Annotated in this window: 192 protein-coding genes and 1 riboswitch (2 of these 193 running past the window's edge); of the genes, 82 read left to right on the top strand and 110 right to left on the bottom strand. The window is 40.5% G+C overall.

Annotation, left to right across the window (positions count from 1 at the left end):
• The 3 genes from QWZ08_RS04300 to QWZ08_RS04290 form a co-directional block, all read right to left on the bottom strand.
• Window positions 1-102, bottom strand: partial view of a hypothetical protein gene (locus QWZ08_RS04300; protein ID WP_290335992.1) — the start only. The gene continues 177 nt to the left of window position 1, outside the view; only the first 102 of its 279 coding nucleotides appear in the window; it begins with the start codon at window positions 100-102; the stop codon falls past the left edge of the window.
• Between the two features lie 9 nt (window positions 103-111).
• Window positions 112-696 carry a sigma-70 family RNA polymerase sigma factor gene (locus QWZ08_RS04295; RefSeq protein WP_290335990.1) on the bottom strand — a complete coding sequence of 195 codons (585 nt, stop codon included), beginning with the start codon at window positions 694-696 and terminating at the stop codon, window positions 112-114.
• Between the two features lie 418 nt (window positions 697-1,114).
• Window positions 1,115-2,431, bottom strand: coding sequence for a spondin domain-containing protein (locus QWZ08_RS04290; RefSeq protein WP_290335989.1), 1,317 nt, complete (start codon window positions 2,429-2,431; stop codon window positions 1,115-1,117).
• Between the two features lie 117 nt (window positions 2,432-2,548).
• Here QWZ08_RS04290 and QWZ08_RS04285 point away from each other — a divergent pair, with 117 nt between their 5' ends.
• The 3 genes from QWZ08_RS04285 (at window position 2,549) to QWZ08_RS04275 (ending at window position 5,278) form a co-directional block, all read left to right on the top strand.
• The gene (locus QWZ08_RS04285; RefSeq protein ID WP_290335988.1) at window positions 2,549-3,259 is read left to right on the top strand and encodes a response regulator transcription factor; all 711 of its coding nucleotides are present in this window, start codon (window positions 2,549-2,551) and stop codon (window positions 3,257-3,259) included.
• Complete coding sequence (locus QWZ08_RS04280; RefSeq protein WP_290335987.1) at window positions 3,259-4,752, top strand: sensor histidine kinase; 1,494 nt, start codon at window positions 3,259-3,261, stop codon at window positions 4,750-4,752. Before QWZ08_RS04285 ends, QWZ08_RS04280 begins: the two co-directional genes overlap by 1 nt.
• 370 nt (window positions 4,753-5,122) lie before the next feature.
• Complete coding sequence (locus tag QWZ08_RS04275) at window positions 5,123-5,278, top strand: hypothetical protein (protein ID WP_290335986.1); 156 nt, start codon at window positions 5,123-5,125, stop codon at window positions 5,276-5,278.
• Window positions 5,279-6,253: 975 nt separating this feature from the next.
• On the opposite strand, the gene QWZ08_RS04270 is transcribed toward QWZ08_RS04275, so the two are convergent.
• The 3 genes from QWZ08_RS04270 to QWZ08_RS04260 form a co-directional block, all read right to left on the bottom strand.
• Window positions 6,254-8,371: a glycoside hydrolase family 97 protein gene (locus QWZ08_RS04270; protein WP_290335984.1), complete on the bottom strand. Its 2,118-nt coding sequence runs from the start codon at window positions 8,369-8,371 to the stop codon at window positions 6,254-6,256.
• Between the two features lie 492 nt (window positions 8,372-8,863).
• On the bottom strand, window positions 8,864-9,067 hold the full coding sequence (locus QWZ08_RS04265) for a hypothetical protein (protein WP_290335982.1): 204 nt from the start codon (window positions 9,065-9,067) through the stop codon (window positions 8,864-8,866).
• Between the two features lie 87 nt (window positions 9,068-9,154).
• Complete coding sequence (locus tag QWZ08_RS04260; protein WP_290335981.1) at window positions 9,155-9,310, bottom strand: hypothetical protein; 156 nt, start codon at window positions 9,308-9,310, stop codon at window positions 9,155-9,157.
• Window positions 9,311-9,576: 266 nt separating this feature from the next.
• Between QWZ08_RS04260 and QWZ08_RS04255 the strand changes: the two genes are divergently transcribed.
• The 6 genes from QWZ08_RS04255 (at window position 9,577) to QWZ08_RS04230 (ending at window position 17,056) form a co-directional block, all read left to right on the top strand.
• Window positions 9,577-10,038, top strand: coding sequence for an NUDIX hydrolase (locus tag QWZ08_RS04255; RefSeq protein WP_290335980.1), 462 nt, complete (start codon window positions 9,577-9,579; stop codon window positions 10,036-10,038).
• A gap of 605 nt (window positions 10,039-10,643) precedes the next feature.
• Window positions 10,644-11,597 carry an FAD:protein FMN transferase gene (locus QWZ08_RS04250; protein WP_290335979.1) on the top strand — a complete coding sequence of 318 codons (954 nt, stop codon included), beginning with the start codon at window positions 10,644-10,646 and terminating at the stop codon, window positions 11,595-11,597.
• Window positions 11,598-11,709: 112 nt separating this feature from the next.
• Window positions 11,710-12,630, top strand: a complete 921-nt coding sequence (locus tag QWZ08_RS04245) for a PepSY-like domain-containing protein (protein WP_290335978.1) — start codon at window positions 11,710-11,712, stop codon at window positions 12,628-12,630.
• 445 nt (window positions 12,631-13,075) lie between these two features.
• Window positions 13,076-14,986, top strand: a complete 1,911-nt coding sequence (locus QWZ08_RS04240; protein WP_290335977.1) for a beta-N-acetylhexosaminidase — start codon at window positions 13,076-13,078, stop codon at window positions 14,984-14,986.
• 137 nt (window positions 14,987-15,123) lie between these two features.
• Window positions 15,124-16,044 (top strand): alpha/beta fold hydrolase, encoded by a 921-nt coding sequence (locus QWZ08_RS04235; RefSeq protein ID WP_290335976.1) that lies wholly within the window; start codon window positions 15,124-15,126, stop codon window positions 16,042-16,044.
• Window positions 16,045-16,246: 202 nt separating this feature from the next.
• Window positions 16,247-17,056: an OmpA/MotB family protein gene (locus QWZ08_RS04230; protein ID WP_290335975.1), complete on the top strand. Its 810-nt coding sequence runs from the start codon at window positions 16,247-16,249 to the stop codon at window positions 17,054-17,056.
• Window positions 17,057-17,123: 67 nt separating this feature from the next.
• On the opposite strand, the gene QWZ08_RS04225 is transcribed toward QWZ08_RS04230, so the two are convergent.
• The 5 genes from QWZ08_RS04225 to QWZ08_RS04205 all read right to left on the bottom strand — a co-directional run bounded on the left by QWZ08_RS04225 (window position 17,124) and on the right by QWZ08_RS04205 (window position 20,979).
• Entirely contained in the window at window positions 17,124-18,539 is a 1,416-nt protein-coding gene (locus QWZ08_RS04225; RefSeq protein ID WP_290335974.1) for a Gfo/Idh/MocA family protein, read from the bottom strand.
• 69 nt (window positions 18,540-18,608) lie between these two features.
• Window positions 18,609-18,926, bottom strand: a complete 318-nt coding sequence (locus QWZ08_RS04220) for a Dabb family protein (protein ID WP_290335973.1) — start codon at window positions 18,924-18,926, stop codon at window positions 18,609-18,611.
• Window positions 18,927-19,021: 95 nt separating this feature from the next.
• On the bottom strand, window positions 19,022-19,402 hold the full coding sequence (locus tag QWZ08_RS04215) for a Dabb family protein (protein WP_290335972.1): 381 nt from the start codon (window positions 19,400-19,402) through the stop codon (window positions 19,022-19,024).
• A 238-nt stretch (window positions 19,403-19,640) separates the two neighbouring features.
• The gene (locus tag QWZ08_RS04210; RefSeq protein WP_290335971.1) at window positions 19,641-19,955 is read right to left on the bottom strand and encodes a rhodanese-like domain-containing protein; all 315 of its coding nucleotides are present in this window, start codon (window positions 19,953-19,955) and stop codon (window positions 19,641-19,643) included.
• Window positions 19,956-20,118: 163 nt separating this feature from the next.
• Window positions 20,119-20,979: a cyanophycinase gene (locus tag QWZ08_RS04205; RefSeq protein ID WP_290335970.1), complete on the bottom strand. Its 861-nt coding sequence runs from the start codon at window positions 20,977-20,979 to the stop codon at window positions 20,119-20,121.
• A gap of 133 nt (window positions 20,980-21,112) precedes the next feature.
• Here QWZ08_RS04205 and QWZ08_RS04200 point away from each other — a divergent pair, with 133 nt between their 5' ends.
• A complete protein-coding gene (locus tag QWZ08_RS04200) occupies window positions 21,113-21,574 on the top strand; it encodes a VOC family protein (RefSeq protein ID WP_290335969.1) in 462 nt (153 codons plus the stop codon).
• Window positions 21,575-21,694: 120 nt separating this feature from the next.
• Window positions 21,695-22,180 carry a universal stress protein gene (locus tag QWZ08_RS04195; RefSeq protein ID WP_290335968.1) on the top strand — a complete coding sequence of 162 codons (486 nt, stop codon included), beginning with the start codon at window positions 21,695-21,697 and terminating at the stop codon, window positions 22,178-22,180.
• A gap of 295 nt (window positions 22,181-22,475) precedes the next feature.
• On the opposite strand, the gene QWZ08_RS04190 is transcribed toward QWZ08_RS04195, so the two are convergent.
• A complete protein-coding gene (locus QWZ08_RS04190) occupies window positions 22,476-22,691 on the bottom strand; it encodes a hypothetical protein (RefSeq protein ID WP_290335967.1) in 216 nt (71 codons plus the stop codon).
• A 434-nt stretch (window positions 22,692-23,125) separates the two neighbouring features.
• Here QWZ08_RS04190 and QWZ08_RS04185 point away from each other — a divergent pair, with 434 nt between their 5' ends.
• A complete protein-coding gene (locus QWZ08_RS04185) occupies window positions 23,126-24,175 on the top strand; it encodes a sensor histidine kinase (protein WP_290335966.1) in 1,050 nt (349 codons plus the stop codon).
• The gene (locus QWZ08_RS04180) at window positions 24,172-24,873 is read left to right on the top strand and encodes a LytR/AlgR family response regulator transcription factor (protein ID WP_290335965.1); all 702 of its coding nucleotides are present in this window, start codon (window positions 24,172-24,174) and stop codon (window positions 24,871-24,873) included. The genes QWZ08_RS04185 and QWZ08_RS04180 overlap by 4 nt, the downstream gene beginning before the upstream one ends.
• A 75-nt stretch (window positions 24,874-24,948) precedes the next feature.
• Here QWZ08_RS04180 and QWZ08_RS04175 read toward each other — a convergent pair whose 3' ends face one another.
• Window positions 24,949-28,698: a PKD domain-containing protein gene (locus QWZ08_RS04175; RefSeq protein ID WP_290335963.1), complete on the bottom strand. Its 3,750-nt coding sequence runs from the start codon at window positions 28,696-28,698 to the stop codon at window positions 24,949-24,951.
• Between the two features lie 860 nt (window positions 28,699-29,558).
• Here QWZ08_RS04175 and QWZ08_RS04170 point away from each other — a divergent pair.
• Window positions 29,559-30,017: a NanQ anomerase/TabA/YiaL family protein gene (locus QWZ08_RS04170; protein WP_290335962.1), complete on the top strand. Its 459-nt coding sequence runs from the start codon at window positions 29,559-29,561 to the stop codon at window positions 30,015-30,017.
• Between the two features lie 35 nt (window positions 30,018-30,052).
• On the opposite strand, the gene uxaC is transcribed toward QWZ08_RS04170, so the two are convergent.
• The 6 genes from uxaC to QWZ08_RS04140 all read right to left on the bottom strand — a co-directional run bounded on the left by uxaC (window position 30,053) and on the right by QWZ08_RS04140 (window position 36,647).
• Entirely contained in the window at window positions 30,053-31,453 is a 1,401-nt protein-coding gene (gene uxaC / locus QWZ08_RS04165; protein ID WP_290335961.1) for a glucuronate isomerase, read from the bottom strand.
• 47 nt (window positions 31,454-31,500) lie between these two features.
• Window positions 31,501-32,991, bottom strand: coding sequence for a tagaturonate reductase (locus tag QWZ08_RS04160; RefSeq protein WP_290335960.1), 1,491 nt, complete (start codon window positions 32,989-32,991; stop codon window positions 31,501-31,503).
• 26 nt (window positions 32,992-33,017) lie between these two features.
• A complete protein-coding gene (locus tag QWZ08_RS04155; RefSeq protein WP_290335959.1) occupies window positions 33,018-33,698 on the bottom strand; it encodes an SGNH/GDSL hydrolase family protein in 681 nt (226 codons plus the stop codon).
• 4 nt (window positions 33,699-33,702) lie between these two features.
• Complete coding sequence (locus QWZ08_RS04150) at window positions 33,703-34,596, bottom strand: PfkB family carbohydrate kinase (RefSeq protein WP_290335958.1); 894 nt, start codon at window positions 34,594-34,596, stop codon at window positions 33,703-33,705.
• A 413-nt stretch (window positions 34,597-35,009) separates the two neighbouring features.
• Complete coding sequence (locus QWZ08_RS04145; protein ID WP_290335957.1) at window positions 35,010-35,795, bottom strand: polyprenol monophosphomannose synthase; 786 nt, start codon at window positions 35,793-35,795, stop codon at window positions 35,010-35,012.
• Window positions 35,796-35,873: 78 nt separating this feature from the next.
• Window positions 35,874-36,647: a 3'-5' exonuclease gene (locus QWZ08_RS04140; RefSeq protein WP_290335956.1), complete on the bottom strand. Its 774-nt coding sequence runs from the start codon at window positions 36,645-36,647 to the stop codon at window positions 35,874-35,876.
• Window positions 36,648-36,965: 318 nt separating this feature from the next.
• Between QWZ08_RS04140 and ytxJ the strand changes: the two genes are divergently transcribed.
• Complete coding sequence (gene ytxJ / locus QWZ08_RS04135; protein ID WP_290335955.1) at window positions 36,966-37,298, top strand: bacillithiol system redox-active protein YtxJ; 333 nt, start codon at window positions 36,966-36,968, stop codon at window positions 37,296-37,298.
• An 8-nt stretch (window positions 37,299-37,306) separates the two neighbouring features.
• Here ytxJ and QWZ08_RS04130 read toward each other — a convergent pair whose 3' ends face one another.
• From QWZ08_RS04130 to QWZ08_RS04110, 5 genes are all read right to left on the bottom strand, one after another.
• Entirely contained in the window at window positions 37,307-38,776 is a 1,470-nt protein-coding gene (locus QWZ08_RS04130; protein WP_290335954.1) for a YiiX/YebB-like N1pC/P60 family cysteine hydrolase, read from the bottom strand.
• A gap of 29 nt (window positions 38,777-38,805) precedes the next feature.
• Window positions 38,806-40,104, bottom strand: coding sequence for a threonine synthase (thrC, locus tag QWZ08_RS04125; protein ID WP_290335953.1), 1,299 nt, complete (start codon window positions 40,102-40,104; stop codon window positions 38,806-38,808).
• Window positions 40,105-40,226: 122 nt separating this feature from the next.
• On the bottom strand, window positions 40,227-41,219 hold the full coding sequence (locus QWZ08_RS04120; RefSeq protein WP_290335952.1) for a homoserine kinase: 993 nt from the start codon (window positions 41,217-41,219) through the stop codon (window positions 40,227-40,229).
• 38 nt (window positions 41,220-41,257) lie between these two features.
• Entirely contained in the window at window positions 41,258-43,699 is a 2,442-nt protein-coding gene (gene thrA / locus QWZ08_RS04115; RefSeq protein ID WP_290335951.1) for a bifunctional aspartate kinase/homoserine dehydrogenase I, read from the bottom strand.
• A gap of 97 nt (window positions 43,700-43,796) precedes the next feature.
• The gene (locus QWZ08_RS04110) at window positions 43,797-43,964 is read right to left on the bottom strand and encodes a hypothetical protein (RefSeq protein ID WP_290335950.1); all 168 of its coding nucleotides are present in this window, start codon (window positions 43,962-43,964) and stop codon (window positions 43,797-43,799) included.
• A 53-nt stretch (window positions 43,965-44,017) separates the two neighbouring features.
• Between QWZ08_RS04110 and QWZ08_RS04105 the strand changes: the two genes are divergently transcribed.
• Window positions 44,018-46,597 (top strand): phosphoenolpyruvate carboxylase, encoded by a 2,580-nt coding sequence (locus QWZ08_RS04105; RefSeq protein WP_290335949.1) that lies wholly within the window; start codon window positions 44,018-44,020, stop codon window positions 46,595-46,597.
• Between the two features lie 25 nt (window positions 46,598-46,622).
• Window positions 46,623-46,955, top strand: coding sequence for a hypothetical protein (locus QWZ08_RS04100; RefSeq protein ID WP_290335948.1), 333 nt, complete (start codon window positions 46,623-46,625; stop codon window positions 46,953-46,955).
• A gap of 642 nt (window positions 46,956-47,597) precedes the next feature.
• Here the strand turns inward: QWZ08_RS04100 and nhaA are convergent.
• From nhaA to QWZ08_RS04025, 15 genes are all read right to left on the bottom strand, one after another.
• On the bottom strand, window positions 47,598-48,824 hold the full coding sequence (gene nhaA, locus QWZ08_RS04095; RefSeq protein WP_290335947.1) for a Na+/H+ antiporter NhaA: 1,227 nt from the start codon (window positions 48,822-48,824) through the stop codon (window positions 47,598-47,600).
• 71 nt (window positions 48,825-48,895) lie between these two features.
• Window positions 48,896-50,458, bottom strand: a complete 1,563-nt coding sequence (locus QWZ08_RS04090) for an ammonium transporter (protein ID WP_290335946.1) — start codon at window positions 50,456-50,458, stop codon at window positions 48,896-48,898.
• A gap of 45 nt (window positions 50,459-50,503) precedes the next feature.
• Window positions 50,504-51,580, bottom strand: coding sequence for an outer membrane beta-barrel protein (locus tag QWZ08_RS04085; protein ID WP_290335944.1), 1,077 nt, complete (start codon window positions 51,578-51,580; stop codon window positions 50,504-50,506).
• Window positions 51,581-52,000: 420 nt separating this feature from the next.
• Complete coding sequence (locus tag QWZ08_RS04080; protein WP_290335943.1) at window positions 52,001-53,401, bottom strand: ammonium transporter; 1,401 nt, start codon at window positions 53,399-53,401, stop codon at window positions 52,001-52,003.
• 255 nt (window positions 53,402-53,656) lie between these two features.
• Window positions 53,657-55,132 carry a glutamate synthase subunit beta gene (locus QWZ08_RS04075; protein WP_290335942.1) on the bottom strand — a complete coding sequence of 492 codons (1,476 nt, stop codon included), beginning with the start codon at window positions 55,130-55,132 and terminating at the stop codon, window positions 53,657-53,659.
• A gap of 157 nt (window positions 55,133-55,289) precedes the next feature.
• Window positions 55,290-59,873: a glutamate synthase large subunit gene (gene gltB, locus QWZ08_RS04070; RefSeq protein ID WP_290335941.1), complete on the bottom strand. Its 4,584-nt coding sequence runs from the start codon at window positions 59,871-59,873 to the stop codon at window positions 55,290-55,292.
• A gap of 79 nt (window positions 59,874-59,952) precedes the next feature.
• Window positions 59,953-61,299, bottom strand: coding sequence for a threonine ammonia-lyase (gene ilvA, locus QWZ08_RS04065; RefSeq protein ID WP_290335940.1), 1,347 nt, complete (start codon window positions 61,297-61,299; stop codon window positions 59,953-59,955).
• A gap of 74 nt (window positions 61,300-61,373) precedes the next feature.
• Window positions 61,374-62,858: a ketol-acid reductoisomerase gene (ilvC, locus tag QWZ08_RS04060; protein ID WP_290335939.1), complete on the bottom strand. Its 1,485-nt coding sequence runs from the start codon at window positions 62,856-62,858 to the stop codon at window positions 61,374-61,376.
• A gap of 225 nt (window positions 62,859-63,083) precedes the next feature.
• Window positions 63,084-63,671, bottom strand: coding sequence for an acetolactate synthase small subunit (gene ilvN / locus QWZ08_RS04055; RefSeq protein WP_290335938.1), 588 nt, complete (start codon window positions 63,669-63,671; stop codon window positions 63,084-63,086).
• A gap of 38 nt (window positions 63,672-63,709) precedes the next feature.
• A complete protein-coding gene (locus QWZ08_RS04050) occupies window positions 63,710-64,483 on the bottom strand; it encodes a class I SAM-dependent methyltransferase (protein ID WP_290335937.1) in 774 nt (257 codons plus the stop codon).
• The gene (locus QWZ08_RS04045; protein ID WP_290335936.1) at window positions 64,483-64,956 is read right to left on the bottom strand and encodes a DinB family protein; all 474 of its coding nucleotides are present in this window, start codon (window positions 64,954-64,956) and stop codon (window positions 64,483-64,485) included. Before QWZ08_RS04045 ends, QWZ08_RS04050 begins: the two co-directional genes overlap by 1 nt.
• Before the next feature lie 21 nt (window positions 64,957-64,977).
• Window positions 64,978-66,750, bottom strand: a complete 1,773-nt coding sequence (ilvB, locus tag QWZ08_RS04040) for a biosynthetic-type acetolactate synthase large subunit (protein ID WP_290335933.1) — start codon at window positions 66,748-66,750, stop codon at window positions 64,978-64,980.
• A 59-nt stretch (window positions 66,751-66,809) separates the two neighbouring features.
• Entirely contained in the window at window positions 66,810-68,489 is a 1,680-nt protein-coding gene (gene ilvD / locus QWZ08_RS04035; RefSeq protein ID WP_290335932.1) for a dihydroxy-acid dehydratase, read from the bottom strand.
• A 290-nt stretch (window positions 68,490-68,779) separates the two neighbouring features.
• Window positions 68,780-69,895 carry a 3-isopropylmalate dehydrogenase gene (gene leuB, locus QWZ08_RS04030; protein WP_290335931.1) on the bottom strand — a complete coding sequence of 372 codons (1,116 nt, stop codon included), beginning with the start codon at window positions 69,893-69,895 and terminating at the stop codon, window positions 68,780-68,782.
• Window positions 69,896-70,084: 189 nt separating this feature from the next.
• On the bottom strand, window positions 70,085-71,251 hold the full coding sequence (locus tag QWZ08_RS04025; RefSeq protein ID WP_290335930.1) for a 2-isopropylmalate synthase: 1,167 nt from the start codon (window positions 71,249-71,251) through the stop codon (window positions 70,085-70,087).
• Window positions 71,252-71,454: 203 nt separating this feature from the next.
• Here QWZ08_RS04025 and QWZ08_RS04020 point away from each other — a divergent pair, with 203 nt between their 5' ends.
• Window positions 71,455-73,002, top strand: a complete 1,548-nt coding sequence (locus QWZ08_RS04020; RefSeq protein WP_290335929.1) for a hypothetical protein — start codon at window positions 71,455-71,457, stop codon at window positions 73,000-73,002.
• Between the two features lie 3 nt (window positions 73,003-73,005).
• Here the strand turns inward: QWZ08_RS04020 and aroQ are convergent, their stop codons facing one another.
• The 9 genes from aroQ to infA form a co-directional block, all read right to left on the bottom strand.
• Window positions 73,006-73,419, bottom strand: coding sequence for a type II 3-dehydroquinate dehydratase (aroQ, locus tag QWZ08_RS04015; RefSeq protein WP_290335928.1), 414 nt, complete (start codon window positions 73,417-73,419; stop codon window positions 73,006-73,008).
• 67 nt (window positions 73,420-73,486) lie between these two features.
• Complete coding sequence (carA, locus tag QWZ08_RS04010; RefSeq protein ID WP_290335927.1) at window positions 73,487-74,593, bottom strand: glutamine-hydrolyzing carbamoyl-phosphate synthase small subunit; 1,107 nt, start codon at window positions 74,591-74,593, stop codon at window positions 73,487-73,489.
• A 170-nt stretch (window positions 74,594-74,763) separates the two neighbouring features.
• Window positions 74,764-75,303, bottom strand: coding sequence for a 50S ribosomal protein L17 (rplQ, locus tag QWZ08_RS04005; RefSeq protein WP_353960472.1), 540 nt, complete (start codon window positions 75,301-75,303; stop codon window positions 74,764-74,766).
• Window positions 75,304-75,409: 106 nt separating this feature from the next.
• A complete protein-coding gene (locus QWZ08_RS04000; RefSeq protein ID WP_290335926.1) occupies window positions 75,410-76,405 on the bottom strand; it encodes a DNA-directed RNA polymerase subunit alpha in 996 nt (331 codons plus the stop codon).
• A 130-nt stretch (window positions 76,406-76,535) separates the two neighbouring features.
• Complete coding sequence (gene rpsD, locus QWZ08_RS03995) at window positions 76,536-77,141, bottom strand: 30S ribosomal protein S4 (RefSeq protein ID WP_290335925.1); 606 nt, start codon at window positions 77,139-77,141, stop codon at window positions 76,536-76,538.
• Between the two features lie 121 nt (window positions 77,142-77,262).
• The gene (gene rpsK, locus QWZ08_RS03990; protein WP_290335924.1) at window positions 77,263-77,670 is read right to left on the bottom strand and encodes a 30S ribosomal protein S11; all 408 of its coding nucleotides are present in this window, start codon (window positions 77,668-77,670) and stop codon (window positions 77,263-77,265) included.
• A 157-nt stretch (window positions 77,671-77,827) separates the two neighbouring features.
• On the bottom strand, window positions 77,828-78,208 hold the full coding sequence (gene rpsM / locus QWZ08_RS03985; protein ID WP_290335923.1) for a 30S ribosomal protein S13: 381 nt from the start codon (window positions 78,206-78,208) through the stop codon (window positions 77,828-77,830).
• A gap of 58 nt (window positions 78,209-78,266) precedes the next feature.
• Window positions 78,267-78,383: a 50S ribosomal protein L36 gene (gene rpmJ / locus QWZ08_RS03980; protein ID WP_290335922.1), complete on the bottom strand. Its 117-nt coding sequence runs from the start codon at window positions 78,381-78,383 to the stop codon at window positions 78,267-78,269.
• A 28-nt stretch (window positions 78,384-78,411) separates the two neighbouring features.
• Complete coding sequence (infA, locus tag QWZ08_RS03975; RefSeq protein ID WP_229760653.1) at window positions 78,412-78,630, bottom strand: translation initiation factor IF-1; 219 nt, start codon at window positions 78,628-78,630, stop codon at window positions 78,412-78,414.
• Window positions 78,631-78,716: 86 nt separating this feature from the next.
• Between infA and QWZ08_RS03970 the strand changes: the two genes are divergently transcribed.
• Window positions 78,717-79,394, top strand: a complete 678-nt coding sequence (locus QWZ08_RS03970) for a hypothetical protein (RefSeq protein ID WP_290335921.1) — start codon at window positions 78,717-78,719, stop codon at window positions 79,392-79,394.
• Between the two features lie 121 nt (window positions 79,395-79,515).
• On the opposite strand, the gene QWZ08_RS03965 is transcribed toward QWZ08_RS03970, so the two are convergent.
• From QWZ08_RS03965 to QWZ08_RS03955, 3 genes are all read right to left on the bottom strand, one after another.
• Complete coding sequence (locus QWZ08_RS03965; protein ID WP_290335920.1) at window positions 79,516-79,923, bottom strand: hypothetical protein; 408 nt, start codon at window positions 79,921-79,923, stop codon at window positions 79,516-79,518.
• A gap of 100 nt (window positions 79,924-80,023) precedes the next feature.
• A complete protein-coding gene (locus tag QWZ08_RS03960) occupies window positions 80,024-80,938 on the bottom strand; it encodes a plastocyanin/azurin family copper-binding protein (RefSeq protein WP_290335919.1) in 915 nt (304 codons plus the stop codon).
• Between the two features lie 333 nt (window positions 80,939-81,271).
• Window positions 81,272-82,429 carry a homogentisate 1,2-dioxygenase gene (locus tag QWZ08_RS03955; protein ID WP_290335918.1) on the bottom strand — a complete coding sequence of 386 codons (1,158 nt, stop codon included), beginning with the start codon at window positions 82,427-82,429 and terminating at the stop codon, window positions 81,272-81,274.
• Between the two features lie 171 nt (window positions 82,430-82,600).
• On the opposite strand from QWZ08_RS03955, the gene QWZ08_RS03950 reads away from it, so the two are divergent.
• Entirely contained in the window at window positions 82,601-83,104 is a 504-nt protein-coding gene (locus tag QWZ08_RS03950; RefSeq protein ID WP_290335917.1) for a metallophosphoesterase family protein, read from the top strand.
• A gap of 63 nt (window positions 83,105-83,167) precedes the next feature.
• Here the strand turns inward: QWZ08_RS03950 and QWZ08_RS03945 are convergent, their stop codons facing one another.
• A complete protein-coding gene (locus QWZ08_RS03945) occupies window positions 83,168-84,277 on the bottom strand; it encodes a TolB family protein (protein WP_290335916.1) in 1,110 nt (369 codons plus the stop codon).
• A 106-nt stretch (window positions 84,278-84,383) separates the two neighbouring features.
• Between QWZ08_RS03945 and QWZ08_RS03940 the strand changes: the two genes are divergently transcribed.
• Complete coding sequence (locus tag QWZ08_RS03940) at window positions 84,384-85,178, top strand: tetratricopeptide repeat protein (RefSeq protein WP_290335915.1); 795 nt, start codon at window positions 84,384-84,386, stop codon at window positions 85,176-85,178.
• Between the two features lie 163 nt (window positions 85,179-85,341).
• Entirely contained in the window at window positions 85,342-85,989 is a 648-nt protein-coding gene (gene rpe, locus QWZ08_RS03935) for a ribulose-phosphate 3-epimerase (protein WP_290335914.1), read from the top strand.
• On the opposite strand, the gene QWZ08_RS03930 is transcribed toward rpe, so the two are convergent.
• Complete coding sequence (locus QWZ08_RS03930; protein WP_290335913.1) at window positions 85,982-86,836, bottom strand: hypothetical protein; 855 nt, start codon at window positions 86,834-86,836, stop codon at window positions 85,982-85,984. The two genes, rpe and QWZ08_RS03930, sit on opposite strands and share 8 nt — an antisense overlap.
• An 83-nt stretch (window positions 86,837-86,919) precedes the next feature.
• Between QWZ08_RS03930 and QWZ08_RS03925 the strand changes: the two genes are divergently transcribed.
• Window positions 86,920-89,412, top strand: coding sequence for a TonB-dependent receptor (locus QWZ08_RS03925; protein ID WP_290335912.1), 2,493 nt, complete (start codon window positions 86,920-86,922; stop codon window positions 89,410-89,412).
• Window positions 89,409-90,575, top strand: a complete 1,167-nt coding sequence (locus QWZ08_RS03920) for a MauE/DoxX family redox-associated membrane protein (protein ID WP_290335911.1) — start codon at window positions 89,409-89,411, stop codon at window positions 90,573-90,575. The genes QWZ08_RS03925 and QWZ08_RS03920 overlap by 4 nt, the downstream gene beginning before the upstream one ends.
• Before the next feature lie 109 nt (window positions 90,576-90,684).
• Here QWZ08_RS03920 and QWZ08_RS03915 read toward each other — a convergent pair whose 3' ends face one another.
• Window positions 90,685-91,797, bottom strand: coding sequence for a M42 family metallopeptidase (locus QWZ08_RS03915; RefSeq protein ID WP_290335910.1), 1,113 nt, complete (start codon window positions 91,795-91,797; stop codon window positions 90,685-90,687).
• Window positions 91,798-91,938: 141 nt separating this feature from the next.
• Entirely contained in the window at window positions 91,939-92,379 is a 441-nt protein-coding gene (locus QWZ08_RS03910) for a hypothetical protein (protein WP_290335909.1), read from the bottom strand.
• Between the two features lie 29 nt (window positions 92,380-92,408).
• Between QWZ08_RS03910 and QWZ08_RS03905 the strand changes: the two genes are divergently transcribed.
• Together QWZ08_RS03905 and zwf are read left to right on the top strand one after the other, a co-directional pair.
• Window positions 92,409-93,425, top strand: a complete 1,017-nt coding sequence (locus QWZ08_RS03905) for a LuxE/PaaK family acyltransferase (RefSeq protein ID WP_290335908.1) — start codon at window positions 92,409-92,411, stop codon at window positions 93,423-93,425.
• Window positions 93,426-93,573: 148 nt separating this feature from the next.
• Entirely contained in the window at window positions 93,574-95,037 is a 1,464-nt protein-coding gene (zwf, locus tag QWZ08_RS03900) for a glucose-6-phosphate dehydrogenase (RefSeq protein ID WP_290335907.1), read from the top strand.
• An 82-nt stretch (window positions 95,038-95,119) separates the two neighbouring features.
• On the opposite strand, the gene QWZ08_RS03895 is transcribed toward zwf, so the two are convergent.
• Window positions 95,120-96,277, bottom strand: a complete 1,158-nt coding sequence (locus QWZ08_RS03895; RefSeq protein ID WP_290335906.1) for a trans-sulfuration enzyme family protein — start codon at window positions 96,275-96,277, stop codon at window positions 95,120-95,122.
• Between the two features lie 463 nt (window positions 96,278-96,740).
• Window positions 96,741-97,163, bottom strand: coding sequence for an OsmC family protein (locus QWZ08_RS03890; RefSeq protein WP_290335905.1), 423 nt, complete (start codon window positions 97,161-97,163; stop codon window positions 96,741-96,743).
• A 75-nt stretch (window positions 97,164-97,238) separates the two neighbouring features.
• On the opposite strand from QWZ08_RS03890, the gene metX reads away from it, so the two are divergent.
• Both metX and QWZ08_RS03880 read left to right on the top strand, forming a co-directional pair.
• Window positions 97,239-98,249 (top strand): homoserine O-acetyltransferase MetX, encoded by a 1,011-nt coding sequence (gene metX, locus QWZ08_RS03885; protein WP_290335904.1) that lies wholly within the window; start codon window positions 97,239-97,241, stop codon window positions 98,247-98,249.
• A gap of 258 nt (window positions 98,250-98,507) precedes the next feature.
• A complete protein-coding gene (locus tag QWZ08_RS03880; protein WP_290335903.1) occupies window positions 98,508-98,921 on the top strand; it encodes a DUF1801 domain-containing protein in 414 nt (137 codons plus the stop codon).
• Between the two features lie 567 nt (window positions 98,922-99,488).
• Here the strand turns inward: QWZ08_RS03880 and QWZ08_RS03875 are convergent.
• Window positions 99,489-100,778: an amidohydrolase family protein gene (locus QWZ08_RS03875; protein WP_290335902.1), complete on the bottom strand. Its 1,290-nt coding sequence runs from the start codon at window positions 100,776-100,778 to the stop codon at window positions 99,489-99,491.
• A gap of 74 nt (window positions 100,779-100,852) precedes the next feature.
• Window positions 100,853-103,879, bottom strand: coding sequence for an amidohydrolase family protein (locus tag QWZ08_RS03870; RefSeq protein WP_290335901.1), 3,027 nt, complete (start codon window positions 103,877-103,879; stop codon window positions 100,853-100,855).
• Window positions 103,880-104,267: 388 nt separating this feature from the next.
• Here QWZ08_RS03870 and deoC point away from each other — a divergent pair, with 388 nt between their 5' ends.
• The 14 genes from deoC (at window position 104,268) to QWZ08_RS03800 (ending at window position 122,970) form a co-directional block, all read left to right on the top strand.
• Complete coding sequence (gene deoC, locus QWZ08_RS03865) at window positions 104,268-104,930, top strand: deoxyribose-phosphate aldolase (RefSeq protein ID WP_290335900.1); 663 nt, start codon at window positions 104,268-104,270, stop codon at window positions 104,928-104,930.
• A gap of 28 nt (window positions 104,931-104,958) precedes the next feature.
• Window positions 104,959-105,420, top strand: coding sequence for an SPOR domain-containing protein (locus QWZ08_RS03860; RefSeq protein ID WP_290335899.1), 462 nt, complete (start codon window positions 104,959-104,961; stop codon window positions 105,418-105,420).
• A gap of 98 nt (window positions 105,421-105,518) precedes the next feature.
• On the top strand, window positions 105,519-106,709 hold the full coding sequence (locus QWZ08_RS03855; protein ID WP_353960471.1) for a M20 metallopeptidase family protein: 1,191 nt from the start codon (window positions 105,519-105,521) through the stop codon (window positions 106,707-106,709).
• A gap of 173 nt (window positions 106,710-106,882) precedes the next feature.
• Window positions 106,883-109,231: an NADP-dependent malic enzyme gene (locus QWZ08_RS03850; protein ID WP_290335898.1), complete on the top strand. Its 2,349-nt coding sequence runs from the start codon at window positions 106,883-106,885 to the stop codon at window positions 109,229-109,231.
• A 141-nt stretch (window positions 109,232-109,372) separates the two neighbouring features.
• Window positions 109,373-110,116 (top strand): MlaE family ABC transporter permease, encoded by a 744-nt coding sequence (locus QWZ08_RS03845; RefSeq protein WP_290335896.1) that lies wholly within the window; start codon window positions 109,373-109,375, stop codon window positions 110,114-110,116.
• Window positions 110,117-110,185: 69 nt separating this feature from the next.
• Entirely contained in the window at window positions 110,186-111,013 is an 828-nt protein-coding gene (locus QWZ08_RS03840) for an ABC transporter ATP-binding protein (RefSeq protein ID WP_290335895.1), read from the top strand.
• 136 nt (window positions 111,014-111,149) lie between these two features.
• Complete coding sequence (sucD, locus tag QWZ08_RS03835) at window positions 111,150-112,025, top strand: succinate--CoA ligase subunit alpha (protein WP_290335894.1); 876 nt, start codon at window positions 111,150-111,152, stop codon at window positions 112,023-112,025.
• A gap of 311 nt (window positions 112,026-112,336) precedes the next feature.
• Window positions 112,337-118,480, top strand: a complete 6,144-nt coding sequence (locus QWZ08_RS03830) for an alpha-2-macroglobulin family protein (protein WP_290335893.1) — start codon at window positions 112,337-112,339, stop codon at window positions 118,478-118,480.
• A 260-nt stretch (window positions 118,481-118,740) separates the two neighbouring features.
• Window positions 118,741-119,097 carry a 30S ribosomal protein S6 gene (rpsF, locus tag QWZ08_RS03825; RefSeq protein ID WP_290335892.1) on the top strand — a complete coding sequence of 119 codons (357 nt, stop codon included), beginning with the start codon at window positions 118,741-118,743 and terminating at the stop codon, window positions 119,095-119,097.
• 2 nt (window positions 119,098-119,099) lie between these two features.
• The gene (gene rpsR, locus QWZ08_RS03820; protein WP_290335891.1) at window positions 119,100-119,366 is read left to right on the top strand and encodes a 30S ribosomal protein S18; all 267 of its coding nucleotides are present in this window, start codon (window positions 119,100-119,102) and stop codon (window positions 119,364-119,366) included.
• Window positions 119,367-119,451: 85 nt separating this feature from the next.
• Window positions 119,452-119,898: a 50S ribosomal protein L9 gene (gene rplI, locus QWZ08_RS03815; protein ID WP_290335890.1), complete on the top strand. Its 447-nt coding sequence runs from the start codon at window positions 119,452-119,454 to the stop codon at window positions 119,896-119,898.
• A 237-nt stretch (window positions 119,899-120,135) separates the two neighbouring features.
• Entirely contained in the window at window positions 120,136-121,752 is a 1,617-nt protein-coding gene (locus QWZ08_RS03810; protein WP_290335889.1) for a L,D-transpeptidase family protein, read from the top strand.
• 168 nt (window positions 121,753-121,920) lie between these two features.
• Window positions 121,921-122,346 carry an RNA-binding regulator gene (gene rbp / locus QWZ08_RS03805; protein WP_290335888.1) on the top strand — a complete coding sequence of 142 codons (426 nt, stop codon included), beginning with the start codon at window positions 121,921-121,923 and terminating at the stop codon, window positions 122,344-122,346.
• 81 nt (window positions 122,347-122,427) lie between these two features.
• Window positions 122,428-122,970 carry a DUF1415 domain-containing protein gene (locus QWZ08_RS03800; protein ID WP_290335887.1) on the top strand — a complete coding sequence of 181 codons (543 nt, stop codon included), beginning with the start codon at window positions 122,428-122,430 and terminating at the stop codon, window positions 122,968-122,970.
• Between the two features lie 2 nt (window positions 122,971-122,972).
• Here the strand turns inward: QWZ08_RS03800 and QWZ08_RS03795 are convergent, their stop codons facing one another.
• Entirely contained in the window at window positions 122,973-123,566 is a 594-nt protein-coding gene (locus tag QWZ08_RS03795) for a 2OG-Fe(II) oxygenase (RefSeq protein WP_290335886.1), read from the bottom strand.
• Between the two features lie 97 nt (window positions 123,567-123,663).
• On the bottom strand, window positions 123,664-125,349 hold the full coding sequence (gene pafA / locus QWZ08_RS03790) for an alkaline phosphatase PafA (protein WP_290335884.1): 1,686 nt from the start codon (window positions 125,347-125,349) through the stop codon (window positions 123,664-123,666).
• 240 nt (window positions 125,350-125,589) lie between these two features.
• Between pafA and QWZ08_RS03785 the strand changes: the two genes are divergently transcribed.
• Both QWZ08_RS03785 and QWZ08_RS03780 read left to right on the top strand, forming a co-directional pair.
• The gene (locus QWZ08_RS03785; RefSeq protein WP_290335883.1) at window positions 125,590-126,852 is read left to right on the top strand and encodes an aminotransferase class I/II-fold pyridoxal phosphate-dependent enzyme; all 1,263 of its coding nucleotides are present in this window, start codon (window positions 125,590-125,592) and stop codon (window positions 126,850-126,852) included.
• A 135-nt stretch (window positions 126,853-126,987) separates the two neighbouring features.
• Window positions 126,988-127,116: a hypothetical protein gene (locus QWZ08_RS03780; protein ID WP_290335882.1), complete on the top strand. Its 129-nt coding sequence runs from the start codon at window positions 126,988-126,990 to the stop codon at window positions 127,114-127,116.
• A gap of 108 nt (window positions 127,117-127,224) precedes the next feature.
• Here QWZ08_RS03780 and QWZ08_RS03775 read toward each other — a convergent pair whose 3' ends face one another.
• The gene (locus tag QWZ08_RS03775) at window positions 127,225-128,568 is read right to left on the bottom strand and encodes a voltage-gated chloride channel family protein (RefSeq protein WP_290335881.1); all 1,344 of its coding nucleotides are present in this window, start codon (window positions 128,566-128,568) and stop codon (window positions 127,225-127,227) included.
• A 33-nt stretch (window positions 128,569-128,601) separates the two neighbouring features.
• Window positions 128,602-128,673, bottom strand: a riboswitch (Fluoride riboswitch).
• Between the two features lie 129 nt (window positions 128,674-128,802).
• Between QWZ08_RS03775 and QWZ08_RS03770 the strand changes: the two genes are divergently transcribed.
• The 3 genes from QWZ08_RS03770 to QWZ08_RS03760 all read left to right on the top strand — a co-directional run bounded on the left by QWZ08_RS03770 (window position 128,803) and on the right by QWZ08_RS03760 (window position 132,649).
• The gene (locus QWZ08_RS03770) at window positions 128,803-129,294 is read left to right on the top strand and encodes a TlpA family protein disulfide reductase (protein ID WP_290335880.1); all 492 of its coding nucleotides are present in this window, start codon (window positions 128,803-128,805) and stop codon (window positions 129,292-129,294) included.
• Window positions 129,295-129,431: 137 nt separating this feature from the next.
• On the top strand, window positions 129,432-130,529 hold the full coding sequence (locus QWZ08_RS03765) for an MBL fold metallo-hydrolase (RefSeq protein WP_290335879.1): 1,098 nt from the start codon (window positions 129,432-129,434) through the stop codon (window positions 130,527-130,529).
• Between the two features lie 149 nt (window positions 130,530-130,678).
• Window positions 130,679-132,649, top strand: coding sequence for a sialate O-acetylesterase (locus QWZ08_RS03760; protein WP_290335878.1), 1,971 nt, complete (start codon window positions 130,679-130,681; stop codon window positions 132,647-132,649).
• A gap of 140 nt (window positions 132,650-132,789) precedes the next feature.
• Here the strand turns inward: QWZ08_RS03760 and QWZ08_RS03755 are convergent, their stop codons facing one another.
• Window positions 132,790-133,320 (bottom strand): UpxY family transcription antiterminator, encoded by a 531-nt coding sequence (locus tag QWZ08_RS03755; RefSeq protein ID WP_290335877.1) that lies wholly within the window; start codon window positions 133,318-133,320, stop codon window positions 132,790-132,792.
• Between the two features lie 599 nt (window positions 133,321-133,919).
• Between QWZ08_RS03755 and rlmN the strand changes: the two genes are divergently transcribed.
• The 4 genes from rlmN (at window position 133,920) to QWZ08_RS03735 (ending at window position 137,951) form a co-directional block, all read left to right on the top strand.
• A complete protein-coding gene (rlmN, locus tag QWZ08_RS03750) occupies window positions 133,920-134,963 on the top strand; it encodes a dual-specificity RNA methyltransferase RlmN (RefSeq protein ID WP_290335876.1) in 1,044 nt (347 codons plus the stop codon).
• Window positions 134,964-135,131: 168 nt separating this feature from the next.
• Entirely contained in the window at window positions 135,132-135,752 is a 621-nt protein-coding gene (locus QWZ08_RS03745; RefSeq protein ID WP_290335875.1) for a hypothetical protein, read from the top strand.
• Window positions 135,753-136,024: 272 nt separating this feature from the next.
• On the top strand, window positions 136,025-137,164 hold the full coding sequence (locus QWZ08_RS03740) for a pseudouridine synthase (RefSeq protein WP_290335874.1): 1,140 nt from the start codon (window positions 136,025-136,027) through the stop codon (window positions 137,162-137,164).
• Entirely contained in the window at window positions 137,157-137,951 is a 795-nt protein-coding gene (locus QWZ08_RS03735) for an RluA family pseudouridine synthase (RefSeq protein ID WP_290335873.1), read from the top strand. Before QWZ08_RS03740 ends, QWZ08_RS03735 begins: the two co-directional genes overlap by 8 nt.
• Before the next feature lie 48 nt (window positions 137,952-137,999).
• Here QWZ08_RS03735 and QWZ08_RS03730 read toward each other — a convergent pair whose 3' ends face one another.
• Window positions 138,000-138,638 carry a peroxiredoxin gene (locus tag QWZ08_RS03730; protein ID WP_290335872.1) on the bottom strand — a complete coding sequence of 213 codons (639 nt, stop codon included), beginning with the start codon at window positions 138,636-138,638 and terminating at the stop codon, window positions 138,000-138,002.
• Between the two features lie 99 nt (window positions 138,639-138,737).
• On the opposite strand from QWZ08_RS03730, the gene QWZ08_RS03725 reads away from it, so the two are divergent.
• Window positions 138,738-139,175, top strand: a complete 438-nt coding sequence (locus QWZ08_RS03725) for an RrF2 family transcriptional regulator (RefSeq protein WP_290335871.1) — start codon at window positions 138,738-138,740, stop codon at window positions 139,173-139,175.
• Between the two features lie 70 nt (window positions 139,176-139,245).
• Here the strand turns inward: QWZ08_RS03725 and dinB are convergent, their stop codons facing one another.
• The 4 genes from dinB to rpsP form a co-directional block, all read right to left on the bottom strand.
• Complete coding sequence (gene dinB / locus QWZ08_RS03720; protein WP_290335870.1) at window positions 139,246-140,394, bottom strand: DNA polymerase IV; 1,149 nt, start codon at window positions 140,392-140,394, stop codon at window positions 139,246-139,248.
• Between the two features lie 56 nt (window positions 140,395-140,450).
• On the bottom strand, window positions 140,451-144,182 hold the full coding sequence (locus QWZ08_RS03715) for a transglutaminase family protein (protein WP_290335869.1): 3,732 nt from the start codon (window positions 144,180-144,182) through the stop codon (window positions 140,451-140,453).
• A gap of 203 nt (window positions 144,183-144,385) precedes the next feature.
• Window positions 144,386-144,904 (bottom strand): ribosome maturation factor RimM, encoded by a 519-nt coding sequence (locus QWZ08_RS03710; protein ID WP_290335868.1) that lies wholly within the window; start codon window positions 144,902-144,904, stop codon window positions 144,386-144,388.
• Between the two features lie 134 nt (window positions 144,905-145,038).
• A complete protein-coding gene (rpsP, locus tag QWZ08_RS03705; RefSeq protein ID WP_290335867.1) occupies window positions 145,039-145,527 on the bottom strand; it encodes a 30S ribosomal protein S16 in 489 nt (162 codons plus the stop codon).
• A 220-nt stretch (window positions 145,528-145,747) separates the two neighbouring features.
• Between rpsP and QWZ08_RS03700 the strand changes: the two genes are divergently transcribed.
• Window positions 145,748-146,890: a hypothetical protein gene (locus QWZ08_RS03700; RefSeq protein ID WP_290335866.1), complete on the top strand. Its 1,143-nt coding sequence runs from the start codon at window positions 145,748-145,750 to the stop codon at window positions 146,888-146,890.
• 9 nt (window positions 146,891-146,899) lie between these two features.
• Here the strand turns inward: QWZ08_RS03700 and QWZ08_RS03695 are convergent, their stop codons facing one another.
• The 8 genes from QWZ08_RS03695 to QWZ08_RS03660 all read right to left on the bottom strand — a co-directional run bounded on the left by QWZ08_RS03695 (window position 146,900) and on the right by QWZ08_RS03660 (window position 153,955).
• Window positions 146,900-147,778 carry a DUF5777 family beta-barrel protein gene (locus QWZ08_RS03695; RefSeq protein WP_290335865.1) on the bottom strand — a complete coding sequence of 293 codons (879 nt, stop codon included), beginning with the start codon at window positions 147,776-147,778 and terminating at the stop codon, window positions 146,900-146,902.
• A 23-nt stretch (window positions 147,779-147,801) separates the two neighbouring features.
• A complete protein-coding gene (locus QWZ08_RS03690) occupies window positions 147,802-148,362 on the bottom strand; it encodes a YceI family protein (RefSeq protein WP_290335864.1) in 561 nt (186 codons plus the stop codon).
• 12 nt (window positions 148,363-148,374) lie between these two features.
• Window positions 148,375-148,797 carry an OB-fold protein gene (locus QWZ08_RS03685; protein ID WP_290335863.1) on the bottom strand — a complete coding sequence of 141 codons (423 nt, stop codon included), beginning with the start codon at window positions 148,795-148,797 and terminating at the stop codon, window positions 148,375-148,377.
• A gap of 27 nt (window positions 148,798-148,824) precedes the next feature.
• Window positions 148,825-149,421, bottom strand: coding sequence for a hypothetical protein (locus QWZ08_RS03680; RefSeq protein ID WP_290335862.1), 597 nt, complete (start codon window positions 149,419-149,421; stop codon window positions 148,825-148,827).
• A gap of 126 nt (window positions 149,422-149,547) precedes the next feature.
• Window positions 149,548-150,930 carry a hypothetical protein gene (locus tag QWZ08_RS03675; protein WP_290335861.1) on the bottom strand — a complete coding sequence of 461 codons (1,383 nt, stop codon included), beginning with the start codon at window positions 150,928-150,930 and terminating at the stop codon, window positions 149,548-149,550.
• Window positions 150,911-151,465 carry an RNA polymerase sigma factor gene (locus QWZ08_RS03670; RefSeq protein ID WP_290336012.1) on the bottom strand — a complete coding sequence of 185 codons (555 nt, stop codon included), beginning with the start codon at window positions 151,463-151,465 and terminating at the stop codon, window positions 150,911-150,913. The genes QWZ08_RS03675 and QWZ08_RS03670 overlap by 20 nt, the downstream gene beginning before the upstream one ends.
• 212 nt (window positions 151,466-151,677) lie before the next feature.
• Window positions 151,678-153,000, bottom strand: a complete 1,323-nt coding sequence (gene ffh / locus QWZ08_RS03665) for a signal recognition particle protein (RefSeq protein WP_290335860.1) — start codon at window positions 152,998-153,000, stop codon at window positions 151,678-151,680.
• A gap of 85 nt (window positions 153,001-153,085) precedes the next feature.
• On the bottom strand, window positions 153,086-153,955 hold the full coding sequence (locus QWZ08_RS03660; RefSeq protein WP_290335859.1) for a sigma-70 family RNA polymerase sigma factor: 870 nt from the start codon (window positions 153,953-153,955) through the stop codon (window positions 153,086-153,088).
• 262 nt (window positions 153,956-154,217) lie between these two features.
• Between QWZ08_RS03660 and QWZ08_RS03655 the strand changes: the two genes are divergently transcribed.
• Window positions 154,218-154,601, top strand: a complete 384-nt coding sequence (locus QWZ08_RS03655) for an START-like domain-containing protein (protein ID WP_290335858.1) — start codon at window positions 154,218-154,220, stop codon at window positions 154,599-154,601.
• Here QWZ08_RS03655 and QWZ08_RS03650 read toward each other — a convergent pair.
• Window positions 154,598-155,215, bottom strand: coding sequence for a hypothetical protein (locus QWZ08_RS03650; protein ID WP_290335857.1), 618 nt, complete (start codon window positions 155,213-155,215; stop codon window positions 154,598-154,600). The genes QWZ08_RS03655 and QWZ08_RS03650 overlap by 4 nt on opposite strands.
• A 52-nt stretch (window positions 155,216-155,267) precedes the next feature.
• On the opposite strand from QWZ08_RS03650, the gene QWZ08_RS03645 reads away from it, so the two are divergent.
• From QWZ08_RS03645 to QWZ08_RS03635, 3 genes are all read left to right on the top strand, one after another.
• Complete coding sequence (locus QWZ08_RS03645; protein WP_290335855.1) at window positions 155,268-156,713, top strand: LptF/LptG family permease; 1,446 nt, start codon at window positions 155,268-155,270, stop codon at window positions 156,711-156,713.
• 30 nt (window positions 156,714-156,743) lie between these two features.
• Window positions 156,744-157,490, top strand: coding sequence for a superoxide dismutase (locus tag QWZ08_RS03640; protein WP_290335853.1), 747 nt, complete (start codon window positions 156,744-156,746; stop codon window positions 157,488-157,490).
• A 331-nt stretch (window positions 157,491-157,821) separates the two neighbouring features.
• Entirely contained in the window at window positions 157,822-159,195 is a 1,374-nt protein-coding gene (locus QWZ08_RS03635; protein ID WP_290335852.1) for a dipeptidase, read from the top strand.
• A 166-nt stretch (window positions 159,196-159,361) separates the two neighbouring features.
• On the opposite strand, the gene QWZ08_RS03630 is transcribed toward QWZ08_RS03635, so the two are convergent.
• Complete coding sequence (locus QWZ08_RS03630) at window positions 159,362-160,171, bottom strand: alpha/beta hydrolase (RefSeq protein ID WP_290335851.1); 810 nt, start codon at window positions 160,169-160,171, stop codon at window positions 159,362-159,364.
• A 189-nt stretch (window positions 160,172-160,360) separates the two neighbouring features.
• Here QWZ08_RS03630 and QWZ08_RS03625 point away from each other — a divergent pair, with 189 nt between their 5' ends.
• The 5 genes from QWZ08_RS03625 to QWZ08_RS03605 all read left to right on the top strand — a co-directional run bounded on the left by QWZ08_RS03625 (window position 160,361) and on the right by QWZ08_RS03605 (window position 165,899).
• Complete coding sequence (locus QWZ08_RS03625; RefSeq protein ID WP_290335850.1) at window positions 160,361-161,314, top strand: ATP-grasp domain-containing protein; 954 nt, start codon at window positions 160,361-160,363, stop codon at window positions 161,312-161,314.
• A gap of 186 nt (window positions 161,315-161,500) precedes the next feature.
• A complete protein-coding gene (locus QWZ08_RS03620) occupies window positions 161,501-162,613 on the top strand; it encodes a carboxylate-amine ligase (RefSeq protein WP_290335849.1) in 1,113 nt (370 codons plus the stop codon).
• A 119-nt stretch (window positions 162,614-162,732) separates the two neighbouring features.
• A complete protein-coding gene (locus tag QWZ08_RS03615; protein ID WP_290335848.1) occupies window positions 162,733-163,578 on the top strand; it encodes a type 1 glutamine amidotransferase in 846 nt (281 codons plus the stop codon).
• 75 nt (window positions 163,579-163,653) lie between these two features.
• Window positions 163,654-164,844 (top strand): hypothetical protein, encoded by a 1,191-nt coding sequence (locus tag QWZ08_RS03610; protein WP_290335847.1) that lies wholly within the window; start codon window positions 163,654-163,656, stop codon window positions 164,842-164,844.
• Window positions 164,845-164,906: 62 nt separating this feature from the next.
• The gene (locus QWZ08_RS03605; RefSeq protein WP_290335846.1) at window positions 164,907-165,899 is read left to right on the top strand and encodes a hypothetical protein; all 993 of its coding nucleotides are present in this window, start codon (window positions 164,907-164,909) and stop codon (window positions 165,897-165,899) included.
• Window positions 165,900-165,953: 54 nt separating this feature from the next.
• Here QWZ08_RS03605 and QWZ08_RS03600 read toward each other — a convergent pair whose 3' ends face one another.
• The gene (locus QWZ08_RS03600) at window positions 165,954-166,523 is read right to left on the bottom strand and encodes a DsbA family protein (RefSeq protein WP_290335845.1); all 570 of its coding nucleotides are present in this window, start codon (window positions 166,521-166,523) and stop codon (window positions 165,954-165,956) included.
• A gap of 253 nt (window positions 166,524-166,776) precedes the next feature.
• On the bottom strand, window positions 166,777-169,413 hold the full coding sequence (gene clpB, locus QWZ08_RS03595; RefSeq protein ID WP_290335844.1) for an ATP-dependent chaperone ClpB: 2,637 nt from the start codon (window positions 169,411-169,413) through the stop codon (window positions 166,777-166,779).
• 195 nt (window positions 169,414-169,608) lie between these two features.
• On the opposite strand from clpB, the gene QWZ08_RS03590 reads away from it, so the two are divergent.
• On the top strand, window positions 169,609-170,658 hold the full coding sequence (locus QWZ08_RS03590) for a serine hydrolase domain-containing protein (protein ID WP_290335843.1): 1,050 nt from the start codon (window positions 169,609-169,611) through the stop codon (window positions 170,656-170,658).
• Window positions 170,659-170,676: 18 nt separating this feature from the next.
• Complete coding sequence (queG, locus tag QWZ08_RS03585) at window positions 170,677-171,615, top strand: tRNA epoxyqueuosine(34) reductase QueG (protein ID WP_290335842.1); 939 nt, start codon at window positions 170,677-170,679, stop codon at window positions 171,613-171,615.
• Here the strand turns inward: queG and QWZ08_RS03580 are convergent.
• The 5 genes from QWZ08_RS03580 to QWZ08_RS03560 all read right to left on the bottom strand — a co-directional run bounded on the left by QWZ08_RS03580 (window position 171,596) and on the right by QWZ08_RS03560 (window position 176,235).
• Window positions 171,596-172,183 carry a hypothetical protein gene (locus QWZ08_RS03580; protein WP_290335841.1) on the bottom strand — a complete coding sequence of 196 codons (588 nt, stop codon included), beginning with the start codon at window positions 172,181-172,183 and terminating at the stop codon, window positions 171,596-171,598. The two genes, queG and QWZ08_RS03580, sit on opposite strands and share 20 nt — an antisense overlap.
• Window positions 172,184-172,344: 161 nt before the next feature.
• Window positions 172,345-173,889 carry a hypothetical protein gene (locus tag QWZ08_RS03575; protein WP_290335839.1) on the bottom strand — a complete coding sequence of 515 codons (1,545 nt, stop codon included), beginning with the start codon at window positions 173,887-173,889 and terminating at the stop codon, window positions 172,345-172,347.
• Window positions 173,876-174,484 carry an RNA polymerase sigma factor gene (locus tag QWZ08_RS03570; RefSeq protein ID WP_290335838.1) on the bottom strand — a complete coding sequence of 203 codons (609 nt, stop codon included), beginning with the start codon at window positions 174,482-174,484 and terminating at the stop codon, window positions 173,876-173,878. The genes QWZ08_RS03575 and QWZ08_RS03570 overlap by 14 nt, the downstream gene beginning before the upstream one ends.
• A gap of 99 nt (window positions 174,485-174,583) precedes the next feature.
• Complete coding sequence (locus QWZ08_RS03565) at window positions 174,584-175,132, bottom strand: SRPBCC family protein (RefSeq protein ID WP_290335837.1); 549 nt, start codon at window positions 175,130-175,132, stop codon at window positions 174,584-174,586.
• Window positions 175,123-176,235, bottom strand: a complete 1,113-nt coding sequence (locus QWZ08_RS03560; protein ID WP_290335836.1) for an ABC transporter permease — start codon at window positions 176,233-176,235, stop codon at window positions 175,123-175,125. Before QWZ08_RS03560 ends, QWZ08_RS03565 begins: the two co-directional genes overlap by 10 nt.
• Window positions 176,236-176,339: 104 nt before the next feature.
• Between QWZ08_RS03560 and QWZ08_RS03555 the strand changes: the two genes are divergently transcribed.
• The 7 genes from QWZ08_RS03555 to QWZ08_RS03525 all read left to right on the top strand — a co-directional run bounded on the left by QWZ08_RS03555 (window position 176,340) and on the right by QWZ08_RS03525 (window position 181,641).
• Window positions 176,340-176,798, top strand: coding sequence for an Xre family toxin-antitoxin system antitoxin (locus tag QWZ08_RS03555; protein WP_290335835.1), 459 nt, complete (start codon window positions 176,340-176,342; stop codon window positions 176,796-176,798).
• Complete coding sequence (locus tag QWZ08_RS03550; RefSeq protein ID WP_290335834.1) at window positions 176,795-177,256, top strand: RES family NAD+ phosphorylase; 462 nt, start codon at window positions 176,795-176,797, stop codon at window positions 177,254-177,256. The genes QWZ08_RS03555 and QWZ08_RS03550 overlap by 4 nt, the downstream gene beginning before the upstream one ends.
• Complete coding sequence (folK, locus tag QWZ08_RS03545) at window positions 177,249-177,728, top strand: 2-amino-4-hydroxy-6-hydroxymethyldihydropteridine diphosphokinase (RefSeq protein WP_290335833.1); 480 nt, start codon at window positions 177,249-177,251, stop codon at window positions 177,726-177,728. The genes QWZ08_RS03550 and folK overlap by 8 nt, the downstream gene beginning before the upstream one ends.
• Before the next feature lie 41 nt (window positions 177,729-177,769).
• Window positions 177,770-178,402 carry a deoxynucleoside kinase gene (locus tag QWZ08_RS03540; RefSeq protein WP_290335832.1) on the top strand — a complete coding sequence of 211 codons (633 nt, stop codon included), beginning with the start codon at window positions 177,770-177,772 and terminating at the stop codon, window positions 178,400-178,402.
• A gap of 59 nt (window positions 178,403-178,461) precedes the next feature.
• On the top strand, window positions 178,462-179,697 hold the full coding sequence (locus QWZ08_RS03535; RefSeq protein WP_290335831.1) for an MFS transporter: 1,236 nt from the start codon (window positions 178,462-178,464) through the stop codon (window positions 179,695-179,697).
• A gap of 144 nt (window positions 179,698-179,841) precedes the next feature.
• Complete coding sequence (locus QWZ08_RS03530) at window positions 179,842-180,705, top strand: NAD(P)-dependent oxidoreductase (protein ID WP_290335830.1); 864 nt, start codon at window positions 179,842-179,844, stop codon at window positions 180,703-180,705.
• Between the two features lie 36 nt (window positions 180,706-180,741).
• Entirely contained in the window at window positions 180,742-181,641 is a 900-nt protein-coding gene (locus QWZ08_RS03525) for an MBL fold metallo-hydrolase (protein WP_290335829.1), read from the top strand.
• A gap of 25 nt (window positions 181,642-181,666) precedes the next feature.
• On the opposite strand, the gene QWZ08_RS03520 is transcribed toward QWZ08_RS03525, so the two are convergent.
• A complete protein-coding gene (locus tag QWZ08_RS03520; protein ID WP_290335828.1) occupies window positions 181,667-182,152 on the bottom strand; it encodes a YkgJ family cysteine cluster protein in 486 nt (161 codons plus the stop codon).
• A gap of 453 nt (window positions 182,153-182,605) precedes the next feature.
• On the opposite strand from QWZ08_RS03520, the gene gcvP reads away from it, so the two are divergent.
• Entirely contained in the window at window positions 182,606-185,482 is a 2,877-nt protein-coding gene (gcvP, locus tag QWZ08_RS03515; RefSeq protein WP_435387580.1) for an aminomethyl-transferring glycine dehydrogenase, read from the top strand.
• Window positions 185,483-185,608: 126 nt separating this feature from the next.
• On the opposite strand, the gene QWZ08_RS03510 is transcribed toward gcvP, so the two are convergent.
• Together QWZ08_RS03510 and QWZ08_RS03505 are read right to left on the bottom strand one after the other, a co-directional pair.
• Window positions 185,609-185,878, bottom strand: a complete 270-nt coding sequence (locus tag QWZ08_RS03510) for a short-chain dehydrogenase (RefSeq protein WP_290335826.1) — start codon at window positions 185,876-185,878, stop codon at window positions 185,609-185,611.
• A gap of 103 nt (window positions 185,879-185,981) precedes the next feature.
• Window positions 185,982-186,461 (bottom strand): 1-acyl-sn-glycerol-3-phosphate acyltransferase, encoded by a 480-nt coding sequence (locus QWZ08_RS03505; RefSeq protein ID WP_290335825.1) that lies wholly within the window; start codon window positions 186,459-186,461, stop codon window positions 185,982-185,984.
• Window positions 186,462-186,851: 390 nt separating this feature from the next.
• Between QWZ08_RS03505 and QWZ08_RS03500 the strand changes: the two genes are divergently transcribed.
• Complete coding sequence (locus tag QWZ08_RS03500) at window positions 186,852-187,049, top strand: cold-shock protein (RefSeq protein ID WP_290335824.1); 198 nt, start codon at window positions 186,852-186,854, stop codon at window positions 187,047-187,049.
• A gap of 167 nt (window positions 187,050-187,216) precedes the next feature.
• On the opposite strand, the gene QWZ08_RS03495 is transcribed toward QWZ08_RS03500, so the two are convergent.
• Window positions 187,217-188,581, bottom strand: coding sequence for an APC family permease (locus QWZ08_RS03495; protein WP_290335823.1), 1,365 nt, complete (start codon window positions 188,579-188,581; stop codon window positions 187,217-187,219).
• Window positions 188,582-188,784: 203 nt separating this feature from the next.
• Window positions 188,785-189,312 carry a thioredoxin family protein gene (locus QWZ08_RS03490; RefSeq protein ID WP_290335822.1) on the bottom strand — a complete coding sequence of 176 codons (528 nt, stop codon included), beginning with the start codon at window positions 189,310-189,312 and terminating at the stop codon, window positions 188,785-188,787.
• A 44-nt stretch (window positions 189,313-189,356) separates the two neighbouring features.
• Here QWZ08_RS03490 and QWZ08_RS03485 point away from each other — a divergent pair, with 44 nt between their 5' ends.
• Window positions 189,357-189,929, top strand: coding sequence for a UbiX family flavin prenyltransferase (locus QWZ08_RS03485; protein WP_290335821.1), 573 nt, complete (start codon window positions 189,357-189,359; stop codon window positions 189,927-189,929).
• A 69-nt stretch (window positions 189,930-189,998) separates the two neighbouring features.
• On the opposite strand, the gene lolA1 is transcribed toward QWZ08_RS03485, so the two are convergent.
• Window positions 189,999-190,664, bottom strand: a complete 666-nt coding sequence (gene lolA1, locus QWZ08_RS03480; protein WP_290335820.1) for an outer membrane lipoprotein periplasmic chaperone LolA1 — start codon at window positions 190,662-190,664, stop codon at window positions 189,999-190,001.
• A 245-nt stretch (window positions 190,665-190,909) separates the two neighbouring features.
• Between lolA1 and QWZ08_RS03475 the strand changes: the two genes are divergently transcribed.
• Complete coding sequence (locus tag QWZ08_RS03475; protein ID WP_290335819.1) at window positions 190,910-192,109, top strand: DUF4407 domain-containing protein; 1,200 nt, start codon at window positions 190,910-190,912, stop codon at window positions 192,107-192,109.
• A 150-nt stretch (window positions 192,110-192,259) separates the two neighbouring features.
• Here the strand turns inward: QWZ08_RS03475 and pyrG are convergent, their stop codons facing one another.
• Window positions 192,260-193,915, bottom strand: coding sequence for a CTP synthase (gene pyrG, locus QWZ08_RS03470; protein WP_290335818.1), 1,656 nt, complete (start codon window positions 193,913-193,915; stop codon window positions 192,260-192,262).
• A 551-nt stretch (window positions 193,916-194,466) separates the two neighbouring features.
• On the opposite strand from pyrG, the gene QWZ08_RS03465 reads away from it, so the two are divergent.
• The 4 genes from QWZ08_RS03465 (at window position 194,467) to QWZ08_RS03450 (ending at window position 198,305) form a co-directional block, all read left to right on the top strand.
• A complete protein-coding gene (locus tag QWZ08_RS03465; protein ID WP_290335817.1) occupies window positions 194,467-195,792 on the top strand; it encodes a citrate (Si)-synthase, eukaryotic in 1,326 nt (441 codons plus the stop codon).
• Between the two features lie 104 nt (window positions 195,793-195,896).
• Window positions 195,897-197,177 (top strand): glutamate-1-semialdehyde 2,1-aminomutase, encoded by a 1,281-nt coding sequence (gene hemL, locus QWZ08_RS03460; protein WP_290335816.1) that lies wholly within the window; start codon window positions 195,897-195,899, stop codon window positions 197,175-197,177.
• A 41-nt stretch (window positions 197,178-197,218) separates the two neighbouring features.
• Window positions 197,219-197,722, top strand: coding sequence for a cupin domain-containing protein (locus QWZ08_RS03455; RefSeq protein WP_290335815.1), 504 nt, complete (start codon window positions 197,219-197,221; stop codon window positions 197,720-197,722).
• A 109-nt stretch (window positions 197,723-197,831) separates the two neighbouring features.
• Window positions 197,832-198,305: a nucleoside deaminase gene (locus tag QWZ08_RS03450; RefSeq protein WP_290335814.1), complete on the top strand. Its 474-nt coding sequence runs from the start codon at window positions 197,832-197,834 to the stop codon at window positions 198,303-198,305.
• A 38-nt stretch (window positions 198,306-198,343) separates the two neighbouring features.
• Here QWZ08_RS03450 and QWZ08_RS03445 read toward each other — a convergent pair whose 3' ends face one another.
• Window positions 198,344-198,970 (bottom strand): response regulator, encoded by a 627-nt coding sequence (locus QWZ08_RS03445; protein WP_290335813.1) that lies wholly within the window; start codon window positions 198,968-198,970, stop codon window positions 198,344-198,346.
• Between the two features lie 572 nt (window positions 198,971-199,542).
• On the opposite strand from QWZ08_RS03445, the gene QWZ08_RS03440 reads away from it, so the two are divergent.
• From QWZ08_RS03440 to QWZ08_RS03430, 3 genes are all read left to right on the top strand, one after another.
• The gene (locus QWZ08_RS03440; RefSeq protein WP_290335812.1) at window positions 199,543-199,947 is read left to right on the top strand and encodes a response regulator; all 405 of its coding nucleotides are present in this window, start codon (window positions 199,543-199,545) and stop codon (window positions 199,945-199,947) included.
• Window positions 199,948-200,065: 118 nt separating this feature from the next.
• Window positions 200,066-206,629 carry a PAS domain S-box protein gene (locus QWZ08_RS03435; RefSeq protein ID WP_290335811.1) on the top strand — a complete coding sequence of 2,188 codons (6,564 nt, stop codon included), beginning with the start codon at window positions 200,066-200,068 and terminating at the stop codon, window positions 206,627-206,629.
• A gap of 148 nt (window positions 206,630-206,777) precedes the next feature.
• A complete protein-coding gene (locus QWZ08_RS03430; protein ID WP_290335810.1) occupies window positions 206,778-209,435 on the top strand; it encodes a PAS domain S-box protein in 2,658 nt (885 codons plus the stop codon).
• Window positions 209,436-209,487: 52 nt separating this feature from the next.
• On the opposite strand, the gene QWZ08_RS03425 is transcribed toward QWZ08_RS03430, so the two are convergent.
• From QWZ08_RS03425 to QWZ08_RS03345, 17 genes are all read right to left on the bottom strand, one after another.
• The gene (locus tag QWZ08_RS03425) at window positions 209,488-210,906 is read right to left on the bottom strand and encodes an alpha-L-fucosidase (RefSeq protein WP_290335809.1); all 1,419 of its coding nucleotides are present in this window, start codon (window positions 210,904-210,906) and stop codon (window positions 209,488-209,490) included.
• A gap of 125 nt (window positions 210,907-211,031) precedes the next feature.
• Entirely contained in the window at window positions 211,032-211,811 is a 780-nt protein-coding gene (locus tag QWZ08_RS03420) for an L-fucose dehydrogenase (protein WP_290335808.1), read from the bottom strand.
• Between the two features lie 10 nt (window positions 211,812-211,821).
• Entirely contained in the window at window positions 211,822-212,649 is an 828-nt protein-coding gene (locus tag QWZ08_RS03415) for an amidohydrolase family protein (protein WP_290335807.1), read from the bottom strand.
• The gene (locus QWZ08_RS03410) at window positions 212,646-212,978 is read right to left on the bottom strand and encodes an L-rhamnose mutarotase (RefSeq protein WP_290335806.1); all 333 of its coding nucleotides are present in this window, start codon (window positions 212,976-212,978) and stop codon (window positions 212,646-212,648) included. The genes QWZ08_RS03415 and QWZ08_RS03410 overlap by 4 nt, the downstream gene beginning before the upstream one ends.
• A gap of 86 nt (window positions 212,979-213,064) precedes the next feature.
• Window positions 213,065-213,922 carry a fumarylacetoacetate hydrolase family protein gene (locus tag QWZ08_RS03405; protein ID WP_290335805.1) on the bottom strand — a complete coding sequence of 286 codons (858 nt, stop codon included), beginning with the start codon at window positions 213,920-213,922 and terminating at the stop codon, window positions 213,065-213,067.
• Between the two features lie 9 nt (window positions 213,923-213,931).
• The gene (locus QWZ08_RS03400; protein WP_290335804.1) at window positions 213,932-215,266 is read right to left on the bottom strand and encodes an alpha-L-fucosidase; all 1,335 of its coding nucleotides are present in this window, start codon (window positions 215,264-215,266) and stop codon (window positions 213,932-213,934) included.
• A gap of 166 nt (window positions 215,267-215,432) precedes the next feature.
• On the bottom strand, window positions 215,433-216,197 hold the full coding sequence (locus QWZ08_RS03395; protein WP_290335803.1) for an SDR family NAD(P)-dependent oxidoreductase: 765 nt from the start codon (window positions 216,195-216,197) through the stop codon (window positions 215,433-215,435).
• A gap of 160 nt (window positions 216,198-216,357) precedes the next feature.
• The gene (locus QWZ08_RS03390; protein ID WP_290335802.1) at window positions 216,358-218,013 is read right to left on the bottom strand and encodes a UxaA family hydrolase; all 1,656 of its coding nucleotides are present in this window, start codon (window positions 218,011-218,013) and stop codon (window positions 216,358-216,360) included.
• Between the two features lie 429 nt (window positions 218,014-218,442).
• The gene (locus tag QWZ08_RS03385) at window positions 218,443-218,817 is read right to left on the bottom strand and encodes a response regulator (protein WP_290335801.1); all 375 of its coding nucleotides are present in this window, start codon (window positions 218,815-218,817) and stop codon (window positions 218,443-218,445) included.
• 61 nt (window positions 218,818-218,878) lie between these two features.
• Complete coding sequence (locus tag QWZ08_RS03380; protein ID WP_290336010.1) at window positions 218,879-219,406, bottom strand: sensor histidine kinase; 528 nt, start codon at window positions 219,404-219,406, stop codon at window positions 218,879-218,881.
• Window positions 219,403-219,534, bottom strand: coding sequence for a histidine kinase dimerization/phospho-acceptor domain-containing protein (locus QWZ08_RS03375; protein ID WP_290335800.1), 132 nt, complete (start codon window positions 219,532-219,534; stop codon window positions 219,403-219,405). Before QWZ08_RS03375 ends, QWZ08_RS03380 begins: the two co-directional genes overlap by 4 nt.
• 15 nt (window positions 219,535-219,549) lie before the next feature.
• Window positions 219,550-222,354: a PAS domain S-box protein gene (locus QWZ08_RS03370; RefSeq protein WP_290335799.1), complete on the bottom strand. Its 2,805-nt coding sequence runs from the start codon at window positions 222,352-222,354 to the stop codon at window positions 219,550-219,552.
• 70 nt (window positions 222,355-222,424) lie between these two features.
• The gene (locus QWZ08_RS03365) at window positions 222,425-224,872 is read right to left on the bottom strand and encodes an ATP-binding protein (RefSeq protein ID WP_290335798.1); all 2,448 of its coding nucleotides are present in this window, start codon (window positions 224,870-224,872) and stop codon (window positions 222,425-222,427) included.
• A gap of 57 nt (window positions 224,873-224,929) precedes the next feature.
• Window positions 224,930-226,279, bottom strand: coding sequence for a sigma-54-dependent transcriptional regulator (locus QWZ08_RS03360; RefSeq protein ID WP_290335797.1), 1,350 nt, complete (start codon window positions 226,277-226,279; stop codon window positions 224,930-224,932).
• Window positions 226,280-226,686: 407 nt separating this feature from the next.
• Complete coding sequence (locus QWZ08_RS03355) at window positions 226,687-227,043, bottom strand: hypothetical protein (protein ID WP_290335796.1); 357 nt, start codon at window positions 227,041-227,043, stop codon at window positions 226,687-226,689.
• A gap of 35 nt (window positions 227,044-227,078) precedes the next feature.
• The gene (locus QWZ08_RS03350; RefSeq protein WP_290335795.1) at window positions 227,079-230,465 is read right to left on the bottom strand and encodes a PAS domain-containing hybrid sensor histidine kinase/response regulator; all 3,387 of its coding nucleotides are present in this window, start codon (window positions 230,463-230,465) and stop codon (window positions 227,079-227,081) included.
• Window positions 230,466-230,541: 76 nt separating this feature from the next.
• Window positions 230,542-230,686: the 3' end of a glycosyltransferase family 2 protein gene (locus QWZ08_RS03345; protein WP_290335794.1), read on the bottom strand. Its footprint extends 1,040 nt past the window's final position; only the last 145 of its 1,185 coding nucleotides appear in the window; its start codon lies off the right edge, out of view; its stop codon occupies window positions 230,542-230,544.

The following is a 230,686-nucleotide window of genomic DNA, read 5'->3' as shown; positions in this document are numbered from 1 at the left end:
TACTCTCTCCATTATAGTAATTTTTCCTCCTTCCTTTTTAAGAGAAAGTAAAGTGGCTTGTTTACAGTCAAACACTGTTTTTCTAAAAAGATATATTTTCATTTTTTCTCTTTAACTCAAAAACCAGTTTTTTTCCAGGCAACTGCGAATTAAAACTTTAGCTCTGTGGATGATTACCCAGTAATTAGACGGGGTGATGTTGAATTCCTTACAAATTAAGTCTGACTCTGCTTCATCCAAAAACTTAGCCACAAAAACAGGTACCAGTTTAGTTGGCATTTTTTGAATGCAGTATTGTATTATCTTATTAAATTCATTCAGGTTAACTTTTGCATCAGCTAATTCCTTCCAGGCCAGTGGAGCAGACTCCATCAACCAGTGTCCGTTATGCGTATCAAAAAAATGCTCGTCGAAGCCTTTGTTTGTTTCGGAAATATAACTGCTAACATCCTTTAAAATATCCTTTTTACGATAGTGGTCAATGATTTTATTTTTAAGAATCGCTGTAAGCCATGTTTTTTCTGAACTCCCATTTTTAAAGGAGTCTTTTGCTTTAAATGCCGATAGGAATGTTTCCTGAACAAGGTCCTCCGCAGTTTCTTTATTACTCACTTTTATTAATGCAAGCGAATACAAATAATCGGCATAGGTCTTAACCCAGTCTCCTGGCTTTAATATTTCTACTTCCATATTCATTGGCAAAAAATAAATTCAATTTTTAAATTGTAAAGAACATATAGTTTTCTAACAACAGGTTCTCTTTCAAATTAAATCTCTCAACAGAACGATACGATTTATTTAAGTAAGTTACAATACTACAATTAATTACTTACCGAAATCCTTTTGAAGTATATCTGAAAACAGAAATGACATAAGCATTCTTTAACTTTACAGGCTACTAAAAAACTGATATAGAGCTTCCTTTGAAGAATATAAACCGCAATAAGGCGCTCGCTTTCACAGCTTAATTCTCTTTTGTAATAAAAGGAGGTTCCCAACCGCTTAACTGGTTGAAAACCTCCTTTAATTTTTGCAATCACCATAAGAGCAATTACTGTGTCGGCAATTCGAACATGCATCAAAATGGCTACTCCCCAGTTTCTTTTATTTTAACTTATTGAAGTGTCACCTTTATAATATTGCTAATGGCCGGCAATGTTGTAAAACCATTTGGATTAGGCACTGCCTGTATGGGCTTGCTTTCGCTTAGCGGTGTTCCGGCAAGATTAAATTGTGTAATACCTGCACCGGGAAATTGATTGATGGCTGTACCATTATCGAATAACCCGATATTGGCAGATACATCGCCACTACCATTCTTGGAATAAGCTGAGTTTAAATTAATGTCATCGCCTGTTGTTGCAAAAAACCAGTCGTTGGAAAAGCCATACATTGTTGCAATCGCTATTTTATCTCCCGGGTTTATTTGTAATTGCTGTGATACCTTTCCTCCCGCAGCACCATTTATCCTCGGAAGTAAAACTGTTGTGGAGGGCGCTTTTAAAACATACACCGCTTTTACTGTAGGTTTATTTCTTAAAGCCGCGGCTAAAATATCTGCATTGCCTTTTTGCGCAAGATCTTTCAATCCCTCACCCCGGTCATTTTCGCCGGTTTTATAAAACGGATTTTCATTTCCTTTGTACACCACTACCAGCACGGGAGAGAGCGGCGTAAATATGCCCGTATTGCTGGTTAAATAATCACCCAACGCAGTATTGTTCCCCATTTCAGCAATGTTTGTAAGTCCGTTAGCTGAAAGCTTTGCATCACTATAAATAGGTTCAGGCATTAGTAAATTCCCGCCGGCCACATAAGAAATGGCCCATACACCAGGGCTAAAAGGTGTTTCATTGGCCGTACCTCCGGAATTGTTCATGATAGTGATGGTGAACATTGAATTGCCATTATAGGCAAGCGACAGTTTCATCAATTGCGATGCAGGCAGGTAGGTGTTTCCAAAATCATCGGAGCCACTCACCTCCTTTACATTTTTTATTGTTGTTTCCGCAGTTCCCGGATGGATAACATTCATACCAGGCGCCTGGTTAATGCGGGTGCCATTATCCCATAATTTAATTTGCGATGATACATCACCTGTAATGGGTGAACCATCGTCATTGTATAATTTGATGCCGGGATTAGCCGGTGCAAAAAATAAATCGTTGCTCCACCCATACATCGTAGCGAATGTAAGGCGTTGATTCTTTGCAGCAGAAAAACTGAAAGACACTGATTGACCCGGCAAAATCACCGGTGGCGTTCCCGTACCTTTAAACGATCCCGATTGCACCAGCAACTTACTCTCCAGCACATTTTCTACAGTAATGGAGGGCGATTTTGGTATTGGGCTCTCTCCTTTTTTACAGGAACCCGCAAGTAAAGCAACACTTAAGAGCATTGCGCATGATTTTAAAATGTTTGTTGTCATGATTATATTTTTTAGGATACAAAGAAATAAATCCGATATCCCAAAGCGGTTACAGAAACATAACAAAAGTATCACAGCCTGTTTTTCATCAAAAATATACATCAAATTTGTAGTGCCATGAACGTAAAAAATGTTTTAATAATAGAAGATGATGACAGCATTGTTGAGTTACTCAGCATTCATTTGAAAGATTTGGGCTGTGCTGTTGTTGCAGCCTCCAATGGGATGGATGGATTACAGAAAACCGGGGCCGGCAGTTTTGATCTGATCATCCTTGATATTATGTTGCCCGGATTAAACGGTATGGAAATATGCAGAAAAATAAGGCAAACAGACCGCCATACACCCATATTGATGTTGACTGCCAGGTCAGAAGAAATTGATAAAGTACTAGGACTTGAAACCGGTGCAGACGACTACATGACAAAACCATTTAGCGTACGGGAATTTCTTGCAAGGGTAAAAGTAATTTTCAGACGAAAAGAGGAAAACCCGGAAACACCTGCTGTTATATCGCCTTCATCCATCATTTGCAGGGGAACATTGGAAATTGACCTGGACAAAAGACGGGTCATGCTTCAGCAAAGCCGCATTGATCTTTCGCCCAAAGAGTTTGATCTCGTTGCCCTGCTGGCAGCCAACCCAGGCAAGAGTTACAGCCGCAAACAATTGTTGAATTTAGTTTGGGGTTATGATTTTGAAGGCTATGAACACACCGTAAACAGCCATATCAACAGGCTTCGTGGAAAAATTGAAGCAGATATTACCAATCCCAATTTTATTTTAACCACCTGGGGCATAGGCTACAGGTTTAACGAAGACTTGTAATGACAGCATCAAATATCAAAAAGGGAAACAGGCTTTTTTGGAAGATAGCAAGCGTCTTTACGGTGCTGCTGATTGTGCTGGGGATGCTGTTCGCTTGGTTGGCCAACCGCTTTTCTCAATCGTATTATACCGCTGCGCACCAGGAGCTGTATAAAGATATTGCACAGCACCTGGCCACTTTTACCCAGCCTATAAAAAACGGCAGGCCCGATACAAGTGTAACACACGATATTATTCACTCTACCATGGTGGCTAACCCCAGCGTGGAAGTGTACCTGCTGGATACGGCAGGCAATATAACCGACTATGTTGTGCCGGATACAACCGTACGATTGCATAAAATAAATTTAAGTCTGGTGAAGCAATGGTTATCTGCCAGCGCTATGCATCACCCGCTGGGCGATAATCCTAAACAACCGGATGAACCAAGTATTTTTTCCGCCGCACCTGTGTATGAAAATCAGCGATTGAGTGGCTATGTTTATGCCGTTTTATCAAGCGAAAAACAACAGGAAATTCTGCAACCGCTCAACCGTTTTTTTTACTGGCGAATGGGGCTCTATATTTTGGGCTTTGCATTTCTCACTGCGTTTATTGTGGGTGTGATTACTTTTTTACTCATCACAAAAAGTGTCCGTGAAATTATGAAGGTGGTAAAACGGTTCAAAGAAGGAGATTATGAAGCCCGTATTACTGCGGGTGCCGGAAGCGATTTAGGAACACTCGGTTCAACGTTCAATGAAATGGCGGATGTTATTGTAGCTGATTTTGAAAAGATAACTGCTACGGATAGGTTCAGGCAGGAATTGATTGCAAACGTGTCACACGATTTGCGTACACCCTTATCCATCATGCAGGGCTACACAGAAACGTTGCTCATGAAAAAAGATCAGTTATCTGCAAGTGATGAAGAGCGGTATTTAACCGTGGTGCATGATAGTGTAAGAAAGCTGTCGCTGCTGGTGGATCAGTTATTTCACTATGCTAAACTGGAGGCCAACCTCGTTACTCCCGAAAAAGAATCGTTTGATATTGGAGACCTGGCCTCTGATATTTTAATGGCCTATAAACTGAAAGCCGGTGAAAGGGGGATTGATTTAAAGATGGAAGCAACGCCGAATTTACCAGCTGTATTTGCAGACATAGCACTTACCGAAAGAGTGCTGCAAAACCTTTTAGATAACGCTTTAAAATTTACCGAAGCCGGTGGAAGCATTACAATTCAGCTCTCCAGTTTAAGTTCGGGTGTGAGGGTACAGGTAATTGATACGGGCGTTGGCATTGCGCCGGAAGACCATGCGTATATTTTTGAGCGCCATAAACAACTGGACAATGCTGACCACTCCAAACACGGCATGGGGATTGGTTTAGCCATTGTAAAAAAAATACTGGAACTGCATCAAAGCACCATAGACGTGACAAGCGAATTAGGTAAGGGCGCTGCCTTTAGATTTATGTTACCTGCCGCGGTCAAATTGGCTTTTAAAAGTTGAAAGAGTGGCCAAATGCGAAATCAGAATAGAATATACGAGCCTTGTCAGTTCCCGGATAAAGGTAAATTACTTAACCATTTATCCATTTTTAAGTCGGGGCAGGTGAAGTGCAATGGGTTCTCATTCATTTATATGAAGTGAACAATCTATTTCAGCTTGATATTACCCGGATCCCATTGCATGATTTGTTTTTCGAAATAACTTTCCATGCACTAAAAGCAGTTTATAATTCCTCTGAAGCCATAGCAACATCACTTTATCTTTTCTTTCTCCTCCTCAATAATCTTCTGTATTCCTTTTCACTCGGCAAGTTGATTAAATACTTTGAAACAAATATCTGTTGTGGCAAAACCCGATGCATATTTAACCAATGGTTCATTTAGGTAACAGTCCATTCTCCAATAAAACGGCAACCGATATCATCTATGAAAAGGAACTCTCTGCCATGCTCGGCAACCAGGCGTTTTATCTTTCGACCAGAGGAAATAATACAAGCAACGGGAAAAATAAATCAGGTATTTATTAAACAACATGTAACAGATTTTAGCAAACAGCTTTATTTATGCGGCCCTAAAGGCATGGTGAAGTACATAGTAGCAACGCTGGAAAAATTAGGTATCAGGGTAATACTTTAATATTTATAAGAAATGAAATAATTTGGATAAAGACGAGGTTTTAACCACCTGCACCAAAGCTGGTATTGTGACAGTTCCCAATTCCTGCGAAAATAGCTTATAAGTAGTAGTCAGACCATTTGGCTGCGACTAAATTCGTCACATGGTGTTTGACGAGTTTTAAGCCAGTTTAGCAAAAAAAGTGCGTAAAACTAAAATTAAAACACTTACAATTGGACCGTTGCCAACGGCCCAATGAAGGATTATTTCATTTTACTAATTCGAAACACAAATTGCCATCTGACCGGCACCAAGTCACCCAAAAATCAGGCATAACCTTTTTTTAATTTTTTTGAATCATTGAAAGTCAATAGATCGAAAATAACACTGCCAATTCTTTACACCCTTAAAAGATTGGCGAGCCCGGTTAAATCAGCCATAAAATGGTTCGAGAATTGTACAGTTGGGGTAACGCAAAGTGGACAAACCGACATTTAACCCGGTTTGTCCATTTTTATTTGCGCCAAAATCATTATCCGGAGTCAATATCAGGTCAACGGCCTAATTAAATCCGGACAGTTCAATATTACAATTTACCATTACTGAATTTCTGCTTTAAACAAACCAATACGTCCCCGTTTATTCGAGTGTATGTTATATGCATCGGAAGCTAAGACATTCGTTTTCATTCAATTTTAGCAAATTCTTTCAGCATTCTTGAACTGCACTGCAATAATCTGGCGTCTGAACTTCCAATTCATTCAGCAAAGCCTAGCTTTATGTTTCTGTAAAAAATGACCTTCAATTTTTTTAACCAAAAGATGATACCAATAAAAATCACACAAAGGACGGCATTCGCCGCTGAAACAGCTGCTTAAAAAAGATTGTCACTTACTAACACCTGGTATAATGCTGATGGCATAACCGCCACCAGGCGCACTAACAGTTGACAGTTTTGATTTACTGGTTACTGTTATTTTACGAATGGTATATGCCTGTGGATTGGTTTTGTAATGTGCCTCTTTAGCATCGGCATAAATGGTGGCCGTATATTTTTTACCGGCATCTAAAAAATCCAGTGCAATGGTGGATGTTCTGGTTTGTTCGCCATTAACGTTCCCGATAAACCAATTGTTTTTTCCTTTGGCCTTGCGTGCGACGGTAATGTATTCCCCGGGTTCTGCTTCCAGGTATTTGCTGTCATCCCAATCAAGTGCCACATCTTTAATAAACTGAAATGCATCGATAAACCGGCTATAATTTTCCGGCAGATCCGCCGCCATTTGGAGCGGGCTGTACATCGTTACATACAACGCCAGCTGGTTTGCCAAAGTACTGTTGCAATGCGAATGGTTGCCTGGACTGATCTTGCTGATGTCCATTTCGAAAATACCGGGTGTATAATCCATTGGTCCTCCGATGAGTCGTGTAAAAGGCAGCACGGTTACATGATTGGCTTTTGAGCCACCAAATGCCTGGTACTCCGTTCCTCTTGCGGCTTCATTGCCTATCAGGTTAGGATAGGTTCGCGCAATGCCAGTTGGGCGCACCGCCTCATGTGCGTTCACCATGATCTTATAGCTGGCCGCTTTTTCAATGGCATACTGGTAATGGTTTACAATCCATTGACTGTAGTGATTTTCACCTCTTGGTAATATAGGTCCCACATAGCCACTCTTCACTGCATCATAACCATTTGCCTTCATGAATTTATAGGCAGTGTCCATATGCCGTTCGTAGTTTCTTACAGAACCCGAAGTTTCATGATGCATAATCATCTTAATGCCTTTGGACGCTGCATAATTATGCAATTCCTGCACATCAAAATCAGGGTAAGGGGTCACAAAATCAAATACGTAATCTTTCGAATGCCCAAACCAGTCCTCCCATCCGACATTCCAGCCTTCTACCAACACCGCATCAAAACCATTCTGCGCAGCAAAGTCGATGTACCTTTTTACGTTGGCAGTATTGGCGCCATGTGTACCGTTGGGCTTTACTTTTGTAAAATCTGTTACGCCCAATTGCACTGCAGGTAAATCATTGGTATACGACCATGCACTTTTTCCTGTTATCATCTCCCACCAAACGCCCATGTATTTTACTGGTTTTATCCAGGATGTTTCAGGTATTTTACACGGCTCATTCAGGTTGTAGGTTATTTTTGAAGCAAGTATATCCCGGGCATCATCGCTTACTATAACGGTGCGCCATGGAGAGACTGCAGGAGCTTGTATATACCCTTTGTCTCCTTTTGCATCAGGCGTTAACCAGGATTCAAAAATCATATTTTTATCATCCAGGTTCAGATGCATGCAGGCATAATTGATTAAAGCTGCTTCATGCAAATTGATATACAAGCCATCATCTGTTTTCAACATCAGTGATGTTTGGACGCCTGTGGGTGAGAAGGAAGTCTGCGCCAAATTAGCAGTCCTGGCTTTTTCCTGCAAGCCTCTAATTTCAGAAAGTCTTGACCGCGTATAATCATATTCCTGCGTATCATAATCTCCCGGTATCCAAAATGCAGTAATATCGCCGGGCATTGCAAACTGTGTTCGTTCTTCTTTTATAGTAAAATACACCAGGTTATTTTGCTGCGGAAATTCATAGCGAAAACCAAGCCCGTCATTAAACAACCGAAAACGAATCAGCAGTTGGCGGTTGGTTTCTTTTTGAGTGAGTGTTACCGCCATTTCGTTATAATGATTGCGGATGGAATTCACTTCTCCCCAAACTGGTTTCCATGTTTCATCAAACGTTGTGTTTTTTGTATTTATGACAGTAAAATCATTCAGTAAAGATTTTTTATCATCCTTCAGTTCCAGGCCAAGTTTGCTGGGTTTTATTATCGTTTTACTTTTGTATGTGAGGTTATATACAGGCGTTCCATCCGCCTGCAGTGTGAAGGTTAAAAAAAATTTTCCGTCCGGCGATTGAAGGTTTTGTGCAGTGGTAACAAAAAAAGCCAAAAGCAAGGTTATGCTTATAAACAGCTGTCTCATGGTTAAAAAATTAAGGTGAAAATAATACGATGCCTGCAAACATTTTGGCGATCGTGTTATTCGTTTATCACATTATTTATTACCTGCCTTATAATAACACTCTAATATAATAACCGAATGACGATGTAAAATTAGGGTGGAATTTACTTTGTGAGCAATTTTTATTTTGCTCCAAAGTTTGCCACTTTGGTAGCAAAAACCTGGGCAAAACAACTATTCAAATAATATAGAAGAAGCTGATGTTGTAAATACATTCAGTCAAAAGACCAACTAATAATCAGCGCTTTTAAAAAAGAAGAATAAATTAAAATGACTTTAAAATTGCTTAGGATTAAAGAATAAATTACTTCCTTCTCTTGAAATAGCTGTAAGGTAAAAGAGGTAACTTAATTTGAAACATCAACCCTGTAAAGACTTACTGGAAAGATCATTTTTTTCAATCGCAAATAAACACAGGAAATACATTTAAAACGGGTTGTAAAGAAAAGTACATCAGAAAGCCTTTTTCTTTTGTTTAAAAAGTCCATCCGGAATTTCAACAACTGTACCCATATGCGCCTTATTATCCCAGCATAATTTATTGATGTGTTTTTTCGGCGTCATGGGTGTTGCATCCTGCCTTGCGTCAAAAGAACGTTCGCTATCCGGATTTTGCTTACCCACCGGTGTTCCTTTTTGTCCGCCCTGGATGGTCATAGATTTGCCTGTTTCGGGATTGGTACCAGTAACTTTCCATGTTTTCCGTTAGCTGTTCCTGCAGAAATTGTAAACTTTGCCATAAGGTCATTTTTTCCAGTTATTTTCCATTTTAGTGTATGATTTTTTACTTACCGTTGTATCTTTTTTGCTCCTCGAAACGCCTTTTTCTTTTCGTGCATTAATATTATTAACAAGAGAGTTTTCTACGCCAAGCTTATTTTCTTTAGCACCTTTTTTCATTGTTTTATTTTTTAATTATTTTTCAAATAGTATGCCTTTATGCATGTTTAATAATCTCATCAATGATTTAATACCTTGACTAAACAGTATGATTAAATAAAGCTTGTGTTGGGAATAAATTGGAAACAGCCGTGAAAAAAATACCACGATAAAACGACACTGAATTACGTTCCATATACCGACCGCCGTGAAAAACTGTCGTACATTCGGTTAAGTTTTTCTTCAATTATTCAGGAATGCAATCATCCGCTTTAAATAGTTTATAAATGAAGCAAAGCGCCGGCATATTATTATTTAAAAGAGTAACTAAAAAAATAGTAGTGTTGCTCGTACACCCGGGCGGACCTTTCTGGAAAAATAAAGATCTGGGTAGCTGGTCTATACCCAAGGGCGAGTTTACTGATGAAGAATCTGCACCAGAAGCAGCCAGGCGGGAGTTCAAAGAAGAGACTGGCTTTGCGATTACTGAAAAAGAAAAAATGCTACCCCTCACAATGGTAATACAAAAAAGTGGTAAATTAATTTATGCATGGGCAGTTGAAAAAGATATTGATACAACAGCTATAAAAAGCAACCATTTTGAAATAGAGTGGCCGCCAAAATCCGGCCAGTTAAAAAGCTTTCCCGAAATAGATAAAGCAGAATGGTTTTCCCTTGAAGAAGCAATGCAAAAAATCAATTCCTCACAAGCAGCTTTTATAACTGAATTGCAACAGTTATTGTCTTGAGCATAAGGTAGCGGTTATCCTGCCTTGTAAAACTATCCATACTTTTTTATAGTAAAAAAAAGATAGTGCTATCAGAAATAGCTGTGTAACAAATTCACTGATTTTATTTCAACTAGCAGATTACATTTTAATTAAGGCAATAAATTTTACTTGCCTCGTTTTACAAAATTTCCCTTTCTCCTAAAGCGGTAAACACTAAATTTTGTCAACCCGACACCTGGTAGATAACTCAAAATCCTCGCGTTGAATTTGCATTGAATAAGGTTTATCTGTTCTTTAGTACGATTTGCCGTAACCCATTATTTATTTCATATCCGGCCGATGTTTTTTTTAATAAATCAATATTTAAATAAACATATTCATCCGGAACGATCAGCAAAAAAAACATTGAAAAAAGTCAATTTTTCGGCGCCTTCAACCCAACCTTTTTTTTTGAGTATTGTATCTTAATTAACAACAGCAACGTCAGACTAACGAAACAAATGACAGGGAATTTTTTGTTACAACGCAATACAAATTGCCGGGTCAAACATAAGCCGTTGCTGTTTTAAATGAATGCAACCTATAACTACGCTGCTTACTTATTAACGGAAGAAATATTATTTATGAGATTATATCATAGAAAACAGGAAGTCTTCAGCAGGCAAATTTTATTAATGGGAGAAAAGGTTGAAATCAATATGCTGTGCGACGAGGAGCAATGGCCGCAAAATCTACTTGAAAGTGCAACCAATGAAATGAAAAGGATTGAAGACCTTTTTACAATGAGGGATGTATCTAATCCAATAAAACAAATTAACGCACAGGCAGGAATAAAAGCTGTTAAAGTCGATAAAGAGGTGTATGGCTTTATCAGCAGGTGTATGCATGTGCTGGAGTTAACGCAGGATGCTTTTAAAATGATTTATTTCTTTAAATCCAAACATCATGCTTCATCCGGCGATTCAGAACACAGCTTCTTTCCAAAAAAAAGAAATCCACCAGATTTATTTAGTCATGTTGAATTTGACAAACAAAATTGTTCTGTTTTTTTAAATGAAAAAGGCCTGCACTTAAACCTCCGTAATATAGCAAAAGGCTATGCAAAAGACCGGGCGAAAACCCTGTTAAAACAAAATGGCGTGGATAGCGGATACATCAAATCAGCCAGCGAATTTGTTACCTGGGGCAGCGGTATAAATTACCGGGCAGGAGCCATTAAAGGAGGTATTTCTGCTTTGGGTGACCACGAGTTTTCAGGAATTACCAACAGTGATCCGGCTTTTGTTACTTCCGGTGTGTATCACACACAGCCTGTTGTTGAAAGACATAGAAATATGCATTTACAAGCAAGAAAAACAGCATCCGGCTGCGGCATTCAAAGCGCTACTGTTATTTGCAACAGTGCAGAAATGGCTTGTTCTCTTCACCCCTACCTGTTAGAAATCGGGTTAAAAAACGGCCTTGAACTGATTAACCAAATGCAGGACGTGGCGGTTATTTTTACTGACCAGTATAATATCATTCACACATCTGAAAATATCCGGTTGCACCAAGCCAGGGCGTTGTGTGCCGTATAAATAAAGTATTACTAACAAAAAAAATCATGCTGATTTAGCCTATGACAAAAATTCTAGAACAATCACTTCTGAAAAATTACAATTAAACCTCACCTTTAAACTCGTTAAAAAAATGAAAATAAGCAATGTAAAAAATTCACTATTAGCCGGACTTATATTACTTTTTTTAGGTTCCTGCAAAAAAGAAAATTCTTTAACCGGCACAACAGATACTACTACAACTGTATCGCAGTCTGTGGTAGCAAGCGTGCAAGGCATCGCGGTAGGTACTACCAGTTCCAGGATAGCGGGCACTGATTCGCTTTACGTTATCGGCACCTGCCCCGCCCATCATCATACAGACTCTGTTGCTTTCAGCAGTTTGCCATCCAGCATTACAAATTATCTTACAGCCAACTATCCCGGCTACACCGCACAAAAAGCTTTTACAGATAAGGATTCAACCGGAACACTGTCGGGCTATGTGGTAATTATAGAATACAATGGAAAGCCGGTAGGTTTAAAATTTGATGCAAACGGAACATTTGTGAAAGTACTGGAACAACGTGAAGGCCACGACCTAGTGGGTCATGGCTGGCACGAGGGCGGCCACTTTGATGACCGCGGTGGAATGAAACATGACAGCATCGCGATACCATCTTTGCCGTCTGCAATTATATCCTATTTTGCCGCCAACTATGCGCAGGATACGCTGATGCACGCCTTTAAAAACAACGACAGCAGTATTGTAGTGCTTAGCATTAACAATGGTGTTTATGCTACCCTTTTTGATGCCAGCGGCGTATTTATTCAAAGAACACAATTGCCTTCACATTATGGCGATTTTAATACAATAGCCCAGTCGGCATTGCCTTCAGCAATTACAGATTACCTGGCAACTACCTATCCTAATTACGTGTTTAAACAGGCATTCCTTGTAAATGACAGTAGTGGCTTAAAGGGTTATGTTGTTTTTATAGATGCCAATGCAACAAAATATGCAGTAGAATTTGATGCCTCGGGCACATTCGTTAAAGCCGTGACTGTGCGGTAAAAAAAAGAGGTTTTGGTAACCCTCAAGCCTTGTCTGGTCAATTTGATCAGGCAAGGCTTTTTAAATATTAAACCGCTTCGGAATATATCCACTTAAAAGACAATACGCCTGCCACATTATACACCAACATGCACAAAAAAATTTACCATGGGTATACCGCAAGAGAAGCGCAGATTCAATTTAATAAGGCCCTTGCTTTTTTTATTATATGGCATTATTTCAGGAATGCTGCTTTTTACTTTTCTGTAAAAAAAACTTTAAAAGATAAATAAGGCAGGCGTGTTTCAATTGAAAAATTAATTACTTCTTTCAACCTCTCGTAACTTTTATTTCTAAGCTGCCGCCATTCTTCCGGTCTTACAAAACACTGTAATCATTCAACATTAATAATACTTACATTTGATACTTCAAGATATCATTTTAATTATTAAACCTCTCTCGTTTTATGAAAAGAATTGTGTTTTTCCTTGCCTGCTGCCTCCCAGGCCTACATACATTTTGCCAGCAGGCTGCGCCGGTTTCAATTATCCCCGAGCCTGTGCAGATGGTACAAAATGCCGGTGTATTTATGCTGCCTTCAACCATAACAATTGAAGCGCCCATACTGCCCGCAGTAAAACCAATACTTGATATGTTGCAGCAACGCTTATCGGCGGCTACCGGTTATAAAGTATTGTTCGGAAACGAAATGCCTTCAGCCATTTTGAAACTTTCTTTAAATAAAACGGCCGATGCCACAATTGGTAGTGAAGGATACCGCCTGAATGTAAGCACAACGAATATCACCATTTCGGCCAACCAGCCTGCAGGTTTATTTTATGGCGTGCAAACGCTGATGCAATTACTACCTGCGGAAATAGAAAGCAAATCAGTTGTACAAAATGTAAAATGGCAGGCGCCATGTGTAACCATAACCGATTATCCAAAAGTGGGATGGCGGGGTTTAATGTTTGATGTATCAAGGCATTTTTTTACCAAGAAAGAAGTGAAGGATTTTATCGATCAGATGTCAAAGTATAAATACAATTTATTTCACTGGCATTTAACAGACGATGAAGGCTGGAGGATTGAGATTAAAAGTTATCCCAACCTGACAAAAAAAGGTGCCTGGAGTGTTGCAAAAACCGGTTATTTTGGAACCTTCTCTCAGCCCTTACCGGATGAACCTAAAACCAACGGCGGCTTTTATACACAGGATGATATTAAAGAAGTCATTCAGTATGCAAAAGACCGTTTTATAAATATTTTACCAGAGGTGGATGTACCGGGTCATAGCATGGCTGCTGTAGCCTCCTACCCTGAATTATCCTGTACGCCCGGTGCCGATAAGTATGATGTGATTGCAGGAGAAAGTTTTATGGACTGGTCGCACGGTGCGCCGCCAATAGCTTTAAAGGATAATACCCTTTGCCCTGCCAATGAAAAAGTATATGTTTTTTTAGACAAGGTGATGACGGAAATCGCTGGCCTTTTCCCATTTGAATACATCCATGTTGGTGGTGATGAATGCCCTAAAAACTTCTGGGAGCAAAGCGATGCCATTAAGGCGCTGATGCAAAAAGAAGGTTTGAAAACGATGGAACAGGTGCAAAGTTATTTTGAAAAAAGACTGGAGAAAATTGTTGAAAGCAAAGGCAAAAAATTCATGGGTTGGGATGAAATACTGGAAGGTGGTTTGGCCCCCAACGCAGCTGTGATGAGCTGGCGCGGAGAGAAGGGCGGTATTGAAGCAGCCAAATTAAAACATGATGTGGTAATGAGCCCAACTACTTACGCTTACCTGGATTACATGCAGGGAGATGAAATAATAGAACCCCGCATCTATGCCACATTGCGTTTAAAAAAATCGTACGAATTTGAACCACTGCTTGCTGGTGTAGATCCCAAATACATCAAAGGCGGACAGGCCAATTTATGGTCGGAGCAATTATACAATGTTCGCCATATGCAATACATGCTTTGGCCAAGAGCGTTCGCCATTGCGGAATGTGTATGGAGCCCGAAAGAAAAAAAAGACTGGAACCATTTTGTTACCAAGGTAGAAGACCAGTTTAAACGGTACGATATTGAACAGGTAAAATATGCACCCAGCATGTACGATCCGATTTTTACTGCACAAAATACGAACGGACAATTGCAAATTGAACTTACAACAGAGATTGAAGGACTGGATATTTATTACAGCTTTGATAATTCCTTCCCTGACCAGTATTATCCAAAATACACAGCACCATTAACGCCGCCAAAAGATGCCGTAATGATGAAGGTGATTACTTACAGGGGCTATAAACCAATCGGCAGAATGATAGCGATGCCGCTGGCGGAAATGCAAAAAAGAGCAGGATTGAAAAAATAAAAATCACCTGTCTTATTAAGCACTTTTTTTGAAACCTTATTACCTGGTGCCGTTTTATCTGCATTGTGGTAATAAGGTTTTATTTTTAGGTTAGCGACCTTGCCAAACTCGGGAATTAGCTTTCAACAAACAATAAAATGCAAAAGCAATCTTTTACTATAACCTGCGCTGATGGTCATCAGATGCCGGTGTATGCCTGGCTGCCTGATACCCTTCCCGTAAGCATTTTGCATATTGCGCATGGCATGGCCGAATACGCGGAACGATACAATGATATTGCCGATATACTGGTGCAACAAGGTATTGCCGTGTATGCGCATGATCAGCGGGCACATAGCAAAGCAGTTGCTGATTTGAAAGCCATCGGCCTGGGAGAAAAAGAGTGGTTTAATAAACAGGTTGACGACCTGCATTTGCTGATGCTGCACCTGAAAAAAATATGGCCGGAACATAAATTATTTTTACTGGGGCATAGCATGGGATCATTTTTATGCCAGCGTTTTTTTCAGCTGCATAGCAACAGCATTGATGGTTTAATTTTATCGGCTACCAACGGAAAGAAAGATCCGTTAATGGGCGCAGGTATTTTTATTGCCGGTTTGCAAATGAAACTTCTTGGTGCAAACTATCGGAGCAAGCTCATCAACAAGCTTAGCTTTGGTAAATTTAATAATGCGTTTAAACCGAACCGGACGGCATTTGACTGGCTAAGCCGTGATACAAAAACAGTGGATGATTACATAGCAAATCCCTTATGCGGCTTTATTTGCAGCGCCCAATTTTTCTACTATTTTTTTAAGGGAATACAGGCGGCCTTTGATAATAATATTCAGTCAATTCCAACAAACATTCCGGTGTATTCCTTTGCTGGTGATAAGGATCCGGTGGGATTGGAAGGGAAAGGTTTTCTTCAATTGGTCAGCAACTGGAAGGCGGCCGGAGTAAAAGACATATCTTATAAATTATATCCGGGCGGGCGGCACGAAATGATGAATGAAATCAACCGTGCTGAAGTTTTGCAGGATTTGGTACGATGGATAAATAATCATACCCGATGATAAATTTGATTCGTTGCCGCCTTATACCTTATCAAGAATTCTTAATTTTTGGTGTAACTCTTTAACTAATATCCTCATTTGTTCGGGCATTATATTCGGCACTCAAAGTAAAATTGTCCCCAAATAATTCTTAGCTTATCACTTTATTTAGCGAAATCAATTCCGGCATAATTTTCTATTATGAGAGTTAAAATTTAATTCCATGAGAAAATATTTTACCGTAGCAATCGGGCTATTGCTGCTTTCGGGCTGTGTTTCTAAAAAAGTGTTACTGCAATCGCAGATGCAAACCTCCGCCCTTCGTGCAGACAGCACAGCATTGGCTGATAAAATCACCCGTTTACAAGGTCAGATGAGTGATCTGAACGGTAAGATTGTAGAACTAAATCAACAAAACAGTCAGCTCGGAAAACAAACCGCCGACCAACAAAACAAATTAGGCCAGAGCCAGCAGACTTTGCAGCAGCAAGAGCAGACGTTGCAACAACAGCAACAAAAATTACAACAGTTACAAACATTGCTTGCGCAGCAAAAGAATCAATCTCTATTATTAAAAAACAAAATGGCCGAAGCTTTAAAAGGCTTTAATTCCAACGACCTTTCTGTTGTACAAAAAAACGGCAAGGTGTACGTAAGCCTTTCTGAAAACCTATTATTCCCTTCCGGAAGTGCAGTAGTGAATAAAAATGGCGTAGATGCTTTGTCAAAACTGGCAGCCGTTTTAAACCTCGAATCTGATGTAGCCGTAAATATTGAAGGACATACGGACAGCATTCCTATCAGGGGTAAATACCAGGACAACTGGGATTTGAGTACAGCAAGGGCCAATGCGATAGTACGGGTATTGGTGAATAATTACAAAGTAGATCCCACAAGGGTAATAGCCTCCGGACATAGTTTTTATGATCAGCTGGAAAGCAATTCCACACCAGAAGGAAGAGCCAAAAACAGGAGGACTGAAATTATTTTATCTCCCAAACTGGAAGAAATGTATAAGTTACTTGAAATGTAATATCGCCGACAGGCTAATAAAAAACCTCCATTTAAAGTGGAGGTTTTTTATTGCTATTTTTTTACTGCTACAATTCAAACTTATAACCATCTCTGTAAGTTCTTCTTACAAACTGGTTGGCAGGGTCATAGTTGGTGATCTTCATATTTTCTGCATCCCACAACAACTTCTTTCTTCCCGGGAAATTTTTTCCTTCTTTAATATTCCAGGAACGCAATGCAAGGTTACCCATTAAGATGGATTCTGTTAACGGTCCGGCGTAGTCGAAGGAAGAGCTGAGTTCATTTTTACCATAACCTGCAATGCATGCATTTACCCATTGAATATAATGACCTTCGGGAACCCTTTTGGTTACCTGGGGAACATTTACTTCTTTAGAACGTTCAGTTGGCAATAATATGGCGTTGTTACCATACGTGCCACACATCATTTTACCTTTTGTACCGGTAATGATAGCTCCCCCACCATCATCGCCCATTAATTCGTTTGGCAATAATTCTTCCGGCCGGTCCGGCAACAGTCCGCCATCTACCCAATGCAGTATACAATCCGGCTTTCCATTCTTACCAGGAAATTTTAATTTTAGTGAAGATGCTGCAGGGAAACTATCAGGATGATAAGCTGGGTTCCACATTTGTTCATATAAATCTACGGCGCTGCATTCAACTTCCGAAGGATAACCAAGACCCGTAGTTTTAAAAGCAGGATCAATTATATGACATCCCATATCTCCCAAAGACCCCGTGCCAAAGCTCGGGTAGCCACGCCAGTTAAAAGGCACAAACCCTTTGTGGTATTCTTCCCAGGCGGTTGGCCCCAGCCATAAATTCCAGTCTAATTCCGGCGGCACTTCTTCTTTGCCGGTCGGCTTGCCAAAGCCCTGCGGCCATACAGGCCTGTTCGTCCAGCAACGGATATCAATAGCATCGCCAATCAAGCCAGCTTTATACCAGTCCTGCATTTTTTTAACGCCATCAAATGAAGCGCCCTGGTTGCCCATTTGAGTTACTACCTTATATTTTTTTGCAGCCTGGGTTAAAATTCTTGCTTCATAAATATCATGTGTCATAGGTTTCTGCACGTACACATGTTTACCCATTTGCATGGCGGCAAGCGCTGCTACAGCATGGGTATGATCAGGCGTTGAAACAGACACAGCGTCAATATTTTTTCCTTCCTTTGCCAGCATCTCCCGAAAGTCTTTATAGTACTTGGCATTGGGAAAGCGTTTTCTCGAATTGGCAGCCGAGCGGTCGTCTACATCGCACAAAACGATTACATTGGCTGCCGGACTTTTTGAAAATTCTGATAAGTCGCTTGCTCCCTTACCACCAGCCCCAATACCTGCAATATTTAATTTATCGCTGGGCGCTATAAAGCCCTTGCCCAGTACGTGGCGGGGAACAATAAAGAATCCCGTAGCTGCAACAGAAACATTTTTAATAAACTTTCTGCGTGAATTTTGATCTTGTTTCTTTTTCATACTTTTTTATTAATGTGGCAATTTTATCGTTTTAAATTATATGATGCATTGATCATTTTACAACCTTTTTCATACTCCCACAGTATCGTATACCACTACTTTACTCCACAGATGCTTGCAGGTTGCAACAAAGTTTAAATGGACCGGATCTGTCTGGTAAACATCCTGGTCTTCTTTGTTTTTAAAAAGCAACAACCACGATACACTGTAGCTGGTATCAATCACATCACGGCTGGTGGCAGCCGGCACACCGATATGGAAAGCCTGTATGGTGGAGGCTGCTGATAATTTTTTCAATCCTTCAATCAACCCGTTGCGGTCTTGTTGATTTTCGGGGTTATTCAGCCAAAAATAAACATGGTGAATAAAAACATTTTTTTCAAACATGGAGTAGCATTTTTTGAGAGAATTATTACATGTAAAATAATGAAAAATACATTGGCAAACTGTTATTGACCGGGTTACTTTAGCAATGGAGTAACTTATTTTTTTGCCCAGTAATCCAGCACAATCGCTTTATCAAGGTACGGTTTTAGAATGGTTACAAAGGCAAGATGTGCAGGGTGCACGAGGTAATCATCCCTATCCTTTTCGCTGGCAAAGGTTACAAAAAAACAGTGGGTTAAGCCTTCGTTTAATTTTTCAGGACTATTGTTGGTTCCCCACTCTACATCCTTGATCAGGCTGATCTTTCCTTTTAAAGCCATAAAAGCATCTTCAACAGATTTAATGCCTTCAGCAGATGCATCGTCTTTAAATTTAAACATTACCACATGGCGCAGTAGTTTGGCAGGTGTTTTTTGTGCAGAAACGGCGGCAATGGTAAGGCAGCCAAATATGGCTAGTGCAATCATTTTTTTCATACTTAAATTTTTTCTTTAAAATTAGGTGAAATAAAAATGCAGGCAGCATTTTAAGTAACGGATGTATCATACAAAAAATAGGATTCGAAACTATTGCAAATGGCGTGGATTAAATATAGCCTGCCAGGTAAATTTCGATCTTATTGTTGCCACACAAAAAAGCCAGGTAAAATACCGGGCTGCAATAAAGCTATCTCCAATAAAAATGTCTTGTTAATAAAAGCTATCAACATTGCGGCTACAATTTATTTTGTAAGCTACTCCATCCACCTCCATTGAATACTGCTGTGTAACCCTTTGACGCCAGCAGGGCTTTTGCTGAAGAACTGCGCATCCCTGAAGCGCAACAGGTGATGATGGTCGCGTTTTTATCTTTTAGTTTGTTAAGATTATTATTAAGCTGATCAAGAGGTATATTCAGCGATCCCCTGATATGGCCGCCTGCATATTCGCCTTTGCTGCGCACATCAATTATAATGGCTCCCTGCTTTACCAACTGGCTATAATCTGTTGCAGGCCCGATTCCGAATAGTTTTTTAATTGCACTGATCATTTGTATATTTTTTAGCTGTGTAATTTCAATCACCTTAATTAAACTGGTTTTGAAAAACGAAATTACCTCCTGTTAAAAATCCGGATGGTTACAAATGTTACAAAGCAAAAAATATATAGATTGAATGTTTATTTGAAAAAATGCTGGTGCAACGGCACATTTTTTAATGGAGATTTATAAAAAATACATCCCCGGTTGTGTATATACTCAATTGCAACGATTTCATTTTTATCAGCCCTGAGGGTGTAATTTGAAGTCCCCGGGGCTTTTGCATCAACACTACCTGGCTTTCGCCCGTAACCGTTATTCTATTGCCCTCTACTATGATGGCCGTGGCTTCATCAATGCCAATGCAGGCATATGAGGGAAGGCTTGCCATGGCCGACAGCAGGCGGTTATAGCGGCTCCTGACAATAAAATGCTGATCTATCACGGCGTTATTTAATAGTCCCAAACCTTTTGCTATATGGATATTATTGGCATGAATTTTTTTAAACGTTGCATTGTAGATGGTATCTGTCAATTCTTTTCCGGTGATCATCTTTTCGCACATTACAGCAGCTCCGGCACTGGTGCCCGCAATAGTGCTTCCATTGTTGAATGCCGCATGAATGGCATGGTATACCGGAGTGTTTAAAACGACAGCCATAAACCGCTCCTGGTCGCCGCCGGTTATAAAAATCAGGCGGGCATGCTTCACTGAATCCAGCCAGTTTTTATCATTCACTTTATCGCTGGTAAAATTTAAATTAGCAACTGGTGCGTTACATACTGGCTGAAAGTCTTCTTTAAAATAATAAAAGGAAGTATCCGGTTCGCTGGCTGACATAGGCAACACCACCACATAATCTTTAGGCCCGAGAGCAGCCGTGGCTAGCATTTTTTTCATTAACTGCGGAGACCTGTTTCCGCCACCTATTATAAATAATTTACCTGCAGGTAAATTTTGGGGGGCTTGTGCTGGCGCAGAAAGCAGGATACTCTCAAAGCATATCAACAGGAATAAAAAAAAAGTGTATTTCATAAAGTGAAAATAGGAAATTTTAAAAGAGCAGGTTTTCTCCGTCGCAAGCAACTCAATTATTGTTCGGTTTAAAATTTGCTCATTATTTTTTCCCTGCTTCACAAAAGCCGCTTTCTTTTATTAACTTGTAGCCATGAAAAAAATACTGTTAACGGGCTTGCCACTGGCCATTTTAATTTGCGGGTTTAGTTTAAAAAAACTGCTTCCCAAAAAAGATACCATACTAAATCACATCGCACTTCATGTATCTGACTTGCAAAAAAGTACTTTGTTTTATGAAAATATTTTAGCGCTGGATTCCGTGCCGGAACCTTTTCACGATGGTAAACATACCTGGCTAAAAGTGAGCGATAAAGCCAATCTTCACCTGATAAGCGGTGCGGAAAAAGGAGTTCCCCGTGATAAGTTTAGTCATTTATGCCTTAGTGTCCCATCCTTAAGTGAATTCATAACAAAGCTTAACCAGGAGCATATTCCATATGAAGACTGGCTGGGTGCAAAAATTGCTGTTACCACCAGGGTGGATGGAATTAAGCAGGTATATTTTCAGGATCCGGATGGCTATTGGATAGAAGTAAACGATGATCATAAGTGATAGTCCGGAAGACTACAAATGTGTTTTAAAAGCAGCCTTTAATTGATTGGCACTTTTATTGAAATTGTTTTCATCTGTTACCAGAAAAAAATTAATTTACCTAACCTAAAAAATATACGCATGAAAAAGATACTCATTGCATTGGATTACGAACCTTCTGCAGAAATGATTGCAGAGACAGGATATAAAATTGCAACAGCATTGAATGCCGAAATAACATTACTGCATGTTATCGCTGAGCCTGCCTACTACTCTTCTTTGGATTATTCTCCTATTATGGGATATAGTGGATTCATGGATACAATTGATCCTGCTTTAACAGATACCGTTAAAGATGATATAAAAAAAATGGCACAGGAGTTCCTGGAAAATTCAAAAAAACACCTGGGTAATGACAGTATTAAAACGATAGTAACTGAAGGAAGTTTTGCGCATAGTATTGTAGATGCGTCTGAAGGTGGTATGGCCGATTTAATTGTAATGGGATCTCACAACCGACGCGGACTGGATAAGTTGCTGATGGAAAACGTAGCAGAAAAAGTAATTCATCTGAGCAAAATTCCCGTGCTTGTTATACCTATAAAAGATGGCGAGAAAAACGGATAATGAGAATAAATAAGGTTGAATAAAAAGTGGTCGCATGCACTTTAGACCAAATAAATACTTCCCGGATGAACAATCTTTTTAAAGCTCTTATTGCAGGCTATGGTGCAAAAAATTAGGCGGGGGATGCGTAAGTACAGTTATCATTTTTATGGTTATCTGGCGGGCACTTGGACACTGTAGTTAGAAATCACAGCTACTCATTACAACGGTTATACTCAAATGCTTTTGGAGCATATGCTGCCAGAGAAATAATAAGAAGTGCCCATATGCTGGAAAGCACTACCTGTTTCTGTAATTAATTGTTGTTGGCTTTCTTCATTTCAAGCTGGTGGGCATCAAGCGTGGATGCATTACCAAAATTTGTCTTCACATTTTTTATATCGTCTTCCGTAATAGTATCGTTGATATCAGAAATATGCTTGCTAATCTTCCGTTTCGTCACTACATCAGAAAATATTTCCTGCCTGTAATATTCAGCTGTAAAAAGTTCGTATTTGTCTTTTGGTAGCATGGCAATTTTTTTACAAAGCTAAACACAACAACCCGTCCAACAATCTACCTGTTACCAACATTCAAAATTGGTAACATTAAATTAATATTGCGTTTTAATTTTAAAAATGTACATTAAGATTTCAGCGTATGATTATTGAGTTTAAATGCTGGAATACAATACTGGCCTGCATTTCTCTGATTTTACAAAAAATGACCCGGTTGTATTTAAAAGATGGTATAAAAAGGAGGGAAATAAAAAAATAATGGTGGTGCTGCGATTACCCGGTTAAGTTTTTTAAATGCTTCCAAAAAACGCAACGGTAATTCCTGATTTGGGGTGATAATCGCCCAAAATGGTGTTTTTTTTAGCATTTTGGTATCTGAAAATGCCTGCTTCGTCGCAATATTTGCCGGATGGCATTTTATGTTGTAATGTATTGCTAATTTGCCTGTATGAAAAAGCCATGGTACGCAAAAAAATGGATTACCTTTCTGTTGCATGCAACAGCCTGGATTCTATTATTTTCTTTACCTTATTTGTTAAGGCCTCAAAATCCCAATGAACCAGTACGTCCAAAATCGCCCAGCGAGACCATCAGCAACATCATTTGGTTTACGGGTGATGTATTGCTGATAGGCTTTTTTTACCTGAACGCCCTTTTAATAATACCCCGCTTATTCTACAAAAAAAAATACACGCTGTATACCCTCGCAATTTTTGGAAGCTTTACAATGTATGTGATGCTGCTGTGGTTATTAAAGGTTTTTTTCACACCTGCAGATAAAACTTTCGAATTTAGAAAACACGTCTTCTTTTCTACATTCATTTTCTTGTTTATACTGGCCTGCAGTATTGCCTACAAAACTATCAGGGACAGAATAATTGCGGATAACCTGGCGAAGGAAAAAGAAAATGAATATTTAAAAACAGAACTATCGCTTTTACGCTCGCAGGTAAGCCCCCATTTTATGTTTAACGTATTGAACAACATGGTGGCACTGGCACGCAAACAATCTGATCTGCTGGAACCGTCCCTTATTAAATTGTCTTCATTAATGCGGTACATGTTGTATGAAACAGATGAAGAAAAAGTGTCGCTCGAAAAAGAAACAGAATACCTGCAAAGTTATATCGACCTTCAAAGGCAACGTTTTAGCAAGAAGGTTGTGATTAATGTAAATATGCAGACTACGGATAAATTGTATGATATTGAACCGATGCTGCTGATCCCCTTTGTTGAGAACGCATTTAAACACGGTACCGGTATGATTGAACAGGCACAGATAGACATTGACCTTAAGGCAGAAAATAACACACTACAGTTTACAGTAGCCAATAAATACGATCCTTCATCGGTGGAAGTAAAAGATAAGGCCAGTGGTATTGGTTTAACAAATGTTCAAAGAAGACTGGACTTATTATATCCCAATCATCATACCTTGCAAATTGTGAAAGAGAATGGGAAATTTATTGTTTCATTACAAATAAATCTTGCTGTATGATTCGTTGCATTGCCATAGATGATGAGCCATTAGCACTGGAATTACTTACTGATAATATCAGCAAAGTGCCTTACCTGCAACTGGTAGCGGCCTGCGATAATGCGATGGAAGCAATGTCCATCATGGAGCAGCAAACAGTTGACCTTATTTTTTTAGATATTCAAATGCCGGGGCTTACCGGACTACAGTTTATACAAAGCATGACGGTAAAGCCCATGATTATTTTAATTACAGCTTACGAAAAATTTGCGCTGCAGGGCTTTGAGCTGAATGTAACAGATTACCTGGTAAAGCCTGTTTCTCTGGACCGTTTTGTAAACGCCTGCAATAAAGCGAGGGAATTATTTTATTTAAGAGTGCAACCCAAAGTTGCTTCCGGGGCAGGGTATTTCTTTGTAAATGTCGACTACAGTTTGGTGAAAGTAGTTACTGCTGATATTATATATATCGAAGGCTTAAAAGACTATATAAAAATTCACCTGAAAAGTACGCAAAGGCCCCTCGTTACAAGAATGCCGATGAAAACTATCGAAGAGCAGTTATCTCCTGAATCTTTTATCCGCATCCACAAATCATACATCGTTTCAATTGCATTTATTACTTCTGTTCGAAAATCAAGCGTTTTTATTGACTCCCTGGAATTGCCTGTAAGCGATAATTACCGTGATGGAATTGCAACCCTGACTGGGAAATTATAAAATTTTCTATTTAAAAAAGGCGACATTCTTCAATTGAATGCCGCCTTTTTAATTTCTAAGTTACCTGATACTACATCACCTGGCCTTTATAACTTTTACGTTTAAGGGTTGGTCATTTTCAATAATGAGATTAACAATGTAAAACCCATCCAGCAAATCAGTCATATCCAGTTTTAAAATTGAATTATTACCAGCGCTCACAAACTGCTTTCTTGACATTACCTTACCACTGCCGTTGATAACCGAAACCATTATTTTGGTTCCATCTTTTGCAGCCGTTTTGAGATCAAGGTTGGCGATATCTTTTACCGGGTTTGGATAAACACTGAGCGAAGAACCACGGTGTAAAAATGGATCTTCCGCTACTGTTATGCTGATGGTATCTTTTGCAACGCCGCCGGCATTATCCGTAACAGTCAGTTCGAAAGTATAATTGCCTTTCGTTAAATTCTTAACCAGGCAGGCAGCCGCATTACCGTTTTCTATTATTGCAACAGAACCTGTTATTTGTGTCCATGAATAGCTGGTAACAATCGCATTTACTACGGATACATTGGCAAATAACGACACAGTATCTCCTGGCAGTGTTACAGATTTGCTGGTGCCGGCGCTGGCGCTGGCAGCCAATGAATGCAATGCCGCATTCACTGTAATTTGTACCGTATCTCTTCCAGTAAGTCCTTTGTTGTCTTTTACAATTAATGCATACTTGTATATTCCTTTTACAAGGCTGGTTATTGCGGTTGAAGGTGCATTGGTTGTACCAATCAGCCCGCCTGTTGGTCCCGTTACTTTTACCCATTCGTAACTGCTGATGGTTCCATCGGTATCCGTTCCGCTGCCACCAAGTGCGACTGTGTTTGCAGGCAAGGTAATGGTTTTATCCGCACCGGCATTTGCAACAGGCGCCTTATTAGCAACCGGCGATGTAACAGCCGCTGCATTAACAATTACTTTAACTGAATCTTTTGAAACAGCACCTTTGTTGTCTGTTACTGTTAATACAAAATTATATGCACCTTGTACCAGGCTATTGATTGTTGTTGAAGCTGCGTTGCTTGTGGCAATCGTTCCGACCGCAGGGCCGGATATTTTTGCCCATGTATAACCCGCAATAGTTCCGTCGGCATCTGTTCCTATGCCTTTAAGTGTTACTGTATTTAAAGGCAGGACGATTGTTTTGTCTGCACCTGCATTGGCAACAGGCGCTTTGTTCACAACAAAAGTACTAACCACTACTTTAAGTGAATCTTTTGACTTTGCACCTTTATTATCAGTAACAGTCAGTTCAAAATTATATGTCCCTTGCACCAGATTACTTATTGAGGTGGCAGCCGCATTTGCAGTAGCTATTGTGCCGCCTGCCGGGCCGGATTTTTTTGTCCAAAGATAACTGCTGACAGCACCATCAGGGTCGGTTGCAGTGCCTGCGAGCGCTACAGTATTTGCCGGAAGCGTAATTGCTTTATCGGTACCGGCATTTACAACGGGTGCCTTGTTAGCAACAACTGCAACCGCAGTTGCCGTATTGACAACTACTTTAACGGTATCCCTTGCCGCGGCACCCTTGTTATCCGTTACCTTTAACTCAAAATTATACGTACCCCGCACCAGGTTGTTTAATACCGTCGATGCTGTATTGGCACTTACAATTGTTGTACCGGCTGGACCCGAAATTTTAGTCCACGTATAGTTGCTGATAGTACCATCAGCATCAGTGCCATTGCCGGAAAGTGTCAAAGTTGTAACTGGCAAAACGATAGATTTGTCTGCACCGGCATTGGCGACCGGTAAAATATTCCCTCCGGTCGCAGCGCCATTATCAAATAACAACATCGAGCCCCAGGCAGGAATAGTTGCTGAATTATTATAAACATTTCCCTGAGGATCTTTTTTACTCCGGTCAGCAAAATCATAAACAACAGGGTTGCTTGTAGCATTGTATTGAAACACATGTGGTGCTGTGCTTAACACAACGCTATGCGCATCTCCATTCACATAATTCTGCCATTGCGCCAAATTTTCAGCAGCCGGATCAACAAATGTACCACCGAAAGTTAAATGATAGTACCAGTCAAATGGAGCGCTTAAATCGCTTCTGTAATAGCTGCTGTCCCATGTACCAATTGCCTTTAAATCTGATTGAATATCTGTAACAACAGGGAGATTTAACTGGCCATTCCAATAAAAAAAGTTGCTTACCTCGGGATAATTAATATTGGCCATAAAGTTATTTCGCCTGCAGAGTGGCTGACTACCAATTCCGGGAAACCTGTTTATGTTTATGGCAACCGGAACATCGTAAAAAGTATTCCCTCTTAATAATATATCCTGCCCGGTATTCATCATATAACCACCACCATCAGCTTTTGAAACCGTATTATTTATAATGCTCACGTAGCTGCTTGCCCCATCCGTATATATACCCCAGGTCATGGCACTATTTTCCGGCCTTCCCTGTCTGGCCCCAATTCCATTTATGACAATATTGCCTTCAATAATCCTGTTTGCTTTTGTGTGATCTCCCCAGGTGTATATACCTCCCCCGTCATCGAGAATTGCACAGTAGTTGGTCACGTAGTTGTTTTTTACCATCACATTACTGCCATTAAAATAAATACCCGTATAGCCTGTTGAATCTACCCGGTTATTTTGAATTAAGGTATTATCGCCACTTGTCCAAATGCCCTTGTATGCATCTGCGCCATTTCCGCCCATCCCCTGCATCAGGCCTGTATTTTTTATATTATTGTTGGTAACCTTTGTTGGCGATGAAAATTCGCCCAGTTGCGCAATTGCCAGATCCAGAGTATTACTCACCGTGTTGTTGTCACATAAAGAATTTGCCACACTCCACATAACCACCCCACTACCGTTATTATTCAAATTGCAATGTTGAATGGTGATATTCTGCCCGTTGAAAGAAAAAAAAGCAATTTTGTTGGCGCCTTCAAGTGCTAGATTTTTTACTGTTATATTTGAATAATGCGGTGTCCCGGAAGTACCAAATCCTGCTTCCCCGCAGTTAAACAAAGTATCGATGGTGGCAGCTTTTATTTGCAAAGAAGATGGATCCACATTACCAAAATAAACCGACAAGTCTTTTGAAGATTGGTTAAAGTACCACTCACCAAAGCTATCCAGGGTTCTTATATCATTTTGGATAAAATATCCATAACCGGCTGATGTAAACCCATCTGTTAATGGACTATTTTGAAAATCTTTAGGCAATGTGAATGACAAAGTTCCTTCGGTATGATCTGTGATGGGGCAAACTTCAAAAACATAACTATACTTTCTTATGACAATATCTGCTCCCTTCCAATTATAGGGAGAGGTACTTAACTGGTTATCGGTAACCGAAGGTGTTCCACTATTCGTTCCTTCGTAAGATAAATACCCCCCATCCGTCACATTGTAATTTGGATAGCGCCCCATTCGCTGCATTTTATCGTTAATCGTGACGATTTTTAAACCATTGCTTCCCCGGGAAACATTTGTTTTCCAGATTCCGTTTCCCATATTTGTCCAGGAAGTTAAAGTTTCGAAGCCTGTTAGTACCGGCTTATTTCCGGTTCCATAAGCGTCAAAAGACATATTATTTGCTGGGACTTTTAGCGTGCCATAAAACACATCGCCTCGTTTAAATAAAATAACATCGCCTGCAGCGAAAGACGATTGGTTAACTTTAGCCAGCGATTGCCATGGTGTGTTTATTGTTAAACCATCGTTTGAGTCATCGCCTGACGCAGAAACGTAATAATTTTTAGCATTTGAAAACAGCGTACTAAATAACCAAAAAAGGAGTAATGAAATCTGTTTCATGTAAATTGGATTTGTATGGATATTGACTTAACTACGTGGCGCTTCTTTAGCGGAAGAGCAAGCGCTTTTCGCAATGGGACATTCAAAAATTCATAGAGAAATTGCCAGTCTACCAGCAATTTTGGGCAGCTTTTATCAGGTGCAACCAGAAGTACCGGATAATAATTGTTGCAATGAATGACTCATACTGCTTGGAGAAACGCAATCACCCTCCCTGGCCATATTAAACAGCAACCTGTAAGCTTTTTATAAAAGGAAGTAGTATCAATGCATCACTGCACAAATTTGACTAACAAACGTTCAGCATGGTCCATCGCAGAAATGCGTAAGCATACATCGCAACCAGTACTGTTAAACTACCTGCCGTCTGGCAAATCTTCTGGCTGACTCCGCTGGTAGGATCTGCAAATTTTTAAATAAATAAAATAACGTGAGATGATTGTTGGAAGAATGGTCATAGTTATTGGAATAAAAAATGAAAACTAAAAATACAACAATCGCTTTTGCAACAACCATACCATTCTATATTTTTAGCCGGTAAAAGTTTTTAAATCCCGCATACTTTTTTTCAAGAAAATTCGTGTTCCAGTTGAACAGCTACAAAAATCTCATATTCAATACAACATAGGCTGGCAGATAGTTTCAGGGCATAAAGGTAACAACGTAGGTAATCTGTACTGTAATTAAATGCATTGCCAAAACTTACTGTATATGCTCTTTTATTAATTTTTTTACACTAACTGACTAAGGTTAACAACATTCTTTACCTGTTTAAAATCATTGTACACGGATGATTTTTAAACCTTTTATACACTTTATTCACAAGAACATTGTTTCTTTGAAATCAAAAATAAACGCTCATGATAATTGACTCATTGACAGACGCAACTAAATATTTTTCTCTACACCCCTTTTTTGAAAAGGCATTTGCCTATATCAATAGTTCGGCACTTTCTATAATACCCGCCGGGAAATATATTGTTGATGGCGAGAATATTAAAGCAATTTTTTTCACTCAACCTGGCGTAAGCGAAGAAAAATCGATTGACGAATTTGAGTGCCATAATCAACACATCGACATCCAGGTTTGTATACGTGGAAAAGAAAAGTTCGGATGGAAACCCAGAGCCAGTTGTGTTAAACCAAAAGGAGCATACGATACCGAGAAAGATGTATTAATTTTTGAAGATAAGCCCGACATGTTTTTTGAATTGCATGCAGGCCAATTTGTTATTTTATTTCCTGAAGATGTTCATGCGCCAATGATTGCCGTGGACGATTTACCCATACAAAAAATGGTACTCAAAGTGAGGGTCTAAATATAATCTATTGAAAGCTTATTGCCTGATTTGTGTTACCATCCAAAATATGCCTTCGCATTATTGAAGCAGATGTCTTGTATTATTTTACCAGCCCAATTGGTATCATCAGGTAACTCTCCATTGTCAATTTCCTCACCAATGATATTACACAGCGTTCTTCTGAAATATTCATGGCGCGGATAACTCATAAAGCTGCGACTGTCTGTAAGCATGCCAATAAACTTACTCAGCAGGCCCATATTGCTCAGGGTTTCAAGCTGCTTTGTAATACCATCTTTCTGATCTAAAAACCACCAGGATGCGCCATATTGCATTTTTCCCGCCACACTTCCATCATTGAAATTGCCGGCCATGGTAGCCATTAATTCATTGTCGGCTGGATTTAAATTATACAGTATAGTTTTTGCCAGTTGATTAGTACTGTCAAGCTTATCCAGAAATTTGGATAACTGCTTTGCCTGCGAAAAATCACCAATGGAATCCCATCCGGTATCAGCACCAAGTTCTTTCAGCCTCCTTGAATTGTTATTACGCAAAGCCCCTACGTGGTATTGCTGCACCCAGTTTTTTTCATGATCCCATAATGCAAATTTTATCAGCATAGCTGATTTAAATTTTATGTTCTCCTGTTGCGAAATGGTTTCGTTTGAAGTGATTTTACGGAATATATTTTTTATTTCCGCTTCGTTGTAATCAACAGCATATAATTGTTCCAATCCATGATCGCTGATGGTACATCCCATTGTTGCAAAAAAGTCATGACGTGTTTTAAGGGCATGCAAATAATCATCCCAACTGGCAATTAATATTCCGGATACTTCCTGTAATTTGTTTACATAGTTGTTAAAGGACTCCACATCATCTACATTCATTGCTTTATCCGGCCTGAAGGCTGGAAGTACCTTTATTTCAAATTCATCGGCCCGTAATTTTTGATGATGTTCCAGGGTATCGGTGGGGTCGTCAGTTGTGCAAAGTACTTTCACATTCATTTTCAGCAACAAATTCCTTACAGAAAATGCAGGCGTTTTTAATTTGGCTGTGCATTCATCGTATATCGCCTTTGCGGTTGCCGGAGATAATATGGTATCGATGTTAAAATAGCGCTGCAGTTCCAGGTGGGTCCAGTGATACAGTGGGTTGCGCAATGTATAGGGAACAGTGGCTGCCCACTGCTCAAACTTTTCGTAGTCAGTAGCGTTGCCGGTAATGAATTTTTCATTTATCCCATTGGTACGCATTGCCCTCCACTTATAATGATCGCCGTACAACCAAAGCTGGGTAAGGTTTTCGAAGTTAATGTCATTGGCAATTTGTTCCGGTGAAAGATGATTGTGGTAATCAATAATGGGCATTTTTTTTGCAAAGTCGTGATACAGCCTTTGTGCAGTTGCATTTTTTAGCAAAAAATTGTCATCCATAAATTTTTTCATCCCACATTACTTTTCTGATTGTTATACAATGATTATCGTGCTTTGTGCTAAGCAATTACAGCCATGATTCCCTGCTGCATAATGGCTTTTAATTTAAAAGTAACATTTTCGGTAAAACCATCCAGTTGTGTAAGATCTGCACCCCATAAATTGATGTCAGATAAAGCAGCTTTTACTAAATTATCAGGGGTTAAATTATGCCACTGATCAAAGAACAAAGATGCCATCTCATCTTTAACAGGATAAGCCTTTCCTTTCAATTCTCCCCTATAATTATTGCCTTCTTTTTTTACCTCGTGCATAAATAGAAGCCAGGCAGCAAATCCAGTGGCTATATTTTCAGGCACTTTTTTGTATAGCTTGTAGTAGTACTGTAAAACAGGTACAACCCGCATTTTTAATTTGGCTGTATAATTTAAGGTAATGCTTATCCACTGATGTTCTATACTTGGGTTGCTGAACCGGTCCAACACTTTTACTGCAAATTCCTTTGCCTGCTTTTCTTCTACGTTGAATGGAATGGCAACTGCAATTTCCTCCAGCATAAGCTGTTTTATATATTGGCTCAGGATGGCATCATTCATTGCTTCCTTTACAGTGGTAAAACCGGCCAGGAATGCGACCCCGCAACTGAGTGTGTGTGTTCCGTTGAGTAAGCGCAGTTTCAATTCCTTAAAAACGGTGATGTCATCTGCAATTACAACGCCCGGATCTGCTGCTGCGAAAGACAATACCGACTTTACCTGCTCATTGCCTTCAATTGCCCACAGGCTATATACTTCGCTCATGATCAGCAGATCATCCTGGTATCCTAGTTCCTGCTCAAGCGCCGCTTTTTTGCCTGCATCCGGTAAGCCCGGTACAATTCTGTCAACCAGCGAATTGCAAAACTGGTTGCATGCCAGCAGCCAGTTAATAAATTTTTTATCCAATTCATTCCACTCTGCCAGTTCCTGAACAATGGCTTTTAATTTATTGCCATTATCTGAAATTAATTCTGTTGGTATAATCACAAAGCCGCTTTGCACACTTCCCCCGAATACTTTAAACCGTTCATATAAAAAGGCTAGTAATTTAGCAGGGTAAGATACAGGCGGATTTGAGCTGACAGGTTCTTTTACCAATTCAATACCTATTTCTGTTGTGTTTGAAATAATTACAGCAAGCTCCGGATTGGCGGCACACTCCAGCACCAACTGCCAGTCTGTTGCAGCGGACAATACCCTGTTTACAGAAGAACAAACCACGCTTTCCTGTATTGACTTTCCATCAGTAATGCCTCGCATGCACAATGTATACAACCCATCCTGCCTGTCAAACGCACCTGCATCACCGCCATCAGTCGATTTTACCACCACAATCCGGCCGTTGAATTTACCACAACGGTTAGCCTTGTCGATAAAATAATCAGGCAGTGCCCGCAATAATACGCCTGTACCAAATTGCAACACTTTTTCCGGTAAATTCAGCAGGGCTTCATCCGGCAATAATACTGCGTCCCCATTTATTTTTTTAAGATTTTCTTTTGATAGTAACATGCTGCATCCAATTAATGGCTGATAAATTATTTAATGATATTCTGCAACGCCTTCCACATTTCCATAGCCACAAATAAATTACCTTTTTCATTCAGGTGCACACGGTCTGATGTTAATATTCCTTTTTCCTGGTTGGAAGCGTTATTAACTTTGAGGTAATCAGCGAAAGCTTTATGCAAATCGCAAACCGGTAAAGAAAGGTCTTTTGCCATTGTACGGATAATGGTGCTGTATTGGTTCAAATCGCCGTCCTGCTGGTTGGAATTATCATTGCGCTCACCAATGACTGACGGCGTGCATAGAATAACTTTAATATTTTTCTCCTGCAATTTTTTGATGATGGCCCGATAGAACCGTTCAAATTTATCAGGGTCAGTGCCTGTGCCTGAGCTGGCTTTATGCCATACATCATTTATGCCCACATATATAACAACTACGTCAGGATTTTTTTTCAGCACATCCTCATCCATTCTCAAATACAGATCGTATACTTTATTACCACCTATGCCGGCACCGGCGAGTTCAATAGAATCAGGCAAATGCAATTGCTTTATTACGCTATCAAGCTTCGTAATATAACCTGTTGGCTGAACACCAGCCTGTGTAATTGAATCGCCAAAAAAAACTACCTTAATCTTTTTAGGAGGATTCGTAAAAGAGAGCCATGTCAAAGGCAATAACAATAACAACCTGGATAAGTATTTCATGTGTTTAATTTATAGTTGTGTTGTACGTTTTACTTTTTTCCATTTGAAGGAGCACTGCTTCTTTAGTACCTGTAAAAGGTCCCGAAGATTCAATTTTCAAACTGGCCATTGCTGCTCCAAATTCTCCTGCATCCTGTACAGAAGCTCCTTTTACACGCTGATATAAATAGCCGGCCATATAGGTATCTCCGCATCCTGTTGCATCAGTTTCTACTGCAGGTACAAAGGCCGGGATATCATAAAAAATATTGTTGGCATATACCAACGAACCTTTGCTGTTAAAGGTAATTACCACCTCCTTTACTCCCCATTCTGCAAGCATTTCAGCGCCTCTGCGCACACTGTTGGTTGCGGTGAGAACCTGTAGTTCTGATTCGTCAGCCTTAACGATTTCAACGTATTGCAAAGCTTCTTTTTTTTCTTCCCAGTCAACCGCCTGTACCTGTTTGTCTTCTACCTTGCGCAGGTATCCCTGCACATCCAGCGATATCCTGGCCCTGCCACCCAGTTCTTTTATTAATGCCAATGGTATATCATCCGCAAGCAACGGCCCAAGATGAAAAATGTCAGCATTAACATTTCTTAGCTCGTCAACCGAAAATGGATCTGCTGTTTGTAATACCCGCTGGGTGCGGTGGTCAAGACTGTCGGCATAATTATTTTCAAAATAAACAGTATGTTTACTGGGCAGCGCAATTACTTCTGTTCCCATGGCACGCAGCTCCTCAACAAAACGGATCTCGCTTGCTGCCAGGGCTGTAACCAGGCAATAATTCACATCCATGTTCCGCAGCGCATTGGAGAAATAAAATGATGTTCCCCCGGCCATATGCTTTTCGCCTCTATTCGTTATTACCTTATCCAGTGTAATGTGTCCTATGCAACAGATATCATACATGTATAGTGGTTTTAATTACTGCAATATTGATTGAAGGGCGTAAAAATAATTAAAACCAGCTATTAAAAGAGAAACAGTTTTTCCAAAGAATAGTTGACAGCAATGCAGGTGACACTGGCGTATAACTTAAGTATCCAACTCGTACCCAAAATTGTATAAGGACACATCTGAGCACTGAAAGAATGATCAGGCCTCACTCCGGAACTAGGGCCCAACCTGGTGACTTGAGCAGTACAAGAATATGATACAAAACGGCAACAATAACTTCTGTTAATTTGCAATGTAAATTTTAGGGGTGATTTTAAGACGGTAAGTGCGAAGTTTAAATATTTCAGACAAAGGATTTTGCCTTCAGAAAATGTATTTTTTTTGATGGACGCAAGTAAAAAAGAAGTGAGGGATTGATACTGAAACTATTCTCCTTCCAGTATTATTTCCTGGCGTTGAAAATTTACAGTATCACCGCTTTTTACATTGTTGCGATAGTTTTTAAAAAGGCTTAACCAGCGTAATTTAATTACACCAAAAACGCCTTCTTTAATGATGCCTTTGTTCATTTTACTATCGCCCAGCTTACGGTCTTTAAAAGTGATGGGCACTTCTTTAATGACAAATCCCAATTTCCAGGCGGCAAATTTCATTTCTATCTGGAAGGCATATCCTACAAAATGAATAGCTGATAAATTAATGGCTTCCAATACTTCCCGGCGGTAACAAACAAATCCGGCAGTTGGATCCATCACCGGCATCCAGGTGATTAGCCTTGTATATAAAGAAGCTCCCTTCGACAAGGCGATACGATTGGCCGGCCAGTTTTCAACAGCACCATTTTTTACGTATCTTGACCCTACTGCCACGCCAGCCCCACTTTTACAAGCTTCATATAAGCGCTGCAAATCTGCCGGGTTGTGAGAAAAGTCGGCGTCCATTTCAAAAATAAACTGGTAACCTTTTGCAAGCGCCCACCTGAACCCATGGATGTAGGCAGTACCCAAACCAGACTTCCCTTTGCGTTCTTCTAAAAATAATTGAGCCGGGTATTTTGAAAACAGTGTTTTTACAATTTCAGCGGTTCCATCAGGTGACCCATCGTCAATAATAAGCACATGAAACTGTTGCTGCAAAGCAAATACTGCCTCAATAATGGAGGCAATATTCTCTTTTTCGTTATAGGTTGGTATGATAACAAGTTTCTCCAAAGACTAAAATGGCATACTTTAAACGAAAGTACAATTTGTAAATAATATTTCCCATACCATTTTACGCGAACTTTCTAATTAGGTATTCTTTAACAGGGTTCTGTTCAAAATCTCGGTCAATTTCTGCTTGGTATGCAACGGAAAATCGCCCCGCATCATCCAATCGTAATATTGCGGTTCCGCTTTTAATACATCCATCACCGGGCGGCCCTTATGCTTTCCGAAATTAAAAACCTCCACGCCCTTATCATTAAATAAAAAGCGGCGGGCATAATCTACTATCTTTTCTTCCCCGATTGAACCTAAAATACTCTCCACTGAATTACCCAATTGCGGATAACGCTGTATCTGCGACAACAACACATCAATGGTTGCATTAACATCCGACTCGGCACTGTGCGCATCAACCAGTTCTTTCTCACAATAATATTTATAGGCTGCGGTTAAAGTACGGGGCTCCATGGTGTAAAAAATATGCTGAACATCCACCATCTTCCGGGTGCTGAGATCTACATCCATTCCTGCACGCAAAAACTCTTCCATCAGCATAGGGATATCAAAACGATTGCTGTTGTAACCTCCCAGGTCGCAGTTTTCTATAAACATTTTTAACTCATTTCCTGCCTGTTTAAAAGTCGGCGCATCTTTTACCATTTCATCTGTAATGCCATGTATGGCGGTAGTTACAGCCGGGATAGGCATTTGTGGATTGATTAATTTTCTTTTTACCACGCGGCTGCCATCAGGCAAAATTTTTATCATCGCAATTTCTACTATCCTGTCTGTTGACAGGTTTACACCGGTGGTTTCTAAATCTATAAAGGCTATTGGTCGGACTAATTGTAAAGACATTGGGGGAATTTTGTTGTTGTTTTAATTGGTTGTTGTTGAAAATAGTACTCCGAAAAGCATCCTTAAAAATGAAGTTTGAAATACTAAAGGCAAGTTAAGATTTAAATAGCAAAACCCTGCGCCTATGTTAATAATAGCCATTTTGTATCTTTGCGTTTTATTGATCTTATTCAATTTAAAAAACACATGAAGAAAATCATTTTAACTACGCTGGTAATTTTTACCATGTTAGCTGTTTTGACATCCTGTTATTCAAGCAGGAAAACCGGCTGCCCAATGACAGAAAAAATCATTCACTAAAAAGTACTCCTTAATTATATGAACTGGATTGAACTAAACGACGAAGCGCAATTAAGCGATATCAAAAACCTTTCAAATACCAAACCGCAACTTATTTTTAAACACAGCACACGTTGCTCTATCAGCAGCATGGCTAAAAGCCGTTTGGAAAGAGGATCAGCGCCTGCTGGGATTGATTTCTATTATCTTGATCTTATTAAACACAGAAATATTTCGCAAAAAATAGTGGATGTATTTGATGTGAGCCATGAATCGCCTCAGGTATTGCTGATAAAAAACAGTGAATGCGTGTACGATGAAAGTCACAGTGGTATCAGCATGGACGAAATTGCAGAACAAGCAGCAGCCTGAGAACTGCCTTATTGCTCTGCTGCAGCTTCCCTTGCCAGGTTTATCATTTGCCAGTAAGGTGGCAGGTAATGGTTGTCTTTTTTAAACTGGTCAATTTTAGCGACCGCTTTTGTTTTAAGTGCCTGGTACATGGCGACAAAATACTGATTTTTTAAAGCCCTTGTTGCGCTCATGCCTTCGGGTATAATACCCGGCTTTCTGAAATAATTTTTTGCCATACACCAGCCTTTTACTATCCGTACAAAAGGCAGTTGCCAGTGATTGTACTTAATTTGTTTTCCTTTATCCGCCTGCTCCAGCAACACATCCATTACTGCATTATCAATGTGATCTTTCAGCAAGGTTTCGGGATCCCGGTATTCTGCTACCACACCTAATTGCGGATCATATTCCAGGTCGCCCGGCATCTGCGTCACAAAATTTTCTACGCCAAATGCATTCAGCCAGTCAACAACTCCAGGTGATGAAATAGTGGACACACCCTGCCATAAATAAATGCCATTTTTACGATAGGCATACGAGGCCACCTCCGAACAAAACATAGCGGTACTATCGTAAAAATTCATTTTGAAATCGTAAGGAATATGCCGGCTGAGCGCCTCATCATACGCCAGCTTCGCTGCTTTCTGTGGTACCATTTTATCTTCCTGCAATTGGCGTAAATCAGCCCGGGGGCGCAATACCATGCAGCGCAGCTTTTTATCTTTTATATATTGTGCAAGTGAAGAAACAGCTACACCTTTTTCAATATGTGCCTCGATTAAAAAAGCATCTTCTTTTTCATTCACATAGATTAAAGCCACATGAGAAAAATTCGCCGGGTAATCATTGCCTCTTGAAATCAATGCCGATACTTCTGCACCTCCCCGTGACACCAGTAAATCGCCACTGTGAACAGTGATGCCAAATAATTTTGCAGCAGGTGTTGCCGAGACAACATCGGTTACATTAATGGCTGCGTCAAAAGGCACGGACGCAGTTTGCAATAACACTTCTTCTTCCGCTGCCCGCATACCATATAATAACTGGTATAAACTATTGCGTACAACAACATCATTTATATCCCAGTGCTGTGATTGCAACTTGACTTCCCGGCGAATTTTGCTGTACAATCGAATAAAGGAATCTCTTTGCTGTGGCTGTGCTGCAATCAATGGTGCAAGCGAAAAAAAATTATTTAAAAGAAGGGTGAAATTTGTATCTGCTGCAGCAATACCGGGCAACTTAATTTTATCAACTAATTCTTCACCTGATAAAAACAAAGCCTGGATATTAGAATCAACTTTTGATTTATTTTCCAGTTTGGCGGCTCTGAAATTATCTTCCAACTGGCTCCATAGTAAATCTTTATTCCATGTAAAAGCCTTGCTGGCTGCTGCATTGCCTCCTGCTTTGTCTGAATCAGGAATGAGCATTAAAAAATAGGCGAGCGCAACAACTCCCAAAAAATATAACAACCTCTTTTTTATTTTACTCATAGGGGCAGTTTTAGGCGGCAGTTTATTGATTACATAGCAAGTAAAAATGTTTTTAATAGCCCTGCATCGGCAGCCATTTTAGTGCTGTTTTTCTGCAGCAGTAATTGTTGCTGCACGGTTGGCGGTATGGGTACGGCTTCGCCGATTACAGGTTCCACCACATCATAAAATTTCACCGGGTGAGCTGTTTCTAAAACGATGCCTTTTTCGTCTGGGTTTTCTTTCAAATATTCCTGCAACGCCAGGTAACCTACTGCCCCATGCGGATCCAATAAATAGCCTTCTTCCTTATACACTTTCTGAAGCGTAGCTTTTGTTTCAGCATCTGAAATACTGCAGCTGCTGAAGTCTTTCTTCAGACTGGCAAACTGGTGATGAAAAATTTCGAGGATGCGGATGAAATTACTTGGGTTACCAACATCCATTGCATTGGAAATGGTTGCTATCGCTTTTTTAGGCGTATACTTTTCAGTTTCCATAAAATCGGGTACCACATCATTGGCATTGCAGGCTGCAATAAAATGCTTTACCGGCAATCCGGAAAAGTGGGCGAGGATACCTGCACAAATATTACCAAAATTACCACTCGGCACTGAAATTACCGGAGGGTTGTTTTTTTGAGCCCACTGTTTATAAGCAAAGAAATAATAGAATTGCTGCGGCAGCCATCTTGCAACATTGATGGAGTTGGCAGATGTCAGAAATAGCTGATTATTTAATGCTTCGTCTGTAAAAACCTGCTTTACCATCTGCTGGCAATCATCAAATGTACCATCCACCTCCAGTGCATGAATATTTTTACCCAGTGTAGTCAGTTGCTTTTCCTGAACAGAACTTACTTTACCCGATGGATATAATATCACCACTTCAACCCCATTTACGTCATAAAAACCATTGGCCACAGCCCCACCGGTATCCCCGGACGTTGCCACCAGCACGGTCACTTTTTTCCCAAGGTCTTTTACAAAATACCCCAGGCAACGGCTCATAAATCTGGCGCCGATATCTTTAAAAGCCAGTGTGGGACCGTGGTACAGTTCCAATGAAAAAATGGCCTCTGTAATCTTAACCAGTGGAATTTCAAAGTTCACAGTTTCGTTTACAATGCGCCGCAATTCAGTTTCTGGAATGGTATCGCCAACATATGGTTTTATGACCTGGTATGCAATCTCTTCGTTAGAGTAGTCGCCGATGTTGTCGATAAAGCCGGTGGGGAGTGGCGGTATTTGTTCCGGAAAATATAACCCCTTATCTGGCGCCTGCCCATTAATGGTCGCCTGTTTAAAATCTACTTTGGGAGATTGATGATTGGTACTATAGTATTGCATCTGGTGAGTGATGAATTATAAGTTATGAATTAGGAAATTTAAAGCCCCAAAACAAAAATTGATTAGCGCAAACAATTATTGATATGTGTATAAAATGGGTAACACCCAAACGGAATAAACTATTAATTGTCAATTACTGTAACGCCTGTTTGGTTAATTGTGGTAACATAAGTATGATAGGCCAATCCGATACGGTTGTAAATTTCCTTCATTACTCCTTCAACCGCAATCGCAGTTGGTTCATCTTTGCTTAGCATAAAAATGGAAGGACCTGAACCGGAAATGCCGCCACCTAAAGCTCCTGCTTCCTTGCATTTCAATTTAACTTCATCAAAACCAGGAATTAGAATGCTTCGCACAGGTTCTATGATTACATCTTCCAGTGAACGGCCGATCAACGCCAGGTCTTTTTGAATAAACCCTGCCACCAGGCCGGCTATATTTCCCCATTGCTTAATGGCATCTTTCAGCAATACTTCTTTACGTAAAATCTGGCGTGCGTCTGATGTACGCACTTCTATCTGCGGATGCACAATGGTCACATATAATTCAGGTGCAGGGATTGGCACAATGTCCAGCGGATGAATACTTCTGATAAGGGTTATTCCACCATAAATACAGGGCGCAATATTATCAGCATGTTTTACGCCGGAAGCTACTTTTTCACCAAACATGGCAAAACGCACCAGGTCTTGTTTAGAAAAAAAATCGCCTAATAAATAATTGGCACCTACCACTGCGCCTGCAGCGCTGGCAGCGCTTGAACCTATCCCGCTTCCGGGCTTTATTTTTTTATGAATAGTGACTTTAAAACCAATATTGCCAGGCAGTTCGCTGATCATTTCAACCAATGGTGCTCCTGCTGTATTCTGCGCCGGATCCAACGGCAGCGGATAGCCATCTGCGCTGACTATGACGATCTTTTTTTCTTCCAGTAATTCTATCTCCATCAAATCGTTTGGTTCATGCAGACACAATCCCAGCACATCAAAACCACAAACCAAATTTGCCACGGTGGCTGGCGCTAAAATCTTTACCAGCTTCCCTTTTGCACCAACAACAGGCGTATTATTTTTTTCGCCTTGCGCTAATATAGTGTGCTGATTTTCATTCATAAGTTCTTGCTATTTTACTTTCTTTCCAACAATTTTTATTACACCCTCGACGCTTTGATAATATCACCAAATACGCCGGAAGCTGTTACATCTGCACCAGCGCCTGCACCTTTTATTACCAGTGGTTGTTCCACATAACGATCGGTATAAAATAATACAATATTGTCTTTTCCATATAGATGGTACAGGTCGTGCTGTGAATTGATGTGCTGCAATCCAACAGATGCTTTACCTTCTTTAAAGGATGCAACAAACTTCAATTTGTTTTCTCCTGCCTCTTTAAATAATTGTTTAAAATGCGCTTCGTGCTCTTCCATGGATTTGTAAAAATCTTCTACAGAACCAACCATACATGCAGGCGGCATAAAGCTGTTGTTGGCGATGTCTTCCATTTCTATTACGTTGCCGGCTTCCCGGGCCAGTATCATTATTTTACGCATTACGTCTTTACCACTTAAGTCCAACCGTGGATCAGGTTCTGTGTAGCCTTCAGCTTGCGCCTGTCTTACAATTGTGGCGAAGCTCTTGTTACCATCGTAATTATTAAAAACAAAATTAAGTGTACCACTTAATACAGCCTGTATAGTATTGATTTTATCACCCCCACGCAATAGATCGTTCAATGTTCCGATAATCGGCAAACTGGCTCCTACGTTGGTTTCAAATAAAAATTGTGCATTGAATTCTCTCGACAGGTTTTTTAATTTTTTATAGTACTCATATTTAGAGGAACAGGCAATTTTATTGCAGGCTACCACCGAAATACTTTTTTGTAATAGCTGCTCATAACAGCTAGCTACCATTTCATTGGCAGTAACATCTGCAAAAACACTGTTACGTAAATTTTTGGACTGTATCCGCTCGATAAATACCTGCATGTCCATTGTTTCACCTTCCTCAAGCAGCAAGGATTTCCAATTTTTCAGATCAATCGCTTCATCTTTAAAAAGCATTTTTTTACTGTTGCATAAACCGACGACATTTATTTTCAGATGAAGATTTTGCAATAGAAATTGCTGTTGCTGTAGTATTTGTGCCACTAGTTTTCCTCCTACATTTCCAACGCCGGCTATAAAAAGGTTTATCTCTTTATACACGGTTTCAAAAAATTCTTCGTGCAGTACATTGATGGCTTTCTTTACATCCTGTGTAGATACAACCGCTGAAATATTTCTTTCAGAGGAGCCCTGCGCAATTGCCCGAACGTTAACACCATTGCGACCAAGATTACCGAACATTTTTCCGCTTATGCCCGGATGACTTTTCATATTGTCCCCCACGAGTGCCACGATGGCCAAATCTTTTTCAACAACGATGGGATCTACTTTTTTGGTCTCAATTTCGTAGGCGAATGCTTCATTAATAGCCTGCCTGGCGGTTTCTGCTGTGGCGGCATCAATACCTACACATATTGAATGTTCCGAGGAGCTTTGTGTAATTAAAATAACATTGATCTTTTTTTCTGCCAGTGCTTCAAACAGTCGTTTTGAAAAGCCGGGAATACCTACCATTCCACTACCTTCAAGGCTTAACAATGCAATGCTGTTAATGCTTGATATACCCCGTATGCTATTGGTATTATTGCTCGACTCCTGTTGAATTACAGTACCATTATCCTGCGGTGCGAATGTATTTTTTATCCAAGTTGGGATGCCCTTGCCCCTTACCGGCTGTATGGTAGGCGGGTAAATTACTTTAGCTCCAAAATGCGACAGTTCCATCGCTTCCTGGTAAGATATCTGCGGGATGATTCTTACGTTAGTCACCAGCCTGGGGTCGGCTGTCATCATACCCGATACATCTGTCCAAATTTCCAGCACTTGTGCGGATAATGCCGCAGCAACAATCGCTGCGGTATAATCAGAACCACCACGGCCAAGCGTGGTATTAGCGCCCGTACTGTCTGAAGCAATAAAGCCCGGCATCATAAATAATCCTGCGCCGGAGGCTGCAAAATAGTCAGCAATTTTTTTATCGGTAATGGTAAAATCAACAGCAGCTGAACCATAATTTGAATTGGTGATAATCAGCTCAGGGGAGTTTACCCATTCGCATGCGATGGCTTCTGTATTTAATTTTGCGGCTATAATTTTAGAGGATAGTATTTCACCGTAGCTTACAATTCTGTCTTTGGTGCGTTCGGATAGTTCTTTCAGTAAATAAATGCCTGTGCAAATATCTTCAATCTCGTTGCACAAAGTTTTTACCAAACTCAACACCGCACTTTGCTGGGTTATCGTAATCAGTTCTTTTACGGTAGTAAGATGTCTGAGTTCGGCTTCGTGTAACTTTTCTTTATACGTTTCATTTCCTTCCGCAGCCAGCTGGCTGCATTGCAATAAAATATCCGTTATTCCTCCAAAGGCAGATACAACCACAATTGTTTTATCTGTTATAATTTTCTCTTTAACAATGTCAATTACTTTATTAATATTGTACGCGTTGGCAACAGAACTTCCACCAAACTTTAGAACCTGCATTTCTTTTATTTATAGATGTGATGTAAAATAATGACTGTAATAATTTTTATTTATGAAAACGGCGATTTGCCCAAAGGTAATATGAAAGTTGTAACCCTTAACGGGTTGTGCCTGTTGTAAAAATAGTGGTACCTGCAGCAGAAGTTGCTAAAGGCATTTGCGATGAGATAATATGTAATTTCACTTGTACCACTTTTGTGGCCGCTAAATTAAGTAAATAATTGGAAACAAGGCCACCGATTTGAAATTTTTTAAGTATTTTCATGCTTTGTGGTAATTGCTGCCAGCTTTATTACTTTTTATTAATTTTTATTGAATATGGATCATCAGTCGTCGACAGGTTTGCAGCATTTTAAGAACTTGGTTGGAATAAAATTTCAATTGTATAACAGTCTCTTTACTTCTCTTCCATTTCACCGGATTGAAAAAACAGGAATACTTTTATCGCTGTTACAAAATAACTGTGAAGAGGGGTATCGTAAAAAGCAAAGTCCGGTGGAAATCATTGAAGACTTTTTTAACAAACAAACTACCTACCGCCAGCCACAGGAGCGGCTGGACCTTTTATTCAGATTCATTCAGTATATAGAAAGACAGGTAGTGTTATTTGATGCCCTGGAAGATGCGTCTTTTAAAGAAGTAAACGACATGGGTGGCGTTGGTACTTTAAAACACCTGGAAAGCGAAGTATTGCAAACCAATAAAGAAGAGGAACTGTCTGCCAAATTAAAAAACTTTGCGGTTCGGCTTGTGCTCACGGCCCATCCGACACAGTTTTATCCGGGTTCTGTTTTAGGTATCATCAATGATTTATCTAAAGCATTGATGGCAAATAATGCGGCACAAATTAATATGTACCTGCAGCAGTTAGGCAAAACACCTTTCTTTAAAAAGCAAAAGCCAACGCCATACGATGAGGCTTTGAACCTGGTATGGTATCTTGAAAATGTTTTTTATGCTGCCACCGGCAGGATCATGTCTTTTTTAACTTCCCAGTTTCCGAATGCAATAGATGCCAATCACCCGATTATAACGATGGGCTTTTGGCCCGGCGGCGACAGGGATGGTAATCCTTTCGTAACTGCCTCTACTACTTTAAAAGTGGCCGATGCATTAAGGGGAAGCATTATCAAATCTTACTACCTGGAAATAAGAAGGATCAAACGCCGCTTAACTTTTGAGGGTGTAGACACCATTCTGGCAGATCTTGAAACGGAGATGTACAACAACATTTTTATCCCCGGTCAGCGGACTGCGATCAATAAAAATAAAATACTGGACGAACTGCATAAAATCCGGGAAATATTGATTTACAAACACAATGGATTGTTTCTTTACCTGATAGATAATTTTATCAATAAAGTAAATGTGTTCGGTTTGCATTTTGCTTCGCTGGATGTGCGCCAGGAAAGTTCGGTTCATAATAAAGTATTGGAAGCAATTTCAAAAAAATCAGGTTATTTGCCGGAAAATTACGCCAGCTTATCTGATGAAGAAAAAATTGATTTCCTTACTTACATTGAGGTACCACTAAAAGAAGAGCACTTTGACGACCAGTTAGTTGCGGATACCATTGCCACCATTAAAGCCATTAAAAACATACAGGATTTTAATGGCGAAGCTGGTTGTAACAGGTATATCATCAGCCAGTGTTCAAGCGCATTGAATGTGCTGGAAGTATATGCTTTATTCTTATTATGCGGCTGGAAAAAAGAATCCCTTAGCATCGACATTATACCTTTGTTTGAAACGGTCGAAGACTTGCAGAATGCGCCGGATGTAATGCAACAATTGTATTCGAACAAAGTTTATTCAACGCATCTCGAAAATAGAAGTAAAAGGCAAACCATTATGCTCGGCTTTTCTGACGGAACCAAGGATGGTGGTTACCTGATGGCAAACTGGGGGATTTATAAAGCAAAGGAAAACCTGACCACGGTTTCAAAACAACACGAGGTGGAAGTACTCTTCTTTGACGGCCGCGGTGGACCACCGTCAAGAGGTGGTGGTAAGACGCATAAATTTTATGCATCCATGGGCCAAAATATTTCCAACAAGGAAATTCAATTGACAGTGCAGGGGCAAACGGTTAGTTCCAGCTTTGGAACTGTGGAAAGCGCCCAATTTAATATTGAACAATTACTGCATGCCGGTATAACAAATGAATTGTTTAATAACCGTCATGTGCTGATGAATAAGGAGGAAGAAAATTTGCTGCAACACCTGGCTGAAGTTAGTTTTACAAAATACAGCGCATTAAAAAGTCATCCCCGATTTACCGATTATTTATCGCAGGTAAGTCCGCTTAAATTTTACAGCGAAACCAATATCGGCAGCCGGCCAGCCAAGCGTACCGGAGGCAGCAAACTTTCTTTAAAAGACCTGCGGGCTATCCCGTACGTGGGTGCCTGGGCACAGCTAAAACAAAACGTTACCGGGTATTTCGGCGTTGGCAGCGCTTTGAAAGAACTGGATCAGCAGGGAAAATTTGATGAGTTAAAAGTACTTTATGATAAGTCGCTCTTTTTTAAAACTTTGCTTGATAACTGTGAGATGGCCATGAAGAAATGCTTTTTCCCACTCACCGAATTTTTATCAGCAGATCCAAAATACAGTGAAATCTGGACAGTGATTTATGATGAATTTAATTTAACCAGGCAATACATTTTAAAGATTTCCGGCAAAAAAGAACTGATGAGCGATTACCCGGTTGATCAGTTGTCTATTGCAATGCGGGAAAGAATTGTACTGCCTTTATTAACGATACAACAGTTTGCTATCATGAACATACGGGAGATTGAGGACAACCTCATTAATTCTCCACTGAAAGAAACCTACGAGAAATTGATTATGCGCTCCTCTTTTGGCATCATCAACGCAGGCAGAAATTCGGCTTAATATTTTTCAATTTTAAACGGCGTACATGATAGTAGGATTAATCATAGTTTTTCTTTTCAGCATTTTTATTGCCAGCTATTTGCTCGCCCGACGCGATGATAAAATCCTGGACCTTCAGCAAAGAGTAGAATTCCTTGAGCAAAAAAGTAATAAAAAGATTATCAGCCGGCTGTTGTTTGTAGAATTAAAATCTGTGAACAGCGTATTGGACACTTTAAATAATTGCTTTTATGAGATAGATAAAGAAGGCAATTATGACATTGATACGGAATACCGCCTGGCAGATGTTACCGATGAATGGTGGGAAAGTTTGTCAAGCCAGGATCTGGAAGTGGTAAATAAATTGAAAAACGCGTAGGTTTCAGTAACGTAACTTTAAAAATTATCCCCTTTTTTATAGTAAATGAAAAATATTTTAAAATATTTTTCATTTTTTTTGTTTCTGAGGCACGCAAAAAATGTTACTTATTATTTTGATCTGCTACTATTGCCGGCTCAGGGTACTCAAATAAATCAAAAATTTTCCTCCTCATCATTGGATTGAAAAGCCGCGGCTTCTATTAATGAATATGCAATTTTTCTTAATACATTTATCAACGTCGAATATGGCTGTAATGCAGCACCAGCGCTTGTTTTATTGAAATATAGGTGTGACCTTTACGTTATAAATGCAAATTTCGTATGTCAGTAATCAATCTTTTATCAGCAGATTTTCAGCTATTCAGTTACAGTCCCGTAATTATAGAAGTATCAAAAGTGTTACTTGTGTCCCTGGGATGGATAGGCGGTTTAACTGCTTTCGTTTACTGGAAAGATAAACACCCAGCATGCCTTACAGCATAAGTTTTAATTTTTGGTATAAACATATTCAACGCAGTTTTACAACTGCGTTTTTTTGTGCCCTATCTTCTGCTAAAGATTACATTTCATGTAAATAAAAACACCCTCTATAAAAATAGACGGTGTTAACGATTGCTTGCCATATGAAAAATGTATACTTCTAATTAAGTTCCAGCTGTAAATCCAGCGAAGGTGGTGTTACCACAGGTTTGTGCAGATGAGCCACTGATTGATCAGTCTCTGTACTGATGGCCCAAAAGTACAATACGCTAGCTACTACTGATAAAGCAACGCTTGTAAGGATAGCGATCTTTGCTATATCCCTCACAGCATCGTCACCAAAAGCAAGCATGGTGGTAAATATAGACATCGTAAAACCAATGCCAGCCAGCGTACCCATACCCAGTATTTGTTTCCACTGAATGTTATGTGGCAGCTTGGCTATGTTTAAAGACACCAGTAAGCGGCTTATCAAAAATATACCCAGGGGTTTTCCCACCACCAGGCCTACAATAATTCCGATCCCTACTGTACTTCCCAATGCTTCTGCAAAATGAGCCGGAATAAAAAGTGCTGTATTTGCCAATGCAAAAAGCGGCAGTATAAAAAAGTTTACAAAGTTGTGAATGAATTTTTCGACTGCCACCAGCTTTTTTGTGGGTATGGTAAAGGCAAATATTACCCCGGCAATACTTGCTTCAATACCCGACTGAAGAATGGCATACCACAGGCATACAGCCAATATAATTTGAAGAAATCCGAATTTTATTTTAAAATAATTGCAGGCCATCAATGCAAGGAATATCGCACCTGCGATTGCAAGGAACGTCCAGTGCAACTGGCCTCCGTAAAATAATGCAATAACAATGATTGCCCCCAGGTCATCAATGATAGCAAGCGCCATCAGTAAAATTTTTAAACTTAACGGCACCCGTTTGCCCAGTAAAGAAGCAATGCCTAATGAAAATGCAATATCAGTAGCTGTAGGTATTCCCCAGCCGGTGATATAACTTGAATGTACATTAAACGCAATGAAAATTAAAGCCGGTACCATCATGCCGCCCAAGGCTGCGCCAAATGGGAGAATTGCTTTTTTAAAAGAAGATAATTCACCTTCCATTAATTCTCTTTTTATTTCCGTTCCGGCCATTAAAAAGAAAATACCCATCAGGAAGTTATTGATCCATTCCAGGTAAGTGGCAGGGAGGTGCAATGCTTTAAAACTGTGCATCTCACTGTTCCAAAAATTTCTATAGGAGAGACCAATTCCTTTATTAGCCAGGAATATAGACAATAAAGTACAGATGATTAAAATAATACCTACCGTGCGGCTATCGTTGATAAAATACCGTAAGGGGGTCATTATTCTATGAACTATTCTTTTCATTTGTAAACTTTTATTCCTGCTGAAATTAAAAATGGTCCCATCAAAAAATTCCGATGGGACCATAAAACTATTTAATCAACATAACCATGAACACCCATTTCAGGCATATCCAGGCCAGCAATTTCATCTTCTGCTTTTACCCTGATTGGTGTTATTTTGTTGGATAGTTTGAAGAAAGCATACATCACAACAAATACGAAAACAAAACAAACTGCTACGCCAATAAGCTCAGCAACCAATTGTTTTCCGTCGCCATAGAACAATCCTTTTACTGTTCCTGGTACACCATTCCATCCGTCACCATATGAACCGTCAGCAAATAATCCTAAAGCGATACAACCCCAAGCGCCATTGGCACCATGTACTGCAAATGCGCCAACCGGATCGTCGATCTTTAGCTTTCTGTCTACAAAATTGTAAACTACAATTACCAGTATACCGGCAACTGCTCCGATTATTACTGACCCCATAGAATCTACAAATGCACATGGTGCAGTAATAGCTACAAGGCCTGCCAGTAATCCGTTACATAACATACCCGGATCAGGTTTTTGTCCTTTAATGTACATAAATATAAGTGCAGATAATGTCGCAGCTGTTCCCGCCATCATGGTATTAACCGCAACTACGGCAATACGTAAATCGCCACCTGCAAGGGTTGAACCCGGATTAAAACCAAACCAACCCAAGGCAAGGATGAATGTTCCTAAAAGTGCCATTGGAATATTGTGACCAGGGATCGTATTCACTTCTCCGTTTTTACCATATTTACCAATACGTGGTCCGATGATGATTGCACCAGCTAATGCAGCAACACCGCCCACCAAATGCACAACAGAAGAACCGGCGAAATCTACATGACCATGACCCAGACCAAAATTAACCCCCAGCTGAGACAACCATCCGCCGCCCCATACCCAGTTGCCGTACAAAGGGTATACAAACATGGAAATAAACAAACCAAAAATCAGGAAAGATTTAAATGACCATCTTTCTGCCATTGATCCGGTAGGGATGGTAGCAGTTGTATCCATGAATACCATCTGGAAAAGGAACAATGTAAATACACCAACGTCATACACCTTGCTGTTAAGGAAAAATCCTACTGTACCAGCTATTCCAAAATCTTTACCAAACATGTGAATTACATATTCATGCGGAATAACGCCCGGTGCTCCTCCAAGTGTAACGGCGTTTAGCGCTCCGCCGAACATTAACGCAAAACCGCAAACCCAAAAACCGAACATACCCAAGGCGTAAACCAGGAAGTTCATACCCATTGTATGGGCTACGTTTTTCTTTTGAGTAAAACCCGTTTCAACCAATGCGAAACCAGCCTGCATAAACATTACCAAAAATCCGCAGATCAATGTCCACATAATATTGATGGAAATTTTACTGTGGCCATCTGCAGCAGCTATTACATTAACTGCACTTACTACCTTGTTTAAAGCTGTGTCCGATGTAGCAGCCAGGGTATCTATCCCCAGGTCCTTAACGGTACCGGTACCGGCTCCCGTAGGATCCTGCGCCATGGTAAGAACGGGTGATAGCATGAGGACCAAAACAACGACTGCCATTGCATAAGATGCAATACGGTGGCGTGTCCATTTACCGATTTTTTTTACATTCATAATAGATAATTTATTGGTTAAGGTTGGTATAAAAGAAAACGTTGATTAAAATTTGTATACTGCTGCAAGCAATGCGGTGGCGGTTGATTTAGAACCGATGCCATCATTTTTTGAATAAATTTCGCTTTGAGCAGCTTCAAATCTTAATTCAGGAATAAGGGTAAAAGGACCAACTTTATAATCTAAGGACAGCGTGCTTGCATAAATGCTTTTCGTGCCATAATAAACTACTTTACTATCACTGATCAATTCATTTCTCCAGGTAAGGCCAACTGTTGGCGAAGGATCAACATTCAGATACAAAGCAAGGCCTTTCCAGCTGCCGCTTGGATTGGCAGAACCTTCAATTTGTTTGCGATCCTGCATGGTTGCGTTAAACCCAATGCCGAATTTATCGGTTACTGTTGCGTTAACAACCAGGTCAAGCTGACTTAAACTTTTTAAAGCCAGTGGATTTGAGCCTTCATTGGCTCCAAAAAATCCGGCATAATTCAGATACGCTTTTAATTTGCCATCTTTAGACCCTCCGCTAACCTGTGCGAGTAGCGTTTTTGTGCTTGTAGTAGAAGTTGTCTGATCAATGAAGTTAGCAACACCCAGCATAAATCCAACTGGGCCTGCCGTAACATCCATCTTTACACCTGTATGAGAAAATGGACCGTTAGTGAACATATAGGACATGCTGTAGTTCCTGTTTAAAGGAGCATCCATCACTTCATAACCAACGTGGGTTGCAAATTTTCCTGCAGTTAATTTTACATTACTCGATAATGCATAAGTAAGGTATAATTGCTTTACCATTGCAAGGCTGGATTTTGCGGCAGACTCATAATAAGAGAACTCTTCGGCTCTTGTGCCAAATCCCAGATCAGCAGTCGCGGTAACTTTACCGGATAAAGCCGTGGCGTCGGCCTTGATTGTAGCCATGCCTAAAGCAAATGAACTTTGCGAATTTGTAAAGCTTGTTTTGTTGTTACTATTACCGGCAGCATTCGAAAAGTTATAACGGTAATAACCATCAACAGATCCGGAAATGGTAAGAGATTTGGTAGAATCCTGCGCATGAAGAGTTTGCATGGCACACAAAGCGATGATTGCAGTTCCAAAAATTTTTTTAATCATTGTTTTTAGTTTAGTAGTTGGTTAAAGAAAAGTGTTGAATCTCTTTTGGCAAAAGCAATCCAGTATATCATAAGGACAAAATCGAATAAATTATGATTTAGTATAATCTAAATCTCTTTCACAATAATACGCACAAAAAGCAAAAGTAACCCTAATAAAAAAACATATTTATAGTTAACATGTGTATAAATAGGTCTATTTATTAGAAAATTTTAAAAGTAACGCTCAAAATTTATATAAAATGCAGTATTTACTGGCTTTTATTAAGATTATTAAATATAATATATATCATACAATAACTTCTGGTTAACGAAATGATTGGGCTGCATTTTCAGGTTGAAAAGACGAATGGCGGCGCTTGACAAAAAAAATCCGCGACATTACTGCCGCGGATTTAATAATATTTATGTCTTTAGAAATTTAATGAACAGGTCTCTCTTCAATAATACCTTCAGACCTCACCAGTAAAGTACCCTGTACATAATTTTCACCATGCTGAGATTCATCGAGACCCGCAGATTCTTCATCTTCAGAAACACGCAATGGGTTTACGAAATTGATAAATTTAAATATCAGCCACCCTACAATAAAGCTATAGCTGGCAACAATTACCATTCCCTTTAATTGGGTAAAAAACAAATCACCACCAAAAAATAATCCCTGGTGATTGGCAGTAGCATCTAAACCCACCGCACTGTTTACTGCATGAGAGGCAAAAACACCAGTGAGCAACATGCCAACAATCCCACCTATGCCATGGCAGGGAAATACATCCAATGTATCATCTACTTTGGTCTTGGAACGTAATGAAACAGCAAGGTTGGAAATGATGGCAGCAACAAAACCAATAAAGGCGCTATGTGCAATACCTACAAAACCTGCTCCCGGAGTAATAGCTACCAAGCCTACTACAGCCCCAATACAAAACCCCTGCACAGATGGCTTTTTACCGCGTAATACATCAAAAAACATCCAGGACAAACCGGCTGTGGCAGCAGCTGTGTTGGTAGTTGCAAAAGCAGATACCGCCAATGTATTGGCAGCCAGCGCTGAACCGGCATTAAAACCAAACCAGCCAAACCACAGCAAACCGGTTCCGATCAATACATAGGGAACATTTGCTGGATGATTTTCAATATTGTCGATATGCGATTTTCTTCTTTTTAATACCAGTGCACCCGCCAGCGCTGCACAACCTGCCGTAATATGCACAACTGTACCACCAGCGAAATCAAGCACGCCCATTTTAAATAAAAATCCGTCAGGATGCCATGCCCAGTGACATACAGGAAAATAGATGAATACACAAAACAACACAATAAATAAGGCATATGAAGTAAAGCGAACCCTTTCAGCCACTGCACCCACAACCAGTGCTGGGGTTATGATAGCAAACATTAACTGAAATAAAGAGAACAAGGTTAGCGGAATGGTTGGACCACCTACCCACGGAGCACCGGACACAACGCCTTTATAAAATAAATGCGACATTGGATTTCCTATAACACCTCCAATGGTAGTTCCGAAAGACATTCCGTAGCCAACTGTAATCCACAAAACAGTTACAATACCGGCTGCGACAAAACTCTTGATCATAGTACTCAATACATTTTTTCGGTTCACCATACCTCCATAAAAAAAGGCCAGACCTGGCGTCATCAAAAACACCAGAGCAGTCGATATCAAAACCCATGTTATATCTCCCGTTACATATTTGGAAGTATCTGCAAAGGCCTCAGCAGTAGGAAAGAAAAGACTACCTACGGCTACTGCCGTAAGTGCAAAAAAAGGTAGCACTTCCCTTATTCCGATTTTTTTCATAACGTTTAGCGGTTTTAGTATTAATAAATAATATAATGTTTTAGCATTTAAACAAAAATACCAAAATTTTGCAGATAAATATTCATCCACCTGAATAATTGTTAACATTATACTCATATTGTACATTTAATTTAAATTAACATCACATTAACCGACTTTTCGATATAAAATACTTGGATATTTAAAAATCATATATGCTCCAAATAAAAAACTCCCTGTTTGCACAGAGAGTTTTCATTAAAAAGTTGAAATTTATTAAACCAGGTACCGGGCAATCATATTCCCGTCGGCTGTCTCAAGCAGCGAGTTTCCAACAAGGAATTCATCTACTTTTTCAGCACAATCACGTCCTTCCTTTATCGCCCAAACTACCAGCGACTGCCCCCTGCGCATATCCCCTGCCGTAAAGATTTTACTAATATTAGACTGGTAATTTTTCTCCGAAGCCCTTACGTTGCCTCTTTCATCCAACTCAAGTTCCAGTTCTTTAATCAAACCTTCATGTTGCGGATGCACGAATCCCATTGCCAGCAAAGCCAGTTCACAGGGAACTTCCCTTTCACTTCCTTTAACTTCCACGAATTGCGCCGGCCTGTGGTCAACGACTTTCCACTCTAAATCTACCAATACCAGCGACTTTAAATTACCTTTTTCATCACCAATAAATTCTTTGGTAGCAACCGCCCAATGTCGTTCACAACCCTCTTCATGTGAAGATGTGGTTTTTAACAACATAGGATAAGTAGGCCAGGGCATTACCAAGCTGCGAGCCTCGGGTGGTTTGGGCAATAATTCAAACTGAGTCACAGAGGCAGCTCCATGCCGGTTACTGGTTCCAACGCAGTCGCTGCCGGTATCTCCACCGCCGATAACAATCACATTTTTACCTGTAGCAAAAATATCCTTCTCATCGAAAGTTCTTTCCGCCACCCTTTTATTTTGTTGCTTTAAAAACTCCATGGCAAAGTGCACGCCTTTATAGTGTCTGCCGGGAATAGGCAAATCTCTTGGTATGGTTGACCCTCCAGCCAACACTATTGCCTGGTATTCCCGTAATAAATCACTGATGCTGATATTTACACCCACATTGGCATTACACTTAAAAATAATTCCTTCCTCTTCCATCAATTTTATCCTTCTGTCAATTACCCATTTCTCCAGTTTAAAATCGGGTATACCGTATCGCAATAAACCGCCCGGCGCATCGTCGCGTTCAAAAACGGTTACGGTATGACCTGCAACATTTAACTGGGCAGCCGCCGCCAAACCTGCAGGGCCGCTGCCTATAACGGCTACTTTTTTACCTGTGCGGGAAACCTGTTTGTGTGCTTTTACAAACCCCTTATCAAAAGCTATTTCAATAATATGCTTTTCAATTTCTTCAATTGTAATAGCGGGCTGATTAATACCTAACACACAAGCCGCTTCGCAGGGTGCAGGACAAATACGTCCGGTAAACTCCGGAAAATTATTGGTGGAGGAAAGAATATCATATGCTTCTTTCCAGCTTTTGCGATACACCGCATCATTAAACTCTGGTATTACATTACCGAGCGGACATCCATTGTGACAAAAAGGTACACCACAATTCATGCATCTGCCTGACTGCTGATTTAATTTTTCTTCAGGAAATCTTTCTATAAATTCTTTATAGTCATGCACACGTTCCTGAGCGGGGCGCTTGGCAGGAAGCTCTCTTGTAAACTCTAAAAAACCGGTTGGTTTGCCCATTGTATTATTTGTTTTTCAGTTAATTATTTTTTTCGTGTCGTAATTATTATTCCGGCATTTTTGCTCTTTGCATCGGCGGTGGCGTCGCAGCCGATAGCTATCTGCTCTTGTGCATTTTATCCTTATCGGCTTTTACAAAAGCGGAGAAGGTTGCCTCCTATTTGAGTTTCTCTTCAACAGCTGCAGCGGAAATTTTAGCCAGTGCTTTTTTATAGTCTTTCGGAAATACCTTGATGAAATTCTTCAGCTGGTTTTCAAAATCATCCAGCACAAATTTGGCAACAGTACTTTTTGTAAATTGGTAATGATTGCTGATTAATTGGTTTAATTCCGCTTTATCTGCTTCTCCAACCGGGTCAAGATCCACCATTTCCTTATTACAGTTAACATCAAAGTTTCCTTTTACGTCATACACATAAGCAATACCACCACTCATACCAGCAGCAAAATTTCTTCCGGTATTTCCCAGCACTACTACTCTTCCACCTGTCATGTATTCACATCCGTGATCACCCACGCCTTCCACAACGGCTGTGGCACCTGAGTTACGCACCGCGAAACGCTCACCTGCTTTTCCACGGATATATGCTTCACCCGACGTAGCTCCATAAAATGCCACGTTGCCAATTATAATATTGTCTTCCGGAACAAACCTCGCTTTAGCCGAAGGATAAATAATCAACTTGGCTCCGCTCAAACCTTTACCAAAATAATCATTGGCATCGCCTTCCAGTTCCATTGTTACACCTTTTGTATTAAAAGCTGCAAAACTTTGTCCTGCTGTGCCTTTAAATTTAAAGTGAATGGTGTCGTCGGGTAAACCGGCACCTTTGTATTTTTTTGAAATTTCATTGCTTAAAATTGTTCCCGTTGTCCTGTCGATATTTTTGATATCAAAACTGGCGGTTACTTTTTCAAGCTTGTCCAATGCAGGTTGGGCAGCTGCCAGTAATTTCCAGTCAAGCACATTATCCATTTCATGATCCTGGCTTTCTTTATTATACAAGCCCGTGTAAATGGAGGCGGGTTCTTTGTATAAAATTGGTGACAAGTCCAGTTTGCTGTATTTCCAGTGTGTAATGTCTGGCCTTGTTTCCAAACAATCAACCTGGCCCACCATTTCGTTGATGGTTCTGAAGCCAAGCTGCGCCATGATCTCTCTTAATTCTTCTGTTAAAAATTTAAACAGGTTCACTACATATTCAGCATCACCGGTAAAACGCTCACGCAATTTTGGATCTTGTGTAGCCACACCTACGGGACAAGTATTCAGATGACACTTGCGCATCATGATACAGCCTTCGGTAACCAGCGCCGCCGTTGCAACACCCCACTCTTCTGCTCCCAATAAAGTTGCGATTGCTATATCACGACCGGTTTTTAATTGCCCGTCGGTTTGTAAAACAACCCTACTGCGTAATTTATTTTTTACCAAAGTCTGGTGCGCTTCTGCAAGTCCCAGCTCCCATGGCAAGCCTGCATGTTTGATAGAACTGATAGGCGAAGCGCCTGTTCCGCCGTCGTTGCCGGCTATCAAGACCACATCTGCTTTAGCTTTGGCAACACCCGCTGCAATAGTACCTACACCCGCTTTTGACACCAGTTTTACATTAATGCGTGCAGCCCTGTTGGCATTTTTTAAATCGAATATCAGCTGGGCCAAATCTTCAATAGAATAAATATCGTGATGCGGTGGAGGAGAAATCAATCCAACACCAGGTGTGGCATGACGCACTCTACCTATCCAGTCATCTACTTTATGACCAGGCAACTGGCCACCTTCGCCAGGCTTAGCCCCCTGTGCCATTTTTATCTGCAATTCATCCGCCTCTGTTAAATAATAACTTGTAACGCCGAACCTTGCCGAAGCAACCTGCTTGATGGCGCTGCGCATCAGGTCACCGTTGGCAGCTGGTTTATAACGCATTTCGTCTTCACCACCTTCGCCCGTATTACTCTTTCCTCCTAAACGGTTCATGGCAATAGCCAGCGTGCTATGTGCTTCATGAGAAATAGATCCAAAACTCATAGCGCCAGTTGCAAAACGTTTCCATATTCCTTCTGCTGGTTCTACTTCATCTATTGAAATGGGTGCACGGTGAAAATTAAATTGAAACAAACTCCGCAGCGTACAAGCTTTATCACCCTGGTCATTTACCAGTTTTGAATACTTTTTAAACGTGGCATAATCATTCATCCTTGTTGAATATTGCAACAAGTGAATCGTCTGGGGATTGAATAAATGAAACTCTCCCTTACGCTTCCACTGGTACAATCCGCCTACTGGTAAACGGTCAACCGGTATTTCTTTTTTGCTAAATGCAAATGCATGCTTGGCTAAATTTTCTTTGGCTATTTCATCCAGTCCCATCCCTTCAATGCGGGAAATAGCACCAGTAAAATATTTATCTACAACAGACCTGTTTAGACCAATGATCTCAAATATTTGTGCACCCTGGTAAGACTGCAAAGTAGAAATGCCCATTTTGGAGAACACTTTCAACAAGCCATCATTAACCGCCTTGGTATAATTCTTTTTAAGATAATCTGAATCCAGGTCAGTAACCAGCTTGCCGCTGATCTTCATGTCCCGGATGCTGGATAAAGCCAGGTAAGGGTTAATAGCAGTTGCTCCAAACCCCAGCAGGCAGGCAAAATGATGCACTTCCCAAACATCGCCCGCTTCTACAACAATACCAACCTGTCCTCTTAAACCTTTACGGATCAGATGGTGGTGAACGGCAGCTGTAGCAAGTAAAGAAGGGATGGGTGCATGATCTGAATCGATAGAACGATCAGTTAATATCAATACCTCAAAACCATCCTCGGCTGCATCTACGGCATAACGACAAATTCTTGCCAGCGCCTTTTTCATCGAATCCGGTTTGCCATCTGCCCGATAATACATCTGCAAAGTCTTTGCCTGGAACACTCCGGTATCAATACTCCTGATTTTTTCCAGCTCAAAATTGGATAGCACCGGGTGTTGCAATGCTACCGTGTGACAAGCCAAAGGATCTTCATTCAATAAATTGCCATTGTTGCCAACAAAGGTCGCAAGAGACATCACTAACCTTTCACGAATAGGATCAATCGGCGGATTGGTAACCTGCGCAAACAATTGCTTGAAGTAAGAACTCAAATGCTGAGGCTGATCGCTTAATACCGCCAGCGGCACATCCGTGCCCATGGAACCGATCGGCTCTTTTCCTTCCAGCGCCATTGGAGCAATGATAGTATCCAGGTCTTCTGTTGTATATCCAAAAGCTTTCTGGTATTTAAACACCTGGTCGCTGCCTAAGTGGGTAAACATTACCCTTGGTTCGGGCAGCTCTTCCAGCCTGATTTTATATTTATTCAACCACTCGCCATAAGGCTTTTGTGAGCAGATACCTTTCTTCAATTCTTCATCGCTGATGATACGGCCCTGCTCCATATCTACTACGAACATTTTGCCCGGTTGTAATCTACCGTTTTCGATAATGATAGAAGGGTCAACAGGCAATGCACCTGTTTCAGATGCCATGATAACACGGTCATCATTGGTAACACAATACCTTGATGGTCGCAAGCCATTTCTGTCTAAAGTAGCGCCGATGATTTTTCCGTCTGTAAAAGAAATAGAAGCAGGTCCATCCCATGGCTCCATCATAGATGCATGATATTCATAAAAAGCTTTTCTCACAGGATCCATTTTATCATCGCCATCCCAGGCTTCTGGTATCAGCATCATCATCACATGTGGCAATGACCTTCCCGTCAGTGTCAGCAATTCTATCATGTTATCCAAACAGGCAGAGTCTGATTGCATACTGGTAACCACCGGCAGCAACATTTCCATTTCTTCTTTACTAAAATAAGGAGATACAAAACCTGTTTCACTTGCCTTTAACCAGTTCAAATTTCCCTGCAATGTGTTGATCTCGCCATTGTGTGCAATGTAGCGGAACGGCTGCGCCAGTTTCCAGGAAGGAAAGGTATTGGTTGCAAAACGGGAGTGTACCAGCCCAAAGGCAGATACAACCCTTTTGTTATTAAGATCAGGGAAATAATTGCGTACCTGGCGGCTGGTGAGCTGGCCTTTGTACACGATGGTTTTATATGAAAGCGATGCGATGTAAAAACCAATGGCATCCTGCCTTACGGTATTGAATATTGTGTGACTTGTATAATTACGCAGTACAAATAATTTCCTTTCGAAGTCCAATGGATTGGTAATATGATCGGGGCAAGCGATAAAAACCTGTTCCATTACCGGCTCAACCGATAACGCTGTCGGACCGATGCCCGATGTATTTACCGGAACACTTCTGTAAGTCAATATTTCCAACCCCAGTTTTTCTGCAGCCCTGTTAAATATATCGCGGCATTCTTCCCTGAGTTTTATTTCTTTTGGAAAAAATATAACGCCTACACCGTACTTGCCAAAGGATGGCAAATGAACGCCCAGCTTTACACATTCATCAAAGAAAAACTCATGCGGTATCTGGATGAAAATACCTGCCCCGTCGCCGGTATTGGTTTCGCAACCGCAGGCACCCCGATGCTCCATATTTTCCAAAATGGTTAATGCATCTGAAATGTGCTGGTGACTTTTGTTGCCTTTGATATTGGCAACAAACCCGATACCGCAGGCATCATGCTCAAACTGAGGATCGTACAATCCCCTGTTTGCTGCAGTGGAGATATTCAACGATTCGTTGTTTGTTTGAGGCGTTTTAGTAGTTGCAGTTTTGTTCATCTAATCGAAATTTTTTTAGTAAAAAATAGCAATTCATTTTTTGTAATGAATTCATTTGGCAGCAGCAATCGTATGTTTTTTATACCAGGTATCCGTACAGGTTATCATCCTTCTTCAATTCCGTAAAGTTGACCTGGTATTTATTTAAATTTTGTAACAGCACATGGTAATCAGCTTTGTCTTTTAACTCAATACCTACCAGTGCCGGTCCGGTTTCCTTATTGTGTTTTTGCATGTATTCAAAACGGGTGATATCATCATTTTCACCCAGCACAAAATTTACAAATTCTTTCAGCGCACCCGGCCTTTGTGCAAACCTGATTAAAAAATAATGCTTCAATCCTTCATATTGCAGGGAACGTTCTTTTATTTCCTGCATGCGGTCAATATCATTGTTTCCACCACTTAATATACAAACTACATTCTTCCCTTTTATCTCATCTGCATAAGCATCCAAAGCAGCGATAGACAATGTGCCAGCGGGCTCAGCAACAATTGCATCCTCGCCATACAATTTCAGAATGGTGGTACAAACCTTTCCTTCCGGCACCAAATGTATCTCCCGCAACACCTCTTTACAAATAGCAAAGGTAAGATCTCCGACGGTTTTTACCGCAGCCCCGTCTACAAAACGATCAATGCTGTCAAGGGTTACAGGCTTACCGGCCTTAAAAGATTCAAACATGGCGGGTGCGCCCTCCGGTTCAACGCCAATTAAAATTGTTTCCGGCGACGCGGTTTTAAAATAGCTTCCAACACCTGCACCTAATCCGCCACCACCAACCGGCATAAATAAATAATCTATTTGTGGCTGTTCTTCAAGTATTTCCAATCCTACCGTTCCCTGACCTTCAATAATTTTATAATCATCAAATGGCGGAATAAAAGTCATCCCGTTTTGAAGTGTATATTTTTTTGCGGCCACGGCACAGTCATCAAATGTGTCGCCCACCAGTTTCACTTCAATCCATTCTTCGCCAAACATTTTTGTTTGACTTATTTTTTGATTGGGCGTAACCACAGGCATAAACACCACGCCTTTTACCTGCAATTTTTTACAACTATAAGCAAAGCCTTGTGCGTGATTGCCGGCACTGGCACAAACTACGCCCTGTTGCAATTGTGCTTCCGGCAAACTGCTCATCATATTGTAAGCGCCCCTCAATTTATAAGAGCGCACCACCTGTAAATCTTCTCTCTTTAAAAAAATAGTACAATCATATTTTTTTGAAAGATTGGCATTATAAGTCAGTGGTGTTTTGCTTACAATATTTTTAAGGCGTTCTGCAGCAGCAGGGATATCGGGCATCTTCCCCCCATCCCCTAAAGGGGGGGTATTTGGAGAGTCTGCCTTATCTTCCCTCCTCAAATTTTTGTCGAGCCCAACAAAAGCTTCAGTTTCTCTATTTTCAAAAATTGTGTTCACTTATCTTGTTCCTCTGTTTTCTTTATTGTTTTCTTTTTAAATCTTCCCCAAAAAGTGTAAGCTTTGAATTGGAGTTAAGCCACCGTATTAATCGTTTTCATCTCAGTCATCGCCTGCCTTAATTCTGCGCCAATGGATTCAATTGGATGATAGCGGATGATTTCATTAACCGCAATGATCACTTTATTGTCAACACCTGCATCAATGCCATCGTTAAAGTTTTTTCCAATCAGGTTGGTATCTACCGTCTTCATAAAATCAGCCAGCAATGGTTTGCAGGCATGATCGAATAAATAACAGCCATACTCTGCCGTATCAGAAATAACCCTGTTCATTTCAAATAATTTTTTACGGGCAATGGTGTTTGCAATCAATGGTGTTTCATGCAACGATTCATAATAAGCAGATTCTTCTTTTATGCCTGATTCAACCATCGTTTCAAAAGCCAGTTCAACACCTGCTCTTACAAAAGCCACCATTAATAGCCCGTTATCAAAATATTCCTGTTCCGCAATTTTGTAAACGGTAGGTGCTGTTTTTTCAAAAGCAGTTTCGCCGGTAGCAGCTCTCCAGGTCAACAAATTTTTATCGCCATTGGCCCAATCTTCCATCATTGTTTTAGAAAACTCGCCGCTCATAATATCATCCTGGTGTTTTTGAAACAGCGGGCGCATGATGTCTTTCAGTTGTTCAGAAATTTCAAACGCTTTTATTTTTGCAGGGTTGGATAACCTGTCCATCATTGCAGTGATACCTCCTTGTTTCAACGCTTCGGTAACAACTTCCCAGCCATATTGAATTAATTTAGCAGCATAAGCTTTATCAATTCCCTTCTCAATCATTTTATCAAAACTCAGTATTGAACCGGTTTGCAGCAAACCACAAAGAATGGTTTGTTCGCCCATCAAATCTGATTTTACTTCTGCCACAAAAGATGATTTTAAAACACCAGCCTTGTGACCGCCTGTTGCAACCGCGTACGCCTTTGCATAATCCCACCCTTTACCTTCGGGATCATTTTCAGGATGCACTGCAATCAAAGTAGGCACACCAAAACCTCTTTTATATTCTTCTCTCACTTCCGTACCCGGGCACTTTGGAGCTACCATGATAACAGTAATATCTTTCCTGATCTGCATGCCTTCTTCAACAATATTAAAACCGTGAGAGTACGATAAAGTGGCTCCCTGTTTCATCAATGGCATGATGGCGCTTACGACCGCTGTATGTTGTTTATCCGGTGTAAGGTTAATCACTAAATCCGCAGTTGGAATCAGCTCTTCATAACTCCCAACTGTAAACCCGTTTTCAGTAGCACTTTTCCATGATTGTCTTTTTGCTTCAATGGCTTCCTGCCTTAAAGTGTAGGAAATATCAAGACCACTATCCCTCATATTCAATCCCTGGTTCAAGCCCTGGGCGCCGCATCCTACTATCACTATTTTTTTACCTTTCAATTCATTTACGCCGTCTGTAAATTCGCTTTTGTCCATAAACTCACATACCCCTAACTGATTTAATTTTTCTCTTAGCGATAATGTGTTAAAGTAATTAGCCATTGTTGTTTGTTGTTTGCCCCCATCCCCGAAAGGGGTTTTATGGAGTGTTAATAATTATTATTACTATCGTTTTTATTTCAAATATTATTCATCCGGTATTTGTGTTTCATGGCACCATCGTTGTGTCACTCCCGTGTACCCTTTCATCTTTTTGGTACGCTTCCTCAATACAAAACAATTTTTCAATCACACAACTTATCAACTTTGCCGCAGCGGAGGCTGGTCTTACATGCTGAATACTTCGTCCTGCTGATTCAGGAATTCATTTTCTATCACTTCTTCACCTGGTTCTCTTTGCTCAAATTCTTTCAGCTTTTCATGAAAACCATGACTTTCTTTTATAATCGCAATTCTTGCACTGCGGACGAATTCTATCAATCCATAAGGCTCAAGCGCTTTAATTAGTTTATTCGTTTCTTCCCGGTGACCAGTTGTTTCAAAAACGGTAAAATCTTTACGGATGGCAATCGCCCTGGCGCCACATTCCCTTAACAACCTTTCTACTTTTACCTTCTCAGCAATTTCATCTGTTGATACCTTATATAAAGCCATTTCCTGCCAAACCACTTCATCGTTGGTGTTGAAATAGGCTTTTAAAACCTCTACCTGCTTTTCAATTTGCCTGCACACTTTTCTTACTACTTCTTCTGTTTCGTCTATCACAATTGTAAAGCGGTGAATGCCTTCAATTTCTGAAGGAGAAGTGTTCATGCTATCAATATTAATTTTCCTTCTTGAAAAAATAATGGCGATACGGTTGAGTAAACCAATCTGGTTTTCGGTGTAAACGGTGATCGTAAATTCCTGTTTCATATTTATCCTGTTGCGGTGTTGACCGGATGATGAAAAATTTATTTTATTGCAATTATTCTTAGTCTTTTATAATCGGCATACCAGTCTCCATTTTTAAACTGGGTTGGCTTAAGCGCTGCCTGCACTTCATCTAATATCGTTTCGATTGTTGGTTCGTCAATTCCTTTTAAGAAAGAACTTCCGAACATACGGACCCAATCTTTAATACCATTTTGTGTATCAGCCAGTTTTGTATCACGGTTAAAATGTGCTGCATAAGTAACACGAAAACCACGCTTTTCAAGCAGGCTGGTATATTCACTTACCGAAGGAAAATACCATAAAGGGATTGCTGCATTTTCAGGAAAACCATAGCTTATCAAACTGTTTTGTAAAGCGGTTACAATTTTGGCCACATTCTGTTTTCCACCAAATTCAAGTACAATTCTGCCGCTTCTTTTTAAATTGCGGTACATGCAATCAATGGCCATTTCTTTTTGCAACACCCAATGCAGCACTGCATTTGAAAAGATCGCATCAAAGTGTTGGTCAAAATAAAACTCCGTGGCAGACTGCACTTTAAACGCCAGCTCAGGGTATTGTGCTTTGGCCTTTGTAATCATTTCCAAAGAATTATCAATACCTGTAACCGTAGCACCAGCCGCAGCTATCACACTTGTAAGATAACCTGTGCCACAACCTAAATCCAAAATACGTTCACCCGCCTGTGGATTTAAAAGATCTACCAGGCCTTCTCCGTATTTAAATACAAAAGAATGCTTGTCATCATACAGATGAGGATTCCAGTTAGTATGTACTGTTGCGGTATTCATTATCTGTTTACAATTCTTTTAAGTGCCATCGCATATCCCAAATGCAATCCTTCGTGCATGGTAATAAATTTAACAGCATCGTCAACACTATTCAACTCCACGTTAAAACTAGTAGTGTAGTTATTGTAGCTTGTAAAAATGTTTTTTTCTATGTCTGCAACTAATTCATTGATTAATCCAATAGACTGGCCTTTTAAAAATTCAAGCTCCTTTTCGTCCAAAAATGTTTCAGGTTTTGTGCCCTTTGAATATTTAGCTACATAAGATGCATCGATCTTCATTGGCAATCCTGCCAACTTATAACAAAGTATTTGCTGGCTTACAATAACGTGCCCAAAATTCCAGATGATATTGTTGTTAAATCCTTCGGGTACCTGGTTGAGTTGTTCTATAGTTAAACCATCCATCAGCTTCAGAAATAAATTTCTTGAAGCCAGTATTGTATCAATACATTTATCTTTTTCTATTACCATTACATTATTATTTTTATTTGCTTAACTTAATCTTATTTCTGCAACGCTGCAACCCTGGGGCACCATCGGGAATACATTATTTTCCTTGCCAACCATAACTTCCAGCAAGTAGGCTCCGTTATGCTCAAGCATCGCTTTTACAGCCGCTTTGAGGTTTTCCCTTTCAGTAACGCGTTGCCCTTCTATGCGGTACCCTTTGGCCACCTGCACATAATCAGGACTTTCAATATCTACGAAAGAATATCTTTTATCATGAAACAACTGTTGCCATTGCCGCACCATACCCAAAAACTGGTTGTTAAGAATTAATATTTTCACGTCCGTACCAGTCTGCATAATTGTACCCAGTTCCTGTATGGTCATTTGTACACCACCGTCACCAATGATCGCTACAACGGTGCGGTGTGGAGCGCCGAATTTCGCACCAATTGCCGCAGGCAAGGCGAAGCCCATCGTACCGGCACCCCCGGAAGTGACATTGCTCTTTGTCTGGTTGAACTTTGCATAGCGGCAGGTAACCATCTGATGCTGACCAACGTCTGTTACGATGATGGCATTGCCTTCAGTAATTTCGTTGAGTATTTTAATTACTTCACCCATGGTTAATTCATCACTTGTTGGGTTAAGTTCATCTTTAATAACAACGTCTATTTCCTTTTGCGTAAACTCTTTAAATTTCGCCATCCATTCCGGATATTGTTTTGCTTCTATCAGTGATGTAAGCAAGGGCAATGTTTCTTTACAATCGCCCCAGACAGGTACGGCTGATTTTACATTTTTATCAATCTCTGCTGGATCAATATCCAGGTGAATTACTTTGGCTTGCTTGGCATATTTATCCAAACGGCCGGTTACCCTGTCGTCAAAACGCATACCTACTGCAATCAGAACATCGCATTCATTGGTTAAAACATTCGGGCCATAATTACCATGCATACCCAGCATACCCACGTTCTGCGGATGATCAGTTGGCAACGCACTTAAGCCAAGCAAAGTCCACGCAGCGGGCAATCCGCCCTTCTCAATAAATGCCTTGAATTCTTTTTCCGCCTTGCCTAATATCACCCCCTGACCAAAAAGTACAAAAGGTTTTTTTGCTTCGTTGATCAGTTTCGCGGCTTCTTCCACATATTCTTTTCTAACAATTGGCTTAGGCCGGTAACTGCGGATGTGCGTACATTTTGTGTAGCCTTCGTAATCAAATTTTTGCAGTTGCGCATTCTTGGTAATGTCAATCAAAACTGGTCCAGGCCTGCCTGTTCCGGCTATGTAAAAAGCTTTTGCTAATACGGCTGGTATTTCAGTTGCGTCCGTTACCTGGTAGTTCCATTTGGTAACCGGCGTGGTAATATTAATTACATCTACTTCCTGGAAAGCATCTGTGCCAAGCAAGTGTGCATATACCTGGCCGGTGATGCAAACCAGGGGTGTGCTGTCGATCATCGCATCTGCCAAACCTGTTACCAGGTTGGTAGCACCCGGACCACTTGTTGCAAAAACAACCCCGGTTTTTCCGGAAGCTCTTGCATAGCCCTGGCCTGCGTGAATGCCGCCCTGTTCGTGGCGGACCAATATGTGTTTTAATTTATCATGGTAATCATACAAAGCATCATAGATGGGCATGATGGCACCGCCGGGGTATCCAAATATGGTGTCTACACCTTCCGCGACGAAAGCTTCCAGCACGGCTTGTGATCCACTGATAGCAGCAGTTTCCGCTTTCAACGGTAATGTTTCAGCAACCGCTGCCTTATCGGCGGGCGCTGTTTTTTCTATGATGCCTGATGTTTGCATTGTTCAATAATTTAATTTTCTTACAGGTAATAGGTTTGTTATTTTTTACTGATTAAGTTTTATGCTTCATCCGTTACACAACCTTCGGATGCATCTTTTACATAGGTTGCATATTTGAATAAAATTCCCTTGGTAGCTTTCAAAGCTGGCTTTGTCCAGGCAGCTTTTCTTGCTGCTATTTCTTCTTCACTTACTTTTAATGTAATTGCTTTTGTAGCCACATTGATTTCAATGATGTCATCATCTTTTACCAGGCCAATCAGGCCGCCTTCAAATGCTTCAGGTGTGATGTGACCTACCACAAAACCGTGCGTGCCACCACTGAATCTTCCATCAGTGATAAGGGCTACGCTTTTACCTAAGCCTGCACCTATAATAGCAGATGTAGGCTTCAGCATTTCGGGCATACCCGGTGCGCCTTTGGGGCCAACATGTGTTATCACTACAACATCTCCTGCTTTTATTTTACCGGAGTTGATACCGCTTATTAATTCGAACTCACCATTGAAAACCCTTGCAGGTCCTTCAAATAATTCGCCTTCTTTACCACTGATTTTTGCAACGCTTCCTTTTACCGCCAGGTTGCCAAACAATATTTGTAAGTGCCCGGTTGATTTGATGGGGTTGGTTACCGGGAAGATAATTTTTTGTGAATCGAAATCAAGATCCGGCACATCCGCCAAATTTTCAGCAATCGTTTTACCGGTTACGGTTAAGCAGTCACCGTGTAACATGCCCACTTTTAATAAGTATTTCATCACCGCCGGAACACCTCCGATATTATGCAGGTCTTCCATCAAATATTTGCCACTTGGTTTTAAATCAGCCAGCACCGGCACTTTATCACTGATCAGCTGAAAATCATCCTGCGTAAAAACGACGTCCACACTTTTTGCGATGGCGATGAAATGCAATACCGCGTTGGTGCTACCACCAAGCGCCATGATAACAGTTACGGCATTTTCAAATGCTTTCCTGGTCATGATATCTGAAGGTTTGATATCTTTTTCCATCAGGTTGCGTATGGCTTTACCTGCATCCAGGCACTCTTTCTTTTTTGCTTCGCTTAAGGCCGGGTTAGAAGATGAATAAGGTAAACTCATGCCCATTGCTTCGATGGCACTGCTCATGGTGTTGGCTGTGTACATACCACCGCATGCGCCTGCACCGGGGCAGCTGTTCATCACGATACCTTTAAAATCACCTTCATCTAATTTGCCTGCTATCTTTTGTCCGAGCGCTTCAAAGGCCGAAACAATATTCAGGTCCTGACCTTTGTAATGACCGGGAGCAATGGAACCTCCGTACACCATAATGGACGGGCGGTTTAATCTTCCCATTGCCATGATGGAACCAGGCATATTTTTATCGCAACCAGGTATTGCTATCAATGCATCATAATATTGTGCGCCACAAACTGTTTCAATTGAATCGGCAATAATATCACGACTGATCAGCGAATACCGCATACCGTCTGTTCCATTACTCATGCCATCACTTACACCGATGGTATTAAAAATAAGTCCCACCATGTCATTATCCCAGACACCCTCTTTTACCAGTTTCGCCAGGTCGTTCAGGTGCATGTTACAGGTGTTGCCGTCATAGCCCATGCTTACGACACCTACCTGTGCCTTTGCCAAATCCTGTTCTGTTAATCCGATGCCATAAAACATGGCTTGTGCCGCAGGCTGTGTTGCATCCTGTGTAATGGTTTTACTGTACTTATTTAATTCCATTTTGTTGTGCTGAAAATTAATGGTGATAATTGTTGAACAATAAAAAAACCCGTCTCTTTTTTGGAGGCGGGTTTTTTTTATAATTAGTTGATGATACTATATATTAAATCCTGCTCCATTTGCTACGGGTATAATAATGACCAAGACCAGCGTAATAACTACGGAGGTATTTTTAAAGCCATTAAATAAATTTGCTGCGAACATAATGAAGCGTTGTACAGCAAATATACCCAAGCGATTTATAAAAACAAAGAACTTTTTTGTAGAAGCGGCACTTTTTACTGCTTCCCTTATATAATTGTTGACTTCCTTAATTCTATATTTTCTTTATTCACCCTGCCACTTATTCTTCCACTGATATACTCGCTGATGAGTTCACCGATGGTGGAGGTGAAATAAAAATTTACCGGGTCAATATCTTTTGATACAAATAAACTTTTGATGGTCCATTCTACTGCATCCCTTACCAGCTGGGCTTCTTCCTTTAAATTAAAATAATCCAGCATCATGGCTACTGATAAAACCGCACCCAGGGGATTGGCAATATCTTTACCGGTTGCTTTTGAATATGAACCATGAATTGGCTCAAACAAAGCATTTGAATTACCAATGGATGCAGATGGCAGTAAGCCCAGCGATCCTGTAATTACACTGGCTTCATCACTTAAAATATCGCCAAACAAATTGTCCGTTAAAATCACATCAAACTGTTTTGGGTTTAATACAATCTGCATGGCCGCATTATCTACAAACAAAAATTCAAGCTTTACATCTTTGTATTGCGGTGCTATTTCTTTTACTACTTTGCGCCAAAGCCTGGATGTTTCCAGCACATTGGCTTTATCTATCAGGGTTAATTTTTTTCTTCTTTTTTGTGCCGACTGAAAGGCAAGGTGTGCGATGCGTTCTACTTCTTCTTTGGTATAACTGCAATCGTCAGATGCCCATGTTTGCTCTTCATTGGTTTTCTTTTCGCCAAAATAAATACCGCCAGTCAATTCACGAAAGATGACGAAATCTACTCCTTCGATGTATTTACTTTTTAAAGGAGATAAATGATGCAGTGATGGATAAGTTGTTACCGGGCGAATGTTTGCAAACAACTGCAACGATTTTCTCAGCTTCAGCAAACCCTGTTCAGGTCTTACTTTAGCGGTTGGATCATTGTCGTATTTTGGATGACCAATAGCGCCAAACAAAATGGCATCACTTGCCAGGCAAACTTCAACAGTAATGTCTGGTAGCGGGTCGCCCGTTTCATCAATAGCTACGGCCCCCATTAAACAGTAAGTGTAATTAAAACTGTGTTTAAAATGTTCAGCAACCGCATCTAGTACTTTTACAGCCTGCTGTGTTACTTCGGGGCCAATCCCATCACCTGTTATTACTGCAATGTTTTTTTTCATTTTTTATCCCGGAGGATAATTGTATGCTGATTAATATTCTTGATTATCAGGGTAGTAATTGGGTTGTGTTTTATACTGTCTGTTTGACCAGTCTTTTATAAAACGTCATTCAAGTTGCTAATTGTTATATTGTACAAGAGTGCGACGCCAATGAAGCCAGATTGAAATACAATTGCCCGGCTAAAAAAATTATACCGTCAACTCTTTAGTATGCGCTTTTGCCAGTTTGTTCAGGTCATCTTCCATCACTTCTTTTTTACTGTCCGCAACCAGCAAAAATTCTTTGTACAGCACATCAATATCGTTCCGGTCGAACTGGTATCCCAGCTTTTGAAAACGGTGTGCCAATGCACTGCGGCCGCTGCGGGCGGTTAATACAATCTTTGATTCTTCAGCACCAACTTCAGCAGGGTTGATAATTTCGTAAGTCAATGCATCTTTTAAAAATCCATCCTGGTGAATGCCCGAAGAATGAGAGAATGCATTGCTGCCCACAATGGCTTTATTGCACTGAACCGGCATGCGCATGGTTTCAGCCACCTGCTGGCTCAATGGATTTAATAATTTTGCGTTGATGTTGGTATAAAAACCGATGTCTTTGTGTTGCTTGATGATCATCACCACTTCTTCAAGAGAAGTGTTGCCGGCTCTTTCGCCAAGGCCATTGATGGTACATTCAATTTGCCTTGCGCCATTGATAATACCTGCTATAGAATTTGCAGTGGCGAGGCCAAGATCATTGTGGCAATGGCAGGAGATGATGGCTTTATCAATATTGGGAACGTTGTTAACGAGGTAAGCTATTTTTTCTCCGTACTGGTGTGGCAGGCAATAACCTGTTGTATCCGGAATATTTACAACCGTGGCGCCTGCCCTGATGACCGCTTCCACTACCCTTGCAAGGTATTCGTTGCCGGTACGGCCGGCGTCTTCTGCATAAAATTCAACGTCATCTACAAAATTCTTCGCCCATTTTACGCATTGAATGGCTCTTTCTAGAATTTCGCTTTGCGTGGAATTGAATTTTGCCTTGATGTGCAAATCGGAGGTTCCGATACCGGTGTGTATTCTTGGGCGGACGGCGTATTTTAATGCTTCAGCAGCAACTTCAATGTCTTTTTGAACAGCTCTTGTAAGGCCACAGACCGATGCGTTTTTGATGATTTTCGATATCTCATTGACCGAGTTAAAATCGCCGGGAGAAGAGATAGGAAAACCCGCTTCGATGATGTCAACACCCAGTTCTTCCAGCTTTAATGCCAGCTCAATTTTTTCTTTGGTATTGAGTTTGCAACCTGGTACCTGCTCGCCGTCGCGTAGCGTGGTATCGAAAATGTGTATCTTATTATCTGCCATAGAAATAGGTTATTTATTACGATCTGGTTTAATTATTTTTGTTGATGGGGTTAGCTATTAAATAATTATTAACCTTCAATTACGAATATAACCATTAATAGTGGTGTATTTTTCACATAATAGAGCCTTATTTACGCTTCATAAACCACTCATTATCGCATCAAATACACAACCAGCAAGCGTTTTAAAGAAATCAAATTACGATGCCCAACAGGAGTACAGATACCTTATTTCAACTGATTAAGTCGCTGGAAAAAAGCGAAAAACGCAACTTTAAACTGTACGCCAACCGCAATTCATCGGGCGAGGAATTAAAGAGCGTTCAACTGTTTGATGCACTTGATAAAATGGATGAATATGATGAGGCGTTGTTGCTGAGAAAAAATGAAACTATTAAGAAGCAGCAGCTGAGCAATATGAAGGCGCACCTGTACAAACAGATTTTGAGCAGCCTCCGGCTGATAAACGATGAAACCAATATAGATATTCAGCTGAACGAGCAGATGGATTATGCCCGCATTTTATACAATAAAGGGCTGTACCATCAAAGTTTGAAAGTACTGGATAAAACCAAAGACCTTGCTAAAGCCAATAACCAGTTTACGTACCTGGAGCAAGTATTATTTTTTGAAAAGAGTATTGAGTCGCTTTACATAACCCGTAGCATCCAAAACCGGGCAGAGCAGTTGAGTAAAGAATCTGTAGTGGTTAATACGAGTTTAAGCCTTACCTCTGAGTTATCCAACCTTTCCCTGCAACTGTACAGCTGGTACATACAGAACGGTCACAGCCGCAATGAAGAAGAAGATGCAGCAGTACAAAAATTTTTTGTAGATAACCTCGGTGACAAGACTTCACAATGCAAGCACTTTTACGAAAAACTATACTTGTATCAAAGCTTTTGTTGGAGCGCTTTCATCCGGCAGGATTTTTTGCAATATTACCGGTATACGCAAAAATGGGTTCATCTTTTTGAAAAGGAACCTTGCATGATCGCCATTGAAACAGGCCACTATATAAAGGGCATGCACAACCTGATGGGATCCCATTTTGATTTGGCGAATCATAAAAAATTAGAAGAAACGCTGGAACAATTTGAAGTTTTTTGTGAAAGTCCTATTGTGCTCAATAATGTCAATAACCGCATACAGTGCTTTGTGTACCGGGCCATTTCTACCCTTAACAAGCATTTTCTGGAAGGAAGTTTTACCGAGGGCCTACAGTTGGTACCGGATATAGAAGCGAAGTTAAAAGAGTATGAAATTTATATGGACCGTCACCGCATCCTGGTGTTTGACTACAAAATTGCCTGTCTTTATTTTGGCAGTGGCAATTATGAAAAAGCGATTGATTATTTAAATAAAATCATTAACTGGAAGGTGGATCTGCGTACCGATCTGCAATGCTACAGCCGCCTGCTGCACCTCATTGCACATTATGAACTGGGTAACGATAAAATACTGGATTCGCTGATAAAATCAGTTTACCGCTTTATGTCGAAGATGCAAAACCTCAGTGTGGTAGAAGAAGAGATTTTTAAATTTATCCGGAAATCATTTCAACTGAGTGTAAGAACCATCAAACCTGAATTGGAAAAATTACTGGTGAAGCTGAAGAAATTACAGAACAACCGTTTTGAAACCAGGGCGTTTATTTACCTGGATATTATTTCATGGCTGGAAAGCAAACTGGAAAATATTCCAGTGCAGGATGTACTCAAACGCAAGTTTGCAGGTAAAAGAAATAACTGATTGTTACAGAAAGTAATGCACCGCCAGCGCATAGCCTTTTAATCCAAGTCCGCTGATAACGCCCTTTGCTTTGGCCGAAACATGGGATACCTTTCTGAAATCTTCCCGGCCAAAAATATTGCTGATATGTACCTCCACTACCGGTGTGGTAATAGATGCTATAGCATCTCCCAAAGCAACAGATGTATGTGTGTAGCCGCCCGGGTTTAAAATAATGCCATCATAAGTAAAGCCTATCCGCTGAATTTCATTGATCAATTCGCCTTCCACATTGCTTTGGAAATAATGAAAATCAACCGCAGGAAACTGAACTTTAATTTCGTCAAAGTATTGCTCAAAAGTCTGACTGCCATATATAGAAGGTTCCCGTGTACCCAGCAGGTTTAAATTTGGTCCGTTGATAATGGCAATGTTCATAATGCGAATAATTTATAACACGAATTTTTAAGCACTAATTACACAATTGAAACAGGCAGCCTTCTTCCTAATTTTTTACAATCGAAGCAATAAACTCATCAAACAAATACCTGCTATCGTGCGGTCCCGGTGTTGCTTCCGGATGGTACTGTACTGAAAAGGCTGGCTTGGTTTTCATGCGAATGCCTTCAATAGAGTCGTCATTCAGGTTAAGGTGTGTAATCTCAACATCAGCTGAAGCCCTTACTGCGTCCGGGTTTACACCAAAGCCATGGTTCTGTGTAGTGATCTCGCTTTTGCCGCTGATTACATTTTTTACCGGGTGGTTTAATCCCCGGTGTCCATGATGCATTTTAAAAGTTGGGATGTCATTGGCCAGTGCCAGTAACTGATGACCAAGGCAAATGCCAAACAAAGGTTTATCCAATGCCAGGATCTGTTTGATTGTTTTAACTGCATAATCCATTGGCGCTGGATCACCGGGGCCATTGCTGATAAAATAACCATTGGGACTAAACGATTCCAGTTCTTCAAAACTTGTTTTGGCATTGTGTACTTTTACATAAGCACCTCTTTCAACCAAACAATTCAATATATTTTTCTTGATACCATAATCCAGCACCGCAACCCTGATTTTACTGTCGGGGTCACCTGCAAAATAAGCCTCTTTTGTAGATACGACTGATGCCAGTTCAAGCCCATCCATGGATGGTACTTTATCCAGTTCTGCTTTTAATACTTCAAGGTCTGTAATTTCAGATGAGATGATGCAATTCATAGCACCCTGAATGCGAACATGTGCTACGAGTGCTCTTGTATCCACGTCATCAATTGCTACAACATTTTGTTGTTCAAAATATTGCTGCAGTGATTCATCCGCCATAAAGCGGGAATATTTCTCTTCCAGGTTTCTGCCGATGATGCCTTTCACCTTTACGCCGTCACTTTCTACATCCACTGCTTTAACACCATAATTGCCCACATGCACATTGTTCATGATCAGTATCTGCCCGTAATAACTCGGGTCAGTAAATACTTCCTGGTATCCCGTCATGCCGGTGTTAAAACAAATTTCGCCGGTAGTAGTACCTATTTTCCCAAAAGCGTGACCGTAAAAAACGGTGCCGTCTTTAAGTAATAAAATAGCTGATTTTTTATTAATTGTAGCTGCCATTATTTTTCAAAAGTTTTGCAAAGAAAAGGATTCGGTGATGGATAATGGAATTATTTTTTTCACAATGTGGATTCATCCCCTGCTTTTTAAAATCAATCCAACTTTCTCAGGACTCCATAAAAAAGCTCCGATATAAATATCGGAGCTATATGTAATTTTAAAATACTCATTTATGCTTCGGGAGTCGCTTTATCTTCTGAAGATTCTTCTCCTTTCACTTCTACCGCTTCGTCAACAGATGAAGTGTCAGCCGCTTTCTTTTTAGCACCACCACTACGTCTTGTTTTCTTAGCTGGTTCAGCAGCTGCAGCTTTTACAATGCTGTTGCCGTAAATTTCATTAAAGTCAACCAGTTCGATCATTGCTACTTCAGCATTGTCACCAGTCCTGGTTCCTAATTTAATGATACGTGTATAACCACCCGGGCGACTTGCAATTTTAGGAGCCACTACAGTAAACAATTCCTTAACAGCAGCTTTGTCATTGAGGTAACTAAACACAATACGGTGATTGTGCATAATCTGCTCTTTGGTGTCTGTGTGTTTAGTTTTTGTAATCAATGGCTCAATGTAAGTACGTAAAGCCTTTGCTTTTGCCAATGTAGTAGTGATCCTTTTAAAAGTAATCAGCTGGCAACCCAGGTTCATCAGCAACGCTTTTCTGTGAGAAGCGGTTCTGCTTAAATTATTATTCTTATTTCCGTGACGCATGACGTTGTTGTTTTAAAATTCGGTTATACCGTGTCAGGATTTATAACCTACTTAATTATTAAATTCGTGTAATTCTTAATTCAAAATTCGTGTTAGCTGACTGCTATTATTCGTCATCCAATTTCAGCTTGCTCAAATCCATACCAAAACCAAGACCTCTTTCAATAAGCACTTGCTCAATTTCACTCAAAGATTTCTGGCCAAAGTTTCTGAATTTCATCAGATCTTCCTGTTCGTACTGAACAAGTTCGCTCAATGAATTGATTTTTGCAGCTTTCAAACAGTTAAAGGCACGTACAGAAAGATCCAGGTCTTCCAATGGGGTCTTCAACACTTTACGCAATTGTAAAGTTTGTTCGTCAACCAGGTCTTCTTTCTTATCTTCTTTGGTGTCAAAAGTGATATTTTCATCAGTAATGATCATCAAATGCTGAATCAAAATACGGCTGGCTTGTTTAACCGCTTCTTCCGGATGAATAGTACCATCTGTAACCACTTCCATGATTAATTTTTCGAAATCCGTGCGCTGTTCAACACGGGTATTTTCGATGGTATATTTTACATTTTTGATCGGTGTATAAATAGCATCCACCGCAATGTATCCAAAATGAGTGCTCTTATCCTGGTTGTCTTCTGCAGGAACATAACCACGGCCTTTGCCGATGGTAATTTCGATATCCAGTTTAGCGCTGCTGTCCATTACGCAAAGCACCAGTTCAGGATTCATTACTTCAAAAGACAATGAAGCTTCACCGATGTTACCGGCAGTAAGCTCTGTTTTATTTTTAATAGAAAGCGTGATTTTTTCACTGCTCACTTCATGGTCAACCTTCTTTTTAAAACGAACCTGCTTAAGGTTAAGGATTATTTCGGTTACATCCTCTGTAATACCTTTGATGGTTGCAAACTCATGGTCAGCACCAACAATGTTGATACCTATGATTGCATAACCTTCCAGGGAGTTTAATAAAACCCTGCGAAGAGCGTTACCAATAGTTACACCATAACCAGGTTCAAGCGGACGAAATTCAAATTGTGCTTCAAAGTCATTTGCTTTTTGCAGAACAATTTTATCGGGCTTAACAAAATTTAAAATGGCCATTTGTATTTTGTTGTTTTAATGTTTAAAATTTGTTTGACGGGCATTTTTGCTTTGCTCATCATAGTTGTGTCACTCACTTGTACTTTTATCGCTCCGATCAACCGTTCACGGTAAACAGAAACAGTCTATATTACTTAGAGTACAATTCCACAATCAGCTGTTCCTTGATATTTTCAGGAACGCTTTCTCTTTCAGGGTATGCAATGAAAGTACCTTTCAATTCAGTTTCGTTAAAATCGATCCAGTTGAATTTAGTATTTTTTCCACGAACATTACCAGTGATAGACGTATTAACGGCACTCTTATTTTTCAATCCAACAGTTTCACCTGGTTTCATTGAATAAGAAGGAACGTTTAATACATCACCGTTAACAGTGATGTGCTTATGACTAACCAACTGACGTGCAGCCTGGCGGCTTGGAGCAATACCCATACGAAACACCACATTATCCAAACGGGCTTCCAGTAATTTAATCAGGTTTTCACCAGTTACACCTTTCTTTCTTGCAGCTTCATCAAATGTTTTGCGGAACTGTTTTTCCAGCAAACCATAAGTGTATTTTGCTTTTTGTTTTTCACGTAACTGTAAAGCGTATTCGCCTAAAGTTTTGCGTTTGCGGTTTGCACCGTGCATTCCCGGAGGGTTACTGTTTTTAGTTAACCATTTTCCGTTTCCTGTAATAGGCTCTCCGAAAATTCTGGAGATCTTTGTTTTTGGGCCTGTGTACCTTGCCATAATTATAAAGTTGATTTTTTAGTGACGATGCAACATTAAAAAATCGTAAAATAAATGTTGCACCCGTTGATAAAATATGTTCAATAGCAAAACTCCAAAATTCCCCTTTAGGGGACAGGAGTTATACTCTTCTTTTCTTTGGAGGACGGCAGCCATTGTGTGGTAAAGGCGTAACATCCTTAATCATGTTAATCTCAATACCAGACTGAGACAAAGACCTGATAGCACCTTCACGGCCTGAACCTGGTCCTTTTACAAATACATCCACTCTTTTCAAACCTGCGTCCATAGCAACTTTCGCTGCATCGGCACCAGCCATCTGGGCTGCATAGGGTGTATTCTTTTTGCTACCTTTAAAACCCATTTTACCAGCACTTGACCATGAAATAACCTGGCCATTTTTGTTGGTTAAACTGATAATAATGTTGTTGAAACTTGCAACGATGTGAGCATCTCCGTAGCTATCTACTTTTACTACTCTTTTTTTTGCGGCTGCTTTTGCGCTTTGAGCCTTTTGTGCTTTTGCCATAATAACTTAAATAGGTAATCTTTTAAATAATGAAATCCCTGTTGTACAAGGACTGATCAAACCCTCCTGCTGACTTATAAGCTATCCGGCGTTTGTTCAATTGTGTTTAAGTCTATAAAAACTGATACCAGGTAAGTGCTACCTGGTATCAAGTTAATTATTTTTTAGCAACTTTCTTCTTGCCGGCAACTGTCTTACGTTTGCCCTTACGGGTACGGCTGTTAGTACGGGTACGCTGACCACGCAATGGCAATCCTTTACGGTGACGCAAACCACGATAGCAGGCGATATCAAGCAAACGCTTAATGTTCATCTGCACTTCACTGCGTAAAGCACCTTCCGTTTTAAACTCACTGTTGATTACGTTACGAATGGCAGTCTGTTCTTCATCATTCCACTCATTCACTTTTTTATCATAGCTTATAGAAGCTTTGTCTAAAATATACTGAGCAGTAGAACGACCGATACCATATATATAGGTAAGTCCGATTTCGCCTCTTTTGTTTTTTGGTAAATCTATACCGGCAATACGAGCCATAATTTGATTAGTTTGTTAATGTGTTGATTGGTTTTACATGGCTTTCACCATTATCAATTTATCCCTGTCTTTGTTTAAAACGTGGATTTTTTTTGTTGATCACGAACAGTACACCTTTTCTGCGTACAATTTTGCAATCAACACTTCTCTTTTTAATGGAAGCTTTAACCTTCATCTTGTTAATTTTTATTTATTAGTGCCTGTTATTTATACCTGAAAATTATTCTTCCCCTTGTCAAATCATACGGACTCATTTCCACGCCTACCTTATCTCCCGGTAAAATTCTGATATAGTGCATCCGCATTTTACCTGAAATAGTTGCCAGTATTTCGTGTCCGTTTTCAAGCTTAACTTTGAACATAGCATTGCTCAGCGCTTCTAAAATTGTACCGTCTTGTTTAATGAGTGCTTGCTTTGCCATATATTTTGGGAGCGCAAAGATAAGAGGATTATTTCAATTATTATTAAAATAATCAGATATTTACCTTTTAAAAACAATTTTTCCCCATGAAAAAGATCATTTTTGGCTTATTGGTTGTTTGCAGTGGAATTGCTGCCTGTAAAAAAGATACTGTCACCCCTCCAGCTGATACTGTCAAATATATGAGTTTTACCGCAAACAGCTCATGGAATTATGCGCTAACAGACAATCTAACGTCGGTTACAACTAACTATACGATTACCTCTACCGACCGTGACAGTACAATTAATAGCAAAGCATACCATGTATTTACTAACAGCGGCGGAGCCAACCAGTATTATTTTCTTTCAGGGAGTGACTATTATAATTTTCAAAACCTGCCCGCGACTTTAAGCGGTAATTTATTTGAAAATATTTATTTAAAAGATAATGCGGCAGCGGGTACTTCCTGGAGCCAGAATTATTCAGTGTCAACCTCAGGCGTTCCGCTTACCATAACCATCGTGAATACCATTGCTGAAAAGGGAATCAGCAAAACCGTTAACAATATTGCCTACACGGATGTCACTCATGTTACGTCTACAATTGCAGTTTCGGCATTTGGAATACCACTGCCTGCTTCAGCCATTACAAGTGATGTACAAAGCTTTTATGCCAAAAAATATGGCCTTATACAGTCAGTCAATAAAATCAATATTAACTACAGCGGCATTGTCAGCAATACAGATCAGCAAACTATTTTAAAGTCTGCTGATATAAAATAACATTCAATTGCAGGCATCCAGCCCGGAGTTTGTGATGGTCTGGGCAGGTTTCCGGGTATTTCGGAATTATGCAAAAAAGGAAAAGGTTGCGAATGCAACCTTTTCCTTTTTAATTTAAGTATTAACTAAATACTTCATCATTCAGATGAACTTTAGTCATTTCATAAAAATGGTTCTGCAACTGGTGAACACTTAATGGCTGAATGATATGTCTTCTTTCATCGCGGTACCAAATTTCCATATTGGAGAAGTCCCCCTTCGCATGCAATAAAATCCGGAAAGCGCCTTTCATAAATTTTACACTGCCGTCTTCGTTTTCCTGCTTTGTGAATTTGAGCCGGGCTAATTGGTCCTCATCAAGGGGAATAGGTTGCAGCTGGCTGGTCTCAAACCAGAACTCCTGTGTTCCGGTATCAACACATACCTGTTTTTCGTCTCCGTTCAGGTCAGTTACTTCTCCCTGTAATGTATCGCCGTCGTTATCGGCCAGCAGGTAATCACCTACTTTAATGTCGTGGAATTTTATCATGGCAAATTATTTTTTATTATTAAACAATTTACCACTTTTTAGAAAATAATGTGCCATCATCTTAAAAAATAGCAGAAAATGATTTCGGAGCAATTTTATATTACAGCACCACTAGTTTTCTTATCTCCTTTTTTCCTGCCAGGATAAAAATTACGTTGTAGGTACCCTTTTGTAAATCGCATACATGGAGATGGCCATTATTTAAGCCGTAAAATGCAGCCAGTTTGGTTTTTACAACAACCTGCCCCGACATATTTACCACTGTTACATCCATTGTACCCCGTTTATCCGCATTAAATTTTAGCTGTAGCTGTCCCGGTCTTGAAATAGGATTCGGACTCAGGCTTACAATCAGATCCTGCTTTACGACTGCGTTATTACGCAGCATTTTTATGGGTGAGAATGTTTCTCTTCCATCAAGATCTACGGTAACAATTTCGTAGTAGAGAAATTTATTGATATTTCCAAGGTCGGTATCTGTGAAATTATACAATTGCGGCGTGTTTGAATTACCAGTAGCTTCTACTCTTCCCACTTCATAAAAACTGGTAGCGTCTGTGCTTTTCCTGATAGAAAAATAATCAGTATGCTGTTCTGAAAACGTTTGCCATTGTACCAGTGCTTTGGCATCTGCGTTTGAAACAGCAAACGAGCCGAACTGTACGGGTAAAACACCGCTCACAGTAATGGTACCCTGCATACCAAATGCAAAATGTGGCGTACAGCCATATAAATAGGTTCCGGGAACAGTAACAATGTAACTGAAAGTAGTGGCGGTTGATGTCATCGGCGCATCCCATTCGGCGGCACCCGCTGGCAGAGAGGTGCCAGGCAAACCACTACCACAGGTGGTAGTATGAAAACCGATGACCCAGTTAAATTTAATTTCATCACCCACCACAGCATTGACTGTTGCAGGATTAAAAGTATTATTGGCAACTGAAACATTCCAAATGGTAGCATTGGCGGAGCCACATAGCAACATCGCCATTACGGCAGTGTAAAAAAATTTCATGATTGATTGTTTTAATGATTGTAAAAGGAGGATGGTTTTATAATCGAAAAAAAACATATCAGGGTTGCTTGACTTTCTAATTTTTTAGAAAATAATCGGAGTTCGATTCAGGTTTGATGTTGCATGGTGCCGCTGGCTGCAAATCAACGGGCACAATACTTTGAAACCGTATTTATTTCGGAGTTGCAGCGCCAGGGATAGGAGCAAGTACCCCGTAAAGCGCCGTAAAATTTTCGCTCTTCTGCAGACAGTAACTAAGGCGCTGCGGAGTACTTGCGGATAGCCCGCCCGGGCGTACTAAAATTCAAAAATTTAAAGTCAAAATTCAAAAGTCTATTCGGCCCAGCTCATTACGTATCCTTCATTTTCAATTTCCAGGGCGGCGGTGGTTAATTGCAGAGGATGAAAAGTGTCGATCATTACCGCCAACTCGTTGGTTTGTTTGGCGCCGATACTTTTTTGCACGGCTCCCGGATGCGGCCCGTGAGGTATGCCGCCCGGATGCAGGTTGATCATTCCCCTGGTAACGTGTTTGCGGCTCATGAAATCGCCATCCACGTAATACAACACTTCATCGCTGTCGATATTGCTGTGGTTGTATGGAGCAGGTATGGAATCAGGATGATAATCGAATAATCTTGGCACAAAGGAACACACCACAAAATTATGCGCTTCAAAAGTCTGATGCACCGGCGGCGGCTGATGCACCCTTCCTGTAATGGGCTCAAAGTCGTGAATAGAAAAGGCATACGGGTAGCAGCAGCCGTCCCACCCGACTACGTCGAAAGGATGATGATAATAATGGATGCCGTACAGCATACCCCTCTTTTTTGTTTTTATTAAAAAATCCCCAGTGGCATCATGCGCCTTCAAATTTGCAGGTGGCCGTATATCTCTTTCGCAGTAAGGGGAATGCTCCAGCAACTGGCCATAAGGGCTCAGGTATTTTTTAGGGTAGCGGATAGGACTAAACGATTCAACAATCAGCAGCCGGTTATTGGTAGATGAAAAATGTATCTGGTAAATCGTACCTCTTGGTATAACAAGATAATCACCATAGCCAAAATTGATGTCGCCATACATGGTTTGCAAAACGCCGCTGCCTTCGTGAACGAAAATTAATTCATCAGCGTCCGCATTTTTATAAAAGTAACTGCCCATACTCAATTGGGGAGCCGACAACACGATATGACAATCGCTGTTTACCAGTACCGGTTTACGGCTTTGTAAAAAATCTTTTTCGGGTTGAATATTAAAGCCTTCAAAACTGCGGTGCTGCAGCATTTTTTCTTCGGCAATGATAGGTTGCACATTCACCGGTTTATCTGTTTTAATAATTTGCGTGGGCGGATAATGGTGATACAACAACGAATAGTCATTGCTGAAACCTTCTGTTGAAAACAATTGTTCCGCATATAAACTGCCGTCCGGTTTGCGAAACTGTGTATGGCGTTTGTGCGGGAAATTTCCTAAGCTATGGTAGTGGGGCATCGTTATCGGAATTTAACTGTGGTATAATTTTAAATTGCCTGTTAAAATTGGTTGTTTGATGAAGAAATCAATTTTCATTGTTTACGGAATCGTTGGATAACAGAACAATGGCATGCCTGATTTTGTATTGTGCAATCTTAATATCAAATTTACATTTTTAAACCCATTTAGTTGACAAGAATAGGACTTATATCAGACACCCATAATTACCTTGACAAAGCAGTTGCTGAACATTTTAAAGCTTGTGATCTGATATGGCATGCAGGTGATTTTGGAAGCATTGCGATTGCAAATGAATTAAATGCCATTCGCCCGCTAAGTGGTGTGTATGGCAATATTGATGGTGCCGATATACGGTCCGTTTATCCGGAGCAATTGGTTTTTATGTGCGAAGAGGTGAAGGTTATGATGCGGCATATTGGTGGCTATCCCCCGAAATACAATCCCGAAACAAAAAAGGAAATTTTGCTGCATCGTCCGCAATTATTTATCAGCGGGCACTCGCATATTTTAAAAGTAATGTACGACGATAAACTCAGCTGCCTGCACATGAATCCGGGTGCTGCAGGTAAACAGGGGTGGCATAAAGTAAGAACGCTGATACGTTTTACCATCGACGGAAAGGACATGAAGGACTGTGAGGTGATTGAACTGTCGAAAAGTTATGAGTTATAAATGATAAGTTATAAGTTGGGGACACGATACGACTCATCATTTATAACTCATAAACGCATAATTTTATTCCACCCAATCTGCAATAAAAACATTTGTATCATGCGTGCCGCCATTGTTGCGGTTGCTGGAGAAGACAATCTTTTTTCCGTCGTGACTAAACATTGGGAAGGCATCAAATCCTTTATCACGGCTTATCTTTTCCAGCCCTTTTCCATCCAGATCTGTCAGGTACATATTGAAAGGAAAACCTCTTTTATACTCATGGTTACTGCAGAAAATAACGTGTTTTCCATCGGGTGTAAAATTGGGCGCCCAGTTGGCCTGCTCTAAAAAAGTAATCTGGTGTGGATTGCTTCCGTCAGCATTGGCAATCCATACTTCCATGTGGGTTGGTGCTACCAGGTTTTCTTTCAGCAGGTCTTTGTATTCTTTTATTTCTGCTTCTGTTGTTGGCCTGCTTGCACGCCAGATAATTTTTGTTCCATCGGGGCTAAACCAGGCGCCGCCGTCATAACCCAATATGTTGGTTATTTGTTTTACATGCTTGCCATTCAGGTCCATAGTATATAAATCAAGGTCGCCGTTCCTGATAGAGGTGAATAATATTTTATCGCCTTTGGGAGATATAGTAGCTTCTGCATCGTAGCCTTTTGTATTGGTCAATTGCTGTATAATTTTACCGCTGGTATCGGCTTTAAAAATGTCAAATCCTTCATACACTGCCCAGATGTATTTGTTGCCATATTTACTTCTGTCCGGCACCGGCGGGCAATCTTTTGAAGCCAGGTGAGTAGAGCCATACAGAATGTGTTTTCCATCCGGGAAAAAATAGGCGCAGGTAGTTCTGCCGGTGCCGGTACTTACCAGTTTGGGCTGAAATTTTTCGCCCGGTTGCGTGGGTACTTTACCCATCCATATCTGGTCGCAGGCAATGCCTTCTTTAGGATTTGTTTTTTGAAAGATGAGGTACCTGTCGTCAAAACTAAAATATGCTTCTGCATTATCACCTCCAAAAGTTAGTTGTTGCACATTGGCAAAATGCGTTTCGCCGGGAAACTGAACTGTATCTGTTTTATCATTAGCAATGGATACTGGTAAAGCCCGTTGATTTTTATAAGCACTTATAAAAATGGCCAATGATAATAGCAATAAGGACAGGACGGTTTTTTTCATCTTCAATAAAATTGAAACATAAAGATAAGGGGTGTTTTTTTGCGAGCTAAAAAATTACAGCCGCTTATTTACAAGCCACTAAATTTGCAGCCAACTATTAACCGACATGAAGAATATTTTTTTAGGATTGATTACCGCCTGCATTTGGTGTACTGCTTGTAACAACACTGATACCAATAGCAAAGAAGCTGCATTGCCTGAACAGGAAAAACAGTTAAGGGATGCTATCAATCAACATCCTGATTCATTATTGCTGAAGGAAAATCTGATTCAGTATTTCAGGGAAAACAGCAACTACGGCCAGGCTATTACAGAAACAGAAAAAGCAATCCAGAAAGACAGCGCCAATGCAAGATTGTGGGATATAAAAGCCACCTTGCATTTTTTGAACAAAGACACAGTTAATGCAATGAGTTCTTTTGAAAAGGCCATCGCCATTGATCCGCAACCGATATATAGAATTTCGCTCGGGCTAATTTATGCCCAAACAAAAAATGCAAAAGCGCTTTCGGTGGCAAATTGGTTGCTCGCTGATTCTTTGGCCAAAGCAGGTAAGCAGGCTGAGTTTATAAAAGGGTTCTATTACTCGTACATCAACGATTGTGAAAAAGCTATACCGTTTTTTGACACCTGCGTGGCAATAGATTATACCTACACAGACGCCTATAAAGAGAAGGCCATTTGCCTGTATAATCTTGGCCAATACAAAGAGGCCATCAAATCGCTTGAAAAAGCAGTGGCACTGCAAAGCACGTATGATGAAGCCTATTACTGGCTGGGACGTTGTTATGAAAAATTAGACCAGCCAAAGGAAGCCATTATGAATTACCAGGCAGCTATACAAATTGACCCTGATTATGCTGAGGCAAAAGATGCGTTGGCCAGGTTAGGCGTTAAGTGATTTTAATTTCAAGAAAATAGAACAACTGATTGAAGCTGCGAGTTTTTTTAACTTAAAAGTATGCAATAAGCGAGTTGCTTTTAACCCGATGCGCTTAACTTTGCAGTGCAGAAAATAAACATCAAAAATCAGACTTAACCCTTTTTTAAATTAAACAATCAAAATGGCTCTCATCGCTCCTTCCCTTCTTGCAGCAGATTTTTTACAATTACAAAATGAATGCGACATGCTGAATGAAAGCCAGGCAGACTGGTTTCACCTGGATGTGATGGACGGACGCTTTGTGCCCAATATCAGTTACGGACCCATGCTGGTGAATTTTTTTAGAAAAACTACTAAAAAAACCTGCGATGTACATTTGATGATTGAAGAACCCGAACGGTATACCCAGGCTTTTAAAGATGCAGGCGCTGATATTTTAACGGTGCATTACGAAGCTTGCACACATTTACACCGCAATGTTCAGCAAATAAAAAGTTTAGGTATGAAGGCCGGTGTGGCATTGAATCCGCATACGCCGGTGGAGTTGCTGAAAGATATTTTGCAAGATGTAGATATGGTATTGCTGATGAGTGTAAACCCGGGTTTTGGCGGACAGTCTTTTATCCCGCATACCATTAATAAAATAAAAAGAATGCGTGAAATGATTGATGAGCAGTTGCTGAATGTCAGCATCGAAATTGATGGCGGTGTAACACTGGACAATGCAAAACTCATTATCGATGCTGGTGCAGATATTCTGGTTGCAGGCAGTACCGTTTTTAAAGCTGCCGATCCAATCGCTACAATCGCCGCCCTGAAAGCTATTTAAGCGAATCCGCAATTTGTAGTAACACACCGGCTGATTGCTTTATCCAACTGGGCTCATCAAGGTTCCATTTGTATTTTTTGGAGATGATATTTTCAAGCATTTGCTGCCCCTGTATGGCCTGGTCTCTATTGTAAAAACAGTCAACCCATTTTTGGTTCAGCTTATCTTTATTGGTGATGGATATGCCTCCTTTGTACCATTTAAAACAGGAAGGTATTCCATAAAAAGAAATAACTGTTGCCTTGCGATCCGCATTATCCTGAAAAAATTTATTGTAAAAAAGTAAACATTGAATGATGCGGTTCTTTAACGCTTCATCTGTTTCTTTTTGGGCTGGCTTTTTTCGCCATTGATTATTGGAAGGATAAAAAGGATGGTCAGCAACAACTTTACGTTTCATGCCATCAGCTACATATTTTACAGGCTTATCTTTACCGTTTTTTAGCAGCAGACTGTTAACGCCGATGCCGCTTAATCCCATATCTTTTTTGGAACCATCATCAAAAACCAGGTGAATCATTTTTGCTTTTTCGTCCAGTGTCCATTTACCTGTTTTCATATTATCACGTGGGTTTTGCACCATCACGCCATCATCAAAAAAACAATAACTGCGAAAGGGCATTTCAAGGTCACTGCTGTTACTCAATATTCCATCATCAACATCTTCTTTAGCTTCCCAATTCTGACTTAGTAATGCAGACCAGGAATCGGCTCTTGTTAAATATACCAGCGAACTCGAAGGCGTATCTGCAGCGACAGAAATGGCGGTAGCCTTTTTGGGATTACCCCTATTGCAACCATAAATTAACGGTAGCAATACAAGGGTGACGAACAATAAATTTTTCAAATTATTTTTTTTCAAAATTAAAGAGAAGCAACCAAATTTTTAATGACGGTCTTATTAAAACATAAAATATTTACCTTCATGCAATGAGAGTATTTACCTCACTGGTTTTAGTCCTGTTTTTTTTAACTGCATCTGCCCAAAAAAAAATTGCCGTTGTAAGCGGGCAGGTTATTGATGAAAATGAAAATTCGTTGCCTGGTGTTTCTGTAACCATACTGGGTAAAACCAACGGCATTGTTACAAACGACAGCGGCTTCTTTCGCATCAACGTAACTGCAGGCAAAGCGATAGCTCTCATTTTTTCTTATACCGGTCATACAGAAATTCAAAAGAATTTTTATTTAAGTGAAAATGAGGAAGAACATATTACGGTGCGTTTGCAGCGGGATGGCAAAACACTTTCCACTGTCGTTGTAAGCAATGACCGTGAAAGAAAAGAACTGGGTTTAACCAAAATAAACCCAAAGAATGCGCTGGTTTTACCGAGCACAACCGGCGGTTTGGAAGGGTTGATCAAAATACTCGTAGGCAGTAATAATGAATTGACTTCTCAATACAATGTACGTGGCGGTAATTATGATGAAAACCTGATCTACATCAACGACTTTGAAATTTTGAGGCCTTACCTGGTACGCAGTGGCCAACAGGAAGGGCTTAGTTTTATTAACCCTGAATTAGCCAGGAACGTCAATTTTTACAATGGTGGTTTCCAGGCAAAGTATGGTGATAAAATGAGCAGCGTACTGGATATCCAGTATAAAAAACCAAAAGCATTTGGCGGGTCAGCCTATGTTAGTTTGCTGGAACAAGGCATGCACCTGGAGGGATCTGCAAAAAAGGAACGGATAACCTACCTCATTGGTGTACGCAATAAAAGCAACCGCAATTTATTAAGCAGCCAGCAAACGCAAGGCTCTTATATTCCTTCTTCAACCGATGTGCAGGGCTACCTTACTTATAAGCTCAATGAAAAATGGCAGCTTGAAATGCTGGGTAATTTTTCGGCTACCAAATTTACTTTGATACCGCAATCGGCTCAAAAAACGACTTCCGTTTTTTCACCTTTGTTTACTGCCAACCTTGGGCTGGATATATTTTTTGACGGACAGGAAAAAGATGGTTACAATACAAGCCTGATCGGGCTAACTGCCATACATCAGCCCAATAAAAAAGTACAGATAAAATGGATGCTGAGCCGCTTTGAAAATAAAGAAAATGAAAATTTTGATATAGGCAGCGCATACTTATTTGGCGACCGGGATTTTGATAATACCAGTAGTACCTACGGTCAGATTGTAAATCCATTGGGCGCTGGTTTTTACCAGAATTATGGCCGCAATAAATTAGATATTACGGTGTATAATGCGGGTGTAAAAGGCAGTATAGAAAAAGGGAAACACTTTATTCAATTCGGCAACAGCATTGAACAAACGGCAATAACAGATAAGCTATTTGAGTGGGAATACCAGGATAGCGCCGGTTATTCTTTGCCTTTTAATACTAATAATCTCAGCACATTTTTAAATACGTCTGCCAATCTAACCATACAAAAATACAGTGGCTACCTGCAGGATAATCTCAATTTTGTAAACAGTAAAAGAGATATTACTATCCAGGGTGGTATCCGTTACAATTACAATTCGCTGAACAAAGAATTTTTAATCAGTCCGCGGGCACAGGTTAGCATAAAGCCCAACTGGAAAAAAGATATGGTGTTTAAGCTGGCTGCAGGCGTGTATGACCAGCCGCCATTGTACAGGGAATTAAGAAAGTATGATGGCAGTTTAAATACGGCTGTAAAATCGCAGAAAAGTTACCAGGTAGTTGCAGGAATAGATTATAATTTTATTTCGGCAGACAGGCCTTTCCGCATTACAACCGAAGCCTACTATAAAAATTTGCAGGATGTAATTCCATATGATATTGACAATCTACGCATCCGATATTCGGGAGAAAACAATGCAAAAGCATATGCCTACGGTGTTGAAACCAGGCTGTATGGCGAACTGGTAAAAGATGCCGAAAGCTGGCTTAGCATCGGGCTGATGCGAAGCAAAGAAAATATCGCAGGCGATCATTATTATAATTATTTAAATGCTGCCGGCGAAACCATTACTTCCAAAACGCAGGACCAGGTGCCGGTGGATAGCATGCGCCAGGAAGTAGGCTGGGTAAGGCGTCCGACGGACAGGCTGATTACAGTTGGGTTATTTTTGCAGGACTATTTATCTACCAACAAAAATTTTAAGGTGCATCTGAATACCATTTACGGAAGCAATATGCCGTATAATATTCCCAACAGCACCAGGTACAGAAATGCCCTTATTATTGATCCCTATTTAAGAATTGACATTGGTTTCAGTGCGCTATTGTTAAGCGAAAAAAGCAAGCGCAGAAGCCATAGCCCGTTTAAGGACTTTGATAATATCTGGGCCAGTTTTGAAGTATTTAATTTGATAGACCGGCCCAACACCATCAGTTATCAATTAATTAAAGACTTCAGCAATACTGTTTACAGCATCCCCAACAGGCTTACACCAAGACTGGTAAACTTTAAAATTGTAGGCAGGTTTTGACAACGCTGGCAACCTATAAAAGATGGTTAGCCAACAGGCCTGTTTCTGCACATTTACTTTTATCATTAATTGCTTTCTGCTGGTTATCTGCAAAATCAATTGGATGGAAAGTATGGGTTGCAGAAAGAACATTTCCTGTTATAGCTCCGTTCGATTTATTATACCAGGTTCCTTCAGCTGCGCATTGGGTTTTGCTGGGCTTATCCATTATTTTGTTAGTGTTGCTTATAATAAAGCCAGGCAATAAATATGCACAATGCACATTATTTTTTTCAGAAATTGCCTCCTGCCTGCTGGATGAAACCCGCTGGCAGCCCTGGGAATATCTATACCTTTTTATCCTGGGGATTTTTATCCTTAATCGTACCAAGCCATCACACGTTGCAGCATGCCTGGTCATTACGCTTGCAACTGTTTACACATATAGCGGTCTGCATAAGTTCAATGAAAGTTTTATGACCAACATGTGGCAAACGACCATTTTGAAACGTTTTTTTAAAGTGCCGCCTGTTATATATAAAGCAGGCTGGATGCACTATTTAGGCTACCTGTTACCTTTTATTGAAACTGCTAGCGGGCTGGGTTTATTGTTTTCAAAAACAAAAAAAACTGCGGCGGTTCTGCTGACAGGGATGCATATTTTTATTTTGTTACTGATAGGGCCAATTGGGTTGCATTATAACAAAATTGTATGGCCATGGAATACTGTTATGATCTTATTGCTGTATTTTCTTTTTATCCGAAACCAAATGATATCCATTGTTGAAGGGCGTGGATTGGAGATACGAAATAAAATAATACTGGTTGCATGGGCTGTTTTACCCGCACTCAATTTTATTGGCTTTTGGGATAACTACCTGTCGTGGAACTTGTATTCATCCAGGATCCCCAGGATGATTATCTGTATTAAAGATACCGCAGCGACAACGCCTCTGAGAAGTTATTACTCAGGTAATCACACTTCGAAAATATGCAACGGAAACGCCTTGCTGAATGTACAGGATTGGTCCATGAGAGAAATGGCTGTGCCGCCTTATCAGGAAGAACGGGTGTACAAAAAAATAGAAGCACAATGGAATAAAACTTATCCGTTGGCTCATGCTGATTTTATAATTTATTATTCTCCTTTTAAAAAGGATTCGGCCAGCTCAATCAATCAATAGCACTGAATAAGTTCCTCTAAGTTGCAAAAGTAAAAGAGGGCGACGCAACGATAATGACCATTGCGTCTTAGCCCGGACCAATATTATTACTGCCATTTGGCAGCGGCTACTAAAAATAACTCAAATTAGTTTTCGCATTTAACGTAAGCAATGTTTCGTAAATCAGTTTGATGGTATTTTCCACATCACTTTTGTGAATCATTTCAACGGTAGTATGCATGTACCGTAATGGCATGGATATTAAAACGCTCGGGCAGCCGTCGTTGGCATAAGCAAATGCATCCGTATCTGTACCTGTGCTTCTGCTTACTGTATGCAACTGCACCGGGATTTTATTTTTAGCGGCCACGTCCTGTACCACGTCCAGTAGTTTATTGTGTACAGCAGGTCCAAACGTTAGAGAAGGGCCTTTGCCACACACCGTATCTCCCTGGATAATTTTACTGATCATCGGGGTGGATGTATCGTGCGTAACATCGGTGATGATGGCTATATTGGGCTTTATTCTGCGGGCAATCATTTCGGCACCGCGAAGACCAATTTCTTCCTGCACTGCATTTACAATGTATAAACCAAAAGGTAATTTCTTTTTGTTTTGTTGCAGCAGGCGGGCCACTTCTGCTATCATGAAGCCACCAACGCGGTTATCAAATGCACGTCCAATGAGGTAATCGTAGGCCAGTTCTTCGTACCCGGCTTCGTAGGTGGCTACAGCACCGATGTGAACTCCGAGGTCTTCCACTTCTTTTTTAGTGCGGGCCCCGCAATCTAAAAACAAGTTATCTACTTTTGGTTGAGGTTCCTTGCTATCCGCACTGGCCATCCTGGTATGTATAGCGGGCCAGCCGAAGACTGCTTTTACGGCGCCTTTTTTTCCATGTATCAACACCCGCATCGAAGGTGCTATCTGGTGATCCACGCCCCCGTTCCGTTTCAGGTAAATGAGTCCTTCGGGCGAAATGTAATTTACAAACCAGCTGATTTCATCTGCATGTGCTTCTATCACTACTTTAAAGGGAGCAGTTGGATTGATAACACCAACGGCAGTGCCGTAAGGATCGGTAAAAAAAGTGTCGGTATAAGGCTTAATATATTCCAGCCACATCTTTTGGCCGCTGCTCTCAAAGCCTGTAGGCGAGGGATTGTTGATATAGTTTTTTAAGAATTCGTACGACTTGTCAGTTAAAATACTTTTCGGTGCTTTTACTTTTGCTTTAGCCATTATTGGATTAATTTTTACAAATTAACTAAATCCTGTCCATACTGTGGAAAGAGGAATCAAAAATGGTTGGAGAAAATAAAATTTACGCCGGTAGTAAGCGTACCGCCATAACACGCAGGTATTTTTTATATAAAGTTGAGATTACTGTTTTATAATAACAATTTTTCCGGATTGAACAGTATCGCTATAATGCCTGGCTTTGTCTACCACGCTGAACCGGAAATAGCAGGTATCATTAAAGTCACATTTGGGTTCCCCGATTAACGGATAGCCATCTACCCTATAACCATATGATACGAGTAAATCGTCGTTGGTACTTTTAAGTTTTATTATATCATTTCCGAGGAAAAATTTTTCGCTGGTGCCACTTTGTGGGCAGGATGGATTTATTTTTTGAATAAAGATAGAATCCAGGTCTCCCTCCAGGTCAGTAAAGGCAATTTTAAATTTGATTACATTGCCGGGAACCAGCACGCTGGTATTAACTGATTTATATGTTAAAGATGGCGTGGACGAATACGTTTCCTTTTTACAACCAAAAAAAACAAAACAAACAAGGGCAATTAAAATAGTGTTACGCATCTTTGTAAATTATAGCCCAAATTTAATGATTGAAATTGAATAGTTCCGTTAAAAATATAACCGCGTTAAATAATTTAACCGCTATAACAAAGGAAGATTTTACCCGGGTTGCGTTGAATATTTTTCAGTTTCAGCACCGGCATAACCCGGTGTATCATCAATTTTGCAATGCGCTGCATATTAACCCGGCATCGGTCACTGCAATAAATCAAATTCCTTTTTTACCGGTTGCTTTTTTTAAAACCCATACTATCGCCACCACTACTTTTGAACCTGCTGCTGTTTTCGAAAGCAGTGGCACCACACAAACCATCAACAGCAAACATTTTGTTAAAGACATTGCTTTGTATGAAGAGAGTTTCAATACGGCTTTCCGGCTTTTTTATGGCGATCCAAAAGACTGGTGTATTATTGCCTTGCTGCCATCTTACCTGGAAAGAAGTAATTCATCATTGATAATGATGGCTGATAAACTGATTGAACAAAGTGCGCATGCGCAAAGCGGCTTTTATTTGCATGACCTGGAAAAGTTACATTACACCATTACCTCACTTGAAAACCAGCAACAAAAAACATTACTGCTTGGTGTAACTTTTGCCTTGCTCGATTTTGCAGAACAATACCCGATGCATTTGCAATACACTACCATTATGGAAACCGGCGGGATGAAGGGAAGACGCAGGGAAATGACCCGCCAGGAAGTGCACGATATTTTATGCACCAGTTTTAAAGTAAACGTTGTTCATTCAGAATATGGCATGACGGAATTATTAAGCCAGGCTTATTCAACCGGGCACGGTATTTTCAGTTGTCCGCCATGGATGAAAGTGCTGGTAAGGGAAGAAGATGATCCTTTAACTGTGTTATCAGCCAATAAAGAAAATATTGTGAGTGGTGCAGTTAATATAATAGACCTGGCCAATATTTACAGCTGCAGTTTTATCGCCACGGATGATGCTGCGAAATTATACCCCGATGAAAGTTTTGAAATACTGGGCCGGTTGGATAATTCGGATATCAGGGGATGCAGTTTACTTTCTTTGTAGATAAGCATAAAGCTGAACGCTAAACGCCTAAAGCCTGGCGTACGTTATGCATTTGTTATTTATTGATTTCTGCATTTTGCTTTCAGCTTTGCGCCTCATGGTTTCATCCTTAACCTTTAACTTAGCGAACATTTTTAATTGAACAAATATGGATACAACAGCCAAACCGTCGCAAACAATCATTGTTATTTTTGGAGCCGGTGGTGACCTTGCCTGGCGCAAATTATTGCCTGCTATTTACAATTTATACCTGGACAATTGGCTGCCTGAAAATTTTTTGGTGCTGGGGCTGGATATAAAAAATATGACTTTGCCGGAATACCAGTTGCACGTTCGTGAAGGCATTAATAAATTCAGCCGTAGTGGAAAGACGAAGAAAAAAGACTGGCTGGCTTTTGAAAAATGCCTGCAGTATAAAAAGGGAGATTTTAATACCGCCGCTACTTATAACTATGTTGCCAAACTAATAAAGCAAACCGAAAAAGAATGGGCTGGTAAAAGCAACCGCATATTTTATATGGCCGTGTCGCCTGCTTTTATTGAAACTATTGTCACCAGTATTGGTGCGGCAGGATTGGCAGCAGACAAGGCTTTCAGCCGTATCGTTGCTGAAAAACCTTTCGGGCAGGACCTGGACAGCGCCCGCCGCCTGAATAAAATTATCTGCAATACATTCGACGAATCGCAGGTATACCGCATTGACCATTTTTTAGGCAAAGAAACAGTACAAAACATTTTGGCCTTTCGTTTTGCCAATGCACTATTTGAACCGATCTGGAACCGCAATTACATTAGTCATGTGCAAATAACAGTGGCGGAGCAACTGGGCGTGGAAACAAGAGGCGGCTATTTTGACCATGCAGGTGCGTTGCGGGATATGATCCAAAACCACCTGTTGCAATTGCTTTGTTTAATTTCTATGGAACCGCCTGTTAGTTTTGACGCCGATGAAATACGCAACCGCAAAACAGATGTGTTACATGCCATAAGGGATATTGAACAACTGGATGTACACAAATATGCGATCCGCGGGCAATATGGTGCCGGGTGGATTGAAGGGAAAAAAGTAAAAGCATATTGCGATGAACCCGGTGTTAATAAAACCTCCCACACCGAAACATTTGCAGCCCTTAAATTATTTGTAGATAACTGGCGCTGGCAGGATGTTCCGTTTTATGTACGCAGCGGTAAACGCATGAACGAAGCCAGGAGTTATATTACGATACATTTCAAACCTGTGCCACATAAATCTTTTCCAACAGAAGCTACCGGTAACTGGCAGCCCAACAGCATTACTATGAACATTCAGCCGAGAATGTTTATCTCTATGAATTTTCAGGCCAAAAAACCCGGACTGCAAATGGTGCTGAACCCGGTAAATATGTTGTTTGATTACGCTGAAAGTTACAAGACAGGTACGCCCGAAGCATACGAAACTTTATTGCTGGATGTAATGCAAGGAGACAGTACCTTGTTTATGCGTGCTGACCAGGTAGAGGCCGCCTGGGATATCATTATGCCGGTGTTAAAAGCATGGACTGAAGATGCGCCCGTGTACTTCCCCAATTATGCTGCAGGCATGCCGGGGCCGGAAGGATCGGAATTGTTTTAGATACTGGATGCTGGATACAGAATACTGGATAGCTTACATTATTCAAACTGAATAAATATTAATAGCCGGAAGAACTTATAACTCAGGAAAGCGCCTGCAGAATATCCGCTAAAATATCATCCACATGTTCAAGGCCAACTGAAATGCGGATAAGGCCTGGTGTAATGTTTACAGCCTGCCGTTCAGCTTCGCTTAACTTGGCGTGCGTGGTACTTGCCGGGTGAGAGGCGATGCTTCTTGTATCACCCAGGTTGGCAGTAAGGCTTAGCATTTTTAAGTTGTTCAAAAAATTACGACCGCTTTCCAGTCCGCCTTTTAAATTGAACGAAATTAAACCGCCGCCATTTTTCATTTGTTTAATTGCTATAGCATGTTGCGGATGACTGGCCAGGTAAGGATATTTTATCCAGCTTATTTTTTCATGTCCCTCTAAAGCCTGCGCAATTTTTAATGCGTTGCCTGCGTGGCGCTCCATTCGTACATCCAGTGTTTCCAGGCTTTTGCTCAGTATCCAGGCATTAAACGGCGACAGTGCCGGGCCGGTACTTCTGCAAAATAAATACAGTTCATGTATCAGTTCCTTTTTCCCTACCACTACACCCCCTAACACACGGCCCTGGCCATCCAGCCATTTTGTGGCAGAGTGTATTACAAGGTCTGCACCAAAAGCAATGGGTGTTTGACAAACCGATGTGGCAAAACAATTATCGACATTAAAAAGCAGGTTGTGCTTTTTAGCCAGCTTACCTACCAGTTCCAGATCAATGATGTCAAGGCCCGGGTTAGTAGGCGTTTCCATGTAAATCATTTTGGTGTTGGGCCGGATAGCTGCTTCCCAGGAGGCAGTATCATTTGCAGCTACATAACTCACTTCAATCCCAAATTTTGGCAGGTACTTATTGAGTACTGTAATGGTACTGCCAAAAACCGAACTGCAGGCAAGGATATGATCACCACTTTTTAAAAATGTCATAAAAGAAGCAAACACTGCCGCCATTCCGGAAGCGGTAGCAAAGCCGGCTTCTGCGCCTTCAAGCGCTACCATTTTATCAATAAATTCAGTACTGTTAGGGTTGCTGAAACGGCTATAGATATTGGCATCGGTTTCATCTGCAAAAGCGGCCCGCATTTCTTCCGCATCATTGTAACAAAAGCTGCTTGTTAAAAATAGAGGGGTTGAATGTTCCATTTCACTGGTGCGTTCTGTCTGTATCCGGATGGCTTTTGTTATCGGGTTCATGGTTGAACTTTTTATGGTGACTGTTTCTCTAAATTACCGGCAAAGCTAATTAATACGAGGCCATTAATATTTAAAAAAGTAAAGATGAGTTGTAAAATAATGGTTAAACCAGCGGGAGATGAAAGAAAAAATAAAGCCGGGAATAAACAGCATTTCTTTCAATAGAGTCCGAAGCCAACAATAAGTTGGTCCTAAACACACAACATAATAAAAGTAAAATTGAAAAACTAAAGTACCAGTGTGCGACGCCAATGAAGTACCACAAAGCGGTTGCTTTGCCGGAACAAAAAATTACTTTATCTCGTTAGTTATTTTGAAAGATAAGGATCTGTTGGATGACAGCTTATTAGTTCATCCCTTTTGGTGATTAATAACTAGTAATGGAAGAGAATGCCATACCCATCAACTGCTTCGAGGTAATCTTCTACATTTCCTCCCCGCCGCGGCGGAGAGTTAAAGGAAACTACTGATTCACCTTCACATCCCAGGTTAATCTGGTACCACCCAAACGCAGTGTTTCGGCAACAGAACAATATTTATTCATAGACAATTCGCAGGCACGGTAGGCCTTTTCTTCGTCGATGATACCTTTTAAATGAAATACGATTTTAACGTTCTCCCATAACGAAGGTTCTTTTCCTGTTTGTCTTTCACCTTCAATTTTCATAGAAAAATGTTCCACCGTCTGGCGTTGTTTTTTTAAGATCATAACAATGTCGATACCGCTGCAACCTCCAAGCCCCATCAGCAATACCTGCATAGGACGAACGCCAAAATTTACGCCGCCGGTTTCAGGACTGGTGTCCATTTTAATAACATGACCATTGGCATCTGTTGCCTCAAAACCGCAATCGCCCTGAACCCGGTTTACATTTATTTCTATCATTTCGAAAAATTTTTACAAATATAATTCCGCAAGCCTTTACTTTGCATTTCAACTGACGAATACTTATTTAATTTAATGCAATTTTTTCATTTTCAACATCCAATAGCACTTGAAAGCGGTGGCACCCTGCCCGGATTAACAATTGCATACACCACATACGGACAATTAAACGAAAAAAAAAGCAATGTAGTATGGGTTTGCCATGCTTTAACGGCTAACTCAGATGCGGCAGACTGGTGGAAAGGCGTGGTTGGCCCTCAGCACGTAATTGATCCCGAAAAATATTTCATCGTTTGCGCCAACATCATCGGCAGCTGCTATGGCAGCAGCGGCCCGTTAAGCATTAACCCTGCAACCGGCGAGCCCTATTACCACAGCTTTCCCTTAGTTACCATTCGCGACATGGTAAAGGCGCACATTTTGCTGCGGCAACACCTGGGCATTGACAATATATTTTTACTCATGGGCGGCAGCATGGGCGGCTACCAGGCTATGGAATGGTGTGTGATGGAAAAAGACCGCATCAGCAACCTGTTTTTACTCGCCACCTCCCCTACCGAGAGCGCCTGGGGCATTGCTACACATACCGCACAACGCTTAGCCATTGAAGCCGATGGTACCTGGCAAAACCCATCGCCTGCGGCAGGTGCCAAAGGGCTAAAAGCGGCCCGTGCCATTGGCATGCTCACTTACCGCAATTACGGTATTATGGTGCAGCAGCAAACTGATGGAGATACGGAAAAGTTAGATCACTACAAGGCTTCGGCCTATATACAATACCAGGGCGATAAACTGGTACAACGCTTTAATGCATACAGTTACTGGCTGCTTACCAAAAGTATGGACAGTCACCACATTGCCCGTGGTCGTGGCGGAAACATACCTGCCGTATTGCAAACCATGCATCAGCGCACGCTGATTGTTGGCATCAGTAGCGATATTCTTTGTCCGCTTACCGAGCAACAATTTTTAGCGGCACATCTGCCACACGCCACGCTGATAGCCATTGACAGCAATTATGGCCATGATGGTTTTATGGTGGAGTCTGCTGCTATTTCGCAACACCTGGCAGACTGGTTAGCCTAATTCTTTGTCCGGGCTAAGAAGCTTTGTGGTAAATCATTGTGTCACTCCCTTGTACTTTTACAGCCATTTGCAGCCTCCTGTATCCGCAGCAGTAATCGTATTTTTATTTCACACCAAAGACAGCAACAAATACAAAGAGCGTCACGAAATAAATCGTTGTATTCTTTGCTTTCTTTACGCACCTTGTGTGAAACCGTAATCGATTGTGTTCGTTGCATACTTTGCGTACTTTGTGTGAAATATTTTTTGTAAAAAATTATGGCAAAAGCAACGAAACTTTCAGATGAAGAACAGGTAACAGCCCACATTCAACAACTGGAACCAGGCCTGCGAAAAATTGTAGAAACATTGCGGATAATTATCTTAAGCACCGATAAAGAAATTGGCGAAAGAATAAAATGGAACAACCCAAGCTTTTATTACACCGGCGAAATGAAGCCGTTTGATCCCAAAGAATACAAAAGAGAAATCATAGTATTCAATTTGTTCAAAGGCAGGATCATGCTGGTTTTTCCCAGCGGCGCCAAAATAAACGATAGCAGCGGCTTGCTCGAAGGCGATTACAAAGACGGAAGGAGGCTAATTGTTTTTAAAGATCTTGATGATGTACAAGCCAGGAAAAAAATATTGCAGCAGGTTATAAAAAAATGGCTGGAGTTGGTAGAGAAATAATTGTAACAATACATGCCGGCTTCATTTTTACATGTTTTAGTCTAACTATAACACAGTATAAATTTGAAAGGATTATTTTTGACAAAGTTTAAATCCCAAGATGATGTTTAAGTGCAACAAGTAGGTATGTCATTAGTGCGGCACAAAACAAAAAGTAAAATATAGCTCCGTAATAATATTTTTTTATATCCTTCTCGTCAATCTTAGTATTAATGATCTTTGCTTTTGGAAAAATTAGCCACAATAAAAAAGTTATGATTGCCCAAAGGAAAATACATGCCAACAGTATTTGATTTTTACTTTGGTCTTTTAAAATGTCATGATCATTAATTTTCAATAATATTACTGCATGTACTACATGCAAGAAAACAATAAAATATAGTATCATCAGGGTATTAAAGTAAGGAGTATCATTTTGTACCCGTTTATTAATCCCCTGATAAATTGCAGAAACTATATACCTCGACCTATTCATACAAGAAATTAACTATTCCTGATTTTATGGTTTTAAAAAGCTTATTTGACGAAAATTGCAATTACAAATAATAGTTCTATAAAAGGTAAAAGCTACTTTATAGAGTACTTATACTTATACCTTTCAAACAACTGCTTCTGTTTGTTATCTAAATTAATTTCCCTGCCCTGTATAAATGCCTGTGTAACTTTGCTGCTTTTCATATCCAGCAAGTCGCCTTCGCTGATGACGATGTTGGCATCCTTTCCAGTTTCCAGGGAGCCTGTAATATTGTCAATGCCTAAAATTTTGGCTGCACTTAAAGTGATAGCTGTTAATGCCTGCTCTTTGGTTAAGCCATAAGCTGCCATAGTGCCCGCTTCAAAAGGTAGATTACGCTGACGCCAGAAACCAAATTCGGCCTCCTGGCAAATGGTGAATAACACGCCTGCCCGCTGTAAAGCCGCACCTGTTTTGTAAGGCTGGTCCACATCATCATCATCAGTGGCAGGCAAGCTATGTGGTTCCGATAAAATGACCGCCACATTGTTTTCCTTTAGCATGTCTGTCATTAGCCAGCTGTCGCTTGCGCCTACCAGTACCAGTTTAAAATCAAATTCTTTAGCCATGCTGATTGCCATCATCATTTCCTTTACCAGGTTACAATGCACAAAAAATGTTTTTGACTTGTCGAACAAACCTTGCACGGCTTCCAGTTTTAAATTCACCTGTACATGTGGTGCCTGGTTGTGATAAGCTTTTGCCTCGCGGAAAAAGGCACGGATGCGTTCAATCTTTTCAAGGCTTTGTTTTACACGATCTTCATCACCCGGGCGGCGAAATTGTGCCGGAACTGCCACAAGCGATGGCATATTAAAATGAATACCATTATCGGCTTTATAGGCTGCATCTTCCCAGTTCCAGGCATCCAGTTGTACAACAGAAGATGTACCACTGATGGTACCACCCTGAGGCACAACATGAGCCAGCAATACGCCATTGCTGCGCAGGGTATTGATCACTTTACTGTCCGTATTATAAGCCACCAGGCTGCGTATGCTGGGATTGATATCGCCCACTTCATCATAATCTGCCGTAGATCTTACTGCACTTACTTCTACGAGGCCAAGGTTAGTGCTGGCTGCAATAACACCCGGATAAACGTGCTTACCCTTCAGGTCTATTACTTTCACATCAGCAATAGGCGCCGTTGCCCTCACGTCTTTAATTTTGCCATTACTGAAAACGATCATACCATTTTCAATCACCTGCCCGTTACCAATATGTATAATACCATTCGTAAGTGCGATGGTGCCTGTTTGTGCCGGTGACGGATGCATATTTTCCTGCGCCATCATTGCGACCGAAAAGAGTAACGCAATGGGTAATAATATTTTTTTCATACTGTTTGTTTTTTGCTGTGCGCCGTGAACGCTGAAATAATTTTATAGGATCTTTCTTGTCTTAGGAAAATCAATTATTGATTGTCGGTTGACAGCTTGTTATTATCGATTCTTCCCCAGAAAGTTTTTGCTTCATGATGATCTTCTTCGCAATAATTTCTTTCCCTGAAAGATGGGGTTGCAGGTGAAGTTTTTTCGCCACCTTTTTTTGCGCCAATCATTTTTTGTATCAGCCTGGCTCTTTCTTTAGCAATACCTTCTCTTAGCAATTTGTCTTTTTCTATATCATAATAAACTATACCATCCACGATCGTTTTTTCTGCCTTTGCATAAATGCTTAAAGGATTATCGCTCCACAAAACAAGATCGGCATCTTTGCCGGTTTTTATACTACCGGTCTTTTCTGCAACATGCAGCATAGTGGCAGGGTTCAGCGTTACCATTTTTAACGCGTCTTCTTCACTCATATCAGTATACTTCACGCTTTTGGCCGCTTCCTGGTTCAGGCGTCTTGCCATTTCGCCATCGTCGGAATTAATGGCCACATTGATGCCTTCCTTTTGCATGAGGTAAGCATTTTGCGGAATGGCGTCTACCACTTCCATCTTATAACTCCACCAATCACTAAAGGTAGAGGCATTGGCTCCGTGTGCTTTCATTTTATCTGCTACTTTATAACCTTCAAGGATATGCGTGAACGTATTTACTTTAAACCCAAATTTCTCAGCAACCCGCATTGCCGAAGTAATTTCGCTTTGCACATAAGAGTGGCAGGTTATGAAACGTTTTTTATTCATAATTTCTACCAGCGCATCCAGTTTAAGGTCTCTCCTTTTGCCTGGCCCCATTGCTTCATAATCTCTTGCCCTTGTAAACGCATCTGTCAGCACCTGCTCCACCCCCATTCTTGTGTCTGGAAAACGATTGCTGCTCTGGGAATAAGAGCGCTTCACATTTTCGCCCAACGCAAATTTTATAAACGGATCGGAGCCTGCAAATTTTAACTGCTCCGCATTGGCTCCCCAGCGAAGTTTGATCAATTGTGTTTGTCCGCCGATGGTATTGCAGCTGCCATGCAGAATGTGGCTGCTGGTAACGCCACCGCTTAACTGCCTGTAAATATCAACGTCTTCCGGGTCAATGATATCACCAATTCTTACTTCTGAAGTAACAGACTGTGAACATTCATTGATACCACCGGTACCCGCTATGTGCGAGTGTTCATCTATAATGCCTGCAGAAAGATGTTTGCCCGTACCGTCAATTATTTTTGCTGCCGCATCGGATAAATTTTTTCCGATGGCTGCAATCTTTCCATTTTTTATCAGCACATCCGAATTGGCCAGCACACCATCTTTTTCATTTGTCCAGATGGTAGCATTCTTTATTAAAATATTTTGCTGCCTGGGCATTTCTGTAAAACCATAGCCATTAAAGGGATACGTAACAGGGCTGGTTACCAATACAGGTAACTCTGCTTTTTTATTTTTTGCAGTATCGGTTACTGCTGACTGGCCGGGTGTTTTAGTGGCAATCCAGCTTATTGAGTTGCCCCCGACCGTTTGGCCAGTACCACTCCAGTTATCATTGCTTATCACGCCATTTAATCTTGCTGAATGAATGCTGTCTTTTTTAAAATCAATCACCATCATCACCAGTTTATCTTTAATGGTAAGATCAACTTTGGTAGTGTCGGCACCGATGATTTCCGCAGATGGTTTGCCGGCTTCTCCTTTAATGGACAACGTATTCGTTGTGTTATTAATTACCAGTGTATAGTTGCCACGGATATCCTGCCAGCCGTCTTCTTTTAAAAGATATTTATTGCCCTGTATCCAGTTTTGATATACTACCGCTTTATCGCTGAAAACAGGTGCTGATACGATTAAAAAATTGGCCAGCTTACCTGTTTCCAGGCTGCCGACTTTATCATACATGCCCAATAGGGTAGCAGGTGTTTCTGTAAGCGATTTTAATGCTTTCTGCTCGCTAAGGCCCTGCTGTATAGCCTTACGCAGATTAGCTAAAAAGGTATTCGTTTCTTTTAAACCATTTGTTGTTAAGGCAAAATTGATATTGGCTTTTTCAAATGCTGCGGGGTTGGTGGGCGCCATTTCCCAGTTTTTCATATCTGACAGGGATACAAATCTTGCATCGGCAGGATCTTCCACATCCATCGCCTGCGGAAAATTTAGGGGTACGATAAAGGATGCATTGGTTGCTTTTACGTCGCCTATACGCTGGTATTCATTACCGCCTGCCTTTATAATATATTGTACACCAAATTCATCGCCCACTTTATCTGCACGCAAATCATTCCATTTATCATTGGCGTCAAAAATCTGCGGCAGACTTTGGTTATCTAAAAAGGCCTGCAGTGATAAGTTGGTGCCTTCAGTTACTGGCTTTGTTTTATACCATTGGGCATCTAAAAAATTTTGTCTTAATAAAGCAATACACCCCATCAATGAAGTTGGATAATCCTGGGTGGAACTACCTTTATTAAATGAATAATTGGCAGATGCCTTTTCTTTCAGCATCGCCATATTTTCTTTTTCTGTAGCCAGCGTAACAACGGCGCCAGTTCCCCTGGAGATGCCGTCCATCTGGTGTGTGAGGACCGTACCAAAACCAATGGCCCGCAGTTCTTTTGCTTTTGCATCATTCACTGCAAATATTTTTGCTGCATCTGTTTCAGAACGTATTGCCTGGTTCCATCCATAAGCACCTTTGGTATTGGAAAGCATCTGTGATGCCCCCCGGAATCCGCCACCAGCAACTCTTTGCGGAGCATCTGTACCATAATCGGAATACATGTCGATAAACGATGGATAAATATACTTGCCTTTACAATCTACCACAACTGCATCTTTAGGAACAGCTGCTTTTGCACCAACGGCTTCAATTTTTCCTTTGCGTATAACCAACGTTGCATTTTGCAAAGTAGTTTGCGCATTGGTAACAATGGTTGCATTGATAAAAGCATAACACCCCTCTTTGGGATCGGCTATATCATTTACGGGAAAAGTGGATTGCGCATTTATTCTCAAGCCCTGGAGAATAAGCAAAGCCACTACAAAAGGTAACCTCATTTTTTTCATACATATCAATTTTGATAAACACATTATCAGGTAATAAATATAGTGAATGATTGCATTCGGTAATTGATAAACGAGCGTTTTTACTACCGCTTATCACATAGATTCAAATTCATATTTTATAAATTGCTGAAATAAAATTGCGACCGATCTGTTAAAACAAACAATGCCTGCATGCTTCCCATGAATTATCACACCTTAACAGTTTAATTTTTTACCGCAATTAAAACTTATCATAAAAAATTTCATTTGCGATATTGGTTTTGTTTGCAAACGGGTATCACAGTTTCGTTTTTAAACAGCTGAAGTGTTGCATTATTAAATGTCCACCTAAATATTCATTATCAAAAACATTCCTTGTTATCTGTAATTTTGCGGCAACTATTATTATATGAATATAGCATCTTACATCGATCATACCGTATTAAAGCCAACCACCCTGGTAGCGGATGTAGAAAAGCTTTGTGCCGAAGCAATTCAATACCAATTTGCAGCGGTTTGTGTTCCTCCGTTGTTTGTAAAAAAAGCGGTGGGTTTGCTGGCAGGTTCAGCCGTTAAAATAGCCACGGTGATCGGTTTCCCTTTTGGGTATTCTGCCATTGAGGCTAAGGTTGCTGAAACCGTTTTAGCAATTGTTGACGGAGCTGATGAATTGGATCTCGTAATCAATATCAGCGCACTCAAAAATAACGACTGGCAGTTTCTTGCCGGCGAGATCAATGCTATTTTACCGATTGTAAGAAAAGCACGCAAGGTGATAAAAATTATTATTGAAAGCGGCGTACTTACCGATGAAGAAATAATCAAGTGTTGTGACCTGTATGGTGCTGCCGGCGTGGATTTCATAAAAACTTCCACGGGTTATGCAGAAAAAGGGGCCTCAGTGGAAGCAGTTCAGTTGCTGCGTAAACACCTGGCTGAAAAAATCCAGATCAAAGCCAGCGGAGGAATAAAAACCTATACTTTTGCCAAACAATTAATTGATGCCGGTGCTACAAGAATAGGTTGCAGCAGCAGTATACAAATAGTAAACGAAGCCGCCGGGCAAAACTAAACGGAACAGTTTTTGTCAATTGTCAATCATGAAAAAAATAGTTATTCTTTTATTACTTGCCTTTTTTGTTTTAAGCGCAGGAGCCCAGGTAACCGCCGTTACTGACACAGCAAACCAGGGAAAAATAACTGTGTTTAAAGACCCACGCCTGGATATACTGGCAAAAAAGGAAGCGGCGTTTAATGAGGCTAACGGGTTTTCATTAGGGCCAAGGTCTGCAAAAGGATACCGGCTGATGCTGTTAAGTACAAGTGACCGCCCGGCGGCAATGCGGGTAAGGTCACAGTTACTGGAGCGTTTTCCGGAACAAAAAGTATACATGAGTTTTCAGCCGCCCTATATTAAGTTACGGTTTGGTAATTTTTTAGAAAAAGCAGATGCTGAAAAATATAAGAAAGAAATTATCCGTTCGAAGCTGGTGACAAATAATATTTATTTATTGCCGGAAACAATTGAAGTAAAGCCGGATAAAGACAAAGAGAGCAATTAACCGGAAGGATCAGGCTGCGGCCTGATCTGAATACCATTAAGTTCATGTTTGCCTGACTGTTTGAACAAACAAAATCCATTAATAATAAAATACCTACCGTGAGTGACCCCCTTCAACAGCAAATAAAAAATTTAGCCCGGCAATATGCCCCTGAAATGATTGAAGTCCGTCACCACCTGCATGCGAATCCTGAGTTAAGTTATAAAGAATTTAAAACCTCCACCTATATTCAGCAGCAATTAACAGCGCTCAATATTCCATTTGAAATAAAAGCTGGTACTGGTGTAATCGGTTTAATCAAAGGTAAAAATCCGGATAAAAGAATTGTTGCTTTACGTGGCGATATGGATGCGCTACCCATCACAGAAGAAAACGATGTTCCTTATAAATCAACCGTGCCAGGTATCATGCATGCGTGTGGGCATGATGTGCATACCACCTGCCTGCTGGGTGCAGCCAAAATATTGATTGCCTTAAAGGACGAATGGGAAGGAACGGTAAAATTAATTTTTCAACCGGGAGAAGAAAAAAACCCAGGTGGGGCAAGCTTATTAATTAAAGAAGGGGTGTTGCAAAATCCGGCACCACAAAGCATTTTTGCGTTGCATGTTCACCCCGGTTTGGAAGTAGGCAAACTGAGTTTCAGGGGCGGTATGGTAATGGCCAGCGCCGACGAAATTTATATTACCGTGCGGGCAAAAGGCGGTCATGCCGCAGCGCCGCAAAATACAGCCGATACCATTTTAATTGCATCGCATTTAATCGTGAGCCTGCAGCAAATTATCAGCCGCAACAATGATCCCTTTAACCCTTCGGTGTTATCCATTACTTCTTTCCAGGGCGGTTTTACTACCAATGTAATTCCGTCAGAAGTTAAGCTGATGGGCACTTTTAGGGCAATGGACGAAGTGTGGCGGTTTAAAGCGCATGAACTGATTATTAAAATGGCGACAGAACTGGTACACAGTATGGGTGCCGAAATTGATATTAAGATTGATGTGGGTTATCCGTTTGTTTTAAACAACATAGCGCTCAGCGCAGCTGCCCGTAAAAAAGGTGAAGACTATCTCGGAATTAACAATGTAGAAGAAACCGAATTAAGAATGGGGGCTGAAGATTTTGCCTATTATTCTCACCAGTTACCCGGCTGTTTTTTCAGGCTCGGTGTTGGCAATAAAGCAAAAGGTATTTCAATTGGCGTGCATACTCCTACTTTTAATATAGATGAAGACGCCATCGAAATCGGTATGGGTATGATGGCCTTGCTGGGTGCAACCGGAGCTGAATAACGTTTCACTTTTGCCATCCGGCACTTCAATTTCTTTGAGAATCATTTATGTACCTTACATCAATTTTTAAATTGGCTATGCTTAGTTGATTGTATTAAAAAATTATCATTCAAAGCCGGCAATTGTTCTTGCTTTTATAACTGCCGGCAAAACGAAATTGCTAAATAAAAAGTATGTCAAACGAATTAAGTAAACAACAGGCGCTGGAGTATCATGCCAATGGCAGGCCAGGCAAAATTGAAGTCGTTCCCACCAAGGAATCAAAAACACAAAGAGATCTTTCTTTAGCTTACTCACCCGGCGTGGCAGTACCCTGTCTTGAAATTGCCGCCAACCCTGAGGATGTTTATAAATATACAGCAAAAGGTAACCTGGTAGGGGTTATCAGCAATGGCACCGCAGTGCTTGGCCTCGGAAATATCGGTCCCGAGGCTGGCAAACCGGTGATGGAAGGTAAGGGTGTTCTGTTCAAAATTTTTGCAGACATTGACGTGTTCGATATTGAGATCAACGAAACCGATCCGGAAAAATTTGTTCAGATTGTAAAAGCACTGGAACCCACTTTTGGCGGTATTAACCTGGAAGACATAAAGGCACCCGAATGTTTTTATATTGAACAGGAATTGAAAAAGCAATTGAAAATTCCGATTATGCACGATGACCAGCATGGTACAGCGATTATATCCGCTGCTGGTTTATTGAATGCCCTGGAATTACAAAAAAAGAAAATTGGAGACGTACGTATCGTGGTAAGCGGAGCAGGTGCTGCGGCAGTAGCCTGCATGAAATTGTATGAAGCGCTCGGAGCAAACCGTAACAACTTTATGGTGTTCGACAGAAGAGGAATTATCTACACCGGACGGGAAGGCGTGGATGAGATGAAAAAAGATTTCTGTACGGATGCAAAATATAAAGACTACGATCTTGCGAAAGCACTCGTTGGCGCAGACGTATTTATTGGTTTGAGCCAGGGTAATATCGTAAGTCCGGAAATGGTGAAATCCATGGCCAAAAAACCAATCGTATTTGCATTGGCAAATCCTGATCCGGAGATTGCGTACGATACCGCCACGGCTGCCAGGCCAGACCTTATCATGGCTACAGGGCGAAGCGATTACCCTAACCAGGTAAACAATGTACTTGGTTTTCCTTATATATTTCGTGGGGCACTTGATGTCAGGGCAACCACCATTAACGAAGCCATGAAAATGGCTGCTGTAAAGGCGTTGGCTGCATTAACAAGAGAACCTGTACCGGATATTGTGAATCTTGCCTACAATGCGAAAACAATTTCTTTCGGCCCGGATTACATCATCCCCAAAGCACTTGATCCACGCCTGTTGTCGACTGTTGCGCCGGCTGTTGCTAAAGCTGCTATGGAAAGCGGCGTAGCAAAATATCCCATCACCGATTGGGAAGAATATAAACTGCAGTTAAATAAACGGCTTGGACTGGATAACCAGCTGAGCCGCGTAATTGGTAACAAAGCACGTAAAGATCCTAAACGGGTTGTTTTTGCAGATGCCGAAAATATCAAGATTTTGAAAGTTGCTCAACTGGTAATTGAAGAAGGTGTGGGTTACCCGATTTTGTTAGGCGATGCAAAAAGAATTTCCAAACTTGCAATGGACAACAGTATCGATTTGGAAGACATTCCGATCATTGATCCAAAGGCCGAAGAATACCATGAGATGCGGAAGCGGTTTGGTGAATTGTTTTATGCAAAAAGGCAGCGCAAGGGAGTTAATAAGCACGAGGCTCATAAGATAATGCGTGACAGGAATTATTTTGGTTGTATGCTGGTTGAAACCGGCGAAGCGGATTGTATGATCAGCGGGTTAACCCGTAGCTATCCGGAAACTATCCGTCCGGCTATCCAGGCCATCGGCACTGAGGAAGGCGTTAAAAAAATAGCGGGCATGTATATTTTGCTCACCAAACGCGGCCCCTTATTTTTAGCGGATACAACCATCAATTTCAATCCCACAGCAGAAGAACTGGCAGAGATTACCTTGTTAACAGCAAAAGAAGTAAAGCAGTTTAATATTGTTCCCCGTATTGCTATGCTCTCCTATTCTAACTTTGGCAGCAGTAATTCCGACGAAGCCAACCTGGTGCGTAAAGCAAGGGAAATAGTAAAAGCAAAAGATCCTGAATTGGTTTGCGATGGTGAAGTACAGGGCATACTGGCGTTTAACAAAGAAATTTTAAAAGATAATTATCCTTTTACAGAATTACTGGATGGTGATGTAAATACGCTCATCTTCCCCAATCTTGCCGCCGGTAATATTGCCTATAATTTATTGCAGGAAGTAGGCGGTGCGGATTCTATCGGGCCTGTTTTACTGGGCTTAAAAAAACCGGTGCATGTGCTGCAATTGGGCAGCTCTATCAGGTCAATTTTTAATATGGTGTTGATAGCAGTAGTAGATGCTCAATTGAAAGGGGAATCAAAACCAGGAGAAGAAATCGATAGAAGTAAGTGGGGCAACCGTTTAAAAAAACGGGCGCACGATTTATAAAACTGCTTTGGTTTACAATTACAGTTACTGATAACAGCCGGCAAACGCCGGCTGTTATCAAAATATCAGAATCAAAATTTATCTTCGTTTAACAACAGTTATAACAAAACAGTAACCTGTACATAAAACTGCAAATCAATAATGACTTTTTTCACGCATTTCGGCCGCTATCTTTTAATGCTTAAAGGCATGTTCACCAGGCCCGAAAATTTAAAAATGTACTGGAAGGAATTCATGCACCAGTGCAACGATATTGGTATTGGCTCACTGGGCATAGTATCTATTATTTCAGTATTTATTGGTGCTGTTAGTGCTGTTCAAACATCTTATCAATTGGTTAGTCCTTTAATAGCACCCGAAACCATTGCACAGATTGTAAGGGATACTGTAATTCTGGAGTTTGCTCCCACATTAGTATGTATTGTGTTGGCTGGTGTAATTGGTAGTAAAATTGCGAGCGAGTTGGGTAACATGCGGGTTAGTGAACAAATAGATGCATTGGAAATCATGGGCATTAACACTAAAGCTTATCTTATTTTACCCAAAATTACGGCAGCACTGCTAACCATTCCGCTGCTGGTAATTATATCAATGGTATTGGGTATATGGGGCGGTAGGCTGGCAGGAGCTGCATCCGGCATATTGTCTGCCGATACGTTCGACAGGGGTTTATTATTAAAATTTATTCCATATAATGTAACATTTGCACTCATCAAATCTTATACATTCGCTTTTATCATCAGCAGCATACCGGCTTATTATGGCTATTATGTAAAAGGCGGGGCGCTGGAAATTGGCCGCAGCAGTACAAAAAGTGTGGTGGTCAGTTGTATAATGCTGCTGTTTGCTGATTACGTTTTGACGCAGATGTTGTTAACACACTAATCACCGATGAGGTTGTGCTACTGTGTAACACTTATACCTAAAACTTATAACTTATAACTGCCTCCCGGTATGATTGAATTTAAAAACATCAGAAAAAGCTTTGACGAAAAGGTAGTCCTGGATGACGTAAGCCACGTGATGGAAACTGGGAAATGTAACCTGATCATCGGAACCAGCGGCAGTGGAAAAACTGTTTTACAAAAATGCCTTGTGGGTTTGTTTGAACCCGATAGTGGTGAAATTTTGTATGATGGAATCAGCTTTACCGAAATGGATGATGATGGCAGAAAGGCATTGCGCCAGCAGATTGGTATGCTGTTCCAGGGCTCAGCTTTATTCGATAGTATGACCGTGGAACAAAACGTGATGTTCCCGCTGGATATGTTTGCTAAAATGAACAGCAGCGAAAAGCTAAAACGGGTAAACGAAGTACTGGACAGAGTTAACCTGGAAGGGGCGAATAAAAAATTTCCGGCAGAGATCAGTGGTGGTATGAAAAAAAGGGTCGGCATTGCAAGAGCTATTGTATTGAATCCAAAATATTTATTTTGCGATGAGCCAAACTCAGGGCTCGATCCTCAAACTTCCATGGTGATTGATAAGCTTATCCTGGAGATTACCAAAGAGTTCAACATGACAACCGTGATCAACACCCACGACATGAACAGCGTTATGGAAATCGGTGAAAATATTTTGTACATGTTTGAAGGCCATAAAGAGTGGACCGGCAACAACGAAGAAATTATTTTTTCAAAAAATGAAAAACTCAACCAGTTTATTTTCGCTTCTAAATTTTTACAGGATGCCAAGGACATGCGCATGCTGGAAGCCAAAGGCATCATTGCAGATGACAGGAACATGGAAGATATGCTGAATAACGGGGAGGAGATAAAATAAATCACCGGTTTGAAGAGATAAAAACAGGGCCAACCATTTGCCTGTTTTCTAATTTGCTAATTTTCGAATTTTGACATTTACTCCCCTATCTTTGCGAAAATTTTCAATATTTCATTTCTAATTCTTAATCGATACCATGTCAGTTCTCGTTAATAAAAACTCCAAAATTATTGTACAGGGTTTTACCGGTACAGAAGGTACATTTCATGCTACACAGATGATAGAATACGGCACTGACCTGGTGGGTGGTGTTACGCCGGGAAAAGGCGGTACAACGCATTTGGACAAGCCTGTATTTAATACTGTAGCGGATGCGGTTAAAGCAACGGGTGCAGATGTGAGTATCATTTTTGTACCTCCTGCATTTGCGGCTGATGCGATTATGGAAGCAGCTGATGCCGGTATTGCGCTGGTGGTTTGTATTACAGAAGGAATACCTGTACAGGACATGGTGAAAGTGAAAAACTTTTTAAAAAGCACTACCGCAAGGCTGATTGGACCTAACTGTCCGGGTATTATTACTGCGGAAGAGTGTAAAGTGGGCATTATGCCAGGCTTTATATTCAAGAAAGGCAGAATTGGTATAGTTTCCAAAAGCGGTACGCTTACTTACGAAGCAGCGGACCAGGTTGCAAAAGCCGGCCTTGGTATTTCAACTGCGATTGGTATTGGCGGCGATCCTATCATTGGTACAACCACCAAAGAAGCGGTGGAATTGTTTATGAATGATCCTGAAACGGACGCCATCGTAATGATTGGTGAAATCGGTGGCGGTATGGAAGCTGAAGCTGCACATTATGTTCAATCAACAGGTAATAAAAAACCAGTTGTAGGATTTATCGCTGGTCAGACAGCGCCTCCAGGACGCCGCATGGGCCATGCCGGCGCTATTGTGGGTGGAGCCGATGATACGGCTGCAGCCAAAATGAAAATCATGACCTCATGTGGTATTCATGTAGTAGCAAGTCCGGCTGATATTGGAAAGACAATGGCAGACGTGCTAAAAAAATAATTTATTCCTTTTCGAATTAAACATAAAGCCCCGGAAATCCGGGGCTTTATGTTTAAAGTAATCACAAGGGGTAATGATATTAAACTGTCTTTCAGTTGTATCCCTTTTGTAACTTCTCTTCTTTTATAATAGTGGTTCGCAAAAGCTGTGCCGCCCCGTCTGCTGCCGCTTTAAAAAATGTTAAAGAAAAAAATTACCTGTTCTTTTATGTAAAGAGACAGGCCCATACATCTGTTAACTGCAGCCTCCATTGTACGCCATTATAACAGTCCGGCAACAAGCTGTATCTTGTAATTAAAATAAATTCAGGCATGTATTTAAAGAACCTTTTACTGGTAATTTTTACCGGGTTAGTATTTACGACTATGGCGCAAAAATCTAAAGATTATTCAACAAACTGGTCAAAGGTGGCGGCCTTTGAAATAAAGGGCCTCACCCGTTCTGCCCTGAAAGAAGTGCTTGTTATTTACAAATTGGCCGTAAAAGACAACAATGATGCACAACAAATAAAAGCTGCTATCTACCAGGTTAAGTACCACAACATGGTACAGGAAGACAGCAGGGAAAACAATATATTTTATGTCGATACATTAATCAATCAGGCAAAAGCACCTGCAAGAAATATTTTACAAAGCATGCAGGCCGAAATGTACTGGCAGTACCTGCAAAATAACCGATATAAATTCTACAGCCGCAAACCACTGAGTGATGAAAAAGCAACCGACATCAGCACCTGGAGTTTGGAGAAATTGCATGCTAACATCGGTAAATTGTATAAGGCCTCGCTGTCCGATAAAGATCTGCTTCAAACAAGTAAAATAGAAGTTTTTGATCCTATAATTATAAAAGGGGAAAACACCAGGCAACTCCGCCCTACCCTTTTCGATTTCCTGGCATTCCGGGCGCTGGATTATTTTAAGAATGATGAACAGGATTTGATCAAACCTGCCTACAAATTCACCATCAATAACCCTGCTGCATTTGCTCCGGCGGCTGAATTTATTGCCACCACCTTTTCAACAAAAGACACATCTGCCTTGCATTTTAAAGCCGTTGAATTATTGCAGGAAATTATCCGCTTTCATTTAAAAGATAAAAACCCCGATGCCTTACTGGACGCTGATTTGATACGACTGAATTTTATGCACCAGTATGCCATCAATGAAAATAAAAACGATTTATATGAAGCTGCTTTAAAAAATATAGAAACAACCTACACTGGTAATGATGCCGCGGCACAGGCTATGTATTTAAGAGCGCAGATTTATCGTGAGAAAGGTCAGCAGTATGATCCATTTACCGCAACAATCAACCAGTACGAAATAAAAAGGGCAAAAGAATTGTGCGGGCTGGCCATCGCAAAATATCCAAAAAGCGAAGGTGGTATTAACGCACAGAATTTACTGAATGAAATACTGCAACCGGCTTTGACACTGACTACTGAAAAAGTAAATATCCCGGAAGCACCTTTCAGAACGTTGGTGAATTATAAAAATACGTCCACCGTTTATTTCCGCGTGATAAAAACTACTGTTGATGCAGTAAAAAAAATGGACCGCCGGGATTATGATAAATTATGGAAAGATATTGTAGCGCTGAAAGCCACCAAAACGTGGAGTGTTTCTTTGCCTGATTTGAACGACTATCAAACCCATGCTGCAGAAATTAAAGTGGATGGGTTGCCTGGCGGAGTTTACCTGATCCTTGCCAGCCTGGATAAAAATTTTTCGCTGCAAAAAAATATCATCGCCAAACAATTAACCTACGTAAGCAATATCAGTTACATCAACAATAACAAAGATGAATACTATGTGCTGAACCGCGACAATGGTCAACCTTATAACAATGCATCCGTGCAGGTTTGGGAAACGAAATACAATTACTCTAGTGGCGGCAATGACGATACAAAAGCAGAGAGCTACACGACTGATAAAAATGGTTTCTTTCAATTAAAGAAAAGCAAAGACTACAGAAATATAAAGCTGCAGATAAAAACTGCCAACGATGAACTTTTTTTGCAGGATGAAACCTACAATACGTATTACAACGGCTATGAACAAACACCAGTCGTAAAGCCGGTAACTTTTTTATTTACTGACCGATCCATTTATCGCCCGGGACAAACGGTTTATTTTAAAGGCATCGTTTTACAAAAAGGGGTGAAAGCTACAGAAACCAGTATTCTTCCAAAATTCAGCACCAGCCTGCAATTGAGGGATGCCAACCAGCAAAAGGTAACCGATGTACAATTGGTGACGAATGAATATGGATCCTATCATGGTTCTTTTAAATTACCCGAAGGCACCTTGAACGGTCAATTTAATTTGTTTGACACTGCCACCTTATCGCAGCAATATTTTAGTGTGGAAGAATACAAGCGCCCGAAGTTTTTTACTGAAGTGGAAAAGCCAAAAGGCACTTACCGGCTAATGGATAGCATTGCCGTTACCGGCACCGCCAAAGCCTATGCCGGCAATAATATTGATGCGGCGAAAGTAAAATATCGTGTGGTGCGTAAAGTGCGTTATCCCATCTGGTGGGGTTGGGGAAGTTATATCCGCAAAGGAAGGCCCGGCATACCGTATGGCCGGAGTGATGAAATGGAAATTACCAATGGTGAAACAACTACAGACGCAGCAGGTGCATTCCACATTACCTTTGAAGCTTTGCCTGATGAAAGTATCGACAAAAAAACACAACCGATTTTTTACTATGAAGTGAGTGCCGATGTTACTGACCTGAATGGTGAAACAAGAAGCGGCTCGGCATCCGTGGCCGTTGCTTACCAGATGTTACAACTCGACATTAACGTTGCAGATAAAATGTCAACCGACAGTTTAAAAAACATCTTTGTAAAAAGTACCAACCTCAACGATATAGAAGAAACAACCAACGCTACGGTTACGATCCAGGAATTAAAAACACCAGCAAAAATTTTCAGGGAAAGATATTGGGATCAACCCGACCAGTTTGTAATGAGCAGGAATGAATACTATGGCTACTTTCCGTATGACGTGTATAAAAATGAAAACGAAGTAAAAAATTATGAAGCCGCTGCCAAAGTTTTTGAAAAAACAGACAGCACCAACCACAATGTGGCTTTGGCAGGACTGTCTTTAAAACCAGGCTGGTACAAGATTGTAGCCGTTGCAAAAGATAAATACGGAGAAGAAGTGAAAACTGAAAAATATGTACAGTTATTCAGCAACAACAAAGCCGCGATCACTGCCAATGCGGTGGAAGTAAGGGTAGACAACAACCAGTCGGAACCTGGTAAAAAAATACAGTATAATATCGCAACAGGTTTTAAAAACATCTGGCTGATTCATACATTGACTAAAATGGAAGAAGGCACTAAGACTGCCTACCCCACCATCACATCAGGCCAGCCTTTTCAAAATGAAATTTTGGTAACGGAGAAAGACCGTGGTGGCATGAATGTTAGCTATGCATTTGTACAACACAACCGCGTATACAAAGGCAATGAAAGTTTTTACATTCCCTGGAGCAATAAAGAACTCAGCATCGACTATGCTAGTTTCCGGGATAAATTATTACCGGGAAGTGAAGAAAAATGGACAGTAAAAATCAGCGGCAACAAAGGCGAAAAAGTGGCGGCAGAAATGCTGGCGGCCATGTACGATGCGAGTCTGGACCAGTTTAAACCACATAGTTGGAGCGCTCTCAATATCTGGCCGGGATTGTATAATAAAATTAACTGGACGGACAATGGTTTTGAAGAAATGAATTCGGAAGAATACAATCGGGTGGGCAATGAGTATGTGAGTAACAGGCCAAAGTCATACGACCAATTGCTGTATTCTAATAATAACATGATTTATGCAGGAGGCAGCTTGCGTAGCGACATGGTTTTAAGATCCGCCGCTCCAGGAGTTTCTCCTGTTCTGGCGGAGGCAGAAATGTCGGCTGCACCGAAGCAATTTAAAAATGCCCAGGTAATGGATTCTGCAAAAGCTATGATTGATGTGGAGCAAGCTAACGGTCAGGTCGAATTACCGATAAACAACAAAGCTGAAATCCAACCTCAAATTCGCAAAAACTTCAACGAAACTGCCTTCTTCTTCCCGGATTTGCAAACCGATGCCGATGGCAATGTAACTTTTTCATTTACTATCCCTGAGGCATTGACCAAATGGAAGCTGATGACTTTCGCACATACGAAAACGTTGGCGAGCGGCTATGCCGAAAAGACAACTGTAACACAAAAGCCATTGATGATACAACCCAATGCGCCCCGCTTTTTAAGAGAAGGCGATGGCATTGAATTCAGCGCTAAGGTTGTAAACCTAACCGATAAAGAAATTACCGGCACCACCCAACTGGAATTGCTGGATGCAACTACCAATCAACCGGTGGATGGCTGGTTTAAAAACATTTTTCCAACACAGTATTTTACCGTTGCGGCAGGGCAAAGTGCAGCAGTAAAATTCCCGATAGAGATACCCTTCAACTTCAACTCAGCAATGACGTATCGCATAGTAGCCAAGTCTTCTGATAAATCCGCTTCACAAGGAGGGAACTTTAGTGACGGTGAAGAAATGGCAATCCCTGTTTTAACCAACCGCATGCTGGTGACAGAAACAATGCCGCTCAATCTAAGAAACACAACCTCCAAAACATTCAAATTCGAAAAACTATTAAACAGCGGCAGCAGTCAAACCCTCACCAACCATGCTTTAACGATGGAGTACACTGCAAACCCGGCCTGGTATGCGGTGCAGGCGTTGCCTTATTTAATGGAGTACCCATATGAATGTGCTGAACAAACCTTTAACCGGTATTACGCCAATACACTGGCTTCTTTTGTAAGCAACAGTGCGCCGAAAATAAAAGCCGTGTTTGACAAATGGCGCTCCATTGATACCACAGCTTTACAAAGTAATCTTCAAAAAAATGAAGAACTAAAATCAGCCCTGCTGCAGGAAACACCCTGGGTGCTGGCTGCGAAAAATGAAACTGATCAAAAGAAAAATATCGCACTGCTATTCGACCTGGTAAAAATGGGCAATGAAACAACCAAAGCCATCCAGCAATTAAAAGACATGCAAAGTACCAATGGTGGTTTTGTATGGTTTAAAGGTGGTGCAGATGACCGGTACATTACGCAATATATCCTTACAGGGATCGGTCATTTAAAAAAAATAAATGCCCTGCCCGGCAACAACAACAGCCAGGTAAAAGACATTAGTATGATGGTGAATAAGGCACTCCCTTACCTGGATAAAAAGATAAAAGCAGATTATGATGCGCTGGTTAAACTAAAAGTTGATCTTAAAAAGAATAACCTTAGCAACACGGCGATTCAGTACCTGTATATGCGCAGTTTTTTTACTGAAACACCTGTTGCAGCCACATCGCAAACGGCTTATACCTATTACCGTGAGCAGGCAAAAAAATACTGGATTAGCAATGGTAAATACCTGCAGGCCATGATTGCACTGGCACTCAACCGTACCAATGATGGGGTAACACCCAAAGCCATCATCCAGTCATTGAAAGAAAATGCCATCAATAAAGAAGAAATGGGCATGTACTGGAAAGAATGGACCAATGGAGGCTACTACTGGTACCAGGCTCCGATTGAAAGCCAGGCGTTGATGATAGAAGCTTTTTCTGACATTGATAAAAATACTGCAACCGTTGATGACCTTAAAACCTGGTTGCTAAAACAAAAGCAAACACAAAACTGGAAAACCACCAAAGCTACCGCTGAGGCCTGCTACGCATTATTGCTGAATGGCAACAACTGGTTAAACACCGAAAGAGAAATAGCCATTAGCCTGGGAAATACAGTGATAAAAAGCACTGATGATAAAACAGAAGACGGAACAGGTTACTTCAAAAAAATAATAGAAGGAGAAAAAGTAAATGCAGTAATGGGTAACATCAAAGTAGATATCAAGTCAGCAAACGCCCAAAAACCTTCTTTAAAGAGCAAGGAAGCCTCATGGGGAAGTGTTTACTGGCAATATTTTGAAGACCTGGATAAAATAACTTTTGCAGAAACACCACTCAAATTGACTAAAAAATTATTTATTGAAAAAAATACAGACAAGGGCCCGGTGTTGGAAGCTATTGCGGATAATGCTGAACTGAAAATCGGCGACAAAGTAATCGTGCGCATTGAATTAAAAGTGGACAGGGATATGGAATATGTACACATGAAGGATATGCGTGCGGCCTGCATGGAACCGGTGAACGTAATCAGCCAGTTTAAATGGCAGGCTGGCCTGGGCTATTATGAAAGCCCCAAAGACGCCAGCGCCAATTTCTTTTTTAGCTGGTTACCACGGGGTAGTTATGTTTTTGAGTATCCTCTGTTCGTAACACATGCGGGTAATTTCAGCAACGGCATTACCAGTATTCAGTGTATGTACGCTCCTGAATTTACCAGCCACAGTGAAGGGATCAGGGTAAAAGTGGAAGCTCAGTAGTCCATTCCTTACTGAAGGAGTCACCTTGCGCAAAATGTATGAGGGGGTTATTTTTATAACAATCCATGGTTTTAAGATTATAATGAAAGAATTTTTAGAAGATATGGCAAAGAAAAAGGTAATAAATAAGGTAAATTGACTATGTATTTGAAAAATTATCCATTATCCACTCATAAATTATCCATTAAATCCCTACCTTTGCAGCCCCGTAAACATTTGTGTACGGATTTAACCAATTTTTAAACAATAAACAAGGGAAAATGAACAACTACGAATTGATGGTGATTTTTACCCCGGTGTTGTCTGAAGAGGAATTCAAAGCCGCTCAGAAAAAATTTGCTGCTATTGTTACTGACAATGGTGGTGAAGTGTTACACACCAATCCATGGGGACTAAAATCGCTGGCCTATCCCATTGCCAAAAAGACTACTGGTCTTTACTGGGTAATGGAGTATAAAGCGCCAACCGACTTCAATGAAAAGTTGAAAACTCAACTTTTACGTGACGAATCAGTGATGCGTCACATGTATACTGTACTCGATAAATACGCCGTCGATTACAACACCAAAAAGAGAAGTGGCGGTAAATATTCACCAACTGAAAAAGCGGAGGCATAATCATGGCAAAACCAAACGAGATCAAATATCTCACAGCAATCAAAGCTGACAAGCGTCCAAAGAAATATTGCCGCTTTAAAAAGATGGGCATTCATTATATCGATTATAAAGACGCCGATTTTTTGAAAAAATTCCTGAACGAACAAGGTAAATTGCTACCCCGCCGTTTAACCGGAAACTCTTTAAAGTTTCAGCGTAAAGTGAGCGATGCGGTAAAGAAAGCCCGCCAAATGGCTATTCTGCCTTACGTTACAGATTTATTAAAATAAATTTTTCACCACCCTAACCTTCCAATAGGGAAAGTCTGATATGCCAGTCAACGATCGGCAAGGATTGGGTAAAAATGCAAACAACATGCAGGTAATATTAATACAGGATGTAAACAACCTTGGCGGTGCCAACGAACTGGTTACCGTAAAAAATGGTTACGGACGTAACTTTTTAATTCCTTCCAAACTGGCAATCGAGGCTAGCCCGAGTAACCTGAAACAAAGGGAAGAAAAGGTTAAACAGCAGGCGAAGAAAGAAGCTAAATTATTAGCTGAATTGAACATCGTTATTGCGGCTTTAACCAGCGGACCATTGAAAATTGGTGCTAAAACAGGTACAACTGGTAAAATTTTCGGTAGCGTAACCTCTGTTCAGATTGCACGTGCAATTAAAGAACAAAAGGGCTACGAAATTGACCGCCGTCGTATCACCATCCTTGATGAAGTAAAAGAATTAGGCACGTTTAAAGCAAAAATTGATTTTGGTAACGGTAACGAAACTGAAGTTGAATTTGAAGTAACTGCTGAATAAAATACAAGTCAATAAAATAAAAAATCCGCCTGGTTTTACCGGGCGGATTTTTTTGTCCGACATCTAAATAATTATATTCCTTTGTTGTCATTTCCTTTATACGCTTTGGCGCTACAACCTTGGAGAATGCTCTTCCCAATCCTACCGTAAAAGGTTACCTTTATAGAACATCTCCAGTCTTACTTTTAGCATTACCGGTACGATAATATTTGCATCCATCTAAACACCAACACGGTCATGATAAACAGATTTTTGCTCTTTATATTTACCCTTTCATTTGTAAGTATTGCTTTCACTGATTGTAATAATACGTCCAGTAAAACTCCCTCCGTTGGTAAAGATACCGTTCCAAAAGTATCGCCAACCGGAATGGGCATCCAGGGAAGCTTTAGCAATCAAACGAAAATTACCTTCGACAGCAGCATCATTAAAAAGTTTGTTGATAGCTTTCCCAAATTCAGGTCATTTCAGAAAGATATCACTGCCTTTTATAAAAGCAGGAATTACGCTTATGCCTGGTATGATGACAGCGGTATGATAGAACCGGCACACAACTTATACAACCGCATCGTCAATATCAGGGATGAAGGAATGCCCGGGGAAGTACCCTACAAGGCAGCATTTATTGGCCTGATGGAAACGGAAGAAGGCGCAATAAAAATTGCCCCTGTGACAGAACTGATGCTAACCTCACAATACCTGGCCTATGCAAAAAAAGTATGGCAGGGTATAAGCGAAAAACAATCACTTTCAACAGAATGGTTACTGCCCCGAAAAAAGTTAACTACGCAGCAATTACTCGATTCATTGGTAAACGGAGCCGGCATATTGCAAAAAGACCCTGTATACCGGCAGTATCATCTGCTGAAAGATTATCTAAAAAAATACAACCAGTTAAATGCGCAGGGACCACTAACGGTAATTAAGGGTGATAAAAAAGTTTACAAATTAAAGGATTCTTCTGCAACTGTTGGGGCCATACGGCAAAGGCTTTACCTGTTGGGAGATGTGCCTGCAAATAATCAATCCAACATATTTGATTCGGCTCTGCTGCAGGGTGTAAAAAATTTTGAACACAGGCTTGGTTACAAAGAAGACGGACTTGTAAACACAGCGCTGCTGGCTGAAATGAATTACCCGCTGGATAAACGAATAGAACAGCTCATCGTCAATATGGAGCGCAGCCGTTGGGTTCCGGTAACATTGATCAACAATTACCTTGTGATTAATATTCCTGAATACAAATTGCATGTATACGAAAATGACAGTATCGCCTTCAGCATGAATGTGGTGGTGGGTAAAGATGAACATAAAACGGTTATTTTTAACGGGGAGTTAAAATACATTGTTTTTAGTCCTTACTGGAATATTCCGGCAAGCATATTAAAAAATGAAACCTTGCCTGCCATGAGAAAAAACCCCAATTACCTTGTAGAGCACAATATGGAATGGAACGGAGGCAATGTACGCCAGAAGCCGGGGCCGGATAATTCACTGGGTCTGGTGAAATTTTTATTCCCTAATACCCACAGCATTTACCTGCATGACACACCCGCGAAATCTTTGTTTAATGAAGATAAAAGAGCTTTTAGTCACGGATGCATACGCCTCGCAGAACCAAAAAAACTGGCGGAATATCTTTTGAGAAATGATAGTGCCTGGAATGAACAAAAAATAACCGAGGCTATGAATAAAGGTGTGGAACAATATGTAACATTGAAAAAGACCCTGCCGGTATTTATCGCCTATTTTACTGCCTGGGTGGACAGGCAGGGCAAACTTAATTTCAGAAACGATGTGTATAAAAGAGACGCCCGTTTGGCTAAAATGATGCTCGAAAAGCCTGGAATATGATTTTTTTTGAAAATTATTGTTTTTTTAAATAAATAGTTACATTTGTATTGCATTAATGGTTTTAGTATTTCGTCGTTAGCTGATAGATGTCTTTTCCGAAGTCCGTTTTCAGTTCATTGTACCCACTAAGGCATTAAAGTTTTTATTTAATTTTAAAAAGTTTTTACAATGAACATTTATGTAGGAAACCTCAGTTGGACGATGACTGATGAAGATCTAAGCAGTCTCTTCTCACAATTTGGTACAGTTACAAGTGCCAAAATCTTAAAAGACAAAATGAACGGCCGCAGCAAAGGATTTGGTTTTGTTGAAATGGACGACGCAGAAGCTGCTAAAACAGCTATTGCCAGTTTAAACGAAAGCGAAGTACAAGGCCGTAAACTAATTGTAAACGAATCACAACCACGCACCGAAGGTGAAGGCGGCTACAAAAAACGCAGCTTCGGCGGTGGAAGTGGCGGCGGTGGCGGCTACAAGAAAAGCGGCGGCGGCGGTTATGGCGGCGGCGGCGGAAGAAGCGGCGGCAGCGGTGGTTACGGCGGCAGCGGTGGCAACAGAAGCGGCGGCAGTGGTGGTTACAACAGAGATTATTGATTAACTCATTTACCGATAAAAAAAATCCTTCACTTTCTGTGAGGGATTTTTTTATGCACGTCTCTTTACAAAATCTTCTGTATGATATCTCCGGAACTAATTATAGCACAAACAAAAAAATGGATTACCAGCGTAGTGATTGCCTGCAATTTCTGCCCGTTTGCTGCAAAGGAGATGAAACACAACAGGGTACATTACCAGGTAGAAGCAAGCGGCATTAACAGCGAATGCCTGGATATATTTTTACGGGAATGTAAACGACTGGATGAAGACGATACCATTGTAACAACACTGCTTATTTTTCCAAATGGCTTCAACGAGTTCGATGATTTTCTTGACTTGGTGAGCAAAGCCGAAGACCTGCTGGAGGCGAATGATTATGAAGGTATTTACCAGGTTGCTAGTTTTCACCCGCAATATATTTTTGAAGAAGCACCTGTAAACGATGCCGCCAATTATACCAACCGGTCACTATATCCGATGCTGCATTTATTAAGAGAAGCCCAAATTGAAGAGGCACTGGAGCGTTACCCCGATCCTGAAAATATTCCGGATAACAATATTCATTTTGCAAGGCAAAAGGGTGTGCAATACATGAAGATGTTAAGAGATACCTGCTTATAAAATCACCGCTGTTTCAACCAACCGGTTACACTCATCCTGGATTTATGGGCGAGTAAAACTTCATGTTCCATTTCAGCGCTTTTAAAGAAAACAGCTTTTTGAGCAGTGGGCAAAATACTCTGTGCAGTATCATCTTGATAAATCATCAGTTGCCCGCCATCAGCCACTTTCCAGTCGTCATTTAAATAGCAAATCAGCGAGTACTTTCTTTTATTGTCTGTTTTAAACTGGTCTTTATGCCGTTTATAGGCACTGCCCTCTTCATATATGGCATAGTGAAATTCATAATCATTAATGCCGGTGTAACATGTCCTGTTGAGGTGATCAATAAAATCTTCCACCTTTTCAAGGAATTCCTGTTCGTCGATATTGTTGTTCTTTTTATCCAGCCAGCTTATTTTATCACCCCGCATTTGCTGGGCTGCATCCGCCAAAACTTCGTTGCCGATACCGGCATATTTCATTTGTTTATCATCCTGCAATTGATGGATGTTTTGTTGCAGGCTGGCGGATAGCGCCGCTGATAAAAAATGATCGGCTATACCTACATTGGTATCAATAAAACTATTGATCAGTTCGTCAAATTGCTGTTGCATTTTTTGGTTTGAGCCAAACAAGGTAGGCTTTATTTAATACAATGATTAAAGCCTACCCCGTTTACAACGGCAGGTATTTGCGTTACTTACGAGTAAACTAATTATGTGCTTTATTATTTGTAATTTCTGTAATTACTTTTCCTACGCAACCGCTGGGCATTTGTATCTGCAGCAATGCCGCCAATGTGGCGGAAATATCTGTCATATGGGTCTCCCGATTGGTTTTACCCGGTTGAATATTCCATCCAAAAAATAATAAGGGAATATGAGCATCATAGGGGTTCCATAAACCATGTGTAGTGCCCTTGCTGCCTCCGTCAAAATAACCGGGTTTAAAAGTAAACTGTATATCGCCGCTTCTTTTTGGATTATAGCCGTTAGCCATCATTTCTTTTTGCGGCTCCGGTATTGCAGTTGATGCCAGTTTGCTGGTCTCAAATACGTTTACTATATATGGCTTTTGTTGCAGGGCCTTTACAACTGTATTTATTATGGCAGCTTTATCTTTTCCCTGCTTTTCAATTTCTGCGAAATTTAAATACACCTGGTAATTTTGTACCGATAATACTGCGTTTTTAAAACCCAAGGTTGTTTCAATAGCTGTATTAATTTCTTTGGCGATTTCTGCATCGCTCACTGCACCACCAGGTATTTTGTGCTCCGCTAAAAAGCCCGGCACATGTGCGGCACCATGATCAGCTGTTAAAAAAATAAGGTAATTTCCTTTGCCGGCCTTTTGATCAAGATAATCCAGGAAGCTGGCGATATCCTTATCCAGCCGCAAATAGGTATCTTCTGCTTCAACAGAATTTGGACCGAATGTATGCCCGACATAATCTGTTGAGGAAATACTGACAGTCAAAAAATCCGGAACAGCATTGCTTCCTAATTTCTCATTTTCAATTGCCAGTTTTGCAAAATCAAAAGTAAAAGTGTTGGCAAAAGGTGTAGTGCGGAAAGAGTTGTATTTGCCCATTGTGATAGCACATAATTTGTGCGGAAACGTAACTGTTGTCTCGCCTGGAATTGCATTTTCATATGGCTCATTGTCCGGTGTACTTAAATCATACTGATCAATTGGTAACAATGTATTCCAGTCTTTACTCATATATGTTCCTGCAAAGTCTTTCGCATTGAAATTATTTACCCAGTCCGGCGCCTGTTTCATATAATAGGTGCTGCTGATCCATTTACCACCTTTATCATCATACCAGTAGGCCGCATTAGCACTGTGTCCTGCAGGCAAAATAGCGCCGCGATCTTTAAGTGCTATACCAATTACTTTGCTTTTAAAATTGTTGCTTAATCTTAGTTCATCTGTAATAGTTGTTGTCCACAAATTTTCAGGGCTCATTTTGCCGGCATCATCTGGCGCATTACCCACCGTGGTTACAGTTGAATCGTCCGTGCAGTAAACATTTACATTCCGGGATTTATCATACCAGTTATTACCAACAATGCCGTGCACAGCAGGCACACTACCGGTATAAATGCAGGTATGGCCCGGTGCTGTATAGGTTGGCGTATAAGGTATCAGCGTATTGTCACAGCTAAAGCCTTCGCCCATGAGCCGTTTGAAACCATTGGCAGAATACAATTGATTAAACCGATATAAATAATCCCACCGCATTTGATCGATTACTATACCAACTATTAGTTTAGGTTTGGCTGACTGCTGTTGGGGCTCTAAAGGTTTAGCTGCCACTTTTCTCCCAGGTTGTGCTGCCACACCAGCACCCATAATTAATAATAAACAAACAACAATCAGCGATTTTTGGCCCATGCGAGTATTTTTTTCAAAGATAGCAGAAGCAGGCAATACGTTTGGCGCCGTTGTTCTGTTAAGCTGGTTTATTTGATAGCAAAAGCCTTAAATTTGCAGCCGGTTAGCCAATTTGAGATAATACTGTTTCGAATTGAACGCCAATGATGCCCAATGGTATATAGCACAAGAGGGCGACGCAAGGATGTTGCTATAAAAAAGTGAAGGCAGGACGAAAACTTTTAAAACTACCGCAATAGTATGGCAGATGTTTTTGAAAAATTAGTAAAAGATGGCGGCCCGATCGGCCAGCATATGGACAGGGCGCATGGTTATTTTGCCTTTCCAAAATTAGAAGGCGAACTGGGGCCAAGAATGCAGTTCAGGGGAAAAGAAATGATTGTGTGGAGTTTGAACAATTACCTCGGCCTCGTAAATCACCCGGAAGTAAGAAAAGTTGATGCGGAAGCTGCTGTAAAATATGGTATGGGAAACCCTATGGGTGCCCGTATGATGAGTGGCAATACTGATATGCATGATGCATTGGAAAAAGTAATCAGCCTGTTTGTAAAAAGAGAAGATACCATGCTGCTGAACTTCGGTTACCAGGGCATTATGAGTTGTATTGATGCATTGGTAAACCGCCGCGATGTAATTGTGTATGATGCAGAGGCACATGCCTGTATTGTAGACGGGGTAAGGCTGCACATGGGGCACCGTTACGCTTTTAAACACAATGATATTGAGGATTGCGAAAAGCAACTGCAACGTGCTACTGAACTGGCAGCCAAACAGGGTGGCGGTATTTTGGTAATTACAGAAGGTGTGTTTGGTATGGATGGAGAACAGGGTATTTTAAAAGAAATTGTTGCATTAAAAGAAAAATACGAATTCAGAATTTTGATTGATGATGCACATGGTTTCGGCTACATGGGTCCAACGGGGGCCGGTGCAGATGAAGCACAGGGTTGCCAGGATGGCATTGATTTGTATTTTTCATCCATGGTAAAAAGTTTAGGTAGCCTTGGCGGATTTATCTGCGGCCCTAAAGCTGTAATAAAATATTTGCGTTACAATGTGCGCTCACAAATATTTGCAAAGAGTGTTCCGTTGTTAGTGGTGGAAGGTATGCTGAAGCGGATGGATATGATAAAGACGATGCCCGAACTGAGAGAGAAGTTGTGGTACAACGTAAACCGCTTACAAAGCGGGCTGAAGGAAAGAGGTTTTGATATTGGTGATACCAACAGTCCCGTTACACCGATTTACATGAAGGGTGATGTGCCTGAAGCCACACAAATGGTGATGGACCTCCGGGAAAATTATCATATATTTTGTTCAATTGTTGTTTACCCGGTTATACCAAAAGGTGATATTATTTACCGCCTGATACCTACCGCCGTTCACACCGATGAAGACATTGAAAAAACACTGGATGCATTTGAAGCCACCAAGAAAAAGCTGGATGCCGGTAAATACAAGGCCGTAGATATTCCGGATATGGCAGAGAAAGCATCAGCCTAACATTACAAAGCAGGTTTACTATGATTTGATATTTTCAATACTTTTTGATTTAATTTGATTGATTGAAACTCCCATTTTGTACTGATCTCCGAACAAGGTTATTAACTTTTATTATAGTCTTTAAATCAATCAATCATGTATCAGAAAGTAGCAAATGCACAGCAGGATAATAAAACCCTGTGGATGGGAGTCGTTATTGTAACAGTATTGGAAGTGGCATTCTGGTTGCTTTTTTACTGGATACATCTGAAGATAAGAGCCTAACTATTCAACAAATTTTACGGAACGATATAATTAAAATTATGCAAAGACATCATTGGTTAACGAAAGATGACTTTACTTTTTTTGAGAAATTATCAGCTGTTTAATAAATTATTTTTTGTGCCGTGCTGTATCTTCTTTTGAAGAAGAGGGGCTGATCGTATTTCCTTTTACCGGCGATAACTTTGTAACGGCTACCCGTTGCGATTTGTAAATACCCGAATGCCCGCTAAAATAGTAGGCAGTAAAACAGGCCACGGCGTAGTAAATTATATTTTCAGATCCAAACAATTCTATACCCATTAAAGTACATGCCAGTGGCGTATTGGTAGCGCCTGCAAATACGGCAATAAAGCCAAGGCCGGCCATTAGATCAACAGGTGCACCGCTGATGGTTGCGAGGATGTTACCCAGCGTTGCGCCAATAAAAAATAGCGGTGTTACTTCGCCACCTTTAAAGCCCATGCCCAGTGTTATGGCCGTTAATAATAATTTCCAAAACCAGCTCAGATAACCAGCTCCGCCAGTTTTGAATGCATTGACAATACTGATGCCATCCGGTTTCGGATTGGTAACGCCCAAACCCAGGTAATCAAAAGTGCCAAGCAGGTAACTTATTCCAACAACAAGTACGGCACCTACAACCGGTACCAGTAAAGGGTTTGTAATAAACTGCCTGCTTTTATTTTTTATAGTATGCGACAGGGCAGCAAAGCCAAACCCCGCAAAGCCAAACAGTACTCCGGCAATAATTACCTTACCCAATAAAAAAAGATCGAATGAAATATGGGGGAAAAAAGAATCACTGCTGCTTTTAAAGGCGATGGTATATTGCGTGTGCTGAATGCTGCAGGATACACAGGTAATATGTGCGACGATGCCTGCAATTAAACAGGGAATCAATGCGTCATATTTGATGCGGCCGATGTACAATACTTCCAGTGCAAATACAGCACCCGCTACCGGCGTACCAAATACGGCCGCAAAGCCGGCAGACATACCGCACATCAGGAGAATTTGTTTATCGTATACCGATAATTTAAACCAGTCAGCAAACTGCGAAGCCATGCTGCCACCCATTTGTACAGCGGTGCCCTCGCGGCCGGCGGAGCCGCCGAATAAATGCGTAATGATAGTAGTGAATAAAATCAGCGGCGTCATGCGGAAAGGAACACCGCCGCCCGGCTCATGTATTTCATCAATAATTAAATTGTTACCTGCATGACTGTTTTTGCCAAACCTGTTGTAAAGCCACACAATTAAAATACCTGCCAATGGCAATAAAAAGATAAGCCACAAATGTTGCCAGCGTAAAACGGTAACAATATCCAGCAGCCATAAAAAGAAAGCTACCAGTAAACCAATTGATATAGAAACAGGAAAAATGATAAGCGTCCATCGAAGTAATTGTTTGGCAATGTGTAATTGCGCTGTCGCATATTTTGTTGTATTCATCCTACAAATAGTTTTCGGAAAATAAAATAATTACCATTTGCAGGCGCCATCAGTCTTTGTTGAAATAAGACGGTTAAGTAGGAAGACACCATTTCCTTAATAGATCCAAAATTAAGATTTGATTTTAAATCAGGCTTATTTTTTTTGAATGAGTAGGCATTCAACAGTCCGAAACATCTTTGCTTAACATATTATTATCGCCAAATTCTCATAGCTTTATCAAAATTTTTATTGATGAACCGGATTGTTATTTACCTTCTTATACTGCTTGTTGGCAATACTGCCAAAGCTCAGGCACCAAGTATGCAAATGACCGCAAGGCAAACCGGCCTGCCATCATTCAGCATCACCAGAGTGCCCGACAGCAGCAGGTTTGAGAAGGCCAACCTGCAAAAAAACAAAGCGGTAATTATGATGGTGTTCAGCCCCGACTGCGAGCATTGCCAGCAAAAGATTAAAGAAATTATGGCCAATATTAAATTGTTCAAAAATGTACAAATTGTAATGGTTTCCAACCTCGGCTATAGCTATGTAAAGAGATTTTACCAGGAGTTTAATGTAGCCAGGTATCGCAATATTACCATGGGTATGGATTATCGCTACATGTTAGGCAATTTCTTTACGATTCCCGGTTTGCCTGCGATGTTTTTGTACAATAAAAACGGGCAATTTGTAAAAGCTTTTGACAGAAATGTGCCGGTTCAAAAAATTGCAGCTGCCTTATAAAATTTTCATATCAATAAGCCTCCAGCTTTACTGCATCAGTTTAATTTTAAATTAGATTGGCCATTTTAAAGTTTTAATGTGGTTGATTCGTCAATCATATAAAATGTGCTTATTCATCAATTGAAAATAATTACCTGATGCTATTATTTGCCGCTATTGTATTTGTGCTTATCAGTGCCATCTATCTCTTTTTACAACAACCAAAATTTGGCAGACGACCTGCAGGCGACCGCCTGGAGAAAATAAAAAAATCTCCCAACTACCGAGACGGGCAATTTCAAAACCTAAGTTTCACACCAGACCTCACGGATGACGCCAACTTTTTCACTGTACTGAAAGAATTCTTTTTTGATAGAAGCAAAAGAAGCAAACCTGCTACCACCCTTCCTTCTAAAAAAATGGATTTATTAAACCTTTCACCGGATGAAAATATATTGGTATGGTTTGGTCACTCCTCTTATTTTATGCAGTTAGATGGAAAAACGATCCTGGTAGATCCTGTATTAAGTGGCAGCGCCTCACCTATTCGTTTCACTACCACCAGCTTTAAAGGATCTGATGTATATGCACCCGCTGACTTTCCGGAGATTGATTACTTATTAATAACGCATGATCACTGGGACCATCTCGATTACGACACAGTAATAAAATTGAAACCAAAAATTAAAAAAATTATTACTGGTTTGGGTACTGGTGAGCACCTGCAACGCTGGGGATTTAAAGACGATATTGTTATAGAAAAAGATTGGAATGAATTCATTGACCTGGAAAATGGATTTACGATAAACACCACGCCAGGCAGGCATTTTAGTGGCAGGGGTATGAAAAGAAACCATGCTATCTGGATGAGCTTTGTACTAACAACTCCTACGCTTAAAATATTCATTGGCGGAGATTCGGGTTACGACAGTCATTTTAAAACCATTGGCGATAATTTTGGCCCGTTTGATTTGGCTATACTGGAATGCGGTCAGTATAACCGCTATTGGAAACATATACATATGATGCCGGAAGAAGTAGTACAGGCAGCTATTGATTTAAAAACAAAAACATTGCTGCCTGTCCACTGGGCCAAATTTGCATTGTCTTTACATGCGTGGGATGAACCTATAAAAAGAGTAACTGCCGAAGCAAGCAAAAGAAATATGCCTTTGGTTACTGCCTTGATAGGTGAAACTGTTAACCTCGGAAATCTTTTACCTGCAACCATCGATTGGTGGGAAAATATTGATTAAATGAAAGCTCCAGGCTGCGTTTGTTGCCACAAAGATTCCACCTGCCGGTTAAGTTCCTGCTTTTGATTTGTAAAACCATTGCTTCCCCCTATCCTGTTTTTGCCTACTTTAGCTGAGTCAAAAATTACACCATTTTACAAGTCAACTATATGAAAAAAACGATCGCTCTTTTTGCATGTCTCATTTTTATTGCAACGGCATTTGCCAATATAACCCTGCCCAAAATATTTGGTGATAATATGGTGTTACAACGCAACAAGCCCATCAACGTTTGGGGATTTGCTGCTGCCGGTGAAAAAGTAACTGTATCATTTAACGGACGAACAAAAAGCACCAAAGCTGGTAAAGATGGCAAGTGGCTGGTTACACTAGCGGCTGAAAAGGAAGGCGGCCCGTTTGAACTGTCAGTGAATGGAAAAAATCAGCTGACTATAAAAAATATTTTAGTAGGTGAAGTATGGATATGCAGCGGGCAAAGTAATATGGAAATGCCCATAGAAGGTTGGGGTAAAATCAATAATTACCGGCAGGAAATCAATGATGCAAACTATCCACAAATACGGCACTTCAAAGTTCCCAATACAGTAAGCACTACATTAAAAGACGATGTTGCCGGTGGCGACTGGAAGGTATGCAGCCCGGCAACAGCAGGCGATTTTTCTGCTACTGCCTATTTTTTTGCAAGACAATTATACAATCAGTTAAAAGTACCGGTAGGGTTGATCAATACTTCCTGGGGTGGTACCATGTCAGAAGCCTGGACAAGTGAAGAAGCATTTGCAAAAAGTGCAGAATTAAAATATGTGGCCGACGCCATGAAGGGCAGTGATATTGAAACGATGCTGAAGCAACGTGGTGAAAACATGCGGAAAGCCATTCAAAAAGCGCAAGGCAGTTTTGAAAGCAATGCAAATACAACAGACTGGAAGAACGCAGCATTCGATGACAGCAAATGGCCATCCATGAAATTACCCGGTTTGTGGGAAACACAGGGACTGCCAGATGTTGACGGCACCGTATGGTTTAGAAAAACCATTACCATTTCAGACAAGGATGCCGGCAAGGCGGCAACGTTAAATTTGGCAATGATAGATGACAATGATGAGACCTTTGTAAATGGTGTAAAAGTAGGCAGTACCGAAGCTTACAATGCAGTGCGCAAATATGCAGTTGCAGCTGGTATTTTAAAAGCTGATAAAAACACCATCGCCGTAAAGGTAGGTGATACCGGCGGCGGGGGAGGAATTTATGGCTCCGCAGCAGATTTGTCTTTAATAATTGACAATAAACCACTGCCACTCGCTGGTGATTGGTTATTCCAGGTAGCGGCCGTTTCTCAGGCTGCAACATCGGTGGGACCTAATGATTACCCCAGTATGTTATTCAACGCCATGTTGTATCCGCTTGTGCAATATGGTATTGCGGGAGCAATCTGGTACCAGGGTGAAACCAACGCCGGCCGTGCTTACCAGTATCGCACGGCATTCCCATTGATGATTACCGATTGGCGGGAGCATTTCAAACAGGGTAATTTTCCGTTTTTGTTTGTTCAATTGTCAACCTTCGGTTCGGCTGAAGCTAACAGTACAAAAGGCAGTAACTGGGCAGAGTTAAGAGAGGCACAGTCGATGACGCTTAGTCTACCGCACACTGGCATGGCAGTTACAACTGACATTGGCAACCCTGCTGATATACATCCAAAAAATAAACAGGATGTTGGCAAACGGCTGGCGAGTATTGCGCTTCATGATATTTACCAGCAACGGGGCGAAAGCACTGGCCCAATATTTCAGTCTATGAAAACAGATGGAGGGAAGGCGACACTTTCGTTTAGCCATACCGGCAGCGGTTTATTGGTAAAAGATAAATACGGGTATCTGAAAGGATTTGAAGTTGCCGGGGCTGACAAACATTTTAAATATGCCAAAGCCGTTATTGAAGGCGATAAAGTGATCGTATCTGCTGATGGAATTACAGAACCGAGGGCAGTTCGGTATAACTGGGCTGATGATGCATCAGAAGGTAACTTGTTTAATAATGAACAATTACCAGCTGCGCCTTTCCGTACAGACAACTGGGAAGGTATTACGGTCAAAAATAAGTATGTCATTGGCTTATAAAAATATTTCAGGGGAAATTGACCAGTGTTTCAGCATATACAAAAAAATAAAGCTCCCGACAAGGAGCTTTATTTTTTTGTATAAACTATTTATTATCCAACCAAAGTAATAACCGACTATAATGAAGAAAGGTTGTAATGCTATGAGCCCATTTTAATCCCTTCAAAGCCATAATTAAACACGTCATTGGTCGACCTTTCTTTTTCCGCTATCAGTGTATATCCCATAGATGGAAGAAGTAATTTATAGCAGTCTTTTATAACAGCAACGGTATCAGACTGAATCGTGTTGTTGCGATGATACTCTCTTACTGCCTCAATTCGACCAGTTAATTCAACCCTTGTTTTGCTAAGGCTAATATTGGAAAACTGGGTGGTAAAAGACCGTATCGTTTCAATCTCATCTTCTTTAAACATTACAGGGCTTCCTAACCAGTACACAAAATTGATTACACAATCAATATTCCTGATAGTGTTCATTTCAGTCTCTGTAGCAAAGACAAATACGTAGGAGGAAAACAAAGGTTCGAAAGAAATTCTAATCTTACTCCGCTCAGTTTTTTCAATTCTGTTAAGCGGGCAAAAATTTTCAATCTTCTTTTTAGATAATGTTGCAGCTAATTTTTTTTCGCGCTGAGGTTTAGTGCATACCAGGTACCATTTTTTGTCCATCTGTAGTTTTTTTGAATTAAAAAAAATCAGATTTAAAATAGGTGGATGTGTACGGCTTTATAAATGGATACTTAATTGCAGACAACAGGATAACCCGTTTGTTTATGAAGCAAAGTAAAGGAAAAAATAAATACCGAAGAATTTTTTTTCTACGATTTTATCGAAAAAATTCGACAGAGAATCGTATTTATACGGTAAAATGGCCAAAATCGTCGTCAAAAAAAATTAAAAAAAATCGTAAAAACCCGGAAAAAGATGTCAAATGTGATTTTTTAGGGCTTTTTGAACTATTAAAAAGATAGCAGGACTTTATTTTATAAAGTCACTGATCCAGTTTTTTTACTTCCTTCTACTCGTAATTGCACCATTTCCAGTTTGGTTATTATTGGCGTCAAAGCTGAGCGATCAGTCAACAAAAATCAGCTATTCCCTTTACTGACCTAACAATTGAATTATAGCAACAGCGGGTATTCTAATTCTAAAAGGAGACCGATTCCGGGAGTAAAAAAACTCATCCTGCTGTCACTTTTTGAAAGGGGCTTGCGCATTGGCCTTTCATCTTCATTGGGCGATAAATTTAGTTACGGTATCTTTGCAAAATGACAGCAACTAAACAAAACATACGTCACCTGGGGTTGGAGGAATTAGCTAAATATTTTGAACGTATCGGCGAAAAGAAATTTCGTACTAAACAAGTGTATGAATGGATATGGAAAAAAGGTGCGCAAAGTTTCGAGGAGATGACAGACCTGTCAAAAGATTTGCGGTTAAAAATGACCGAAAATTTTACAATGCCGGCGCTCTCTGTAAATGCTACGCAATTCAGTAGCGATGGTACTGTTAAGTCACGTTTTATGACTTTTGACGGCCATATGATTGAAGGGGTACTGATACCTACTGAAAAACGAAATACGGCCTGCGTTTCGTCACAAATTGGTTGTAGCTTAAGTTGTAAGTTTTGTGCTACTGGCACAATGGAGCGAAAAAGAAACCTTGACTATGATGAAATATATAACCAGGTGGCTTTACTGAATCAGCAAAGTGAAAAGACATTTGACAAGAAACTGTCGAATGTAGTGTTCATGGGCATGGGGGAACCTTTACTGAATTATAAAAATGTTTTAAAAGCCATCGACCGGTTGATTGCCAATGATGGGATGGCGATGAGCCCCAAGCGAATTACGGTTTCCACGGCTGGTGTTTCCAAAATGATCAAACAACTTGGAGATGACAAAGTACGTTTTAACCTGGCGCTTTCTTTACACGCCGCCGATGATAAAAAACGCAACCAGATAATGCCCATCAATGAAACCAATAATATTGCTGCTTTGGTGGAGGCGCTCAACTATTTTTACGATAAAACGAAGAACGACATCACGCTGGAATACATTCTTTTTAAAGATGTAAACGACAGCCAGGAAGATGCCGAAGCGCTGATCAAAATTTATCGCCAGATACCTACCCATCTAATCAATGTAATAGAATACAACCCTATCTCAGGTGCTAAGTTTACTAAACCTGATGAAGATGCTACACAAAGGTTCACCGATTTTCTTGTTAAACACAGGGTAAACGTCCGTGTGAGAAGAAGCCGCGGTAAAGATATTGATGCGGCCTGCGGGCAGCTTGCCAACAAAGGATAACAGCTACAATGTCTGATGGCTGATTTTTGCCCGCAAATAGGATCGGTTGGAGAGACTATGATTTTCATATTAACCATCGATGTTTTCCTTTAACATACCATTAAAATTCCTGATTAAACTTCGGTCGCAGCTGCATGTCTATCCTTTTGTACAAATAAAAAAATAAGTATGAAAAAGATAGCAGCAGGTATGCTGGCTTTGGCCAGTTTTATATTCAGTGCCAGTGCACAGGAAACTCCAAACATGAAACGCTTTCATCATCCGCACAAACATGGAATGATGATGCAGGAATTAAATCTTACGGCTGATCAGCAGCAACTGTTGAAAGCCAACCGCGACAGCTACCAAAAACAATGGCTGGAACTGAATAAAAATGAGAATATTACTGTAAAGGAATCCAGGGATAAAAAAAGCGCATTGCGCAAAGAGCAAAAGGAAAAGATGATGGCCATTTTGACCTCAGAGCAAAAAAACAAACTGGAGCAGCTAAAAAAAGACCACGAGTCAAAGCGTGAAGCAATGGCAGCTAAACGGCTTGATAAAATGAAAACCAAGCTGAATTTATCCGATGACCAGTTAGCCAAAATCAAATCCGGCAACGAGGCCGTACATGCCAAAGCCAAAGCTATCAGGGAAGATGACCAGTTAAGCCGCACCGAAAAAAAAGAAAAATTGATGGCATTGAAAGCGGAAACACAAACCAATTTAAAAAGCATTTTGACGCCTGAACAAATCAGTAAAATAGAAGAGCTAAAGAAAAACCGGATAGAAAAACGGCAGGCAAAATAATCAAGCTTACTCCCTTTGAAAACATCGGCGCAACCAAAAGTTGCGCTTTTTTTTGCTGCTTCCCCGAAGGAAGCATTTTGGCGCCATTTACCTAAGTTAGAGGGTTATTTAAAGAATCTCCTTCTATTACTTTAAAATATTAAACTGAATTGGGAAGTCGGCATTTGCGGTATGAGGCTATAGACTCATCCTGATTTTTAACTTGGGGGCAAGGGCTTTTCCTTATCTTTGTACTTCATTCCTGTTGAAACAACAGTAAAAATCTACATAATATGAGTCAGGCACACTTCCAGCAATTTGTTGCTAAAAAAAAGAACAGTGTAATTAAAGAAGAATTCAAGCAGGCTAAAAAGAAGGCAAAAAAAGAACGTGCGATCGCCATCGACAAACGTTTTGAAGAAAAAAGAAGACTAAAAGCCGCAGCCAGAAATGCTCCAATAGAAACTTCGGCATCCACAAAAAAAACTGCAGGTGCTGCCGGTACAAAAACCATTCAGCATAAAAAAGAAGAGAAGATCGCTTCAATTGAAAATAATTTTGAGCAAGCTGTAAAAATAGCAGGTATAAAAAAGGAATATGCGCCGCCTGTTGTCAAAGCGCCTGTTAAAACCGTTGGTAGCAAACCCGCAGCAGTCAGCACTGCTTTAATGCCGCTCAATAAATTTTTAGCTCACTGCGGCGTGTGCAGCAGAAGAGATGCTGTAACCCTTATAAAAGATGGAAAAGTAAAAGTAAATGATACAGTGGTGATTGAACCGGCTTTTAAAGTTTCTGAGAGGGATGATGTAAAATTCAACGGCAAAAAGTTATTTGTCAGCAAAAACCTGGTGTACATTTTACTGAATAAGCCCAAGGATTATATCACTACAACAGACGATCCGCAGGGAAGAAAAACGGTGTTGCAACTTACTAAAATGGCTACAACAGAAAGAATCTATCCGGTTGGACGACTGGACAGAAATACGTCTGGTGTTTTATTGCTTACCAACGATGGCGAATTGACGCAAAAACTTTCTCACCCCAGCTATAATATTACTAAAGTATATGAAGCAAGGTTGGATAAAAATCTTACCAGGGCAGATTTTGACAAGATATTAAATGGGGTAAAATTAGAGGATGGCGAAATAAAGGCCGATTCTTTAGCTTATGCCGATGCAAAAGATAAATCGATTATCGGTATTGAGATACACAGTGGCCGCAACCGCATTGTACGACGCATTTTCGAACACCTGGGCTATGATGTAAAAGCACTTGACCGGGTGATGTATGCTACCCTCACAAAGAAAAACGTTGAACGCGGCAAATGGCGTTTTTTAAGCGAGAAGGAAGTGCGCTTGTTAAAGTACCTGAATGCATCGCACAAAAAGATTATTCCTGCTAAACCTTTATCCAACAGTATTGCTGATGACTAACGAAAATGTACCCGGCAACGAAAAGCAATCAACCGTTTCAACAAAACCGGCATCCGCAGGTTTATTGAAAGATTTAAGCGCAATTACACTGTTTGAAAATGATCATTTTATTGCGTTGAATAAACCAGCTGGTGTACTTTCCATTCCTGACAGGATGCAATCTGAAGCTTCCCTAAAAGACAAGCTGATAGAAAAATATGGGAGTATATTCACCATACATAGATTAGACCGTGAAACAAGTGGCATTATTCTGTTTGCCAAAGATGCCGAAACACATAAATACTTTTCAAAGCTGTTTGAAGAAAAGGCGATGGAAAAATATTACCTCGGTTTGGTACATGGATTACCTGCTGGCAATACCGGTAAAATTGAAGCGTCCATTATGGAGCATCCTGTATTTAAAGGCCAGATGGTAGTCAATAAAAATGGTAAGCCTTCTTTAACGGAATATGAAATGCAGGAAAACTTAGGGAAATATTCCCTTGTAAAATTTCAATTGCATACCGGCCGTACCCACCAGATAAGAGTGCATTCAAAAAATATGGGCCATCCAATTGTATGCGATCCTTTGTATGGTGATGGTAAGCCAGTCATGCTCTCCGACATCAAAAAGAGATTTAAATTGAGCAAGCACGACCAGGAAGAACGGCCCATGCTGAACAGGGTGGCGCTGCATAGTTACGAATTGAAATTTACGGATGAACAGGGCAAAGCATTTGACCTTGTTGCAGAATTGCCAAAGGATATGCGGGCATTGATACAGCAACTTAAAAAAAACAGACAATAGTAAGAGCCACTTTCCAGTGGCTCTTACTATATAAATAAAAACCAAAACCTAGTTTAAATCAGGTTGTGGAGTATAACGCAAGTAAGGCTTAATTTCTTCAACTCCTTTTGGAAATTTCTTGATCGCATCAGCAGTGCTGATAGATGGAACCACAATTACATTTTCGCCTTGTTTCCAGTTGGCAGGTGTTGCTACACTGTAGTTGGCAGTTAATTGAAGGGAATCGATTACTCTTAAAACTTCAACAAAGTTTCTGCCCGTAGATGCAGGGTAAGTAATAATCAATTTAACCGTTTTATCCGGTGCAATAATCACCAGTGACCTCACTGTAGCGGTAGCAGAAGCATTGGGGTGTATAAAATCATACAACTCAGAAACCTTGCGGTCATCATCTGCAATAATGGGAAACTCTACCGATACGTGCTGGGTTTCGTTTATATCGCCAATCCAACCCAAATGCTTGTCCACAGGATCTACACTTAAAGCGAGCACTTTTACATTACGTTTATCAAATTCACTTTTTAAAGCTGCGGTACGGCCCAGTTCAGTTGTGCAAACCGGTGTATAGTCGGCCGGGTGAGAAAATAAAATACCCCAGGAATCGCCTAGGTAATCATAAAAATTAATTTCACCGAGAGATGTTTTTGCTGTAAAATTGGGGGCTGTATCCCCTAAACGTAGGCTCATAATAAATAATTTTAGGGTACAAATATACAATAATAGTCTATCAATCAAGTAGACTTAATTTTGTTTTTTTATTTTTTTTATTTTAGGTACCTTTCTTCCATGTTATCAAAAAAAACCCAATATGCGCTTAAGGCGCTCGGTTACCTGGCGGGCAGATATGGCGAGGGGCCAGTATTAATTTCAGATATTTCGAAGAAGAAAAAGATTCCGATTAAGTTCCTGGAAACAATATTGCTGGAGCTCAAACAGGCAGGTGTACTGGAGAGCAAAAAAGGCAAAGGAGGCGGTTACTACCTGGTTGAATCTCCCAAAAAAACCACCCTTGCCCAGGCTATCAGGTTGGTGGGTGGCCCTATTGCGATGTTGCCCTGCGTGAGCATTAATTTTTATGAAAAATGCAAAGATTGTGATGAAGCTACCTGTGGGTTAAATAAAGCCATGCAAATTACACGGGACGCTACACTGAAAATTCTGGAAAAGAAAACATTGGTTGAATTAATAGATAGAGCTGATCCCCCATCCGCTAAAGGAGGGTAATTTGTGCGTTTGATATTATTATCGCAAAGCCACGATTCATCTCATTCGTGATTAAAATTAATGCGATCAATTAACCCGAAGAAGCACGTTTCAACTTCAATTTCCCAAAGCGGTTTTTCACGTCATCAATGGCTTTATAAAGGTCATTTTTACGTTCAATATCGTTGAACAAACTAGCCTGCACTACTTCGTTCGCCAGTTCACTTAAACGAACCCCCAATAACCTTACCGGCTTGCCTTTTCGATAAAGCTTATGAAACAATTCCTTTACCACCGGGATAATTTCATCATCTGCACAGGTTAAGGGAATTGACGCCTGCTGGGAAGAAGTCTCAAAATCGGGGTACCTGATTTTTACCGCCACACATCCAGCTACCTTTCCATCCTGGCGTAAATCGAAGGCTATTTTTTCTGTAAGTCTAACCAGTTCGCTCATTAAAAAAACAAGATCGGTTTTATTTTCATGAAAGGTATTTTCACTGGAGATGGATTTGGCTTCGCGGCAGGCTCTTACTTCGCTGTTGTGTAATCCAAAACTTTTATTCCATAACTCCGTGCCCCATTTACCCAATCCTTTTTCCAGTTCTTCTTTCGTCTTAAGACTGATGTCGTTGATGGTAAAAATGCCCATGGCTTTCAATACCGCGTGTGTCTGTTCGCCCACGCCGGGTATTTTATTCACGGGCAGTGAAGATAAAAATTCCTTTTCTTTTCCGAAAGGAACCTGAAGGTAACCATTTGGCTTAGCCTCATTGGTAGCCATCTTTGCAATCATTTTGTTACTACCCATTCCAAACGAAATGGGCAGCTGTGTTTCATCAATGATTTGCTGCCTTAAATTAATCGTCCATTGCAGGGGATTAAAAAAAGTGTCCATTCCGGTAAGGTCTAAATAAAATTCATCTACCGAAGCTTTTTCGAATAAAGGTGCTTTGGAAGCAATAATATTCGTTACCCAGCGGCTGAATTTGCTGTAGTCGCAATAACTCCCTTTCACTGCAATAGCCTGGGGACAAAGTTGCAATGCCTTTTTTGATGGCATGCCCGAATGAATACCAAACCTACGGGCCTCATAACTGCAAGAAGAAACTACTCCCCTTTCCGCACCACCAACAAAAACCGGCTTGCCTTTCAGCGCAGGGTTATTCAATATCTCTACCGAAACAAAAAATGAATCGAGATCAAAATGAGCAATGATGCGTTGCGGAGATGTTTTCACCAGGTAAATTTACAAAATCAATATCGATTTGTACACCCTTGGAAATACGTTTTGCTTTATTTGAAAACTAAATATTTAGATTCAATCTCAACTATATCATTAAAGAATTTCTTAAATAGTGTATAATCTTCCGGTTTAATATCGTTCCTGTTCAGACTTACTTTTCTGATAATCTTCAATAAAGTTGGAGTCCTAATAAATTTTAAACTATATGTACTGTTTTTAAAACTGAAATTTTTATCAGCCGGACACTCCAGTAGCTTTCTGCCTGAAGGCGCCTGCACTTCAATTATTGTTTCGTATACATCCGTATTTTCATAATTCCAATATTCAACCGGATATTCCCTTTTGTCGGCTGATAAGCTCTCAAGCGTTGCTACAACGTCCAGGAAAGGAATTTTCAGCATTTTCATAGACCCTGCTTCTACTAACTCATTCTTGATAGTATAGGTACTTTTGATTGTTAGAGAATCGCCGTTACCCGCAAGTCCTGTAAACGAAACCGTATCCAGTTTGACCGGATTTTTATTGGCATTACTGAGACTTTGTTCAAATGATTCTTTCTGTTTCTCAGCTCCTAAAGATGCATACTCGTTTCGCCATGCGCTTACAATTGCTCCGCATCTTTTTGTTTCAACATTGAGTTTTGCATCGTTACCAGAAAAGGACAATCTAATTTTTCTTAAAGATTCATCCCGCATCCTGTTAACAGCAGTCAGTGGCTGTAAAATGGCCTCCGATTTCTGCCCGTGTAGCGGAATAATTAAAGATAAAGCCCCATTTAAATTAGATGGTAAACTGCCAAACGGAAGATTGCTATCGGTAAGTTCTATATAATATTCTTTACCATCAACATGGAGCAAACTTATACAATGATTAAATTCCATAGATGGCAAGTCCATGTCTTTCATGCCATTATTCCGTGTATCAATTAATACCAACTGTGCATTGATACCAGCTCTTGCAGTAAGCGCCACAAAGAGTGAAGAGAGATCTTTGCAATCACCCAATTTTGTATTCAGCACTTTTGAAAGATTCTGGGGTACATAGCCATTTTGCCTGAACGCAACAGAACTGTACCGTATATTGTTTACGATGTATTCATAGATGCGCTTTGCTTTTGCAAAATTACTTTCAGCAATTTTGTTTCTGAAGATCTCGTTATAGGCAGCCTCCAGCTCGAAATTATCTTTCAAATCCTGGTAAGATATATCGCTGTACCAGCCTGCAACATCAGCCCATGTTTTAATAGTTGAAATATGGAGTACACTGGCAACGTCATTTAAAGGCGGCATCAGCGGCTCTGATTTAACCGGCGGCAAATTGTTCAGCTCCCAGGTATATACTTTAAAATCTTCCACCTCTTTTATGACAGGCGATGCAGTATTATTGCTGAATTTGTAATTTAGCTCCAAGGCTTTGGGCGCTATTAAAATATACCGGGCGTTTTGTGAAGGCGCAAAAGAATTAAAAATAAACTTATCCCAGAAAGCTCTTCCTAACCTGCCGGTTGCATAATTCTGCAACCGATATTTTACATAAATCGCATCACCCGTTTGCAAACCGGTAAACACAGCAGTGCCTTCATTACGTTCCGCAGCCACCTTGCTCCCATTTACTTTTACGACTTCGCATTTTTCCACCAGTATCGACTGTGAATTGCCGCTGGCGAGGTTAATTTCTTTCCAGTTATCAATGCCCTTTTGAGTGTTGATTTTTATCACATACGTTATATATTCCTCAGACGCCCCTTCATCGTACAAAACAGCTCCTTTTTCATCCAGCAGATAAGTATAATCATATCCAGCATCTATTGTAGATTTTTTAATTAGTGCATAAACATCTGTTTCAGGCAACAGCTTATAGAGCTCCAGTTTTTTCGACAAGACGCTGATTTTTTTTCTTGCATCATAATCGGTGCGGTTATAGTAAATATCTTTTTTATAACTTTTCAAAGCATCTTCCGTATTGTTCATTTGCTCGTAAATGGATGCGATATTATGCCAGTATAACCCAACTGAGGGCGCTAGTGCAATCGCTTTTTGGGCAGCGGCCAGTGCATTGGCGTATTCCCTTTTTTCTATATAATAATTACTGATGCTGGTGATCATTCTGGGATCCTGCAACCCCATGGTATTGATTTTTTTTAAGGTAGCAAGATGGTCAGCGTCCTGTCCCATCTCTTTATATTCATCCGCCAAATTTTGAATGATGGAAAAATTATAATTGTTTTTGAGGTACAATTCATACACTTTTACTGCCGCTTTGCTATCTTTCTGAACCAGCTTTTTAACCCTGAACATCATATCGACAAAGGAAACATTTTCGGGGTACCTGGCATACCCTTTTTCCACCAGCTTTAACAGCTCCTCTATTTTGTCAAGCTTTCCCAGAACAGCTGCTTTTAACTGGATAATATTTTCATCTTCCCCAAATAATGAAGTCATCTTTTCTATCACAACATCCGCTTCAGTATATTTTTCAGTGTTGATAAGCGTTTGAATTTCCATCTGAAGATTGATGTAACTAAGCGAATCATTTTCTTTCAACCAGTCTATCTCCTGCAACAGAAGCGTTCTGTTTTCACTCTTTACTGATATCTGCATCAACTCAAATCTCAGCAACGGATCACCGGACGCAATTTTAAGTGCGTCTTCTATAACAAGCCTAGCTTCTGTTTTTTTTGAATCTCTGAGATAGGTTTGAGAAAGCAAAATGTAATTTACCAGGTTAAAAGGTTGCTCCCTTATTTTTGTTTCGAAAAACAACTCGGCAAAATGTTTTAATGAACCCGTGCTATCTGCGATGGCAGCTTTTATGTAGGGCTGTACAACAGCAGTTGAAGTACAATTTGGCAGCGGTAATAATGCATCATCTGTAAACCGCACAATAAAATTCGGCAACGTATTATCTGTATAGCCTAACTGCACAAGCACCCGGTTATACCCCTTTTTAAGCTGACACTTTTTTTTGTAATAGTCCAACTCTGTTATCCTTTCTTTCGATTCTGAAAGTAGCAGGCCATCATTCACCCATATCTTTAAAGATCCGTTAACGCCTGCGTTTAAAACAGCTTTGGTATCTTCAGGAACATAAACAAAAGCTTGTGCATACTCTATTGCAGAGGATTGCTGAATAAAAGGATAACAAAAAACCCATCCTTCGTAGCTAAATTCGGAGGGCTTAAACCACTTAACTTCTACATTGTTCATTCCATTAAATACGGATTCTGCCCCAGCATCAGCTAACGGTTCAGGCTGCATATTGAATCCTGAGCCCGAAAGGTTTTCAAATGGTCCGGCAAATTGCCACTCTTGAACAGAATTGATTTGCTTCCATTCTTTTTCTGCACTGGCATAATCGTTACTGAAAACAGCATGCATTGCTTTTACATATTTCGCTGCTTGCCTGATTGAACCGTTGAATGAATTGTCTTTTTCTATCTGGCTGAGTAAGTTAAGTTGATAGGCCTGCTTTTTTGAGTATTGTCCAAGTACAGATCCATTAAACCACAACGAATATAAATAGGCGTTTTTATCCGCATTTGCAGTAATCTCTCTGATCAGGCCTTCAATTTCAGTTTCTTTACCTAAATAAGTTTGCAGGTATAAAAGCGTACAGTAACTATCCAACGCAGTTGCCGGATTTTTGATACCTTTTTGTAAGAGGGCTTTTGCTTCTTTATAATTTTTTTTGTGAATGGCGTTCCAGGCATCATCATAATCATTGGCACGGGTTGCGGAAAAAATAAAAAGGAACAATAAGGTTGTAATCAGGATTCTGGTCATTTTTAAGTGGTATAAATTTTCACAGATAAATCAAAAATTTCGGACAAAGTTTAAATCAGCATCTATTGATAATACAGGCAAATGGACAGAATTTTTGATAGTATTGTAGGATAGATCAATTTTGATATTACAAACGTTAGCAATTTGAAATTAGTATTTAACATTCATTAATTACATCGTGAATAAATGTAGAAATTTAAAACCTACCGATAAATATCCAGCAATCCATCCGGTAAACTAACATACACTTTCCGGTTTTTCCGGTCTATCTTATCAAGCGATTCCTGGTGGATGGGGATCAGGGCCTCCTTTCCTTCCAGTAAAATGGCACATAATATCTGGTGTGGCTGTTCAATTACTTCTATTATTGCACCAAGGTCTTCGGCATTATCCGCAATCAAATGAAAACCCAACAATGCAATAGGGGAAGAGGTAGCTGCAAAACTGGTAAAATCTGCAGCGGCAAGCCACACTTCTTTGGGCGTTAATTTACGCGCCGCTTCCTTACTGTCGATTCCTTCTAACTTAATATACACTTCTTTATCATTTTTTACTGAAGCTGCCGAAATAAAATAAGGCATAAAATTATCCTTTCCTTCTTCCAGGAAAATTGTTTCCAGGCCTTTCAAAGCCGTTTTTTTACCAAGGCTATGCTGCAATACCAGCTCACCTTTTAAACCAAAGCTGGCGGCTAATTTGCCTATTTTAAAGTATTCGCTCATACGGTATGCAATTTAAGTATTTCATTTAAGCCAATAAGACAGCCTTAATGCAATTGAAAATAAAAAGACCAGGCATAAAAAAAGCAATCCCGAGTAATCAGAATTGCTTTAAAAGAATTAACGGAACAGAGATATTATTCTGCTGTTTTAGTTTCTTCAGGCGTTGCTGCAGGAGCAGTAGCTTCGGCAGTTGCAGCAGCAGGTGCTTCGGCAACTTTTCTAACCACAGGTTGATTGCGGCTATCAGTACGTGCTTTTTTATGAGCACCCTGACGTTTTGCAATGTGAGCATCATGCTCAGCACTCCAGGCAGTAAACTTTTGCATTGCAACAGCTTCATCAAACAAACCTAAACCTACACCTCTTAACAAATGCTTCAGGTATAATACGCCTTTGAAAGACAGGATACGACGTACAGTGTCAGTAGGCTGAGCACCTTTGTGTAACCAGTCCAACGCCTTCTGACGGTCAATCTGCACAGTTGCAGGAACAGTCAGGGGATTGTACGTACCAAGTTTCTGAATAAATTTGCCGTCGCGTGGGCTTCGTCCATCTGCTACTACGATGAAGTAGAACGGTCTCTTTTTTGAACCGTGTCTTTGCAGTCTCATTTTTACAGCCATAAAAAATAGAAATTTTTTTGGGTTGTGAATAAATAGGGTTTCTAACTCTCCTTAAAAGGAACGGCGAAGATAACATGCTGTAAGAAATTATCCAAATTTTTAAAACCGTTTTAAAATATTTTCAATGTTAAACTTCTGTCGCTGCCCTCTTTTATTTACAAGTCCAATGCCAGCTTTCTTCGGTAATGTAAATTAACTATCTTTCTAAAAATACCACCAAATGAAAAAGTATGGCTTTTTTATGCTTTTGTTATTAGCTGCCTGCAGTGGTCCAAACCGACTGAAAAAATATTACACAGCAGAAGATAAGACTGTTTTTGACCTTGTTGAAAAATTGAAGAAAAATGGTAATGATAAAGAAGCACTGGAACAATTACCGCAAGTATACAAAACAGTTGCAATCAAACGAAAAGCATTGACAGAGGCGAATTACAACAATCTTGTACCAGGCGACCGTTACATGCAGCTTGCAAAAGAATACGGGGTGATGTTGCAGATGTACGAGCAAATAAGCGAAGTGCCCGCAGCTAAAAAAATCATTGATGACTTGTGGGATCCGTCACGGCAGATTCAGGATGCAAAAAACACCGCAGCTAACGAATATTATAGCCAGGGGCTGGAATATCTTACTTATAATAACCGGATTTCCGCCCGCAATGCCTACGATTTTTTTAGTAAAGCAAATGAGGCTGTGCCAGGCTACAAGGATGTGCGCCAACTGATGCAGGAGGCTACAGAAAGAGCAACAATTAAAGTAATTGTAAGGGCAGCCAATTATTACAACCGCAACTGGAACTACTGGGGTTTTGAAAACGACTGGCTGCAGCAGCACATTATTAATGACCTCAATAACCAATCTTTCAGAGATGTTCGCTTTTACAGCGATTGGGATGCCAGCATTCGCCAGATAAGACCAGACAGACTGGTTGAACTGAATTTTACAGAATTATTTGTGGGCCAGGTTTTTGTTAAACGCTATACTATCAACCGTAGCAAAGAGGTGCAGACCGGCACTACCAAATCAATACCCGCCAGGCCTGTTTATACCACTTTTTACGCAACAGTTAATGTAACATCAAGATACATGCAAAGCAGGACTACACTGGAATGCAGGATATATGACCAGGTGACCGGGCATAATTTACTGTTCGACCGTTTTCCCGGAAACGATGACTGTCGAACGGAAACAGCTACTTATACCGGTAATCAAGATGCCCTGCTTCCGGAAGACTGGAGCAGGATTAATAACAGCAATAACTTTAAAATACCCAGCCGGACGGAGGTTGCCAACAGGTTAATCAGAAATTGTTATAGTCCATTATTGAACCGGATAAAAACGGGTGTTCAGTTTGGCTCTGATTGACTTTATTGATTACCAGGTTTTATGTTTGCCGGTTTTAAAAATACGGGACAAATTAAATCCAAAACGAATATCGCCTTTGAAAAAATCACCCGTAGTTTGCGTGATATAGGCCCTTTCATTCATGCCGGTAGCGTTGGAAAATTGTAACTGAAAAACGTGACCACCTGTTTCAATATCAACACCAACAGACAATGGATCGGTGCTTCCACTTAGATTGCCGAACGGATGGTGATAATCAAATGTAAGCGCCATTCTTCTGCTCACTTTTAAACGTGCACCACCACCCATTGCAAAAATGGTTTGGTCGTCGCCGGTATTAACAGGCGAACCACTGTGAACAAAAATCGGGCTTAACTGCATTGAAAATGCAGAGCTGAATTTTCTCCCGGCAACCAGTTGTATGTAATAAGATGATCTGTCTCCAAAACCAGGCTTAACAGGCGCAAAAGATTCTTCTGTCCATACTAAACCGCCTGCGGCAACCACCAGCGAAAAGGGAATGGATCTGGCACCTGTAGATTGTTGCAAAATTCTTTGTTTAATAAAAAGATCCAGTTCTTTCCTGAAGGTACTTCTTCCCATGCCGATGGTAGTATTGTCCGACAGGCCATAATCAAAACTGATACGCATAGAAGCCACGTCCAGTCCATAAAATTGTTTTATGCCGGAGCTTATAAAACCAAACCGGTGCATGATCCTGAAATCAAGATCACCTTTGTGCAACATTTCAATAGAATGTGCATTGATAACTCTTGTTGATTTAAAAGCGCCGGTTACTTTTTGTGTTGCGGGCACACTGTCTTCTACCCCCTTTAAAAGATCCTGCGATTGCAGGTTCATTGAAAGTAAAATACTGTATACAAAAAGAGCAATGGTAAGTTTTATCATCTTTAAAAATTAATTGTGTAAAATTATTTTGTGGTCATCGGCTGGTATTCTGGTATCACCACTGCAATCGCTATTTTCTTATTGATTTTTTCCGCCACCAGGGAAGGGATTGATATCTTGTAATCTGTTAGCGTTATACTGAAATTGCAGGATGCAGCAACAACGCCACTTTTAACAGTTATTACCGCATTGGTACTTACAGGATTGGTTACACCGTGCAGTGTCAATGTTCCATTTACTCTTACAGTAGAAACATTGTCACCGGACAATTGGATTGTTTTACTGTTTTCAATTATTCCCTTAAAAACTGCTTTCGGATATTTATCACTCTCTACATAATTTTCATTAAAATGTTCCTGCATCAATGCTTTGTCAAACTCAAAACCTTTCAACAAAACAGCAAACTCAATTTGCCCGCTGGCCACATCCCAAACGCTTACCACTTTTGTGTTCACCGCCTCAATATTTTCCATTGATGATTTGGAGTAAAAAGATATTTTTCCTGTTTTGGTAAAATACTTAGGCTGCCCAAAACCCGCGAATATCAGCAACGTAAAAAGAATGACAAAAAATGAATATTTCATAAATTAAAAACTTTATTCTTTTTCTACAATTACACACCTGTTTAATTCAACGTCCATTAAAAAACCGGTGCAGATTCCTTTGATGGTTATCTGCTGACCAGCTTTATATTGATTGATTAAACCGATGTGGTGTTTATCCAGCAGGCAGCTTACTTTATGCATAGATGCGGTATCACCTATCATCACATTGGCCAGTGTATCCTGCTGCTTTACTATTTCGGTGATAGTGCCACGCACTTGTATTGTTTTACCAAGGTAGCGGTGATTAGCATTTGCCTCATCCTTTTCATACTCATCAAGAAATGCACCGGCATTCAGTTTTGCAGCAGGTTGAACCGAGGATAAATCTGCCGGTTTGCGGTGGTACTCCTTGTACAAATAAAATGACAAGGGGATGGCTATAACCAGTACAACAAGTATTATTTTTTTCAGCACCTGCAAAATATTGAATGAAATAAAAAATTAGTTACCATAGGCTGCACCTGCAGTAATCCATGTTGTAATAACATCTTTTTCAGTTTGTGTCAGCGGGCCCGTAGGCGGCATTGTTCCATCAACAACCGCCCTTGTATTTATGCGTCCACTGAATTTTACGATGTTACAATCCACTGCCCAGTTCATTCCGCCGTTAGCTACAGTGTTGTTGTGGCAACTTTGGCATTTGGCAACCATCAATGTTTTCACTGCATTAAATTTTGCGCCGGCGGCACCTGTTGACGGCACCTTAACAGTGGCTGTTTTTTCACAACCTGCACCATCTTTTACAAATACTGTATAATCACCTCCGGCGAGGTCGGTGAAGCTGGAAGAAGATCCGTAAGTACCTGTGCTTCCCAGTTTATAAACAAAGCCTGTACTACCAGTAGCAGCCACATCAATTTTTCCATCTGCACCACATGTAGTAGTGGCAGTGGCTGTAGGAGTAATAACGATTGTTTTCCCTGCACATACATCAGTCACAGGCGGAGTTCCCGGGCTGCTTTTACTACAAGATGCAAAATTGATACTGATAATAATTAAAGAGAAAAGGCCAACGCCGTTTAAGATGCTTTTATTCATGATTGTTGTTTAATAAGTAATCGCAATCAACTTATTAAAGGTTGCCTAATAAGAACAAAAAAAACTCAAAAACTACATAAAAAAAGAGCCTCTTAAGGCTCTTTAAAAAATATTGTATTTATGATGTTAGTGTTTTTTAAACCGCTGATATTTTATACCAAACTGCAGCGTGGCGTTAAATAATTTGACATGCCCATCCCCCACACCGGACAGAGGAACACTCATTGTTGGCTCCAGTTGTAAAGAAAAAGACGAAGATAATTTCTTTTCAATTCCGGCTGAAAAATTCAGAACCGAAAAGGCACTTTTATTGCCAGTATAACTATAGGCACCTTCATGAGGCATATTATTTCTTATGTAGTAATAATTATAATCCTCTCTCTTCATAATGTAAGATGAAAGTCCAGCTGTCGCAAAATAAGTTACACCTATTTTTTGTAAAATATTATACCGCATCGTTACAGGAATATCGTACACAAGACATGCTGCGTTTATTTTAACAATCTGCACCATGTTCCAGTAAGATCCGGCTTTGGCTTTATAGTCACCGGGTCCGGCTAAATATTTTTTTGTTCCTGCATAAAAGCCGGTTTGCACACTTACTTTTTTTGATAACTGGTAGCCAATACCTGCACCGAATTTCGCGGTAACAGGATTATTTTTAAAAGCCAGTAATTTCACGCTGCCAATTTCACCACCCGCAGAAGCCAGGAAATAAAATTTCGATACCGAAGAGCTGGTTGCTTTTTGTTTGGGATTACTACCAGTTTCAGCATTTGTAATGCTATTTTTTAAACTGTCTTTAATTTTGGTTGAATCTTTTGAGAAAACTGGCTTAATAACCTGCTTACTGATAATAGTCGGCGCTGGGCTGGTGACAGGAACAGGTGGTTGTCCTTTAATCGTAACATCCCCCTCTTCACCAATTTCTCCATCGGAAACTCGTGATACTATTTTCTTCTTTTTTGACCCAGTTATTTTTTTTGCTTTTTTAGTCAGGTCAAGTGAAGTTTCATTCGCCTGTTCAGCAATGGTGGGTTTAGAAAAATTCTTTTTAGTGCCATATGTTTTTACCTGTCCGATCGGAGAGAATGGCTTTTTAACGACGCTGATTTCTTTGATACCATTTTCTTTTTGCCGGTTCGGTTTCATTTCACCCTTCCGCGGCAGTGTGCTATTTTTTATTACATCACCTTCATTTGCTGAAGCGGATGGCTGTTCATTTATCTTAACACCTGTTTCCTTTTTATCTGCTCTGGTTATGCTTTTTGCATTCCTAGCGGCAAGATGATTTTCTGCATCCGGCTTATTGAAAAAGAAAAGTATAACTGCGCCGCCAATAAAAAGTACTGGAATAGCAAACCACCAGAATACAAAACGGCGGCGCTTTTCTTCCTTGTTCAACCGTATATCCATAGCAGCCCATGCCTGTTCATCAAAAGCCGGCTCGCTGTTGGCAGCGGCTTCCCTGATGCGGTCTTCAATATGGTCAAACTGCTTTTTGCTCATAATATTTTATTGATGCTTCCATCAGCATTTTCTGAATATTTGCTTTTGCTTTAGAGAGATTTGATTTTGAAGTACCAACAGATATTTTCAAACGGCTGGCGATTTCTTCATGTTTAAATCCATCTATTACAAACAAATTAAAAATGGTTTTGTATACCGGGGATAACTGTTGCACAACATCCATAATTTCTTTGTACGACATTTTATCAATGGCTGTTTCTCCACTATGCTCCATCTCAAAATGAGATTCCTGCATTTCAGAAACCAGGTAACTTTTACTGTTTTTTCTAAAGTGATCAATGGCCGTATTGACAAAAATGCTTTTCATCCAGCCTTTTAACGAAGCTTCATAGTTGTCATACCTGGGTTTAAAATTGCCCAGTTCCCTGTAAATTTTTATAAACCCATCATTTACTACTTCCATCGCATCATCTTTGCTATTACAATACCGCAAACAAATAGCCATAGAAAAGCCATAGAAATGCTGATAGAAAGCCTTCTGACTTTCACGGTCTGCTTGTAAGCACCCACGGATAATATGCTCGAGGTCCTGCTTCGTTGGTAAATTTTTAAGGTTGTTTAATAATCGTATTTAACGGCAAAATGGTTGCCTGACTGTAATATCTTATTCTGTGATTTGAGTAAAGGCAATACAACCTGATGTAACCGGATTTTTTATTTTTATTATCATACAAAAAAGCCACCGTGCTCCCGCATAGTGGCCATAAATATACAAAAAAGTTCTGTCTACCTTTTTCCCATACCGGGCATTTTGCCCATCGGCATTTTGTTCATCATTTTCATCATTCCTTTCATTTGCTCAAACTGTTTTAAAAACTGGTTCAATTCGGCAATGTCCTTGCCACTGCCTTTGGCAATGCGAAGCTTACGGTTTGGATTGATAATATCCGGATTACGACGTTCTTCCAAAGTCATCGAATTAATCATGGCTTCAATCCCTTTAAACGCATCATCATTGATATCAACATCTTTTATCTGCTTGCCTATTCCCGGAATCATTCCCATCAGGTCTTTAAGATTACCCATTTTTTTTATCTGCTGTAACTGGGTCTTAAAATCTTCAAAATCAAACTGGTTTTTACGGATTTTCTTTTCAAGTTTTGCAGCTTCAACAGCATCATACTGCTCCTGTGCCTTTTCAACCAGACTTACTATATCTCCCATCCCTAATATGCGTTGCGCCATCCTTTCGGGGTAAAAAACATCCAGCGCATCCATCTTTTCACCATTGCTCGCAAACTTAATTGGCTTGTTTACCGTGTACTTAATGGACAATGCCGCACCGCCTCTTGTATCGCCATCCAGCTTGGTTAATACTACACCACTAAAGTCTAGCCGTTCGTTAAAGGCTGCAGCTGTATTTACAGCATCCTGCCCGGTCATACTATCTACTACAAATAAAATTTCCTGGGGATTTACCGCAGCTTTGATGTTGGCTACTTCCGTCATCATAACTTCATCCACTGCAAGACGGCCCGCAGTATCAATTATAATAACATTTTTATTTTTTGATTTAGCTTCTTTTATTGCGTTTTGAACAATGCTTACGGCATCTTTATTTTCCCTTTCACTAAATACATCCACGCCTATTTGCCCTCCCAATACTTCCAGCTGATCTATCGCGGCAGGCCGGTAAATATCAGCCGCTACCAATAAAGGCGATTTACCTTTTTTAGTTTTTAAATAATTCGCCAGCTTACCACTAAAAGTGGTTTTACCACTACCCTGCAGCCCGGCAATTAAAATAATGGCCGGATTACCGGACACATTGAATTCACTTTCCTTACCTCCCATTAATTCGGTCAGCTGATCCTGCACAATCTTTACCATCAACTGGCCCGGACTTACTGCGGTCAGCACTTTTTCGCCCAGTGCTTTTTCTTTAATGGTATCAGTAAATTCTTTGGCAATTTTATAATTCACATCCGCATCCACCAGTGCCCTGCGGATTTCCTTTACCGTATTGGCGATATTAAGTTCTGTAATTCTTCCCTGGCCTTTAATATTTTTAAAAGCGCTTTCTAACTTTTCACTAAGAGAATTAAACATTTTTCTTTATTTATTTAAACGGATAGATATAAAAAAAGTGAACCGTTATGTTCACTGTATACAATTGCAAATGTAATGGAAAATTTTAAGCTCCTAAATACGTGCGCAGCAGGTTGCACCGGGAAGTTACCTGCAATTTGGTAATCGCTTTATCTTTTATCTGCCTTACCCTTTCCCTGGTTAGATTAAACCGTTCGCCAATATCTTCCAGGCTAAGCGCATGATCTACCCCAATGCCAAAGAAAAAACGGATCACATCTTTCTGCCGCTCCGTTAACGTACTTAATGATCTGTCTATTTCTGTAGCAAGTGAGGCTCTGAAAACCAGGTTCATGTCTGTACTTTCCGCATTGGGGTTTTCGAGTACATCCATTAAAGAGCTTTCATCGCCATCGCCAAAGGGCTGATCCATACTGACGTGCCGGACAGAGGCATTAAGTGATGCCGCAACCTCTTCTGTCTCCAAATCAAGAAGTGTTGCCAACTCCTCAGCTGTGGGTTCACGTTCATACTCCTGCTCTAATTGAGAAAATGCTTTGCTTATACGGTTTGTAAGCCCCACCTTGTTTAAGGGCAACCGTACAATTCTTGACTGTTCTGCAAGCGCCTGTAGTATACTTTGCCTTATCCACCATACAGCATACGATATAAATTTGAAGCCACGGGTTTCGTCAAACCGTTGCGCAGCTTTTATTAATCCAAGATTTCCTTCGTTGATTACGTCGGGCAGTGTGAGGCCTTGGTTTTGATATTGTTTGGCGACAGAAACCACAAATCGCAAATTGGCTTTTGTTAGTTTCTCAAGTGCAGCCTGGTCACCCTGTTTTATTCTAATAGCTAATTTTACTTCTTCTTCCGGACTTATTAATTCTACTTTTCCTATTTCCTGCAAATATTTTTCTAAACTCTGGCTTTCACGATTCGTAATCGATTTCGTGATTTTGAGTTGACGCATACTCATAATACAGGTTGTTTAATTTGATTAAAGTTTAAATGCAGTGTGTTTAAAGAAACACATTTTGTTTAACGTAATTTATAGCATTTACAATACGTTACCAAAAAGAATTTTGTGAAAAACCCCATTTTTTTGTGAACGGCTTTTTCGTTTCAGACAGGTCATAAGAAATGGATAACAAAAAATAGTTAAGAAATTATCTTATTACCTCATTTATTTTGTTATTATTGCACTTACACAAGTACAGAATTAAAAATATTGGATGAGTAAGAAAGCACTATATACGTTAGAATACCCGGTGAGATGTTCCCCCGGTATTTTGTATGAATTTTTAAGCACACCTGCAGGACTACAGGAATGGTTTGCAGATAAGGTTGATGAACGCGACGGCGTATTTAGCTTTTCATGGAATGGTGCTACCCCCGAACAGGCAGAATTGATGGAAGGTGAAGAAAACAGGTATATCCGCTTTCACTGGCTTCACATGCCCAAAAGCGAATACTTTGAATTCAGCATTGAAAAATCGGAAGTTACCAATCAGACAATTTTGGTGATTAAAGATTTTGCAGAAAAAAAAGATGTAAAGGATCAAAGCCAGTTGTGGGAATACCAGGTAAAAGACCTGTTTCATCGTTTAGGTAATTAATTTTTCAGCACTGCCAATAATTCTTCAAAAGATTGCTCAATGAAAAGTACTGCAGTATCCCAATGCTGCAACGTTTTTTTCTTGCTGATTTTTACAAATGATTTATTGTTAAGAACCAATGTAAATTCTTCCACCGAAACCTGGTGGAAGGGTATAAAATTGGCTGCGTCAAAAGCATGTTCCCACGGCTGATCATTGACACATAACCAATATTCATTCTGCTGAAGCCAAACAAAATTCGCCAGTAATCTGATCTCCATAAGGCTTTTATATTCGCCAGACAACTGCAGGGTAACGCTGAAAAAATTACCCCACCAAAAAAAAATCCGGATTGCAACTGTATTTTGCTTGTCAAAAAAACGGGGATAATCCAGCATTACATAGGGCAGTCCCCTGTAATTTTCCCCTCTTGAAATTTTAGGATCTTTTAGAAACATAACAGTGGGTAAATCATTTTTTTGTTGCAGCATACTGGTCTGCATTACCGAAAGTGACCCGCTAAAAAGTTCAATCACTTTCTGAATAATCACCTGTTTAGTTAAAATCCATTCGGTATTGCAAACCAATTCAAGTTCCTTGGCAGAAAGCATTATTTTTGTTTCATCCTTTGTCATAACGGTTAAGGTACAAATTACTTATTAAAGCTTCGCCTGCTGGCGGATTGGGATGATAAAAAAATTAGACAAACTGATTATCCGGTCGTTTTTAGGGCCTTTTATTGTTACGTTCTTCATCACTTTTTTTGTTTTGATGATGCAGAACTTATGGAAATATATTGACGACCTGGTAGGCAAAGACCTGGATCTTTTTACTATAGGTAAATTTTTATGGTATGCCAGCGCCACCTTGCTCACATTATCTATGCCCATTGCCATACTCATTTCTTCCATTATGACTTTTGGTAACCTTGGCGAAAGTTTTGAGTTGGTTGCTATTAAATCTTCCGGTATTTCGTTACTACGTTTTATGCGCCCGCTTATATGGGTTGCGCTACTGCTTTGTGGTATCACCTTTTTGTTTGCCAATTATGTTATCCCTTATGCTACCTTAAAGTTTAAAACCATTTACTATGATATTGCTTTTAAAAAGCCCGCACTTGATTTAAAACCGGGTACGTTTTACAAACACATACCCGGCTATGCGATAAAAATATCCAAAAAAGATGCTGATGGAAAAACTATACACGATGTGGTAATTTATGAGCAGCAAAGCCAGTTACAAGACAATAGTATTGTTGCCGAACGGGGAACTATGAAGTTATCTGGAGATAAAAAATACCTTGAGTTTGTGCTGCAAAACGGCCACCGCTACCAGGAACGCGGTAACTCTGTAGATACCAGTACTGAGTTTATCCGCATGGGATTTAAAGAATATAAAAAGCTGTTTGATATTTCATCACTTCAAATGATGAATACCCCCGATTCTGTTTTTAAAAACGATTTTAAAATGATGAGTATTCGTTTACTCGACAAGTCGATAGACAGTACCCAAAAACAAAGAGATAGCCTTCGTAAAAAATTAACAGTTGACATAGGCACGCAAATGCACTATTTAAACTTGCCTGACAGCATCTGGAATAAAACACCGGCGGTAACCTCAGACACAGCCGCTGCTTTGGCAAAGCTGCCCGACTCTGTAAAAATAAAAGTATACGATGGTGCTCTGGCAATTGCATACGCTTTAAAAAATACTTACCAGCTCTCCGGTACTGAGATAGATACAAAACGAAACGGCATCAAAATGGGATTAATTGAATGGCACAGAAAGTTTTCGCTATCACTGGCATGCCTGGTATTATTTTTTATTGGTGCACCTCTTGGTTCCATTATCCGTAAAGGCGGACTTGGCATGCCGTTGGTAATGGCTATACTATTCTTTCTGATATTTCACCTGCTAAATATGTTCGGCGAAAAATTTGTAAAAGAAAATATGACCACGCCATTAATTGGAATGTGGCTGGCAATTTTGGTATTGACTCCTATCGGTATATTTTTAACTTATAAAGCCATGCATGACTCTGCATTGTTTAATAAGGAATTCTACTACCGGGTTTTTAAAGACCTTCGCCAGTCTGCAGGCCCGCTTGTTAATAAACTAAAACGTAAACAATAGTTAATTACATTTATACAATAAATAATTTTTATGAAACAATCATCACGCAGAAACTTTATTGCCCAATCTGCTTTGGCAGGTATTGGCGCCTTGGTAACCTTACCATCTTTAGCGGCCCGGGCAGATGCTGAGAACAAGCTTTCCGCAATTCCCTCTTCTCCTTTAAAGACTGGTTTTGATCAGCAACCCTTGCCCTATGCGTACAATACACTGGAGCCGCTGATTGATACCATGACCATGGACATCCATTACAATAAACACGCTGCTACCTACAGCAAAAATGTGAAGGAAGCAGCCCAGGCCGAAGGTGTAGATACAACCAAGCCGCTGGAAGATGTGTTGAATAAGATTTCGAAATACACTGTAAAAATGCGCAACAATGCCGGCGGACATTATAATCACGAAATGTTCTGGAAGCTTTTGTCAGCTGATCCTAATACTCAACCAGACGCTAAATTATTGGCAGCCATCAATACCAGTTTTGGCTCAATGGATGAAATGAAGAAGCAGTTTACAACTGCGGCTACCAGCAGGTTTGGAAGCGGCTGGGCATGGCTGATATTTACTGCAGATAAAAAGTTAGCCATTATTTCAACCCCCAACCAAGACAACCCGTTAATGGATATAGCTGAAACAAAAGGCTTTCCCGTGATGGGACTGGATGTATGGGAACATGCCTATTACCTGAAATATCAAAACCGACGGGCAGATTATATCGCCAGTTTTTGGAAATTATTAAACTGGAAAACTGTTTCTGAACGTTTCAACAGCATTTAAAATGTTTCATTACTTTATAAACGATTTGTAATTTTTGTACCCGCTTTGAGGCGGGTATTTTTTTATTGACAATGTAAATGCCCTGAAAAAAAGAAGCTATGCCTTAATTGGCTCAGCCTTTGCAATCGAAGCCTGCTCAATGAGGCAACTATAGCAAAGGCTGATAAATTGGGGATGCAATCGTATAAACGAATATAGTTGTTGTAATGTTGCCGCAGCCTCTCATTATTTTTTTTAGCAATTTTTTTTGTTTTAAAACAATGCTTTTTTAAGTGCTATAAAACCTACTTTCGTTTTTTATAAAAATATCTTTTACCAAAAATAGTTTGATATGCAAGTTTGGAAAGAATACCAGGAAAACAATAAGGATCGGTTTTTAAACGAATTGCTGGAACTCCTGCGTATACCCAGCATCAGTGCGGCAACCGAGAATAAAGCGGATATGGTGACCTGCGCAGAAGCTGTAAAAAAACGCTTGCTGGAAGCAGGAGTTGATAAGGTTGAGATATATTCTACTGAAGGACATCCTATCGTGTATGCCGAAAAAATAATTGACCCGGCAAAACCAACGGTGCTGGTTTACGGCCACTATGACGTACAGCCTGCCGAGCCGCTGGAACTTTGGAAGAGTGGCCCATTTGAACCCGTAATTATTGATGGTAAAATTTTTGCCCGTGGCAGTTGCGATGATAAGGGACAGGTTTACATGCATGTGAAGGCCCTGGAAACATTAATACAAACCAATACGCTGGGCAATAATATCAAATTTTGTATTGAAGGTGAGGAGGAAGTTGGCTCACCTAACCTCGGCAAATTTGTCGCAACACATAAAGAAGTATTAAAGGCAGATGTAATTTTGATAAGCGATACCGCCATGATCAGTCTGGATACACCCAGCATTGACATTGGTGTACGCGGATTGAGCTATATTGAAGTAACGGTAACCGGACCAAACCGTGATCTGCACAGTGGTGTGTACGGTGGTGCTGTTGCAAATCCAATTACAATGTTGGCGAAAATGATCGCGAGCTGTCATGACGAGAACAATCATATTACATTACCTGGTTTTTATGATGATGTTGTAGAAGCAACCGCAGAAGAAAGAAAATTAATGGCCGAAGCACCTTTTGATGAAAAGGAATTTAAAGATGATTTAGGGATTCAGGAATTATGGGGGGAAAAGGGATACAGCACCAATGAACGAACCGGTATACGTCCTACTTTAGAGCTCAATGGCATATGGGGCGGTTACCAGGGGGAAGGTGCTAAAACTGTACTGCCCAGTAAGGCTACTGCAAAAATATCTACCCGTTTGGTGCCTAACCAATCGTCTGAAAAAATAACGGCCATGCTGCTGGAACATTTTAAAAAAATTGCACCGCCCGGTGTAACTGTTACGGCTTTTGAACACCATGGCGGTGAACCTTATATGACTCCTATTGATAGTACTGCCTATCTCGCAGCGGCCAAAGCAATAGAAACGACTTTCGGTAAAAAACCAATACCGGTGCGTGGTGGCGGAAGTATACCCATCTGTGCGCTGTTTGAAAAAGAATTAGGTATCAAAATAGTCTTTATGGGTTTTGGATTAGACAGTGATAACTTGCATAGTCCTAATGAAAAATTTAACCTGGAGAATTATTACAAGGGCATTGAAACCATACCGTATTTTCATAAGTATTTTACAGAGATGATGACTAAGTAGTATCAAGTATTTAGTATTAAGTATTTAGATCACAGCTATCAATTTTAATGCGTTCTTTAAAATTGGAACCTGCAACAAAATAATTTACAAGAAACCCCGTAATCGCTGGATGATTACGGGGTTTCTTGTCTGAGTACTTAATACCAGATACTTGATACTTGCTGTCTCACCTTCCCCACCCCCATTCTAAAAAAGCTGGAAACGCTCTCGCCCAGGTGGGCACGTCGTGCCTTCCATCCTGTAATTCCAGATAAGCGATATCATCGTCTTTATAGCCCTTAATTTTTAACTCCTCAATCAAGCTGATGGTGTCGTCGATGGCATCAATAATACCATTGTTGTTGCGGTCAGCGGTTTCATCCTGTGTGCCCACTTCAAAGAAAAATTTGAGCCATGCTGAGTACTTACCTTCCTTCACCTGCCGGTGCATGATCCTGTTTTTTGATTCATCAAAATCTGGTGCATACTGGTCCTTATCCCTCCACCAAAGCGAGCCGCTAAAAACTCCCACTTTTGTAAATTCGTACGGGTAATTCCAAACAATATCCAGCGCACTTAAGCCACCCAAGGAAAAACCTGCATAGGATTTCTCAATAAAATCATATAACGGATAGGCTTTGCGCAATAATGGCAACAACTCTTCAAAAACAAACTGATCATGTAATGCAGCTTTAGCACCACGATTCATGTAGTCCAGTATTTTTGCTGTGGCATATTCATTTTTCCTATCGTGCCCGCAATGGAGCCCGACACAAAAAACAGGTTGAATGGCATTGCGGTCATACAAGCGTTTTAAAATATGTTGAAAATGCATGGTGACAAGATCCTGCCCGTCATTAATCAATAATAAGCTTACTTCTTTTTTTGCAGCAACTTTGTCCGGTAGATAGCAATCTACTTTTACATCTCTTTTTAAACAAACTGAGTGAATGATATGATGCTCTGTAATAACTACTGCGGTTTTCCTGTTTGGCATAACTCCAAAAATAAGCAAAGCGAATCAATTTTTCGCGGAGGCCATTTTTGATTACTGTCTCTTTTACTGGTAAAACCCTTACGGCCTGCAAGTATTATTTGGAAAATTCAGGCGAAAAAAATACATTGGGTTAGATATGGATCTGTTTACCGATGATTTAAAATCAGCAGTCATTTTTAAAAATCAGTTATGAAAAAAATAGGCATTTTACATGGAAAGGAAAGAAGTTTTCCCGATGCTTTTGTAGAAAGGGTAAACAGCAAGAATATTGAGGGCATTGTTGCTGAGCCGGTTAAAATAGATAAAGTGATACAGGGTGTAAGTAGTGGTTATGCAGTTATTATCGACCGTATATCTCAGGACGTGCCTTTTTACAGGGCCTTTTTAAAAAATGCTGCGCTTTGTGGTACAGCGGTCATAAACAATCCTTTTTGGTGGAGTGCAGATGAAAAATTTTTCAACAACTGCCTTTCTACAAAAATAAATATCCCTGTGCCTAAAACAGTGATTTTGCCATCAAGGGATTTGCCTGCGGATACCACCGGGGAATCATTTAGCAACCTGGCTTACCCGCTCGACTGGGAAGGTATTTTTAATTATATAGGTTTCCCGGCTTACATGAAACCCTTTGCCGGTGGCGGCTGGAAAAGTGTTTATAAATTAATTGACCAACATGATTTTTTTGATAAACACGGCGAAACCGGCGAACTGGTAATGATGCTGCAGGAAGAAATCATTTTTGAAGAATATTACCGTTGTTACTGCATTGGTGGCAAGTATGTTCGTATTATGCCGTACGAACCACGCAACGTGCATGCCTTGCGTTACGTAGCTGATTTCAAACCGTCAGAAGAAAAACTGCAATTGATGACGGATATCGTTTTACGTATCAATCACTACCTGGGCTATGATTTTAATACGGTTGAACTGGCATTGCGGGATGGCGTGCCTTATGCCATTGATTTTTGCAACCCCGCACCCGATGCGGAAAGAACCAGTGTGGGCGAAGAAAATTTTGAATGGGTAGTGGAAACAGCTGTAACATTTGCCATCGAAAAAGCACAGGCGCAAACCGATGGAGCTGATAATTTAACCTGGGGCGAATACATAAAAAGAAGCGCCGCGAAGCAACCTCTTTTTTAATAGATAGTTTTAATGGATAATCGATAATCGGCTGAAGCAAATACCTTCAATTTTTATCGCTCATTATTATCGATTAAAGTTATTGATGCTTTAAAACAATATCTCAAATGGAAAGTTTGATTAACAAAGGCATGGACTCCGATTTTAAGAAATTATCAATTATCGTTTAAGCAATTATCAACTAACATGGCGAGCTTATCATACAAAGGATTTACTATTGGTGTTGAAGAAGAGTACATGGTACTTGACCCGGAGACAAGGGAATTAAAAAGCCATGAACAAAGAATTGTTCAGGAAGGTCAGAAAATTATTAAGGATAAAGTAAAGGCAGAAATGCACCAGGCGGTTGTTGAGGTGGGTACAGATATTTGCCAGGATATTGATGAAGCCTTTGTCGATGTAGCTACCCTTCGTAAAACAATCAGTGGCATTGGCGAGAGCTTAGGCTTTAAACTGGGCGCCGCCGGTACGCATCCTTTCAGCCATTGGGAAAGCCAGCTAATTACAGACCATGCCCGCTACAACGAAATTGTAAACGAGTTGCAGGAAGCTGCCCGCAGCAACCTTATTTTTGGTTTACATGTGCACGTAGGGATGGAAAACAGGGAGATGGCTATTCATATCGCCAATTCGGCCCGTTATTTTTTGCCACATGTATATGCGTTAAGTACCAACTCTCCTTTCTGGGAAGGGAGAAAAACAGGTTATAAATCTTACCGTACAAAAGTATTTGATAAATTTCCACGAACAGGTATACCAGATTATTTTGAAAGCATTGAAGCTTATGAGAGTTATATAAAATTACTGGTAAAGACAAACTGCATTGATAATGCAAAAAAAATATGGTGGGATCTGAGGGTACATCCCTTTTTTAACACGGTAGAATTCCGTATCTGTGATATACCTATGACAGTGCAGGAAACCATTGCCATCGCAGCACTCTTCCAGGCATTGTGCGCCAAGCTGTATAAGCTGCGCAGCCAGAACCTCAATTTTATGACATACTCACGGGCACTGATAAACGAAAATAAATGGCGGGCCAGCCGTTATGGTATTGATGGCAGCATGATTGATTTTGGTAAGGAAACCGAAGTCAATACAAGGGTACTTATTTACGAATTGCTCGATTTTATAGATGATGTAGTGCCGCAGTTAGGCAGCCGCCACGCCATCAACTATGTGCACAATATGCTTGAACAGGGCACAGGTGCAGACAGGCAGCTGAAGGTATATGAACAAAATAAAAGTCTTGTTGAAGTGGTGGATTACATCCAGGGTAATTTTTTGGCCGGCATTTAGCAATTCAACAATGTTTTAAGCGATTATCTGCAACTTTTATCCAGGTACAGCAGTACTTCGAAAATACTCTACAACCTGCCTGCAGGATAAAACCGGCAAAATTTTATTAATTTTGTGCCATGTGTTTAGTAGAAAAAAAGCAGTTTCGCGTAGCTATTCTTGATTTATATGAGGGAGTTCCCAATCAGGGAATGCGGTGTATCCGTGAAATAATCAACCAGTTTAGTGATTTTAATAACCTCGAAATAAGTTGGGATGAATTTGACGTTCGTCAGAAAAATGAAGTTCCCGATCTTTCATACGATATATTTATTTCCAGTGGCGGACCTGGTAGTCCGTTGGACAGCGAAGGCAGCGAGTGGGAAAAAGTATATTTTACCTGGCTTCATACCATTGAAAAATGGAATGCAAATGAGGCTAACATCCAAAAAAAATATGTATTCTTTATCTGTCATTCCTTTCAGTTAGCATGCAGGCATTATAATATTGGCAACGTTTGTCAGCGAAAGAGTACTTCGTTTGGGGTGTTTCCTGTTCATTTATTAAAAGATGGTAAAAGGGAAATTGTTTTCGAAGAAATGAAAGATCCTTTTTATGCGGTGGACAGCAGGGATTTCCAGGTAATTGAACCTAAACACAATACCCTTCACCAATTAGGCGCCACCATTCTCGCTATAGAAAAAGAAAGGCCGCATGTACAGCTGGAACGAGCGATCATGGCGGTTAGGTTTAACGAGTACATGATTGGTACCCAGTTCCATCCCGAAGCAGATGCTGTTGGTATGAGCATGCATTTGCAAACAGAAGATAAAAAGAAAACCGTGATTGAAAATTACGGTCATGATAAATGGAGCAGTATGATTGAACAATTGAACGACCCTGATAAAATTGTTTATACCTACGAACATATCCTTCCTAATTTTTTACAAATAGCTGTACAAAGTTTACAACCCGTGGAAATATAATTCTGTCATAATTGGTGATAAACTATGGTATTATGATTATTTTTAAGCAATAAAATAGTATCAATCATACCGATCATGCAGAAAGAATTAAGGCGAAAGTTTAATGATAATTTTTCTGAAGAAAAATACACAGCTTTTTTACAGCAATTAGAAAATTTGCACCCCGGAGCTCTGGAATTCAGAATTGCGGAAACACCGGTTTTTATTCCCAAAGATTTCACACAAAAAATGCTGGATGCCTGTGAAGACATAGTTGATATTATTACAGCCCCCAACTTTAAGTCACTTACTCAAAAAGCGATTCCTGACAGTGTGGTCGCAGGCGATGAAAAAGACCATCCTGAATTTATTGCTTTTGATTTTGGCATCTGCGAAAATGCCAATGGGACATTGGAGCCGCAGCTAATTGAAATGCAGGGATTCCCTACACTATTTGCTTTCCAGGCTTTTCATTCGGCTATAACAAAGACCTATGCAGAACTTCCGGCTACTTATGATGCGTATTTAAACGGCTACAACGAAACAACTTACCTGCAGCTTTTGAAGGAAATTATTGTTGGGGATTGCAACGCCGAAAATGTTATCCTACTGGAGATTTATCCGGAGCAGCAAAAAACACGCATTGATTTTTATTGTACGGAAGATGTGCTGGGGATTAAAACGGTGTGCCTGACTAAAGTAATAGGTGAAGGAGACCAGTTATTTTATGAACTGGATGGAAAGAAAACACTGATAAAAAAAATCTACAACCGGCTCATTTTTGATGACCTGTACCAGCAGGAATATCCCGAAAATTCAATTGATATATCCCGTCCCTGGGATGTGGAATGGATACCGCATCCGAATTGGTTTTACCGCGTTAGCAAATACACATTGCCGCTGATCGATAACCCTTACGTTCCTCCTACCTTCTATCTCAACAAATTAAACCAAATACCGGAAGACTTGGAAAATTATGTGCTGAAGCCGCTGTTTTCATTTGCGGGAATGGGCGTAATTATTGATGTCACTATTGAAGATATCAATAGAATTACAGATCCCGAAAACTGGATACTACAGCGCAAAGTAAAATACGCAGATGTGATTGAAACACCCGATGTACCTGCAAAAGCAGAAATAAGATTATTTTATTTTTGGAAAAAAGAATGGAACCGTCCGGTAGCCGTTCACAACCTGGCCCGGCTTAGTAAAGGCAAAATGATTGGCACCCGTTACAATGCAGATAAAACCTGGGTAGGCGGTACCGTAGCTTTTTTTGAAAGATGATACAGCCATTTTTTTATTGCCCTGCGTGCTTTTTTAAATACTAACAGATTAAAAACTTAACAATGAAAAAAGGACCTGCCAGATTTTTATATTATCTAAGTCTTTTACAAACCCTGCTCGATAAAGCTGCCAAACAAAAAAACCCGGCATTGTGGCTGTATAAAAATGATGCCCGTACACCACTTTTCATGTTGGAAGGATTGGCTAAGCTGTATACATCGGTAAATAACCCAAAAAAATTTACAAAATTACAGGTACATTTTAAATTGCTGGAAGATACCCTGGGTGCAATTGACTATTATGATAACATCGCAAAAGATATCAGCCTAAATAAAAAAATACCTGCCGGTATTACCAGTTACCTGCAAGCACAAACAAGGGAAAAAATACAAAGCCTCAACGAAATACTGGTTGAAAAAGAATGGCTTTCGGTTGGCGGTATCCGCATAAAAAAAATACAAAGGAAACTTGACAAAGCTGATTGGCTGGAGGAAGAACCTGAAATAAACGCCATCAACGAATTTTACGGAAATTCAATTTATGCCATTACTGAATTTATACAAAACAAGAAATACCATTTTAACGATATAGAATCAGAAGTGCATGAATTACGTCGAAAACTGCGTTGGCTCAGCATTTATCCGCGGGCTTTGCGTGGCAGCATTCAATTATCTAAAAATAAAAAAATGCCGAAGCACCTTGCCAAATATCTAACCAAAGAGATTACTACTTCGCCCTACAACAAAATGCCCGATGCCGGTGATGCTACCTATTTTTTATTGCTGGAACAAAATTATTTTTATGCACTTAGCTGGATGATTGACGCATTGGGAAAAATCAAAGACAGGGGATTACATGTGATAGCTGTGAAAGAAGCCTTACAGCAATCAACAGAATTATCTGATGCAGACGCATTAAAAAAGACTTACCAGTTGTTAGGTATCAAACAACCCAAATTGGAGCAGTTGCTCGTTGAAGCTGAAAAAATTTGCCAGACTTATTTTGATGAACATAACCTGGAAAACCTGGTATTTGGGATGGGCTCGGTAAAATAGGCGAAAGCACCATATCATAAAAAAAAGCCCCGATAAAACTATCAGGGCTTCTGTTTATGCTTTTACTTTAGCAGGAACTTTTTTCTTAACTTTTTTCAAAGCTGCTTCTACTGCTTTGCTTAATTCATCGTATGTTACTTTACCTGTAAAACGTTCGCCGTTTACAAAAAAAGTAGGTACGTCTTTTACTCCGCGGTTAATACCTTCTCTCATATCTCCCTGTACCTGCCATCCATAAGTAGCATTTACCAGTTCATCCAAAAAACGTTTGTTTTGTACACCTGCTTCCCTGCTATGCAATTTTAAACTTGTTGTGCCCAGATTTCTGCGGTTAGCAAAAAGAATATTGTGCATTTCCCAAAACTTACCGTCTTGTGCAGTTGCTACTGCGGCTTCGCCAGCCTTTAAGCTACGCTGGTGGATATTTGTCATTGGAAAGTGACGAAAATTAAAACGTACTTTCCCTTCATATTCTTCCAGCAACTGTTTTACTACTTCGTTGGCTTTTGCGCATACTTCACTTTCATATTCACCAAATTCTTCCAATGTTACCGGAGCATTGATATCGCCAACAAATACATCTCTCGGTTCAATAATTTCAACCACCTCTTTTTTAAATGCCATAATATATCTTTTATTTTTATGTCATATCCCACATTGCTTACCTGGATTATGACCTGTTATAACAACCAATTCCGGAGAAAAGTTTTCACCTTTTTTATAATATATACGTCCTCAAAAAGGTTGTGTAAGCGCTTGAAGGTAATATTTTTTGCCCTTTTTTTACTACCGTCCAAACTTTATTCGTTCACAGTTTATCCACAAGGCTGATTTTCAATCTTTTATTAGTCCAGCCTTCATCTTAAATAACTTTAAATTAACCAGCTTTCACCGCATTTTCCTTTGTCTTATCTGCAATCACTTCATTTCTGAAAACTACCACGCCGTCAAAAACATCCACCAGAACCGGCTTGGTTTTATCAATATCACCCATCAAAATCCGCTTGCTCAACTGGTTTACGATTTCCTTTTGAATTAACCTTTTCAAGGGTCTTGCACCAAACTGTGGGTCATACCCATTTTCAGCCAGGTAGTCGAGCGCATAATCACTAAACTCCAGTTGAATGCCTGATTTTGACACCAGATCTTTCAGGTTATCCAACTGAATCCGGATAATTCCCTTGATTTCCTTTTTCATCAATGGCTGGAACATAATTACTTCATCAATGCGGTTTAAAAACTCTGGCCGGATGGTTTGACGCAACAGGCTGAGGACTTCAGCTTTTGTGCTTTCTACCACTTCCTCTTTATTTTCATCATTTACCTTTTCAAAATTTTCCTGGATAATATGACTTCCCATATTACTGGTCATGATCACAATCGTATTCTTAAAGTTCACTATCCTGCCTTTATTGTCGGTCAGGCGACCATCATCCAGCACCTGCAATAAAACGTTGTAAACATCCGGATGCGCCTTTTCAATTTCATCCAGCAGAACCACGCTATAAGGTTTGCGCCTAACCGCTTCAGTTAATTGTCCGCCTTCATCGTAACCCACATATCCCGGAGGTGCACCTACCAGCCTGCTCACAGAATGCTTTTCCTGGTACTCACTCATGTCAATACGGGTCATCATGCTGTCATCGTCAAACAAATACTCTGCCAATGCTTTTGCCAACTCTGTTTTACCCACACCGGTAGTACCTAAAAATATAAATGAACCAATCGGTTTTTTGGGATCTTGCAAGCCTGCCCTGCTGCGGCGGATCGCATCACTTACCGCTTCAATGGCTTCATCCTGGCCTACCACCCTTTTATGCAATTCCTCTTCCAGGTGCAATAATTTTTCCCGCTCGCTTTGCAACATCTTAGTTACCGGGATACCGGTAGCTTTCGCAACACTTACAGCAATATCTTCCGCATCCACTTCTTCCTTCAACAAACGCTTTTCACTGATTTCATCCAGCAGCGCTGTCTGTTCCTGGATGATCTTTTCCTGCTGTTGTACTTTACCATATCTTATTTCTGCAACAAGGCCATAATTTCCTTCCCGTTCAGCTTTTTCAGCTGCAGATTTCAGGTTTTCAATTTCGCTTTTAGCTGATTGTACTTTTTCGACCACTTCCTTTTCCTGCTGCCATTTAGCTTTAAAAGTATCCCGCTCAACAGCCAGGTTACCTATTTCCGTATTCAGCTCTTTTAATTTCGTTGCATCATTTTCTCTTTTAATGGCTTCTCTTTCAATTTCAAGCTGACGAATCTGCCGTTCCAGTTTATCCAGCTCTTCCGGCATTGAATTCATTTCCAATCTAAGTTTGGCCGCACTTCCATCAATCAGGTCAATGGCCTTATCAGGTAAAAAACGGTCAGTAATATAGCGGTGCGATAATTCAACGGCCGCTATAATGGCTTCGTCTTTTATTAATACGTGGTGATAGGTTTCATACCTGTCTTTCAATCCCCTTAAAATAGAAATCGCATCTTCCACACTTGGCTCATCAATCAACACCTTCTGAAAACGGCGTTCCAGTGCCTTGTCTTTTTCAAAAAATTTCTGGTATTCATTCAATGTTGTGGCACCAACTGCCCTTAACTCTCCACGTGCCAAAGCAGGTTTCAAAATGTTGGCAGCATCCATTGCGCCATCACCGCCACCAGCACCTACCAGTGTATGTATTTCATCGATAAACAAAATGATATCTCCGTCACTACCGGCCACCTCCTTCACTACTGCTTTTAATCTTTCTTCAAATTCTCCCTTGTATTTGGCGCCCGCAATCAGCTGGCCCATATCCAGCGCATAAATAATTTTTGATTTTAAATTCTCCGGCACATCACCATTCACAATGCGCATGGCTAAACCTTCTGCTATAGCGGTTTTGCCAACACCGGGTTCACCTACCAAAATAGGGTTGTTCTTACTTCTTCTTGATAGAATATGCAGTGTACGCCGTATCTCTTCATCGCGGCCTATCACAGGATCCAACTTGCCGGCCCTTGCCATTTCATTCAGGTTCTTCGCATATTTATTCAATGCATTAAACTGGGTTTGTTCTGTCTGAGAAGAAATGGTTGATCCTTTACGCAAATCTTTGATTGCTGCAATCAATCCCTTTTCTGTTAATCCAGCATCTTTCAGCAACTTGGCGCTGTTATCATTTCCCTGCAATATCGCAAGCAATAAATATTCAACACTTACAAACTCATCGCCAAAAGTTTTCAATGCGCTGGTTGCACGCAGCACCACACTGTTCATGTCCCTGCTTACGGACTGGGCAGGCTCTCCACTTTGCACCTTCGGCAACTTATTAATGCTTTCGTCCGCTTTTGTTTCTACAAAATTTACGTTTACATTATTTTTCTTCAGCAAAAATTCTATGGGCGAATCTTCTTCGCTTAACAAAGCTTTCAATAAGTGCTCTGTTTCAATATTGGGATTTTTATTATTGAAAGCCAATTGCTGTGACTGTGCAACAGCTTCCTGGGCTTTAATGGTGAAATTATTAAGGTTCATATTGTAAAATTTATTTTAGTTATTAATTTAATTGTAAAAGAATGCATCCCCGCGAATCACCATTTTTTTTGAAATAAAGATTTTGGAGATTGTTAAATAAGTCATTCAAATTCAACATCCGATTACAGGATAGACAATTTCGAATAACTTTATAAAAATTGTCAAATCTCTATCCAATTTAAATTACAGGAAAATATGGCGCAAAAAATTAGTTCTAACTGTCTAAAATTCATGCTGGTATTGAGTTTTCTGCTACTCTGTCTGCTTACAAAAAGCCAATATAATTTTAGCGGCGTAGATGCTTTTCTCACTTCCAATCAAAAAACGCTGGGCAAAGACCTGGTAGCAGTTGTTTACAAGGATGGCAAAATTGTCTATCAGAAAGCCGTCGGGGATTTTACGCTGAAAAGCCAGGCACCCATAGCAAGTTGCAGCAAATGGCTGACAGCAGCCCTGGTAATGAGCTTTGTTGATGAAGGAAAAATTTCACTGGATGATAAGGTGAGCACTTACTTGCCCATATATGAAACCTATGGCAAAGCGTATATTACTATCCGCAATTGTCTGGCGCACGAAACCGGCATCACCGATAACCAGCATATGATTGCAAAAATTCTGGAACGCAGAAAGTTCGAGTCGCTGGAAGAGGAAGTAAATTCATTTGCAAAAAGGGAGATAGCGGCTAACCCGGGCACAACTTTCGCTTACGGCACTATCGGTTTAAATATTGCTGCAAGGATAGTGGAAGTGGTTGGCAAAAAGAATTTTGGTATGCTGATGAAGCAAAGAATTCTGGGGCCGCTGAATATGAAACACACCACTTTTGAAGGCGATTCTGATGCACCCAATCCTTCCGGAGGTGCAGTTTCCACACCTGAAGATTACATTAATTTTTTGTCGATGATTTTGAACAAAGGTATGTTCAATGGCAAACGAATTTTAAGTGAAGCAGCTATTGAAAAAATGCAAACTGTACAAACTGTCAATATCCCCAAAATATATATACCAAAAACAGCAGAAGGATTTGAGTACGGGCTGGGCGAATGGATACAGGAACAGGACGATAAGGGCAACAGTACCGTAGTAAGCTGCCCTGGCCTTTTTGGTACTTGGCCTTTCGTAGACAAGTGCCGTAAATATGCAGGTATTGTTTTTGTAAAATCCTTATTGAGTGATCAAAAGAGAGAACTGTATCTTGAAATAAAGAAACGCATCGATGAAGAAATACCATCCGCATGTAACTGATGTTGTAAAAGAACAAGATTGAACCTTCACAAAAAAGACTATACCCAATTTATAAAACGAGCCGCTCAGAGGCTTGGCTTTGATCATTGCGGCATTGCCGAAGCAGTTGAATTAACTGAAGATGCCAAGCGGCTGGAAGTGTGGATCAACAAAGGAATGCATGGCACCATGCAGTACATGGAAAATCATTTCGATTTAAGAATTGATCCAAGAAAATTGGTGCCAGGTGCAAAATCTGTAATCACTGTATTGCTTAATTATTTTCCCGCACAACAGCAACAATCGATGGCACCCAAAATTGCAAAATATGCATTTGGCAATGACTACCATGAAGTAATCCGCTGTAAGTTGAAAACTTTGTTGCAGGAAATAAAAGATAACATCGGCGAAATAAACGGCCGTGGCTTTGTTGACAGTGCACCTGTTTTAGAAAGAAGCTGGGCGAAAAAAACAGGCCTGGGCTGGATTGGAAAGAATGGGAATCTGCTTAACAAACAAAGTGGCAGCTTTTTTTTTATCGCCACCCTGATTACCGACCTGGAGCTGGAATATGATGCTCCTTTTGCCAAAGACTATTGCGGCACCTGCACCAAATGCATCGACTCATGCCCCACAGAAGCGATTTTGCCGGATAAAGTGGTGGACGGCAGTAAATGCATTTCGTACTTTACCATTGAGTTAAAAGATGCGTTGATACCGAAGGCCATGGAAGGCAAGTTTGATAACTGGATGTTTGGCTGCGATGTTTGCCAGGACGTTTGCCCATGGAACCGGTTTAGTAAACCAAACAGCGAAATCAACTTTACTCCGATTCCGGCTATATTGGATTTTTCTGTAAATGAATGGGAAGAACTAACGGAAGAAAGTTTTAAACTCATCTTTAGAAACTCCCCCCTTAAGCGCAGTAAATTTAAGGGTATTCAACGCAACCTGAAATTTACAACAACCACCAGTTAACCTTGATAACAATTCTTCTGAACTGATAACTGTTGGTTTGGGGTGGAGGAATTTCCAGTTCGCACCAATTACAAGGTGGAGTAAACTGTTCCTTTAATTGCTTAAATGAATAGCCTGCACTTAAACCCAACTTCGTTTTATTAAAAAGAGAAAATTTATAACCGGCACCGGCTTCGTACAACAACCCGCCGGTAGCCTCGTATTTATTAGCATAGGCTGGCTTGTGGCTTTCAATTACCCAGGGAATGCTGTATCCACCGTTGACGTACCAGAATAAAGTATTTTGTTTTACAGAAAGATTTTTTTGAACGTCTAAAAACAAAGGCACCGTTCGCTTTAACCCGTAATAGTCAATGCCAAGGCCTATTCCGGCGAACCAGTTTTTGTATTGTAAGCCATTAACACTATTAACAAGCCAGGCGGGTTTGCTACCTGTTTGACCAATAGATAGTCCGGTTTGCAGACTGCTCTGGAATTTAGCAGGGGCCAATTTTGTAACATGCTGGCCATTTGCAGAAAGCAAAACAACCAGGCATGTTACGGACAGATAAATTCTTTTTAGTTTCATGGAACCAGCGTGACAGTGGGTGATTAAACCGGGTTTATGTTTTATTTATTGCTGACACAGTATCTAAATTGCTAAACATCAATTGATTTTGGCCAGCTGAATTATAGAATTGACAACATTATAAATTACAAGGTTGCATTGATCGCCATATTTTTAAACCTTTATTTTTTACCAAAGTTTTTTTGAAGGCGCAGGCCGAAATAACTGTAGCGCCGGCCGCCGTAAAGATTCTCCCTGGCGATTTTATTTACACCGAAATTGATTTCAGGACCGATCAGCAATGGGTTTTTAGTCATGCGTGACATACTAAATAAAGCCCCGACTGAAACATTGGCCTGCGTTTTTTTCAGCAGATTGTTATTGCTGTAATATTTGCCTGATGCAGTATCAAACTGCAATGCATTTGAACTAATCAACCTTGCAATGGCAATACTTGTAGTTACGTACGCAGCTCTTTTGTGCTTTTTATTTAGAGCGATTTTAACAGCTACTGGTAATTCTATAAAATGAAAATGATTTTTATAGTTGGACGAGGCCCCTGTTCTATAAAATCTATATGCAGCTGAACTAAGATTCAAATAATTGTTTGCGGGAACAATACTATCCAGTTGGCTGCCAACCGTCATTGTTGTATTGTACATTTTATAATTTAAGCCAATAGATAAAATTGCAGCAGGTGAAATATTTTTTTGAACAAATATTCCTGCAATAATACCAGCGCCTGAACTTATTTTAGAAGGACGATAAACTGGAGTGCCTGCCTGGCTGTTGTTACCCGGCGTACTTATTTGATCAGCGGAATAGTAGGCTTTATTGGCATCGCTGTTTGATGAACCAATAATTCCCAGGTATTGGTTATTTGTTGCTGAAATGCCTGCAGAAAAATTGACACCCAACTTCCACTTGCTGGTTTGTTTTATATGTATTGTTTTATTTGCAACTGATTTGGTATTTTCACCCGATTGTTTTAGAGATTCAATGGTGTCCTTTACGGAAGGCATATTTTTACCCGTTGGGTTTATTACCGGTGAAACGGCAATGTACTTATGCGCAGAATCTACCAGAACCAGCGCTGTATTTTCCTCCACATTTTTACTTTCATTATCAGAAACAGTGGCTGTTTCGTTTCGATCCTCTTCCACAGATCCTTTGCTGATTTTTGTACTTAGCTTTTGTTTCTTTTTATATTGAATTTTTCCGCTGCCATTTTTAGATGCACCGGTAATATCAGGCTGGTTCCTGACTGTCTTTACTTCATTTTGAGCGATATTTGTTTTACCTACGGATTGTTCCTTCGATGCTGCTGATTGAATTAATATTGTCAGAGGCTCCCCCTCTTTCTTTTGCGTGATCAACTTATCAGCAGTTATTTTTTCTTTTACTACCGTTCCTTTATCAGTGGCTGCATCTACACGCTTTGAAAGCTCTACTTCTTTTTTTCCAGAAAGCCTGGAGCTATTAACGTTGCCGGAGATATCTTCCTGCGTTGCAAGTATTGGCTTTCTTTGTTGTTTTGTGCCGTTATAAATCACAAAAAGACCAGCCATAGAAAAAAACAATAACAATAAAATAAGCGCAAAAAATCTTCTCCCTGCTTTTCGTTTGGTTATTGCGCCGGCCACATTTTGCCACACTTCATCATTGGGTTTCAATTTTAACCCAACTATTTTTTGTTGCACCTCTTTTTCAAATTCATTTTCCGGCATACTGTTCGTTTTTTGGAAGTGATGAATATTTTTCTATCCACTCAATCAATAAATATCTTGCCCTTGCATATTGTGATTTTGAAGTACCGTCGCTGATGCCCAGCATTTGTCCAATTTCTACATGCGTATACCCTTCAATGGCATATAGATTGAAAATGGTTTGAAAACCTGCCGGCAACTGACGGATTAAATCACTCAACTGGCGGGCGTCTAAATCAATGGCCGGGTTTTGATCTGATACCGGGTGCAACGGGGTTTCTGCAAATACCATTTCCTGCCGGTAACGCTTATTTTTTTTTAAATAATTCAGTGCCGTGGTAACCATTATTCTGCGGATCCATCCCCCCAGCTCACCCTTAAATTTATAGTCGGCCAAATGCATAAATACTTTTATAAATCCTTCCTGCAACACATCTTCCGCATCACTGAGCGATTTGGTGTACCGGTAGCAAACACCCAGCATGGATGGCGCAAAATGGTCATACAATTGCTGTTGGGCAACTGGCTTTTGTTTAAGACAATCTTTTACCAATACTGAATACTCCATCATATGTGTTACACCAGCCTGACAAGCATTTGTAGCAAGGGGTTGCATTGGACGAAAAATAATTTAAATAGCTGGACTGTTTGAGAAAGAAGTTTTAAATTTTATATAGGATTTTCTTTAGAAGATTTGCTTTTCAATTATGGCAGCTCATGGATTTTTCTCAATATAGTCCTTTAGCCCGTTTAAGGCAGTTTCATAACCAGGGCCGGTTATCTTATCCATAAATATAGCATAGAATTTTTCCCATGGGTACCAATGCAAACGGGTGAGTGCCCGCCATTCCACCTGTACAACATGCTGGTTAGGTAATTGAGTGAAGACCATATTATTTTCAATGTCATTTTCGCCTTCCGATTTTAACATAAACCGCACGGCGCTGGAATCGGCTGTGATCAATTTGATTTCTACCTCTTTACCGCGATGCAAAATAATACAACCTGCATCTTTACCTACAATTGCAGGAATATGCCGGGTAATTTTTGCTGAATCAATGGTAAAAATTGGATGCCAGTTTTTCCAGTTATCAAAATTGGCAATCTGGTTGTACACTTTACCGGCATCAGCAGTATTAATAATCACAACACGGGATACCCTTACATTACCGGATATTAACAGCGATAACAATGTAATTACAATAAACAAACCGGTGATTCCGAAAAGAAAAGCTTTTATAAACCGCATCATAATTACTCCCATTTAAAAACTTTTACAGCAACAGCATATACTATCACGCCCCATAATAATAAAATACCTATTTCATTTTTCACATCCCACAAATTCTGCCCTTCAAATGCAACTGCCCGCATTGCCGTATTTAAATGCGTTAGTGGCAAGGCATTAGAAATAGGCTGTAGCCACTTGGGAAAAACTTCCACCGAAAAAAAAGTGCCTCCCAATAAAAATTGGGGCAGCGTCAATAAATTGGCAAAGGGAGGGATGGTGCTATCGCTCGTGGCCAATCCGCTTACAATAAACCCAAGCCCCATAAAAACTACCAGGCCTATAAAGCTCAACACCAGCATTTCCAGTAAAGTAAACAACCCGTGAATCAATGTAAATCCAAAAATAAAATGCCCGGCAACAATGATTACGATTGCAGTCAGCATTTGAAATATTATTCTAGCCAGGCCCTCGCCCAAAATAATATAAGTACGGCTGATAGGCGTTGCAAAAAAGCGCTTTAGTACCAATGTATTTCTCAAATTAAAAAACATAAAAGCCACGCCAAATACACCCGAACTCAGCAATGAAAAACCCAACTGGCCTGGCAATATAAAATCGATTGTTTTGTATTCCCTGATTTCTTCCACATCCCGCTTGTAATCAAAATCGGGCACCGCAAAAGTTGGCCGGTTAACATATTTTTGATTGCTGATGGTATTTACAATATTATTTACAACGGGCATAAACTGTGGCCATTTATCGTTGCTTGCGCTGGTAGTTGAAATGGTATACGTGTAAGCCGGTATTGGTGTTTCGTTTTTCCTAATGCTAAAAATACCCGTAATTTTTCCTTTTACCAGGCTTTCTCTCAAATCTTTATCATTATCAAAACGCACTACCCTAATCCGGTTGCTTGTCTTAATGGAATCAAATAAGGCATTGGTGGTATCGCAGCTTTTATCCAGCGCAATTTTATACACCGGCGCTCCAGCGTTATTGCCAATAAAACCAAACACAAGGATAAATACAAAAGGAAAAGCAAAACCAAAAATTACTGAAGAAGGACTTCTGAAAATGGATTTAAGGCCCGCCCTGGTGATCGCCAGCATGGCCGTTAACTGACTGTATTTACGCATCAAAAAATTGTATTTTAATGCGTAAAGCTATTTGTAAAAATGCTGTAAAAAAAATTTGAAAAATTAGCGACACTTGTCGTAACTTTAATGACAAATGACGCATAATGGAAAAGCGAAATAAACTGAAAAAAAACAATTTAACTTCTGCCGAAAGCAAAGTTAGCAAACTGGAAGAACCTGAAGTAAGCTACAACAAGTCAGTAAAAATAATTCCGGCTGTAAAAAACTTTACCTACAGCGAATTTAAAAAAATTGCGGATAAAGCTCCCTTTACCCAGGCGGAATGGGCTTCCTTACTGCATATAAGCGAGCGCACACTGCAACGCTATGCCAAAAACAATGGCAGTTTCGCCCCTATTAATGCAGAGCGGGCAATGCAAATTGCACAGGTGATCAATGAAGGGAAAAAAACATTTGGTAAAACTGAACTGTTTTACAACTGGCTAAAAAGAAAACCATTGATGCTGGAAGGGTCACTGTCTTTTGAATCTTTAACCACAGCTTACGGCATTCAGCTGGTGTTAACCCAATTAGGAAGAATTCAACACGGCATACTGGCATGATTGCATACAGGCTGGCTGCCGAAACTTATAAGGATGATCTTTCCGGGAACGGAGCCAAATTATTTGGCGGCAGGTGGAATTCTGTTGGTTTACCGGTGATCTATACAACCGAAAATATTTCATTAGCCGTGCTTGAAATATTGGTACGGGCTGATCCTTATACCATTCCCTTAACTTATCACCTCATTAACATTGAAATTCCAGACAGTATTCAACCATTAATCATCACTTCAGCTAAATTAAAAGCAATATGGAAAGATGATATTGGCTATACACAATGGATGGGTGATGAATTTGTAAAATCCAATAACGGCTTGCTATTGAAAGTTCCTTCTGCGGTTGTAGACCAGGAAAATAATTTCATCCTGAATCCCAGGCATGCTGATTTAAAAAAGGTGAAGATTGTTGCCGTTAAAAAGTTTATGTTCGATAAAAGACTGTTTTTAAAAGATGAATAAAACTTACTTACTGCTTGGCAGCAATATGGGTAACAGCGGGTTGCAATTACAAAAAGCCATTAAAAACATCAACCAAAAAGTAGGGAAGGTTACGCGTCAAAGTAGCCTGTATGTTACAGCAGCCTGGGGCAATACCAATCAACCCGATTTTTTAAACCAGGTGATTGTGGTAGAAACTAAATTGGCAGCCGCTGCTACTATAGACGCTGTACTGTTCGTTGAAAAAAGCATGGGCAGGATAAGAACAACAAAGAATGCACCCCGTATTATTGACATTGATATTTTATTTTTCAACAAAGAAATTATCGCTGAAAAAAAACTGACTGTGCCACATCCGCAAATCGAGAACAGGCGCTTCGTACTCATTCCGCTGAATGAATTGTCACCGGGTTTTAAACATCCTGTATCGCATAAAACAATGCACCAACTGCTGCAGGAATGTACTGACCCGTTGGATGTTAAAAAGTTTTAATTGCTCAACTGCATAATCCACTTATTTTCGGTTTTGAAAATATGAAATACAATTTTGTTACAATAGAGGGAAATATCGGCGCCGGCAAAACCACCCTGGCGCATTTGTTAAGCAAACATTACAATGCAAGGCTGATACTGGAAGAATTTGCAGACAATCCTTTTTTACCAAAGTTTTATGAAAACCAGCAGCAATACGCCTTTCCGCTGGAATTGTTTTTTATGGCCGAACGCTATAAACAATTGAAAGATTTATTGCAAACAAAAGACATGTTTCAAAACGTTACCATTGCGGATTATCTTTTTACAAAATGCCTGCTCTTTGCAAAAGTAAATTTGCCGAGCGAAGAGTTCAGGTTATTTCAAAAACTATTCGATATCATTTATCCGCAAATTGTACAACCGGATATTCTCATTTACCTGCACAGCCCGGTAAACGTGTTGCAGCAGCACATTAAAAAACGCAATCGCGTATACGAACAAAATATTGCCAACGAATACCTGTTTTCATTACAGGAAACCTATACGCAGTACATAAAACAGCATCATATAAAAACCATTTTTGTAGATGCATCCAATGCTGATTTTTTGGGTAACGACGAACATCTGAAAACTATCATTGCTGCTTTGGATAAAGAATATGAAAACGGCCAATATTTTCTTACGCTTCCCTGATTTAAACATTACCACGTTCTTGCCTGTTAGTTTTTTACATTTGTATAACATCAACCAGAATGGCATTGGCAAATCATCCGCTCGCAGTTTTAAAGATTACAGAATTTCGGAATTTTATTTTGGGACGCTTTGTTTTTATCATGGGGTTACGCATGATGGGTACACTTGTAAGCTGGTGGATGTATGAATTAACTGGTGATGCTTTTTATATCGGCATGATAGGACTTGCAGAAGCTATACCCGCAATTGGCCTGGCCCTGTATGCCGGCTACGTAATTGATCGCAGTGAAAAACGGCGGCTCCTGCTGATCACGATTTCCCTTTACGCCATGTGTACGTTTATTTTGCTCGGTACCTCCACGCAATGGTTCAGTCAGCAATTTGGTACCAAGCTGATCATTATTTTTATTTACAGCATTGTTTTTATTACCGGTGCTATCAGGGCTTTTTCCGGTCCAAGTTTTGGCGCCATGATTGCATCGCTGGTGCCAAAGCATTTGTTGATTCCCGCATCACAGTTAAGTTCTACCAGCTGGCTAATCGCCAGCATCAGCGGGCATGCACTCGCGGGTTTTTTAATTGCCTGGCTGCATGTTACCGGTACATTCGTTATCATAACGTCACTCATCATCACCGGCTTTTTATTACTGAGCCGGTTAACGCCAAAACCGCCGGGGATGAGTTCGGAAAAGAAAACACTGGAAGCTGTAGCCGAGGGATTAAAGTATGTTTTTAAAACAAAGGAAGTGTTGGGTGCTATTACGTTGGATTTGTTTGCGGTATTATTTGGTGGGGCTGTTGCCATGGTGCCGGTATATGCCAAAGACATTTTACACGTAGGCCCGATTGGTTTTGGCTGGCTCAATGCTGCGTCTGACATAGGTTCTATCAGTATGGTAATAGCACTTACGCTAAATCCGATGAAGAAGAAACAAGGCATTAAATTGTTTATGGCGGTTACAGGTTTTGGATTGTGCATCATTCTTTTTGGTTTATCAAAATGGTATTGGCTATCTTTTGTAGCGTTGGTGGCAGGTGGCATATTTGACGGCGTAAGCGTGGTGGTAAGAGGCAATATCATGCAGCTAAAAACCCCCGATGAGTTGCGTGGCAGGGTGCTGAGTGTAAACTCCATGTTCATCAATTCATCCAATGAAATCGGGCAGTTTGAGAGCGGTGTTGCGGCTAAACTGATGGGCGTTATTCCATCTGTCGTATTCGGCGGCTGTATGACGATTTTAGTGGTAGTCGCCACCTGGATAAAAGCACCTTCCTTGAAGAAGCTGGAGTATTGAGTTTATTAAAACAGTTGATCTCAATTGTGGAACCCGTTGCTAACTGGGAAGCAGCTATACAATATCTTCAAATAAATTCAGTTGAGAGTAAACCATTTTGCGTTCATCATCGATTAATAATATTAATCACATCGTTATCTTAATATGAGTAAACCAAAAATAGGCTGGGTTGGATTAGGAAATATGGGCTTGCCAATGGCAAAGAATTTACTAAAAGCGGGTTTTGAAGTAACTGTTTTCAATCGTACCAAAAGTAAAGAACAGGCACTAATTGAAGCAGGTGCAAGTGCTGCTGAAAGTCTGCAGCAGCTGGTGCAACATTGCGATATCATAATCACTATATTATCGGACGATGCTGCAGTAAAAGTAATATTTGAAGGCACAAACGGACTGCTATCAAAGCCACAACCCGGCAAGCTTTTCATCGACATGAGTACAGTTGCCCCCGAAACATCCTGTTACCTGGCGGGTATTTGCGCCAGGCTGGGATTAGGTTTCATTGAAGCGCCTGTATCGGGCAGCGTTAAACCTGCACAGGATGGAACACTGATCATATTGGTTGGTGGCAGCGCTGAAAATTACGAAAAAGCCAAACCGGTTTTTGATGTGTTGGGTAAACTTTCTTTGCTCCTGGGAGAATCCGGCAAGGGCAGTACAGCAAAGCTGGCCATTAATTATCTGCTGGCCTTAAACCTGCAGGGGCTCGCTGAAACCGTTTTGTTTGCAGAAAAAAACGGCATCAGCAAACAGGATATGCTTACGATTGTAAATGAGGGAGCTTGTGCAAACGGCATTACAAAATTAAAATCTGCTTCCATTTTAAACGATGATTATCCGGCTGCTTTTGCACTGAAACATTTGGTAAAAGATTTAAGGCTGGCAAAAGAAGCCGGCCTGGATGCACCGTTGATTACCCCCTTGTATGATGCGTTTAACAAAGCCCAACAGGCAGGATTTGGTAACGAAGATGTAATGGCAATTAAAAAATACCTTGAAAGCAATCAATAAAAATGAATCGTAACTTCAAATCATAAAAACTTAACTATGCAACGCAGAACTTTTCTCCGCAACAGCAGCCTTACTTTGGCTGGTTTGGCCTTTTTAAGCAATCAAACACTGGCGCAATTCTTAGCTGATCCGGCATGGAAAATAAAAATGCTGAATGATACCATGGGTGTGTTTACAGAAAAAGGCGGCACCATTTTGTTTATGATTGGCAAGGAAGGTTTAATTGTTGTTGACTCGCAGTTTCCGGAACAATCGCAGCACCTGATTGACGAATTGAAAAAGAGAAGCCAGCAGCCTTTTCAGCTGTTGATCAATACACATCATCACGGCGACCATACTGCCGGCAATATTTCTTTTAAAGGTTTGGTGCCTCATGTGCTGGCACATGAAAACAGCAAGAGCAACCAGGAACGGGTAGCCAAAGAGAAAAAGAATGAAGACCAGCAATTGTACCCGGATCAAACTTATACTACCACCTGGTGCCAGCCTGTGGGTAAGGAAGAAATCTGCCTGCATTATTTTGGTGCCGCACATACCAACGGCGACAGTTTTGTACAGTTTAAAAAAGCAAACATTGTTCACACGGGAGATTTGGTTTTTAACAGGCGTCACCCGTTTGTGGACCGTTCTGCCGGTGCCAATATTGCCAGCTGGATACAGGTGCTCGACAAGGCTGACAAGACTTTCAACAACAAAACAACTTTTGTTTGCGGTCATGCGGCAGATGGTTATGACATCATTGTTACCAAGGATGACATCAAGGCATTCAGGGATTACCTGGGCAAAGTATTATTATTCGTGGGCGAACAGATTAAAGCTGGTAAAACCAAAGAAGAAATTTTAAAAGCTACAGAAATACCCGGAACTCCTGAATGGAAGGGCGATGGCATTGAAAGGCCTTTGACCGCAGCCTATGATGAATTGACTGCAAAATAAATTTAATTTGATTTTTTTGACAGGTCTATTTTGCAGTTGCCATCAGCTTTTCCAGCACATAATAAACGATGGGGCAAAAGGTGGAATTTTTTAGCGTGAGGGGTTGCCTTTTTAACAACACATCTTCGTTGGTATAGGGAAAGCGGGCACAATCAGATGGACGCACTTCGTAGATGCTGCAATAATTATCGGCGCCTAAAAACGGGCAAGGTGCTGTGCGCATTACGTAATCGCCATCTTCATCAACCCGCAGGTAATCATTGATCAGATCACCTTCCTTCATTTTTAAATATTTGGCTATACGTTTAATATCGGGTGTTTTTAAGCGGGGCGAATATCCTTTGCAACAATTACCGCATTGAAGACAATCCACTTTGCTAAATGCCTCTTCATGCAACTCCGGTAAGGCTTTCAGTACGGTATTCTTATCTGCCCGGTGCAGGTAATTTTTGTACAATTTATTTCTGTCGCCCGATTTTTTTTCCCAGGCTCTTAAAAGTTCGTCGCTCATAATGGTTGCCGTGAATGTTGTGCGGCTCTTTTTGCAATTGCCTGGTTCACCCGTGCAAAGTAACGAACATAATGCCATCAAACGGAGATTGGGTTTTTAAGCAACCCAAAAAAGCGAAAATAAAAACGGTGGGAATAATACTATCTAATTCACTATTAAGCATTCGCTTAGACATAACGATTGCAGTTTATTCTACAGTTTTCCACAGTTTTAAATGTGTGAACATATTGACACCAAATATTGTTATGATGCAGTAATTTTGCACCTTACAAAATCAGTCAGGTAATCAGTTTGCAGAATATTTAATCCGTTGAGAAAAAATATCAAGGAAACCTGCCTACTCACTGAGCAATGTTCCCAGTAGCTGAAAAAGTAAAAGAGGGCGACGCAACAATGATCCTTTCAGCACTATGCCCGGACAAAAAAAGAGAATTTCAACCTTCAAACAGCAATATGAATATTTTTGAGCAACAACAATGTGAATTTCAAGGCAGGCATATAGGACCAAACGAAACCGAAAAAGATGCGATGTTATCCGCCATTGGCCTAAGTTCTATTGATGAACTGATTAGCAAAACCATCCCGGACGGCATCCGGATCAAGGGAGATCTTGACATACCTGCTGCTATCAGCGAGTTTGATTATTTAAACGAACTGAAAAAAACAGCCGAAAAAAATAAAGTCTTTAAAACTTACATCGGCCAGGGATATTACGATACCATTACCCCGTCGGTTATACTCAGGAATGTTTTTGAAAACCCGGGCTGGTATACTCAATACACACCATACCAGGCAGAGATTTCGCAGGGGCGTTTGGAAAGTTTGTTAAACTACCAAACCATGGTAGCCGACCTGACCGCTTTACCAATTGCCAATGCAAGTTTGCTGGACGAAGGTACTGCAGCTGCTGAAGCGATGGCTATGCTGTTCAATCATAAAAACAAAGACCACGATCATATTACCGCACCCCAATTTTTTGTTGATGACAAGATATTTGCTCAAACAAAAGATGTGCTGGTAACAAGAGCTGCGCCCATTGGCATTGAGCTGGTGTTTGGCGATTTCAACCAGGCGGTGCTGGATGAAAATTATTTTGGTGCGATTGTTCAATACCCCGACAGCGATGGAGCCGTAAGAGACTACCGCAACTTTATAACCGCGGCGCATGCTGTAAATGCGCAAGTAATAATGGCCACCGATTTACTGGCATTAACATTATTGACTCCGCCGGGAGAATTGGGCGCTGATGTGGCCATCGGTTCATCCCAACGTTTCGGTGTGCCGATGGGATTTGGCGGACCGCATGCCGCCTTTTTTGCTACAAAAGATGAATTTAAAAGAACCATCCCGGGCAGAATAATCGGCGTTAGTGTTGATGCGCTCGGTAACCGTTGCCTGCGCATGGCACTGCAGACAAGAGAGCAGCACATTCGCAGGGAAAAGGCTACCAGTAATATTTGTACGGCACAAGCCCTGCTAAGTAATATGGCCGCTATGTACGCTATTTATCATGGTCCGGATGGTTTAACCAATATTGCAAAACGCATCAGCATATTGGCGCAAACATTGAGCGACGAACTGAATGAACTTGGCTTTGACAATGAAAACGAATATTATTTTGATACGCTGAAAGTAACGGTAGCAGATGCAACGGCGGTAATAAAATCTGCTGCGGCGCAGGAAATGAATTTCCGGCTGATTGATAATAAACACATCGGCATTTCATTAGATGAGACCACTTCACAAAGTGATGTGGTAGACATATTGCATATACTGGCAGCATCCATTAATATCGATACGGCGGTAGCTGGTTTTGATGCAGATGCCTATCTTTCAAATATTCCTTTTGCACTTACAAGAAACTCTGACTTTTTAACACACCCGGTATTCAACACTCACCGCAGCGAAAGCGAAATGATGCGGTACCTTAAATTTTTAGAGAACAAAGATCTTAGTTTAAATACTTCCATGATCAGCCTGGGCAGTTGCACCATGAAGCTGAATGCCGCTACAGAGTTGATTCCTGTAAGTTGGCCTTCCTTCAGCAAGCTGCATCCTTTTGCTCCCGCCGATCAAACACTTGGGTACCAGCAGATTATTACTGAACTGGAAAATTATTTAAGCAAGATTACCGGCTTTGCTGCTACTTCGTTACAACCCAACAGTGGTGCACAGGGCGAATATGCTGGCCTGCTAACCATACGTGCTTATCATGAGTCAAGAGGTGAAAGTCACCGCAATGTTGTTCTGATACCTATTTCGGCACATGGCACCAATCCTGCCAGTGCAGTAATGGCGGGCATGAAGGTAGTTGTTACCAAATGCGACGAAGCAGGTAATATTGATGTAACAGATTTAAAAGCAAAAGCAGAAGAACATAAAAATGACCTGGCTGCATTGATGGTTACTTACCCTTCCACGCATGGTGTGTTTGAAGAAAGCATCATTGAAATTTGTAACACCATACATGAACATGGCGGGCAAGTTTACATGGATGGTGCCAACATGAATGCACAAGTAGGCTTAACAAGCCCGGGAATGATTGGCGCTGATGTTTGTCATTTAAACCTGCATAAAACCTTTGCGATACCACATGGTGGCGGAGGCCCTGGTGTTGGACCTATTTGCGTAGCACCACAGTTAGTTCCTTTTTTGCCAGGCCACGTTAACCTTGATAACGAAACCTCCAATACGCATGCAGTTAGTGCAGCTCCTTATGGTAGTGCGAGCATTTTACTGATCAGCTATGCATACATAAAAATGCTGGGTGCAAAAGGTTTGCGTAGTGCTACTGAGTACGCTATACTGAATGCCAATTATATGAAAGCAAGACTGGAAAAATACTACAAGATTTTATACTCAGGAAAAAATGGAACTGCGGCGCATGAATTTATTGTAGACCTGCGGCCATTTAAAACCAGTGCCGGCATTGAAGCAGAGGACGTGGCTAAAAGACTAATGGATTATGGTTTTCATGCTCCCACCCTTTCTTTTCCGGTTGCTGGCACGCTTATGATTGAACCGACAGAAAGCGAAGATAAAAGTGAGCTCGATCGTTTTTGCGATGCGCTGATTGGCATTTATCATGAAATAAAAACAATAGAAAATGGCGATGCTGATAAAAAAGACAATGTATTAAAGAATGCACCCCATACTCAGCTTGTAATATGTGCAGATGAATGGACTAAACCTTATTCAAGAACTACCGCAGCTTTTCCTTTGCCTTATGTAAAGCAAAATAAATTCTGGCCATCAATCGCCAGGGTGAACAATACTTATGGCGACAGAAATTTGGTTTGCACCTGCGAGCCGGTTGAAGCATATGCCTAAAAAAACTTCAGCCATAAAAAAAGTGCAACATTGAATGTTGCACTTTTTTTATAAATATAGTCGAGGTCAAATTGTATTGAATAAAATGCCCTTAATAAATTTAAAATTAGTAGTACGCTTTTAAAACTATACCGCCACAGCTTGTTTTGGCAATGTGATGCGGTTAAATTCTGCGCCGCTGAATATCTTAGCCAGTTTGTTATCATGCGATTCTTTCCATTCCTTAATGTTGGTTTCAGAAACAATGCGCCAAAAGTTTTTAGATTTCAAATCTTCATAATCCGCCGACTGAACAAAAATACCAAGGATAGTATTTCTTTTCTTAAATTCAATTTTTACCGGGTTTTTAGCCAGGTGGCCACCTTCAATAAATTTTGCAATTACATCGTTTATCATAATTAAAATTTTTGCAAATGTAGGCTTTTTCAGGCGGACTTGGTGAAGTATTAAAACGTAATATGTAATCTGCCTGCCAATAAACAAGCTAGGTCATGCTTATTCAGTTTGAGTTTAAAAGATGTTCCATACCCAATTCTGGATTTTTCCCTTTTACACTTGTAAAGAAAGTAAGTATTTTGTTGTAATCAGCCGCTTCATCATCCGTTGTAAAAAAAGGAGGAGCAAAGCGAAATTCTTTATGTTCAAAATCAAATGCTAGCATTACAATAGGTACGTTCGCTTTTTTGGCAATGTGATAAAAACCTGTTCTCAGCCGGTCCACTTTCTTTCTTGTACCCTCCGGCGATAATGCTATAGCAAAGGAATCATTTTGAATAAACATTTCCGCCACCTGGTCTACAAAATTATTTTTATTAAAGCGGTCAACGGGCACGCCCCCGGCCTGGCGAAATAAAAAACCTAGTGGAGGTTTAAACAATTCCTGTTTGGCAATAAACTTAATATGCTTCAGTTTTAAAACGCTTCTAAAAGCAAAACCCATAAAAACATCCAAACTGCTGGTATGCGGTCCAACAATCATGATAAACTTTTTTAAATCCTTCGGTAACGGTCCTGTAGCCTTCCACCCGGTTAATTTGAGATAAATTTTAAAGAAATAATGCAGCATCTATTTGTTTTATTGGACTGCCGCAAGATAAGCTCATTTATTAGTTGCAAAAGGATGTTAGTAACCAGCGGATATAATATAAACCATGTTTCTAAAGCTATTGGCGGCATTTTACTCATTAAAAAGCGTAAAATTGTTCGAAACATGGCCAGGGCCTAAGGCGATTATCTTAAAATGGCAAGTTATTTCAAGGGGAAATGACTTGGTTTTCAACGTTAAACATACTATCTGTAGTATTTCTGTATTATTTAAAATAAAAAGTTATATTTGCACCTTAATTTAATACAATACAATTTTTAAAAAATGGACAAAACACTAGGCACCGTTAAGTTTTTCAATTCTGAAAAAGGATTCGGTTTTATCAAGCATGATGATTCTAACAAAGAAACTTTCGTACATGTTAGCGGATTAATCAATGACATCAAAGAAGGAGACCATGTAGAATTCGACCTGCAGGAAGGTAAAAAAGGTTTAAATGCCGTTAACGTTAAATTGATCTAATAGAACATATTGATCTTTGTTAATAAAGGTATCGGGCTGCTAATTTCAGCAGCCCTTTTTTTATGAGTTGTATTAAACAACGATTACGTATTGAACTTGCCTAGGCTTAAAAATTATGGAAGTAGAATTAAGGTAATCTAACAGCTATGCTTAAACGAAAATAGCGGCTATCGCAATCCCATATTAAAAGGCCATTGAGATTTCAATTTTGCCATTATAAGATATACAGTCAGCCCGCTGCCAAATACCAGCAAAAAAGAAAACATAATAGTAAAGCCTGTGGCGTAAAAAATGAATAGCCACATGGCAATCGCCAGTACAACCGGAAGTGGATACAGCGGCATTTTATAGGGCAGGCTAGCTGTCCCATTTCTTTTTCTCAAGAGTACCACACCCGCAGCCTGACCAACAAACTGCACCATGATCCGCATGGCCAAAATTCCATCAATGATGTGTTTCATTTTAAAAGACAAGCTGAATATAAAAGCCAAACCAGCCAATACCAACAATGAAATATAGGGGAAATTTTTTGTTGGATGCAGTCTACCAAAAACTTTAAAAAAAGCGCCGTCAATAGCTGCAGCATAAGGCACACGGGAATACCCCAGCATTACTGCGAAAAGAGAAGAAAGTGCCACCCATAAAATCATTACAGTACCTGCTTTCGCAGCTGTTGCCCCGTACAATCTTTCTAAAAATGTACTTACTACAAAATTGTTTTGTCCTGTGTCCTGCCAGGCTTTTATTTCCTGCCAGGATATAACACTGCTTACACTCATATTCATTGCCAAGTACAATATTGCGATGCCGATCACGGAAATAAACATGCTTCGTGGAATATTTTTTCCAGGATTTTTTATCTCCCCACCTAAATGGCAAACGTTGTAATAACCAAGGTAACTGTAAATGGTTTTAACACAAGCCTGGCCGAATCCAAAAGATAATAGTTGACCCCAGCTAAAATCACTGTTGATATGCTGTAGCGGTTGCAATATATTTCCATGCAAAATGCCACCAATAATGATCCAACCCAAAGTCAGTAACACACCTGTCCACAGCAGCACACCAATTTTGCCAATACTATCAATTTTACGGTATAACAAAAAGGTGATTAAAACAATTACCGCACCTGATACCGCTTTTGCCTGCCAGTCTTCCAAATGTACCAGGTATCCAAGGTACTGGGAAAATCCAATAGCCGCGGAAGCCGCTACCAGCGGCGCTTGTATAACAGTCTGCCATACATATAAAAAACTCATTAGTTTCCCCATTCCATTCTTTCCGTAAGCTTCTTTCAAAAAATTATAACTGCCGCCCGCTAAAGGATAGGCTGCACCAAGCTCACTCCATATCATAGCATCTACCAGCGAAAGCAAAGCGCCCGCAATCCAGGCATATAAAAACATGCCGCCCATTAATCCCATTACAATCGGTAAGGTTACAAAGGGTCCTATACCCACCATATCGATCATGTTCAAAACTGTAGAATGAAAAAGCCCCAGCCGGCGCTGTAGTGAAGAAGTTGCTGCCATTAAAATAATTAAGAACGGAAATTACAATTTAGCAGCGACAAAATAATTTGTGTGTATTGTGTAAATCAGGTAAACATAAAAGCAGATAATGGAAAATACAACGAACGGTAAGGCTATAAAAACAAACAGCTCCCCTCTGGAAGCCTGCTTGTTTACGGAATCATTAATAATCGAAAACAAATATTAAATATGTTATCCGGCATCTACCAGCTATTGCTGAATGCCTTGTTGAAGTCTTGAAAGTTTTGTGTTTTGTAAGCGTTTTCACCAAAAAATTTAAGCGGTGTTTCTATTTCGCTTGCTTTTAAATATCCTGCAAGTGGCGCTGGCTGAGCCTTCATATCAGCAACAAATACTGTTGTAGGAAAACTTAATTGTCCGTAACATAAATAAACGGCCAACTCATTTACTTTATTTAGCTTGCTGTATCCATATTTTTTACCATTCCATTCCAGTGAGTCTTTTTGTTCTGCATCCAGTTTCACAGCATAATAATGTTCATTGATATAAGAAACTACTTTTTCATTACTGTAGGTTTGCCTGTCCATTACTTTACACCAGCCGCACCAGTTGGTATACACATCAACCAATATTGGTTTAGGATTTTTGCTGTATGCTTCCTGTAGTTGGGCTACGGTAAGCCACTGCACCTTTTCTTTGTTTTTAGGAATAAAAGAAACACTTATAAAAAACAAAACAACGATAATTATAAAACCGGTAACCTTTTGCATACAATAATTGTTTAGTAGCTTACACCATCACATAACGACGAAAAATGCATAAAATTGTTGTAGCCATTACAGGGGCGAGCGGATCAGTTTATTCGAAGGTTTTATTAGACAAATTACTAACCATACAAGATCAGTGGAGCGATCTCTCGGTAATTTTAACAGAAAATGCCAAAGCGGTTTGGAAGACCGAAATGGATAACGAAGGCTATGACAGTTATCCTGTAAAAATGCATACGTCGATGGATTTCATGGCGCCCTTCGCCTCCGGATCCGGTCAATATGATATTATGATTGTTATTCCCTGCAGTATGGGCACGCTCGGAAGAATTGCCGGCGGGATCAGCAATGACCTTATTTCCCGGGCGGCAGATGTTATTTTAAAGGAAAGAAGAAAATTGATCTGTGTTGTAAGAGATACACCCTACAACCTGGTTCATATCCGCAATATGGAAACCGTTACCCTGGCAGGAGGTATTATCTGCCCTGCCACGCCATCGTTTTACAGCAAACCAACTACAATTGAAGAAGTAGCCGCAACGGTTGTTGACCGGGTGCTTGATCTAGCCGGCCTTACAATAAACACCTATCGCTGGGGAGAATCTGAAAGGGCGGAATAAACAATACGGAAAGCATACAAAAAAGAGCAGCACTCACATGCGGCTCTTTGAAAAAATCCAGTAACATAATTATCTCAGGTCTACCACTTCAGCGCCCGGATATTTCTTGGCATCAAATACAAATTGAGTGTCATTCACTGGGGCAGTGGTGTTCATACCTGTAACGGAATAGGTAAATTTATTGCCTGTTTTTTCAAACACCTTGGTGCTGCTGATAATTTGACTTGCCTTATCTACATACACCAGTACCTTAAAAAATGGCTTGCTTTTATCAATGGGTGTTAATTCAATTTCCTGTACTTTTTTGCCCCCTACTGTCTTCTCCTGGTTCAGTTTGTACAAAAAATCTTTGTCGTAAAAATTGGTAAATATCTTTTGCGGAGTAAGGCTGTTAGCCGAAGGATCAACTTTTGTAATAGTCACTTCGTTGGCACTTCTATCATAAGTAGATATGTTGCTGCCATCGCAAAAAATTTCCTGGCCTGTAATACTTACCCGGTATTTATTGCCTTTCATATACACAATACCTTTTTTTGTTCCTAAACTTTTGCCAGCAGCATTTTCAATATTCAGCGAAAATTTTGCCTCCACGCCTTTGAAAGATTTAAACTTTGCACTAACTGCATCCAGTATTTTCTTTGCTTCGGGATCGTTGTTTCCCATGCCTTTTGGCTGGGCATATATCGTTATAATACCAGCCAGTAAAAGTGTAACAGAAGTAATTATTTTTTTCATTGTTATTAGATTTTATCCTTTGTTTTTCAAAAAAGAGACCAAAGATAAGTGAATAGACTGTTTCACAAAGCCCCGGTTTAAGATTGCCCTTTAATGAAGTGTTAATGTATTTTTTTAATACCAAATAAATAGAGCAGGTTAACGTTGATATTTATTATCAAGTTGTATTTTGCACACACTTCAACATTCAACATACTTCTCTCTGCTATTGATTCAATTTTGTAATCATTTAATATCATTAAAACATGATGGAAAAAACTGTTCCCTTAACCCAAAGGGAAACCTATGAACCAACCCGCTTTACCGAGTTTTTATGGTGGCTTTCCACCGCCGAAAAAGAATTACTCGCAGATGCAGTTGTAGACCGCAACCGCCATAAAATAATTGGCATGACCGTACTTGGCACCTGGGCCTTTGCCACTTTGGCCTGGACCTATTTTTTTAGTACAGTTGCCGCATCGCTATGGCTGGCAATACCCCTGGGGTTTTTTATGGGCTTTATTATTTTAACCATCGACAGGGCTTTAATAAAAGGCATCAACAAATTTTCAAAAAAAAAATTGCTGCCTTTACTTTTCAGGGGATTGCTGGCTGTTACCATCGGTACTTTTATGGCACAGCCTGCATTGCTCTACATGTTTGCCAAAGAAATCAGGTTACAAACTTCGCTGGATAATGAAAAAAAGATGATGGTTAAAAGCCAGGAGTTGAATGACCTCTATAAAAATAAAAAAGCTACACTAGCTGCCGAAAAAGAAAGCCTTCAACAAGAGCTGGAGCTAAAATATGCGGATGTTGCAAAGGCACGTCAAAATTTTTTATCAGAAACAGATGGCAGCGGCGGCACCGGTAAAGTGGGCATTAAAGATATTGCCATTGCGAAAAGAAATGAATATCAAAAACTGGACGGAGAATACCAGCAATTGCTGAAAAGTGAAGAGCCAAAAATTGCGGCGATTGAAACCGATTTAAAAATCATTGATAATACGGTTAAAAAAGAAGAAGCGAATTTTACACAATATTTTAATAACGGGTTTCTGACGCAAATTGAAGCATTGAACAATTTAATTAAAACCAATCCTGCTTTGCAGTTCAGGTATTACTTATTGGTAATTATTTTATTGTTAATAGAACTGATGCCAGTGATTGCCAAAACAATTCTGCCATCGGGCACTTATGATGAAAGAGCTATGCAGCGGGAGGCTATGGAGAAAGAAATGGTCACAGCCAATATCAGTAAAGAAAAGGAGCTGAAAGAATTGTACAATTCACTGGCGCATCAAAACGATAAAGAAGCCATTGCTGCATTTTTTGATCTTACCAAAGAAGACCGCACGCAAAAAATAAAAGGATTTAGCTGCCGGTGGAAAGAAGAAAACAATCCAACTTTTGACGGCCTTTGGGAAAAGATGAAATTGGAGGTTTTAACCAAACAGGAACATTAGAGGTTATGTCTGATGGTTGATTTTTTGATGTCGGATTTCATTCAGCCAGGAGCTTATTTATTTGTTGCTACGCTGAATTAATTTAACAGGGCTGATTTTTTGACGTGTTTTTTCGTATACATTATAATCAAAAAATCAGCCTTCAATATTTTATATCAACTCACTTTGCAATACTGTGTTTTTCACAGATGTTTTATTATCAGCGAATTCTTTTGCCGCTTTAATAAAGTTTACAAACACCGGTTGCGGATTTTCTACTGTACTTTTCAATTCCGGATGGTATTGAACTCCTATAAAAAAAGGATGGTCCTTCAATTCGATGATTTCTACCAGCCCGGTACCAGGATTTTTTCCGCTTGCAATCATACCTGCGTCTTCAAATTGCTGCAGGTAGGCGTTGTTAAATTCCCAGCGGTGGCGGTGCCTTTCGCTGATTAGTGGCTGGCCGTAAATACTGTATGCCAGTGTACCTTCTTTTATTTCGCATGGATACGCTCCCAGCCGCATCGTACCGCCTTTTGCTTTCACTTTCTTTTGGCCCGCCATCAGGTCAATCACCGGATTCTTTGTATCAGCCTGCATTTCGGTGCTATTGGCATCCTTCAAATCTAATACGTTTCTTGCAAACTCAATCGCAGCCATCTGCATACCCAGGCAAATGCCAAAAAATGGCAACTTGTTTTCGCGGGCAAATTTTACTGCTACAATTTTTCCTTCCACTCCACGCATACCAAAACCTGGTGCTACCAATAAACCATCCAGGCCGCCTAATTTCTCCTGCACATTTTCATCTGTAATTGTTTCGCTGTGTACGTTCACAATATTTACCTTGCATTCATTGATAGCTCCAGCGTGAACAAAAGATTCCAAAATGGATTTATAAGCATCCTGCAGTTCTATATATTTTCCTATCAGGCCAATATTTATTTTTCCGGAAGGATATTTCAGTTTATCCAAAAATCCTTTCCATTTGGTAAGTTCAGGTGCAGAATAACCGTTGATGTGTAGTTTCTTTAATACAATTACATCCAGTCCTTCCTGCAGCATTTTTAACGGCACTTCATAAATGGAATTGGCGTCCATCGCCTCAATCACTGCTTCCGTTTTTACATTACAGAATAAGGCTATTTTCTTCCTCAAATCCAGGTTCAGCGAACGTTCCGTTCTGCATACAATAATGTCAGGGTGCACTCCATTTTCACTCATCAGTTTTACACTGTGCTGTGTTGGCTTGGTCTTTAATTCTTTGGCTGCTTTTAAATAAGGAATCAATGTAAGATGCACCACCAGGCAATCTTCCTCTTCCATCTGCCACTGCAGCTGACGTACCGCTTCTACAAAAGGAAGGCTTTCAATATCTCCCACGGTACCACCAATTTCCGTAATAACAATATCATATTCGCCACTATTACCCAACAATAGCATACGGCGTTTTATTTCGTCCGTTATATGTGGAACTACCTGTACTGTTTTTCCGAGGTATGCCCCTTCCCTTTCCTGGTTAATCACGGTTTGGTAAATACGCCCGGTAGTAACATTGTTAGCCTGGCTGGTATGTATATTTAAAAAACGTTCGTAGTGGCCAAGGTCAAGATCTGTTTCTGCACCATCTTCTGTAACATAACATTCTCCATGCTCATAGGGATTTAGAGTGCCCGGATCCACATTGATATAAGGGTCAAACTTTTGGATGGTAACCTTCAGGCCTCTTGCCTGCAATAACTTAGCAAGCGAAGCTGCTATAATACCTTTACCTAATGAAGATGTAACACCCCCGGTTACAAAAATATACTTGGCCGTTTTCATGAAATTATCTGTTTTTAATTTGTCATATATTTATGGATGCTACAAAACATTGCCCTCTTGTTTTATACCTGGCTGCCTCAATAACTTACAAACAGGTGAACATATTAGCTGCAAAAGAATATCGAAATGGTAATTGTTTCAATCCGTGATGACCATCGGAAAATGAAAGATAAAATATCCGTGAGGTCGGGCAAAAATACAGCAAAAAATCGGCAGGATAAAATTTAGCGGAATGATTTATCATTAAACAACTCATAAAAAAATAAAACGCTTATCCCTTATGGATTTCAGCCTGAAAAAGTTCGGCAGTATTTTTTTAACTGGTCCTTGTATTACAACTTCCCCCAATTTTAATACCTGTTAATTAATGGATGGCACTTCATTCCCATTATTAAATGTGGCTACATTATTATTAAGTACAATACTTATTATTTGTCGCTAAAAAGTTCCATTGGCGAACTTTACCGGAAAAACTTTTGTTTAACACCAACCGGCGTTGTACTTTTATCCATTCTAAAAGGCAGGTAATTTCGAATTTATAAACTACTATTATGGGCGATATCAAAGACAGTTTTAAGGTAAAAGCAGATACGGTTGGAGCAGAAATTAAAGCCATGTTGAAGGAACACGGTGATAAAAAAATAGGTGAAGTAACCCTAAGCCAGATTTACCAGGGTATGCGTGGAATGACAGGGCTTGTATCTGAAACCTCATTGCTGGATGCCCAGGAAGGAATTCGTTTTCGCGGGCACACTTTGCCCGAATTAAGGGAAAAGCTTCCTAAAGCAGAAAATGGCGGAGAGCCATTGCCGGAAGGTTTGTTTCATTTAATGCTGATGGATGAATTTCCGACAGATAAGGATGCCCAGCATATTACTGAATTATGGCAGCGACGCAGCCACGTACCGAATCATGTGTTTGCCACTATTGAAGCTTTGCCGGTAAGTACACACCCGATGACGCAATTTGTTGTTGCCATTATGGCGTTACAAACAGAAAGCAGCTTTGCCAAACGCTATGCTGCCGGGATGAGTAAAAAAGACTACTGGGAGGCTACATTTGACGACTCAATGGACCTGGTAGCGCGGTTGCCACGGGTCGCTGCTTACATTTATCGCCGCAAATACAAAGGCGGCGAACATATACAACCCAACGGGCTGCTAGACTGGGCAGGTAATTTTGCCCACATGATGGGATATGAAAATGAGGAATTTAAAGAGTTGATGCGCTTATATATGACCATTCATGCCGATCATGAAGGTGGTAACGTTTCTGCCCATACTACCCATCTTGTAGGCTCTGCCTTAAGCGACCCTTACCTTTCTTTTGCAGCTGGAATGAACGGATTGGCGGGTCCCCTCCATGGCCTTGCTAACCAGGAAGTAATTAAGTGGATATATGATATGAGAGAAGAACTGGGCGTAGAAACGCCATCAAAAGCCCAGATAGAAGAATATGTAAAAAAGACGTTAAGCGAAGGGAAGGTGGTGCCGGGATACGGACATGCCGTGTTGCGTAAAACTGACCCGCGTTTTACAGCTCAAATGGAATTCGGGAAAAAACATTTACCCAACGATCCACTGGTAAATACCGTTTGGAATATTTATGAGGCAGTTCCGCCGCTGTTGCAGTCACTCGGTAAAATAAAAAACCCATGGCCCAATGTAGACGCCCACAGCGGTGCGTTGCTCGTGCACTATGGTATGGTGGAATATGAATTTTATACCGTTTTGTTTGGCGTTTCAAGAGCATTGGGCGTGCTGGCCAGCCTTTGCTGGGACAGAGCTCTGAACTTTCCACTGGAACGTCCAAAATCTGTTACAACAGACCTGGTAAAAAAATGGCTCGAAGGGAAAGACGAGATTTGGGGCGATTAATTTTACCGCCGTCCTTCTAAACAAACAACCGAAAAGTGAACCGGCATTGCAGGCATTACCCCGCATATAATACCTTCCTGCGATTAACTAAATCCTTTTATAGTATGTACCAAAATAGCAAGCAACTTTTCGAAAGGGCACAACAATCAATACCGGGCGGTGTAAACTCACCGGTGAGGGCATTTAAAAGTGTAGGCGGAACTCCGGTGTTTATAAAAAGTGCCAAAGGGGCTTATTTATATGATGCCGATGGTAACCAGTACATCGATTACATTGCTTCCTGGGGACCTATGATACTCGGGCATGCTTACGAGCCGGTTGTAAGGGCCATACAGGAAAAAGCTGCCCTATCTACCTCATTTGGTGCGCCTACCGAACTGGAAATAGAAATGGCCGAACTGATAAAAACTATGGCACCCAATATAGACCTGGTGCGCATGGTAAGCAGCGGTACGGAAGCCTGTATGAGCGCACTGCGTTTGGCACGGGGGTTTACAGGCAGAAATAAATTTATCAAATTTGAGGGATGCTATCACGGTCATGCAGATGCTTTTTTAGTAAAAGCTGGCAGCGGTATGGCCACGCTATCTATACAAACAGTGCCCGGCGTAACGGCTGGCGTTAGCAATGATACGCTTACCTGCGCCTACAATGATTTGCAAGCTGTACAGCAACTGGCACAACAACACAAGGGAGAAATTGCTGCCATTATTATAGAACCTGTTGTGGGTAATATGGGTTGCATCATCCCCGAGCCGGGTTTTTTAGAAGGCCTGCGAAAAATCTGTGACGAAGAAGGCATCGTTTTTATTTTTGATGAAGTAATGACAGGCTTCAGGCTGGCCGCAGGTGGTGCACAGGCTAAACTACAAATCAATGCCGACCTGGTAACCTATGGTAAAGTAATTGGAGCAGGCTTACCTGTAGGTGCTTTCGGAGGTAAAAGGGAAATTATGCAACACATAGCTCCGCTGGGAAACGTTTACCAGGCGGGCACTCTAAGTGGCAACCCCATTGCAATGATAGCCGGTTATACGTTGCTGAATGAGTTAAAGGCAAACCCCGCAATTTATGAAGAGCTGGAGGCTAAAACAACCTACCTGGCTGATGGACTTGAGAAAGTATTTATACAACATAATATTGCTTACTGCATCAACCGTTTTGGCAGTATGATCAGCATTCATTTCAGTGATCATCATATTACTGATTTTGAGTCTGCCTCACGGGCAGACATTGGCCGCTTTAATAAACTGTTTCATTTTATGCTGGATAACGGTGTATACTTGCCGCCATCGGCATATGAAAGCTGGTTTTTAAATAACGCATTGACTTATGCAGACCTGGATAAAACAATTGATTTATTACACCAATTTCTTTCGCAATAATGTAAAGGTAAAGACAAACAAAAAAGTCCTGTTTTAACTATATGCTTACGGCACTGCAACTAATCCGGCAATATAACCTGCATCCTCATCCCGAAGGGGGGTGGTATAAAGAAACATATCGCAGCAATGAACATATTCCTGCTGGTGTGCTACCAGCAAGATTTAACGGCGAAAGAGCTTTTTCTACAGCCATTTATTTCCTGCTGGAACAGGGCAATTTTTCTGCCTTTCACAGAATCAAAAGTGATGAATGCTGGCATTTTTATGCCGGTGATCCTTTATTGATATACATTTTTCAACCCGATGGAGCACTTACCGTCGTTCAGCTTGGCCAGGATATTTCAGCAGGACAAGTTTTTCAATTTACTGTACCAGCTAATTGCTGGTTTGCGAGCCAACCGGCTGAGAAGAGCCGTTTTTGTTTTGCTGGCTGTACCGTAGCTCCCGGCTTTGATTTTAGTGATTTTGAAATGGCAGACAGTAACGCGTTGACTGCATTATACCCCTTTTATGAAACAACCATCAAAGCGTTATGCAGATCATAGGCCGCTAAATAACGGTTGTAAATCCTCCATATTATTTATGCAAATTTCTTTTTAATTTATGATTAAAAAAAGTTGCAGGGATCGGTTATAAATTTGCATTGACACAGTTATGACAAGAGAAGAAAAATTTATGCAGGAAGCAGTTGCATTATCCAAACAAGGCATGCTAAATAATGAAGGCGGTCCGTTTGGATGCATCGTTGTAAAAGATGATGTAATTATCGGCAGGGGAAATAACAAAGTTATCTGCAACCAGGATCCAACTGCCCATGCGGAAATTACCGCAATAAGAGATGCCTGTAAAACACTTGGTACCTATCAGCTGGATGGTTGTGAAATTTATACCAGTTGCGAACCATGCCCCATGTGCCTGGGTGCAATCTACTGGGCACGGCCAAAAGTGGTATATTATGCCAATACCAGGGAAGATGCTGCCAGCATTGGTTTCGACGACGCTATGATATACCAGGAAATGAGCACAGCAATCGGCAGCAGAAAAATACCCATCATTGGCATAGATAAAAAATCAGCACTGAAAGTATTTCAGGAATGGAGCAATAAAACTGATAAAAACGTTTATTAACCGTTCAGATACGAATCTAGCACATAACACGTCAACATCTACAGGTTGTAGGAGGTTGCCATTTCTTTTAACTCCAGCAAATTGGTTACATGCAATTTGTCAAACAAACGGGCTTTATGTGTTCCAATAGTGGACACCTGCAGGTTTAAAAGTCTTGATATTTCACTGATTGTTTGCCCTGTTAATAGAAGCGATACAATTTCAAATTCACGGGGCGACAGTTGATTAAAAGGATTGCTGGGGGTATCTGAAATAGATTCTTCAGCAAGTGTTGCTGCAAGTGTATCACTGATATATTTACGGTTATTCAATACAAGATTAATAGCCTTTTTAATTTCCTCCAGCGGAGCATCTTTCGATAAAAATCCTTTTGCGCCGGCCTTTAAAAATCTTTTGGCATAGATGCTTTCAGCACTCATTGAAAATACAAGCACTTTTGAATTGGGGTACTTAATGTGAATGTATTCCATCAATCCTAAAGTATCCGTTTTAGGCATCTGGATATCCATCATAATAAGATCGTATTGATTGTGCTTCAATGTTTCCACTGCTGTTTCACCGTCACTTGCCTCGTCTATTTCCGAAGGTTTAAACAATTCAAGCAGCAAGCCTTTAATGCCGGAACGTACAACGTCATGATCATCTACAATTAAAAATTTTTTCATTGGTAAAAGTAATTTTAGTAAAAGTAAACAGCAAAATAAATCTACATCAAATTGCACAAATAACGGCAAATAAACAACACTAATTGCTACAAAGATAGTGTTACTTCGATTGCAATAAATCATTATTTAAACGAAGGCGGCCATTAATTATTATAGTAGTAAAAATACTACAAGCAATACATTGCTCTATTACATACATCACTTTAATAACTGCTATTTTTGTAGTAGAACAAGGTGGAAATTGTTATAGAAGCACAGCTGTCAAACGGTCCCGTTTTAGATCCAACAGACAACCTTACCTACCTATTGTTGACATTTTTTGATCAGAACAAACAGGTTCAAAAAAAGACAGGTTGATTAAGCCGGCAGGGTCCGCTTTAATCAACCTGTTTGTTTTAATGGATTAAAAATCTACCCTGGGAAGATCAATCAAAAAAGCAGAACAAAACATTTACGGTGGCGTAAAAGCCCTGGCGATTATGCCACAACTTAAAAAATATAACAAAAAAAGCAACACACACGGCCACACTATTGCATATATACAATCAGTAATCTTTACGAAATATTTATTCATGAAACCGATCCATATACTGTTAGTTGAAGACAATGAAGGCGACGTATTGCTTACAACGGAAGCCCTCTATGAAAGCAATTTGCCGTTTACCCTGTTTGTGGTAAAAGACGGTCGGGAAGCCACGCTGCTGCTAGGCAAGAAAGATAAGTATGCAGATGAAGCAATGCCCGACCTGGTAATACTCGACCTTAACCTCCCCAAATTAAATGGCATTGAAGTGCTGAAAAATATTAAGACAAATGAAGAAACCAGGCATATTCCAGTGATCATGCTGTCTACCTCCGCATTTGAAAAAGACATCAAACTTTGCCTGCAACTTGAAGCCTGTTGCTTTATGACCAAGCCATTGGAGACGGACGTCTTTTGCCAACAGGTAGAGGGTTTGAAAGGGATTACAGTGTAATAGTGTACTGAATGATGTCAATTAAAATATGGCCGTTTTTATTGTTGATAACGTTGCCGGATATACCTTTAAGGACTGTCTGTTTCCGAAGTCGGCATTCTAAAAATAAGTGACCAAAATGAAAAAAGTTTCCGCAAAAACGAACGTAGATTTTTCAGAAAAAGAAAAAATCCAGCAACAGGAAGCGGATGCAAAAAAAACAGCAACAAAAAATATTCAGATTGCAACATTGCCAATTGATAACAACACCTCAGCATGCAATCTTTCCGGCAAAGAAATTATGCTTACTCCCCTGTTTGATTATATTGATACCGCAATCTTTATTGTTGATAGCCATCTCAATTTAATTGACGCAAATAAACCTTTTTGCAGCCTGTGCGGCTATACAAAAGATGAAATTGACACCGCTGCAGCACACCATATGTTTTCTCAAAATAGCCATCTGGAATTGATGGATGACAGTAAAAAACCTTCAGCTGTCTGGACAGTATTACATAAAAACGGTTCCAAAATAAACATCACTGTCTCGGCGTCTTTATTACCACCTGCGAGTGGAACTGTATATTATATGCTGACTGTCCAACATATCCTTGTTGATGAAACTACATCAGTAACTACGGCGCCAGATGAAAATATTTTTTTTGCTGGAATTGAACATTCATTAACTGCCCTTTTTCTTACCCGCCCAAGCGGACAAATTGTGGATGCCAATGAAGCTGCCTGCGAAATGTTTGGCTACAGCATTGCGGAGTTAAAACACTTGGGGAGAAAAGGAATTCTTGACCATAATGATGTCAACTACGACCTGCAGTTATTCAGCCGGAAAAAGCAGGGCAGGATGAAAGGCACTTTAACAGGCATTAAAAAAAATGGTATTCATTTTCCAATCGAAGTCTCATCGGTACTATTCAAAAATGAAAATGGCGAACAGTATTCAACGGTTAGCATGACTGATATTTCAGACTGGATAAAAATTCAAAACGACCACCTTCAGCTCTTAAACAATACGGAAGAGAGTTTTGTGATAGTTGACCGGAATTTGAATATCATCAATTTCAACAAAAAGTTTCAAACCTACTGCAATCATTTTTTATCAAAAAACCCTGCCAAAGGCGATTCAATTTTATCCTATTCAGCTGCAGAGGATATTGCCGGTCTAAAAAATATTTATGAGGCCGTTTTCAAGGGTGAAAAAAAATCTTCCGAATCAGATAATGATTTTAACGGAGTTGCAACAAGCTTACATTATCAGTTTAAACCGTTAACTGATGAACATGGAAACATTTTTGCAGCTTTTGTAACCTCCGTGGATGTTACTGAAAAGAAAAAAACGCTGCAACAAATTATTAGCGGTAAAGAACGGTACAAGGCACTGATTGATAACGGCAATGAAGCGGTTGCCATTTTTTCGGCCGAAGGAACGCTGCAGTATATTTCAGCTGCGGTAAATACAGTTCTTGGGTACACAGATGAAGATATGTTGCAACTACGTCCATTGGCTTTAGCGCATCCCGAAGATGTTGCAGACCTGGAAAAGACCTGGCAGGAACTGGTGGCGCATAAGGATTGCTTTATACAAAATTACCTGTGCCGGATGATGCATAAAAATGGCAGCTGGCGGTGGACAGAAAGCAATTTCCATAACCTGTTACATGATGCTTCGGTTGAAGGTATTGTAAACAATTTCAGAGACGTAACCGATCGAATAACCGCAGCAGAAAAAATCAGGCAGTCAGAAGAAAACCTGAATGCCATTTTTGAAAATTCGGATCAGGGATTTGTTTTAATCAACCCGGATTTTACAGTAAGGTCCTGTAACAATATTGCCAGGTACAATGTTTTTACAAGCGGCGAAATAAAGGTTGGTGATACTATTTTGAATTATGTGGATGATAACAGAAAAGAATTTTTTAAAGCTATATTGTTAAGCACCCTGTCTGGCGAATCTTTTAATTATGATTTATTAACCACTAATAAACAAACGAAAGAAGCGCTTTGGGTAAACATCAATGTTAACCCGGTAAAATTAAAAAGCAAGGTAGCAGGCATTTGTTTAACGGGCAGAGATATCACTAAACAAAAAGAAAAAGATTTAAAAATTGCACAAAAAGAAAATTTATTAAAACGGGCCGAGGCTATCACCCAAACCGGTAGTATTGAAATTGATTATCTGACAAACAAACGGCTTTGGTCGGATGGATTTTACAGGATACTGGATTTAGAGCCGGGCTCTATAGAATGTTCCAGGGAAAATTTTATTCAATTTTTACATCCTGATGATAAGGATACTTACTTAAACGCAATTGATCAGCAAATTTCAAACGGGCAGCCATCCGGCCCGCTGGAGGTCAGAATTATAACAGCAAGTGGCGCTGAAAAAAACATAAAAGCGTATGCACAAATGACCTGGTCAGGCGATGGTAAGCCCCTAAAGATGGTGGGCGTATTACATGATATCACTCAACAAAAAACGGAAGAAAAACAAAAATGGAGGTTAAAAAAACTACTGAACAGTGCAGAAAGCTTAGCCAGGATAGGCAGTGCCGAAATAAACATGCAAACCGGCAAGCGCATATGGTCGGATGAATTTTACCGCATTATTGGTTTAGAGCCCGGTAGCATAGAACCATCCCGGGAAGGTATCATGCAATTTATTCACCCGGCAGAGAAGAGCGCTTACATACAATGGTTGCAGCAAGGGCTTTCAAACAAAATTGAATCGCAGCAAATTGAAACCAGGATCATCACCGCCAAAGGAGAAGAAAGGGCCATCATGGCATATGGCTCAACAAAGTACAATGCAGCAGGTAACCCCGATATTTTAATCGGCGTTATACAGGATATTACCGAGCGTAAAAAAATGGAGCAGGATTTAAAAGAGAGCAGGGAAATGTACCAATCACTTTTTTACCAAAATCCTGCCGCGGTTTTTTCAATGGATATGGATGGGTATATCACCAGTGCCAATAATATACTGGCTGCAAAAGCCGAGTGCACGATGGACGAGTTGAATAATATGCACTTTACAAATTTTATATTTCCGGAGGACTTGCCAGCCGTTAAAAGTTATTTTGAAAATACAAAAAATGGCTTTACACAGGAGCATGAAATAAGGATTATAACGGCAAAGGGAAATACACTACAGATATCGCTGGTAACGCTGCCCATTTTAATCAACAACCAAATTACCGGTGTATACTGTATTGCAACAGATATTACCAAAGAAAAAAATGCACTGACACTGCTGAACAAAACATTGGCCGACAGGCAACGAATACTGGACTATTCATTTGATATGATTTGCGAAATTGATGCAGCAGGCCATTTTTTACAGGTTAGCAAAGCCTGCAAAAAAGTATTGGGCTATCAACCAGAAGAGCTGATTGGCAAAAGGACAATTGATTTTGTAGCAGACGCGGATAAACAGCCAACAATTGAAATGGAAAAGCAGCTTGCTGAAAAGGGAATACAGATTAACAACTTCGAAAATAACTATGTAAGAAAAGATGGACACATTGTAAGCCTTTCCTGGACAGTGCGATGGGATAAAGATGAAAAAACGATGTATTGCATCGCCAAAGATGCAACAGAAAAAAAGGCACAGGAATATGCGCTCGGCCTTTCAGAAATGCGTTATCAATACCTCTTTAATAACAACCCGCTGCCGTTGTATATTTTTGATTTTAAAACTCATGCAATTATTGAAGCCAACCCTGCCGCCTTTAAAAAATATGGCTATACAAAAAAAGAATTTTTATCCCTCACTATAGATCGCCTGAGGCCACCGGAAGAAATTCCCATTATGGAAAAGATGCTGAAAAGCGAAGCAGCTTTTAGTAACGTAAACGGCCGCATCTGGACGCACAGAAAAAAAAATGGGGAGCTGATGTACCTGAAAAACACCGGCAACATTATTGATTACAATGGCAAACAATGTGTGCTTTGTTTGTTGGATGATGTTACAGAAAAGATAAAGGCAGACGAAGCAACCAGGGAAAGTGAAGAAAAAAGAAGACTTATAATGAATGCTGCACTTGACGCAGTTATCTGCATGGATTTGCAGGGAAGAATTACGTTCTGGAATCCGCAGGCGGAAAAAATATTTGGCTGGAAGGAAACGGAAGCAATGGGACATAATGTATCAACACTACTGATTCCTGAACGCTACCGCAAGCTACCTCAGCAGGGGATGGACAGGTATTTAAAACCCGGCAACAGCCAGCCTTTAAGAAGTGTATTAAATCTTCACGTTGTAAATAAAGACCTGAAAGAGTTTCCGGTAGAGATTACTATTCAGTCTATTAAACAGAAAGGTGAGCAATTCTTTTGTTCGTTTATAAGAGATGTAACGGAGCAAAGAAAAGCAGATAGTTTAAAAAACTTTGAAAGAAGGGATAAAGTAGCACTTATAAACAGTACCGACGATTTAATATGGAGCGTTAGCAAAGACCTGAAGTTAATTGCCGGCAATAAGGCATTTGTAAAAAACTTTAAAAAAGAAACCGGTGTTTTAATTAAACCCGGTGATTACCTTTTAAGAAAAGATGCCTTTTCGGAGGATATGTTACTGATATGGCACGAGATGTATTATTGTGCGCTTTCAGGCGAAGCCATCAAAAAAGAAATCAGCAGCAATAGCCAAAATCAAGTCTCTCCCGAATGGAATGAAGTAAGCTTTAATCCAATTTACAACGGCCGGGAAATAACCGGCATTGCATGCTACAGCAGGAACATAACGGAGAATAAATTACAAAAGGATAAGCTGCTTGCGATTAATAAAAAACTGGAGACAGCCCAAAAGATGGCCAGGCTTGGCTACTGGGAAGTTGACCTTAAAACCGGCACGGCATTTTGGTCGGATGAATTATACAGGATTCACCGGTTTGAAAATAAAGGCCAGCCAGTGCCACTACAGCAAATTGCTGGCGTAATTCATCCGGATGATTTGAAACTGGTAATGCAATATTATGCAGATGCCATTGAGGGAAAACGGCTGTACGACTATGAACACAGGATAGTATTAAATGATGGCACTATAAAAGTGTTGCTGCAAAAAGGCACGTTGGTACATAATAAAGAAGGTGTGGTGATCGGCTTGGAAGGCACCACGCAGGATATCACCCTGTTAAAACTGGCAGAACAGGCCGTAAAGGATTCCGAAGAGAAATACAGGATGATTTTTAACTGTAACCCATTGCCCAATTGGATTTACGATCTGGAAACCCTGCAGATAATGGAAGTAAATGATGCCGCAATAGCCCACTATGGTTATAGCAGCGCAGAGTTTTTAAAAATGACAATTAAGCAGCTGTTTATTGCAGAACAAGTACCGGCACTTATCCAGGTAAACCAGGAAATTAATAACTATGGCTTGATAAATTTTGGGCAGTGGCAACATGTTAAAAAAAGTGGGGCCCTTATGGACGTTGACATCACCGGCCACTCTATTTTCTATAGCAACAGAAATGCGGTGATGATTGTATGCAACGATATTACCGAAATTATAAGCGCCCAGCAGGCACTTGTTAAAAGTATTGAACGCTTTGAGTATGCCACCCGGGCGACTTCTGACGCTATTTGGGATTGCGACCTTGCAAATGATACGGTTTTTTGGGGCGAAGGGTTTAATACCCTTTTCGGCTATAAAATGAAAGACCCGAGGCCCGGCCTTCATTCCTGGGAATCCTGTATACATCCGGATGAGCAGGCTGCCGTCATTCAAACCATGACTGATGTAATTGACGATAAAGAGAAAAATTACTGGCAGGGAGAATACCGCTTCCGGAAGTTTGATGGAACCTATGCCAACGTAGCTGATTATGCACTTATCATCAGAGATAAAAACGGCAAGCCGTACCGTATCATTGGTGCCATGCAGGATATCACCAAGAGGATTCAAAATGAAATTATGCTGAAGGAGCTGAACCAGCAGCTGAATAAAAGAGCGGCAGAATTGGCCAGTTCCAATGCAGAGCTGGAACAATTTGCCTACATCGCATCACACGATTTGCAAGAGCCGCTGCGAATGGTAACCAGCTTTTTAAGCCAGATACAGAAAAAATATGAGGCGCAGCTGGATGAAAATGGTCGCATTTATATTGGTTTTGCGGTAGACGGCGCTGTGCGTATGCGTAAAATAATTCAGGATCTCCTTGAATATTCCAGGGTAGGATGGCAGAAATATCACTTTGAAAAAGTAGACATGAACCACCTGCTCAAAGAAGTAGTATCCATCTATAGCAATACTATTGAACAAAAAAAGATGCTGGTTTCCTGGAATAATTTGCCCGAAATAACAGGCGCAAAAATTCCTTTACAGCAACTTTTTCAAAACCTTATTGGCAACGCCATAAAGTATCAGCACCCGGATACCGTTCCCGAAATAACCATAACTGCTACTGCATTTGATGAGTATTGGGAGTTTGCTGTTGCAGACAATGGTATAGGAATTGATCCGGAATATTTTGACAGGATATTTGTAATATTTCAACGGCTGCATAATAAAAACGAATTTTCCGGTACGGGTATCGGGTTGGCTATCTGCAAAAAAATAGTCAACAACCACAATGGAAAACTTTGGGTAAAATCAGAACAGAAAAAAGGAAGCACTTTTTATTTTACTATCGCAAGGCAAAACCTGCAAACAGTAGCCAGCCAGGTTACAACGGATGCGGAGAAATAATTTTATTATAACCAATTAACAAACACGCTAAAAACTAAAAAATGGAAGGCTGCTTAAATATTGCATATGCCCGAAAAAATCAGCAACACTAAAGGCAATACAACTTTTTTGGTAGCAGTTTTTTGCGTCCCGTAAAAAAAATAATATTATGGAATATATCCCCGCCCAACATATTTTAATAGTGGAAGATAATCCCGGCGATTTTGTGCTGATAAAAGATTATCTGGGCGAAGAATTTAAAAATCCATCCGTGGAGCATGCACAAACTTTTGCAGAAGCAAAAATCAAAATGAGTACCAGTGCGCATTTTGATACTATTTTGCTTGATCTGTCATTACCGGATGCCAGCGGTAAGCAGCTTGTAGCAGAAATGGTAAGACTGGCGGGCAGCATACCGATCATTGTATTAACGGGTTATGCAGACAGGGATTTTGGTATTAAAACGCTGGCACTCGGCATCTCTGATTATCTTTTAAAAGATGAGCTGAATGCGGCACAGCTGCACAAAAGCGTTTCATACAGTGTTGAAAGGCGGCGCATTAGTACAGAACTAAATGAATCGGAAAAAAAATACCGCAACTTGTTTGATTTAAGTCCTATCCCAATGTGGGTGTATGATATGGAGACAACCAAATTTTTAAATGTAAATGAGGCGGCTATTGAACATTACGGTTATTCCAAAGAAGCATTTTTATCCATGACAATGGATGATATTAAACCTCCGGAAGCGGTAGCAAAAATGGAAGAGGTGATCACCAGTAAAGAAAATTCAAAAAATCAAAAAAGTATTTACCGCCACCTTAAAAAAAATGGAGAGCTGATTGATGTGGAAGTTCAGAGCAGTGAAATTTATTTTAATGAAAGAAATGCGTGCCTCGTATTAAGTAACGATATCACCGCAAGTGTGTATCAAAAAAACATCGTGGCGTTTGAAAAAGAAGTATACGACCTGAATGCAACAGGCATTTCTTTTTTAGAAGTGCTGAATAAACTAATTGCAAGTATTGAAGGAATAATGCCATCCTGCCTTTGCTCCATTGTACAGCTGCAGGAGGATAATACCATCGGTACACTGGCTGGAGGTTCAATGCCCTTAGCCTACCTTGAAATACTTAACAGCATTCCGATTGGGCCTTCAGTCGGTTCTTGCGGTACTGCCATGTTTACTGGTCAGAACGTTATTGTACCAGATACTTATACAGATCCTTTATGGCAGGATTATGTTACGGTGATAGAGCCTTTTGGTTTCAGAGCTTGCTGGTCGGTACCCATAAAAAAAAACAGTGGCAAAATTGCCGGAAGCCTGGCTGCTTATTTTAAAGAAGTAAAACATCCGCAACCATATCATATTAATTTATTGGAAAGAGCAGCCAGCCTGGTAGGTATTTTAATAGATAATAAAGACGCAGCGGAGGACATTACCAAATCCAACGAAAGATACGATGTGGTTGCAGGGGCAACCAGTGACGTTGTATGGGACTGGGAAATAATAGCTGATAAAATTATATGGAACAAAGGTCTTACGGCAATACTTGGTTATACCGAAGCAGATAATACTACCTATGGAAATTGGTGGAGCCAAAAAATTCACCCGGATGATCTCGGTCGTGTAATGGATAATATTAACCAGCATATAAAAAACAGAATTGTAAAATGGCAGGATGAATATCGCTTTAAAGCTGCCGATGGCTTTTACCGTTACATCTCTGACAGTGGATTTTTACTTTTGGATAAGGACAACAATGCTACCAGGATGATTGGTGCCATGAAAGATGTTACGAAACAAAAGGAGGAAGAACATCAACTTAAATTGCTGGAATCTGTAATTACCAATACAAACGATACGGTTATCATTATGCAGGCCGAACCTGTGGATGAAATGGGGCCTAAAATTGTTTACGTAAATGAGGCATTCACAAAAATGACCGGCTACACTGCCAGCGATGTAATCGGCAAAACAACCCAACTATTGGAGGGGCCAAAGTCTGATAAAAAAGAATTGAAAAGACTGCATGATGCCATAAAAACCTGGCAAGGCTGTGAGATTACGGTTATCAATTATAAAAAAAATGGAGATGAGTTCTGGAATAATATTTCCATAAGCCCGGTCACTGATGCCAATGGCTGGTACACGCACTGGATAACCGTTTCAAGAGACGTGACTGACAATATTAAAAAGGATCAGGAAATTACGAAAGCCATCATGAAGGCGCAGGAGCAGGAACGCTCGCAGATTGGTGCTGAATTGCATGATAATGTAAACCAGATACTGGCGGGTGTTCTTTTAAACCTGGGCATGACGAAAGTAAAACCGATTACGGAACAATATACCTGGGTAGACAGCTCAATGAGCAACATCCATCTTGCCATTAGCGAAATCAGAAAACTATCTCACCGGCTGGCGCCGGTGTCTATTGACGATAACTCGCTGAAAGAAACCTTTTCAACCCTGCTAAAAAGTATCAATGTAAATAATCATTACCAGATTAACTTCACTATTAAAAAAGTAGATGAACTGAGTATTACCGGTGATATACAATTGAATTTATACCGCATATTACAGGAGCAGCTGAACAACATTATGAAGTATTCAAAAGCCACTGTAATTGACGTTTCACTTTTACTGAACAATGAAGCAATACAGTTAAGAATTTGTGATAACGGAATTGGATTTGATACCAGGAGTAATAGAAATGGTATCGGGCTTGGCAACATGAAAAAACGTGCGCAGTTGTTTTCTGGTAACTTCTTTTTAAAGTCTTCGCCTGGCAACGGATGCGAAATTATTGTGGAAATTCCACTATAAAAAATCCCCTGCATGTGTTATGCAGGGGATAAATTTACCGTATGCTTTAGCCTTATTGTTCTATCAACTGATCATTGATATTATAAGCAGCAATTTCACTTATCAACGGCACTGCTTTTGAATCTTCAATAATCACTTCCACTTTTTTAGCGGCTACCGGCATAAAGGTTAGTATACGTTTTCTGCCGATTGTAGTGCCGTTAATTTCTTTTAGGGTTGCGCCATTTGCATCCTGCAATTCAATTTTAAATTTGATTACCCGCTGTCCCATTTGAATGGGCTCTTGCAGCACAATGGTATTAATCGTAACCGGGCTTTTTAATTGCACGGTAACCGATTTCAGCTGCTCAAACGTATTTTGTTTACCATCAGTAAGGGTTGTAATACGTTTTGATACAGCATTGTTTTTTACTACTGCAGAAGGACTTGCAAAAAGATTGGTTTTGAAATTTGTTTCCCGCAATTTTCTGAATCCTATCAAAGATGCTGAATCATGCTCATTGATCAGGCCTCTTCTGTCGGGTGGTACATTTAATAATAAAGTAGATCCTCTTCCTACAGATTTCAGGTACAGGTTAAATAGTGTTTCGGGTGATTTTACTTTGTCATCTTCTTCCTTATGATAAAACCACCCCGGGCGGATACTTACATCACATTCAGCAGGTATCCATTTTTCACCATACATATTGCCACTGTTCAGCGTATCAGTTGATGGCGCACCGGCGCCCGCTGTAAAGCCCGATATGTTTAACAAATTCCAGTTGGTGGTGCCTGCGACACCGCTTTCATTTCCTACCCATCTAACCTGCGGACCTACATCACTGAATACGACTGTATTGGGTGATAATTTTTTAATTGTTTTCCTGAACAATGGCCAATCATATTCCTGTTTCTTTCCGTTAGGTCCTTCTCCATTCGCGCCGTCCCACCAAAACTCCCAGATGGGACCATAATTGGCAAATATTTCTTTCATCATATTTACAAACACTTCATTGTATGCCGGTGTTCCGTATTTGGGGTGATTGCGGTCCCAGGGCGACAAGTAAACGCCAAACTTTAACCCGTACTCTTTACAGGCCTGAGACAACTCTTTTAATATATCGCCTTTCCCATTTCTCCATTTGCTTTCCCTTATAGTATGTGTAGAATATTTGCTGGGCCATAAACAAAATCCATCATGGTGTTTGGCAGTGATGATTATTCCTTTTGCCCCCGCAGCTTTGGCCGTGCGAGCCCACTGACGGCAATCCAGTTGCGTTGGATTAAAAATATCCTCCGGCTCATCGCCATGTCCCCATTCTTTATCAGTAAAAGTATTGGGGCCAAAATGAGTAAACCAATAGTATTCCATATTATGCCATGCCACCTGCGGTGCCGAAGGCACAGGGGGCAATGGTTGCACTTGCTGTGCAACAGCCGGCATTAAAAAAGAAGCCATCAACAAAAACGTCCATATTTTTCTCATGCTCATTGTATAAAATTGTAAAACAAATCTGGATTTTAATTAAGCGCTGCAAACATCATATTAAAGATTCGATTCAGTAAGCTCGGATAATTATCCTTTATCAAATAAAAAATTATCCATTAAATGTCCCATTAAATAGCCCGGTCCAAATGCGTGTATCCGCCATCAACATGTATCAGCTGTCCCGTGGTATGACTTGATTTTTCTGATAGCAGAAACGCCACCATATTGGCAATTTCCTCGGCAGTGGTCATGCGTTTTTCAAAAGGAATTTTCTGCGTAATCTGTTTCAGTTTTTCTTCCCAGTTATCAAATGTTTTAATCCAGGTTTCATATAAGGGTGTAAAACATTCCGCTACAATTACTTCATTGGTGCGAATACCATACGGCAGTAATTCAACAGCCCATTCCCGGGTGAGTGCACTGCGCCCCCCGTTGGCGGCAGCGTACGCAGAAGTGCCTCCCTGGCCGGTTTCAGCGGTCTTGGAACCGATGTTTACAATGGCACCTTTTGATTTTTTCAATTCAGGCAAAGCATGATGTACTACCAGGTAATAATGCACCAGGTTTTTGTGTACCGATGCAATGAAAGATTCATAATTCCCATTTTCAAGTCCAACCCCATCGTTTACACCGGCGTTATTTACTACGCCTTCTATACGTCCGCAGGTGGCTATCACCTGTTGAACGGCCCTTTCGCACTCCGCCGGTGTAACCAGTTCTGCTGTTACATATTTCGCCTGTCCACCGGCCGCCTCAATTGCCTTTACAGCTGCTGCATTGTCAGCTTCATTTCTGCCAATAATAAATGGTATAGCGCCTTCTGCTGCTAAGACTTTACTGATGCCTAATCCAATTCCCTTGGCGCCACCGGTTACTATAATTACTTTGTTACTTAATTGTAAGTCCATTGTGTGTTGTTTATAAATGATAAAAATCAACTGCATTTTTTCCCCACAGTTTTTCCTGCTCTGCTATTGAAAACTGCATAAAATAACGATGTATAATATTGCATGTTTCCTGGTAAGATGCTGCCACCAGGCATACCGGCCAATCGCTGCCAAACATTAACCGGTTAATCCCAAATGCGTCAACAACAACATCCAGGCAATAGGTAAAACTGTCATTGGTCCAGTTCTTCCAGTCAGCCTCTGTAACCATGCCCGATACTTTGCAACAAACATTTGGATAAGCCGCTGCTGCACGCATTGCTTTTTCCCATTCAGCAAAATCAGCCTTTTTAAAATCAGGCTTTGCCAGGTGATCTATAACAAATTGCTGTTCCGGAAACCGCTGTACAAAGGCAGCTACATGTTTCAGCTGCCTTGGAAAAACAAGTATATCGTAGGTAAAGTTGTATTTTGAAAGCACCGCTATGCCGTTACAAAAATCAGTGCTTAACAAAAAATCGTCTGCAGGTTCGGCCTGTACAATGTGGCGAAATCCTTTTATTTTTTTGTATTGCGCAAAGTGCTGCAATCGTTCTTCCAGGTTGGCCGCCCGCAAATCTACCCATCCTACAACACCTTTAATCCAGTCATTTTCCTGAGCCAGCTGCAACAAAAAATTGGTCTCCATTTCACTCTGATCAGCTTGTACTGCAACACACCCATCCAGATTATTTTGTTGCAGCAATGGCAACAAATCTGCCGGCAAAAAATCACGCTGAATGACTTTCATATCGTCTGTTATCCATGCATCTTTTACAGGATGGTATTTCCAGAAATGCTGGTGGCTGTCTATTCTCATGGCAATTCAAATATTTTTTCCATCAGCAGCCATTTTTGTCCGGGTTCGGCCCAGGGCAATGCCTGCTGAAATTTCCACATTAATGTTTCCCATTCCTGAACCGTGCTATTGGCGGCATCCATAGCCGATTTTTTCTCAAAAGAAAAATCAGCCGTTGCTTCAATGATCATGAACATGCGGTTACCAACGCAATAAATATCCAGAACAGTAATACCGGCTTCTTTTATGCTCGTTATGATGGCAGGCCAAACATTTTTGTGATAAGCCTTGTATTCAGCTATTAACTGCGGGTCATCCTTTAAATCCAGAGCGAGGCAGTATTTTTGCATAACCTTTTAGTTGTAGTCTGTAAGTAATAAGTTGTAAGTGATAAGTACAAAAGAGAGAATGCCGGCTTTGAAAAAATTATTAATTATTAATTGGCCGCATATGCCACCGCATGTTGCTTACTCGTTCCCAGTCCTTCAATTCCTAATTCAACAACATCACCTGCTTTCAGGTATACTGGTTCTGGTTTAATACCTAATCCCACCCCTGGAGGTGTGCCTGTGCTGATTACATCTCCGGGAAGCAGGGTCATGAACTGGCTTAAATAATGCACTAAAAAAGGAATTTTAAAAACCAGGTTCAATGTATTGCTGTTTTGATATTTTTTGCCATTTACGGTCAACCACATCGGTAAGTTATCTACATCGGCAATTTCGTCTTTGGTGGCAAGAAACGGCCCGAGCGGGGCAAATGTATCACAACCCTTTCCTTTGGCCCACTGTCCGCCACGTTCAATCTGAAATGCCCGTTCGCTGTAATCATTGTGCAGGCAGTAACCGGCTACATAATCCATTGCATTGGCTTCTTCAACATAACTGGCTTTTTTACTCATCACAAAAGCAAGCTCTACTTCCCAGTCTGTTTTTACACTGTTTTTGGGGATGATCACATTATCATCAGGGCCGCACAATGCCGTGGTAGATTTAAAAAAAATGATCGGTTCTACAGGTATGGGGGCGTTTGTTTCCACACAATGATCGACATAGTTTAAACCAATGCAAATTATTTTAGAGGGTCTTGCGACGGCCGAGCCAAGCCTAACCGTTGCGTCCACTTCAGGAAATACAGTTCCCTTATCAATGGCTTCCTGCAATTTTATTAACCCGTCGTTTTCAAAAAAAGCTTCGTTGTAATCACTCACAATAGCAGATACGTCCCATCTTTTTTCGTCTTTTAAAATGCCTGGCTTTTCTTTACCGGGTTCGCCAAATCTGATTAGTTTCATTGTTGTAATTTATTGTAATTGTAATTCAATTATGGTATCAATCGCATCCGGCTGTACGCCATCCAGGTATAGAAAAGCGCCTTCGGCCTGCTGCTTGAATTTTATTTTTTTGCCGCCCCTTACCGTTGCTGAAATAATTTTTCCTTTTATCCCGGGCATAAAAATGGGTCCGTCTGAATTTGGTTGAAGGATATGCACGAAGTAGGTTTTATTTTTTACCGTTACAACACCCCAATCCTGCGGCGGATAAATATTCCCCCTGGTTCCGTAAATGGTTTCACCATTTGCCTGCATCCACTGGCCGATTGCCTTTAATGTATCAGTAAACTCTGGTTGAATTTTCCCATTGGGCATGGGGCCAACGTTCAGTAAAAAATTGACATCCCTGCCAGCGCCTTTAACCAGGTAATGAATTAGTTGTTTGACTGTTTTGTAATTGTTATCATTGAGATTGAATCCCCATGAATTATTCATGGTCTCGCATGTTTCAACAGGCAACTGCAGCGAGGCTTCCTGGAAACTTAAACCCGATTTATTTTCGCCCGGCAAATCTTTTTCAAACATCTGAAAATCTTCGCCGGCAAAAGGTGTCATGTGATGATTGTTGCCAATCATTGCCTGTGGTTGCAACTTATGAATCAGTCCATATATTTCATCGTATTTCCAGTTAATTCTTGAAGTGCGGTCCGCGGCACCTTCGGGTTGTGTCTGGTCCCAGTGCCCGTCAAACCAAATACCACCGATAGTACCGTAGTTAGTCAGCAACTCCGTCAACTGGTTCTTCATAAACTGCAAATAACTTGCGTAGTCGCCGTGCCCTGTTCTGCCTGCGTGCTGACCGGTTTTACCGGTTTCATGCGGATAATCGTCTCTTCCCCAATCGAGCAAAGAATAATATAAAAATAACTGGATGCCCTGTTTGTGACATTCATCGGCCATCATTTTTACGATGTCTTTTTTGTAAGGCGAATGCATGATGTTGTAGTCGGAATATTTGGTATCCCACATGCTGAAGCCATCATGGTGGCGAGTGATCAACGTGATGTATTTCATCCCGGCATTTTTTGCCATGCTTACCCACTGCTCTGCATTAAACTCAATGGGGTTAAAAAAATCCATCAGCCTTTTATAATTGTTATAGGGAATCCCTCTTTCATTCATTACCCACTCCCCTGCCCCGGGAATGCTGAACGGGCCCCAGTGAATGAAAAGACCAAACTTATCATCGCGGAATTGCTGGCGGGCTTTTATATTTTCGGGTGCCGGCGTATAAGTTTGTGCCTGGCTTGAAATGGCTATGGCCGCAAGCAAAAAAACAAGGGCGATACTTTTTATTCTTTTCATATTTAAAGCAATTATTAAAAGTGTTTACTTCATTAAATTTACCTGTTGCATCAACAGGCCGCCCAAAGGTATACGGATGAAAGGATTGCGACGCAACAATGTCGCTATGAAAAACAACTGCTGGTATACAACAAGCAATTTAAATTAAACCGATTTTTATTCCATACTAGTTATTCAACTTTACAAAACCGCCATCAATCGGGTAATCGCAACCGGTAATAAAGGAGGCTTCATCGCTGCATAAATATAAGGCAAGTGCGGCGATTTCATCCGGCCTCGCCATACGGCCAACCGGCTGACTTTTGGATAGCTTCTCAAACATTTCCGCTTCTTTGCCAGGATAATTTTTGGCTATAAATCCGTCTACAAAGGGTGTGTGCACCCGTGCCGGTGAAATAGAATTGCAGCGGATATTTTCCGCCATATAGTCTTTTGCAACGGATAAGGTCATGGCCATTACAGCTCCTTTGGCTGTTGAATATACAAACCTATCCGGAATACCAACCAGTGCTGCGATAGAAGCCATATTCAACACGATGCCACCACCGGCAATACGCAACTGCGGAATGGCGGCATAGATACAGTTGTAAACACCTTTTACATTTACATTGATGATGCGGTCGAAGTCTGCCTCGTTTGTTGTATCCGCCTTGCCAACATGCGCAATGCCGGCGTTGTTCACCAGGATATCCAGCTTACCTATTTTTTCAAATGTTGACAACACTTCTTGTTGGTTGGCCACATTACATGCATGAGCAACAACTTTTTTTCCAAGAGCGGTAATTTCATCCACCGCTGCTGCAGCACTTGCCTCTGTCAATTCAATGATGTGTACTTCAGCATCCTGTTGCGCAAATAAAACTGAAATGGCTTTTCCAATGCCGCTGCCACCACCGGTTACAACTGCTTTTTTATTTTTAAGAGAAAACATGTTTTTAGTTATGAGTGATGAGTTAGGAATTATGAGTGTCGGTATTTCATGTTAATCGTCGATAGTCAATGGTCAATAGTCAATCGTTGTACTTTATCCTTGCATTATAAATTAACAGCCAGAAAAAAACTTATAACTTATAACTCACAACTTATAACTATTAAAGGCTTACACCACGTTTCCATGGAATAAAATCATCCTGGTTTAACTGAACTGCTTTGGGAATGATTTCGCCACTGGCTGCCTTGATGCAATAATCCAGGATATCTTCACCCATTTGTTCAATTGTTTTTTCACCGCTGATGATGGGGCCGCAATCGATATCGATGATATCAGCCATCTTTTTTGCCAGCACAGAATTGGTAGCCACTTTTATTACCGGGCAAACGGGGTTACCGGTTGGTGTGCCGAGCCCTGTTGTAAATAAAATAAGCGTTGCACCGGAAGCTGCTTTTCCTGTTGTTGCTTCCACATCATTACCGGGTGTACATACCAGGCTTAAACCCGGTTTGGTAGCGGCTTCTGTATAATCCAGCACATCCACCACCGGCGATGTACCGCCTTTTTTTGCGGCGCCGGCGCTTTTGATGGCATCGGTAATCAGGCCATCTTTTATATTTCCCGGAGAAGGATTCATGTGAAAACCAGAGCCAACGCTGTGTGCCTGCGCATCATAGGTGCTCATCAAACGGATGAACTTTTTTGCAGCTTCTTCCGACGTGCAACGGTCAACCAGGTTTTGTTCTGCGCCACATAGCTCGGGAAACTCCGCCAGTAAAACCTTTGCTCCCAATGCTGCCAGTAAATCAGATGTGTATCCTACAGCAGGATTCGCAGATACGCCACTAAAGCCGTCGCTGCCACCACATTTTACGCCTACACACAATTCACTTAGCGGTGCAGGTGTTCTTTCCAGTTTGTTTATTTCAACAAGCCCTTCAAATGTTTGTTTAATCGCATCGGCTACCAGTTGTTCTTCGCTCAGTGATTGCTGCTGTTCAAAAATCAGCAACGGTTTATCAAAATGGGGGTTTTGCTTTTTTACATCATTCAAAAAATCCTGCGTTTGCAGGTTCTGGCACCCAAGGCTTAGTACAGTTACGCCGCCTACGTTGGGATGATTGGCATAGGCAGCCAGCAAGGCGCTGAGCGTTGCTGCATCCTGCCTGGTACCACCACACCCACCCTGGTGATTGAGAAATTTGATACCATCCACATTTTCAAATACCCTGTTGGTATGGGCGGTGGCATTTAGCTGCACGTCAACAGTATCAAGGTTTTCACCTTTTTGATACGCATTTAATAACTGATGGGTGTATTGAATGTATTTGTCGGTAACTGCATAGCCGAGTTCATTTTGCAGGGCTTCCCTTATCACGTCCATATTTCGGTTTTCGCAAAATACGGTTGGCACAAAAAGCCAGTAATTGGCGGTACCCACACGTCCGTCGGATCTTTTGTAACCATTAAAAGTGAGATGCTGGTATTTGGACACATCCGGCGCCTGCCACTTAAAATCAACTTCGCGGTATACATAGGGATCCGCTGCATGCTTTATATTGTCGGTCGTCATTAAACTACCTTTTGCAATGGGATATTGCGCCTTACCAACCAGCACGCCGTACATGATAACTTCATCGCCTGCGCTTAAGTCGGTTGTATAAAATTTATGCTTTGCCTTTACGGTGTCAAGTAACAAAAAATGTTCATCACTGTAAGCAATGGTTTCTCCCTTAGCAAGATCTGTCAGCGCAACCAGCACGTTATCTTTTGGATGCATTTTTACTACCAAATTTCTTACTTTATCTGACTGCATACAATAAACTGTTTAAAATTTTCAATCGTTGTAAATGCAAAGCTGCATTAAGTGGTTAATAAAATTCCGTCGCCAATATAGCCATTTTTTCATTGCTGGCGTACCCGCAGTTACTAAACCGATACGGTTTACATTCGCAGGCACTCCCTTGTTTTATAACATGCAAAAGTTACGCTATCAAACCAATAAAGCAAACCGAATTAAAATGGAAAACTACGGTTAAAGCGAATAAGCGGGCACCTCATTATTATCCAAATTTGGTTAATAATTAACCTCGCTTTTACTGAAGGCAACATTAAAAACGATTACAATACTATAAGCCAGGCTGGTTTGCAGTATTGTAAAAACTGCTGGTTTATCAAAATAAAATACGCTGCATAAACCAGTTGAGGTTTAGTTAAAAAGGGTATAGACAGGCTTTATTGAAGTTTATTTTTTATTAATACTTGAGGCGACAATGTTCAGCAAATCAAACTCTTTAAAAGGTTTTGAAAGATAAGCGTTCATGCCACCTTTTAGGTATTTTTCGTTATCGCCTTTAATGGCATTTGCCGTTAATGCTATAATGGGTAAGGTTTGGCTGATGGTTTTCCGGATGATTTCAGTCGCTTCCATACCACCCATTACCGGCATCTGTATATCCATCAACACCACATCAATCCCCGGTTGTGCAAGTAAATCGATCGCCTCGCTGCCATTCACTGCTTCAATTACCACGGCACCATAATTACCAAGAATTGTTTTGGCTACCAGCCGGTTCATTGTATTATCATCCACCACCAATATTGTTTTAGCAGCCAACATTTCTTTGCTAAAATTGAATGTGTCTTTTGCCGGAAGGGCGTTAAGAGTTCCTTTTGCAAATTCAATGATAAATAGAAACGCGGGTACCTACACCCTTTGTGCTTTCAACACTTATGTCTCCTCCCATCAATTCAACCAGGTCTTTACAAATGCTCATACCTAAACCGGTACCGCCGTACTGCCTTGTTACCGATACATCTTCCTGTGAAAATTTATCAAATAAGCTTTTTACAAAAAAGCCATCCATGCCTATACCGGTATCTTTTACACTTACACTAATTGTTTGGGTTAACGGTGATTCCTTTAACACAACACAGGACAAATTAACACCGCCCTTTGTTGTAAACTTGATGGCATTACTGATGAGGTTAAGCAATACCTGGTTAAGCCGGTAGGGGTCGCCGATCAATGCCGGCGACAAATCTTCATCACAGGATGAATTTGTCAATGTGATGCCCTTTTCCTCGGCCCGGTGCATCAATACCTGCATTGCCCGGCTCACCATTTCTTTCGGTTCAAAGCCAATATTTTCAAGTTGCAGTTTGCCTGCTTCAATTTTTGAAAGATCCAGAATATCATTTATAATCACCAGCAAATTTCGGATGCTGAGTTGATGGTATCCAGGTAGAATTTTTGTTTGCCATCCAGGCTGGTTTTGGCAAGCTGGTTGGCCATACCAAGTATAGCGTTCATCGGGGTGCGTATTTCATGGCTCATATTGGCCAGGAAAACCTACTTACTTTTTGTTGAGCCCTCAGCCAGTCGGCGTGCTACAATCAGTTCCGTTTCCAGTTGCTTCCGATCGGTAATGTCCAGGTGAATGCCGATAGATCCAACCAGTTCTCCATTGTCATTGTAACGCGGGGCGCCACTCACCAGCCACCATTTTGTCTGTCCGCTTTTGTTTTTGATTTCAATTTCATAAGCATCCGAAATACCCTGTTTCCGGCTAGTTTTTTTGCTTTCTACAAGGTTTATGTACTTTTCTTTTATACAAATGTCGGAAGCTTTTTTACCAATAATTTCATCGGTTGAGTATTCGCTCATGTCGCAAAAACTCTGGTTAACAAAAATTACCTTTTCATCCAAATCCACTTCCATTAAGCCAAGATTCATATTGGCAATGATGCTGCGGTATTTTTGCTCTTCCCGCTGCAATAATACTTCGGCATTCTTTCGTTCGGTTATGTCGGTATGCGTACCGATAATTTTTAACGGCAGGCCTTCCGGTGTTGATTCTATTACTACTCCCCTGTCCATCACCCACCTTACAGAACCATCTTTATGCCTGATGCGATATTCCAGTATATGGTGATCAATTGCTCCTCTTTTGTATTTTGCATCATTCTCTTCCAGCAGGTGCCGATCATCGTCATAAGCATTCTTCCACCATAAATTCACATTGTTAGCAAATTCATTCAAATCATACCCCAGCAGGTGACTTTTTGTGTTTGAAAAATACGTTTCTCCCGTGGCGAAATCATGCTCCCACACATTGTCGCCAATCTTTTCAAAAGCTTGCCTGAAGCGGGATTCATAATCTTTTAGTTTTTGCTGATCTTCTTTTTCCTTGGAAACATTTTCTTCCAATGCAAAAAATCCTGTTAGTTCACCTTTGCCGTTCCGAATGGCTTGTCCCAGCACCCTTACCCAATAGGTTTGGCCACTTTTGGTATAATTTAGAATTTCGCAATTAAAAGGGTTACCTGCCGCAATCTGTCTTCTTAAATAGGCTATGGTTTCGGTGTTCGTATCCGGCCCCTGCATCATGGATGGTGTTTTGCCCTTCACTTCATCCAACTGGTAGCCGGTAACTTTTGTAAAGCTTTTATTTACCCAACTTATACGTCCCCTGGCATCAGAAATGATCACCGCATTGATGTTGTCTTCTGCAATCAGCGACAATACCCGGAGTGGTTCCTCCTTTTCTTTTTCTGCGGTAATATCTTCCAGCATGGAAAAATATTGCTTCACATTGCCATCCTTATCCTTAATTGCCTGGCCTTTTAGTCTTCCCCAAAAATGGGTGCCGTCTTTTCGATAGTGGATTACTTCAATACTAAATGCTTTGCCGGCATAAAAGGCCTCAAGCATTTTCTTAATAGTCCCTAAATCACTTAATGGGCCGATGCAGAGATCCACCGCTTTTCTGCCCACCACTTCCTCAAGGCTGTAACCGGTAAGTTTTAAAAAGCCTTTGTTGGCCCAGTCTATTACCCCTGATGCACTGCAAAACCCAACACCATTTTCGTTGGCACTTGCCACCAGTGACAACCGCTCCAATTCATGTTCCCTTTCCTTTTCGCCAGTGATATCATTATACGTCCATAAGTGCCCTTTGTATACATTGTTATCATAAATGGGTACAAAATCCCGTTGCAAAATTCGCCCGTCTGTCATCTCAAGTTCATCACCAACCCTCAACTCTTTATGCCGCAAAAGTTCATCCATGCGTTCAACAAAAACCGCAGGCTGTTTAAATAAATGCTTTGATTCTTCTGCTGACTTTTTACAGCTTACCCTCTTCAATGATTCTGGTGACGCTGGTATATTAAACATGTCACAGAATAACTGGTTGGTTAAAACAATATTCCTGTTTTCATCTTCCAGTAAGATGCCATGATGCAGGTTTGCTATCAGTTGTGACAAACGGTTAGCCGCTGCGGACAAGTGATACCGGGAATCTTTTAATTCCTGCTCTACCTTTTTGCGTTTGCTGATTTGTTCATTCAGGCCGGCGATTGTATCAAGCAAATTATCTTCATCTATATTAATAGCAGCAGTACTGTCTCCCTCATCTTCTACGTTCCTGATAGCCTCTTTTAAATTTTTAATGCTTTCTTTTTTCAGTTTATTTTCCGCCATTAACTGCTCGTTCATGGTCGCATATTCCTGTTCGCTGATTTTAAACGCATGTGAAGACAGTCTTTCCGGACCAAACATCTCCCATCCGCCCATAGAGCCATGTGCTATTTTGAGATGAGTTCCATAAAATGCTACAGCAACTATTTTTCCCGATACCGGTGCTTCATTAAGCCCCACGATGGTTGATATAAAAGAACTGCCATCACCTGCAAGACCACCTGTAACCGGAATATTATTTTGAACGCAGGAATTTATGCCATTCACCAACTCACTGCCATTTACTTTACCGCCATCAGATAAGATCATGATATAACAAAGCTGGTTGGTTGTTTGCAGCTGCCGCACCAGCGAAGCCCCGGCAGCAAAACCATCGTTATTAAAATCGCCGATATTTACCGACGCTGTTTCTACTGTCGTATTGTTAAATTCAATGGCAGTTACTGACACCGAATTGTCTGTTACTTTATCTTCAAAAATTTCGCCTGAAGTTGAACAAAGTACGATATCAGCATTCGGATATTGCCCGCGTAACTGCAGGTACATGTTGTCGCCGGCAAGTAGTTGTTTTGCTCCAAAACCAAGTACCAGTTGCACCGTATCATCATTCAGCAAATCGCTTCGGTTACTGCAGGTGTATTGATTGTTACTGTATGTCCTGATGTTAACCTTCATGGAATTTTTTATTTATCCAGGTGACGGAACTGGTTTTACTTTTAGTACAACTGTAAGGCAGATGAATCAATCACGCGTTTATTTTGTCCATGGGGAAATGCACTTCAAGGTCTGATACCACAAGCCCTATTATCTTTTTAATAAACATGACTTGCTCTATAATGCCCGGATCCGGTGTTTCCTGTTTTCCTTTTTTTTCTACTTCCCTCACAACCTCTTTCAAACAAACAATGCCCAGATTATCGATGACCGGTTTCATGGAATGTGCCAGCAAACCGATTGCTTTATAATCCCGGGCTGCAAATTTTTCTTCCATTTGGGCCACCTGTAAAGGGGTTTGCGCAATAAACATCTGGACTAATTTTTTTACAAACGCATCATTTCCCTGGCTTAGTTCTTTAATATTTTGCAGGTTATACAACTGATCCGGCGAACCATACTCAAGCACACCTGTATTCACTTTCGCTTTACTTTTGTTTAGCCAGAAAGCCACTACATCCAGCAAGTCTTTTTCCTTAAATGGTTTAGACAGGTAGGCATTCATACCGGCATCGATGCACTTATCATTGTCGCCTTTAATTGCATTGGCTGTAAGCGCAATGATGGGAATGGTTTTACTGATCCATTTTCTTATTAAGCTGGTGGCCTCCATACCATCCATCACCGGCATTTGAATATCCATCAATACCAGGTCTGTTGCAGCACCTTTTACAAAATCAATCGCTTCCTCCCCGTTGACGGCCTCAGTGATGATGGCACCGTAATTTTTAAGAATTGTAGCCGCCAGTAACCGGTTCATACGATTATCATCCACTACCAGTATTCTTTTTTGGGAAAGCATGTTGGCATCAAACGTAAAAAGGGACTTTACCGGCAGGTTTTGTTTTGTTCCCTTGTCAAATTCTATTGTAAAAGCAATGGTGGTTCCTGCGCCTTTTTTACTCTGCACTTCTATTCTGCCTTTCATCAGTTCAACCAGGTCACGGCATATACTCATGCCCAACCCGGTGCCGCCATATTGCCTTGTTACCGATGCATCTTCCTGCGAGAATTTTTCAAATAAATTTCTTACAAAATTCTGGTCCATTCCAATACCGGTATCTTTTACGGCAACACGCAAAAGTTGTGTTGTATTTGTTTCCCTGTAAAGATTACAACTGATATCAATGCTTCCCTTTTCAGTAAACTTAATTGCATTGTTAATTAAATTCAGCAATACCTGGTTAAGTCTGAAGGGATCGCCCATTAAAACCGGGGATATAGCTTCATCAAATGTTTCACTGGTGAAAGTGAGCCCTTTTTCTTCGGCCTTATGCCCAAGCACCCGTATAGCCCTGTGCAATATTTCTCTCGGATCAAAGCCAATTCTTTCTAACTGTAATTTACCAGCTTCAATTTTTGACAGATCCAAAATATCATTGATAATAACCAGCAGGTTTTCTGAAGCTGCATGAATGGTATCAAGATAAAACAGTTGTTTGGTATCAAGCGTAGTTTTTGCCAGCTGGTTAGCCATGCCTACAATGGCGTTCATGGGTGTACGGATTTCGTGACTCATGTTGGCAAGAAAAATTTCTTTGCTGCGGGTGGAGTCTTCCGCATGTTCCCTGGCTTCTGTCAGTTCCAGTTCCAGCTTTTTTTGCCGCGTGATATCCAGGTGTATCCCGATATAGCCATTCAACTGTCCCGCATCATCAAAACGGGGTGCACCGCTAATCAGCCACCACCTTACCTGTCCGTTTTTATTTTTTACTGCAATTTCAAAAGCATCTTCTACTATATTTGTTTCCGTTTCATTTTTATTTTTCAGCAGAGTGCTTGTTTCGCCGCCAATAAAAAAATTACTGTGTGTTTTCCCTTTTAGTTCTTCAAATTGATAACCGCTCATCTCGCAAAAACTTTCATTGGCAAAAAGAATTTTTTCATCCTTATCTACCTCCAGTAACCCCAGGTGCATGTTGGTTATAATGCGCCGGTATTTTTCTTCCCGGATCTTTAATATTGCTTCTGCCTTTTCCATCCCGCCAATTTTTGCCCGCAACACCAAAAGCTTTTGAACTTGCTTTGCCAACACTTGCAGCGCAAACACCTGTTCGCTGGTAAGTGTATGTGGTTTATGATCTATAACACACAAGGTCCCCAACGGAAAACCGGCTTCGGAGTGAATAGGAACGCCGGCATAAAACCTGATGCCGGGATCGCTGGTAACAAGCGGGTTAACTGTAAAGCGTTCATCTTTTGAAGCATCGGGCACAATCATAATATCCCCCTGACGGATGGCGTGCGTGCAAAATGAAATATCGCGGGGAGTTTGTGTTGCCGCCATCCCATGATTTGCTTTAAACCACTGGCGCTGCTCATCAAGCAAAGTAATTAACGAAATGGGCGTTTTACAAATTTGAGAGGCGAGCCGAACGATGTCATCATAATCCTGCTCTGGAGCAGTATCTATAATGTTCAGCTCTTTTAAAGCTGATAACCGGTCTTGCTCGTTTACTGGATGCTGGCGGTGTGACATAGAAATAAAAAACTGCAATAACCAAAGCAGTTGAGGTTACAGCATGTTATACAAGGTTTAAATAACAATTTCTTTTTGCTGAATCATTTTATAAATAGTTGATTTGCCGATATCCAGTTTGTCAGCTACCAGCAACACATCATTGTCGTACTTTTTTAAAAAGTGCTTTACAATAAAACAGGTGTACTGGCGAAGCGTTTTTTCTTCATTGATAAAGTTTTCATCATTGGCTGATGAACCGTAGGAAATATCATCGGATATAATTTCCTGCCCGTTACTCATTACAACGGCCAGATCAATAATTGCTTTTAGCTCCCTTACATTACCGGGATAATTGTACCGCATCAATTTTTCCTTGGCATCGCCGGCAATAGCAATAGAGGCCAGTTTATTTTCCCTGCAAAATTCATCGGCAAAATGTTTAGCCAATATCAGTACATCGCTTCCTCTTTCCCGCAGGGGCGGTAACTCAATGGGTAAACCTATGATGCGGTAATATAAATCTTCCCTGAAGTTTCCTTTTTTTACTTCTTCGCCAAGATTTTTATGGGTGGCGATTATCAGCCTTACATCCAGCTTCACTTTTTCATTTCCGCCTACCCTTATAATTTCCCTTTCCTGCAACACACGCAAAATTTTACTTTGCAAACTAAGATCCAGCTCAGCAATTTCATCCAAAAAAATAGTACCGCCATTAGCCTCTTCAAACTTGCCTTCCTTTCTTGATACAGCCCCGGTAAATGCACCCTTTTCATGACCAAACAATTCACTCTCTATTAATTCCCTGGGTATAGCCGCCATGTTAACGCCAACAAAAGGTTTGCGTTTACGCTCGCTGTTATAATGAATGGCTTTTGCCACAACCTCTTTGCCCGTGCCGGTTTCGCCTGTTACAGATACATTGATATTTGTTTTGGAAGCCTTCTCCATTAACGCAAATATCCTGTTCAGCGCAGGACTTTGGCCTTTGATACTTTTATCAAATGAAAATTTTTGTCCCAACTCTTCCCTTAGCCCTGCCACTTCTTTTTTCAATTTGCTGGTTTCCCTTACCTTGATAACAGAATTCCATAAAATCTCTTTTGTATTTTCATCTTTTACCAGGTAATCCGTCACACCTAATTTCAGCATTTTTACCGCCACCACAATATCTTCCTGGCCACTGATCATAATTACCGGCACGCTGTCGTTTACCCGCCTTATTTTTTCAAACAGTACATCACCGGTATAGTCAGGTAAAGAAAAATCAATGGTAATCAGATCCGGATGTTTATGCATATTTGCCAGGCATTCCTTACCTGTTGTAAAACGGCTTACTTCATAATCCGGATTAAGTGAAAGCTGGTATTCCAGTATTTCGCCGTACCACAGGTCGTCTTCAACGATAAATATTTTGTAAGAATGCATGGAATAAAATGATTAGTGTAGTGCACACGCACTGCATAATTCCAACGCTTTTCCGAATATAAAATTGCGCTTTGGTTTTTGGAAGGCTTCCAGTTTTAAGAATTCCCCTATACAATAGGAATTTTACTACAGCAGGATACCAAAGTTTACTATCCACTTTTTTTCACCTGCACAAATTGTACCGGACCGGTAACAAAAAGGAAGAGTACATCACAATCAATCCCATCTGATAAGTGGTTAAAGTGAACCTGCAGCATGCTGTTGTAAAAAAGAGTCGGTTAAAGTTTACTTCAATCAGAAGAGGCCATTGCACATACAGGATGCATTCATTGCAGCGTGGTACAATGAAGTAGTAAAGACATGGAGCTGCTATAACCCGTGGCAGCAGGTTAAAGCAGCTGGCCTATTTAGTTGGCTTCAATAACCTTGTTTAGCGCCGATTGCGCATCTGGCCAGCCGGTAATAATATTTTGTGCCAGCACTTCCAGTTCGGGGTGAAATTCGCCATCAGCAAAAGTCTGGTCAATGATCCTGCTCCATCTTTCCACTTCGGGCATACCGGCAATGGCAGATAAGGACACCAGCGAATGGGCATTCTTTCTTATGGCTTCCGGATCTCGTTTTTGCCACGAATCTTTCAGCGAAGTAACTTTAATATTCACGTCTTCTACGGTGCCGATTAACAGGATTTGTTCAAAAGACTTATCACCCCCTGTCAATGAATAGAGGTAGCTGAGGTCGATGGTGATGGGCGTGGCATTCATAGTTGTGTATTTATAGATAAGGGTAATTTGTGTCGTTATTTAATATTCAGTTGTGTTAGTATGCTTCTGTCAATGATCTCATCTTTTTTAATCGATTCAATAATACTGTTAAACAAGTCGTTGGGTTTAAATGGCTTTGCTATGTAACCATTGATACCTGCCTTGTAACAATTTTCCATTTCCCCGTTCAGTGAATGTGCCGTCATTGCTATGATGGGTATGCTTGCAAGCCGGCCGGGTAAAGCCCGGATATGGCCTGCCGCACTAATTCCATTCATTACAGGCATTTGAATATCCATCAGCACAACATCAAAATATTGTTGCTGCAATGCATCCAAAGCCTGCAGCCCGTTGATAACATGCACTACAGTAAACCCTTTCATCGTGAGCACTTTAGTTGCCAGCAGGGCATTCACCATATTGTCTTCTGCCAGTAAAATATGAATGGGCCGGTTGGTATTTACAGACAAAACATTATCATTTGTTATTGCCTGAGTAAGCAGCAAACCTTTTGATTCCACATATCTTTTAAATGGCAGAATAAAATTAAAAGTAGTGCCTTTACCAGGTTCGCTTTTCATGTTGAGGTTACCGCCGTACATGTCTACCAGGCTCCTCGTGATATTTAATCCAAGCCCGGTACCGCCATATAATCTTTGGGTATCGCTGTTAGCCTGTGTAAATCTTTCAAAAATACTTTTCTGCTTATCTTTCTCAACGCCTATACCTGTATCTGTAATAGAGAAAGAAATATAGTCTTTCTTCTTATCGGTACCCTGCGCCAGTTTACAGGTAACATCAATGCTGCCGGTATCGGTGAATTTAACCGCATTGCCCAGCAGGTTTAATAATATTTGTGTCAGCCTTAACTCGTCCCCCATCACTTTTGATGGAATCTTTTCGTCTATATAGGTGTTTACCCTGATGCCCTTCGCCGTTGCTTTGGGGCCAAGTATTTTCATCACGTCCCGCACAATTTTAGGGATATCAATTGGCAGGCTTTCGAGTGATAAATTGCAGGACTCTATTTTAGACAAGTCGAGTACGTTATTGATGAGTGCAAGCAGGTTGCCCGAAGCTGTTTTGATTATGTCAACATACTCTGCCTGTTCCGCATTTAAGGGCGTATCCGAAAGTAAATCATTAAAACCGATGACTGCGTTTAAGGGCGTCCGTATTTCGTGACTCATATTGCTGATAAATTGCTCCTTTACCTTCAGCGATCTTTCAACCATTTCATTGGCTGCCAGCAAGTCAGATTCAACCTGGTGCCGGCCGGTGATATCCATTCCAAAACCCAGTATATATTTTAGCCCATTCCGGTCGTAAAAACATTTGTTGATAATATTAAACCAGGATAAGGATTTGGTTTCGGGATTTTTCACGCTGCCTTCTACCCTTATCATTTGCCCTTCTTCCAGTTCAAAAAGCTTATCTAAATCACCCAGGAAAATATCTCCCGTTCCCGAAGAAAGGCTTTCCGCCTCGGGAATTTCATTTTGATTGTAAGGATAAAATTTAGCAAACGTTTGATTGGCAAGCATAATCTGACGCTGCTCGTTCAGCATAAAAATTACGTTGGGACTATTGTCTATTATCTGCCTTATAAACTGCTGCTGTCTTGCGATTTCTTTTTGCGCCGATACTGATTCTGTTATATCAATGGCACTGGCAATTACATAGGGGCTGTTACCATTGTTTTCATACACGGTATTTTGATAGAGCCACACTCTTTTAGTACGGCTTTTTGTGTAAATCTCCAGCGTACCCCTGGCCGTACCTTGTTTAGTAATGGCTTCTATGTAGGCATCAAAATCATCCTGGTATTCATCGGGCAAAATCAGTTTAATATTTACCCCTACTACTTCTTTTTTTGTATAGCCGGTCAATTTTTCCGCTGTGGCATTGATATCCAGCAACACACCATTCATATCATGCAGGCAAATAATTGCCTGTGTATTATTTAATACTGCCGCTTTTTCTTCTTCACTTTTCCTCAGGGCAATGCCAGCTAATTTGGCTTCTGTTATATCCTGCACCGTACCAAATGTGCCGTTAAATGCACCATTGCTGTTTATAAACGGATTGATATTCGACATCATGTAGTGTTCCTTTCCATCCAACAGGATCCGAAATTCCACTTCGATTTTTTGCAAGGTAACGCAGCATTTAGCGAGGCCTGCATTAATGGTTTCAATACCTTCCTGCGGCATTTTACTAAAAATATCTTCCATCCCAACGGGGCCATCCAACGGCAGTTGATACAACAACCGCAACTCCCTTGAAACTGTCAATGTGCCATTCGGGGAGATTTCCCAGGTACCCAGCCGTGCAATTTGCATTGCCTGCTGCAGTTTATTTTTATTGCGGATTAACTGTACCTGCAATGTTTTACGTTCAGTGATATCCTGCTGAATAGCCAAAAATCTGTTTGGCCTTCCCTGCGCATCCATTAAAGGCACGATGGTAGTATCAACGCAGTAAGATTTACCATTGCTGTTGCGGTTAACCAATTCTCCTTTCCAGGTTTTACCATCCAGCAGCTTGGTCAATATACGGCGTACTACCGCCTTATTACGCATACTCAGGCTGATGGTCCGGTAATCATTTCCCAGCAATTCATCTTCCGCCATTTCATTCAGTTCGCAGAATTTCCTGTTTACATGAATAACTTTTCCTTTGTTGTTAAACACAATTACAATGGCCGACTGGTCCAGTGCAAACTTATATTCCGACACTTCTTTATACAGGGATTCAATCGCGATTTCTTTTTCTTTACGGCCCGTAACATTTTTATGTATCGCAATAAAATTCAGTATTTCCCCGGTATCATCACAGATAGGTTTAATGCTTACCGACAGCCAGATGGCTTCTCCATCCTTATGGTATACCAATAACTCTTCTGTAACAGCTTCACCCCTGAGCAAATGCTGAACCATTCGCTTTACGGCCGTCTGATCGGTGAACGGACCATGCAAAACATCACTCAAGTTTTTTCCACGCACTTCTTCCAGGGTATATCCGCAATTTCTTGTAAAGCCATCATTTACCCATTCAACCAAACCAAGTCCGTTCGAAATCACGATCGATTCATTTACCTGCGCTACCACTTTTGCCAGGAGCCGAAGCTGCATATCCGCTGCAGAACTGATGCTTTGTTCCTGCGATAAACTTTGCTTTATTTCACGGTTAAACAACATCAGTTGCTCTTTTTTAAAACCGATAAAATAAAAAAGCATACTTAAGAAAAGGGGAGAAAAAACGATGATTACAAAATCGGGTGCAAATTCAAATATGTGAAACCAGGGGCCTTTAAAACCGTTTACATAATTCAACACCATTCCCAGTATGATCAAGATAACGCCCAACATAAACCCCAGGGCGGTATATTTTACAACACCAAAAAATGGCTCTTTTTTCATAAAGAATTTAATATTGGATGACTACGGGCAAAGGTTGTGAAGGCTTTACCGGATATTATTAAATATGTTTCTTTTCTTAATTCAGTGTTACCGCTTTTCGCTGTGCTTTATCCCAGGTAGCCTTTTGCTGCCCTGATAAATACCTGCGCAAACCGGCCAGTACTGCATAATTCATTATACAGAAATAATACGGTACAAATACCGGCTTAAATGTTACCCGC

Origin of the sequence: Ferruginibacter paludis (assembly GCF_030409685.1) — a bacterium.
Classification (GTDB): Bacteria; Bacteroidota; Bacteroidia; order Chitinophagales; family Chitinophagaceae; genus Ferruginibacter; species Ferruginibacter paludis.
Note: the sequence above shows the minus strand (reverse complement) of the source record. Positions and strands in the feature narration are given on the sequence as shown.

Excerpts from the sequence above, each read along its gene's own strand:
- QWZ08_RS03960 (WP_290335919.1), bottom strand. The coding sequence starts at position 80,938 with ATGAAATTTTTTTACACTGCCGTAATGGCGATGTTGCTATGTGGCTCC.
- QWZ08_RS03660 (WP_290335859.1), bottom strand. The coding sequence starts at position 153,955 with ATGCGTCAACTCAAAATCACGAAATCGATTACGAATCGTGAAAGCCAG.
- rpsF (WP_290335892.1), top strand. The coding sequence starts at position 118,741 with ATGAACAACTACGAATTGATGGTGATTTTTACCCCGGTGTTGTCTGAA.
- QWZ08_RS03890 (WP_290335905.1), bottom strand. The coding sequence starts at position 97,163 with ATGATAGAAATAAATGTAAACCGGGTTCAGGGCGATTGCGGTTTTGAG.
- QWZ08_RS03410 (WP_290335806.1), bottom strand. The coding sequence starts at position 212,978 with ATGCAAAAATACTGCCTCGCTCTGGATTTAAAGGATGACCCGCAGTTA.
- QWZ08_RS04045 (WP_290335936.1), bottom strand. The coding sequence starts at position 64,956 with ATGGTAATAGAAAAAGATAAATGTATTGATACAATACTGGCTTCAAGA.
- QWZ08_RS03650 (WP_290335857.1), bottom strand. The coding sequence starts at position 155,215 with ATGACAAAGGATGAAACAAAAATAATGCTTTCTGCCAAGGAACTTGAA.
- QWZ08_RS03490 (WP_290335822.1), bottom strand. The coding sequence starts at position 189,312 with ATGCAAAAGGTTACCGGTTTTATAATTATCGTTGTTTTGTTTTTTATA.
- QWZ08_RS04105 (WP_290335949.1), top strand. The coding sequence starts at position 44,018 with ATGGATCATCAGTCGTCGACAGGTTTGCAGCATTTTAAGAACTTGGTT.
- QWZ08_RS03390 (WP_290335802.1), bottom strand. The coding sequence starts at position 218,013 with ATGCAGTCAGATAAAGTAAGAAATTTGGTAGTAAAAATGCATCCAAAA.
- QWZ08_RS03810 (WP_290335889.1), top strand. The coding sequence starts at position 120,136 with ATGATAAACAGATTTTTGCTCTTTATATTTACCCTTTCATTTGTAAGT.
- QWZ08_RS03555 (WP_290335835.1), top strand. The coding sequence starts at position 176,340 with ATGGAAAAGCGAAATAAACTGAAAAAAAACAATTTAACTTCTGCCGAA.
- QWZ08_RS03510 (WP_290335826.1), bottom strand. The coding sequence starts at position 185,878 with ATGATAAACGATGTAATTGCAAAATTTATTGAAGGTGGCCACCTGGCT.
- QWZ08_RS04130 (WP_290335954.1), bottom strand. The coding sequence starts at position 38,776 with ATGAGTAAAATAAAAAAGAGGTTGTTATATTTTTTGGGAGTTGTTGCG.
- QWZ08_RS03785 (WP_290335883.1), top strand. The coding sequence starts at position 125,590 with ATGGCAGATGTTTTTGAAAAATTAGTAAAAGATGGCGGCCCGATCGGC.
- gcvP (WP_435387580.1), top strand. The coding sequence starts at position 182,606 with ATGAATATTTTTGAGCAACAACAATGTGAATTTCAAGGCAGGCATATA.
- QWZ08_RS04175 (WP_290335963.1), bottom strand. The coding sequence starts at position 28,698 with ATGAAACAGATTTCATTACTCCTTTTTTGGTTATTTAGTACGCTGTTT.
- thrC (WP_290335953.1), bottom strand. The coding sequence starts at position 40,104 with ATGCAATACTATAGTACCAATCATCAATCTCCCAAAGTAGATTTTAAA.
- QWZ08_RS04085 (WP_290335944.1), bottom strand. The coding sequence starts at position 51,580 with ATGATTAAAAAAATTTTTGGAACTGCAATCATCGCTTTGTGTGCCATG.
- QWZ08_RS04100 (WP_290335948.1), top strand. The coding sequence starts at position 46,623 with ATGATAGTAGGATTAATCATAGTTTTTCTTTTCAGCATTTTTATTGCC.
- QWZ08_RS03565 (WP_290335837.1), bottom strand. The coding sequence starts at position 175,132 with ATGGGAGTAATTATGATGCGGTTTATAAAAGCTTTTCTTTTCGGAATC.
- infA (WP_229760653.1), bottom strand. The coding sequence starts at position 78,630 with ATGGCAAAGCAAGCACTCATTAAACAAGACGGTACAATTTTAGAAGCG.
- QWZ08_RS04230 (WP_290335975.1), top strand. The coding sequence starts at position 16,247 with ATGAGAAAATATTTTACCGTAGCAATCGGGCTATTGCTGCTTTCGGGC.
- QWZ08_RS04000 (WP_290335926.1), bottom strand. The coding sequence starts at position 76,405 with ATGGCCATTTTAAATTTTGTTAAGCCCGATAAAATTGTTCTGCAAAAA.
- zwf (WP_290335907.1), top strand. The coding sequence starts at position 93,574 with ATGGATACAACAGCCAAACCGTCGCAAACAATCATTGTTATTTTTGGA.
- QWZ08_RS03675 (WP_290335861.1), bottom strand. The coding sequence starts at position 150,930 with ATGAGCAAAAAGCAGTTTGACCATATTGAAGACCGCATCAGGGAAGCC.
- rplI (WP_290335890.1), top strand. The coding sequence starts at position 119,452 with ATGCAGGTAATATTAATACAGGATGTAAACAACCTTGGCGGTGCCAAC.
- QWZ08_RS03725 (WP_290335871.1), top strand. The coding sequence starts at position 138,738 with ATGTTATCAAAAAAAACCCAATATGCGCTTAAGGCGCTCGGTTACCTG.
- QWZ08_RS03800 (WP_290335887.1), top strand. The coding sequence starts at position 122,428 with ATGATATCTCCGGAACTAATTATAGCACAAACAAAAAAATGGATTACC.
- QWZ08_RS03350 (WP_290335795.1), bottom strand. The coding sequence starts at position 230,465 with ATGAAAAAAGAGCCATTTTTTGGTGTTGTAAAATATACCGCCCTGGGG.
- QWZ08_RS03530 (WP_290335830.1), top strand. The coding sequence starts at position 179,842 with ATGAGTAAACCAAAAATAGGCTGGGTTGGATTAGGAAATATGGGCTTG.
- QWZ08_RS03910 (WP_290335909.1), bottom strand. The coding sequence starts at position 92,379 with ATGCGTAACACTATTTTAATTGCCCTTGTTTGTTTTGTTTTTTTTGGT.
- QWZ08_RS03755 (WP_290335877.1), bottom strand. The coding sequence starts at position 133,320 with ATGGACAAAAAATGGTACCTGGTATGCACTAAACCTCAGCGCGAAAAA.
- QWZ08_RS03550 (WP_290335834.1), top strand. The coding sequence starts at position 176,795 with ATGATTGCATACAGGCTGGCTGCCGAAACTTATAAGGATGATCTTTCC.
- clpB (WP_290335844.1), bottom strand. The coding sequence starts at position 169,413 with ATGAACCTTAATAATTTCACCATTAAAGCCCAGGAAGCTGTTGCACAG.
- QWZ08_RS04120 (WP_290335952.1), bottom strand. The coding sequence starts at position 41,219 with ATGAATGAAAATCAGCACACTATATTAGCGCAAGGCGAAAAAAATAAT.
- QWZ08_RS04275 (WP_290335986.1), top strand. The coding sequence starts at position 5,123 with ATGGTTCATTTAGGTAACAGTCCATTCTCCAATAAAACGGCAACCGAT.
- QWZ08_RS03620 (WP_290335849.1), top strand. The coding sequence starts at position 161,501 with ATGGCGAGCTTATCATACAAAGGATTTACTATTGGTGTTGAAGAAGAG.
- gltB (WP_290335941.1), bottom strand. The coding sequence starts at position 59,873 with ATGAACAAAACTGCAACTACTAAAACGCCTCAAACAAACAACGAATCG.
- QWZ08_RS04190 (WP_290335967.1), bottom strand. The coding sequence starts at position 22,691 with ATGCTACCAAAAGACAAATACGAACTTTTTACAGCTGAATATTACAGG.
- QWZ08_RS03635 (WP_290335852.1), top strand. The coding sequence starts at position 157,822 with ATGCAAGTTTGGAAAGAATACCAGGAAAACAATAAGGATCGGTTTTTA.
- sucD (WP_290335894.1), top strand. The coding sequence starts at position 111,150 with ATGTCAGTTCTCGTTAATAAAAACTCCAAAATTATTGTACAGGGTTTT.
- QWZ08_RS04025 (WP_290335930.1), bottom strand. The coding sequence starts at position 71,251 with ATGGCAGATAATAAGATACACATTTTCGATACCACGCTACGCGACGGC.
- aroQ (WP_290335928.1), bottom strand. The coding sequence starts at position 73,419 with ATGAACATTGCCATTATCAACGGACCAAATTTAAACCTGCTGGGTACA.
- QWZ08_RS04150 (WP_290335958.1), bottom strand. The coding sequence starts at position 34,596 with ATGTATGATATCTGTTGCATAGGACACATTACACTGGATAAGGTAATA.
- QWZ08_RS03875 (WP_290335902.1), bottom strand. The coding sequence starts at position 100,778 with ATGAAAAAAATATTATTACCCATTGCGTTACTCTTTTCGGTCGCAATG.
- QWZ08_RS04245 (WP_290335978.1), top strand. The coding sequence starts at position 11,710 with ATGAAAATAAGCAATGTAAAAAATTCACTATTAGCCGGACTTATATTA.
- QWZ08_RS03355 (WP_290335796.1), bottom strand. The coding sequence starts at position 227,043 with ATGAATGCCACGCCCATCACCATCGACCTCAGCTACCTCTATTCATTG.
- QWZ08_RS04270 (WP_290335984.1), bottom strand. The coding sequence starts at position 8,371 with ATGAGACAGCTGTTTATAAGCATAACCTTGCTTTTGGCTTTTTTTGTT.
- uxaC (WP_290335961.1), bottom strand. The coding sequence starts at position 31,453 with ATGAAAAAATTTATGGATGACAATTTTTTGCTAAAAAATGCAACTGCA.
- QWZ08_RS04285 (WP_290335988.1), top strand. The coding sequence starts at position 2,549 with ATGAACGTAAAAAATGTTTTAATAATAGAAGATGATGACAGCATTGTT.
- QWZ08_RS04050 (WP_290335937.1), bottom strand. The coding sequence starts at position 64,483 with ATGAATACCGCAACAGTACATACTAACTGGAATCCTCATCTGTATGAT.
- QWZ08_RS03570 (WP_290335838.1), bottom strand. The coding sequence starts at position 174,484 with ATGCAACCCCTTGCTACAAATGCTTGTCAGGCTGGTGTAACACATATG.
- folK (WP_290335833.1), top strand. The coding sequence starts at position 177,249 with ATGAATAAAACTTACTTACTGCTTGGCAGCAATATGGGTAACAGCGGG.
- QWZ08_RS03450 (WP_290335814.1), top strand. The coding sequence starts at position 197,832 with ATGACAAGAGAAGAAAAATTTATGCAGGAAGCAGTTGCATTATCCAAA.
- QWZ08_RS03845 (WP_290335896.1), top strand. The coding sequence starts at position 109,373 with ATGACTTTTTTCACGCATTTCGGCCGCTATCTTTTAATGCTTAAAGGC.
- pyrG (WP_290335818.1), bottom strand. The coding sequence starts at position 193,915 with ATGAAAACGGCCAAGTATATTTTTGTAACCGGGGGTGTTACATCTTCA.
- QWZ08_RS04020 (WP_290335929.1), top strand. The coding sequence starts at position 71,455 with ATGCCCAACAGGAGTACAGATACCTTATTTCAACTGATTAAGTCGCTG.
- QWZ08_RS04290 (WP_290335989.1), bottom strand. The coding sequence starts at position 2,431 with ATGACAACAAACATTTTAAAATCATGCGCAATGCTCTTAAGTGTTGCT.
- QWZ08_RS03895 (WP_290335906.1), bottom strand. The coding sequence starts at position 96,277 with ATGAACCCGATAACAAAAGCCATCCGGATACAGACAGAACGCACCAGT.
- QWZ08_RS03415 (WP_290335807.1), bottom strand. The coding sequence starts at position 212,649 with ATGAGAATAGACAGCCACCAGCATTTCTGGAAATACCATCCTGTAAAA.
- ilvN (WP_290335938.1), bottom strand. The coding sequence starts at position 63,671 with ATGAAACAGGAATTTACGATCACCGTTTACACCGAAAACCAGATTGGT.
- QWZ08_RS03640 (WP_290335853.1), top strand. The coding sequence starts at position 156,744 with ATGAAACAATCATCACGCAGAAACTTTATTGCCCAATCTGCTTTGGCA.
- QWZ08_RS03780 (WP_290335882.1), top strand. The coding sequence starts at position 126,988 with ATGTATCAGAAAGTAGCAAATGCACAGCAGGATAATAAAACCCTGTGG.
- QWZ08_RS04255 (WP_290335980.1), top strand. The coding sequence starts at position 9,577 with ATGAAGCAAAGCGCCGGCATATTATTATTTAAAAGAGTAACTAAAAAA.
- QWZ08_RS04260 (WP_290335981.1), bottom strand. The coding sequence starts at position 9,310 with ATGAAAAAAGGTGCTAAAGAAAATAAGCTTGGCGTAGAAAACTCTCTT.
- pafA (WP_290335884.1), bottom strand. The coding sequence starts at position 125,349 with ATGGGCCAAAAATCGCTGATTGTTGTTTGTTTATTATTAATTATGGGT.
- ilvB (WP_290335933.1), bottom strand. The coding sequence starts at position 66,750 with ATGCAAACATCAGGCATCATAGAAAAAACAGCGCCCGCCGATAAGGCA.
- QWZ08_RS03765 (WP_290335879.1), top strand. The coding sequence starts at position 129,432 with ATGCTATTATTTGCCGCTATTGTATTTGTGCTTATCAGTGCCATCTAT.
- leuB (WP_290335931.1), bottom strand. The coding sequence starts at position 69,895 with ATGAAAAAAAACATTGCAGTAATAACAGGTGATGGGATTGGCCCCGAA.
- QWZ08_RS04090 (WP_290335946.1), bottom strand. The coding sequence starts at position 50,458 with ATGAATGTAAAAAAAATCGGTAAATGGACACGCCACCGTATTGCATCT.
- QWZ08_RS03745 (WP_290335875.1), top strand. The coding sequence starts at position 135,132 with ATGAAAAAGATAGCAGCAGGTATGCTGGCTTTGGCCAGTTTTATATTC.
- ffh (WP_290335860.1), bottom strand. The coding sequence starts at position 153,000 with ATGTTTAATTCTCTTAGTGAAAAGTTAGAAAGCGCTTTTAAAAATATT.
- QWZ08_RS03860 (WP_290335899.1), top strand. The coding sequence starts at position 104,959 with ATGAAAAAAATAGTTATTCTTTTATTACTTGCCTTTTTTGTTTTAAGC.
- ilvC (WP_290335939.1), bottom strand. The coding sequence starts at position 62,858 with ATGGCTAATTACTTTAACACATTATCGCTAAGAGAAAAATTAAATCAG.
- QWZ08_RS03575 (WP_290335839.1), bottom strand. The coding sequence starts at position 173,889 with ATGCCGGAAAATGAATTTGAAAAAGAGGTGCAACAAAAAATAGTTGGG.
- QWZ08_RS04215 (WP_290335972.1), bottom strand. The coding sequence starts at position 19,402 with ATGAAAAAAATGATTGCACTAGCCATATTTGGCTGCCTTACCATTGCC.
- QWZ08_RS03645 (WP_290335855.1), top strand. The coding sequence starts at position 155,268 with ATGATAAAAAAATTAGACAAACTGATTATCCGGTCGTTTTTAGGGCCT.
- QWZ08_RS04155 (WP_290335959.1), bottom strand. The coding sequence starts at position 33,698 with ATGAAATACTTATCCAGGTTGTTATTGTTATTGCCTTTGACATGGCTC.
- QWZ08_RS03360 (WP_290335797.1), bottom strand. The coding sequence starts at position 226,279 with ATGCATTCTTACAAAATATTTATCGTTGAAGACGACCTGTGGTACGGC.
- QWZ08_RS03695 (WP_290335865.1), bottom strand. The coding sequence starts at position 147,778 with ATGATAAAACTTACCATTGCTCTTTTTGTATACAGTATTTTACTTTCA.
- QWZ08_RS03830 (WP_290335893.1), top strand. The coding sequence starts at position 112,337 with ATGTATTTAAAGAACCTTTTACTGGTAATTTTTACCGGGTTAGTATTT.
- QWZ08_RS03400 (WP_290335804.1), bottom strand. The coding sequence starts at position 215,266 with ATGAAAAGAATAAAAAGTATCGCCCTTGTTTTTTTGCTTGCGGCCATA.
- QWZ08_RS04110 (WP_290335950.1), bottom strand. The coding sequence starts at position 43,964 with ATGAAAATACTTAAAAAATTTCAAATCGGTGGCCTTGTTTCCAATTAT.
- QWZ08_RS04075 (WP_290335942.1), bottom strand. The coding sequence starts at position 55,132 with ATGGGCAAACCAACCGGTTTTTTAGAGTTTACAAGAGAGCTTCCTGCC.
- QWZ08_RS03605 (WP_290335846.1), top strand. The coding sequence starts at position 164,907 with ATGAAAAAAGGACCTGCCAGATTTTTATATTATCTAAGTCTTTTACAA.
- ytxJ (WP_290335955.1), top strand. The coding sequence starts at position 36,966 with ATGAACTGGATTGAACTAAACGACGAAGCGCAATTAAGCGATATCAAA.
- QWZ08_RS03560 (WP_290335836.1), bottom strand. The coding sequence starts at position 176,235 with ATGCGTAAATACAGTCAGTTAACGGCCATGCTGGCGATCACCAGGGCG.
- QWZ08_RS03405 (WP_290335805.1), bottom strand. The coding sequence starts at position 213,922 with ATGAAACTAATCAGATTTGGCGAACCCGGTAAAGAAAAGCCAGGCATT.
- QWZ08_RS03505 (WP_290335825.1), bottom strand. The coding sequence starts at position 186,461 with ATGATTGTTGGACCGCATACCAGCAGTTTGGATGTTTTTATGGGTTTT.
- rpsK (WP_290335924.1), bottom strand. The coding sequence starts at position 77,670 with ATGGCAAAAGCACAAAAGGCTCAAAGCGCAAAAGCAGCCGCAAAAAAA.
- QWZ08_RS04200 (WP_290335969.1), top strand. The coding sequence starts at position 21,113 with ATGAAAAAAATACTGTTAACGGGCTTGCCACTGGCCATTTTAATTTGC.
- rpe (WP_290335914.1), top strand. The coding sequence starts at position 85,342 with ATGGCTCTCATCGCTCCTTCCCTTCTTGCAGCAGATTTTTTACAATTA.
- QWZ08_RS03580 (WP_290335841.1), bottom strand. The coding sequence starts at position 172,183 with ATGAAACTAAAAAGAATTTATCTGTCCGTAACATGCCTGGTTGTTTTG.
- rpsD (WP_290335925.1), bottom strand. The coding sequence starts at position 77,141 with ATGGCAAGGTACACAGGCCCAAAAACAAAGATCTCCAGAATTTTCGGA.
- QWZ08_RS03455 (WP_290335815.1), top strand. The coding sequence starts at position 197,219 with ATGCTTACGGCACTGCAACTAATCCGGCAATATAACCTGCATCCTCAT.
- rpmJ (WP_290335922.1), bottom strand. The coding sequence starts at position 78,383 with ATGAAGGTTAAAGCTTCCATTAAAAAGAGAAGTGTTGATTGCAAAATT.
- QWZ08_RS04265 (WP_290335982.1), bottom strand. The coding sequence starts at position 9,067 with ATGACCATCCAGGGCGGACAAAAAGGAACACCGGTGGGTAAGCAAAAT.
- QWZ08_RS03680 (WP_290335862.1), bottom strand. The coding sequence starts at position 149,421 with ATGAATAAAAGCATCTTAAACGGCGTTGGCCTTTTCTCTTTAATTATT.
- deoC (WP_290335900.1), top strand. The coding sequence starts at position 104,268 with ATGAATATAGCATCTTACATCGATCATACCGTATTAAAGCCAACCACC.
- QWZ08_RS03870 (WP_290335901.1), bottom strand. The coding sequence starts at position 103,879 with ATGAAAAAAATGAGGTTACCTTTTGTAGTGGCTTTGCTTATTCTCCAG.
- QWZ08_RS03770 (WP_290335880.1), top strand. The coding sequence starts at position 128,803 with ATGAACCGGATTGTTATTTACCTTCTTATACTGCTTGTTGGCAATACT.
- QWZ08_RS04295 (WP_290335990.1), bottom strand. The coding sequence starts at position 696 with ATGAATATGGAAGTAGAAATATTAAAGCCAGGAGACTGGGTTAAGACC.
- QWZ08_RS04280 (WP_290335987.1), top strand. The coding sequence starts at position 3,259 with ATGACAGCATCAAATATCAAAAAGGGAAACAGGCTTTTTTGGAAGATA.
- QWZ08_RS03965 (WP_290335920.1), bottom strand. The coding sequence starts at position 79,923 with ATGATAAAATTCCACGACATTAAAGTAGGTGATTACCTGCTGGCCGAT.
- QWZ08_RS03445 (WP_290335813.1), bottom strand. The coding sequence starts at position 198,970 with ATGAAAAAATTTTTAATTGTAGATGATCATGACGTTGTACGTTCCGGC.
- QWZ08_RS04225 (WP_290335974.1), bottom strand. The coding sequence starts at position 18,539 with ATGAAAAAGAAACAAGATCAAAATTCACGCAGAAAGTTTATTAAAAAT.
- rpsM (WP_290335923.1), bottom strand. The coding sequence starts at position 78,208 with ATGGCTCGTATTGCCGGTATAGATTTACCAAAAAACAAAAGAGGCGAA.
- QWZ08_RS03420 (WP_290335808.1), bottom strand. The coding sequence starts at position 211,811 with ATGGACTTACAATTAAGTAACAAAGTAATTATAGTAACCGGTGGCGCC.
- hemL (WP_290335816.1), top strand. The coding sequence starts at position 195,897 with ATGTACCAAAATAGCAAGCAACTTTTCGAAAGGGCACAACAATCAATA.
- rpsP (WP_290335867.1), bottom strand. The coding sequence starts at position 145,527 with ATGGCTGTAAAAATGAGACTGCAAAGACACGGTTCAAAAAAGAGACCG.
- QWZ08_RS04240 (WP_290335977.1), top strand. The coding sequence starts at position 13,076 with ATGAAAAGAATTGTGTTTTTCCTTGCCTGCTGCCTCCCAGGCCTACAT.
- QWZ08_RS03485 (WP_290335821.1), top strand. The coding sequence starts at position 189,357 with ATGCATAAAATTGTTGTAGCCATTACAGGGGCGAGCGGATCAGTTTAT.
- QWZ08_RS03385 (WP_290335801.1), bottom strand. The coding sequence starts at position 218,817 with ATGTTGGCTGCTAAAACAATATTGGTGGTGGATGATAATACAATGAAC.
- QWZ08_RS03925 (WP_290335912.1), top strand. The coding sequence starts at position 86,920 with ATGAGAGTATTTACCTCACTGGTTTTAGTCCTGTTTTTTTTAACTGCA.
- QWZ08_RS04180 (WP_290335965.1), top strand. The coding sequence starts at position 24,172 with ATGATTCGTTGCATTGCCATAGATGATGAGCCATTAGCACTGGAATTA.
- QWZ08_RS03715 (WP_290335869.1), bottom strand. The coding sequence starts at position 144,182 with ATGACCAGAATCCTGATTACAACCTTATTGTTCCTTTTTATTTTTTCC.
- QWZ08_RS04170 (WP_290335962.1), top strand. The coding sequence starts at position 29,559 with ATGATAATTGACTCATTGACAGACGCAACTAAATATTTTTCTCTACAC.
- QWZ08_RS03520 (WP_290335828.1), bottom strand. The coding sequence starts at position 182,152 with ATGAGCGACGAACTTTTAAGAGCCTGGGAAAAAAAATCGGGCGACAGA.
- QWZ08_RS03600 (WP_290335845.1), bottom strand. The coding sequence starts at position 166,523 with ATGGCATTTAAAAAAGAGGTGGTTGAAATTATTGAACCGAGAGATGTA.
- QWZ08_RS03945 (WP_290335916.1), bottom strand. The coding sequence starts at position 84,277 with ATGAAAAAAACCGTCCTGTCCTTATTGCTATTATCATTGGCCATTTTT.
- QWZ08_RS03700 (WP_290335866.1), top strand. The coding sequence starts at position 145,748 with ATGAAAAAGTATGGCTTTTTTATGCTTTTGTTATTAGCTGCCTGCAGT.
- QWZ08_RS03840 (WP_290335895.1), top strand. The coding sequence starts at position 110,186 with ATGATTGAATTTAAAAACATCAGAAAAAGCTTTGACGAAAAGGTAGTC.
- QWZ08_RS03375 (WP_290335800.1), bottom strand. The coding sequence starts at position 219,534 with ATGAGCCATGAAATACGCACCCCGATGAACGCTATACTTGGTATGGCC.
- QWZ08_RS03625 (WP_290335850.1), top strand. The coding sequence starts at position 160,361 with ATGAAAAAAATAGGCATTTTACATGGAAAGGAAAGAAGTTTTCCCGAT.
- QWZ08_RS03760 (WP_290335878.1), top strand. The coding sequence starts at position 130,679 with ATGAAAAAAACGATCGCTCTTTTTGCATGTCTCATTTTTATTGCAACG.
- rbp (WP_290335888.1), top strand. The coding sequence starts at position 121,921 with ATGAACATTTATGTAGGAAACCTCAGTTGGACGATGACTGATGAAGAT.
- QWZ08_RS04195 (WP_290335968.1), top strand. The coding sequence starts at position 21,695 with ATGAAAAAGATACTCATTGCATTGGATTACGAACCTTCTGCAGAAATG.
- QWZ08_RS04140 (WP_290335956.1), bottom strand. The coding sequence starts at position 36,647 with ATGTCTTTACAATTAGTCCGACCAATAGCCTTTATAGATTTAGAAACC.
- QWZ08_RS04205 (WP_290335970.1), bottom strand. The coding sequence starts at position 20,979 with ATGAAATACACTTTTTTTTTATTCCTGTTGATATGCTTTGAGAGTATC.
- metX (WP_290335904.1), top strand. The coding sequence starts at position 97,239 with ATGCAATTTTTTCATTTTCAACATCCAATAGCACTTGAAAGCGGTGGC.
- QWZ08_RS03430 (WP_290335810.1), top strand. The coding sequence starts at position 206,778 with ATGGAATATATCCCCGCCCAACATATTTTAATAGTGGAAGATAATCCC.
- QWZ08_RS04210 (WP_290335971.1), bottom strand. The coding sequence starts at position 19,955 with ATGATCAGTGCAATTAAAAAACTATTCGGAATCGGGCCTGCAACAGAT.
- QWZ08_RS03940 (WP_290335915.1), top strand. The coding sequence starts at position 84,384 with ATGAAGAATATTTTTTTAGGATTGATTACCGCCTGCATTTGGTGTACT.
- QWZ08_RS04250 (WP_290335979.1), top strand. The coding sequence starts at position 10,644 with ATGAGATTATATCATAGAAAACAGGAAGTCTTCAGCAGGCAAATTTTA.
- QWZ08_RS03540 (WP_290335832.1), top strand. The coding sequence starts at position 177,770 with ATGAAATACAATTTTGTTACAATAGAGGGAAATATCGGCGCCGGCAAA.
- QWZ08_RS03710 (WP_290335868.1), bottom strand. The coding sequence starts at position 144,904 with ATGAGCGAATACTTTAAAATAGGCAAATTAGCCGCCAGCTTTGGTTTA.
- QWZ08_RS03850 (WP_290335898.1), top strand. The coding sequence starts at position 106,883 with ATGTCAAACGAATTAAGTAAACAACAGGCGCTGGAGTATCATGCCAAT.
- QWZ08_RS03465 (WP_290335817.1), top strand. The coding sequence starts at position 194,467 with ATGGGCGATATCAAAGACAGTTTTAAGGTAAAAGCAGATACGGTTGGA.
- QWZ08_RS03775 (WP_290335881.1), bottom strand. The coding sequence starts at position 128,568 with ATGAATACAACAAAATATGCGACAGCGCAATTACACATTGCCAAACAA.
- QWZ08_RS03525 (WP_290335829.1), top strand. The coding sequence starts at position 180,742 with ATGCAACGCAGAACTTTTCTCCGCAACAGCAGCCTTACTTTGGCTGGT.
- QWZ08_RS03365 (WP_290335798.1), bottom strand. The coding sequence starts at position 224,872 with ATGTCACACCGCCAGCATCCAGTAAACGAGCAAGACCGGTTATCAGCT.
- QWZ08_RS03740 (WP_290335874.1), top strand. The coding sequence starts at position 136,025 with ATGAGTCAGGCACACTTCCAGCAATTTGTTGCTAAAAAAAAGAACAGT.
- QWZ08_RS03395 (WP_290335803.1), bottom strand. The coding sequence starts at position 216,197 with ATGTTTTCTCTTAAAAATAAAAAAGCAGTTGTAACCGGTGGTGGCAGC.
- QWZ08_RS03500 (WP_290335824.1), top strand. The coding sequence starts at position 186,852 with ATGGACAAAACACTAGGCACCGTTAAGTTTTTCAATTCTGAAAAAGGA.
- QWZ08_RS04160 (WP_290335960.1), bottom strand. The coding sequence starts at position 32,991 with ATGTTACTATCAAAAGAAAATCTTAAAAAAATAAATGGGGACGCAGTA.
- QWZ08_RS04185 (WP_290335966.1), top strand. The coding sequence starts at position 23,126 with ATGAAAAAGCCATGGTACGCAAAAAAATGGATTACCTTTCTGTTGCAT.
- QWZ08_RS03690 (WP_290335864.1), bottom strand. The coding sequence starts at position 148,362 with ATGAAATATTCATTTTTTGTCATTCTTTTTACGTTGCTGATATTCGCG.
- QWZ08_RS04080 (WP_290335943.1), bottom strand. The coding sequence starts at position 53,401 with ATGAAAAAAATCGGAATAAGGGAAGTGCTACCTTTTTTTGCACTTACG.
- nhaA (WP_290335947.1), bottom strand. The coding sequence starts at position 48,824 with ATGAAAAGAATAGTTCATAGAATAATGACCCCCTTACGGTATTTTATC.
- QWZ08_RS03880 (WP_290335903.1), top strand. The coding sequence starts at position 98,508 with ATGGCAAAAGCAACGAAACTTTCAGATGAAGAACAGGTAACAGCCCAC.
- QWZ08_RS03435 (WP_290335811.1), top strand. The coding sequence starts at position 200,066 with ATGAAAAAAGTTTCCGCAAAAACGAACGTAGATTTTTCAGAAAAAGAA.
- lolA1 (WP_290335820.1), bottom strand. The coding sequence starts at position 190,664 with ATGAAAAAAATAATTACTTCTGTTACACTTTTACTGGCTGGTATTATA.
- QWZ08_RS04220 (WP_290335973.1), bottom strand. The coding sequence starts at position 18,926 with ATGTTTGAAAAAAATGTTTTTATTCACCATGTTTATTTTTGGCTGAAT.
- QWZ08_RS04235 (WP_290335976.1), top strand. The coding sequence starts at position 15,124 with ATGCAAAAGCAATCTTTTACTATAACCTGCGCTGATGGTCATCAGATG.
- QWZ08_RS03730 (WP_290335872.1), bottom strand. The coding sequence starts at position 138,638 with ATGAGCCTACGTTTAGGGGATACAGCCCCCAATTTTACAGCAAAAACA.
- QWZ08_RS03630 (WP_290335851.1), bottom strand. The coding sequence starts at position 160,171 with ATGCCAAACAGGAAAACCGCAGTAGTTATTACAGAGCATCATATCATT.
- QWZ08_RS03655 (WP_290335858.1), top strand. The coding sequence starts at position 154,218 with ATGAGTAAGAAAGCACTATATACGTTAGAATACCCGGTGAGATGTTCC.
- QWZ08_RS03590 (WP_290335843.1), top strand. The coding sequence starts at position 169,609 with ATGGCGCAAAAAATTAGTTCTAACTGTCTAAAATTCATGCTGGTATTG.
- QWZ08_RS03955 (WP_290335918.1), bottom strand. The coding sequence starts at position 82,429 with ATGCCCCACTACCATAGCTTAGGAAATTTCCCGCACAAACGCCATACA.
- QWZ08_RS03795 (WP_290335886.1), bottom strand. The coding sequence starts at position 123,566 with ATGCAACAGCAATTTGACGAACTGATCAATAGTTTTATTGATACCAAT.
- QWZ08_RS03495 (WP_290335823.1), bottom strand. The coding sequence starts at position 188,581 with ATGGCAGCAACTTCTTCACTACAGCGCCGGCTGGGGCTTTTTCATTCT.
- carA (WP_290335927.1), bottom strand. The coding sequence starts at position 74,593 with ATGGCAGCTACAATTAATAAAAAATCAGCTATTTTATTACTTAAAGAC.
- rpsR (WP_290335891.1), top strand. The coding sequence starts at position 119,100 with ATGGCAAAACCAAACGAGATCAAATATCTCACAGCAATCAAAGCTGAC.
- QWZ08_RS03970 (WP_290335921.1), top strand. The coding sequence starts at position 78,717 with ATGAAAAAGATCATTTTTGGCTTATTGGTTGTTTGCAGTGGAATTGCT.
- QWZ08_RS03735 (WP_290335873.1), top strand. The coding sequence starts at position 137,157 with ATGACTAACGAAAATGTACCCGGCAACGAAAAGCAATCAACCGTTTCA.
- QWZ08_RS03475 (WP_290335819.1), top strand. The coding sequence starts at position 190,910 with ATGATGGAAAAAACTGTTCCCTTAACCCAAAGGGAAACCTATGAACCA.
- QWZ08_RS03440 (WP_290335812.1), top strand. The coding sequence starts at position 199,543 with ATGAAACCGATCCATATACTGTTAGTTGAAGACAATGAAGGCGACGTA.
- rplQ (WP_353960472.1), bottom strand. The coding sequence starts at position 75,303 with ATGCGTCACGGAAATAAGAATAATAATTTAAGCAGAACCGCTTCTCAC.
- QWZ08_RS03535 (WP_290335831.1), top strand. The coding sequence starts at position 178,462 with ATGGCATTGGCAAATCATCCGCTCGCAGTTTTAAAGATTACAGAATTT.
- rlmN (WP_290335876.1), top strand. The coding sequence starts at position 133,920 with ATGACAGCAACTAAACAAAACATACGTCACCTGGGGTTGGAGGAATTA.
- QWZ08_RS03425 (WP_290335809.1), bottom strand. The coding sequence starts at position 210,906 with ATGAGCATGAGAAAAATATGGACGTTTTTGTTGATGGCTTCTTTTTTA.
- ilvD (WP_290335932.1), bottom strand. The coding sequence starts at position 68,489 with ATGGAATTAAATAAGTACAGTAAAACCATTACACAGGATGCAACACAG.
- thrA (WP_290335951.1), bottom strand. The coding sequence starts at position 43,699 with ATGCAGGTTCTAAAGTTTGGTGGAAGTTCTGTTGCCAACGCGTACAAT.
- QWZ08_RS03370 (WP_290335799.1), bottom strand. The coding sequence starts at position 222,354 with ATGAAGGTTAACATCAGGACATACAGTAACAATCAATACACCTGCAGT.
- QWZ08_RS03615 (WP_290335848.1), top strand. The coding sequence starts at position 162,733 with ATGTGTTTAGTAGAAAAAAAGCAGTTTCGCGTAGCTATTCTTGATTTA.
- QWZ08_RS03915 (WP_290335910.1), bottom strand. The coding sequence starts at position 91,797 with ATGGCTAAAGCAAAAGTAAAAGCACCGAAAAGTATTTTAACTGACAAG.
- QWZ08_RS03610 (WP_290335847.1), top strand. The coding sequence starts at position 163,654 with ATGCAGAAAGAATTAAGGCGAAAGTTTAATGATAATTTTTCTGAAGAA.